Origin of the sequence: Paenibacillus sp. PvR098, from assembly GCF_017833255.1 — a bacterium.
GTDB lineage: Bacteria > Bacillota > Bacilli > Paenibacillales > NBRC-103111 > Paenibacillus_G.
In genome coordinates, this window is the sequence record NZ_JAFIBU010000001.1 from 2018504 (window position 1) to 2249189 (window position 230686).

229 protein-coding genes, 2 pseudogenes, 5 riboswitches and 1 other annotated feature (2 of these 237 cut by a window edge) are annotated in these 230686 nt (G+C 46.5%); of the genes and pseudogenes, 58 read left to right on the forward strand and 173 right to left on the reverse strand.

The window, feature by feature from the left end:
* The 4 genes from JOE45_RS10080 to JOE45_RS23995 form a co-directional block, all read right to left on the reverse strand.
* Window positions 1-182, reverse strand: the start of a protein-coding gene (locus tag JOE45_RS10080; protein ID WP_210020324.1) for a sensor histidine kinase. 1930 nt of this gene lie to the left of the window's left edge; 182 of the gene's 2112 nt are visible here — the first part of the coding sequence; it begins with the start codon at window positions 180-182; its stop codon lies beyond the left edge, outside the window.
* A 277-nt stretch (window positions 183-459) separates the two neighbouring features.
* Window positions 460-1809, reverse strand: a complete 1350-nt coding sequence (locus JOE45_RS10085) for an MATE family efflux transporter (RefSeq protein ID WP_210020323.1) — start codon at window positions 1807-1809, stop codon at window positions 460-462.
* A gap of 218 nt (window positions 1810-2027) precedes the next feature.
* On the reverse strand, window positions 2028-2486 hold the full coding sequence (locus tag JOE45_RS23990) for a hypothetical protein (protein ID WP_348632520.1): 459 nt from the start codon (window positions 2484-2486) through the stop codon (window positions 2028-2030).
* 39 nt (window positions 2487-2525) lie between these two features.
* Window positions 2526-2747 carry a class I SAM-dependent methyltransferase gene (locus tag JOE45_RS23995; RefSeq protein WP_348632521.1) on the reverse strand — a complete coding sequence of 74 codons (222 nt, stop codon included), beginning with the start codon at window positions 2745-2747 and terminating at the stop codon, window positions 2526-2528.
* A gap of 379 nt (window positions 2748-3126) precedes the next feature.
* On the opposite strand from JOE45_RS23995, the gene JOE45_RS10095 reads away from it, so the two are divergent.
* Complete coding sequence (locus JOE45_RS10095; RefSeq protein WP_210020322.1) at window positions 3127-4731, forward strand: ATP-binding protein; 1605 nt, start codon at window positions 3127-3129, stop codon at window positions 4729-4731.
* A gap of 108 nt (window positions 4732-4839) precedes the next feature.
* Here JOE45_RS10095 and JOE45_RS10100 read toward each other — a convergent pair whose 3' ends face one another.
* Window positions 4840-6735 carry a PrkA family serine protein kinase gene (locus tag JOE45_RS10100; RefSeq protein ID WP_210020321.1) on the reverse strand — a complete coding sequence of 632 codons (1896 nt, stop codon included), beginning with the start codon at window positions 6733-6735 and terminating at the stop codon, window positions 4840-4842.
* 382 nt (window positions 6736-7117) lie between these two features.
* Here JOE45_RS10100 and JOE45_RS10105 point away from each other — a divergent pair, with 382 nt between their 5' ends.
* The gene (locus JOE45_RS10105) at window positions 7118-7882 is read left to right on the forward strand and encodes a DUF2161 domain-containing phosphodiesterase (RefSeq protein WP_210020320.1); all 765 of its coding nucleotides are present in this window, start codon (window positions 7118-7120) and stop codon (window positions 7880-7882) included.
* 82 nt (window positions 7883-7964) lie between these two features.
* Here JOE45_RS10105 and JOE45_RS10110 read toward each other — a convergent pair whose 3' ends face one another.
* The 5 genes from JOE45_RS10110 to JOE45_RS10130 all read right to left on the reverse strand — a co-directional run bounded on the left by JOE45_RS10110 (window position 7965) and on the right by JOE45_RS10130 (window position 13774).
* Complete coding sequence (locus JOE45_RS10110) at window positions 7965-8903, reverse strand: NAD(P)/FAD-dependent oxidoreductase (RefSeq protein ID WP_210020319.1); 939 nt, start codon at window positions 8901-8903, stop codon at window positions 7965-7967.
* A 100-nt stretch (window positions 8904-9003) separates the two neighbouring features.
* Window positions 9004-10299, reverse strand: a complete 1296-nt coding sequence (locus tag JOE45_RS10115) for an MFS transporter (protein WP_210020318.1) — start codon at window positions 10297-10299, stop codon at window positions 9004-9006.
* Between the two features lie 314 nt (window positions 10300-10613).
* On the reverse strand, window positions 10614-11906 hold the full coding sequence (locus JOE45_RS10120; protein WP_210020317.1) for an ABC transporter substrate-binding protein: 1293 nt from the start codon (window positions 11904-11906) through the stop codon (window positions 10614-10616).
* 147 nt (window positions 11907-12053) lie between these two features.
* Window positions 12054-12890, reverse strand: coding sequence for a carbohydrate ABC transporter permease (locus tag JOE45_RS10125; RefSeq protein ID WP_210020316.1), 837 nt, complete (start codon window positions 12888-12890; stop codon window positions 12054-12056).
* On the reverse strand, window positions 12890-13774 hold the full coding sequence (locus tag JOE45_RS10130; protein ID WP_210020315.1) for a carbohydrate ABC transporter permease: 885 nt from the start codon (window positions 13772-13774) through the stop codon (window positions 12890-12892). The genes JOE45_RS10125 and JOE45_RS10130 overlap by 1 nt, the downstream gene beginning before the upstream one ends.
* A gap of 185 nt (window positions 13775-13959) precedes the next feature.
* Between JOE45_RS10130 and JOE45_RS10135 the strand changes: the two genes are divergently transcribed.
* Genes JOE45_RS10135 through JOE45_RS10150 form a run of 4 tightly spaced genes read left to right on the forward strand, consistent with a single transcriptional unit; the run spans window position 13960 to window position 18883 of the window.
* The gene (locus tag JOE45_RS10135; RefSeq protein ID WP_210020314.1) at window positions 13960-15741 is read left to right on the forward strand and encodes a cache domain-containing sensor histidine kinase; all 1782 of its coding nucleotides are present in this window, start codon (window positions 13960-13962) and stop codon (window positions 15739-15741) included.
* Window positions 15742-15743: 2 nt separating this feature from the next.
* Window positions 15744-17363 carry a response regulator gene (locus JOE45_RS10140; RefSeq protein ID WP_210020313.1) on the forward strand — a complete coding sequence of 540 codons (1620 nt, stop codon included), beginning with the start codon at window positions 15744-15746 and terminating at the stop codon, window positions 17361-17363.
* Window positions 17360-17791, forward strand: a complete 432-nt coding sequence (locus tag JOE45_RS10145) for a hypothetical protein (RefSeq protein WP_210020312.1) — start codon at window positions 17360-17362, stop codon at window positions 17789-17791. The genes JOE45_RS10140 and JOE45_RS10145 overlap by 4 nt, the downstream gene beginning before the upstream one ends.
* Window positions 17792-17812: 21 nt before the next feature.
* A complete protein-coding gene (locus tag JOE45_RS10150; RefSeq protein ID WP_210020311.1) occupies window positions 17813-18883 on the forward strand; it encodes a phosphodiester glycosidase family protein in 1071 nt (356 codons plus the stop codon).
* Between the two features lie 2 nt (window positions 18884-18885).
* On the opposite strand, the gene JOE45_RS10155 is transcribed toward JOE45_RS10150, so the two are convergent.
* Both JOE45_RS10155 and JOE45_RS10160 read right to left on the reverse strand, forming a co-directional pair.
* The gene (locus JOE45_RS10155; protein WP_210020310.1) at window positions 18886-19647 is read right to left on the reverse strand and encodes a tyrosine-protein phosphatase; all 762 of its coding nucleotides are present in this window, start codon (window positions 19645-19647) and stop codon (window positions 18886-18888) included.
* 348 nt (window positions 19648-19995) lie between these two features.
* Entirely contained in the window at window positions 19996-20214 is a 219-nt protein-coding gene (locus JOE45_RS10160; protein WP_210020309.1) for a hypothetical protein, read from the reverse strand.
* A 232-nt stretch (window positions 20215-20446) separates the two neighbouring features.
* Here JOE45_RS10160 and JOE45_RS10165 point away from each other — a divergent pair, with 232 nt between their 5' ends.
* Window positions 20447-21991 (forward strand): alpha/beta fold hydrolase, encoded by a 1545-nt coding sequence (locus tag JOE45_RS10165; RefSeq protein ID WP_210020308.1) that lies wholly within the window; start codon window positions 20447-20449, stop codon window positions 21989-21991.
* Window positions 21992-22017: 26 nt separating this feature from the next.
* Here JOE45_RS10165 and JOE45_RS10170 read toward each other — a convergent pair whose 3' ends face one another.
* The 3 genes from JOE45_RS10170 to trmL all read right to left on the reverse strand — a co-directional run bounded on the left by JOE45_RS10170 (window position 22018) and on the right by trmL (window position 23722).
* On the reverse strand, window positions 22018-22275 hold the full coding sequence (locus JOE45_RS10170) for an AbrB/MazE/SpoVT family DNA-binding domain-containing protein (RefSeq protein ID WP_210023338.1): 258 nt from the start codon (window positions 22273-22275) through the stop codon (window positions 22018-22020).
* An 83-nt stretch (window positions 22276-22358) separates the two neighbouring features.
* Window positions 22359-23234 carry an MTAP family purine nucleoside phosphorylase gene (locus tag JOE45_RS10175; protein WP_210020307.1) on the reverse strand — a complete coding sequence of 292 codons (876 nt, stop codon included), beginning with the start codon at window positions 23232-23234 and terminating at the stop codon, window positions 22359-22361.
* Window positions 23235-23257: 23 nt separating this feature from the next.
* Window positions 23258-23722 carry a tRNA (uridine(34)/cytosine(34)/5-carboxymethylaminomethyluridine(34)-2'-O)-methyltransferase TrmL gene (gene trmL, locus JOE45_RS10180; RefSeq protein WP_210020306.1) on the reverse strand — a complete coding sequence of 155 codons (465 nt, stop codon included), beginning with the start codon at window positions 23720-23722 and terminating at the stop codon, window positions 23258-23260.
* Between the two features lie 147 nt (window positions 23723-23869).
* On the opposite strand from trmL, the gene JOE45_RS10185 reads away from it, so the two are divergent.
* The gene (locus tag JOE45_RS10185; protein WP_280873789.1) at window positions 23870-24586 is read left to right on the forward strand and encodes a response regulator transcription factor; all 717 of its coding nucleotides are present in this window, start codon (window positions 23870-23872) and stop codon (window positions 24584-24586) included.
* Window positions 24587-24666: 80 nt separating this feature from the next.
* Here the strand turns inward: JOE45_RS10185 and JOE45_RS10190 are convergent, their stop codons facing one another.
* The 3 genes from JOE45_RS10190 to serC all read right to left on the reverse strand — a co-directional run bounded on the left by JOE45_RS10190 (window position 24667) and on the right by serC (window position 31039).
* Window positions 24667-28188, reverse strand: a complete 3522-nt coding sequence (locus tag JOE45_RS10190; protein WP_210020305.1) for an S-layer homology domain-containing protein — start codon at window positions 28186-28188, stop codon at window positions 24667-24669.
* A gap of 63 nt (window positions 28189-28251) precedes the next feature.
* Window positions 28252-29706: an S-layer homology domain-containing protein gene (locus JOE45_RS10195; RefSeq protein ID WP_210020304.1), complete on the reverse strand. Its 1455-nt coding sequence runs from the start codon at window positions 29704-29706 to the stop codon at window positions 28252-28254.
* A gap of 244 nt (window positions 29707-29950) precedes the next feature.
* Window positions 29951-31039 carry a 3-phosphoserine/phosphohydroxythreonine transaminase gene (gene serC / locus JOE45_RS10200; protein WP_210020303.1) on the reverse strand — a complete coding sequence of 363 codons (1089 nt, stop codon included), beginning with the start codon at window positions 31037-31039 and terminating at the stop codon, window positions 29951-29953.
* Between the two features lie 158 nt (window positions 31040-31197).
* Here serC and thpR point away from each other — a divergent pair, with 158 nt between their 5' ends.
* Window positions 31198-31776 carry an RNA 2',3'-cyclic phosphodiesterase gene (gene thpR / locus JOE45_RS10205; RefSeq protein WP_210020302.1) on the forward strand — a complete coding sequence of 193 codons (579 nt, stop codon included), beginning with the start codon at window positions 31198-31200 and terminating at the stop codon, window positions 31774-31776.
* A 3-nt stretch (window positions 31777-31779) separates the two neighbouring features.
* On the opposite strand, the gene JOE45_RS10210 is transcribed toward thpR, so the two are convergent.
* Window positions 31780-32034, reverse strand: coding sequence for a hypothetical protein (locus JOE45_RS10210; protein ID WP_210020301.1), 255 nt, complete (start codon window positions 32032-32034; stop codon window positions 31780-31782).
* Between the two features lie 707 nt (window positions 32035-32741).
* Window positions 32742-32834, forward strand: a riboswitch (cyclic di-GMP riboswitch).
* 50 nt (window positions 32835-32884) lie between these two features.
* Between JOE45_RS10210 and JOE45_RS10215 the strand changes: the two genes are divergently transcribed.
* Entirely contained in the window at window positions 32885-33058 is a 174-nt protein-coding gene (locus tag JOE45_RS10215; protein ID WP_210020300.1) for a hypothetical protein, read from the forward strand.
* A 210-nt stretch (window positions 33059-33268) separates the two neighbouring features.
* Here JOE45_RS10215 and JOE45_RS10220 read toward each other — a convergent pair whose 3' ends face one another.
* Window positions 33269-33451 (reverse strand): hypothetical protein, encoded by a 183-nt coding sequence (locus JOE45_RS10220; RefSeq protein ID WP_210020299.1) that lies wholly within the window; start codon window positions 33449-33451, stop codon window positions 33269-33271.
* A gap of 1057 nt (window positions 33452-34508) precedes the next feature.
* Between JOE45_RS10220 and JOE45_RS10225 the strand changes: the two genes are divergently transcribed.
* Window positions 34509-35048: a RodZ family helix-turn-helix domain-containing protein gene (locus JOE45_RS10225; protein WP_210020298.1), complete on the forward strand. Its 540-nt coding sequence runs from the start codon at window positions 34509-34511 to the stop codon at window positions 35046-35048.
* Window positions 35049-35369: 321 nt separating this feature from the next.
* Window positions 35370-35531, forward strand: a complete 162-nt coding sequence (locus JOE45_RS10230; protein ID WP_210020297.1) for a hypothetical protein — start codon at window positions 35370-35372, stop codon at window positions 35529-35531.
* A gap of 256 nt (window positions 35532-35787) precedes the next feature.
* Window positions 35788-35872: riboswitch (cyclic di-GMP riboswitch) on the reverse strand.
* 235 nt (window positions 35873-36107) lie between these two features.
* On the opposite strand, the gene JOE45_RS10235 is transcribed toward JOE45_RS10230, so the two are convergent.
* The 10 genes from JOE45_RS10235 to JOE45_RS10280 form a co-directional block, all read right to left on the reverse strand.
* Window positions 36108-36272, reverse strand: a complete 165-nt coding sequence (locus JOE45_RS10235; protein WP_210020296.1) for a hypothetical protein — start codon at window positions 36270-36272, stop codon at window positions 36108-36110.
* Window positions 36273-36274: 2 nt separating this feature from the next.
* On the reverse strand, window positions 36275-36799 hold the full coding sequence (locus tag JOE45_RS10240; protein WP_210020295.1) for a VanZ family protein: 525 nt from the start codon (window positions 36797-36799) through the stop codon (window positions 36275-36277).
* 45 nt (window positions 36800-36844) lie between these two features.
* The gene (gene galE / locus JOE45_RS10245; RefSeq protein ID WP_210020294.1) at window positions 36845-37876 is read right to left on the reverse strand and encodes a UDP-glucose 4-epimerase GalE; all 1032 of its coding nucleotides are present in this window, start codon (window positions 37874-37876) and stop codon (window positions 36845-36847) included.
* 22 nt (window positions 37877-37898) lie between these two features.
* A complete protein-coding gene (locus JOE45_RS10250; RefSeq protein WP_210020293.1) occupies window positions 37899-38573 on the reverse strand; it encodes a DUF4372 domain-containing protein in 675 nt (224 codons plus the stop codon).
* Between the two features lie 115 nt (window positions 38574-38688).
* Window positions 38689-39720 (reverse strand): NAD-dependent epimerase/dehydratase family protein, encoded by a 1032-nt coding sequence (locus JOE45_RS10255; RefSeq protein ID WP_245247273.1) that lies wholly within the window; start codon window positions 39718-39720, stop codon window positions 38689-38691.
* Entirely contained in the window at window positions 39701-41080 is a 1380-nt protein-coding gene (locus JOE45_RS10260) for a UDP-glucose dehydrogenase family protein (protein WP_210020292.1), read from the reverse strand. Before JOE45_RS10260 ends, JOE45_RS10255 begins: the two co-directional genes overlap by 20 nt.
* A gap of 55 nt (window positions 41081-41135) precedes the next feature.
* A complete protein-coding gene (locus JOE45_RS10265; protein WP_210020291.1) occupies window positions 41136-42611 on the reverse strand; it encodes a lipopolysaccharide biosynthesis protein in 1476 nt (491 codons plus the stop codon).
* 116 nt (window positions 42612-42727) lie between these two features.
* Window positions 42728-43636, reverse strand: coding sequence for an ATP-grasp fold amidoligase family protein (locus JOE45_RS10270; protein ID WP_210020290.1), 909 nt, complete (start codon window positions 43634-43636; stop codon window positions 42728-42730).
* Window positions 43637-43655: 19 nt separating this feature from the next.
* Window positions 43656-44813: an EpsG family protein gene (locus JOE45_RS10275; RefSeq protein WP_210020289.1), complete on the reverse strand. Its 1158-nt coding sequence runs from the start codon at window positions 44811-44813 to the stop codon at window positions 43656-43658.
* Between the two features lie 46 nt (window positions 44814-44859).
* Window positions 44860-46053: a glycosyltransferase gene (locus tag JOE45_RS10280; protein ID WP_210020288.1), complete on the reverse strand. Its 1194-nt coding sequence runs from the start codon at window positions 46051-46053 to the stop codon at window positions 44860-44862.
* A 161-nt stretch (window positions 46054-46214) separates the two neighbouring features.
* Between JOE45_RS10280 and JOE45_RS10285 the strand changes: the two are divergent.
* Window positions 46215-47843: pseudogene (locus JOE45_RS10285) on the forward strand (IS5 family transposase).
* Window positions 47844-47871: 28 nt separating this feature from the next.
* Here the strand turns inward: JOE45_RS10285 and JOE45_RS10290 are convergent.
* From JOE45_RS10290 to JOE45_RS10355, 14 genes are all read right to left on the reverse strand, one after another.
* Window positions 47872-48933, reverse strand: a complete 1062-nt coding sequence (locus tag JOE45_RS10290) for a glycosyltransferase family 4 protein (protein WP_210020287.1) — start codon at window positions 48931-48933, stop codon at window positions 47872-47874.
* Between the two features lie 8 nt (window positions 48934-48941).
* On the reverse strand, window positions 48942-50066 hold the full coding sequence (wecB, locus tag JOE45_RS10295; protein ID WP_210020286.1) for a non-hydrolyzing UDP-N-acetylglucosamine 2-epimerase: 1125 nt from the start codon (window positions 50064-50066) through the stop codon (window positions 48942-48944).
* A 4-nt stretch (window positions 50067-50070) separates the two neighbouring features.
* A complete protein-coding gene (locus tag JOE45_RS10300; protein WP_210020285.1) occupies window positions 50071-51180 on the reverse strand; it encodes a capsular polysaccharide biosynthesis protein CapF in 1110 nt (369 codons plus the stop codon).
* Window positions 51177-52202: a polysaccharide biosynthesis protein gene (locus JOE45_RS10305; protein ID WP_210020284.1), complete on the reverse strand. Its 1026-nt coding sequence runs from the start codon at window positions 52200-52202 to the stop codon at window positions 51177-51179. Before JOE45_RS10305 ends, JOE45_RS10300 begins: the two co-directional genes overlap by 4 nt.
* Window positions 52195-53439 (reverse strand): glycosyltransferase family 4 protein, encoded by a 1245-nt coding sequence (locus JOE45_RS10310; RefSeq protein WP_210020283.1) that lies wholly within the window; start codon window positions 53437-53439, stop codon window positions 52195-52197. The genes JOE45_RS10305 and JOE45_RS10310 overlap by 8 nt, the downstream gene beginning before the upstream one ends.
* Window positions 53440-53454: 15 nt before the next feature.
* Complete coding sequence (locus JOE45_RS10315) at window positions 53455-54318, reverse strand: NAD-dependent epimerase/dehydratase family protein (protein WP_210020282.1); 864 nt, start codon at window positions 54316-54318, stop codon at window positions 53455-53457.
* Window positions 54315-54950: a sugar transferase gene (locus JOE45_RS10320; RefSeq protein ID WP_210020281.1), complete on the reverse strand. Its 636-nt coding sequence runs from the start codon at window positions 54948-54950 to the stop codon at window positions 54315-54317. The genes JOE45_RS10315 and JOE45_RS10320 overlap by 4 nt, the downstream gene beginning before the upstream one ends.
* Window positions 54951-55268: 318 nt before the next feature.
* On the reverse strand, window positions 55269-56153 hold the full coding sequence (gene galU, locus JOE45_RS10325) for a UTP--glucose-1-phosphate uridylyltransferase GalU (RefSeq protein ID WP_210020280.1): 885 nt from the start codon (window positions 56151-56153) through the stop codon (window positions 55269-55271).
* 34 nt (window positions 56154-56187) lie between these two features.
* Window positions 56188-58023 carry a polysaccharide biosynthesis protein gene (locus JOE45_RS10330; RefSeq protein WP_210020279.1) on the reverse strand — a complete coding sequence of 612 codons (1836 nt, stop codon included), beginning with the start codon at window positions 58021-58023 and terminating at the stop codon, window positions 56188-56190.
* A gap of 26 nt (window positions 58024-58049) precedes the next feature.
* The gene (locus JOE45_RS10335) at window positions 58050-58376 is read right to left on the reverse strand and encodes a helix-turn-helix domain-containing protein (protein WP_210020278.1); all 327 of its coding nucleotides are present in this window, start codon (window positions 58374-58376) and stop codon (window positions 58050-58052) included.
* 12 nt (window positions 58377-58388) lie between these two features.
* On the reverse strand, window positions 58389-58553 hold the full coding sequence (locus JOE45_RS10340) for a hypothetical protein (protein ID WP_210020277.1): 165 nt from the start codon (window positions 58551-58553) through the stop codon (window positions 58389-58391).
* A gap of 216 nt (window positions 58554-58769) precedes the next feature.
* Entirely contained in the window at window positions 58770-59465 is a 696-nt protein-coding gene (locus tag JOE45_RS10345) for a CpsD/CapB family tyrosine-protein kinase (protein ID WP_210020276.1), read from the reverse strand.
* Window positions 59449-60219 (reverse strand): YveK family protein, encoded by a 771-nt coding sequence (locus JOE45_RS10350; protein WP_210020275.1) that lies wholly within the window; start codon window positions 60217-60219, stop codon window positions 59449-59451. The genes JOE45_RS10345 and JOE45_RS10350 overlap by 17 nt, the downstream gene beginning before the upstream one ends.
* Before the next feature lie 630 nt (window positions 60220-60849).
* A complete protein-coding gene (locus tag JOE45_RS10355) occupies window positions 60850-61299 on the reverse strand; it encodes a hypothetical protein (protein ID WP_210020274.1) in 450 nt (149 codons plus the stop codon).
* 224 nt (window positions 61300-61523) lie between these two features.
* On the opposite strand from JOE45_RS10355, the gene JOE45_RS10360 reads away from it, so the two are divergent.
* Window positions 61524-61895, forward strand: coding sequence for a helix-turn-helix domain-containing protein (locus JOE45_RS10360; RefSeq protein WP_210020273.1), 372 nt, complete (start codon window positions 61524-61526; stop codon window positions 61893-61895).
* Between the two features lie 326 nt (window positions 61896-62221).
* Here the strand turns inward: JOE45_RS10360 and glnA are convergent, their stop codons facing one another.
* The 16 genes from glnA to JOE45_RS10440 all read right to left on the reverse strand — a co-directional run bounded on the left by glnA (window position 62222) and on the right by JOE45_RS10440 (window position 76911).
* Complete coding sequence (glnA, locus tag JOE45_RS10365) at window positions 62222-63646, reverse strand: type I glutamate--ammonia ligase (protein ID WP_210020272.1); 1425 nt, start codon at window positions 63644-63646, stop codon at window positions 62222-62224.
* 259 nt (window positions 63647-63905) lie between these two features.
* Window positions 63906-64943 carry a 3-deoxy-7-phosphoheptulonate synthase gene (aroF, locus tag JOE45_RS10370; RefSeq protein ID WP_210020271.1) on the reverse strand — a complete coding sequence of 346 codons (1038 nt, stop codon included), beginning with the start codon at window positions 64941-64943 and terminating at the stop codon, window positions 63906-63908.
* Window positions 64944-65073: 130 nt separating this feature from the next.
* On the reverse strand, window positions 65074-65604 hold the full coding sequence (locus JOE45_RS10375; RefSeq protein ID WP_210020270.1) for a DUF2062 domain-containing protein: 531 nt from the start codon (window positions 65602-65604) through the stop codon (window positions 65074-65076).
* 35 nt (window positions 65605-65639) lie between these two features.
* Window positions 65640-66587 (reverse strand): 4-hydroxy-3-methylbut-2-enyl diphosphate reductase, encoded by a 948-nt coding sequence (locus JOE45_RS10380; RefSeq protein WP_210020269.1) that lies wholly within the window; start codon window positions 66585-66587, stop codon window positions 65640-65642.
* A 43-nt stretch (window positions 66588-66630) separates the two neighbouring features.
* Complete coding sequence (locus tag JOE45_RS10385; RefSeq protein ID WP_210020268.1) at window positions 66631-68151, reverse strand: ATP-binding protein; 1521 nt, start codon at window positions 68149-68151, stop codon at window positions 66631-66633.
* 1 nt (window position 68152) lies between these two features.
* On the reverse strand, window positions 68153-68845 hold the full coding sequence (locus JOE45_RS10390; protein ID WP_210020267.1) for a response regulator transcription factor: 693 nt from the start codon (window positions 68843-68845) through the stop codon (window positions 68153-68155).
* A gap of 154 nt (window positions 68846-68999) precedes the next feature.
* Entirely contained in the window at window positions 69000-70583 is a 1584-nt protein-coding gene (locus JOE45_RS10395; RefSeq protein ID WP_210020266.1) for a S1C family serine protease, read from the reverse strand.
* 249 nt (window positions 70584-70832) lie between these two features.
* Window positions 70833-71246, reverse strand: a complete 414-nt coding sequence (locus JOE45_RS10400; protein WP_210020265.1) for a YugN family protein — start codon at window positions 71244-71246, stop codon at window positions 70833-70835.
* Window positions 71247-71533: 287 nt separating this feature from the next.
* The gene (locus tag JOE45_RS10405; protein ID WP_210020264.1) at window positions 71534-72388 is read right to left on the reverse strand and encodes a manganese catalase family protein; all 855 of its coding nucleotides are present in this window, start codon (window positions 72386-72388) and stop codon (window positions 71534-71536) included.
* 185 nt (window positions 72389-72573) lie between these two features.
* Window positions 72574-72990 carry a VanZ family protein gene (locus tag JOE45_RS10410; RefSeq protein ID WP_210020263.1) on the reverse strand — a complete coding sequence of 139 codons (417 nt, stop codon included), beginning with the start codon at window positions 72988-72990 and terminating at the stop codon, window positions 72574-72576.
* A 431-nt stretch (window positions 72991-73421) separates the two neighbouring features.
* Window positions 73422-74144, reverse strand: coding sequence for a metallophosphoesterase family protein (locus JOE45_RS10415; protein ID WP_210020262.1), 723 nt, complete (start codon window positions 74142-74144; stop codon window positions 73422-73424).
* Window positions 74145-74310: 166 nt separating this feature from the next.
* Window positions 74311-74478, reverse strand: a complete 168-nt coding sequence (locus JOE45_RS10420) for a hypothetical protein (RefSeq protein WP_210023619.1) — start codon at window positions 74476-74478, stop codon at window positions 74311-74313.
* 61 nt (window positions 74479-74539) lie between these two features.
* Entirely contained in the window at window positions 74540-75217 is a 678-nt protein-coding gene (locus tag JOE45_RS10425; protein WP_210020261.1) for a 3D domain-containing protein, read from the reverse strand.
* A 150-nt stretch (window positions 75218-75367) separates the two neighbouring features.
* Entirely contained in the window at window positions 75368-76012 is a 645-nt protein-coding gene (locus tag JOE45_RS10430; RefSeq protein ID WP_210020260.1) for an LptM family lipoprotein, read from the reverse strand.
* Window positions 76013-76239: 227 nt separating this feature from the next.
* On the reverse strand, window positions 76240-76611 hold the full coding sequence (gene erpA / locus JOE45_RS10435) for an iron-sulfur cluster insertion protein ErpA (RefSeq protein ID WP_210020259.1): 372 nt from the start codon (window positions 76609-76611) through the stop codon (window positions 76240-76242).
* A gap of 99 nt (window positions 76612-76710) precedes the next feature.
* Entirely contained in the window at window positions 76711-76911 is a 201-nt protein-coding gene (locus JOE45_RS10440; protein ID WP_210020258.1) for an aspartyl-phosphate phosphatase Spo0E family protein, read from the reverse strand.
* Window positions 76912-77157: 246 nt separating this feature from the next.
* Here JOE45_RS10440 and mqnE (JOE45_RS10445) point away from each other — a divergent pair, with 246 nt between their 5' ends.
* From mqnE (JOE45_RS10445) to JOE45_RS10455, 3 genes are read left to right on the forward strand one after another with little or no spacing between them, the layout of a single operon-like run.
* Complete coding sequence (mqnE, locus tag JOE45_RS10445) at window positions 77158-78264, forward strand: aminofutalosine synthase MqnE (RefSeq protein WP_210020257.1); 1107 nt, start codon at window positions 77158-77160, stop codon at window positions 78262-78264.
* A 59-nt stretch (window positions 78265-78323) separates the two neighbouring features.
* Window positions 78324-79424 (forward strand): aminofutalosine synthase MqnE, encoded by a 1101-nt coding sequence (mqnE, locus tag JOE45_RS10450; protein ID WP_210020256.1) that lies wholly within the window; start codon window positions 78324-78326, stop codon window positions 79422-79424.
* Between the two features lie 28 nt (window positions 79425-79452).
* Window positions 79453-80517 carry an NAD(P)/FAD-dependent oxidoreductase gene (locus tag JOE45_RS10455; protein ID WP_210020255.1) on the forward strand — a complete coding sequence of 355 codons (1065 nt, stop codon included), beginning with the start codon at window positions 79453-79455 and terminating at the stop codon, window positions 80515-80517.
* 5 nt (window positions 80518-80522) lie between these two features.
* Here the strand turns inward: JOE45_RS10455 and JOE45_RS10460 are convergent, their stop codons facing one another.
* Window positions 80523-80777, reverse strand: coding sequence for a YuzB family protein (locus JOE45_RS10460; RefSeq protein ID WP_210020254.1), 255 nt, complete (start codon window positions 80775-80777; stop codon window positions 80523-80525).
* 79 nt (window positions 80778-80856) lie between these two features.
* On the opposite strand from JOE45_RS10460, the gene JOE45_RS10465 reads away from it, so the two are divergent.
* On the forward strand, window positions 80857-81105 hold the full coding sequence (locus JOE45_RS10465) for a NifU family protein (protein ID WP_210020253.1): 249 nt from the start codon (window positions 80857-80859) through the stop codon (window positions 81103-81105).
* 59 nt (window positions 81106-81164) lie between these two features.
* Here the strand turns inward: JOE45_RS10465 and JOE45_RS10470 are convergent, their stop codons facing one another.
* The 5 genes from JOE45_RS10470 to JOE45_RS10490 form a co-directional block, all read right to left on the reverse strand.
* Complete coding sequence (locus JOE45_RS10470) at window positions 81165-81959, reverse strand: SDR family oxidoreductase (protein ID WP_210020252.1); 795 nt, start codon at window positions 81957-81959, stop codon at window positions 81165-81167.
* Between the two features lie 77 nt (window positions 81960-82036).
* Window positions 82037-82732, reverse strand: a complete 696-nt coding sequence (locus tag JOE45_RS10475; RefSeq protein ID WP_210020251.1) for a Cthe_2314 family HEPN domain-containing protein — start codon at window positions 82730-82732, stop codon at window positions 82037-82039.
* Window positions 82733-82795: 63 nt separating this feature from the next.
* Complete coding sequence (locus tag JOE45_RS10480) at window positions 82796-84556, reverse strand: menaquinone biosynthesis decarboxylase (RefSeq protein WP_210020250.1); 1761 nt, start codon at window positions 84554-84556, stop codon at window positions 82796-82798.
* A 69-nt stretch (window positions 84557-84625) separates the two neighbouring features.
* Window positions 84626-85573, reverse strand: coding sequence for a COX15/CtaA family protein (locus JOE45_RS10485; protein ID WP_210020249.1), 948 nt, complete (start codon window positions 85571-85573; stop codon window positions 84626-84628).
* Window positions 85574-85776: 203 nt separating this feature from the next.
* Window positions 85777-86121 carry a thioredoxin family protein gene (locus JOE45_RS10490; RefSeq protein WP_210020248.1) on the reverse strand — a complete coding sequence of 115 codons (345 nt, stop codon included), beginning with the start codon at window positions 86119-86121 and terminating at the stop codon, window positions 85777-85779.
* A gap of 199 nt (window positions 86122-86320) precedes the next feature.
* Here JOE45_RS10490 and JOE45_RS10495 point away from each other — a divergent pair, with 199 nt between their 5' ends.
* Both JOE45_RS10495 and JOE45_RS10500 read left to right on the forward strand, forming a co-directional pair.
* Window positions 86321-87163 carry an SPFH domain-containing protein gene (locus JOE45_RS10495; RefSeq protein WP_210020247.1) on the forward strand — a complete coding sequence of 281 codons (843 nt, stop codon included), beginning with the start codon at window positions 86321-86323 and terminating at the stop codon, window positions 87161-87163.
* Between the two features lie 8 nt (window positions 87164-87171).
* Entirely contained in the window at window positions 87172-87378 is a 207-nt protein-coding gene (locus JOE45_RS10500; RefSeq protein ID WP_210020246.1) for a type II toxin-antitoxin system antitoxin, read from the forward strand.
* A 230-nt stretch (window positions 87379-87608) separates the two neighbouring features.
* Here the strand turns inward: JOE45_RS10500 and JOE45_RS10505 are convergent, their stop codons facing one another.
* Window positions 87609-89204 carry a copper amine oxidase N-terminal domain-containing protein gene (locus JOE45_RS10505; RefSeq protein WP_210020245.1) on the reverse strand — a complete coding sequence of 532 codons (1596 nt, stop codon included), beginning with the start codon at window positions 89202-89204 and terminating at the stop codon, window positions 87609-87611.
* A gap of 128 nt (window positions 89205-89332) precedes the next feature.
* Here JOE45_RS10505 and JOE45_RS10510 point away from each other — a divergent pair, with 128 nt between their 5' ends.
* Window positions 89333-90598 (forward strand): DUF2515 family protein, encoded by a 1266-nt coding sequence (locus tag JOE45_RS10510; RefSeq protein ID WP_210020244.1) that lies wholly within the window; start codon window positions 89333-89335, stop codon window positions 90596-90598.
* Window positions 90599-90611: 13 nt separating this feature from the next.
* On the opposite strand, the gene JOE45_RS10515 is transcribed toward JOE45_RS10510, so the two are convergent.
* The 15 genes from JOE45_RS10515 to JOE45_RS10585 all read right to left on the reverse strand — a co-directional run bounded on the left by JOE45_RS10515 (window position 90612) and on the right by JOE45_RS10585 (window position 106187).
* Window positions 90612-92285, reverse strand: a complete 1674-nt coding sequence (locus JOE45_RS10515) for a putative polysaccharide biosynthesis protein (protein ID WP_210020243.1) — start codon at window positions 92283-92285, stop codon at window positions 90612-90614.
* Window positions 92286-92304: 19 nt separating this feature from the next.
* On the reverse strand, window positions 92305-92790 hold the full coding sequence (locus tag JOE45_RS10520; RefSeq protein WP_210020242.1) for a DUF456 domain-containing protein: 486 nt from the start codon (window positions 92788-92790) through the stop codon (window positions 92305-92307).
* Between the two features lie 28 nt (window positions 92791-92818).
* A complete protein-coding gene (locus JOE45_RS10525; RefSeq protein WP_210020241.1) occupies window positions 92819-93562 on the reverse strand; it encodes a Cof-type HAD-IIB family hydrolase in 744 nt (247 codons plus the stop codon).
* Window positions 93563-93577: 15 nt separating this feature from the next.
* Window positions 93578-95458, reverse strand: coding sequence for an asparagine synthase (glutamine-hydrolyzing) (gene asnB, locus JOE45_RS10530; RefSeq protein ID WP_210020240.1), 1881 nt, complete (start codon window positions 95456-95458; stop codon window positions 93578-93580).
* Between the two features lie 223 nt (window positions 95459-95681).
* Complete coding sequence (motB, locus tag JOE45_RS10535) at window positions 95682-96470, reverse strand: flagellar motor protein MotB (RefSeq protein WP_210020239.1); 789 nt, start codon at window positions 96468-96470, stop codon at window positions 95682-95684.
* A complete protein-coding gene (gene motA, locus JOE45_RS10540) occupies window positions 96454-97254 on the reverse strand; it encodes a flagellar motor stator protein MotA (protein ID WP_210020238.1) in 801 nt (266 codons plus the stop codon). The genes motB and motA overlap by 17 nt, the downstream gene beginning before the upstream one ends.
* 307 nt (window positions 97255-97561) lie before the next feature.
* On the reverse strand, window positions 97562-98446 hold the full coding sequence (locus tag JOE45_RS10545; protein WP_210020237.1) for a metal ABC transporter permease: 885 nt from the start codon (window positions 98444-98446) through the stop codon (window positions 97562-97564).
* Entirely contained in the window at window positions 98443-99411 is a 969-nt protein-coding gene (locus JOE45_RS10550) for a metal ABC transporter permease (protein WP_210020236.1), read from the reverse strand. Before JOE45_RS10550 ends, JOE45_RS10545 begins: the two co-directional genes overlap by 4 nt.
* Before the next feature lie 5 nt (window positions 99412-99416).
* Window positions 99417-100184 carry a metal ABC transporter ATP-binding protein gene (locus tag JOE45_RS10555; RefSeq protein WP_210020235.1) on the reverse strand — a complete coding sequence of 256 codons (768 nt, stop codon included), beginning with the start codon at window positions 100182-100184 and terminating at the stop codon, window positions 99417-99419.
* Between the two features lie 34 nt (window positions 100185-100218).
* Window positions 100219-101181: a metal ABC transporter solute-binding protein, Zn/Mn family gene (locus tag JOE45_RS10560; RefSeq protein ID WP_245246842.1), complete on the reverse strand. Its 963-nt coding sequence runs from the start codon at window positions 101179-101181 to the stop codon at window positions 100219-100221.
* Between the two features lie 198 nt (window positions 101182-101379).
* The gene (locus JOE45_RS10565; protein WP_210020233.1) at window positions 101380-103437 is read right to left on the reverse strand and encodes a peptidoglycan D,D-transpeptidase FtsI family protein; all 2058 of its coding nucleotides are present in this window, start codon (window positions 103435-103437) and stop codon (window positions 101380-101382) included.
* Window positions 103438-103479: 42 nt separating this feature from the next.
* A complete protein-coding gene (locus JOE45_RS10570; RefSeq protein ID WP_245246845.1) occupies window positions 103480-104205 on the reverse strand; it encodes an HAD-IA family hydrolase in 726 nt (241 codons plus the stop codon).
* A gap of 114 nt (window positions 104206-104319) precedes the next feature.
* Window positions 104320-105477: a transglutaminase domain-containing protein gene (locus JOE45_RS10575; RefSeq protein WP_210020231.1), complete on the reverse strand. Its 1158-nt coding sequence runs from the start codon at window positions 105475-105477 to the stop codon at window positions 104320-104322.
* A 40-nt stretch (window positions 105478-105517) separates the two neighbouring features.
* Window positions 105518-105952: a hypothetical protein gene (locus tag JOE45_RS10580; RefSeq protein WP_210020230.1), complete on the reverse strand. Its 435-nt coding sequence runs from the start codon at window positions 105950-105952 to the stop codon at window positions 105518-105520.
* An 82-nt stretch (window positions 105953-106034) separates the two neighbouring features.
* The gene (locus JOE45_RS10585) at window positions 106035-106187 is read right to left on the reverse strand and encodes a hypothetical protein (protein ID WP_210020229.1); all 153 of its coding nucleotides are present in this window, start codon (window positions 106185-106187) and stop codon (window positions 106035-106037) included.
* Between the two features lie 136 nt (window positions 106188-106323).
* Between JOE45_RS10585 and JOE45_RS10590 the strand changes: the two genes are divergently transcribed.
* The 3 genes from JOE45_RS10590 to JOE45_RS10600 all read left to right on the forward strand — a co-directional run bounded on the left by JOE45_RS10590 (window position 106324) and on the right by JOE45_RS10600 (window position 110312).
* Window positions 106324-107490, forward strand: a complete 1167-nt coding sequence (locus JOE45_RS10590; protein ID WP_210020228.1) for an MFS transporter — start codon at window positions 106324-106326, stop codon at window positions 107488-107490.
* Between the two features lie 581 nt (window positions 107491-108071).
* The gene (locus tag JOE45_RS10595) at window positions 108072-109685 is read left to right on the forward strand and encodes an S-layer homology domain-containing protein (RefSeq protein ID WP_210020227.1); all 1614 of its coding nucleotides are present in this window, start codon (window positions 108072-108074) and stop codon (window positions 109683-109685) included.
* A 267-nt stretch (window positions 109686-109952) separates the two neighbouring features.
* The gene (locus JOE45_RS10600; protein WP_210020226.1) at window positions 109953-110312 is read left to right on the forward strand and encodes a toprim domain-containing protein; all 360 of its coding nucleotides are present in this window, start codon (window positions 109953-109955) and stop codon (window positions 110310-110312) included.
* Window positions 110313-110329: 17 nt separating this feature from the next.
* Here JOE45_RS10600 and JOE45_RS10605 read toward each other — a convergent pair.
* The 4 genes and pseudogenes from JOE45_RS10605 to JOE45_RS10620 all read right to left on the reverse strand — a co-directional run.
* Window positions 110330-110632: pseudogene (locus JOE45_RS10605) on the reverse strand (AEC family transporter); the annotation flags it as partial.
* 116 nt (window positions 110633-110748) lie between these two features.
* The gene (locus JOE45_RS10610) at window positions 110749-111360 is read right to left on the reverse strand and encodes an SCO family protein (protein ID WP_210020225.1); all 612 of its coding nucleotides are present in this window, start codon (window positions 111358-111360) and stop codon (window positions 110749-110751) included.
* An 87-nt stretch (window positions 111361-111447) separates the two neighbouring features.
* Window positions 111448-112383, reverse strand: a complete 936-nt coding sequence (cyoE, locus tag JOE45_RS10615; RefSeq protein ID WP_210020224.1) for a heme o synthase — start codon at window positions 112381-112383, stop codon at window positions 111448-111450.
* A 245-nt stretch (window positions 112384-112628) separates the two neighbouring features.
* Complete coding sequence (locus tag JOE45_RS10620; RefSeq protein ID WP_210020223.1) at window positions 112629-112841, reverse strand: hypothetical protein; 213 nt, start codon at window positions 112839-112841, stop codon at window positions 112629-112631.
* 497 nt (window positions 112842-113338) lie between these two features.
* Between JOE45_RS10620 and JOE45_RS10630 the strand changes: the two genes are divergently transcribed.
* The 4 genes from JOE45_RS10630 (at window position 113339) to JOE45_RS10645 (ending at window position 116349) form a co-directional block, all read left to right on the forward strand.
* Window positions 113339-114169 (forward strand): aldo/keto reductase, encoded by an 831-nt coding sequence (locus tag JOE45_RS10630; protein ID WP_210020222.1) that lies wholly within the window; start codon window positions 113339-113341, stop codon window positions 114167-114169.
* A 318-nt stretch (window positions 114170-114487) separates the two neighbouring features.
* On the forward strand, window positions 114488-114955 hold the full coding sequence (gene gerQ, locus JOE45_RS10635) for a spore coat protein GerQ (RefSeq protein WP_210020221.1): 468 nt from the start codon (window positions 114488-114490) through the stop codon (window positions 114953-114955).
* Between the two features lie 615 nt (window positions 114956-115570).
* A complete protein-coding gene (locus JOE45_RS10640) occupies window positions 115571-115816 on the forward strand; it encodes a hypothetical protein (RefSeq protein WP_210020220.1) in 246 nt (81 codons plus the stop codon).
* A gap of 38 nt (window positions 115817-115854) precedes the next feature.
* Window positions 115855-116349: a hypothetical protein gene (locus JOE45_RS10645; protein ID WP_210020219.1), complete on the forward strand. Its 495-nt coding sequence runs from the start codon at window positions 115855-115857 to the stop codon at window positions 116347-116349.
* Window positions 116350-116362: 13 nt separating this feature from the next.
* Here the strand turns inward: JOE45_RS10645 and JOE45_RS10650 are convergent, their stop codons facing one another.
* From JOE45_RS10650 to JOE45_RS10665, 4 genes are read right to left on the reverse strand one after another with little or no spacing between them, the layout of a single operon-like run.
* Window positions 116363-116644 (reverse strand): hypothetical protein, encoded by a 282-nt coding sequence (locus JOE45_RS10650; protein ID WP_210020218.1) that lies wholly within the window; start codon window positions 116642-116644, stop codon window positions 116363-116365.
* Between the two features lie 18 nt (window positions 116645-116662).
* On the reverse strand, window positions 116663-117064 hold the full coding sequence (locus tag JOE45_RS10655) for a hypothetical protein (protein ID WP_210020217.1): 402 nt from the start codon (window positions 117062-117064) through the stop codon (window positions 116663-116665).
* Complete coding sequence (locus tag JOE45_RS10660; protein WP_210020216.1) at window positions 117052-117282, reverse strand: hypothetical protein; 231 nt, start codon at window positions 117280-117282, stop codon at window positions 117052-117054. Before JOE45_RS10660 ends, JOE45_RS10655 begins: the two co-directional genes overlap by 13 nt.
* A gap of 59 nt (window positions 117283-117341) precedes the next feature.
* Window positions 117342-117785 (reverse strand): Hsp20/alpha crystallin family protein, encoded by a 444-nt coding sequence (locus JOE45_RS10665; RefSeq protein WP_210020215.1) that lies wholly within the window; start codon window positions 117783-117785, stop codon window positions 117342-117344.
* 287 nt (window positions 117786-118072) lie between these two features.
* Between JOE45_RS10665 and JOE45_RS10670 the strand changes: the two genes are divergently transcribed.
* Window positions 118073-118882, forward strand: a complete 810-nt coding sequence (locus JOE45_RS10670; protein WP_210023335.1) for an MBL fold metallo-hydrolase — start codon at window positions 118073-118075, stop codon at window positions 118880-118882.
* Window positions 118883-118986: 104 nt separating this feature from the next.
* Here the strand turns inward: JOE45_RS10670 and hxlB are convergent, their stop codons facing one another.
* The 3 genes from hxlB to JOE45_RS10685 all read right to left on the reverse strand — a co-directional run bounded on the left by hxlB (window position 118987) and on the right by JOE45_RS10685 (window position 120825).
* On the reverse strand, window positions 118987-119544 hold the full coding sequence (hxlB, locus tag JOE45_RS10675; RefSeq protein ID WP_210020214.1) for a 6-phospho-3-hexuloisomerase: 558 nt from the start codon (window positions 119542-119544) through the stop codon (window positions 118987-118989).
* 5 nt (window positions 119545-119549) lie between these two features.
* Entirely contained in the window at window positions 119550-120185 is a 636-nt protein-coding gene (hxlA, locus tag JOE45_RS10680) for a 3-hexulose-6-phosphate synthase (RefSeq protein WP_210020213.1), read from the reverse strand.
* A 79-nt stretch (window positions 120186-120264) separates the two neighbouring features.
* Window positions 120265-120825, reverse strand: a complete 561-nt coding sequence (locus JOE45_RS10685) for a DJ-1/PfpI family protein (RefSeq protein WP_210020212.1) — start codon at window positions 120823-120825, stop codon at window positions 120265-120267.
* A 129-nt stretch (window positions 120826-120954) separates the two neighbouring features.
* On the opposite strand from JOE45_RS10685, the gene JOE45_RS10690 reads away from it, so the two are divergent.
* Complete coding sequence (locus JOE45_RS10690; RefSeq protein WP_210020211.1) at window positions 120955-121350, forward strand: winged helix-turn-helix transcriptional regulator; 396 nt, start codon at window positions 120955-120957, stop codon at window positions 121348-121350.
* A 99-nt stretch (window positions 121351-121449) separates the two neighbouring features.
* On the opposite strand, the gene gnd is transcribed toward JOE45_RS10690, so the two are convergent.
* Together gnd and zwf are read right to left on the reverse strand one after the other, a co-directional pair.
* Window positions 121450-122355: a phosphogluconate dehydrogenase (NAD(+)-dependent, decarboxylating) gene (gene gnd / locus JOE45_RS10695; RefSeq protein ID WP_210020210.1), complete on the reverse strand. Its 906-nt coding sequence runs from the start codon at window positions 122353-122355 to the stop codon at window positions 121450-121452.
* Between the two features lie 40 nt (window positions 122356-122395).
* Complete coding sequence (zwf, locus tag JOE45_RS10700) at window positions 122396-123907, reverse strand: glucose-6-phosphate dehydrogenase (protein ID WP_210020209.1); 1512 nt, start codon at window positions 123905-123907, stop codon at window positions 122396-122398.
* Window positions 123908-124372: 465 nt separating this feature from the next.
* Here zwf and JOE45_RS10705 point away from each other — a divergent pair, with 465 nt between their 5' ends.
* Both JOE45_RS10705 and msrB read left to right on the forward strand, forming a co-directional pair.
* On the forward strand, window positions 124373-125002 hold the full coding sequence (locus JOE45_RS10705; protein ID WP_245246849.1) for a TetR/AcrR family transcriptional regulator: 630 nt from the start codon (window positions 124373-124375) through the stop codon (window positions 125000-125002).
* A 16-nt stretch (window positions 125003-125018) separates the two neighbouring features.
* Window positions 125019-125987 carry a peptide-methionine (R)-S-oxide reductase MsrB gene (gene msrB, locus JOE45_RS10710; protein ID WP_210020208.1) on the forward strand — a complete coding sequence of 323 codons (969 nt, stop codon included), beginning with the start codon at window positions 125019-125021 and terminating at the stop codon, window positions 125985-125987.
* A gap of 56 nt (window positions 125988-126043) precedes the next feature.
* On the opposite strand, the gene JOE45_RS10715 is transcribed toward msrB, so the two are convergent.
* Both JOE45_RS10715 and JOE45_RS10720 read right to left on the reverse strand, forming a co-directional pair.
* On the reverse strand, window positions 126044-126904 hold the full coding sequence (locus JOE45_RS10715; RefSeq protein ID WP_210020207.1) for a VOC family protein: 861 nt from the start codon (window positions 126902-126904) through the stop codon (window positions 126044-126046).
* A gap of 225 nt (window positions 126905-127129) precedes the next feature.
* Window positions 127130-127375: a YezD family protein gene (locus JOE45_RS10720; protein WP_210020206.1), complete on the reverse strand. Its 246-nt coding sequence runs from the start codon at window positions 127373-127375 to the stop codon at window positions 127130-127132.
* A 255-nt stretch (window positions 127376-127630) separates the two neighbouring features.
* On the opposite strand from JOE45_RS10720, the gene JOE45_RS10725 reads away from it, so the two are divergent.
* Window positions 127631-128299, forward strand: a complete 669-nt coding sequence (locus JOE45_RS10725) for an HAD family hydrolase (RefSeq protein WP_210020205.1) — start codon at window positions 127631-127633, stop codon at window positions 128297-128299.
* 76 nt (window positions 128300-128375) lie between these two features.
* Here the strand turns inward: JOE45_RS10725 and JOE45_RS10730 are convergent, their stop codons facing one another.
* Entirely contained in the window at window positions 128376-128900 is a 525-nt protein-coding gene (locus tag JOE45_RS10730; protein WP_210020204.1) for a DUF3298 and DUF4163 domain-containing protein, read from the reverse strand.
* Window positions 128901-129232: 332 nt separating this feature from the next.
* On the opposite strand from JOE45_RS10730, the gene JOE45_RS10735 reads away from it, so the two are divergent.
* The gene (locus JOE45_RS10735) at window positions 129233-129409 is read left to right on the forward strand and encodes a hypothetical protein (RefSeq protein WP_210020203.1); all 177 of its coding nucleotides are present in this window, start codon (window positions 129233-129235) and stop codon (window positions 129407-129409) included.
* 233 nt (window positions 129410-129642) lie between these two features.
* On the opposite strand, the gene JOE45_RS10740 is transcribed toward JOE45_RS10735, so the two are convergent.
* From JOE45_RS10740 to JOE45_RS10765, 7 genes are all read right to left on the reverse strand, one after another.
* Complete coding sequence (locus JOE45_RS10740; protein ID WP_210020202.1) at window positions 129643-130422, reverse strand: YhfC family intramembrane metalloprotease; 780 nt, start codon at window positions 130420-130422, stop codon at window positions 129643-129645.
* Between the two features lie 26 nt (window positions 130423-130448).
* Entirely contained in the window at window positions 130449-131024 is a 576-nt protein-coding gene (locus JOE45_RS10745) for a hypothetical protein (RefSeq protein WP_210020201.1), read from the reverse strand.
* 224 nt (window positions 131025-131248) lie between these two features.
* Entirely contained in the window at window positions 131249-131665 is a 417-nt protein-coding gene (locus tag JOE45_RS10750; protein ID WP_210020200.1) for an alpha/beta fold hydrolase, read from the reverse strand.
* A gap of 38 nt (window positions 131666-131703) precedes the next feature.
* Window positions 131704-132288, reverse strand: coding sequence for a DUF7010 family protein (locus tag JOE45_RS10755; RefSeq protein WP_245246859.1), 585 nt, complete (start codon window positions 132286-132288; stop codon window positions 131704-131706).
* A gap of 6 nt (window positions 132289-132294) precedes the next feature.
* Window positions 132295-132579, reverse strand: a complete 285-nt coding sequence (locus tag JOE45_RS10760; RefSeq protein ID WP_210020199.1) for a hypothetical protein — start codon at window positions 132577-132579, stop codon at window positions 132295-132297.
* A 112-nt stretch (window positions 132580-132691) separates the two neighbouring features.
* Window positions 132692-132823 (reverse strand): hypothetical protein, encoded by a 132-nt coding sequence (locus tag JOE45_RS23845; RefSeq protein ID WP_280873787.1) that lies wholly within the window; start codon window positions 132821-132823, stop codon window positions 132692-132694.
* A gap of 110 nt (window positions 132824-132933) precedes the next feature.
* Entirely contained in the window at window positions 132934-133182 is a 249-nt protein-coding gene (locus tag JOE45_RS10765) for a hypothetical protein (protein ID WP_210020198.1), read from the reverse strand.
* Window positions 133183-133374: 192 nt separating this feature from the next.
* Here JOE45_RS10765 and JOE45_RS10770 point away from each other — a divergent pair, with 192 nt between their 5' ends.
* The 6 genes from JOE45_RS10770 to JOE45_RS10795 all read left to right on the forward strand — a co-directional run bounded on the left by JOE45_RS10770 (window position 133375) and on the right by JOE45_RS10795 (window position 137799).
* A complete protein-coding gene (locus tag JOE45_RS10770) occupies window positions 133375-133851 on the forward strand; it encodes a hypothetical protein (protein WP_210020197.1) in 477 nt (158 codons plus the stop codon).
* Between the two features lie 46 nt (window positions 133852-133897).
* The gene (locus tag JOE45_RS10775) at window positions 133898-134683 is read left to right on the forward strand and encodes an SDR family oxidoreductase (RefSeq protein WP_461479587.1); all 786 of its coding nucleotides are present in this window, start codon (window positions 133898-133900) and stop codon (window positions 134681-134683) included.
* A 104-nt stretch (window positions 134684-134787) separates the two neighbouring features.
* A riboswitch (cobalamin riboswitch) is annotated at window positions 134788-134975 on the forward strand.
* A gap of 148 nt (window positions 134976-135123) precedes the next feature.
* The gene (locus tag JOE45_RS10780) at window positions 135124-135882 is read left to right on the forward strand and encodes an energy-coupling factor ABC transporter permease (protein WP_210020195.1); all 759 of its coding nucleotides are present in this window, start codon (window positions 135124-135126) and stop codon (window positions 135880-135882) included.
* 5 nt (window positions 135883-135887) lie between these two features.
* Window positions 135888-136172, forward strand: coding sequence for an energy-coupling factor ABC transporter substrate-binding protein (locus tag JOE45_RS10785; protein WP_210020194.1), 285 nt, complete (start codon window positions 135888-135890; stop codon window positions 136170-136172).
* Entirely contained in the window at window positions 136133-136972 is an 840-nt protein-coding gene (cbiQ, locus tag JOE45_RS10790; RefSeq protein WP_245246862.1) for a cobalt ECF transporter T component CbiQ, read from the forward strand. Before JOE45_RS10785 ends, cbiQ begins: the two co-directional genes overlap by 40 nt.
* Window positions 136969-137799, forward strand: coding sequence for an energy-coupling factor ABC transporter ATP-binding protein (locus tag JOE45_RS10795; protein ID WP_210020193.1), 831 nt, complete (start codon window positions 136969-136971; stop codon window positions 137797-137799). Before cbiQ ends, JOE45_RS10795 begins: the two co-directional genes overlap by 4 nt.
* Before the next feature lie 174 nt (window positions 137800-137973).
* On the opposite strand, the gene JOE45_RS10800 is transcribed toward JOE45_RS10795, so the two are convergent.
* Window positions 137974-139926, reverse strand: a complete 1953-nt coding sequence (locus tag JOE45_RS10800; protein WP_210020192.1) for a methyl-accepting chemotaxis protein — start codon at window positions 139924-139926, stop codon at window positions 137974-137976.
* A 223-nt stretch (window positions 139927-140149) separates the two neighbouring features.
* A riboswitch (cyclic di-GMP riboswitch) is annotated at window positions 140150-140233 on the reverse strand.
* Window positions 140234-140467: 234 nt separating this feature from the next.
* Between JOE45_RS10800 and JOE45_RS10805 the strand changes: the two genes are divergently transcribed.
* Entirely contained in the window at window positions 140468-142447 is a 1980-nt protein-coding gene (locus tag JOE45_RS10805; protein ID WP_245246864.1) for an amidase family protein, read from the forward strand.
* A 155-nt stretch (window positions 142448-142602) separates the two neighbouring features.
* Here the strand turns inward: JOE45_RS10805 and JOE45_RS10810 are convergent, their stop codons facing one another.
* The 5 genes from JOE45_RS10810 to JOE45_RS10825 form a co-directional block, all read right to left on the reverse strand.
* Window positions 142603-142881, reverse strand: coding sequence for a hypothetical protein (locus tag JOE45_RS10810; RefSeq protein WP_210020191.1), 279 nt, complete (start codon window positions 142879-142881; stop codon window positions 142603-142605).
* A 176-nt stretch (window positions 142882-143057) separates the two neighbouring features.
* Complete coding sequence (rlmN, locus tag JOE45_RS10815) at window positions 143058-144116, reverse strand: dual-specificity RNA methyltransferase RlmN (protein ID WP_210020190.1); 1059 nt, start codon at window positions 144114-144116, stop codon at window positions 143058-143060.
* Between the two features lie 290 nt (window positions 144117-144406).
* Window positions 144407-145582, reverse strand: coding sequence for an ABC transporter substrate-binding protein (locus JOE45_RS10820; RefSeq protein WP_210020189.1), 1176 nt, complete (start codon window positions 145580-145582; stop codon window positions 144407-144409).
* A 45-nt stretch (window positions 145583-145627) separates the two neighbouring features.
* Window positions 145628-145816, reverse strand: coding sequence for a cysteine-rich KTR domain-containing protein (locus JOE45_RS24185; protein ID WP_461479588.1), 189 nt, complete (start codon window positions 145814-145816; stop codon window positions 145628-145630).
* A 14-nt stretch (window positions 145817-145830) separates the two neighbouring features.
* Window positions 145831-147258, reverse strand: a complete 1428-nt coding sequence (locus JOE45_RS10825) for a UbiD family decarboxylase (RefSeq protein WP_210020188.1) — start codon at window positions 147256-147258, stop codon at window positions 145831-145833.
* A gap of 239 nt (window positions 147259-147497) precedes the next feature.
* Here JOE45_RS10825 and JOE45_RS10830 point away from each other — a divergent pair, with 239 nt between their 5' ends.
* The gene (locus JOE45_RS10830) at window positions 147498-148421 is read left to right on the forward strand and encodes a LysR family transcriptional regulator (RefSeq protein WP_210020187.1); all 924 of its coding nucleotides are present in this window, start codon (window positions 147498-147500) and stop codon (window positions 148419-148421) included.
* The gene (locus JOE45_RS24000) at window positions 148418-149515 is read left to right on the forward strand and encodes an HAD-IA family hydrolase (RefSeq protein WP_210020186.1); all 1098 of its coding nucleotides are present in this window, start codon (window positions 148418-148420) and stop codon (window positions 149513-149515) included. The genes JOE45_RS10830 and JOE45_RS24000 overlap by 4 nt, the downstream gene beginning before the upstream one ends.
* Window positions 149516-149608: 93 nt before the next feature.
* Here the strand turns inward: JOE45_RS24000 and JOE45_RS10840 are convergent, their stop codons facing one another.
* Together JOE45_RS10840 and desA are read right to left on the reverse strand one after the other, a co-directional pair.
* Window positions 149609-150184, reverse strand: coding sequence for a YqaA family protein (locus JOE45_RS10840; RefSeq protein WP_210020185.1), 576 nt, complete (start codon window positions 150182-150184; stop codon window positions 149609-149611).
* Between the two features lie 197 nt (window positions 150185-150381).
* Window positions 150382-151428 carry a Delta(5) desaturase DesA gene (gene desA / locus JOE45_RS10845; protein WP_461479597.1) on the reverse strand — a complete coding sequence of 349 codons (1047 nt, stop codon included), beginning with the start codon at window positions 151426-151428 and terminating at the stop codon, window positions 150382-150384.
* A 323-nt stretch (window positions 151429-151751) separates the two neighbouring features.
* Between desA and JOE45_RS10850 the strand changes: the two genes are divergently transcribed.
* Entirely contained in the window at window positions 151752-152615 is an 864-nt protein-coding gene (locus tag JOE45_RS10850) for a LysR family transcriptional regulator (protein WP_210020183.1), read from the forward strand.
* Window positions 152616-152750: 135 nt separating this feature from the next.
* On the opposite strand, the gene JOE45_RS10855 is transcribed toward JOE45_RS10850, so the two are convergent.
* From JOE45_RS10855 to JOE45_RS10895, 9 genes are all read right to left on the reverse strand, one after another.
* Entirely contained in the window at window positions 152751-152990 is a 240-nt protein-coding gene (locus tag JOE45_RS10855) for a DUF1450 domain-containing protein (RefSeq protein WP_210020182.1), read from the reverse strand.
* Window positions 152991-153038: 48 nt separating this feature from the next.
* Complete coding sequence (locus JOE45_RS10860; protein WP_210020181.1) at window positions 153039-154004, reverse strand: cupin domain-containing protein; 966 nt, start codon at window positions 154002-154004, stop codon at window positions 153039-153041.
* 288 nt (window positions 154005-154292) lie between these two features.
* Window positions 154293-154538 (reverse strand): HPr family phosphocarrier protein, encoded by a 246-nt coding sequence (locus JOE45_RS10865; RefSeq protein ID WP_210020180.1) that lies wholly within the window; start codon window positions 154536-154538, stop codon window positions 154293-154295.
* 104 nt (window positions 154539-154642) lie between these two features.
* Entirely contained in the window at window positions 154643-155272 is a 630-nt protein-coding gene (locus JOE45_RS10870; protein WP_210020179.1) for a fumarylacetoacetate hydrolase family protein, read from the reverse strand.
* 46 nt (window positions 155273-155318) lie between these two features.
* On the reverse strand, window positions 155319-156104 hold the full coding sequence (locus tag JOE45_RS10875) for an SDR family oxidoreductase (RefSeq protein WP_210020178.1): 786 nt from the start codon (window positions 156102-156104) through the stop codon (window positions 155319-155321).
* Between the two features lie 18 nt (window positions 156105-156122).
* Window positions 156123-157028 (reverse strand): dihydrodipicolinate synthase family protein, encoded by a 906-nt coding sequence (locus tag JOE45_RS10880; protein ID WP_210020177.1) that lies wholly within the window; start codon window positions 157026-157028, stop codon window positions 156123-156125.
* 37 nt (window positions 157029-157065) lie between these two features.
* Window positions 157066-157797: a FadR/GntR family transcriptional regulator gene (locus JOE45_RS10885; RefSeq protein ID WP_210020176.1), complete on the reverse strand. Its 732-nt coding sequence runs from the start codon at window positions 157795-157797 to the stop codon at window positions 157066-157068.
* Window positions 157798-158051: 254 nt separating this feature from the next.
* A complete protein-coding gene (locus JOE45_RS10890; RefSeq protein ID WP_210020175.1) occupies window positions 158052-158663 on the reverse strand; it encodes a nitroreductase family protein in 612 nt (203 codons plus the stop codon).
* A 72-nt stretch (window positions 158664-158735) separates the two neighbouring features.
* Window positions 158736-161321: a PBP1A family penicillin-binding protein gene (locus JOE45_RS10895; RefSeq protein WP_210020174.1), complete on the reverse strand. Its 2586-nt coding sequence runs from the start codon at window positions 161319-161321 to the stop codon at window positions 158736-158738.
* A 234-nt stretch (window positions 161322-161555) separates the two neighbouring features.
* On the opposite strand from JOE45_RS10895, the gene JOE45_RS10900 reads away from it, so the two are divergent.
* Window positions 161556-162341 (forward strand): squalene/phytoene synthase family protein, encoded by a 786-nt coding sequence (locus JOE45_RS10900; protein ID WP_210023330.1) that lies wholly within the window; start codon window positions 161556-161558, stop codon window positions 162339-162341.
* Between the two features lie 171 nt (window positions 162342-162512).
* Here the strand turns inward: JOE45_RS10900 and JOE45_RS10905 are convergent, their stop codons facing one another.
* The 11 genes from JOE45_RS10905 to JOE45_RS10955 all read right to left on the reverse strand — a co-directional run bounded on the left by JOE45_RS10905 (window position 162513) and on the right by JOE45_RS10955 (window position 175855).
* Window positions 162513-163283, reverse strand: a complete 771-nt coding sequence (locus JOE45_RS10905; protein WP_210020173.1) for an endo alpha-1,4 polygalactosaminidase — start codon at window positions 163281-163283, stop codon at window positions 162513-162515.
* A gap of 23 nt (window positions 163284-163306) precedes the next feature.
* A complete protein-coding gene (locus JOE45_RS10910; RefSeq protein WP_210020172.1) occupies window positions 163307-165163 on the reverse strand; it encodes an HD-GYP domain-containing protein in 1857 nt (618 codons plus the stop codon).
* Window positions 165164-165169: 6 nt separating this feature from the next.
* The gene (locus JOE45_RS10915) at window positions 165170-166972 is read right to left on the reverse strand and encodes a hypothetical protein (protein ID WP_210020171.1); all 1803 of its coding nucleotides are present in this window, start codon (window positions 166970-166972) and stop codon (window positions 165170-165172) included.
* 18 nt (window positions 166973-166990) lie between these two features.
* The gene (locus tag JOE45_RS10920; protein ID WP_210020170.1) at window positions 166991-168598 is read right to left on the reverse strand and encodes an MATE family efflux transporter; all 1608 of its coding nucleotides are present in this window, start codon (window positions 168596-168598) and stop codon (window positions 166991-166993) included.
* A 4-nt stretch (window positions 168599-168602) separates the two neighbouring features.
* Window positions 168603-169850, reverse strand: coding sequence for a hypothetical protein (locus JOE45_RS10925; protein WP_210020169.1), 1248 nt, complete (start codon window positions 169848-169850; stop codon window positions 168603-168605).
* Between the two features lie 24 nt (window positions 169851-169874).
* On the reverse strand, window positions 169875-171653 hold the full coding sequence (gene pelF / locus JOE45_RS10930; protein WP_210020168.1) for a GT4 family glycosyltransferase PelF: 1779 nt from the start codon (window positions 171651-171653) through the stop codon (window positions 169875-169877).
* On the reverse strand, window positions 171650-172336 hold the full coding sequence (locus JOE45_RS10935) for a DUF4956 domain-containing protein (RefSeq protein WP_210020167.1): 687 nt from the start codon (window positions 172334-172336) through the stop codon (window positions 171650-171652). Before JOE45_RS10935 ends, pelF (JOE45_RS10930) begins: the two co-directional genes overlap by 4 nt.
* 33 nt (window positions 172337-172369) lie before the next feature.
* Window positions 172370-173080, reverse strand: a complete 711-nt coding sequence (locus JOE45_RS10940) for a polyphosphate polymerase domain-containing protein (RefSeq protein WP_210020166.1) — start codon at window positions 173078-173080, stop codon at window positions 172370-172372.
* Window positions 173081-173089: 9 nt separating this feature from the next.
* Complete coding sequence (locus tag JOE45_RS10945; RefSeq protein ID WP_210020165.1) at window positions 173090-174751, reverse strand: CotH kinase family protein; 1662 nt, start codon at window positions 174749-174751, stop codon at window positions 173090-173092.
* Window positions 174752-175120: 369 nt separating this feature from the next.
* A complete protein-coding gene (locus JOE45_RS10950) occupies window positions 175121-175396 on the reverse strand; it encodes a barstar family protein (protein ID WP_210020164.1) in 276 nt (91 codons plus the stop codon).
* 21 nt (window positions 175397-175417) lie between these two features.
* A complete protein-coding gene (locus JOE45_RS10955) occupies window positions 175418-175855 on the reverse strand; it encodes a ribonuclease domain-containing protein (protein WP_461479590.1) in 438 nt (145 codons plus the stop codon).
* A gap of 204 nt (window positions 175856-176059) precedes the next feature.
* Between JOE45_RS10955 and JOE45_RS10960 the strand changes: the two genes are divergently transcribed.
* Window positions 176060-176326 carry a hypothetical protein gene (locus tag JOE45_RS10960; RefSeq protein WP_210020162.1) on the forward strand — a complete coding sequence of 89 codons (267 nt, stop codon included), beginning with the start codon at window positions 176060-176062 and terminating at the stop codon, window positions 176324-176326.
* 26 nt (window positions 176327-176352) lie between these two features.
* Here the strand turns inward: JOE45_RS10960 and qoxD are convergent, their stop codons facing one another.
* From qoxD to JOE45_RS11060, 20 genes are all read right to left on the reverse strand, one after another.
* On the reverse strand, window positions 176353-176655 hold the full coding sequence (gene qoxD, locus JOE45_RS10965) for a cytochrome aa3 quinol oxidase subunit IV (protein WP_210020161.1): 303 nt from the start codon (window positions 176653-176655) through the stop codon (window positions 176353-176355).
* Window positions 176656-177261 carry a cytochrome aa3 quinol oxidase subunit III gene (qoxC, locus tag JOE45_RS10970; RefSeq protein ID WP_210020160.1) on the reverse strand — a complete coding sequence of 202 codons (606 nt, stop codon included), beginning with the start codon at window positions 177259-177261 and terminating at the stop codon, window positions 176656-176658. It abuts the gene before it with no gap.
* Complete coding sequence (gene qoxB, locus JOE45_RS10975) at window positions 177251-179227, reverse strand: cytochrome aa3 quinol oxidase subunit I (protein WP_210020159.1); 1977 nt, start codon at window positions 179225-179227, stop codon at window positions 177251-177253. Before qoxB ends, qoxC begins: the two co-directional genes overlap by 11 nt.
* A complete protein-coding gene (gene qoxA / locus JOE45_RS10980; RefSeq protein ID WP_210020158.1) occupies window positions 179217-180218 on the reverse strand; it encodes a cytochrome aa3 quinol oxidase subunit II in 1002 nt (333 codons plus the stop codon). The genes qoxB and qoxA overlap by 11 nt, the downstream gene beginning before the upstream one ends.
* A gap of 248 nt (window positions 180219-180466) precedes the next feature.
* A complete protein-coding gene (locus tag JOE45_RS10985; RefSeq protein WP_210020157.1) occupies window positions 180467-181606 on the reverse strand; it encodes an AI-2E family transporter in 1140 nt (379 codons plus the stop codon).
* A 434-nt stretch (window positions 181607-182040) separates the two neighbouring features.
* Window positions 182041-183912, reverse strand: a complete 1872-nt coding sequence (locus JOE45_RS10990; RefSeq protein WP_210020156.1) for an HD-GYP domain-containing protein — start codon at window positions 183910-183912, stop codon at window positions 182041-182043.
* Window positions 183913-184305, reverse strand: a complete 393-nt coding sequence (locus JOE45_RS10995) for a DUF2304 domain-containing protein (protein ID WP_210020155.1) — start codon at window positions 184303-184305, stop codon at window positions 183913-183915.
* Window positions 184298-185035 carry a glycosyltransferase family 2 protein gene (locus JOE45_RS11000; protein ID WP_210020154.1) on the reverse strand — a complete coding sequence of 246 codons (738 nt, stop codon included), beginning with the start codon at window positions 185033-185035 and terminating at the stop codon, window positions 184298-184300. Before JOE45_RS11000 ends, JOE45_RS10995 begins: the two co-directional genes overlap by 8 nt.
* Window positions 185001-186431: a murein biosynthesis integral membrane protein MurJ gene (gene murJ / locus JOE45_RS11005; protein ID WP_210020153.1), complete on the reverse strand. Its 1431-nt coding sequence runs from the start codon at window positions 186429-186431 to the stop codon at window positions 185001-185003. Before murJ ends, JOE45_RS11000 begins: the two co-directional genes overlap by 35 nt.
* Window positions 186432-186450: 19 nt before the next feature.
* Entirely contained in the window at window positions 186451-187302 is an 852-nt protein-coding gene (locus JOE45_RS11010) for a DUF3473 domain-containing protein (RefSeq protein WP_210020152.1), read from the reverse strand.
* A 15-nt stretch (window positions 187303-187317) separates the two neighbouring features.
* Entirely contained in the window at window positions 187318-188484 is a 1167-nt protein-coding gene (locus JOE45_RS11015; protein WP_210020151.1) for a carboxylate--amine ligase, read from the reverse strand.
* 22 nt (window positions 188485-188506) lie between these two features.
* Window positions 188507-190564: a hypothetical protein gene (locus JOE45_RS11020; RefSeq protein ID WP_210020150.1), complete on the reverse strand. Its 2058-nt coding sequence runs from the start codon at window positions 190562-190564 to the stop codon at window positions 188507-188509.
* A 1-nt stretch (window position 190565) separates the two neighbouring features.
* A complete protein-coding gene (locus tag JOE45_RS11025) occupies window positions 190566-192596 on the reverse strand; it encodes a hypothetical protein (RefSeq protein WP_210020149.1) in 2031 nt (676 codons plus the stop codon).
* Between the two features lie 18 nt (window positions 192597-192614).
* Complete coding sequence (locus JOE45_RS11030) at window positions 192615-194234, reverse strand: hypothetical protein (RefSeq protein ID WP_210020148.1); 1620 nt, start codon at window positions 194232-194234, stop codon at window positions 192615-192617.
* On the reverse strand, window positions 194227-195207 hold the full coding sequence (locus JOE45_RS11035) for a hypothetical protein (RefSeq protein WP_210020147.1): 981 nt from the start codon (window positions 195205-195207) through the stop codon (window positions 194227-194229). Before JOE45_RS11035 ends, JOE45_RS11030 begins: the two co-directional genes overlap by 8 nt.
* Window positions 195208-195226: 19 nt before the next feature.
* Window positions 195227-195553: a hypothetical protein gene (locus JOE45_RS11040; RefSeq protein ID WP_210020146.1), complete on the reverse strand. Its 327-nt coding sequence runs from the start codon at window positions 195551-195553 to the stop codon at window positions 195227-195229.
* A 31-nt stretch (window positions 195554-195584) separates the two neighbouring features.
* A complete protein-coding gene (pelF, locus tag JOE45_RS11045) occupies window positions 195585-197348 on the reverse strand; it encodes a GT4 family glycosyltransferase PelF (protein WP_210020145.1) in 1764 nt (587 codons plus the stop codon).
* Between the two features lie 35 nt (window positions 197349-197383).
* Window positions 197384-197467, reverse strand: a riboswitch (cyclic di-GMP riboswitch).
* Window positions 197468-197614: 147 nt separating this feature from the next.
* On the reverse strand, window positions 197615-198211 hold the full coding sequence (locus JOE45_RS11050) for a hypothetical protein (protein ID WP_210020144.1): 597 nt from the start codon (window positions 198209-198211) through the stop codon (window positions 197615-197617).
* A 26-nt stretch (window positions 198212-198237) separates the two neighbouring features.
* On the reverse strand, window positions 198238-198495 hold the full coding sequence (locus tag JOE45_RS11055; RefSeq protein ID WP_210020143.1) for a hypothetical protein: 258 nt from the start codon (window positions 198493-198495) through the stop codon (window positions 198238-198240).
* A 221-nt stretch (window positions 198496-198716) separates the two neighbouring features.
* Entirely contained in the window at window positions 198717-200729 is a 2013-nt protein-coding gene (locus JOE45_RS11060; protein WP_210020142.1) for a sensor histidine kinase, read from the reverse strand.
* Between the two features lie 140 nt (window positions 200730-200869).
* Between JOE45_RS11060 and JOE45_RS11065 the strand changes: the two genes are divergently transcribed.
* Window positions 200870-201544 (forward strand): response regulator transcription factor, encoded by a 675-nt coding sequence (locus JOE45_RS11065; RefSeq protein ID WP_210020141.1) that lies wholly within the window; start codon window positions 200870-200872, stop codon window positions 201542-201544.
* Window positions 201545-201905: 361 nt separating this feature from the next.
* On the opposite strand, the gene JOE45_RS11070 is transcribed toward JOE45_RS11065, so the two are convergent.
* Together JOE45_RS11070 and JOE45_RS11075 are read right to left on the reverse strand one after the other, a co-directional pair.
* Window positions 201906-203147, reverse strand: a complete 1242-nt coding sequence (locus JOE45_RS11070) for an MFS transporter (RefSeq protein ID WP_210020140.1) — start codon at window positions 203145-203147, stop codon at window positions 201906-201908.
* Between the two features lie 373 nt (window positions 203148-203520).
* On the reverse strand, window positions 203521-203889 hold the full coding sequence (locus tag JOE45_RS11075) for a hypothetical protein (protein WP_210020139.1): 369 nt from the start codon (window positions 203887-203889) through the stop codon (window positions 203521-203523).
* Window positions 203890-204191: 302 nt separating this feature from the next.
* On the opposite strand from JOE45_RS11075, the gene JOE45_RS11080 reads away from it, so the two are divergent.
* Entirely contained in the window at window positions 204192-205121 is a 930-nt protein-coding gene (locus JOE45_RS11080) for a LysR family transcriptional regulator (protein ID WP_210020138.1), read from the forward strand.
* Here JOE45_RS11080 and JOE45_RS11085 read toward each other — a convergent pair.
* The 10 genes from JOE45_RS11085 to JOE45_RS11130 form a co-directional block, all read right to left on the reverse strand.
* Window positions 205116-206363 carry an MFS transporter gene (locus JOE45_RS11085; RefSeq protein WP_210020137.1) on the reverse strand — a complete coding sequence of 416 codons (1248 nt, stop codon included), beginning with the start codon at window positions 206361-206363 and terminating at the stop codon, window positions 205116-205118. The two genes, JOE45_RS11080 and JOE45_RS11085, sit on opposite strands and share 6 nt — an antisense overlap.
* Before the next feature lie 58 nt (window positions 206364-206421).
* A complete protein-coding gene (locus tag JOE45_RS11090) occupies window positions 206422-207255 on the reverse strand; it encodes a polysaccharide deacetylase family protein (RefSeq protein ID WP_210020136.1) in 834 nt (277 codons plus the stop codon).
* 23 nt (window positions 207256-207278) lie between these two features.
* Window positions 207279-208301 (reverse strand): LLM class flavin-dependent oxidoreductase, encoded by a 1023-nt coding sequence (locus tag JOE45_RS11095; RefSeq protein ID WP_210020135.1) that lies wholly within the window; start codon window positions 208299-208301, stop codon window positions 207279-207281.
* 45 nt (window positions 208302-208346) lie between these two features.
* Entirely contained in the window at window positions 208347-209087 is a 741-nt protein-coding gene (locus JOE45_RS11100) for an SDR family NAD(P)-dependent oxidoreductase (RefSeq protein ID WP_210020134.1), read from the reverse strand.
* A 27-nt stretch (window positions 209088-209114) separates the two neighbouring features.
* The gene (locus tag JOE45_RS11105) at window positions 209115-209849 is read right to left on the reverse strand and encodes an SDR family NAD(P)-dependent oxidoreductase (RefSeq protein ID WP_210020133.1); all 735 of its coding nucleotides are present in this window, start codon (window positions 209847-209849) and stop codon (window positions 209115-209117) included.
* Window positions 209839-210597: an ABC transporter permease gene (locus tag JOE45_RS11110; RefSeq protein WP_210020132.1), complete on the reverse strand. Its 759-nt coding sequence runs from the start codon at window positions 210595-210597 to the stop codon at window positions 209839-209841. The genes JOE45_RS11105 and JOE45_RS11110 overlap by 11 nt, the downstream gene beginning before the upstream one ends.
* 43 nt (window positions 210598-210640) lie before the next feature.
* On the reverse strand, window positions 210641-211471 hold the full coding sequence (locus JOE45_RS11115; RefSeq protein WP_210020131.1) for an ABC transporter ATP-binding protein: 831 nt from the start codon (window positions 211469-211471) through the stop codon (window positions 210641-210643).
* A gap of 43 nt (window positions 211472-211514) precedes the next feature.
* Entirely contained in the window at window positions 211515-212525 is a 1011-nt protein-coding gene (locus JOE45_RS11120) for an ABC transporter substrate-binding protein (RefSeq protein WP_210020130.1), read from the reverse strand.
* Between the two features lie 54 nt (window positions 212526-212579).
* Complete coding sequence (locus JOE45_RS11125) at window positions 212580-213245, reverse strand: isochorismatase family protein (protein WP_210020129.1); 666 nt, start codon at window positions 213243-213245, stop codon at window positions 212580-212582.
* Window positions 213246-213666: 421 nt separating this feature from the next.
* Window positions 213667-213939 carry a metal-sensing transcriptional repressor gene (locus JOE45_RS11130; RefSeq protein WP_210020128.1) on the reverse strand — a complete coding sequence of 91 codons (273 nt, stop codon included), beginning with the start codon at window positions 213937-213939 and terminating at the stop codon, window positions 213667-213669.
* Window positions 213940-214142: 203 nt separating this feature from the next.
* Here JOE45_RS11130 and JOE45_RS11135 point away from each other — a divergent pair, with 203 nt between their 5' ends.
* From JOE45_RS11135 to JOE45_RS11150, 4 genes are all read left to right on the forward strand, one after another.
* Window positions 214143-215486, forward strand: coding sequence for an MATE family efflux transporter (locus JOE45_RS11135; RefSeq protein ID WP_245246867.1), 1344 nt, complete (start codon window positions 214143-214145; stop codon window positions 215484-215486).
* Window positions 215487-215655: 169 nt separating this feature from the next.
* Window positions 215656-216828, forward strand: coding sequence for a chromate efflux transporter (chrA, locus tag JOE45_RS11140; protein WP_210020127.1), 1173 nt, complete (start codon window positions 215656-215658; stop codon window positions 216826-216828).
* Window positions 216829-216871: 43 nt separating this feature from the next.
* Window positions 216872-217303 (forward strand): Chromate resistance protein ChrB, encoded by a 432-nt coding sequence (locus JOE45_RS11145; protein ID WP_210020126.1) that lies wholly within the window; start codon window positions 216872-216874, stop codon window positions 217301-217303.
* On the forward strand, window positions 217303-217725 hold the full coding sequence (locus JOE45_RS11150) for a chromate resistance protein ChrB domain-containing protein (protein ID WP_210020125.1): 423 nt from the start codon (window positions 217303-217305) through the stop codon (window positions 217723-217725). The genes JOE45_RS11145 and JOE45_RS11150 overlap by 1 nt, the downstream gene beginning before the upstream one ends.
* A gap of 94 nt (window positions 217726-217819) precedes the next feature.
* On the opposite strand, the gene JOE45_RS11155 is transcribed toward JOE45_RS11150, so the two are convergent.
* The 3 genes from JOE45_RS11155 to JOE45_RS11165 form a co-directional block, all read right to left on the reverse strand.
* The gene (locus tag JOE45_RS11155) at window positions 217820-219934 is read right to left on the reverse strand and encodes an ABC transporter ATP-binding protein (RefSeq protein ID WP_245246871.1); all 2115 of its coding nucleotides are present in this window, start codon (window positions 219932-219934) and stop codon (window positions 217820-217822) included.
* Complete coding sequence (locus tag JOE45_RS11160) at window positions 219931-221739, reverse strand: ABC transporter ATP-binding protein (protein ID WP_210020124.1); 1809 nt, start codon at window positions 221737-221739, stop codon at window positions 219931-219933. Before JOE45_RS11160 ends, JOE45_RS11155 begins: the two co-directional genes overlap by 4 nt.
* Window positions 221740-221829: 90 nt before the next feature.
* Entirely contained in the window at window positions 221830-222129 is a 300-nt protein-coding gene (locus JOE45_RS11165; protein WP_210020123.1) for a hypothetical protein, read from the reverse strand.
* A gap of 101 nt (window positions 222130-222230) precedes the next feature.
* On the opposite strand from JOE45_RS11165, the gene JOE45_RS11170 reads away from it, so the two are divergent.
* Window positions 222231-223214: a metal-dependent hydrolase gene (locus JOE45_RS11170; protein WP_210020122.1), complete on the forward strand. Its 984-nt coding sequence runs from the start codon at window positions 222231-222233 to the stop codon at window positions 223212-223214.
* A 191-nt stretch (window positions 223215-223405) separates the two neighbouring features.
* On the opposite strand, the gene JOE45_RS11175 is transcribed toward JOE45_RS11170, so the two are convergent.
* Window positions 223406-223633, reverse strand: coding sequence for an alpha/beta-type small acid-soluble spore protein (locus tag JOE45_RS11175; RefSeq protein ID WP_210020121.1), 228 nt, complete (start codon window positions 223631-223633; stop codon window positions 223406-223408).
* A 149-nt stretch (window positions 223634-223782) separates the two neighbouring features.
* Here JOE45_RS11175 and JOE45_RS11180 point away from each other — a divergent pair, with 149 nt between their 5' ends.
* Entirely contained in the window at window positions 223783-223959 is a 177-nt protein-coding gene (locus JOE45_RS11180) for a DUF5325 family protein (RefSeq protein WP_210020120.1), read from the forward strand.
* Window positions 223960-224013: 54 nt separating this feature from the next.
* Here the strand turns inward: JOE45_RS11180 and trpS are convergent, their stop codons facing one another.
* Window positions 224014-225003, reverse strand: coding sequence for a tryptophan--tRNA ligase (gene trpS / locus JOE45_RS11185; protein WP_210020119.1), 990 nt, complete (start codon window positions 225001-225003; stop codon window positions 224014-224016).
* 62 nt (window positions 225004-225065) lie between these two features.
* Window positions 225066-225350, reverse strand: a binding site (T-box leader).
* Between the two features lie 120 nt (window positions 225351-225470).
* Here trpS and JOE45_RS11190 point away from each other — a divergent pair.
* The 3 genes from JOE45_RS11190 to JOE45_RS11200 all read left to right on the forward strand — a co-directional run bounded on the left by JOE45_RS11190 (window position 225471) and on the right by JOE45_RS11200 (window position 228889).
* On the forward strand, window positions 225471-226556 hold the full coding sequence (locus tag JOE45_RS11190) for a permease (protein ID WP_210020118.1): 1086 nt from the start codon (window positions 225471-225473) through the stop codon (window positions 226554-226556).
* A 29-nt stretch (window positions 226557-226585) separates the two neighbouring features.
* Complete coding sequence (locus tag JOE45_RS11195; RefSeq protein WP_210020117.1) at window positions 226586-227548, forward strand: TIGR03943 family putative permease subunit; 963 nt, start codon at window positions 226586-226588, stop codon at window positions 227546-227548.
* Between the two features lie 249 nt (window positions 227549-227797).
* Entirely contained in the window at window positions 227798-228889 is a 1092-nt protein-coding gene (locus JOE45_RS11200) for a GerAB/ArcD/ProY family transporter (protein WP_210020116.1), read from the forward strand.
* Between the two features lie 52 nt (window positions 228890-228941).
* On the opposite strand, the gene JOE45_RS11205 is transcribed toward JOE45_RS11200, so the two are convergent.
* Window positions 228942-229418: a hypothetical protein gene (locus tag JOE45_RS11205; protein WP_210020115.1), complete on the reverse strand. Its 477-nt coding sequence runs from the start codon at window positions 229416-229418 to the stop codon at window positions 228942-228944.
* Window positions 229419-229516: 98 nt separating this feature from the next.
* Between JOE45_RS11205 and JOE45_RS11210 the strand changes: the two genes are divergently transcribed.
* Window positions 229517-229744, forward strand: coding sequence for an alpha/beta-type small acid-soluble spore protein (locus JOE45_RS11210; protein ID WP_210020114.1), 228 nt, complete (start codon window positions 229517-229519; stop codon window positions 229742-229744).
* 187 nt (window positions 229745-229931) lie between these two features.
* Here JOE45_RS11210 and JOE45_RS11215 read toward each other — a convergent pair whose 3' ends face one another.
* On the reverse strand, window positions 229932-230300 hold the full coding sequence (locus JOE45_RS11215) for an O-methyltransferase (RefSeq protein WP_210020113.1): 369 nt from the start codon (window positions 230298-230300) through the stop codon (window positions 229932-229934).
* 147 nt (window positions 230301-230447) lie between these two features.
* Window positions 230448-230686: the 3' portion of a VOC family protein gene (locus tag JOE45_RS11220; protein ID WP_210020112.1), read on the reverse strand. 154 nt of this gene lie beyond the right edge of the window; only the last 239 of its 393 coding nucleotides appear in the window; the start codon falls outside the window, past its right edge — the gene reads right to left on this strand; its stop codon occupies window positions 230448-230450.

A 230686-nucleotide genomic window follows, 5' to 3' on the forward strand; every position in this document is an offset into this window, starting at 1 on the left:
GGCACGGATTCATGCTGCTGCCAATCCCAGCTTTGCAAATCCAAGACACCCTTGTCTGCTTCAGGAGGAGAAGAAACGGACGAGAAGAATCGGCTGCCTTCCAAATAAAGAACCAGAGCGAGAATAAGCGACAGCAGGATAAACGCGGTGAACCGGGGGTAGTAGATTCTTTGGCTAGGCATAGGTTTGTTACCACCCTCCAGGACTTTGATAACGGATCCGGCACGATGAATACCCAATCCAAGCCCATCACTTTTTACAAAACATCCTTCTTAATCTGGCATCAGCGTAATTTGCCTTTTATTCGGTATATCTAACGGATGGATTACATGTTAATTCGCTTACCCCGTTGAAAATCCTGCTTGTCCATTAGGAAAACAAATTCCCCGCGGAGGGCTCCTTTGAGCTATCCCTAGCAGGGAATTCTCGGATCTAGCATCTCGATTTCGAACTTCTCCATTACTTCAGACGTGCCGCGTCCCAATTCGTTCGATAAAAACGAATGCACAACACAATCGCAAACAAGGCAAGAAACACATAGAGTGAAATCCATGCCCCTGTGCTTCCTAGCCCTACCGTAAACGTTAGTACGTAGGCTAAGGGGATAAATACCAGCCAGTTGAGCAGCAGCGACACGCGGAGGAGAAAAGTAGTATCGCCCAGCCCGCGCAGTGCGCCGGCATAATAGTTAAGCAGCCCGTCAAATAACTGCAGGAAGGCCGAAATCATGATCAGCTGGCCGGCCAGCGTATAGACTGCCGGGTCACTCGTATAGAGACGAGCAACCCTTTCAGGGAAAGCAAACTCAGCGATACCCAGCACCAGCAGAAACAGGCTGCCGAGTACGGCGACATCCGTACCGAGCCTTCTGGCGAGGTAAGGCTCTCCGCGGCCGATTTCTTGTCCGACGAGAATCGTAGCCGTTGCCCCGAAAGCAAAGGCCGGCATGTACCCGAGCGCCATCACGTTCAAGGCAATCTCATTAGCGGCTAACGCCTCCGTACCAAGTCTGGTGACAAAGATCGTAAATATGAACATAGCTCCGCTCATCGCCAGCTCCTGCACTCCTAGCTTCCCGCTTTCGCCCACTATTAAACGGAACTCCGAGCGGTCAAAGGAGAACCGGCGGCGTGTGCCATAGCGGTGATGAAGACGAAAGAAATACACATACGCGCTGCCGATGAGACCGAGCGCCTCCCCGATCAACACCGCGAGTCCCGCACCCGGTAGTCCTAGCTCGGGGAAGCCCAGGTTGCCGTAAGTCAAAGCATAAGTAAAAAAGATCATAGCGCCGTTGGCTATAAGCGACATCAGCATCGGCGTCCGTGTATCCCCGATTCCGCGAAGGAAGCCGTGAAACACGAAGCTGACCGTAAAGCAAGCGATGGCAAACAATCGCAACTTCAAATAGTCGGCCCCTGTAGTGACAAGCTCCGAGGAACCTCCTATAAGCTTCAATATGAGCGCCGGCATCAGCCAACCCGTGAGCACAACCAGAAGAGCTACCCCCACGCCGACGTAAAGCGCAATATACGTTCGCCTCACTGCTTGGTCCATCTGCCCTGACCCGTAATTTTGCGCCACCAAATAATTGACTGAATAACCGAAGCCGGAGCAAAGCGCCCAGGCATTGTACGCAATAATATTCGAAACGCCGACGACCGCGATGACCAGCGCCCCCATCGGCCCCACCATGATTAAATTGATCGTTCCCGTAACCGTACCCGATGCAAAAGAGATGATGGAAGGGAGCGCCAGCCCGAGAATCAGCTTCCAATGCCTTGTAAATTCCGCTAGCCATTTGTTCATGTGCGAATACCCTGATCCCTTTCATGGTTTGAAGACACCTTACCATTGTGACTGAAATCAAGGCTACGAACAAGTGGCAGCATTCCCCCGAACCTTCCCAACCCGCACCACGGACGAAAAAAAGAGAAGAAGTCCGAATCCTATGAGCATATGAGCAATTTGAAAGGAGCTTCTTTCCATGGATAATGCACTCAAATCAATCATCGAAGAACTAGCGTCTATCCAAAGACGTTATTCTCATATTCATACCAGTTTTGAACGCATCGAGCAAAAAATGTCCTGTATGGAGCAGGAGGTTGGACGGTTGGAGAATCGTACTGCCTTACTGGCACTGCCCGATCAGGACAGCCAGTCTGTTCAGCAGGTTTAACGGCCTTGATCCGTATCCTGCGGTAATCCGCTACCCATTGCCGGCCGTCATACAGCTTTGACCTCAAGCTGTCTTCACATCGGAGGCAGACATCTTCCCGCTGCGCTTCGGACAGTCCGGCAAAGAGCGTCCCCGCGAAAGCAGCCAACCAATGCCGCAATCCCCGTTCTCCGTCATCCAGCGGCGTAAGCCGGTCGTAGAGCTCCGCATAGCCTACGGCAAATCCTTGCTTTTCCAATAAAGAGGTATACTTACTCCCCGATGCTCGGAAAAAACCAGGGATACCGTTCCTCCACCGGAATTCCATAACTCCTCACCGCTTCGCTCAACGCTTGAACGATGGCGCTCACATTCCCGAATCCTCCGAGCTGTCGAGGCCGGTAACGCCTGCTCCGCTAAGGCTGATCTCATAAGTCAAATCTCCCGTCCCACAGCCCAAGTCCAGTATGCGTTCCTCTGCCTTCGACTGCAGCAGCCCAATAAAGCCTTTACCTAAGCGCGATCCATACCCCATCTGCTCATTGTAATGCTCGGCATCCCATTGTTGTTCCTTCGACGTCTCTTTCACCTATAATCAATCAAAAAAACGCTCACTTCCCGGTACTTCATCATAACCTGCTTGGCGCGACCGCCCTTCCCGCGGTCATTCGCTTGCTACCTGACAAAATAGGGCTCAGATGGCGTTTTTATCTTTTCCAATATGGTTTTCCGGAGCCAGCGATATGGAGGCCTGCTCCATCCTTGCCCACCGCCTGAGTTCATCAACATTTATTTTCTTGTTTTCATTTACTAACTAATTTAGTAGACGATATAATGAATTATCTGTGAAATGGTAGAAGTACCCTTCGGTACATACTTTTTATTACAATTATAACTTATTTTGTTCACTAACTAGAGCTCCATGATATAATTGAATCGAATGAGACAGGAAGGTGATTTTAAAAAAAATGCAAAAAATTCCAGTCATTCGCAACAAAAAAAGCTCTGACATCACCCTCATCCCTTCCGATGAAATTGTAAAAATAGAATGCATACGTAATAACGAATATATTATCCATACAGTCTCCGATAAGTTTTACTGGGCGGCTTCTCTGGAAGCATTCGAAGAGCTGCTGTATGAGGAAGGGTTTCGGTTAATCGATCAGATGAACGTGGTCAACATGAACCATGTGACGGAGTACGAGCCCCGAAAGGGAACCGTCACCTTACGTTCCGGCGATTCAACCCGTTACAAGACCGCATCCGCGGCATGGATTCACGGGGAGCACATCACTAATCTCATGAGCCTGTTTCGCAAGATGAAGGAGCTTGATCACGGGATTCTCCCGGAAGACGACGGCGACGATATCTTCGAAACGATCCTAGCTCAGGAAGAGGATCATCGATTTGCCCGTTCTTATGCCATGATTAAAGCGCTTTATGATAAAAAGAAGGCAGAAATCTCGCTTGAGGAGAGCGAACTCCGCTATAAATCTTTGTTCGAGCATAATCCTGATCCCATCATTTCCTTTAATTTGAGCGGCCACATCACCAGCGTCAATCCGGCTATGCACAGTGTGGCCGGCTACACGGAGAAAGATCTGCTTCAAAAGACGATTCATGCTTTCATTCCGGAGGATCAGTTCCCCCGATGGATCAAATATTTCAAAGAAACGTTGGACGGCTCTACTTCACACTTTGAGATTACCTTCTATAACAGGGACGGGCAGCCGATCGAACTCAGCGTTTTAAGTTTCCCTATCTTCGTAGGCAAGCAAATTGCAGGCGTCTACATGATCGGTCAAGACATCAGCGAGCGTAAACGCGCGGAAGAGATGATTATCCGCTCCGAGAAGCTTTCCATCGTCGGCCAACTAGCGGCAGGCGTAGCGCATGAGATCCGCAACCCGCTCACATCTCTTAAAGGCTTCGTGCAGCTGATGCAGACCAAAGTAAGCGGCTACGACCACTATTTCAGCATTATGCTTGATGAGCTGGAACGAATCAATTTTATCGTCAGCGAATTTTTGGTCATTGCCAAACCCCAGTCGGTTCGATCTCAACCGAAGGATGCGGAGGCCATCCTGCAAAGCACCATCGTGCTGCTTAGCTCTCAGGCTATTATACACAACGTGGAAATCACCGTTCATGCGGACCCGGATTTGCCGAAAATCAACTGCGACGAAAATCAGATCAAACAGGTATTTATCAATATATTAAACAACTCTATCGATTCCATGTCAGAAGGCGGAGAGCTTCATATCGAGTTGAAAATGTCGGAAGACGGAAGACTTCTTATGCGTTTTGCCGACCAAGGCTGCGGTATTCCTCAGGACCGGATTGCAAGGTTGGGGGAACCCTTCTACACCACCAAGGAAAAGGGTACGGGACTAGGTCTTATGGTGACCTTCAAAATCATTGAAAATCATGGTGGAAAAATGAAAATAAACAGCGAGCTCGGCAAAGGAACGACCGTGGAAATCTTCATGCCTGCTCTTCCAATTGACCATCCATCCAAGAGTGAGGATGAGCCCGAAGCAAGCTATCATACCAATGCCTTCAATGAATCGTAATGCCAAAAACAGCCTCCCGGCCCGTTCGGACCTGGGAGGCTGTTCCGCTGTCTTCGATAAACTGACCCCAATGTACTGCAGGGTAGGCCGGCCATCCCATGCTGCTCTTTACCTGTTCAACAGACTGCCGACATATCGCAGCAGCTCGTTAGCCGAGGCTGTGGTGTAGCCGTGCTCTTCCACCAGACGTTTAATCACCTCGTTGATCCGCTTCAATTGGTTTTCATCCGGTGTTTTCGTGGACGTCGTTATTTTGACGATATCCTTCAGGTCGGTAAACAGCTTCTTCTCAATCGCCTCGCGCAGACGCTCGTGGCTGCTGTAATCAAAACGCCGGCTTTTACGGGAGTAGGAAGACATGCGGATCAAGATTTCCTCCCGGAACGCTTTCTTCGCATTCTCCGAAATCCCGATTTGCTCTTCGATGGAACGCATCAGTCTTTCGTCCGGATCCATCTCTTCTCCGGTCAGCGGGTCCTTGATTTTCGTCCAATTGCAATAAGATTCTATGTTGTCCAGATAGTTGTTGAAGAGCGTTTTGGCCGACTCTTCAAAGGAGTATACAAACGCCTTCTGCACCTCTTTTTTGGCCAGCTCATCGTACTCTTTCCGCGCTATCGAAATAAAATTGAGGTACCTCTCCCGCTCCTCCTTGGAGATGGAAGGATGCTGGTCAAGTCCGTCCTTCAGCGCGCGAAGCACATCCAGCGCATTGATAAACTCCAGGTCATGACGGATAAGCGCACTGGAAATCCGGTTGATGACGTAGCGCGGATCGATACCGCTCATGCCTTCTTCCAAATATTCGTTCTGCATCTCCTTGAGGTCCGCTTCCTTGTAGCCCTCGACTTCCTCCCCATCGTACATACGCATCTTTTTCACGAGATCCATGCCCTGCTTTTTGGATTCCTTGAGACGGGTGAGAATGGAAAAAATCGCCGCCGCGCGAAAGGAATGAGGCGCGATGTGAACATGCTTCATGTCGCTTTGCTTAATCAGCTTGGCATAAATTTTCTCTTCCTCCGACACCTTCAGATTGTAAGGAATCGGCATTACGATCATCCGCGACTGCAGCGCTTCGTTCTTTTTGTTGGAGATGAACGCTTTGTACTCGGATTCATTCGTGTGCGCAATGATGAGCTCGTCGGCTGAAATAAGCGCAAAACGGCCCGCTTTGAAGTTACCCTCTTGGGTTAGCGAGAGCAGGTTCCAGAGGAACTTCTCATCGCACTTGAGCATTTCCTGGAACTCCATCAAACCGCGGTTTGCTTTGTTCAGCTCCCCGTCGAACCGATACGCCCGCGGGTCCGACTCGGAGCCGTATTGGGTGATCGTCGAAAAGTCGATACTGCCCGTTAAATCGGCAATGTCCTGAGATTTGGGATCCGAAGGACTAAATGTACCTATTCCGATCCGGTTATCTTCAGAAAGCAGCACGCGTTCAACCAGCACATCCTCAATGCGGCCGCCGTACTCCTCCCGAAGACGGATTTGGCAGGACGGACACAGGTTGCCTTCGATCTTGACGCCAAGCTCGGATTCCACCTCCGGACGAAGCTCATGAGGTATCAGATGAAGCGGCTCCTCATGCATCGGGCAGCCCTTGATCGCGTATACCGCACCTTCATCGGTACGGGAAAACTGCTCGAGACCTTTTTTGAGTATGGTCACGATCGTAGACTTACCTCCGCTCACCGGACCCATAAGCAGAAGAATCCGTTTGCGAACATCAAGACGCCGGGCTGCGGAATGGAAGTATTCCTCCACAAGCTTCTCGACCGCCAGATCGAGGCCGAAAATGTCTTTCTCAAAAAAGGCATACTTCCGACGCCCATTCTCCTCCACTATGCCTTGGGAGGCAATCATCTCGTACACTCGTGCATGAGCCGTCATAGCCAACCGCGGGTCATCCCGCAGCTTCGCGATATACTCGGCGAACGTTCCCGTCCAAGCCAGCCTTTCTGTTTCCGTGCGATAATCGGCGATTTTCTTGAATAAGTTCATGATTCAACCTCCCTAGGGTTTTGCGTAGCAAAACCTTCTTCGAAAGAATAGGTCGGGCTTTGCATGACAAAACCGATTTCGAAAGCATCCGCTGCATGGCACAGTACTAAACCCGCTTTGAAAGGCTTCTCCAGGGTGACGTCCATACATGCTAAGTGCAGCCTTATGTTATCTTCCCTGACATCTTCTTTAAATTTGAAGTGTATTAAATACCTATGCAGCAGAGAGGAGTAAGTTGACCGAAATTTTAGACAAAATTGGCCAAAACCTTAAAAGAGATGTAGGGCATATACGGAGGGAAACCATGATCATGGGGAGGAAGGGGCAAGATCAGCTGTGGTATAATGACTGTACGATGAAATACAAAAAGGAGTGCGACACCATGGCCATCAAAAGCGAAACCGAGCTGTACGCCCCGGTCAAAGCCTATCTGGAGCAGCTCGGATACCAGGTCCGCGGTGAAGTGCGCCACTGCGATTTGGTAGCGGTTCGCGAAGAAGACCCCCCTCTAATCGTCGAGCTCAAAAAAAGCTTTTCCATCCCCCTTCTGCTGCAGGCCATTGATCGTTTGCGGATCAGCAGGTTCGTGTACGTCGCTTTTGAACGCCCGAACAAAGGCAGGGCTCCGCATGGAGCAAGCTGGCCCGAGCTGCGCAAGCTGTGCGGCATGCTGGGGCTTGGCATGATCACGGTGCAGTTCTACAAAACCCGCAAGCCCCGCGTTGAGGTCGAATGCCATCCGCCGGATATTTTCACATCTGCTGCCCCTGATCAGACGAAAGGACCCCGCCATAACAAATACGCCGCGGGTAAGCTGATGCGGGAGTTTCATGAACGGAGAGCCGATTACAACGTCGGGGGGAGCACGAGGCGGAAGCTCATCACCGCTTATCGCGAAAAATCGATTCACTTAGCCACCCTGCTGCAGCAGTTCGGACCGATGAGCCCGCGGCAGCTTCGTGATCTGACGGGCAATGCCCAAGCAGCAAGCATGCTGCAAAAAAATTTCTATCTCTGGTTTCAGCGCATCGACCGAGGGATCTACAGCCTGTCTCCACTCGGGTTAGAAGCTTTGACAACCTACGCTCACGTAGCGGAGGCCCTTCCAATTCCGAGCTCTATCGATTCCGCGAGAGAACAGGTATAACTCATCTGGACTTCCGGTAGTCATAGAGTAATAGATTCCTCGGGGAAAGCTGGAGCCATGGCGACTCTTGCAGCCCATCACGCTAGGATTGTGCCGTAACCGCCTTATCGGCTGTTCGCTTCAGCAATTCCTTGTGCATCCAGATGGCGGCCTGCGCCCCTTCCCCCATAGCAATCGTTAGCTGCTCCGAATGAACGCCGATGTCTCCAGCTGCCCAAACGCCAGGCACACGCGTCATTTTGGTGCGGGGGTCCGTTACGATATGCTTATTCTCCAGCCGTTCCAATCCGAGGGAAGCGGCCCATTCCGTATGGACCGCGTTGCCGCCGAAGGCAATAAATCCCCTCTCCCCGTCAATAATCCGTCCGTCCGTAAGCCGTACGCCGCCGAATGTCCCCTCCGCTCCACCTTGGCCGCTCAGCACCTGAGCAATCTCCGTTTCCTCAACCACAATCCCTCGCTGCTTCAGCTTGTCCAGTTTCTCGCTCCCCACTGCGGTACGTTCGTGATTCACGAACACAATCCGATTCGTCCAGTAATGCAGTGTCAAAGCCATCTCTGCTCCGACGTTACCCGCTCCCATTACAATGGTCCGCTTGTCGCTTACTTCATAACCGTCGCAATCGGGGCACACATATACACTGAGTCCCAACGTCTCTTCCAGCCCCGGCAGCGGCGGATAGCGGTCTGTTATCCCCGTTGCGATGAGCAATGTCCGTGATTGGACCGAGGCTCCCCCGTCCGACAGGCTAATCTCGAAATCTTCACCGAATTTCGCAGCCGCCACCGCCTCGTCTTGTCGAAAGCTGACGCCGAGCCGCTCCGCTTGTTGTCTTCCAAGACGCCTTAATTCACTGCCCGCGATGCCATCAGGCCATCCGAGCACATTGTGGTAGCTGCGGCAAAGCGTCGATCTCCCGCGTCCCTTATCCACAACAAGCACCTGGTGGCGGTACCGTCCCAGCTGAATGGCGGCCTGCAGTCCCGCAATCCCGCCTCCGACGATCATGCAATCGTACATACTCCTCGTCCTTTCTCTAACCGTTTCCTATAGCTTCCCTCTCCCCCTTTTTTCCATACGTATGAACTGTATCCTCTGAATAGAAAAAACGCTCCCTCTATCAAGTAGAGGAAGCGTTCACTCCAGTCCCTTGCGCCGTATCCGCTGCGGGCTTGGGCCTGCTCTCAAGAAGCCAGACCAGCACGATCTGAATCACAGAAGCTCCTGCCAGGACCCAAGGCAGCATGCCATTGCCCCCATAGCGGATCATAAGAATCAGAATCACGATCGAAATCACGCGCCCCCCGTTGAGGAACGTTTCCCTCAACACCACCGATTCCACACGCAGCTCCCCTTTCAAAGGAAGGTTCCCGATCAAACGAAAGTAGTAAGAAGTAACCGTATTGCTCTGCAGCGGCCCACAGACGGAATAGACCAACATGAAAGCGATGACAGTAACGAGCGTCATGTCCCATAAAATAAACATCGTTCCAAAGATAAAGCCGATGGTGGAGATCACGGCATAACGACGAGCCTTCTCATCACTGCCGTATCGCGAAATAAACATGCCCGTCAGGATGCTGAGGCTGGCGTACAGCACGCCCAAGTAACCGACCAAATCCTCGCGGCCGACGATTTGAAACAGCAGAATGTTAGGCAAAAAAAGCATCATGCCCTGAAGGAGTCCCAAAACAGTGAAGGCAAACAGCGCTTTCACCCAATCCCGGTGTCTTTGCATGAGCAATCCTGTAAATTTTAAATAATAGGCTTTATGGTGAGACTTATTCATCTTTATCCGCAAGCTGCCGAGTGTTGCGGCCAGAAACATAAAGCAGGCCACTCCAAAAACGATCGTATACCCCTGCAGCCCATCGTTCTGCCGAATGATGAAGCCTGCGAGCGCCGGTCCGATCAGCCCTCCCAGCATAAAGATGCTCATGTTAATCGCAAGAAAACGGATACGGTTCTGGTCCGTCGACACATCATACATCAGCGTCAAGTACCCGGCCCAGTAAAAGGAGCTGGCGATTCCGTTAAGCACGGCAAACAGTACATAGTATTCGACGAGACGCTCACCGGCAAACACGACGGCCAAATAAAAAACCGCAATCATCCCGATGCCTATCCGATACGTCACCATGCGGTCCTTGCGTTTAATGAGCCACCCCCCTAAAGCAAAAGCAACCGGAGCGATCGCATAGTTGACGGCATAGTATATGCCGTTAATAATCAAATCCTCGGTCAAGCGCCATAAATACAAGGTCAAAAAGACGCCTGACATCGACGCGCCGAATTGAAAGCAAAAATGGATGAACAAAGCCGTAACTGCATCTTTCGACATCCGTTTCTCAGGCGGAAGCAGCGCTTTCCTCGATTCCACCCAATCCTGAAACGCATCAACGACCCTTGAGCCCATCCTGAACCCTACCGCCTCTCCAGCTGATCAAGCTTACGAAGCCCGGCTCGCCTTTTCTGACACTCTGAGCAGCTTCACCGCGCCGTTATGCTCCATTTTCTACCATTGTATCAGCGGCAGGCCCAGCTTGTGAAACGGCATATGTTTCCTCTTTTGAGCATATGAAGGCAAAATAAGGCTTCCACCCATCATGGCGCCCGCTGTTCGCCGTTTGTCAGCTTGTTCCGGCACCGCGTGTTCATCCAGCCTTGTTTCTTTACGCCCCAAACAAAAAAGCCTGGCTCGTATGCTCACGGCCAGACTTTTTGACTATATTACTTCAAGCTGTCCCAAGTTTGTTGGAACTCGGTCAGCATTTGGTCTTTCGTCTTCTGCTTCGCAACATAAGCTTGCATTGTAGCTGCGAATTTCTTGCTGGACGCTTCGCCGCCAGGGAATTTAAACCAGTTCCAGCTGAGCGTTTTGTTCTCTTTGCTATATTTCATGATATCGGCCGCCAAAGGTCCGAGAATGCTCTCGTCGCCTTGAATATTCGTGAAGGCCGGAACGAACTTGAACTCTTCCACCATGTATTTCTTACCCATATCGGAAGTCACCAGCCAGTTCAGGAACTTCTTGGCTTCTTCTTTATTAGGAGAATTTTTGTTGATAACCCAGTTGTTTGGAACACCTACCGGCAGCTTGTCGTTTGCCGCCGCGTCTTCACTGATCGGCATAGGCAGGAAGCCGACCTTCAGGTTCGGGTTGGTTTGGGTCAACTGCAATTGGGTCCAGTTCCCTTGCTGCGTCATGGCCGCTTTGCCTGTCGCGAATTCGGTTACCTGCGTTTTGTAATCGGTTTGCAGCGGGTTTTTATTGCCGTATTGGAGCTGCAGATCAAACAGCTTCACCCAATTGTCGAACTGTGGGTTACCCGGAATTTTCGCTGTACCGTCGTTGAGGCCTTTAACGAAGGCGTTCACGTCAGGCTGATGCGCGAACGGCAGGTTCACGAAATGGTTGCCAAGCACCCACCATTCCCCATAGCCGTTCACAAATGGAGTAACGCCCTTGTCTTGAAGCTTTTTCGCCGCATCTTCTAATTGGGACAACGTCTTTGGAAGCTCTGTAATGCCCGCTTGAGCGAACAAGTCTTTGTTGTACAGGAAGCCGTAGCCTTCGAGGTTAAGCGGCTGTCCGTACAGCTTGCCGTCCTTCGTCATGGGCTCTTTGGCTACGGGCACCAAATCCTTCACCCATGGCTGGTCCGACAAGTCCTCCAAATGCTCGATCCACTTATCAAGGTCAGAGAACCCTCCATTGTTGAACAAATCAGGCTTATCGCCGGAGTTGAATTTGGCCATCAGCGCCGCGCCGTAATCCGCACCGCCGCCGACGGTATCGATTTGAATTTTTACCCCAGGATTCTGTTTTTCATATTCTGCAGCCAGTTTAGCGAGCGGCTCTGCGATTTCCACTTTAAATTGGAACATCTTCAGTGTTACGTCCTTGCCTGCCGCGGCACCGTCCGTTCCTGTGCTTGGCTCTTCTTGCTTCGCGCAGCCTACAGCGATCGACATCAGCATAACGGCCGCAAGGCTCATGCCTGTGAACTTTTTCAGTTTCATTGTGGGAACCTCCCTCTTTTTTACCTCTTTTTATCAACCTTACAAGTTTATTGTATAAAATGCTCCTGGGTTCGACCACCGAGAATATTGATCGAAAAGGTGGAACATTTTGAACAAACGCTTACATTACCAATCCTTCAGCCTTCATTAGCCTTTTACTGAACCGGCCGTAATCCCTTCGATGATGTATTTTTGCATCGACAGGAAGAAGAGAATGATCGGGATGACGCCCAGCACCAGAGCCGCCAAAGCAAGATCCCACTGTTTCGTATACTGCCCGAAGAACGCGAAGGTGGCTAGCGGAATCGTCCGCAGGTCAGGGCTGTTCAGCATCAGCAGCGGCAGCAGGAAGTCATTCCATATCCATAAGCTGTTTAATAGAACAACGGTTACGCTCATCGGCTTGAGCAGCGGAAAAATGATTCTCCAGAACACGCCGAAAGGGCTGCAGCCATCCACCGTAGCCGATTCCTCAATCTCCTTAGGAATCGATTTAATGAAGCCGTGATACAAGAATACATTCAACGAAACGCCGAAGCCGAAATAGCAAATAATGAGTCCTGTTCGGCTGTCCATCAAATTCAGCTCACTCGCTACCCTTACTAGCGGGATCATGATCGACTGGAACGGAATAACCATGGCGGCGACGAAAGCAAGAAACACTAAATTATTGAACTTGGACGGTCGGCGAACAAGCCGATAGGCCGCCATGGAGCTGATGACGACCAACCCCAAATTACTGAATACGGTGATCAATAGGGAGTTCATGAACACCTTAGGAAACTTCATAATCTCCCATACTTTTACATAATTATCGAAGTTAAGCGACTGGGGCAGATTAGCCGAGTTAATAAGTAAATCACTGAATGATTTCATGGAGTTCGCGATAACAAAGTAGAACGGCACCAGAAACAGCAGCCCCAACACAATTCCAAGAATTTCAAGCACTAATGTGCGCAAGTTGTAGCTTTTGGTCGATTGCATTACACCTCAACCTCCCTTTTCTTCGTAAGCGTCACTTGAACAAGCGTAATCAACGCCACAATGACGAAGAAAATAAAAGCTTTCGCCGTTCCGAGACCGTAACGGTTGTTGCGGAACGCTTCTTCGTAGATGTTAAGCGCAACGGATTGGGTAGAGTTGAACGGTCCGCCTTGCGTCAGGGAAACGTTCAGATCGTACATTTTGAATGCCCATGAAATGGTCAGGAACAAGCACACCGTCACAGCCGGCATAATCATAGGAAGCGTAATGTGACGCAGCGTTTGAAAGCGGTTAGCTCCATCGATATAAGCCGCTTCCGTCAGCTCCTTCGGTACATTCGAAAGACCTGCGATATAAATAACCATCAAATAGCCGGCCGTTTGCCATACGCTGACGATGATCAAACCCCAGAATGCGGTAGGAGCGTCACCGAGCCAAGGCAGCTGGAAGAAGGCGATATTCGTCAGCTCGCCGATCGTAGCGAAGCCTTTGACGAAAATAAACTGCCAAATAAAACCAAGCAGCAAGCCCCCGATAACGTTAGGCATGAAGAAAACCGTCCGAAGTACGTTTTTTGTCTTTAATGCCTGCGACAGCAGCAGAGCCAGCAAGAAACCGAGTACGTTGGCCAGAATGACGTTCGTTATCGTAAACCGGGTTGTAAACCAGAACGACCGATGAAAGTCTTTATCCGTAAGAATGATTTGCTTAAAGTTATCGAATCCGGCCCACTTCACGTTCGAGGTGACTCCGTTCCACTCCGTGAACGAGTAATAGATGCTCATGAGAAACGGAATCGTGATGATGATCGTGAAGAACAATAATGCCGGTCCGACAAACACGAGCTGTTGAAGCAGTTCAGCCGCGCGTTGGTTCTTTTTCATGGCTAACGCCCCCCTTTTTCCCGTACAGAAGTTTTTCTTAAAATTTGCACTTTTGCAATAAAGTATACTCTTAGTATAGAAGCTGCCGCTTGTGAACAACACGGATTCTGGTGATGTAACAGGTGGAATTTATTGACCTCACCTGTTACAATAAGGGCGCAAACACTTGAGGGAGGAGCCTCATCATGATTCGTAACAGCATCCGGAACAAGCTGATCGTCTTCCTGCTTGCCGCGACCATCATCCCGTTCTCCACCTCAATTGCGATGACTTACTTCATTACGAAGAACAATGTGATTAAAGAGACGATTCAGACCAATTCCAACTTGATATATCAGGGTAAGACGAATATTACGAATCACTTAAACGTCATCCAGCAAGCTTCTTTATCCATATATAATGATATTACTCTTTACAGTGCGGTGGAGAACGGTGCGGCCGACTATCTGGACCGGGGCGAAATCTTCCGCGGCATGCAGGGGATTGCCACATCGGTGAAGGAAATTCAGCAAACCTATTTATATTTGTCCAATTCCGATAAATCTTATCTGTTCTCTCAAGGAAATATCTTCCGTAATGAAGGTGCGGAGCCAAAATATGTGCCTGTTGTGGGCAAATCCGAAACCATTCTGGAGCCAACGCATCTGAGCCATACGTACAACTCTAGCGGGTTTAATCCCCTGCCCTCCGTTCCTGTGTTTACCCTGCATCGGTCCATCACGAGCGCCGTGACCATGCAGGAGTTCGGAACGCTGTCGATCGATGTGAATCTGAACGTCATCCGGTCGATATCCGAACAATTGTACGACCAGCGAACCGAGCAGCTTTTTGTTCTGGACTCGCGGGGTACGGTCATTTACGGCTCTGACCCCGACTTACTCGGCAAAACGCTTGAGGCCGGTTGGGTGAAGCATCTGCAGCAATTGGACAGAACCAGCGGAAGCTTCGAATGGAACAGCGATGAATTTCAAGGCATTCATATTTATGAACGAATGGATTCGCCCTATATGGAATGGACGCTTGTGAAACGGATTCCCAGCGAGCTGCTGAACAGCAATGCCAGACAGTTGACGGAAATCAATATGCTGATCTTGATCGGATTTATGGTTATCGTCATTTTTGCCACACTGGTGATTTCGTTCCGGTTTACTCTTCCTATCAAGCGGCTGATCGGAACGATCGGGAAAATTCAATCCGGCAACATGCAGGTCGATATTGACGTGAAAGGTAATGATGAGCTTGCTATCCTGGCCGGCCGCTTCCGCACAATGATGGAGAGAATCAATAATTTGATTATGCGGGAATATCAGCTCGAAATCGCCAACAAAACGAATCAGCTCAAGGCGCTGCAGGCGCAGATCAATCCGCACTTTCTGTATAATTCTCTGCAATCGATCGGTACGCTGGCTCTGCAGCATAATGCTCCTCAAGTGTATTCGCTGATCTCTTCACTGGCAAAGCTGATGCGTTACAGCATGAACAGCGATACGGTCGTCCCGTTCGCAAGCGAGCTCGCACATGTGAAGTCTTACTTGGAGCTGCAAATGCAGCGTTTTGAACAAAAGCTGGTTGTAAAGTACGATGTGGACGAAAGTATGATGCATATTCCAGTACCCAAAATGATTTTGCAGCCGCTTGTGGAGAATTACTTTAAGCACGGCTTCGACCAGAGATCTTCTTCAGAAACACTAACGATTGCCGCCAGCTTGCTCAAGGACGGACGCATGGAAATCGTGGTTCAGGATGAGGGGACGGGTATGTCGGAAGAGACGCTTCAGCGGCTGCGCCGCAAGCTCGAAGCCAGGCCGCAGCATTCACAGGGAGAAGAAAGCATTGGCCTGATCAATGTCATGTCCCGCCTGAAGCTGTATTACGAGGATAAAGCCGAAATGATCATTGATCATCATGAGCCTTCTGGGGTTACGGTAACCCTTCGCATACCGATGCAATTAAAGGAGGCCCTTTGATCATGAAAGCCATCATAGTTGATGATGAGAAGCACGTAAGGGATGCCATCAAGCTTCTCGTGCCTTGGAATGACTTTGGCATTACCACTGTGCTGGAGGCCCAGGACGGCGTGGAGGCCATGAAGCAAATTGAAGAGCACAAGCCCCATATTATTTTTACCGATATGATGATGCCGCTCAAGAGCGGCATGGAGCTGATGGAATGGCTTCAAACGGACTATCCCGCCGGAAAAACGATCGTGGTGAGCGGTCATGACGATTTTGAGCTGCTGAGGCACGTCATTAAATTCGGCGGTGTCGACTACATTCTGAAGCCGATTGACGCCGAGCAGCTTCATACCGCACTCGGTAAAGCCGTAACGCGCATCCGTGAAGAGGAAGCGGAGCGACACAAGCAAACGGAACGCAATATCGAACGGAATCAATTCAGGCCGGTGTACTGGGAGAAGCACTTGTCAGGTCTCATTACAGAGCCTTCGGGGTACGAGAGTCTGGGAGATGCCTTAACAGAAGAGTTTGGACTCAGCCGGGACGTTCGTGAATGCAGAATAGCCATTTTAAGCGTAGATACCATCAGCGCCGCGCTGAAGAATAAATTTGACAAGCATACGGATTTGCTTTTTTTCTCTATCACGAACATCGGTAATGAAATTCTTACCGAAGGCGCTCAGCGCCAAGGAGTAGTTTACCGGTACTGGAACAGCGACAATGAGGTTTTGGTCTTGTTTTACGACGGATTGGACACCGCAGAGCAGCTGCTTGCCCGTTTCCAGCAGGGTATCGAGTCCGTTCTGCGAAGCACGCTCGATATGGGTGTTAGCTTGCGTCAGCCATTCCCCGGGGGGTTGTCCGTGGCTTACCAGCAAGCGCGGCAAGCGCTGCGAAGCCGTAACCTGCTTTCAAGGATCAAAGCCGTATACACCTTTGATCCGAATCCACAAGCTTCAGCAAAGCTGCTCTCCTTTACGGATTACTCCGAAGCCGTGAAGCTTGCCGTACAAAGCGGCAGCGAACAGCAGATCCGTAAAGCCGTCATGGAGTGGACTTCCGCCGTCCGCGGCCTGGCTTCGATTAACATGGAGCAGCTTGAGCAGTGGTGGCACGAATACAATGCCTTCCGAAACCGATTGTTAGCCGAGCTATTCGGGGAGGGCCCTCCTTCCTTCGGACAAAATGAGGGCTCAGCGTTCCATCTCCCGCTTAACGAACAGGGGATCTTCTCGATCGATTTATGGGAGCAGCAGCTGGTCCGCAGCTTGACCGAGCTGTCCCGGCTCCTGCTTACCCGGCAGCAGCAGGACAGCAATGTCATCTTTGAGATTGCCAAGTATATACAGCATCACTATCACGAAGATATCTCGCTTCAGGAGATCGCCAACCATTTTTACTTGAGCCGAGAATATATTTCCCGCAAGTTCAAGCAGGAATTCCGGGTGAATATTTCTGATTATATTAGCGGCATTCGCATCGACAAAGCGAAGCTGCTGTTGTTAAACCCCCACCTTCGCATAGCTCAGGTATCCGCGATGGTCGGGTACGATGACGAGAAATATTTTAGCAAAGTGTTCAAGAAAGCGGTGGGCGTGTCTCCGAACGAATACAGGAAGGTGAAACAGCCATGAATACACCAATAGAACCTACAGCGCATCAAACCGCCCAGCGTCCCGGAAGAGCAAATCAAACGAAGAAAAAAGTCTATATCCTGCTGTTTCTGGCATGGGCGACTCTGGTAGGGGCGGGCGCTTGGGGCGCCAAAGTCTATACCGATCATCTAAAAATGCAAATGACAGCAGAGATTGCCAAGCAAACCAGCGAGCAGCTCGCCGTCATTCAAAGCCAATATCAGCAGGAAATCGCCGGATTGAAGGAAAGCATGACCACAGATATGGCCAAGCTCCAGACCAAAATCGATTCTGTAAACGAGCTGCTCGCGTTTACCAAAGACAGCGCAAGCAGCCGAACCGATAATAGCAATCAGCTTTACACGCAACTATCCGAAGTAAGGCAGAAGCTCGATGACTTGAAGAAGCAGCTCGATGCTCTGCAGTAGTAAGGAAGGTGATTCGACATCATGAATAAGCAAATTAATCAAATGCTGCTGCTCGTTTGCGCCCCTTTTGTAGGAATCGTCATTTTCCTCATGACCGCGCCAATCTCGGTTGTGCTTCCGAAGCAAGAAAGCATCCCCGCCACCGACTGGAATATGCAGGACAGCCTACAGACGATGGTAAGCCAATTAGACCAGGTTAAAGCGGATGCCGCCCTTACCCGGACGACCATTGAGAAGCACTACGAGTTCTATTCCAAGAGCGCGGCCGAAGCGGCCAGCATGACCCAGACGGCAGTGCTCGCTGCCGAGCGTCCCTCCGTGATCTTCGATGCGCGGATCGGACTCAAGCTGGGAGGGCAAGCGATTCGTTCCACTTCAACCGGCAATGTGGACTTGAAGCTGTATACCTTTAATGAACCCAACTATAAAGTCTATGCGCTTAAAGTGAAGTTGAAATCGGATAAAGCGATGCACATGGTGCTGGGACAGGATAAGGTGGGCGGGAGCGAAACGACGCTTGAAGCCGCACGCCGCTATGGAGCCGCGGCCGGCATTAATGCGGGCGGGTTTGCCGATGACCATCGCAGCGGCAGACGGTATCCGCTCAGCACGACCATGTACAACGGCAAATATGTGTACGGATTTGAACCGACCTTCGAGGACTTGGCATTCATAGGGATTAACAAGGATCGCAAGCTGATTGGGGGGAAATTCTCGAGACAATCGGATTTGGACAAGCTGAATCCGACTTTCGGGGCAACCTTTGTTCCTATCCTGCTTCAAAATGGAACTAAACAGCCGATTCCACAGCAGTGGCTCACTTCCCCGGCTCGCGCGCCGCGAACCATCGTCGGCAATTTCAAGAACGATCAATTGCTGTTCCTGGTTACCGACGGTTACAACGAGAGTGGAAATTCGGGGGCTACGCTCCCCGAACTGCAGGACAAGCTGCTATCACTTGGAGTGAAAGACGCCTACAATCTGGACGGCGGCGGTTCCTCCAGCCTGATTTATGAAGGCCAGGTCATCAACCGGCCTTCGGACAATGGACAGCTCCGGCGCTTGCCCACGCACTTTTTATTTTTTAAATAGCGTCACCATATTTTCCACCACTTCTTGCTAAGCAATACAGGACTTAACGTTCGAATCTCTAATTGGTTTATTAATCGTTCCGAATTGTCTTTGAGCTCCGCCATCACGGTATCGTTCACTTGAGAAGAGATAACAGAATAGGCTTTGCTCAGTCCGAAGGGTCTGCCGTCTACATTATGCGCATCGGATGAAATCAAATGAACCATTCCCTGCCTGCACCATTCCAGGCTTAGCTTTTGAAGCTTACGCCCGAATAATCCATCCACGGAATGCGAGGTCAGCTGCGTCAAGGCTCCCCGATCCAATAACCGCATCAGAATGGACGGAGATGCTGCCAACTCCGCGTTTCGTTCCGGATGGGCGATAATAGGGGTAATCCCCAGCACTCTCAATTCATGAATCATCTCCTCCGTGTAGGAGGGGATACGGCTTGACGGCAGCTCTAACAAAAGATAATTCGACTCGGATAGAAGGATTGTGTTTCCTTGTTCAAGATCTTCTAATAAACCTTGATGAATCCGAACCTCTTGCCCCGGGAGCACCTTCAAAGAAATCCGGTTCTGCTTGAGCATCATATTAAAGGCATGAACACGGTTCTTAATCTCATTGCCGGGATTAATAAATCTTCCATTGGCATGGTGCGGGGTCGCTATGATTACGCTAATTCCTTCTTCCACAGCGGCGTGCGCCATGAGGATGGCTTCTTGTTCATCTTTCGCGCCGTCGTCGATTCCGGGCAGAATATGCGTATGCATCTCGATCATGATCTCAGCTTCCTTTTTATACAGGAAATATGTTCACACATTTATAAGTTTTCTTTTCTTGTACCGTTGGGTATAATATGCAATGGGAGGTGCATTATCATGTCAGCCACGTTCTGGATTATGAATCTTATCTTCTTGATGTTCATCACCGCGATACTTACGGCATCCTATAATGATGATAAAACAAAGGGACTATGATCATTAAAAAGTAGTATCGGCCTGTAATCAGACGGGTTGATACTACTTTTTTATATCTTTCGCATAGGCAATAGCCCTCTATCATTTGACTTATGATACGTATTGTATCATAATATTACATAGATGACTAACCCAAAGATAGCCGTCACCCTACAAATGCTCCATATCTCCCGGTTTGTGAACGTTCCCAAGCTTCGACACTTTATTCAACGAAAATACATGTATGGGATTTGAATGGTCCCTAGCCAACCCGTCCTGTGTCACTTGATCTGTCAGTTTGAATTTCACTTTGCTAATCCCCATTTGATCTAATATTTTGGCAACATCCATGTTGATGATTTCTTTCGATTCCGACACGATGTTCAACACTCCGTTTCTTCCTTGTATTTCGTAGCCTAACCTATCTCCTCCGACGAGTCGCAAATCAGTTATTCCTTCTTCTGCTTATATTACTAGACCGGGCGTTACAAAATGGTTACAAATCTCTGCTTATTCACTGTACATTTGTTCAATTCTTTCCTTTTTTCTTAAAAGTTTACTATAATCTATACAGTCCTAGTTCTTAAAGACTAATTCTTAGAATTACGGAGGACTTCATTTCATGAGCTATATACAAACTGGCGAAGTTCAAACTCATTATGAATATTACGAATCAGCAGGGATATCTGCAAAAACCATTGTATTTATTCATGGGATCGGCCTTAATAGTACCTATTTTTACAATCTTATCCCGTTTCTAAGGCAAAATTTCTCCGTGCTGCTTTATGATTTGAGAGGTCATGGAGAAAGTGAAAATAGCAGCGGATCTGATACTTTAGAACTACTTTGTGATGATTTATTTATTTTGGTTCACACGTTAGGTCTTGAGGATATGGTGATCGTCGGTCATTCTTTCGGTGCAAACATCGCTGTTCATTTTGCCCATATGCATGAAAGGCTTGTCGATTGTCTGGTATTGATTTCACCTCAGATATTTTTGCCGCTGCCTTCATTAATCAATGAAAAAGAGTTACGGGAAGAAATGGCCAAAGAACAAACATTGGAGATGCTGGGACAATTCATGATCCAGCGGTTAACCGTGAAACATAATGAAGAGCATATTTCGAAGCGGATCATTCAATCGTATGCACGACTCCCTGTTGCTATGTATTTAAATCATTCGGACATCGCTCTTCAGTTCAAGATTGAAAAATTGCGACAGAATTATAAGCCGACTTTAGTCTTATCAGGCGAATTAGACCCGCTGTTTCCGCCTGCTTTCACAAGTTTTTATAATGCTTTTATCCCTAATTCTACGTTCTTAATCGTACCGGACTCATCGAATATGATTTTTGTGGATCAGCCGGTATACACCGGAGAGTGGATCAGCCAATTTATTCTAAAGCCAAAGAACGTCAATAGCGATATGCGTTTGTTTACTAAAGCACTCCTGGAGCAGCTTATCATTGAGGGGTATAATCAACTCTTCGGTAAGAATAAAATAACCATCCAGTGCATAGGCGGATTCGAAATCAGAATGAACGGTCGGACGATTCGAGAAGGATGGAACACACGTTATGCCAAAAATTTATTAATTTACTTGGCATTTCACAAAACCGCAACAAGAGAAGAGCTATGCGATGCGCTTTTCCCGGATATGGATGCAAAAAAAGCGCTTAGCAACCTCAGGGTTTATTTAAATCATTTCGCGAAATTATTGGAACCGCTGCCTGATGAACCGCCCTGCTTAACGATTGATAGAGATTCGGTGTTCTTCAATTACGCGGTCGGATGCGATTTGGAGGATGTTTTGGAAGAAATGAAACGGGGTCTGGAAGAGAAGGATCCCTTACAGAAGTACGCCATCTGCAAGCTGCTGCTTCAGCGTGCAGCCCATCATATCCTGCCGGGCTGCTTCGATACCTTCTCTCTTTCTTTAAGGGAAAAATTCGTGCAGGGTTGGGAACATTTGGCCTTATGGGCAGCAGATTATTGCTGCGGCATGGGATATTATGAGGAGGCCGTTCAGTTTATAACCAGCTGCTTGCACTATTATCCGAATGATGAAGGATTAATTGAACGAATGGTCACGATTCAGATATTAACAAATAACAAAAAAGAACTGCGTAAATGGACACGAAAGAAAAAGAGCATCACGCCCCCGTGATTTCCCACGGAAGAGATGCTCTTTTTCTATTCTTCATTTTGCTTCAATAATTGCATTTCACCCAAACACTCGGCACATACATGCCTCTCTCTAAAGTCATTCACCTGTTCCATGGATCCGCAAAAAACACATCGCGGACGGAATCTCTCCAATATAATATGATCTCCGCTAACCAAGATCTCTACAGGATCTCCCTCATTCATTTGGTACCGCTTGCGCAACGATTTTGGCAGCACGATTCTACCCAACTGATCAACTTTTCTAACAACGCCTGCCGGCTTCATCATCAACTCACCTCACTTCTAGACAAACTTCCCGTAATATTTATATAGTTCGACAAATATGTGTAAATCCCTTCCGACCTCCGTCAGTTCATGGGATTGATTTCCTTAAGGAGCGTGGCTTTACGAAGCTCGCGGCAGTTACATTTGGATTGCTCCGTACTCACCTGCGCCAATGCATCCAGTAGAATGTGGCCGATCCGATGGGATTCCCCGTAGAAAATATTGGACAAATCCTTGTGCTCCCAATCCTTAATAATCCCTTCCGCATAATTCACGACCATGTATATCCCCGCATAACAGGCACCGATTTCTCGTGCGAGATACACCTCCGGGCAAATACTCTGTCCTACGATATCCCCATGCCAGTTCCGGAACATCTGAACCTCGGCCGGGCTCTCAAAGTGGCGTCCGTCCGTATTCACATAGATACCCCGGTCAAACACATGACGAGGACGTTCCTCATCGAACGTCTCCTTTACTTTATCCCTTGCAGATTGAGTTAAAGCCTTCGCCTGAGTCGGACAGATCGATTCGCGCATCACCAGCAGGTAGGGTCCTCCGAGACCTACATCCTTCCGCATGGAATTATCGATGTAATCGTTCGGTATGACCAAATCACGCAGTTCTAGAAGGTGGTTGATGCTTCCTACCCCGCCTTCGGCGAATATTTTCTTCACTCCGGCCTGCTGAAATACCCAAAATACCTGTTGAGATGCCACGCCGCGCGCCACCACATTCGGCCGCCATCCGTGCATGCGCACATTCAAGACGGTTTTGTCGCCCTGTCGGAACAGCTTGAATTCAGGACTCTCGCCGTAAGGCGTTTCGAATACCAAACCCGTTTCGATCATTTCGATATCCGGCCGGTTCAAATCCTCAGGAAATTGTATGGAAAACATGCTGGATCCCCCAATAATGGCGAAATCCGCTTGCGGTACGTTTTTTTTGACATGATTCATGATAGTACCCTCCTTCATCGCGTTCATTTCAAGCCTTGAAATCCGGTTTGCCGAAGTCCTTCATACAAAATGATAGCAGCGGCATTGGATAAGTTAAGCGAACGAACCGCTTCCGTCATCGGCATCCGCATCAGCGTATCCGGGTGCTCTGCCAGGATTTCCGGAGACAAGCCTTTCGTTTCCTTACCGAATACCAAAAAATCTCCATCCTGGAATGAAATATCCGTATATAGCTTCTCCGCTTTTGTCGTGGCCATGAAAAAGCGGGACCCTCGATATTTATCCTTCACTTCTTGAAACGAATCATGATACTCAATGTTCACTGCGTGCCAGTAATCGAGCCCAGCCCGTTTTAACGTTTTGTCATCCGTATTGAAGCCTAGCGGCCTAACCAGATGCAGCCAGGTTCCCGTTGCAGCGCAAGTTCTGGATATATTGCCGGTGTTTGCCGGAATTTCTGGTTCGACCAACACGATATGAAATGCCATTCTTTGTCTACCCCTCTTTCATCGTCAACCATTATACTACAAAATTGTTGTTAATTTTAACATTTATTTTACACTTTCTTAATCTGAGGATGATCTTGCACTGAGATAATACAATTATCAAGCGTAAAACAAAAAGGAGAATCTCGAATGTTGAAGAAAAAAATTCTTGTCGTTGACGACGAACCTTCGATTTCGATGCTCATTGAATTTAACTTAAAGCTCGTAGGCTATGATGTTCATTGCGTCTATGACGGCGAATCCGTACTCAGCGTGATTAGAGATTATCGTCCTGACCTGATTGTACTTGATCTGATGCTTCCCAAGATGGACGGCATCCAAGTCTGCCGCCAGCTGCGCAGCCAAAATAACCTGGTTCCCATAATTATGCTAACCGCCATGCATGATCTTACTGACAAAATTGCCGGACTGGACAATGGTGCGGATGATTACATGACGAAGCCCTTCAGTCCACAGGAGCTGATCTCACGAATCCAGGCCATCTTACGCCGCGCTCAATTGCTTCCATCTGTCGAAGAAGATACACCGGTCACCATTGGAGAAATCGAAATCGTGCCGGAGCAGCGCGAAGTCAAAGTAAGAGATGAAGCCATTGAGCTCACGCCCAAGGAATTCGACCTGCTCCTCTTCCTGTGCAAGCACCGCGGCAAAGTACTCAGCCGGCAGCAGCTGCTTCATGGCGTCTGGGACTATCATTTCCTGGGAGATACCCGCATCGTCGATGTTCACATCAGCCATCTGCGCGACAAAATCGAACATCAGGCGCGCTGCCCCGAATATATTGTAACCATTCGCAACGTCGGATACAAATTGATAGAACCTACCGCTAAAGAATCTTTGGCGTAAATACGATAAGAGCACCGGCCATGGAGGTCGGTGCTCTTATCTTATGCATGCAAGCCTTGCAGCAGGCTGAGCAGGTCAGTTTACTCTACTATAATCGTGATTGTGACCGGGTTGGATGTTCCGTTACCGGATATTGTCCCGGTAAAGGTCAAACTTCCTGTCCCGACCATACCTCTCAATTTGCCGACAGAGACTCCGTCTCCTTGACGGTCTACGGCACTCCCGAGGAAGCTGCTGACCGTCATATCGGCTGTCCCGTTAGTGAACTGAACCGTTTTGCGAATGCCGAATTCCTCGCCCGTTAACTCGACGGCATCTTCAGAAGCGTGAATCATTAAATTTGTGAACATCGCCGAATCAGCCAAAGTTCCACCTAATCTGATGGTAAAGGAATTATGGGCGGAGCTGTCGGCCGGAATGGCCGGAATCATCAGGCTGTCAATAGTGGCCAGCGCGCCGAATACTACAGGCCCGATATTCTCCTTGATAATCGTCAAGGTAACGGCCGTAGGATTGCCGCTATGGTCGGTTAATGTGCCGGACACGGTAATGCTGCCACCCTGCTGTGCAAGCAGCTCTCTTAGCTTGCCGACAGATACGCCGTCTCCTTGAGGATCCAATGCGATTCCGAGCAATTGGCTGACCTGCGCGTGAGCTTCTCCGTTAACAAAGCCGATCGTTCGGGTTATCCCGGCTTCAGCAATCGTTAGCTGCTTGGCATCGTTAGATGCTTCAACCTGCAAGACCGTGAACATATCGGTATTGTTCAAGGATTTGCTTAATGTAAAGGTTATGGTATTCCCGTTAGAAATGACTGCAGGATGGATGCTGCCATTGATGATGGCTTCCGCCGACGACACCGTAGGAGGAGTGGTATCCGTCTCCCGGGTGATCGTGAATGTGACGTTGGATGGATTGCCGATATGATCGGTTAATGTGCCGGATAGGGTAATGCTGCCCCCTCGAGCTGCAAGCTCCTCTCTTAGCTTGCCGACGGATACGCCGTCTCCTTGAGGATCCAATGTTAGTCCCAGCAATTCGCTCACCAACGCGTGTGCAGTGCCGTTCGTAAATTGAATCGTTCTGGTTATTCCAAGCTCGCTAACCGTTAATTGATCCGCATCCGCCGAAGCATGGATTGTAAATCCGGTGACCATTGCCGTATTCTGCAAAGAAGCGGATAAGGTGAAGGTCATTGCATTATTGGAGCCGATCACTGCCTCCGCCGGTATACCTGCAATTGTCGCGGATGCCGAAGTGATTGCCGGCGGCATCGTATCTTGAAGTTTAGTCTCAGCCGCTGTCAATACACTCAGGTTCGTAATATCCGCAGCAGTCGCGCCTTTTGCTATCGCTTCTTCTACCTTGGCCCGAGCAGCCAGAACGGCCGGTTTATCGCCCAATTTAACGGTTGGAGGCAGCGCCGCAATCGCAGCGACCGCCCCCTGAATCGCTTCACTCTTAATCTCTTCCAGCTTATTTTTTGCGTTATTCAGTTTGCTCAATTCACCATCGGTGAAAGTGGCTCCTAGCAGTTTGGCACCGTTCACTTTTCTTCCGGCGGCTTCCACTGCCTCTCTGTCATGATGAGTAATCACGGCAGGCAAAGCGTTGATAGCACGGAGCGCTGCCTGCTTAGAGCTATCCCTTACTTGATTAACGGTACTACCCGTCAATTCAATGGTGACGGTGGCAGTGGTTTCTACCGTTGTAATGCTCCCGTTCGCAACGATTGTCATATTGGTAACGGTTTGGGCTATGACTACGGTAGAAACCGTCGTGTTTTGGCCTACAGTTAGTGTGGAGCCTGTTGCTGCAACGTTTACGGTCGTTGTCGTAAAAGAGCCCGACAGGCTGACAGCTACGGCCGATGTGATCCCAACCTGATTTACCGTTCCGTTAGAGCTAATCGTTGCTGCAGCCGTTACCTGAACCTGCGACACCGTTGTATTTTGACCTACGTTTAATGTCGATCCCGATGCTGCCACGCTTACCGTCGTCGTCGTAAACGAGCCTGACAAATTGACCGTACTATTGGATGCAGCCGCGGTTACAGCCAATTGAGTCACTGTTCCGCTGGATTCAACGGAGACGCTTGTCGCCACGTTCACTTGGGCAACGGTCGCATTGGGTGCAACCACCAAGGTAGAGCTCACAGCCGTGACCGTCACGGTTCCGCTTATCGTCCCCCGAAGCTCCACATCCCTATTGGCGGCAGCTCCAACGACATCGATATTCCCGAATGAGCCTGCTTGCGACTCCAAAATCGCCTGGGACGATACCTCGGTTCGAGTGATCACGGTGGTAGCCGATGTGACCACTCTGACCTGATTATTTTGATTGCTTGTATTGATGAACAAATTGGTTATCGTAACATTCGCCGAAAATACAATCGAGTTCTCGGCCCCGGACAGCACCTCGACATTGTCCGCTTGGATATTGCGAAGCTCCAGCTCCCCGGCAGAACCCGGGTCAATGACCAACGTACCCTGAATGACAGCAAGCCCCTGCTCCGGTCCAAATACCGTGACGCCAGAGCAAACCTTGATGCGGCCCGTATGCGTACCGGCCTCTATAGAGCACATCTCCCGGGTATCGCCGACAACCGGGCCGCCCCCGCCGCCTCCACCGCCGCCTCCACTAAACAAGCCGCCGCCTTTACTCAATTCTGCTATTTTTTTCTCGGCATTCGCGAGCTTGGAGAGATTCGAAAAATCCTTATCCGCCGCCCCTAATTTCCGCGCGTCCTCCACCTTGGACCTTGCCGCTTCCACGGCCGCTTTATCACTTAGCTTCAATGAATTGAGGGCAGGAAGCGCTTCGATGGCCTCATTGGCGGCTTGGATAGCCGCATCCAGTAATTGTCCCTGTGTGGAAGTAAGCTGATTCGCTTTGTTACTGTACACCGTTTGATTAAATTTAAATTCATAGGCCAACCGGGCCAGAGCCTGCCTGTCGGCAGCACCCTGCGGGCTAAACCGCAGCGTTCCGTCCCCATTGTCGATCCCCTGAAGGAACCCGATTTTGAATGCCAGTGAAACATGAGCCTTCGCCCAATCGGAGATTTGCCCGAAATCGGATAAAGCAGCATCCGGGGTCAGCTTCAATGCCAGTTCTTCCAGCTTCATCGCTCGGACAAAAAATACAGCTAACTGCTCTCTCGTCACGGGACTGTCCGGAGAGAAAGTGGTTGGTGACGTGCCGTCCGTAATGCCTGTTTGTAACAGCGCTCCGACATATCCTTCAAACCAGGAATGGGCGGGTACATCAGTGAACGGACTGGCTGCAGCCGCGTCTTCTTCCAGCCCTAAGGCAAGGACCAAAACCTTGGCAAGCTGCGCACGAGTCATCGCCTCGCGGGGTTGGAAGGTTCCGTCTTCGTAACCCCCCAGGATTCCCGCGTTAACTAAAGCTTCAATTTCCTCCACAGCATAAGAATCGGCTATATCCTTGAATGGAGGCGGAGTACTGGCAGCAGCTCCCGCATTCGAACCGGGATTGACAGGCTCCGCAGCATTTGCCGTTCCTGCACTGAATAATGAAAATAACATCGAAACCATTAAAAGTATGGTTACATAATAACGCACAGTTCTAGTATGCATCGAATACAAGCACCATTCCTCCACTCTCTTCTTGAAATTTCACGCCTGTTTACAATTGAATCATTACGGATTTAAAACGAGCCTAGCTTGTGTCGTCTCTCCGGATTGAAGAGTGATCGTAGCCTGAATACTCATCGTCCCTCCCTCCGCGAATGATCTTAGTGTGCGGATCATAACGCCGTCACCCTGTGCATCCAATCCTCCCAGAAGGTCGCTAACCGACATATGAGCTGTACCATGATTGAAGACAACACTCTTCGTCATCCCCATCGCAGTAACGAAGATGGTTTGAACCTCAGGGGAGGCCTGAATGTTAAAGCCGGTTAATCGAAGCGTGTCATCCATTGCACCCGGTATCGTAAATGAAATAACATGGTCTTCCCCCACCTCGGCGGCAATACTCTGTCCGCCAATCATCGCGGATGCGGATTGAATCCACGGTCCGGATTCGGGTGTAGGTGATGGCACAGCTTCCAGCTCGGAGATTTTGTTCTCCGCAGCGATCAAAAGGTTCAGGTTGGTGATATCCGAATCGGCTGCGCCTTTGGCTTTTGCCGCATCTACCTTGCCCCGCGCCTCTGTTACCGCCTGCTTATGCTGCAGAGTTAATTGGTCCGCGGAAGGCAACGACTGAATAGCATCGATCGCCGCTTGAAACTCTTGGGTCGGCCGCGCTTCGGTTACGGGTGCCGGAGCTCCGCCACCTCCACCTCCACCTCCACCTCCCCCTGCACCCGGCGATGGCTGAGGTCCTCCCGCATCAGGTGTCTGATTCTTTTCCGGCACGGATGGTTCAGCTCCTGGAGCCTGCCCCGGTTCGGCAGTACCGGCATGCTCATTCACAATTCGGTTTGCTGCCTCTCTATATTGATCTCGATTGAAATTGAATTGATAGGCCAGACTGGCCAGCGCTTGTCTTTGAGCGCTTTCCCCAGGTGCAAAGCTCAACGTCCCGTCTACATTAGCGATGCCCTGGATAAAGCCCATTTGATAGGCTAGAGCTACATAAGGTCTCGCCCAAACGGACACCTGCTCACCATCCGTAAAGGGGATTTCCAGCGCGGCCTTGACGGCCTGCTCTTCCAATCCATACGCACGTATGAAAAAAACGGCCAATTGCTCTCTTGTCACCGTATCATTCGGAGAGAAGGTGGACGATGAAGTCCCTGCGGTAATCCCCGACTTTACCAATGCCCCAACGCAGCCTCTATACCATGCATCCTCCGGCACATCTTCAAATGCCGCAGCCGCCTCCGGCTCCTCGGCAATTTGTAATGAAAGAACCAGGATTTTGGCAAGATCCGCGCGGGTTATGGCTTGGGCAGGCCGGAAGGTTCCATCTTCATAACCGCTGATGATCCCCGCTTCTACCAGCTGAATGATTTCCGTTTGGGCATAGGAATCATTCAAATCACTTAATGTTACCTTTGCGCTTGCTTCGTTAGCTGTTACCATACCTAATAGAGCAGACATCATCACGACACGCTTCCACAACCGTTTTCCATTCCCCAACATCATGTTCTCCTCCGTATGCGGCTCATCTATACGATACAGAGTGTATCACAAAACCTGCAGTTTTTCCATCTTTTATTGCGAATTTCAAGAAATATTTACAGATATTAAGGACCATGTCCCTGCAAACGTGATTGTTCCATTATATCCACACGTATCTCGGACGATTATTGACACAGTACGTATCATACAGATGATAAAAAAAGATGCCGGAAAACCTATTCTCCGGCATCTTTGGGTGATTTTGTTCTTATCCGTTGCGCTGCTGAAAATCAGCCATAAATTCGACTAATGCCTTACAAGCCTCATAAGGAACGGCATTGTAAGTCGAGGCACGAAGACCGCCGACGCTGCGGTGTCCCTTTAAGCCTACGAAGCCGTGCTGCTCCGATTCCTTAATGAACTGCTTTTCCAGCTCCTCGTCCTTCAGGCGGAAGGTGATGTTCATGATGGAGCGGCTTCCTGGATCAACGACGCCGTGGTAGAAACCGCCGCTACCGTCAATCGCTTTGTAGATCAGGTCCGTCTTCTCCCGATTGCGCTTCTCCATAGCCGTCAGCCCGCCGTTTTCCTTGATCCACTTGAGCACCAGATTGACCATGTATACCGAGTATACAGGAGGTGTGTTGTACAAGGAATCATTCTTCACATGGGTGTCATACCGCAGCATAGTCGGAATATTCTTCGGCGCATCCTGAAGCATGTCCTCTCTCAGAATGACAACCGTTACGCCGGATGGACCCAGATTTTTTTGAGCCCCTGCATAAATCATGGCGAATTTGGAAATATCTACAGGACGACACAAAATATCGCTGGACATATCTCCGATGAGCGGAACACTTCCAGTATCCGGATATTGCTGATACTGCGTTCCCTCGATCGTTTCATTCGAAGTGATGTGCAGGTAGGCCGTGTTGGACTCCAATGCTAACTGGCTTACGTCTGGAATACGGGTATACTTGTCCGCTTCCGAGGTGGCTACGATCTTCGTTTCGCCGAACAGCTTCGCTTCCTTGATCGCTTTATCTGCCCAAGATCCGGTATGAACGTAGCCGCCCACTTGACCGGCCTTCAAGAAATTCATCGGAATCGTAGCAAACTGGGTGCTCGCTCCGCCCTGCATGAACAACACCTTATAGCCGTCCGGGATAGCGAACAGTTCCTTGAGCAAGCTTTGAGTTTCAGCATTTAACTGTTCGTACTGAGAGCTGCGGTGAGAAATTTCCATAATGGACATACCGATTCCCTGGTATTCCACTAATTCTTCTTGCGCCTTCTGGAGCACTTCCAAAGGCAGCGCCGCCGGTCCCGCATTGAAATTGTATGCGCGCTTATTCACTGGTTTCACACCTTCGCTTTTTCATAGGATATAGGCTATGATAGCAAAGTTCGTCACGCTTCATCAAGTATTTGTTTACAGGATTCATCAGATTGCCCTACTTTGCAAAGCCTAAGGCTATAAAGTTGTACAAATCGACAAAAAAGAGGTGCATTCCTATGACCGAACCGAGATTATTTGTGGCCATCCCAATTCCTGAGGAAATACGCTCTGTGTTGAAGGAAGACATGGAGTCCATGAAGGAGCGATATTCCTTTCAGAAATGGGTTCATCCCCAAGATTTGCATGTCACATTGAAATTTTTGGGGGCCACCTCCCAAGCCACTCACCGCCTAATCGTGCAAAGCTTGTCCGATATGATCGGAAGCTTCACTGCTTTTGACCTGCAGTTGGAAAGTTGGGGAGCATTCGGTCGTCCCGCTTCACCCAGCATTCTGTGGGCAGGGGTGGGCGGTGACTTGACGCGCCTGTCCGCTTTGCAATCTAACGTCGAGCACGCCGCGGCCGAGGCAGGTTTCGAACGAGAGCATCGCCGTTACAGCCCTCATATTACCGTTGCCAGAAAATATAACGGCAAATCTGCATTTCAATTAGACCCCATCATAACCGGTTCCTTAAAACACACCGCTTCTCCACTTGCATGGCGAGTTCAACAGGTGGTATTGTACCAAAGTCATCTTCATCGGACTCCGATGTATGAGGCAGTCGAGCATTTTACGTTAACCAAAGATGAGTAAGACCTACAAGGTGTTTAATTGTGCGCATTGAGGACATTGATAGATCGCCAGAATGGGAAGAGAAACAATTCTAACATTTTTATTCAATACCAAATGACAGGAGCCGCACACAAGATCAATCCCGTTATCCGCTCCTTCATAAAATGGACTCAAATCCATATTATGCTTCTGTAATATCGGGTAAGTAATCTTCTCTGGGGCTTCGACTAATGTCATCTTTCTTTCCTTTGGTACTTTTTTCATAAGTCTTGGCGGCATGTTACATCTACCTTCCTATTTGGATACAGATTGTAACATTATTTTAGCTAATTTAGTCGAAACTTTCAATACATGAATACATATTTTAGCTTGAAAATGCGTAATGAATTGCTTAAAATTACATTGATAGCGGTGTTTTATAAGAAATGTCTCCACTCACAATGAATGACACATTTCGTATCAAAAATGATGGGTCTACCCATTGAAGTTCTAACTCAGCTACGAATCCTATCATTAGATGCAAATCGTACACCGTGGAAGGCTTCAATGGGTATAACATAGAGTAATGTAGTTTTGAGGTTTGATCTGTGATTTCAAGCTACCGGTGGGCACACTTCATTGGATAAGCTGAGAAATGATCGAGGAGGGCGATTATGATTTGACTATGCGTCGACGCTTGAAGCCCCAGTATTTAATCCAAGTCTTACCTTCATCATCTTTAAAGAGTTTGATGCCAATCCATTTGAGCGGAGTCCAGATTTCAATAAAGTGGACGTATGGCATAAAAGACACCGCCTTTCACTCATGAGTTTAATGATCAACAGATTATTTAACTAAACTATACCAGAAGTTCTCATCTTATGATGTTAGATAAAGAAAACATTAGAAAATTACTCGCGGATAACTTAAACATAAACATGATATCAAATACTTGTTGTCGCAAAATGTAAATTAATGTTATGATATTCATACAACCACCATCGTCAAATGATAAGTGGCAAAGCCATTGAAAAATGGTGACGCAAAGCTATAGGGGCTAATTTGGGCTATTCGCTTCAAAACGCCAGCCAGCTGCCGAAAAGTGGCCTACGTTCGATTGATGTGGATTAACGTGGAAGGGGTTGGAAACATGCAAAAAATAGTGGATCAGGATATACAGGAATTAGTGGGGTGCTTACATCTCCCGGAAAAGGAAATACTAGAAAGGTTTTCTTTTTCCCATGAAGGGGAGATTTTGTCCAACGATAATGCGATTCAATTTCTTCATTTTTTAAAAACAGAATTGTCCAAAGAGTGCACCTGATGGGTGCACTCTTTTATTTTCTCTTAGAAAAGCTATGTAGGCATGTTCATCAAAGAAGCGATCAAGATTTGCGGAGGCTCTGCGGCGGGGAAGACTTCAGGTCCGATTCTACAAGATGATTTATAGGTTCTCCCACTACCAGGTAAGGCAATCTTGTACCCAAATTTAAGGATACAAGTATTTTCTGAACGTCAATTTCAATTTTATTAGTCATCTTTCAACCACCCTGTTTGAAGGATCTTCATAAACCGCCTGTTTAACACTCACTGTATTAGTTTGCTCGTAGCCGCCAGCCGCCGCAGCTTTATTCTCAAAGTGCTTTTTCCCCGAAACAATCACTCCGACATTAGCCATGAACAATAGTGCAATGAAGGACCACTTTAAGTAGCTCAACTCAGTATACCTCCAGTATTTATATCTCCGAAGGTTACTTTACCAGTTTTCTACTAAAAAGTAACTCGAAGGTTGTCGGTAGATATAAAAGAATTCATAATGATAGCACCTTGGCAGTCAATGCATTTTTATGGTTCTTTTTTAAAATATACTTTAGGTCTATAGAACTATATATAATTAGTGTTATACTACTTATAGACTATTTAACAAGGGGAGGCATTGAAACATGCTGCCTGAACTATCTTCAATGAATGCCGCGGAGTTATTACGTGAATTCATACTATTAAACAAAGTTCGAGAAAATATCGAACATTTGATCATATACAATTCCAATCTAGGTCCCTGCATCGACAAAGTAGATAGAGATATCAAGCGCATAAAAGGGCAATTGTTCTATAAATACCATCAATTAAACAAGGTCGATCTACATTCCCTTGTTGATTATTCAGCACTGCAGAATCGGATGCTAAAATATATAGAACCTTCTTCAGAAGATAACCTAAAGGCTACCAATACATAAGGAACAAGTATTATCAGTATAGTATATGGATATCATTGAATGCCGGACACAAGAAAACAAGATCTTCAACCCTTATGGATGGAAGATCTTTTCATTGGTACACATTTTATTATTCTAGCGAATGTCATGTGAAAGAATGCCCTTGTGATAAACAATCCTGTTCAAAAACTGCTGCTTCATATGCGGATCCATACAACTGTCATAAAGGACGCGGTGATATCCATACCAAAACTTATGCCACACGTACTTTGCGGTTCTTTTAATATCCATACACATACCCTCCATTTATGGGAAAATGTGAGATAAGGCCGATACTAAAATGATTCGCAATGAACCATGGTTTTACTTCCGTCGCAGCTTAATGGTTACGCTTGGACTAAACCTATTTGTAAACAAACCATGTTTATGTATATGCCATGTTCGCCTATCGTAGTATTCGTTGAAGATAATACTTATCGGATTCTAATTACGAAATAGGGTGTAATATCCTGTAAAAAGTGGTAAAATGGATGACAGTATTGGATTAAGGAGGGAACCATGAAGAAAAAGATTTATGTATCACTTATCGCGGTCACCGTTCTAGCAGGTGCGGGATATGCCGGTTACAAATATACTATGAATCTAGCGGCGAAGAGCATTTCTAACATGCTGGCCAACGAAGATTTTTCTAATATTGCCCTCTCGGATTCCATACTAAGCTCTCCAGTTCAGGACAACACCATAACACCAGCTGATCCAAGTACTAGTCCAAAGAGTCCAGCAGAGAAGACGGAAACATCAACGCAAGCACCTGAGGGATCCAGTACCGTAGCTGCTGCTTCCCCAACTCCAGCTTCACAATCGACTCAGAAAAATAAATCCCAGGCAGGAACTGCCCAAAGCAATAAATTGGCCTTCAAAAGTAAAGAAGACGCCATCAAATTCGCCATGAGCCGCTTCTCAGCTTCTGAGATCAAACACCTTCAAGGAATGGTAAGCGGAGGGATCACGCAAGAGATCAAGCAGGAGTTAAAACGGATCGCTTTCTCCAAGTTCACTCGGGAGGAAATAGAAGCGGTACGCCGTGCGGTGCAGTAGAGAAGAACGGGGAATAATGAAATTTCGCAGCACCCATGTCGGGGTGCTTTTTTGATTCGTAAAAAAGTAAGAGCATAGCGTTTAAGGTTTTATACAAAACATTCAAGGACGATTCGATTTTTAGGACGCTTAAAGAGACACCTCTTCATTGAAAACTGGTACCCATTACTTCGACAAACAGAGGTTGAAAACCTTCGTTGAATAGTTATTCCGCTGTAGTTTTTTTGATTTTTTGGCGGGCATTAATAAGGGTGCGCGTTTTGTGCTTAATAAGGAACTTATGATAAAATCATAACATGCGATAAATCGGGGGTTATACGCTTGAAACTGAAGGCAAATATAAAGTATATCTGGCATAAGCTCTGGTGGAATTACAACCTCCTGCTTTACCACAGCTGCTTGGATGAACAATTGAAGCAAAAGCTTAAGAGCAAAGCGGATTACCACGAGGATCGGCTGAAGGCTATATTGCGGTCATGGTAAAATAAGGCCGTGAGCGGAACCTTGTTATTCATGAAATGATGACGGCTTGGAATTATAGCCTTCTTTATTTATACCGGCTTCAGCGAGTTTCCCTGTGATCCCCAATATGACCCAAAAGTAAGGCGGCAACAGTTATGATACGATTGGTGTCCATATTGATTAAACCAACGAGCATCCCCTCAATCAGGCAACAAATAAAGATCAGGTGCTGCCATGATCTTGCATCCCTAAGAGGATTCCACCTAAAGATTTCGGATGTGGCAGCTTGCTAGCATAAAGTAGTTTTCTTAGCCCCTTTAGCTTTTCGTCCCTAAATTTCATTAGGTTTACCCTTATCAATTTTTGCACTCTGGTAGATACATAACGTATCTAAAATTACAAAACACTACTTTTTCTACTCTCTGAAAATTTAGACATGCTTTTTGTTTCACAAATTGAACCCAATGGAGGAGTGAAAGGGGCAGGATGCCATGATATTGAATGGGAAGGTTGGGGACATCGGAAGCAGGCTGTCATAATAGAGCTGATATTTAAAGATTTACAAAAGAATGACAACTTATCACGAATTGTATCTTTTTATATCATTTTCTTATTTATATTCTGTTTTAACTGCTCCCTGCGAATTTGAATATATTGGGCCAGTATCCGTTCCATTTCATCGAGCTGCTCAAACGAAGCCACCTGCAGAATATACCGCAGCAATTTTTTGAGCGAACGGGTATAGCCGTCGAATGGTTTCATCACTAAGCCCCTTTTCCGTATTTGTGCCTGATTCGTGTAAATACCACATAGATCAAAATCCCTATACCCGCACCGCAGGTATCCAGCAGCACATCCGTTAGCATGGAGGTGCGGTGTGGAGTGATCATCTGGTGCAATTCGTCCAGCACCGCATACAGGCTGCAAAACAATAATGAGTATACCGCTAACAACCAAAGCTTTCGTTCAACGAATACCGCAGCTAATCGAAGGGTCAGAAAACCAAGAACCATATATATAAACAGATGCGCCGATTTTCGGATGAAAAATTCAACAAATGAAGGAACTCCCTTGGCACGAATGCTAACCTCGCTGCCTCCATAGTACAGTCGAACATCAGACAAATGCTTCACGATCAGCTGCTCAGGCAGCTGATTGTGAAGCAAAGGTCTCAGGTCTTGCTTCTCGTAGGACTGAGAAGAGAAAAGAAAAATAACCGCCATCCAAACAAGAAGCGGAAGGACGTGCGTCCAGAAAAATCTGCTGCGATTGACCGGTTTCGTTTGCAATACATTCACCTACATCATTTGTTAAGTTAATCGTATAATGACGGTTCATTTCAGCTGCTTTTCCAACGCTTCGTAACCGCTCGGATTCATTATTTGCCAGCGCCATGCGTCAGCGCACATTTCTTCGACACCTCTCCTGGCCGCCCAGCCCAATACCCTTTCGGCCTTGGACGTATCCGCGTAACAGATTGCCACGTCACCAGGTCTGCGGTCTACAAGTTTATACGGAACCCTTCGGCCTGATGCTTTTTCGAAGGCTTGCACCATTTCCAATACGCTATAACCCTTTCCCGTGCCGAGATTATAGGCATCCACTCCGGTTGCGCTTGTGATCTTCTCCAAAGCTTTGACATGGCCGAGAGCCAAGTCGACAACATGAATGTAATCCCTGACTCCCGTTCCATCCGGAGTCAGATAATCGCTACCGAATACCTGCAATTCCGGCAATTTGCCAACCGCCACCTGTGTAATATACGGCATAAGGTTATTGGGAATGCCGTTCGGATCTTCACCGATCCGTCCGCTTTCGTGGGCGCCGACCGGATTAAAATATCTCAGCAGCGCAATGCTCCATCCCTGATCGGCCATGTAAACGTCCCGAAGAATTTCTTCAATCATCAGCTTCGTCCGTCCATATGGATTGGTCGCCATCAATAAAAAATCCTCCAAGATCGGCACCCGCTCCGGCAACCCATATACCGTAGCGGAGGAGCTGAACACCATCCTCTTCACGCCGAATTTCTGCATGACGTCGCAAAGAACAAGGGTACCCGCAATATTGTTATGATAATAACGTAGGGGAATCTGTACAGATTCCCCCACGGCTTTCAATCCCGCAAAATGAATGACGGCTTCGATATGATGTTCAGCGAAAACTTTCGTTAAACTCTCTTCATTCAAGATATCTGTCGGATAGAAACTTAATGCTTTTCCGGTGATCTCACGGATCCTGTTTAACGATTCCAGCTTGCTGTTGGAAAGGTTGTCTACCACAACGATGTCATAGCCTGCATTTAACAGCTCCACGCACGTATGGCTTCCAATGTAACCGGCACCGCCGGTGATCAGGATGGTCATAGCAGCCGGCCTCCTATTTGGATTAATAAAGGAAGGTGACCGACTTCTGCTTGTTGGAGAAGTCGGTCACATAAAATGAGTCTGTGAAAACCGGCTTTGCATAGTCGATATAACCGCGATCGTACACATAAGTCAGTCCGACTTCATCGACTAAGTGATCCAACTGACTCCGATCGTTTTTCTTGGCTGGAGTCAGGACCACCTTCTCCGGCATAACCGTTTCATCGTCTATGTATGCCAGCCGAAAGTGAAGTTTTATACCCGCCTTGGTTTTGCGAAACTCCGCCCATTTATACTTCTGTAGACAAAGCCCAATGGTAGTGGAATCGATGATTCGAAAGTCTTTTCGCAAGGAAGTGGGAGCAGTGCTTTGGCGAATCTGTGCCACCATATCCATAAACACCTGTTCCAGCAAAGCAGAATCGACTTGTTTGTGCTTACGACTCAACTGAGAAGCGGATATCGATTGAATACCGAGCTCTTGTTGCAAGCCTTTAGACAGCACGTCGTCTGCAATCTCGCGTAACCCATCTCGTTGTTGAATTTGTGCATGCAGGAATAACTTCAAGTAAGCATAACTCGTTAGTTTCTTTACGTACTTGTCTTGTCCCTCTTGTGCGACGCGTTCATTGAACGTCTTCGCACAAATTGGAGAAATCCATTTACCAAATGAAGAAAATAGGGTATCCTTGTCCATGAGTTGAATCCTTTTCGGTGGATTATGGACAGGTACTACCTGACAATTCCATTGTAATGGATTTTTTCATGCAAAGACGCCAATAAAACAGAAGATTGTGGAAATTCAGAGAACATTAATGCAACGCTAGTGATTTCATTTTATAATAATCTACATACCAATCAGCAAACTTTTGCAATCCTTCTTCGATTGAAGTTTCTGGTTTAAATTCAACGGCTTGTTGTAACAAATCAGTTGAAGCGTAAGTAGCCGGTACATCTCCAGGTTTGATTGGCTCGAAGATTTTCTCAAATTGAACTTCTCTACCTAATGCATTACTTAGTGCTTTCTCAAGCGTTTCTATAAACACCATCAACTTTTCAGGACTATTATTTCCGATGTTATAGACTTTATGTTGAACTTCACCTTCAGGTGGATTGCTTAAAAGACGCTCAATCCCCTCAACAATGTCATCTATATAAGTAAAGTCACGATAAAGGTCATTTTCAAAATCACCATTATTGAAGATTTTAATTGGCTCACCATTAAAATACTTATCTGTAAATCCAAAGTAAGCCATATCTGGTCTACCCATAGGGCCGTAAACAGTAAAGAATCGAAGTCCTGTTGATGGAATCTTATAAAGATGGCTGTAAGTATGAGCCATTAATTCATTGGACTTTTTTGTCGATGCATAAAGTGAAACTGGATTATCAACAAAATCCGTTTCTTCAAATGGTACTTTTTTATTCGCTCCATAAACGGAACTAGAAGAGGCATAAACAAGATGATCTACTGGATTGTGTCTACAGGCCTCAAGAATGTTGTAAAAGCCAATTATATTACTTTGAATGTAGACGTCTGGATTCTCTATCGAATACCTTACACCAGCCTGGGCAGCTAAATTCACCACCACATTTGGCTTATACTCTTCAAAAATCTTCATAACCATATCTTTATCTGAAATATCACCTTTAATAAAAGTAAAGCGCTCAAATGGTTCAAGCATCTTCAGACGAGCCTGTTTAAGGTTTACATCATAATACTCATTAATATTATCAATGCCAATTACCCGGCAGCCTTGTTCTAACAGCCTTTTTGATAAAAAAAATCCAATAAAACCTGCAGCCCCGGAAATTAAATACATTTTATTCGTTTCTAACGGCATGTAATTCAAGTTTTCTCGACTCCTTCGCTACATCTCTAGTTGCAGACTTTCTTCCAATTGAGTGATACTCAACCCCTGCTGTCTGCATTTCTTCCACCGGATATATATTTCTACCGTCATAAACCAATGGAGTTCTCATCAGTTTTTTATAAGTATCGGGTGTAATAGCTTTAATTTCCCCCCATTCAGTAAAAATAAAGCAGACATTTGCATCTTTTAAAGCATCTTCTACATTCGAAACATACGTAATACTACCAAAGCCATGCTTCCCTTCTGGATGGACCTTGGCAAAATTATTTGCCCCAACAGGATCATACGCATAAATATCTGCACCACGTTCTAATAATAAAGGTACATTTTCAATAGATGCTGCTTCCCTTAAATCATCTGTTCCTGGTTTAAATGTTAATCCAAGAACAGCTACATTAAGGCCACTAAAAGTGATTAATCGCTTACATGCCTTTTTATATAGCATCGTCTTTTGTTCTTTATTAACATCAATAGCTGCTTTTACAGTCTTAAGTTCATATCCATGTTGTCTTGCAATGTATTCAAGTGCTTTTGTATCTTTAGGGAAACATGAGCCCCCGAAGCCAATACCAGCATTTAAAAACTTACTGCCGATTCGTTCATCAAAACTCATACCTTTTGCAACATCCTGAATATCAGCGCCAACCAATTCACAAAGATTGGCAATATCATTCATATAAGATATCTTAAGGGCAAGGAAGTCATTAGATGCATATTTTATCATTTCTGCAGAACGTCGATTAACTGAAACAATCGGTAAATTAAATGGCTCATATATCTTCATAAGCATCTCTTCAGCCCATTTACTTTCTGTCCCGATAATAATTCTTTCAGCATGTAGCGTATCATGAACTGCAGATCCTTGGGCCAAGAACTCTGGATTCGAAGCTACTTCTACTTTTACATCATTCACTAAAAAGTCCTGTATAAACTGATCTACTCTATCATTTGTCCCAACTGGAACAGTCGATTTTACAACTACTAGACAATCCTTCTCTACTGATTCAGCAATCTGTCTCGCAACTGTTGCAATATATGATAGATTTGCAGAACCATCTAGTTGCTCTGGAGTACCCACCCCAATAAAGATCGCATCTGCATTCTTGTAAGCAAACTTATAATCTGTTGTATAATCAATTCTTCCTGCGATATAATTCTTTTGCATCAGTTCTTCCAACCCGGTTTCATAAATCGGTGATATACCAGCCTTCATTACCTTAACTTTTTCCTCATTAATATCAACACAGGTTACTTGATGACCAACTTCAGCAAAACAAACGCCGGCTACTAAACCGACATATCCTGTCCCTGCAACGGCAATTTTGTACATTTTTAGCCCCTCACTTTAACTCATAAATTTGCAACAAATAATTTTATTTTTTATATTAAATTCTACTTTTCAAAAATCTATTTGGGAGCATTTCGGTTTTTAGAATAAATATTTCTCCCCTCATTTTTGGAAATAGGAATAAAACCCAAAAATAAATAAATATACATATAATAATAGACATTACACTCCATACCACATTCTCACTTACGGCTTTAAAAACAAATCCGCAGGCCCCCATAATAATAGCAGCGATCATAGTAGGGAGGACATTTTTAAATGTCCTAAATACTGATATTTTCATAGCAGTTTTCATTATTGCTAAATGAACTATAACAGCCTGTAACCTTATCAAAGATCTAGAATAAACTAGAGGCAAAAACCCATATTTTGCTGCTACAATACAGGTCGGAACTAACACTACAAGATGTAAGATTTGTGCCATAAAAGATAATTTAGGCTGTCCTTTTGCACGATATACTTCACTACAAAAATGACCAAAAACTATCATTATTGCACTTGTTAAAGCCCAAATTCCTATAACATCACTGGCTTCAATCCATTGTTTACCCAATAATAGTTGAGTAGCCAGATCACTATATAAAAAAACTCCAATACCTAAAGGGAAAATCAACATTGAAACAAGTCTCTGAAATTTGAAATACATACTTACAAATTCATTATTATTATTTTGCAGTCGTGATAATGCCGAAAAAAGAATGGGTACAGCAGTGGCTGTTACTATTGCTAATAATGAGTTGACCATTATCGTAGATGTTTTATAAATTCCTAAGTAGTATTCATTCAAGAAATAACCTATAATAAATGAATCAATCCATGCAGTTAACCATATTGAAATTGCCTCAATTAATGACCAAACACTAAATGATAGCATTTCTTTTAGAGTTTTAAAATCATAAAAAAACTTTGGCTTCCATTTTGACTTAACTGTTAAAATTACCGCATTAAATAGCTGCATACATATCATACCTATGATTAATGACCAGTAACTTAAGCCTAAAAGTGCTAAAGGTATCGTGATTACAAAAGGAATCAAAATACCAATAATTCGAACAAAAAAAAGTGTTTTAAAATCAAAATCGCGCCTAAAAAGAGCCATTTGAATACTGGAGAAAGAGGTTAAAGGTAATTGAATACAGGCTACAATAATAACTATTCCTAGACCGGGGTTTCCTACCATTGTGGCAACTTGTTCATTAAAAAATATGATTAAAATCCAAAAGAATATAGAGATAGTAAAATTTGTCCAAAATGCAACATTTGCACTTCTTTGCTTATCTTTCTCATTCTTAAATTGGTGTTGCACTAAATATTTCTGAAATCCAGCGTCCGTAAACATGTCTGCAAAACTAATAATCATTGTTATAGTTGCAATAACACCAAATGCTTCTGGTGCAAGGATTCTAGCCAATATAATGTTTGTTAAGGGCACAATAATTTTTGCAATTACTTCAGTAATTAATGACCATTTGGTTGCACTTACAATCTTCCCATGTAATTGCTTATGTTCCATACTTTATTTTCTCCTTTTTTAAACTTGCGTATACTAAATCCTTGTATCCCCTAATTTAGAATATGATTATTTAATCAGCATAAGTAAGGTAGATTTTAACACCTAAACTCACTCAATTATTTGATTAATGAGAGGTTGATCCAACTTCCCAACTTGTAATCATAAGATTCTGGAGTAAATTCTTCAAATCCAGAGCCCGGATAAAATGTAAGTTCTCCAAAGAATAACTGGCCATTACTCTCATAAAAATCCACTCTTACAAAAGGGATGTCCTTTGATAGCTTTTCAGCAAAATTAATCATCTTTTCATAATTTTTTGGCTTAGATATTATTGTGCCACTTCTTGGATAATGTCTTTCAAAAGGCATAGGATTCCAGTCAACGTCATAAAAATCTACATTTAGACCGCTTGATGAATTCCTATTTAAACAGACAAAAGAGCACTTTATTTTACCATTAAAGCTTAAGAACTTATAATCTTTTAATTCTACTCCAGATTCGTCTACCATATATTTTTCACAAATAATTCTCGGTTTTATATTTTTGTAACACCACTCTCTATGAACCCAATAATACCTTCTCTTTAGCCACTGGTTGACTTCTTTTTTCAGACTAACGTAATCAATCTTTGATTTATCCTTACATATATAAACATCACCTGATGTATGATTTGGTTTTAATACAAACTGATTTGGAAGAGCATTAAAATCTATTTCCTCAAAGCTATTATATACTCCTAAAAGAGGTATGAGATATTCCTCTCCAATTGTTTTGGCAATATATTTTCTAACCTCATATTTATCAACCAAATAAGTATATCTATCTTTTCTATCATACAGTTTTAACCACTGTAACTTTTCATTAAATGTTTTTGGCTCATCAAGATTCAGTCTATTATTTATTATTAATTTATATTTAATCCTTAAAAAAACCGGGTCTGGTATAAGTCTGAATATTTTAAAACCCAAAACATATAAAATAACTAGTTTTGGATTTTTTAGAGCTTTTAATACTTTTTTAACCATATTTTATTATGCTCTCCTTTTAATTGTTTCTGAAAATACTCATATACGGCATTACTCCATTCGGATACCAATCTTGTGAAATTCGGAAAATCGTCCAACTAAATATTGTTAGTATCACAATAAAATAATAGAGTGGCAAAAATCGATCTCCAAATTTTAATTTTAACTTATCTTTAATAACAATAATGATATATCCCCATGTAATTAAACGTGGAAAAGCAAAGTAATCATTAAGTCTGAAAAATCCAAAAAACATCATCACCGGAATCATAGACACGTTAAAAATAACGGCCCATAAAAAAATACTTTTATGTTGCATCCTTTGTTTTAAATCTTTAAAGAATAGAATTGTAAAAAATCCACACAAAATTATTATTAGTTGACCTAAAAAAGAATTTTCTTGATCAATATAAACAAAGTATTTTGTATTGTTTATAACACTACTTATTAAAGGTTTTCCAACAAAAAACACAAGATATATTATTAATATACTTAATATAGCTATGCTCTTTCTATTGATCATTTTTATGCTCATGAATTTATAAAATAAATAAAAAATAATAATTATTAAAGCTGTATAATGAAAAAGTGCAGCAATTACTAAATAAAATATAAATTTACTTTTGTTTCTTTGAGAAAATGCATTAAAGGCCAATAAAGAAACTGCGATTGCTATTGAAGATCTCATTGTATTAAAACTATATAGATACGGAAGTATAATACAAATAAATGGTAGAAGGCTCATTCTTTCTTCATATTGAATTGAAATAAATCTAAGGTAACAAAAAAATATTATCCCATATATAAATGAAAAGAAAACAATGTAGTTATCTGTAAATTTACGAAAAATATAAGCAAGGATATAAAACAAAGGTTCTTGTTGTTTTAAAGTTAGGATATTAATTATGTTAAAAGAATAATATTCTGCATTAAGAAAGCTATTAATATAGGCTGGAGCATCAATCCCACCAATATTATTTCCTATATATCTAAAAGAAGCAAAAAAAACTAATATAATAAATAGGAAGAAATAGTTTATCCTACCTAAAGAATTATATTTTTTTACATTATATTTATTGTAGCCACTACCTTTTTTTTCAGCGATATAAATAAGCAAAACAAAAACGGTTCCAATCACTAAATACAAGAAAAGCGAAAACCAATCCCATTGTCTCATAAGATAATATTTCCTTCTTTACTAAATTTCACTAAATTAAATTTAATTATAGAATAGAAATAAACTCATCTTTACATCTATCATAATTAAATCTCTGCGCTCTTTCTAATGACATTTTAGAATAATGCTTCAATTTATTCTTATCATTTAATAGCTTCAACATTGCTGTTGCAAGAGTCTTCTCATTAATATCATGGTAAAATGGGTCCCAGTTCTCATTACTCTCAAGTGCAGGAACCAACACTCCATAATCGGCATAAGTTATCTCATTAATTTCAACTGATAAATCGGATTCTTCAAATAGTATTTCTTTAGGACCAGATTTACAATCAGTAGCGATTACTGGACACCCACAAGCCATAGCTTCAACTAAAGCATTAGGAAATCCTTCAAATAACGAAGATAATATATATATATTACTTTTTTTTATAAATTTGAACGGATTTTTTTGATATCCAGTTAATAGAATACTGTCTTGTACCCCTAATTCATTTACCAAATGTTGTAGTTTACCATTCTGCTCATCCCTGCCAACTATTACCAATTTCACTTCGTCGTCTTGATCATGTACAAGTTTAAATGCTTTCACTAAATGCCAAAAACCCTTTTGATACATTTGTCGACCGACACTTATAAAAATTTTATTTGAATCCATGAATTCATTATGTTTTTCATCTAAATCTTCAATTGATAACCTTTTAATCATCTCAACATCAAAAGGGTTATAGATAGTTTTAATTTTATTGCTTTCAATATTATATTTTTGAATTAACAATTCTCTAATTTGTTTAGACACTGGTATTACCCTATCTGCTTTTTTATATAAAAGTTTCATAGCAAAATCAGTAAGTCTATTTAGAAGTGATAAATCTCTTTCTTCGGACAAAAAATTTCTTACAGATACAATCACATCGCACTCTTTATTATTTGACAATATATTTACAATATTCGGACTGTCAAGAAAGCTAATCACAGCACATAAATTATTTTCTTTTTTAATTCTCTTTAGGCGTAAAACTCTTCTAAAGAGTAAAACAAATTTAGAAAGAATATTCCCATTGTTAGCCTCAACTTTTAAATCTATCAAATTCCCATAATGCTCATATTTCATATTTCGTGAATCAAATAAAATAACTGACAAATTATAATTATCTTTCAATATATAGGATAATCTAGAAATAACTCTTTCTGCACCACCATCGTTTAATGTCGATATTAAGAGCCCAATATTTTGTTTCACATAATTTCCTCCATCTGTAAATATATTTAGGGCTTGCTGAATGGCGAAAAAACGGTGAAAAAACCGCATAGTAACAAGGATTTCAGGCCCTTTATGTCGAAATCATATACAAAGGAAAGCGTTGTGAACGGACCAAAATCCTTGCAGATGGAGTGACGAACGTGTTCAAACCGACCGCGCATCTTGAAAATCAATTGATCCTGCCAGGCGATTTCTTTCTGCCCTTCGGCGGCAAGCTGGACGAAGAAAATCGCTGGGTTCAGTTGGCGCGGTTGGTGCCGTGGGCAGAGGCCGAGAAAAAATACGGACAGTTTTTCAAAGACACCTTCCGCGGACAGCAAACGATCAGTCTGCGAATGGGTCTTGGTGCGCTCATCATCCAAGAGAGAATGCAGTTGACCGACAGGGAAACGTTGGAGTCGATCAGCGAAAATCCATACATGCAATACTTCATCGGTCTGTCCGGATTCGTGATGAAGCAACCGTTTCATCACTCCATGATGACGCATTTCCGGAAGCGTCTGACGGATGTGCTGGCTGAACTGAACGAGATCGTCGCTTCCGCAGGCGCGAAGGAAACGAAGGACGATGACGAAAACAACGACGCAAGCCGCCGCGGCGGAGGCAAAGGGAAGCGGTCGAAGAGGCACGCTCCTGCTGCTGAAGCCGAGCAGCAAATGCTGTTCGTGGAAGCGGCAGTCGAATCGTCAGAAGCAGCACCTCCCGTGCAGCAGACGTCTGCCGAGCCAGAGGCGCTTGAAGCGAACGTGCCTGTTTCCAAAGCGCCTCCGGTATCGGCCGAATCGGAAGCGCCAGCGCTGCCGAATCAAGGGACGGTGCTGGTGGACGCTACCTGTGCGCCAGCTGATGTGGCTTATCCGACCGATCTGAATCTGCTGAATGAAGCGCGGGAGAAGCTCGAAGCGGTCATCGATGCGCTGCATGAACCGGTCATCGGACAAACGGCGAAACCGCGTACCTACAGGGAAAAAGCGCGCAAGCAGTTTCTTGCGGTGTCCAAGCAGCGCAGGCCGGGACCGAAAGTGATCCGCAAAGCGATCAGGCGGCACTCGGATACGTTGGACGGAACCTCTCCATCATCGCCGAGCAAGCCAAGACGCAGCCGCTCACGCTGCTTAGCCGTAAAGCCTACCGCGACCTGCTGGTGATTCATGAACTGTACCGTCAGCAGCTTCACATGTGGGGCGAGCGATCCCATCAGATAGAAGACCGGATCGTCAACATTCATCAGCCACATGTCCAGCCGATCGTGCGCGGGAAAGCCAAGGCGCGAGTCGAGTTCGGAGCCAAGATCGCGGTGAGCATGACAAAGGGCTATGCGTTCCTTGATCGTCTGTCCTGGGATAACTTCAACGAGAGCACGATGCTTATTGACGTGATCGAGAAGTACCGCGAGCGCATGGGGAACCTATCCGACTGTCGTCCAAGCGGATCAAATCTACCGCACGCGCGAGAACCGGAGCTTCTGCAAACAGCATGGTATCCGACTCAGCGGACCGGCGTTGGGGCGTAAACCTAAGAACGGTCCGACAAGTGAAGATAAGCAAGTCGTCAAACAGGACACCGGAGAACGAAACGCGATTGAAGGCAAGTTTGGAGAAGGCAAGCGCAAGTATGGGCTTGGCTGCATTCGAGCACGCCTTGCAAAGACGAGCGAATCGGTTATTACGCTGCAACTTCTGGTGATGAAGCTGGAGCGCAGGCTCCGCGTTCTTTTTTGCCTTATTTTCACAATGCTGTCTCGACGGCGCCTAGCTCTGAATTTCTGATAAGAATCGTTCAGCAAGCCCTATTTAATCAAGAAATTTCTCCATATATCTCAAATAGTTTATCCATAACCTGATCAATAGTATAACTACCTTTTACTTTATCTATATTCCACCTAGACATATTTTTTCTAATATTTATATCTTCTAGCTTTATTATAGCTTCTTCTATACCTTTGATATCACCAATAGGGACTACTATTCCACCATTTCTTTCAATCATATCTATGTTAGCACCTACCGAAGTTGTTATAATTGGTACTCCACGAGCCATTGCTTCAGCCAGTGCAATAGAAAATCCTTCACTTCGAGTAGGGAATAAAAAGATATCGGCTGAATCTAAATAGTCTCTAACCATATTTGAAGAAATAGCACCGGCTATTTCTATATTATTTGGTAATTCTAGGTTACTATATTTACTATCTAGGGGTCCAACCATGATAAACGTTTTATCTTTGAACTTTTTGGCAACTTGAAAAATCTCCTCAGCACCTTTTTGTTTATTAATGTGACCTACAAACAATATTTTTTTAACATTTAATGTAATACTCTTATCTGTTTTTCTAATCCAATTTTGTGAAATAAAGTTAGGTAAGATTTTTGCATCAGTATCTGCTGTTTCCATCACATAATTTTGTGAATTTTGGTTTAAGACTAATACTTTATTTGATATATTAACCAACTTCTTAAAAAAATACCTGGATAATTTACTGTTTATTTGATCTTCTATATTACAATGAAAATGAACTAAAACAGGGGTCTTTTTTAATTTAGCTAGAAAAGCAATCACGTAGTCACGTATTATTCCAAATTTCCCACAAGAACTATTAATATGAATAATATCTGGCTTCTTATACCTTAATTCTTTATGCATCGCTAATAGGATTTTTTTTGTTCTGAGGATTTCATCAATAATAACCCTCTTATTATTAATATTATTTAGTCGTGTCCCTATTAGTGCTGTATTAATAATATTAACCGACACTCCTACACTATTACAAAAATTTATATAGTTTTTTGTCCACGATGCTATTCCTCCTGAAGGAGGTGGTAAAGGAGATACTAATAATATCCTTAAACTATTATTTTCCATTAGCAATCTCACTTTCCCCACACAACTCTATTAACATAATCTGTATATGACAAAATTATTCTAAGAACCTTGTCCGACACATTAGGCATACTATAATCTCCAACAAGCCTTAATGCATTTTTTTCTTGTGTTTCTAATATTTCAAGCCCCTGTAAAATTCTTTCTTTATTAAGCCCAACCATCATAACAGAAGCCTCTTCCATCGCTTCTGGTCTTTCGTGGGCTTGCCTAATATTAAGTGCTCTAAACCCAAGAATTGAAGATTCCTCACTTATGGTTCCACTATCACTAAGAACAGCTTTCGCCTTGATTTGAAGTTTCACATAATCATTAAATCCTAATGGTTTCAAAGTTTTCACTAATGGATTGAACTTGATTTCCTTGGTCTCGATCATTTTCCTAGTTCTAGGATGTGTACTCACAATTACAGGCATATTATATTTTTCTGCAATCGCATTTAAACTATCAACCAAATCCAGGAAATTGGTTTCTGAATTGATATTTTCTTCCCGGTGAGCTGATACTACAAAATAGTTTCCTTCTTCAAGCTTCAATCTCTCTAATACATCTGATTTCTCAATATCCTCTTTTCTTGAATTAAGAACTTCAAACATGGGGCTTCCAGTTTTTATAACTCGATCTGCAGGAAGGCCTTCTCTTAACAAATATTCTCTCGCTATATCGCTATAAGTTAAATTGATATCCGCTATATGATCCACAATTTTTCTATTCGTTTCTTCCGGTACTCTTTGGTCAAAGCATCTGTTTCCGGCTTCCATGTGGAAGATCGGGATATGCCTTCTCTTCGCTGCTATGGCACATAAGCAACTATTGGTATCTCCAAGGACCAGGAAGGCATCTGGTTTAACCTCCTCTAGGATCGGATCAATTTTAACCAGGATATTCCCAATCGTTTCAACCGCTGTACCAGTAGCTGCATTAAGAAAATAATCCGGTTTCTTTAAATTAAAATCTTTAAAAAACACTTCATTTAATTCATAATCATAATTTTGACCCGTATGGACAAGCGTATGTTCTATGGCATTGGATTGTTCTAATTTATTAATCACAGCGGACAGTCTTATAATCTCCGGCCGGGTACCTACGACTGTCATGACTTTTAACTTCTTCATTACGTTATACCTCCAAGTAGTAAGTATCCGGCTTCTCAGGATCAAAGTACTCATTCGCCCACATAATCGTGACCATATCGGTATCGCCAAGGTTCTGAATATTATGTGTGTAGCCGGTCGGTATATCTACTACTTCCAATTTATCTCCACTGACAAAATATTCAATAACTTCATCAGCATCAATTTTTCTAAAACGAATTACACCTTTACCGCTAACCACGAGAAACTTCTCATTCTTTGTATGATGCCAGTGGTTTCCTTTTGTTATACCGGGTCTAGATATATTAACAGAAACTTGACCTCTATTCTGAGTCTTAATAAACTCTGTGAAAGAACCTCTTTGATCTACATTCATCTTTAAAGCATAACTGAACTGATCTTCTGGCAAATGACTCAAATATGTACTATATAATTTTTTCGTAAATTCATTAGACATATCAGGAATAGATCGTTCTTCACGACTTTTTTTGAACGAATAAATCAAATCAACGATCTCTCCAAGAGTAATAGTGTGAACGACTGGAACCTCACAGTAATCTCCAACCGAATGTTCATTTCCGTTTAAAGCGTTGATTAGTTCTTGTACTACATCATCTATATAGACTAACTTCATTGCAACATTAGGATCGTTTACGGTAATCGGTAATTCATGAGCAATGTTATGACAAAAGGTCGCAACTGCACTGTTATAGTTAGGTTTACACCACTTGCCAAAAACATTCGGGAAACGATAGACAATAGCTTTCGCTCCTGTTTCTTTACTATATTCAAAAAGCAGGTCTTCACCTGCTTTTTTACTGAAGCCATAGAGGTTATCCAGTTCAGCCTGAATGGATGAAGAAATCATAACCGGGCAATTGTTTTGATATTTTTTCAACGTATCAAGTAGTGTTGATGTAAACCCAAAGTTACCGTCCATAAATTCAGACTGTTCCTTGGGCCGGTTTACGCCGGCAAGATGAAACACAAAATCCGCTTCTTTACAATATTCATCAAGTAAAGACGTATCTGTTTCCTTACCATATTCAAAGATATCATTATAGTTTCGATTCTTTAGCTCAGCTATCAGATTTTTGCCGATAAACCCCTTGGCACCGGTTACTAATATCTTCATACTTGAATCAATCCTTTTTTCAACTCTTCTTGAACATAGTCAAGCTTTAATAACTTTTCTTTAATCTGTTCAATATTTAATCTTTCAGTATTATGAGAGTTATACTCAACCTCATAAGATAATTTATGATCCCCTTCTACGAAGTACTTATCATAATTTAGATCTCTCTGATCTGCAGGCACTCGGTAAAATCCGCCTAAATCTTGTGCAACTACATGCTCTTCCTTAGTGAGAAGGGTTTCATATAGCTTTTCGCCATGACGAGTGCCAATGATTTTGATTTCATTGTCTGCATCAAATAGCTCCTTGATCGCTTGTGCCAGATCTCCGATGGTCGAAGCAGGCGCTTTTTGCACCATAATATCTCCGGCTTCAGCGTTTTCGAATGCAAATATAACAAGCTCAACCGCTTCCTCAAGACTCATCAGGAATCTGGTCATATTAGGCTCTGTAACCGTTAAAGGTTGACCATTTTTTATTTGTTCAATAAAAAGCGGAATAACTGAACCTCTGGAAGCCATCACGTTGCCGTAACGTGTACCACAGATAAGAGTCCTGTCAGGGTCCACTGTCTTTGACTTGGCTACATATACTTTTTCCATCATCGCTTTCGAGATGCCCATTGCGTTTATGGGATAAGCAGCCTTATCGGTAGATAGACAAATAACTTTTTTAACCCCGTTTTCAATCGCGGCAGTAAGTACATTCTCCGTACCCAATACGTTGGTTTTCACCGCTTCTATCGGAAAAAACTCACAAGAAGGAACCTGCTTCAAGGCTGCGGCATGAAAGATAAAGTCTACATTATGTATGGCATTCTTGACACTGGACAGGTCTCGTACATCACCTATATAAAACTTGAGCTTCTCATTTTTATAATATTTTCGCACGTCATCCTGTTTCTTTTCATCGCGAGAAAAAATACGGATTTCTTTTATATTGGTATCTATAAATTTCTTCATTACAGCATTTCCGAAAGAACCGGTACCGCCTGTGATTAGTAAAGTTTTATTTTCAAACAATTTGTTTCTCCTCCAATACCAAGTTCTCTCTAAAGTTACTATCCATTCTCTTTAACAGAACTTCTTTATTAAAATTTTTATCATAATAATTTCTGGCGTTAATACCTAATTCTTTCAATTCTTCTTTTGATTTGGACGATAATTCAATGATTATCTCATAAAGCTTTTGAGCATCACCCGCAGGACTAGATAGACCTGCATTCGACTCTTTAATAATTCGACCAGTTTCACCTTCAGCAGAAGCAATAATTGGAATACCACATGCCATGTAAGATTGAAGTTTTGCGGGAATTGTCATTTCGAATAATGGACTATTTGTTAAACATAAAAAGGCAGTATCACTAGCTGCCATAAATTCAGGAATTCTATTTGCAGGTTGTTTAGGAATGAAATTGAACAATTCAGATACATTATCAGAATGAATCATTCTAATTAATGTATCTTTATATCTGCCATCTCCGACTATGTTAAAACGAATTTTTCTATTTGCTTGTTTCTCTTTTATCAATGCAGCTACCTTAGGCAAAATATCTAAACCCTGTGCGTTACCAATATTGCCAGCAAATATTATATTAAAAGCACCATCATTTGGTACTTCAGTAATACTGGTTCTTTGGTATGGCCTATAAAAATCTTCAGCATATTGTGGCCAATACTCTATTACTTCTCTCGGAACATTCCGTTTTTCAATTGCATCTACAAAGCTATTTGAAGTAGTGAAAATTTTAGTACACCGCGCATAAATGTAATCAACCATTTTTCCAATAGCACCTATAATATGTTTATTTGTTATCCCTGTTATGATTTCAACATTCTCAGGCCATAGATCCTGCACATATAGATAACATGGTATCTGCCATTTTGTCGCATACCAGACACCAGGCAAGGCTTGAGTCATTGGCGATACTTCAAATATAAATACATAGTCGGCTTTTATTTTTGTGAATGATCTCCAAATTAAACCTGAGAGCACAAAAGATAAATAATTTAAAACAAGCATTATTGGATTATTGCCTCTGGGTATAATTGGAATCCTAATAATCTCAATACCGTTATACGTTTCTTTTCTTTTCTTAAATAGTCCATATCCATCATAATATTTACCTTGCGGATAGTTGGGAATCCCAGTTATAACTGTTACTTTATATCCTCTTTTAACCCATTCGGTACAAATATCATTAATTCGAAACTGCTCCGGGTAAAAATATTGTGAAATAACCAAAATATGTTTCTTCAAGATCTTATCAACCCTTTATCTTTTCTGTTCCGTCAATTCAATCGTTTCTCGTAAATCCCTAATTTGATAATGATCTTTATAAGTGCTCATATTTATCTCATAGACTAAATTTCCAAATACTTTATTAACAATCCCTATCTTCCATCCCATCATCTTCAAAACCGGATTGAATATCTTGGTAAGTTTCAACTTTTTCCCATGCACTTCAGCAATCAGTCTCACCAGTTCGCTCGTTTTAACATATTCACTATTTTGTGGGAAAAAAGTTCCTCTTTCTTCATTATCGATCATAAGTTTAATAAACTCACAAAGGTTGTCTATATGAAGCATACTCCGCTCGTTATTAATATCAGGGAATAAAGGTAGTATCTGCGCCGCCTTTGCCAGCTTGGGATAATTGCCTTTTGAACCTTTTCCATAAATCATTGGGGGCCTCAAAATAACAACCCTAAATTTATCGTTGTCTAAATACTTTATCCCCTCTTCTGCTTGCAGTTTACTGTTACCGTAAAAGTTACTAGGCGTAGGTAATGTATTTTTGTCAATAACCCTCTTATTATTGCTGCTATCTCCATACACAATAATGCTGCTCATAAAAATGAACTGCTTTACCCCTTCTGCTCTAGCCTTTTTTGCAGAATTTATTGTGAGATCACGATTTATTTTATAGTACGTTTCTTCTAGTTTAGGATCTGTTGAGACGTGTGCTACCCCTGCCACATGAAACACAACATCATACTTTGAGAAATCTTTTTCTTTCCATGAATCATTTCTTAAGCTAATCGAATCTATTGAATATCTAGTAGGAAATTTTTCTAGCCACTTCTCTAGGCTTGTTCCTACATAGCTGGTTATTCCAGTTATTAGTATTTTTTTCATTTTGAAATAATCTCCTGGCTAATTGCTACTTCCTTTTTTCTCATCGCCCCAGTCCCTCCCTCAACAACCCCATCACTTTTAACAACACTGACGATGGTACCAAAGAAGCATTTAACATCCATCCATAAGCTCATTTCCCTAACATACTCCCCATCAAGTTTGGCCTTTATCTCAATAGGAAGTTCATCCCTTCCATTAATCTGAGCCCAGCCTGTCAATCCAGGCTGCACATCATTGGCACCGTACTTATCCCGCTCAGCAATAAGATCATACTGATTCCATAATGCAGGTCTCGGTCCAATAATACTCATCTGCCCAACAAAAATATTCCAAATCTGAGGGAGTTCATCAAGCGAAGTTTTCCTCAAGAATTTACCCATCTTTGTAATGTATCGCTCCGGGTGCTCTAATAAATGAGTTGGAGTGTTTTGGGGAGTATCAATTCTCATAGTTCGGAACTTCAACATATTAAAATACGATTTATAGATACCAACTCTTCTTTGTTTGAATAGTACGGGCCCTTGTGAATCCAGTTTAATAGCTGTAATAAGAATCAAAAATATTGGCGCTAAAACGATTAATCCTATTAAAGAAGAAATGATGTCTATCAATCTTTTAATTTTCAGATACATTTCAGTTACACTCCTTGATAGTTATTAGTAAATTAGCACTTAATTTGAATACTTAAATTTCTTTTGTCCAAACCAACTACTAAGTCACTAAAATTATTCTATCTAGCCTTAAAATTAACCGCATTAATGGATTTGCTTATTGATAATATCTCGTTTACGTTATTTAGTTGCATCGAGTTTCTACGGTTGGGTAGAATAATGGGCTACTAGTACAACAGCCAATTAATCTATCTTCCATGCTTCAAAGGATTGGCAACACTCTATGGTGCACCTAGTCGCTGGGGTCTGCTAATTTATGAATTTCGTTTTATAAATAATCTATTTCATAGTCACATGCTCTTTTTCAATTATATTTGAAAGATACTGCAACAAATCGCTTCTCAACTCGTCTCGTTTTAATGCAAACTCGATTGTCGTCTGAATAAATCCCAACTTCTCGCCGACATCGTAGCGTGTACCTTCAAAGTTATACGCATAAACGGCTTCATGTCGATTCAATTCGGCAATGGCATCGGTTAGCTGAATTTCTCCACCGGCACCCGGAGTCTGGTTTTCCAATACCTCAAAGATTCTCGGTGTTAAAATGTAACGGCCCATAATCGCCAAATTGGATGGTGCCTGTTCTCTCTTTGGCTTTTCCACCAGATCATTTACACTGTATAATCGATCATGAATCTCCTTGCTGTTTACAATACCGTATCGGGACACTTCTTCTTCCGAAACTGTCTGTACGCCGATCACCGAAGATTTATATCGCTCAAACTGCTCCATCAGTTGCTTCAGGCATGGCTTGGCTGCCTGTACGATATCATCTCCAAGCAGCACGGCAAACGGTTCATTTCCGATAAACTTCCGTGCGCACCAGATGGCATGGCCGAGCCCTTTCGGTTCCTTTTGCCGGATATAGTGAATATCCGCCATTTTAGAAGATTTTTGTACTTCATCCAGCAGGTCCAGTTTGCCCTTTTCCAACAAATTCTGCTCTAGCTCAAAACAGTTGTCGAAATGGTCTTCGATCGCCCTTTTTCCTTTGCCGGTGACGATAATGATATCCTCGATTCCCGATGCGACCGCTTCTTCTACAATATATTGAATCGTTGGCTTGTCTACGATCGGCAGCATTTCCTTCGGCATCGCCTTGGTGGCCGGAAGAAATCGGGTTCCAAGACCTGCAGCCGGTATAATGGCCTTCCTAATCTTCATCTTAGGCAGTTCCCCTTCATTTAATATCAGTTTATTACTTATTCACAACCGCAAGCTCCGGCTTTATCTTCTTCCTATTGAATGCAATATCCATGATCTCGTCTTTTAGTGGTTTGGGGTCTAATTCTTTATAATTCTCAATTAGCATATCAATCCATTTCATATGATTCACAGCAGCTTTGCCCACATAAATCTTTGGATATACTTGTTCTTCATGAACCTCGTTATCATTGAGAAGCTCTTCAAACAATTTCTCGCCAGGTCTCATACCTGAGAACTCAATTCCGATTTCCTCCTCTGTATAGCCGGACAATCGAATTAAATTCTTCGCAAGATCAACAATTTTCACCGGCTCACCCATGTCGAGTACGAAGATCTCTCCTCCCTTAGCCAGTGCACCGGCTTGAAGCACTAGCCGTGATGCTTCAGGAATCGTCATAAAGTACCGTACCATATCCGGATGAGTCACGGTTACGGGGCCGCCTTTCCTAATTTGCTCTTTAAAAAGAGGTATCACGCTGCCTCGGCTGCCCAATACATTTCCGAATCGTACCGCCACAAATCGGGTGCGGCTTCTTTGCCCCAGATCTTGAATAATCATTTCCGCGAGCCGTTTCGTAGCCCCCATCACACTCGTTGGATTGACCGCTTTATCTGTAGAGATCATGACAAAGGTATCGACCCCATAATGATTCGCAGCTTCTGCCACATTCTTGGTTCCAATCACATTGTTCTTCACAGCTTCTTCCGGATTTCGTTCCATCAAGGGAACATGCTTATGGGCGGCTGCATGGAATACGACATTCGGCTTGTGTTTGTCCATGATCATAAACATCTTGTCACGATCTTGAACATCCGCAATCTCCGTTATGTATTCCATATTGTTCGTATTATTAGATTTAAGCTCCATTTCAATGGAATAGATACTATTCTCTCCGTGGCCTAGCAAGATCATCTTTAATGGAGAGAATTTCGTCACCTGCCGGCAAATTTCGGATCCGATCGATCCACCTGCACCAGTAACCAGTATGGTATTACCCGTAATATATTCGGCAATAGCTGAAGTATCCAGCTCCACTGGCTCTCTACCGAGCAAGTCTTCCACTTGTACATCCCTGAATTCACTGACAGCGATTTTGCCGGTCATCAAATCCTCCAGCATCGGAACGATTTGCGCTTTGGCTCTCGTCTTGCTGCACTCCGTTACGATTTGATTCAATTCCTTCTTACTGAGGGAAGGGATGGCGATCACAATCGTCTGAATTTCCAACTCGTTTACAGCCTTCTCAATTTCTTCTCTACCGCCTAAGACCGGTATACCAAGCAATTCCAATTTATGCTTCGTCTTGTCATCGTCAATAAAAGCAACGGGGTACAATTCGGCTTCTTGATTGTGTTTGAGCTGTCTGGCCACCATCGTACCTGCCGCACCTGCACCGACGATCAATGTGCGTTTCTTCCCGCTATTATCCATTTTCGAAGTGTGGCTGTCGCGGTATAATCTCCATGAGAAACGGACACCGCCGATGAAGATGATATGCATCATCCAAGTAATGATCAACGTACGGTGATAAACCTCATGTAGTAGGGCAATTTGAACCAGGTAAGTAATAAGAATGGAAAACGAAATCGCTTTAAAGATGGACACCAATTCACCGACACTGGCGTATTTCCACACTCTCTTATACAGCCTGTAATAAGAAGCAAATAGATGATGGCATATCAAGAGACTGATCGAGCTGATGAGAAGGGTCGTTGTAAAAACCAACCTATCCGGAGGCACCAACATAAAATTACTAACATATATGGAAGTCAGCACGATGATAGAATCGATCAGCATTAAATAAGCCAAACGGCGTCGATATGTCATCCCGTTTCTCCCCTCTTTATGATCCTTCAATACTTCTTCACATTATCGCTATACAGCTCCAAAAATTTACGAACCATCTCTACACTGACTCCCATATTTTTGGCTTCGCTCGAAAATTGCAACCAGTCTTTATCTGATGGCGTTAGCTCCACCGATGCTTCATCCTTAATCAGGGCTTCTATCTTAACGCCAAGCACATCGGCAATTTTATTCAAAAAATCAACAGAAGGATTCTTCTGTATATTTCGTTCAATTGAGCTTAGGTAAGACTTCGCTACACCTGCACGTTTGGCCAGCTCCGAAAGGGAAAGACGCTTTTTTTGTCTATATAGCTTGATTCGTTTTCCAATCATCCTAATCTCCTTCTACGATTCATGTGGTGGATTGATATGCTTCAACATAATTCCCTTGATTACTTCTATGTAAGTCTGAAGTTCTTTAGGTTCTTCATCTCTTGTGACGTGATGTATGAATGTTTCCAGTTCTTGCGCTAAACCACTTAGATTGGGTTCTTCCAATCTCATACTCATTAAAGTTAACGCCCCCCTTCCAGCTCAGTTGATAAAAACGTAATTTCCCACCTTTCCTAACTAGAAAAGTAAAAATCATATAGGGCATCCAACCCCTCCTCACATCACACCCTTGACGATATACGTCTAAGGCGGCGAACCGCCCACAGCATGACCGAGTGCCTACAGTTGATAAAGGTGCAGTAGACATTACCTATACCTGTTACTTAAGCCTGGTTACTCTTTCTCGCTCGAACCATAGTAGTAATAATAAGAGCCTTCATTCTTGTTACGTTCCTTATTGTTCAATACGACACCCAATATCTTCGCATTCACATGCTGCAGACGTTCCATTGCTTTACGAGCCGTGTCCCGTTTCACTTTCCCGCTGTTGAGTACGAATACTACACCGTCACATTTGGCCGATAGCACCTGAGCGTCCGTCACCGCAAGAGTGGGCGGCGTATCCATGAGGATAATATCGTATGTTTCTTTCAGCTCCTGCAGCTGCTGCTCCATCCGTTTGGAATTCAGCATTTCCGCCGGATTAGGCGGTACAGGACCTGAACTGATTAGCGACAGATTCTCAATATGTGTATCACTGATCGCTTGTTGTATAGTGTACTGACCTGCCAATAAATTAGATAACCCAATGCGATTGGACTTCATAAAATAATGATGCAGCGTCGGTTTACGAAGGTCGGCATCAATAAGGACAACTTTCTTGCCTTCCTGGGCGAAAGCGACAGCCAAATTCGTGATGGTCGTCGACTTGCCCTCAGACGGTTCCGACGATGTTACGACAATACTTCGAATATGGTTGTCAAAGGTAGAGAACTGAATATTGGTTCTTAACGTTCTGTAAGCTTCAGATATATAGGATTTCGGGTTCAGGTCGGTAATGATGTTGTACCTGCTAGCTGAGGTTGGCATAAGATTTATCACCTACTTGCTGGTTTTGAGGTTGATCCATTTTATTGTTTGTTAGCTCTTCCTTCTGCATTTTATTGATTGTGACCAGCACAGGCAGCTGCAGGTAATTCTGAACGTCCGCCTCCGTCTTGATCGTGTCGTCCAGATATTCCAACAAAAAGATGAGACCCATAGCTACCATCAACGAAACCACGAAGGAGATGGCCAAGTTAAGTTCCGGTTTAGGCTTCACGGGCACCGGATGATCAAGGTGCTTCGCTTCGTTCAAAATCATGACGTTATCCACCTTCATGATTTGCGGGATTTGGTTCTTGAATACCTCCGACACCGCATTGACGATCATAACCGCTTTGGCGTGTGAATAATCTTCTGCGCTTAACGTAATCACTTGCGTATCATTGACCGAGCTCACCCGGATCTTATCGATTAGCTGCTCTGTGGTTATTTCCAAATCCGGATAATCCGTTACCACATGATCCAAAATAGCCGGTGTTTTCATGATTTCCTTATAGGTGTTCACAAGCATTAAATTGGATCGAAGCAAATCGGAGCTTAACGTTTCAATCCCGCTGATTTCACTCGATTTATTAACGATCAGCTTCGTGCTGGCCGAATAAACGGGCTTGATATAGTAATAACTGACGATACCCGTTGTGATGCAGGATACAAGAACGATAACAGCTAACATCCAGACCCGCTTTTTGATGATATTGAAATATTCTTTGAGATCTAGTTCTTTAAATTCTGATTCCATGTACATTCTCCGCATTCATCAAATTTTTGAACATAGTTGTTTATGTAACATAATGTATCATAGTGAATGTAATTATTTCCCTCCTCTTTCACTATTGTTCTTATTTAAGAACAACCGACCATTTTGCAGACAATATTGTATCTTATAACGCACAAATTTACTTTATGATACATTATGTATCGTGTCAAGTCATTTTTTTCTGAGAGTGTGAAGATTGGGAAGAGATCGAATTCGTGGGGAATCCGGATGGGTTTTTAATTTCGAAGAAGGCCTGGGAGTTTGGGCCGCTACCCAAATTAAACTGGGACAGGATCGTGATAACATCCAAATGAATTATGGCGTAACCTGAGTCTTGCTCACTCACAGTAAACTCTCCCTTTGTTTATCCGAATAGTTTAATATTCTCTCTATTTATGTGCCGTTCTTTATATTATCACTTTATGATACATTATGTATCTTGTCAAACATTTATAATAGCGAAATTTGTCGAATAGGCCTAATTTTAAGGTATATTTTCCTAAAGAATTATTAATGTGTGAAAGCGGTCCCATATGTGACAAAAAAAAGCAGGAACTCTACTAAAGAGATTCCTGCCAACCAACGAGCTGCAGCCCAACATCTGTTGGTCTATCAGGTTTGAAAATCCAATTGAGGGGAAATATAATGATAGATGTCCAGTTGACGATACGATTGTATCGCTTCGGACCATTGCCAATGGGACCGCTCAGCGTCTTGATTCATCGCATGAAGTACATTAGCTCGATCCCTATCTGAAAGCTGATGCTCCATCCGATATTCAAATTGATCATCAACCTGCGTACGTCCAACCAGCAGGCCGGCTGCCGATAAAAAAAGGCTTCCATATGTTACTTCAACGGCCAGAATCATTAGCCGCTGTTCGGACAGTCTAAGCGGAGTTCGGAATGAAATTTCCTTGGAATTCCAATCTATTAATTGAATGATAGCGTGATTGGATTGAACAGGCCTATGATCAATCTGTATGATCGACATGTGGCATTCCAAAGAAGCCCATACGTTCTGTTTATTCGAATGTGATATTAAAATCGGAGTTTGGTTCATATGACATCTTCCCACATCATTCGTTTTTAGGTAAAATAGATTAAGATATTGTTTCCCGATACAAAGTGTATTTATGATACGATTAATATTAAAATATGATACATAACGTATCTTTGTCAAGTTATTTTTTTCATTTCTTCGTGCGATTTCATGGTATAATGAAATGTAGCGATCTTTTATTGTTGATAGCACATTATCACAGTGTTTAACGGGGGTTATTTTACATGAAGTATGGGGAGCGCATTGCTTCACTTAGAGAAAAACATGCGATGACACAAGAGGAACTATCTAATAAACTTGGAATCACTCGCGCTTCTCTATCCCACTACGAGAACAACAGAAGAGCACCGGACTATGATACCATCACCAAAATTGCCGGTTTTTTCAGAGTGTCTATTGACTTTTTGTTAGGAAGAACGGACGATCCTTATATTGTTCTCGATGAAGAAGTTAGAGAATTTGTGGACAGTCTGGAGTTATCCGACAATAATATTTTAGATAAATTTGCGCTCACCATTGACGGCAAAAAGCTAACCGCAGAAGAAGCCAAACGATTCATCGCTTTTGTCCGTGCTGAACGCTCCATTAACAACTAGTAACAAGAGCATTCATCCCATGAACGCCTGGATGCATTAGATAGATGACTAACCATCAAAAGCCTCCTAACTTACTCTTATGAGATCAAGCTATGTGCTTGTTCCTCCGAAAAAATATCAATTGTCCTGCAGATATTCCGCTTCTATATAGGTCCATTACAACCATACTTTTGCGATACACGACAGAACGAACCGGCAGTCGTACAGGAGGAATCATTTCTGCACGACTGATTTTTGTATTGAAATAAGTTTACAAAGCAAAGAGGACTACCCCTATGTCATGTTGACATAGGGGTAGTCCCATATGAAATCAATACGTCCTGATCTTACAGATCGAAGTACAGGGAGTACTCGTGCGGATGAATGCGAATGGATACTGCTTTTGTTTCTTCGCGCTTCAGACCGATATAGTTGTCGATAAAGTCTTTCGTGAACACGCCGCCCTCAGTCAGGAACTCATAGTCTGCTTCCAAAGCGTCCAACGCTTCGTCAAGCGAACCAGGTACACTGCGAATTTCCGCTTTGTCTGCATCGGACAGATCGTAGATGTTCTTGTCGAGCGGGCCATAGCCAAGCTCACGAGGGTCAATCTTCTTCGCAATACCGTCAAGACCTGCAAGCAGCATAGCAGCGAAGGCCAAGTATGGATTAGCCGTGGAATCCGGTGTACGGAATTCGATACGGCAGCCTTTTGGCGTTACGGCAGCTACAGGGATACGAACAGCTGCAGAACGGTTACCTTTGGAGAACACCAGGTTTACTGGAGCTTCGTAGCCAGGAACCAGACGCTTGAAGGAGTTGGTGCTCGGGTTCGTAAGAGCAATCAGAGCCGGAGCATGGTACAAGATACCGCCAATGTAATGTAGAGCCATTTCGCTCAGATTAGCGTAGCCGCCTTTTTCATAAAACAAAGGAGTGTCGCCGTTAAAGATGGATTGGTGAACGTGCATACCGCTGCCGTTGTCGCCAAACAGAGGCTTCGGCATGAAGGTTGCCACTTTACCGTATTGTCTTGCTGTATTTTGAACGATGTATTTATATTTCATAAGGTTGTCGGCTGTTTTCGTCAATGTGTCAAAGCGGAAGTTGATCTCGCCTTGACCTGCCGTAGCCACTTCGTGGTGATGACGCTCAATGCGCAGACCTGCTTCTTGAAGCAAACGGCACATTTCGCTGCGGAGATCCTGTTGTGTATCTGTTGGAGCTACAGGAACATAACCGCCCTTGTGCTTCACTTTAAAGCCCATATTGCCGCCTTCTTCTTTACGGTTGGAGTTCCAGTGCGCTTCCTCGGAATCTACAAAGTAGGAAGAAGAATTTTGGCCGCTCTCGTAACGAACTTCGTCAAAAATGAAGAATTCGGACTCAGGAGCAAAGAACGCTGCAGTACCTACGCCGGCTTTTTGCAGATATTCTTCCGCTTTCTGAGCGATGCTGCGAGGGTCACGCTCATAACGTTCGCCATCCGGTGTATAGATGTTACACATAACAACCAACGTCGGGTGTGCTGTGAACGGATCAACGTATGAAGTTTCCGTATCCGGCATCATCACCATGTCAGACTCTTCAATTCCTCTGAAGCCTGGGATGGAAGAACCGTCAAAAGCAACGCCGTTCTCAAAAGTCGTTTCATCCACCTCGGTAGTCGGCAATGAAATATGATGCGCTCTGCCACTCAAATCGACAAAACGAAAATCGACCCACTCAATACCTTTTTCTTTAATTGTGTTTAATACGTTTTGAACTGACATAGACTCGCCAACCTCCTAAATTCCGAACATTATTTGCCGTTTGTTCGTGTATTGTTCAAGTTTTTGTTGATCATGTGCTAATTATAAAACCATTCTACAATAATCGTCAATACTTATGTCAGGTATTTTTTGTGGATGTGTTAGGTATGCTCACATATAACACATTTTCTTCACTTTTTAGACATAAAAAAAGCTTGACTTTCCTGTTACGAGGAAAATCAAGCCTTCTCTAAAGGATAAAACCGAATATTTATGCGAGCTATACCCGCTCTTTTTTCGTATCGAAGCGCTTGCCGCACAGCGGCGCCAGCTTTTCCAAGTCCATCATCAGCTTTGCGAATTGGCCCGGGAACAACGATTGCACACCGTCACCCGTCATGGAGTTGTCCGGGTCAGTATGCATCTCTACGATCAAACCATTGGCGCCTGCCGCCACGGAGGCCTTGCTCATGGGCTCCACCAGCTCGCGGCGTCCGGTGCCGTGGCTAGGGTCGGATATCACCGGCAGATGGCTGAGCGACTGGAGTGCAGGGATAGCCGCCAGATCCAGCGTATTCCGCGTGTAGCTTTCGAATGTTCGGATTCCGCGCTCACACAGCATGACGTTCGGATTTCCTCCTGCCAAGATATACTCGGCTGCATTTAAGAATTCGTCATAAGTCGAGCTAAAGCCGCGTTTGAGCAGAACCGGCGTTTGGATCGTACCCAGCTTGCGCAGCAAATCAAAGTTTTGCATATTTCGTGTGCCTACCTGCAGAATATCGGCGTATTCCGCGCATACATCCACATACTCCGGCGTCATGACTTCGGTAATCGTCAGCAGGCCGTGTTTCTTCCCCGCTTCCGCCATCATAACGAGCCCTTCTACGCCTACGCCTTGGAAGCTATATGGACCTGTTCTCGGCTTGAACGCTCCACCGCGCAGCACCTGCGCTCCGGATGCCTTGACCAGGCGTGCAATTTCATCGATCTGCTCCGGGGATTCCACAGCGCAAGGGCCACCCATGACAACCAGCTGGTCGCCCCCGATCTCAACGCCCTTCAGCTTAATCACGGTATCATCCGGATGAAATTCCCGGCTCGCAAGCTTGTAAGACTTCGATATTTTCACAACCTGCTCCACTCCGGAGAGCTGACGCAGCTGCTCCGCCAGCACGGGGCTTGCTTTGCCGACAATTCCGATTACTGTGCGGTCAACCCCCTTGGACAAATGAGTCTTTACATCATGCTTCTCTATATGCTCAACAATCTCCGCAATACGCTCCCCGGATGTTTTATTCGAAATGATGACGATCATGTCAATGCACGCTCCTTATGGACAAGTGTTTAACACTTAAACGCTTCGACGCTTATATGCTTTTAATGGCTAAAGTAAATATACAACGGAGATTAGCTCTCCGTCAATACTTTGATTATAATCATCTGAATTAGCCTTTGGCCTCGGAAGACAACAGCTGTTCCTTCCGTTTTCTGCGTTTTTCCTTTCGCTGACCGTCATACCACACCAACGTCCATTTGATCGGATAGAATACGAGCAGCCCAAGCACCGCACCGTCAATCACTCCCCCGACAAAAAGCTTCAGGTTGAATCGAATGAACGTATCCAGCCACTCGGGCAGCATTTGCTGCAGATGGATCTTGATGTCGCTTGGCAGTACCAGTGCTCCAACTTGTTTATTAATGAAGGACATGGGGATATAGATGACCTTGCCGAACACGAAGCCGATTAAAGCCGCTGCCATACTCGCCCGCAGCGTGTACACCAGAGGGAAAATCAGGAAAAAAGCAAGCCCCGCGGTCGGCAGTGTGAACATCTCTATGGCCAAACCGATGGAAAAGCCGAGCGCTACCATCGCAGGCCCCCCTTTGGCCCTTGTCAGCAGCACATATTGATATTTAAACCAGCGACGGATGTTATGAAGTTTTATTCGTTTATTCTTTCTCGCTGTTTTATTCATCTGCTGCCGTCCAACCCTTCCTTCATTGTTTATTCCTAGACTGATTTCTGTTTAGGTGCGGGAATCAGTCTGGCCATATTGACCGTACGCTGAATCTCCCATGTCTCCGGATTGTTCGGATCATACTGCTCCACATAATTGATAACCTCTTTGGTAATCGGGGTCGGTGTGGAGGCGCCGGACGTGACCGCTACTCGGCGGACAGGCTCCAGCCATTCACGCTTCAATTCGCTCACGTCGGCGATTCGGTATGCCTTGACTCCGGCAATCTCCTCGGACACCTGTGCCAGCCGGTTCGAGTTGTTGCTGCGCGGGTCCCCGACCACAAGAACCAGGTCGGCTTCCTTCGCCTGCTCGGCTACGGCCTCCTGCCGAACCTGCGTAGCGAGGCAGATCTCGTTATGAATCTCCGCATGCGGGAACTGCTCCAGCAAGCGGTTCATAATATGTCTAATATCCCATTGACTCATCGTCGTTTGGTTGGTGATGATGATTTTGTCCGAGGTCATGTCCATTTGATCGATCTCCTCAGGCTTCTCAATCAAATGCACATGATCAGGCGCTACACCGATCGCACCTTCCGGCTCGGGGTGGCCCTTTTTGCCGATATAAATAATTTGATAGCCTTCGGCGCTCTTCTCTCGAATGAGATCGTGCGTCTTCGTCACATCAGGACAAGAGGCGTCTACCACGGTCAGTCCTTTCTCTCTTGCCCTGCGGCGAACCTCGGGAGAAACCCCGTGAGCGGTAAAAATGACCGTGCCCTTATCGATTCCTTCGAGAATTTCAAGACGATTCGCCCCGTCTAGCGTGATGACGCCTTCGTTCTCAAAAAATTCTGTCACATGCGCGTTGTGTACTATCATGCCCAATATATAAACCGGTCTAGGCAAATTTAAATTTTTGGCCGTCTGCATGGCGAGCGCCATGGCATCGACGACGCCATAGCAATAGCCGCGGGGAGAAATTTTGATAACGTCCATCATAGCACCTGCCCGTCTGTCGAATTTTCGTTTCTACCTTCCATTATACTTCATTGCCTGACGGGAGGGAATGCCCTGTCTCCCGAGACGTCCCCTCGGAGACAATCGGCAGCCAAATGACAAAGGTCGTTCCTTCGTCCCTGCGGGTCTTGACTTCAACCGAGCCGCCATGCTCATCGATAATCCATTTGGCGATGGACAGTCCAAGCCCCGTCCCTGATTTTTGGCCGCGTGATGGATCAGCCCTATAAAACCGGTCGAAAATATGTGGAACTTCCTCCTTGTCCATCCCAATTCCCGTATCCGCAATGCGGATCCCAATCTGGTGTTTGTGCCGCAGAGCCTCTAATCTTACACTGCCTTGCTCCGTATATTTAAATGCATTTTCTACAAAAATAAACACTAGCTGCTGTAGATAGTCGGGACTGCCGCTAACGTATACGCCTTCTCCGGCAGAGAGGTCTCCCACGATAAAATCGGCTGTACGCGGAAGCATGTGCGCTTTGCGCGCGACCTCATCCAGCAGTGACCGCATCTCGACTTCCTTTTTGCTCATCTGGAATCCTGCATCAGCGCGTGCAAGCGACAGCAGGTCACCTACGAGGCGCGACATCCGCTCCGCTTCTCCCGATATATCCTTCATGGCTTCTATAGAAAGCTCCAGACGGTCGCCATTCTCCTCACCTGACTGCAAAGCGGTTTGCTTCCATACCTTTTCCAACAGCTCCACATTACCGCGAATGGTAGTCAACGGTGTTCTCAGCTCATGAGAAGCATCCGAAACAAACCGCCGCTGTGCTCGATAAGCCTCTTCCAGCTCATCGTACGCGCTTTGCAGCCTCGAAAGCATGCCGTTAATCGTTTGGGTAAGTATGCCAATCTCATCATTAGGTCCATAGTACTCAATCCGTTTCTGGAGGTCGGCTCCTTTTTCAATCTGATTGGTCGCCACAATCACCTGCTCGATTGGACGCAGCGCTTTGCGGGCAAGGAACCAACCCACCGAGGAAGCAATTACAATACTGAACAGAGCCGTGACCGTAAGAATCAACCGTAACATGGCGAGCAGCTGTTCATAAGGCTCGATGTAGGTCCCCGCTTGCATCATCCCGATCGCCTCGCCTCGCTGGGAGATGATCGGCGTGTAATAGACCATGAAGTCCAATCCGTCGATTTTCATTTTCTCGAATTGGCAGTCTCCGTCCAGAACGCATGAAATCTTCTTTTGCGGAATATCCGGAAATCGGAGCCTGGCCTCTTCCACATTGGGGGAGTAAAATTTACTGCCGTTCTGCAGGTTAACAACCTGAAAATACATGTTATTGTATCGGAGTAAATCCCGTCCCGACCCGGAGTAACGGAATTCCAAGGTCAATCCTTTATCCGACAAGGAAAATTGCGGAACAATCCGCGTTCTGACGCTTTCGGCCTGCTGCTGCAGCTGAGATTTCAAGCTATCGTAGTAGATATAATGTAAAAAGAAATAAAGTCCTATCCCGAGCAGCAGCAGCGTTGCGGACAAAATGCCCGTATACCACAACGTCAGGCGCAAACGAACGGACATGTCAGCCCTCTCCTCTCAGCACGTAACCTGCGCCGCGCACAGTCTGGATGATTCGCTTGTGCCCATACTCCTCCGTTTTTTGCCGTAGAAGGGCGATATAAACCTCCAGCACATTGGATTCCCCGCTATAATCGTATCCCCAGATCTTCTCCATAATAACATCGCGCGATAGCACTCTTCTCGGATTCTGCAGAAACAGGTGCAGCAGTTCAAACTCCTTTGTCGTTAAATCAATTCTTTGTCCTCCCCGGAATACCTCACGGGTATCGAGGTCCATAAACACATCCAGATACTGTACTTTGTTGGTCTCTTGCTCTGTTTTGGCCGCCGCTTTACGACGCAGCAGCACACGTACCCTCGCCAGCAGCTCTTCCAGCGCAAACGGTTTGACCAAATAATCATCCGCCCCAAGGTCAAGTCCCTTGACCCGATCCGAAATCTCGTCCTTCGCGGTGAGCATCAGCACCGGTACGCTGGAACCGCCCTCCCGAATGCGGCGCACAACCTCCCAACCGTCCAGCTGCGGCATCATGACATCCAGAATGACCGTGTCCGGATCCTTCTCCAAAATTTGCTTCAGCCCGTCCATGCCATGATTCGCCGTGAGTACCGTATACCCTTCGAACGCAAGGCTTCGGCGCAGCATCGAGGTGATTTTTTCATCATCGTCAATCACTAATATTTTCTCTCTCATATCTCCTCGGCACCATCCTCAACGTGATTGCAAAATCCATTGCATCCTAAGTCTTTTCTTTCCTCATATTAACAAATTATGCTTAAGCTTGCGAAACATCTCTAACGCAAAAAAAAGCAGAGCATCCGAAATGGTCCGCTCTGCTTATCATTCATTATTGCTGCTGCGCGTTCCGGTCTCCAATCGTGACATCGACGTTTACTTTCTGTCCGTCACGCATCAGGCCGATGGTTGTCTTGTCGCCAACCTTTATTTTTTGAATAGCGCTGACGGCCTCCGCCGATGTTTTCACTTTGGCTCCATTTACTTCTACAATGACGTCATAAGGACGGATACCAGCAGTAAAAGCGGGGCTCCTCCGCTCAACATCGGAAACAATCGCGCCTTCGGTATTCTCCAGCTTCAGATCGGCAACCCAATCCTTCTCCACATTGCCCAGTCTAACCCCGATGTATGGAGCCGGTTCTTTCGGAATTTCCACGTTATTCTTCAGGTTGTCCAGCACCGCAGAAATCGTGCTTGTCGGAATAGCGAAGCCGATGCCTTGCGCTGTTGCGCTAACCGCCGTATTGATCCCGATGACTTCACCGTTCAGATTCAGCAGCGGACCGCCGGAGTTCCCCGGATTAATCGAAGCGTCGGTTTGCAGAAGATGCTTGTATTCGCGAGTCCCGTTGTTGTCCGGGATGCTGATCGGACGTTCCTTCGCGCTAAGCACGCCAACCGTTACCGTGTGGTCAAAGCCGTATGGGTTCCCAATCGCGACCACCCAATCACCGACGTTGAGATTATCCGCATTGCCAAGCGGCAGCATGGGGAAGTCTTTCTCTCCGCTGATTTTCAAAGCAGCCAAGTCAAGATCGTAGCTGTTGCCAAGAAGCTCGGCTTTGAACGGCTCCTCGTGACCCTGCACATACACCCAAATTTCATCCGCACCATCAATCACGTGCTCATTGGTTAGAATATATCCGGATTTTTCAAAAATGAAGCCGGTTCCCATGCCGCCAGGCTGCATTTGTCCGCTGTCCGGTTGCTGACCGCCGTAGTTATCACCGAAAAATTGACGGAAGAACGGATCCTCGAACAAGGGATTGCCGGAGCTGCTCGAGCTTCTAGGTTTTACCTTGGTCTCGATCTTAACTACCGCGGGACTTGCTTGCTGGACAATGCCCGAAATATTGTTCGGGCGGCTCATATCCAGCGCGGAAGGCTGCACGTTCCCATTGTTGGCTGACGAAGCCGGAATCGAGCCGTTCGACCCGCCTGCTCCATTCATCACGCCTTCAGCACCGGTGAACAGGTTCATTTTATCTGAAGCAAACATCAGTGAGCCTACAACGAGCACACCTGCCATGAACGAGGCAAAAATGCTGCGAAAGCCGCTAGAGCGCTTTGGCTTGCCGACCTGCCAGTTCCCCATGCCTCCTTGGGCTTGGGTCATGTTCGAATCATCCGATGATTCAAAGTTATAAGGTCGAAGCGGTTTGGGAGGCGTGACCTCCACAGGCGACGCGCCTGTGGTTACTTTTCCCGCTGCATCCTCTCCATTAGGCTTGAATGGCCCGTAGGAATAATAATGAGAAGAATGGGGCTCTTGCCCTGCCGCTGTCTCTTCTTTCAACGCCTGTTTCTCATTATCCTCTTGCTCCTGGGGTTGATAGGAACCGTCATTCGCACGACGAAAGAAGTCATCCAACGGATTTCCGCTGCTGTTATTTTTGTTATTGTTGTTATCCATGAGATAAAACCTCCATCTCTTTCAGGTTTCTTAATGATTGCTTGGCTCTTGCTGTTCTTGTCTTTCATATTGCACTCGCAACCTTAAAGAAACCTTAATAGAAAATAAAATGGAGTTAAAAAAGTAAGCATTTTCGCCCCTAGCTTCCGAGGGTCTGGAAGGGCGGACAATCGCTAGCAAACGCTCAATGCGACCATACAACCAGCCGCAGCCGCTCACCCGACCGCTTCCGTCATCCAGAGGGATGTGCTAATGCTTCCATCCCCGCTCCAGTTCATTCAATAGCGAATTCGCTTGGTCAACCCACTTGTCCTCAACCTGAGCATCTTTGTCTAATGGCTCTTGAAACTGATCGATCAGCGCTCCGGTGACTCGCATCTGAGCTTCTTTGTCTAAACCCTCATTATATACATGCTTCAAAACAAACGGAGTCCCGATTTGCACAATCGCATCCGTTGAGTCCGAATCCCCATCCAGAACACCATGGATGACTTGAAACGGGATGCGAAGCCAGACCAAATGACTCTCGTCCAAATATCGGTCGAAGCTGCCGTGCTCATAGTCCCAATTGCCGCCTAGAGCAAACTCATGTTCATGTAAATAATTCCGTACCTGATCAAAATTTTCCTTGCGGTTTACTAGCGTCGATTCCAAGGGAATCATCCGTATCTCCTCCAACCATAATCTGTGTTGTAATCTACACATAGAATAGGCTACTGTTGGGAAAATTATACGAACTTCGTAAGTATACACGCTCATCAGATCTTTCGTGGCAAAAGAAAAACCCCTTACCGGGGCTTTATGATGGAGCAAACGTAACACCAGTGATTTTTCCCTTTGAATTTCCTCACGTTATCACAATAGACACATTTCATGTTGGTTCACCTCTAAGCATATTATTCCTATTGGCTAACTTTAACTCGTGTCCATTTACCTTTTAATGGCCCTGCTTACGCATTCAGATCGTATAATCCGGGGCTGTGCTCATTAGGCAATTCCGGCATGTACGGTAGAGGAAAACCTTCAGGAGGCTGAACTACCTCCAAGCTTCCGCCGTTTCTGCTCGGTGATTGGCCGTTAAAAATCTCTCCGATCCTGGTGTTATCTAACCGGAAATTAAATTGGGCATTGTGGAAGCCCATCTCCACATATTTGCGGCATTCCGGATACTTGTTAATATCGTAATTAGGCACAGGAAACAGCTTGCCCCAGTTAACGCCGAGTGTCTCCAGCGCCTTTGCAAAAGCGTTCTGATGCGCGTTATCGCGAACGATCAAGAATGCAAGCGTTTCACGGAACGTTTTGTTGGAGCTCATCTCGTAGATCCGGGATTTCTGAAGAACACCGGTGGACTCAAGCACCAGATTGTCGAGCAGATCGCTGATCAGGTTCCCATGGTTGTACACATAGTTCCCCATCCAAGGGTTGCCGGCAGCATCCACTGGCAGCGAACTTTGGGCTCCTATGATGAAATGGTGCGGATTAGCATGCTTCACCGCTTCATCTAGCGGAGCGCCGTCTGATCCGGCGTTGCCTGGGGTTTCTTCACCGGAACCGGTGAGCAATTGGTTTATCGTATGCTGAACGAGCTCCACATGGCTTAACTCTTCCAGAAAGACACCGCGTAACAAGTCACGGAACTGAGTGGCTTTCCCGCGGAAATTATTGCTCTGGAAGAAGTACTGCATCATCGTGCGCATTTCACCGAAACGACCGCCAAGAATCTCTTGAAGCACTTTGGCTGCCGCAGGATCCGGCTTATCTGGAACAATCATGTTGATTAAATCTTCTTTGTAGAAATACATTCGGTCAACCTCCTGCGAACTAGGTTATAGGCTACGCTTTAGTTTGATTCGTTAAGTTGTAATTTATACCCAGTCACAAGAAGCTTATTCAACCTGGAACTCTCGAAAAGGCCAACTGTCTGTATGTCGCGGATTGCATGCCATTGTATACAAGTACAAATGTATGACAAGGGACTTCGTTAGCTTTATACCGCTTCCTTTCCCTTGAGTTTAATGTATAACTTAGCCAGTACCAGTGTTACAAGTGCTCCAAAAGAATCCATCCCAACATCCATCACAGCGGCAGTGCGTCCAGGAACAAAACTTTGGTGAATTTCATCAAGTGCCCCATATAAAGTCGCAAACAACCAAGCCAATATGAACGATTTTCTGGACCCTTTAAGTGCAAAGAGAACAAATAAAGTTAACAACCCGAATGCAATTGCATGTGATGCCTTTCTTACGATCAAATTTAGAATAGCTGAAGCGGAATCGGAAATGTTTATAGTACTCCCAATAATAGCTTGGGTACTTGAGCCCGTTGAAACAGGAGAAGCAGTAAACATATATATCGCAAAACACCAAAGTACTACAACAATCCACCAGAACTTTTTATTTCGCATAAGTCACCTCACAATAAATTTTAACTCAGAGGACTAGCAATTGTAAAAAATGATATCTTTTCGAGGTATGCTATGGTTTGGAAAACAATGAAACAAAAAAGCACCATAACAATGATGTCATGGTGCGCAATTTAATTTGCGTAACTAGAACGCTAGACTGTTTGTTCCCGGAAAGAAAAGGAGTTATTTCACGTTAGATTGTATTAGATTAGCCTGATTCAATAATCTTTGGACTAGGGCATCGGATCAACACCATCTGGAATCCATAGTTCTCGCTCCACAAACGAACTAAACGTATCTACATGTATGGACTCTCCTTGATAGGTAACGGTTATTGAGAATTCCACCGGCTCTGCCAAAATACGGTAGTTCTTCAGCTTATTGAAAGTGATGCAATAAATCTTTTGTGAGCATGTCTTATTTCCGTTCGGTTACTTTACTTCAGCATTGCGAATAATCCCGATCATCATGTCTGCATTAGGGTATTGTACTTCCTTATAAAGCTCGATTACTTGATCCTGATCAAAGCTGACCCGTTGTATAGACGTTCGGAGGTTACCTTCTTCAATTTCTATAACACCATAAGAAGCCTTTGCCAGGCCATCAAACGGCAGCCCAACGCTGCCAATGTTCAAGATCATTTTGCCATGGATAACCCTTATGTAAGGCTTATGAATATGCGCATAAACATAGACTTGCGCGTCGGATGACTTCATCAAACGAGCTTCTAATATGTCATCATCCGCGTTCGGAAGAACGACTTCAAAAAGGCTATCCGGCGTTGCATGAAAGCAATGGATTCCAATCCCGTCAATCTCACAATGTATTTGGGTGGGCAGGCCTGCCAAATAGTCAAGATCCGTCTGCTCCAATTGGGACACTGTCCATTGACGTTCTATGTTCATTAATTCTAAGGCTTTCTGAGGCACTTCCCCTTCCCGGACACCACGGACAACCCATTCATCCGCATTTCCTTTAATGACTTCCGTATTCAAGGAACGAATCAGGTCTAAGGAACGTTTAGGCTCGGGACCGCGGTAAGAAAGATCTCCTAAGACATAGATCTTATCGACTCCTTTGTTCTTGATGTCATTAAGAACTGCATCAAGCGCGATGGCATTGCCATGAATATCCGAAATAAAAGCCATTTTCATTCGATTTACCCTCCCCAAGGTTACATTTGGATAGTTCAAATATTACCATTATCTGTTTTTTTAGTCTAATGGGAGCCTGAAGAGGTGGTAGAACCACAAAAATGGAGTGCCACGACTGTTACCAGTCTGCACTCCATTCGTTTGGTTCTCTGTTCAAATCAATGGCTTATTGTCTTGAGTTGTTGTTAGCGCCCTCGCTCGGATTGTTCTGAGCAGCTTGCTTTACGTTATTCGCAACGACTTCTTCGGAGAATTCCGTGTCGTTTTTCATATTATTGTTCATGTTATTGTTCATATTATTGTTCATATTATTGTTCTTATTGTTTTTGGCCATTGATATCACCTCCCCTACATCCGTTATTATGGATGGATCAGAAGGGTTTTATGATGGAAATTTAAAACAGAAGCTCGTTTTTTAATTGATTCCAGAGGGTCAGGTTGATTTTCCCGTCTCCCTTTTTCACCACGAACACATTGAGCTTCTTTTTGCCCCACTCTTGGTAGACTTTATCCTTTGTTTCAAAGTATAAATCGATCCGGTTGCCTTTAATCGCGCTGCCTGTATCGGCAACAACCCCATAGCCGTATCCGGGAATATAGAGAACCGTACCCATCGGGAATACCTTCGGATCTGCAGCAATCGTTGAGAAAGACTGCACATCTCTAGCCACCATCATGCCTGAAAAAGTAATCCCGTACTCGGGATGACCAGGACTTTTTCCCGTGGATTCCTTCCCTGCGGAGTATCCTGTTGCGGTCACTTCCACAGCCGTGTATTTGGATAAATCCTGTCCACTATGCGGAAAAACCTTGTAATTTCGTACTTGCTTTTCTCCGCCCGATTGGGATGAAACCAGCTTGGCTTCTCCTGTCGGGTCTATCGGGTTCTTGGATGAGTCAGCAGAACGGCTCATATCGGTAACACCAGCCGAAACGCTTTGGACCTGGGCAGAAACCATATTTGTGTTACGGTGTACAGTTTGCCCTTGTTCTTGTTCAAACCATATCCATACGGATAGCATCAGTATGATGCAACCAATCCATTTGGCATGGCTTGCGGTTTTCGTTAACATATGTTCTGTTATACCTCCCCTTAAATAGGAGGGTCTCCATCTGCGGACAAATCTATACATAGCCAAAAGTGATCGTATACAAAAAAAAGACCCCGAAGGGTCCTCAAATATGATTAGTCATTAGTCTTATTCTTATTCTTATTCTTATTCTTAAATGATACTTTCTTTAACTAAGCCGTCGTGGAAAACACGATACTCATTGATTTGTCCATCCTTCAGGTATAAGAAGGAGTAGTGGTCCACGTCGTTGTCTTCAGACCAGTCGATAAATAATTGGATCGTAATCGATTGATTATTCAAGCCTTCCAGGTCTACGGAATCCATTTCTCCCGAATAACTGTAGCCTGGCTTTGCTCCCAAATCATAACGCCACATCATATTGCCTTCCATAGCATTCGTTACTTCCGTATATTTTGCGCCGAACAGTGCTTCCACTTGGTCTTGAGTCATGTCCATTTTTAAATGGTTCTTAATATAATCGATACTCACCTTATGGTCTGTGTCTTTGTTAACGGTCTGCTGCTCGCTCGGTGAAGGTGCCGCTGCGCCAATGCCGGTGCTTATGGCTTCTTCCTTGTTCTTCTCCGGCGGTGTAATCGCCGGGGGAGCTTCTGTACCCACATCATCGTTCTTTTCCTCTGTTGTACCCGCATTATCTTTCTTTTCCTCTGTTCCCGCAGGAAGCACTGCACTCGGTGGAGAAGCTGGCGCAACCCCGTTCGTCCCCGTTTCTCCACAACCGCTTAGAATAACAATAGTAAACATGATTACCAAAAGAAATATGGAATTTTTCATTATGTCCTTAACCTCCGCGAATTCCCATGATCTGACGAGCCATCTTTTTTCTTTCCCTAGTAAATATATTCACTGTTATAGACGAGCGGGCTATCCATATGCTGCATAGGAATTTTCTCTCCCAGCGATCACAATAAAAAACCTTCCGAGACCTGTGTATTTACAACACACAAGCCCGAAAGGCTGTCACTCTTATCCCATCATCAGGTACGATTAGGGTATGTTCGTCAAGCCTCGACTTTGTCGTCACACTTCTCAGGTGTACCTTCTTCGTCCTTCACTTTGAAGGAAGATCCGCAACCGCACGATGCTACTGCATTAGGATTTTGAATGGTGAAGCCGCCGCCCATCCCTGCGTCTTGGAAGTCGATTTCGACTCCGTAGAGATACTTGGCGCTCTCTTGGTCTACGACGACCTTGAGGCCATGAATATCCAAGACCGTATCGTCCTGCTCCTGGTTATCGTCAAAGCCCATGCCGTAGGAGAAGCCGCTGCAGCCACCAGCTTTAACGCCGATACGCAAGAACAGATTCGATGCTTCCTCCGCCGCCAGCATTTCCTTTATTTTATCGCAAGCACTTTCGCTAATGGTAATCATGATATTGCCTCCCTTACGCTAAAAATAAGTTTCTACTTATAAGTATACTCCATTTCGAACCCGTACCTCAAGGGCAGTTTATGCCTTATTGCATTTTGTCTACAAAGTTGACGCTTTGGTCGCCCTACCAAGCTTTGTAGCATAAAAACGAAGCAATAATTCATCCAACTGTTGACTGCACCGCTGTACTTCCGGATGCATTAGTCCGAATTGAATTCCTAAGCTGACTAAATGTCCGCGGACCTCTTCAATCTCACTGGAGATAGCCGAACAGCTATCTGGAGAACCAGGAACCAACACTGTCGTTACACCGCCCTAAACAAGATCTATAATGAAAAAAATGTATAATATTTAAACTCGAAAAAAATATGTAATGTATTACATTATACATTTTCAACTCATTTTATCAATGCATGATTCATTATTAATATTCAAAACTTACTAAGGAAGCGCTTTCCCTGAATCATGTGGTTGCCCCGCTCGTTCAGTAGGTTTATAATAAGAAGTATTGTTTATTTCATTCCAGTCATAAGGAGACTTCAATATATGACCCTTACTGTACAGTCTTCCTCACTTGACGATATTCGGGATAAGGTCATGCGCGGCGAAAGGCTCAGCTTCGAAGACGGCGTCCGGCTCATGAAATCAGACCGCCTGCTGGAAGTCGGGATGATGGCGGACATGGTGCGTCGGCGGATCAACGGGGATCATGTGTATTTTATCGTGAATACCCACTTGAACTACACGAATGTGTGTTACTTGGATTGCAAGTTGTGCGCATTCGGTCTGAAGCCGGATAACCCTCGCTCATATACTTTGTCGCTCGAGCAGCTCGAAGAGAAGTTCAAAGGCATGGTAGGCAAAAACTTCACCGAATTGCATATCGTCGGAGGAGTCAACGCCAAGCTCCCGTTCTCCTATTATGAGGACATGATTCGTTTGGCCAAGCGTCACCTGCCCGACATCCATGTGCAAGCTTTCACAGCTGTTGAGGTCGATTATATCGCCCGAGTATCGAAGCTCTCGGTGGAAGAAACGATCGAACGGCTGCGTGAAGCAGGCCTTGGCTCGATTCTGGGCGGAGGAGCGGAAATTTTCGATCCGGAAATCCGCGAGATCATTTCGGGACACAAAACAGATTCAGACCGTTGGTTCAACATTCACAGAAAAACCCACTCGCTCGGCATGAAGTCCAATGCTTCCATTCTGTACGGGCATATCGAAAAACCCGAACACGTGGTGGATCATCTGATTCGCATTCGGGAGCTGCAGGATGAAACCGGCGGGTTTCAAGCCTTCTTTGCTTTTGCTTTTCATCCAGACAATACAAAGCTCGCAGAAGAATACCAAATCACCGGCGAAACGACCGGCTGGTACGACTTGAAGCTGCTCGCTGTAGCCAGGCTGATGCTGGATAATGTTCCTCATGTCCGCGCTTTCTGGATGGCCATCGGCATGAAGCTGGCTCAAGTTTCACTGAGCTTTGGAGTAGACGATCTTGACGGAACGGTCATGGAAGAGCAAATCATTCATGCCGCGGGCAACGATTCGGTTCAGATGACTCCTAAAGAAACGTTCATCAACATGATTCGGGAGGCAGGTCGCCTTCCAGTCGAGAGAGATACACTTTATAACGTAGTACGCACGTTCTAAAACAGCGCGCCCCAGGCCTACCCGGCGGGGGCGCCTAAACAGTTTATGGAGGTGGAATGATGAGCACCACGATGAATCACCAACAGCGCATGGCTGAAATTGCCGGCAAAGTGGAGCTTGGAGAACGTTTGACCCTAGAGGATGGCGTATTTTTGTACGAGTCCGACGACTTGCTCACCATTGGCCAAATGGCCAATCAAGTCAATCTGCGCAAGAACGGAAAAAAGGTTTATTTCGTAGATAATATGAGTCTGTACTTTACCAACGTATGCGAGGAGCACTGCGCTTTCTGCCATTTCCGCCGAGATGAAGGGCAGGAAGGCGCCTACACGTTAACACCGGAGCAAATGTTCGAATATGTCGATAAGCACATTCATCCGGGTCTTCGCGAATTTCACATTACCGGCGGCCATAACCCCAACGTGCCGTTCCAATATTATGTGGACAGTATCCGTGCATTGAAAAAGCGATATCCGGACGTAACGATAAAAGCTCACACCGCTGCCGAAATCGAGTTTTTTTCTCGACTTAGCGGGTTAAGCTATAAGGAAGTACTGCAGGCGCTTATCGACGCAGGTCTGGGCACAATGCCCGGTGGCGGTGCAGAGATTTTGTCCGAGCGGTATCGCAAAAAAATGCACCTTGTCGACAAAGCATCGACCGAGCAGTGGCTCGATGTTCACCGCACCGCGCACCAGCTTGGCATGAAAACGCATGCTACCATGCTGTTCGGATCGATCGAAACGTTCGAGGAACGAATCCGGCACTTGATGTACCTGCGCGAGCTGCAGGATGAGACAGGCGGCTTCATGGTATTTATCCCGAATGCCGTCCAGCCGGCCAGTGTCAATGCGGGGCTGAAGCAGCGGGTGTCCGCTTACGACAATTTGAAGACGATCGCCATCAGCCGTTTAATGCTGGATAATATCCAACACGTGAAAGCTTACTTTATCAACCTGGGCACGCAGCTTACGCAGCTCGCCTTCACATTCGGAGCGTCTGACGCTCACGGAACCATCATTCAGGAACGGATCAGTCATTCGGCTGGCGCGCTGTCGCCGCAAGGCATGACCCGCGAAGAACTGGTGTGGCTGATCAAAGGGGCGGGACGTATCCCTGTTGAGCGCGACACATTTTATAATGAATTGAAGGTTTATTAATTAGGGATAGAAAGGGTTTGCCGCTGTTATGAAAAAACTTGTGATTTTGGGCGGTGGCTATGGCGGGTTAACCGTTGCCAAAGAAATGCTCGATAAGGAATTGCCCCCGGATACGGTCATGATCCTGATAGATCGGATGCCTTATCAAGGACTCAAAACCGAATACTACGCGCTGGCGGCAGGAACGGTGTCAGACAGGGACATTCGTGTGCAGTTTCCGATCGACCCGAGACTTATTCTGAAGTACGGGGAAGTGCTTTCCGTCGATCCGGAGCAGAAGGTTGTCCGTTTCAAGAACGATGAGCCATTGTCCTACGACTGGCTTGTCATAGCATTAGGCTGTGTCGACAGGTACCATGGAATTCCGGGAGCGGAGAAATATTCGCACAGCATCCAGACGCTTTCCTCCACCCGCAAAACGTACCAGAACGCCAACGACACAGCGCCTTATGGCCAAGTGACGATCGTCGGAGGTGGTCTCAGCGGAGTAGAGATTGCGGCCGAGCTTCGGGAGAGCCGCCCAGATTTGAATATCCGAATCCTGGACCGCGGCGCGAGCATCCTGTCTCCGTTCCCCCATAAGCTGCAGCTGTATGTCCGTGAATGGATGCTTGAGCATGACATCGAGCTCTGCTCGCACGTCTCGCTAACCCGTTTGGAAGGTGGACTGCTGTATAACCAGCAGGAAGTCATTCACACGGACATGACCGTCTGGACCGCAGGTATTCAGCCAAGCCCTATCGTACAGAACTTGAATCTGCCCAAAGATGCACAAGGACGACTCGTCATCAATGAGTACCATCAGCTGCCTGACTACAACGAGATCTATGTTGTGGGAGACTGCGCAGCCCTTCCCCTTTCACCCAGCGGACAAGCTGCGGAGGCTCAAGGAGAGCAAGTGGCCGAGGTGCTTCGAGCGGTATGGAAAAACGAAACTCCCCGGCTTGGTAAAATCAAGCTCAAGGGAGTTCTCGGATCGCTTGGCAAAAAGGCAGGCTTTGGCCTGATGGGCAAGCGGACAATTATGCTAGGAAAGGTTCCGCGCGCTATTAAGTCCGGCGTACTGTGGATGTCGAAGAAACATTTCGGATAATCGCTTTATTCGCCCAAGAGATCGAACATCGCTTCGATCTCTTTAATTTTATGAATAATGGCTTGTTCCAGCTCATCGGCCGTGGCAGCAGCAACGATCTCACCATTAACAAGTGCAAACGGTAAAATGTAGCATTCCCCGCAATTGCCCAAGCAGCCGTATTCAATAACATCGTAGTCGTCGTTCTGCTCCAATTTTTTGAACAGCTTGTCCGTGCCGTGATGCATATTATTTGTACAAAATTCAATAATAGGTCTCATGGGAGGTAAACACCACCTTACAGCCATTTTCATTTTTCGTTGATTGTACTATAATAAGATAAGAAGGGAGATGATGCAAATGAGCGAGAGTACTGAGCAAAGTACAATGTACGATGAGGTGCTTGAAGTTCTAGATAAACTACGTCCGTTTCTGCAACGCGACGGCGGCGACGTGGAGCTGGTTGACGTGGAGGGTGGCATTGTTAAGCTGAAGCTCGTTGGAGCATGCGGCAGCTGCCCAAGCTCGACCATTACTCTGAAGGCCGGTATCGAACGCGCACTCTTGGAGGAAGTCGAAGGTGTAGAAGAAGTCGTACAAGTATTCTAACGGCTATCTCTAACCATCCGTAACCAAGCGAAAGCCCTGAACCCGCGTAATGCGGGCCTTCAGGGCTTTTTTGTCGTTCCATTGCCGATAATCGCACGAATCGGGTCCAAGCCTCCGGAGATGTCCATAATGTTCCCCGTGATGAAATCCGACCGCTCCTCACACAAGAAGGCGATCACACGGGCAATATCTTCACCGGTTCCCGGCCGTCCGCGCGGCGATTCGTCATCGTGAATGTGCTCGACCTCATGAATCATCCGCTCTTTATTGTCGCCAACAATATCGCCGGGACAAATCATGTTCACCGTGATACCGCTTGCGGCCTCTTCAACCGCCAGTGTCTTGGTGAACGAAACAAGACCCACCTTCGCCGCAGCGTAAACGGCCCGATGCGGCCACCCGCGAGCTTCCGCTGCATGACCGAAACCAAAATGGATAATGCGGCCCCACTTGCTGTTTCTCATCATTGGGATAACCAGGTGATCGAGATGCATCACACCAATCAAATTGCCCTGCATTAAATCGTGGATTTCGTGAGGCTCGTATTCACCAAACAATCGTCGTTCACGAACAAACGGTCCCGCATTATTAATCAGAATATCGATCGATCCGAAGCGGCGAACCGTCTCGCTGACTAGCCGCTCCCGATCCTCCTGGCGGGCTACGCTGCCTTGTACGGCTTCGCAGTGTACACCTTTTGAACGGATCTGCTCACAAAGCTCTTCGGCTTCTCGCTTGCTGTTCACATAATTCACCATGATGTTGAACCCTTGATCAGCCAGCAGGAGTGCCGTCATTTTGCCGAGCCCTTTGGCGCTTCCGGTGATGAGTGCGGTTTTCCGATGCTGCTCCATGCTCCGTTCCTCCCGGCTTCAGCTTACGTTCCCTTACTAAATAAAAGTATAGTGGATGCCGGAAAAGGATTCAACTCTCAGGGACGGCGGGGCACATAGCGGAAGACCGTCGCGACCGCACGTAACGCCATTTCGCACCCTTGTTCCAAATCATGAAGATTTTCCCGTATATCTTCCGTTCCGATCCTTACCCGCTCCCCATATTTCGCCTCGGCCGCCTTCATCAATTCATCCAGTAAATCCGCATTGATCGTATGAATTTCCATGTTTCTCTGGTTGCGCAGGCGGGAAAGCGGTTCTTTGTACCTCATTTTGAGGTCGTAGAGCCGCTGCTCCAAATCGGCGAACAGCTCGTTCTTATGCATATGACGCAGAACAGTAAAGTAAGAAAACCTGGATTTGATCCTTTCCGTCTGCAATGCGAACCGTTCGTTCACGAAGTGCCCGATCTTATCCAAAACCGCGAATACACGGATCAGCGCATTGTTGTAATAATACAAGTGACGGTGGTAATCCTCAAGCTCCTCAGCAGACATCTCATCGGTATACAGCTTGGTTACCTTGAGTCCGAAGCGGTTGGCTGCGAATTGACTTTGTTCCAGCTCATCCAGCGCACGAAGGAAGCTTTGGCACCAGATGGCGAACCGTCTCTCCTGCGGTGTCTGCCCGGAGGCGGGCGTCACCGTGTTCATGTATTTGCGAATCGCTTGAACTGCTTCCAGCAGCAGGCCTTCGTCCTTACGCGGCGGCTCGCCGAACATCGCTCTTAGCATAACAGATCTCCGTAACGTGTAGGTTTGGTAAGACTAAGTATAACCCAATCTTCCCGATTTCTCTTAAGCAAAATATTCGCTCCAACGCCGATCGACCAGCTCAACGATATCTTCGCGCGGGAATAACTCGTCAGGGTAGCCGGGTTTCATACGCGCGTCGATGACAATCGGCAGTTTATAGCCGATATGATGTCGGTTGACTTGCGTACGCGCATAAATATCCCCAGCCGGGTTAAAGCGGGTGAACACAGTCCACAGAAAGGCGGTTTGATCCCCGGCAATCGATGTGTCATCTGCCAAGATCACAAGCGGCCAATCGCTAAGTTGGTCTCCCGCTTGTTCCGTCAACCGCTGCGGGAGAAGCGGATCCTCTGTATAAGACGCTCCCGAAACCACCAGACAACCCCGGCAGTACACGGCAAGAGAATCGATTCCCGGCAGAACTCCACTGTTATACACGGCCGGCAGCTCGCGCTGAGGTTCTCCGACGCCCAGCAGCACAGCTTTGCTTCCATGATTCAAACGGTCTCCCGTATAATCCAGTGTATCATGCGACGTTTGATCGAATATCAATAAATCGCGATGCGGGTCGAACCTCTCGAGGACCGCTTCGAGAAGCTTGGGGAAGCGATCCAGCTCCACGTTTTGATCGGTAACGATCAAAAACTTCGTCAGCGTCAGCTGGCCTTCGCCCAAAATACGGAATGCCGAACCCAGCGCTTCGCGGCTGTAGCTTTCGCGGACGATGGCCGCGGCAAGCGGATGAAAACCGGTTTCGGCATACGTCCAAAGATCCTTGACGCCCGGCATGGCCATCGGGAAGGCCGGAGACAGCAGACGCTGTAAAAACTCGCCGAGATAGTAGTCCTCCTGCCGCGGCTTTCCGACGATGGTAGCCGGGTAGATGGCATCCTTGCGGTGCCACATGTGACTGACTTCAAAGACAGGAAAATCGTGCGTGAGCGAATAGTATCCGTAGTGATCGCCGAACGGCCCCTCGGGACGTCTCAGATGCGGAGGAACCGAGCCGCTGATGGCGAATTCGGCCTCTGCGATCAATCGATGACCGCCATGGGGATTTCTTACCATCGGAAGCTTTTGCCCCACAATGAGCGATGTCAGCAGCAGCTCCGGAAGATGCTCAGGCACCGGAGCGATGGCCGACGCAATCAAGGCTGGAGGACCACCTAAAAATACGGTGACTGGAAGCGCCATGCCGCGCTTCTCCGCCTCATGGTAATGAAAGCCGCCGCCTTTATGAATTTGCCAGTGCATTCCTGTTGCCTTCCCGTCATACACCTGCATACGATACATACCCAAGTTATGATGGCCATTGTCCGGATGCTCTGTGTAGACGAGCGGCAGCGTCACGAACGGTCCTCCGTCCTCCTGCCAGCTAGTTAGAACAGGCAGGCCTGTTAAAGGAGCATCGGTCTTGCATTGCTGCAGTATCGGAGCCGACTCCGAAGATATATTTTTCATTCCGATTTTGAGCAGATCCACAATCAGCTGCCTCTGCTGCCATATGGCCTTCGGCGTAGGCGGCAAAAGTGTGTCCATAGCGCCGACAACCTGCTTCATGAGCTGCTCCGGCCGCGGTCCAAAAGCAAGATCCACACGACGGCTCGTTCCAAATAAGTTGGTGACTACAGGGAAATCCGCCCCCTTCACGTTCGTAAAGAGCAGAGCGGGACCTCCCTCCTCAATCACCCTTCTATGTATCTCCGCGAGCTCCAAATGGGGGTCTACCGGCGCGGATATGACCTTAAGCTGATTTTCCTTGCGAAGCGCTTCCAGAAACGAACGCAAATTTTCAAACCTCATGTTCAGTAGTACTCCCTTCAATGTGTCGGTATCGGTGTATCGGTATTCAGGTCTGAATGAACAGAAGGCTTACGGCAGCCTCTGAGCCCCATAAGCCTGAACCTTCCTGTCTTCAGCCGTTTGCATAGAAGTTATAGCTAAATAACATAGCACTCCGAACAAACAGGATATCAAAAGAGCGTGCAGCAGGCTGGCCACCAAATAAATGTCGTATCCGATGGAGAGCGTAACGAAGCCGCCGCTTATAATTTGGGAAATAACCAGTACAAAGGACCACAACGACGCTTGATAAACGCTGCTCCCCGGCCTCGCTTGATTTCGTATGATCAGGAACACGGTAAGAATAGCCAAACCGAGTAGGGCCGCAGCCACCCGGTGAGTAAATACGATTCCGGTTCCATCCGTCATCTCGGGGATCACTTGTCCGTTACACAGCGGCCATCCGATACAACCGCCAACCGACTCGGTGTGGCGCACGAAAGCGCCCAAGTACACAACCATATAACAATACAGCAGGACTCCCCATATAGAAAGCCTCGCTCCTCGCGAGAGCCTAGTTCCGTCTCCGCGAATCAATGCCTCTCCAAACCTTGTAAACACAAGGTACAGCAGTAAAGTGAAAGCAAAGGAAACCAGCGAGAATCCAAAGTGCAGCGCCATCACTAGAGCGGATTGAGGCCAAATGACCGCAAAAGCCCCCAAGATCGCCTGAAGCACCGTGAAAAACATGGCTCCGCCAACGTACCATTTGGCATCTTTTCGATTGCTGTATATCCATACCAGAATCGTCGTCGCGAGAAGAATTAACCCGACAACGCCTACGACGAAGCGATGGCTGTATTCAATAAACGACTCAATCGTATAAGCCGGTACAAAACGCCCGTTACAAAGCGGCCAATCGTCCCCGCAGCCGCGTCCAGACTCCGTCTTGGTCACCAGCGCGCCCATCAGCAGAATTAAAAACATGCCAAGCATACTGGCGAAGGAAAGTCGTTTAAGCCATCGTTGTATATTCATTTGCTCTTCACATCCGCTTCTTCATAAAATCCGACAGTAATAGACAAGACCTAACGTTCCAAATTACATTATAGCGATAATCGCCGGGCAAATCCATGCGGAAATGTTACAAAGCAATGAAGAAGAAAGATACAGCGAAGGTTAACGAAGCGAGGCAAAAAAAATCCTTCCGGAGATTCATTCTCCAGAAGGACGAGAACCATTTACTTCTGCAGCTCGTTCGCGACGTCAAGGGCACGATCCAAGAACTGCTCGATTTCCTCTCGGTTTTTGCGCAGCTTGCTGACAAAGCGGACAAGCTCCTTGCCGTCCCGGAAAGCGATAAAGCTGGGAATGCCTAAAATATTCAGCTCGGAGCAGAGGTCCGGCATCTCATCGCGGTCAATATGGATAAAAGTCAGCCGATCTTGATAAGCTTCCTCCACCTGAGGCATAAAGGGTTCGATAAAATGGCAGTCCTTGCACCATGTCGCTTTAAACACAGCAATCGTAGGCTTAGATCCGCCAATGATCTCATTAAATCGTTGTTCTGTCGTAACGTGTTCCATGGAAAGCACCGCCTTTGGTTCGAAGTCAATCATTTGTACATTAACATTATATCACTTATAGCACCCGAAGCATATCCTGTCAACATTCTACATCTGTCGTCATTTCCATTTTTTTAGGTTTTACATATATTCCTAAAAGTGATATCATAAAAATATCAAAACAGTATTAAATTAATTTCAATCTAAGGAGTGCTGTCTTATGAAAGAAAGAAACGCTTGGGTTATTAACGGATTCCTGGGAGTTCTCCTCATACTGGCTATGGAGGTGCTCGGTCTGATTCTCTTAATTAACGGGTATATTCCGCTCGGAATCGTGTTGATCCTTGCCTCCACGCCGCTGCTTTCAGCGATTACGGTCATACAGCCGAACCAGGCCATGGTCGTGACGTTCTTTGGCAGCTATGCCGGAACTATTCGCGAAAGCGGATTGTGGATGACCGTTCCCTTCTCCGTCCGCAAGAAGGTATCGCTCCGCGTTCGCAACTTCAACAGCGCCAAACTGAAGGTGAACGATATTGAAGGTAATCCGATCGAAATCGCCGCCGTCGTCGTGTTCCGTGTAATCGACTCGGCCAAAGCTTCGTTTGATGTGGATAATTACGAACAGTTCGTGGAAATCCAAAGCGAAACGGCCCTGCGCCATGTGGCCAATAAATATCCCTATGACGCATTTGAAGCCAATGGATATTCACTGCGCGGCAACTCTGAGGAAGTGGCCGCAGAGCTCAGTCGCGAGCTGCAAGACCGTCTATCCGTTGCTGGAGTGGAGGTCATGGAAGCCCGACTGACGCATCTGGCCTACTCGACGGAGATCGCCAGCGCCATGCTCCAGCGTCAGCAGGCAACAGCCATTATTGCAGCGCGCAGTAAGATTGTGGAGGGCGCCGTAGGCATGGTGCACATGGCCATTGCCCAACTGCAGCAAGAAGGCGTTATCGAGCTTGATGAAGAACGCAAAGCAGCCATGATTAACAATCTTCTCGTCGCCATTGTGTCCGACCGTTCCGCCACTCCGGTCATTAATACAGGGAGTTTGTACTAAAGGGCAGCATGGCCGCGAAAAAAAACTTTCCCCTGCGGCTCGACCCCAAGCTTTACGAAGTTCTTGAACGATGGGCGGCCGATGATTTCCGCAGCGTGAACAGCCACATTGAGTATTTGCTGCGTGAAGCGGCTGCCCGTGCCGGGCGGCTGCCCTCGGCCCGGTCCAGAGCTCATGAGCTGCAGGAAATTGATAACGATACGGAGGAGAAATAATACGCCATCAAAAAGCCCTCATCTGTCCCAGGCGGAGTCAGATGGGGGTCTTTTTGTGTTCATCAACGATCCATTAGCGGCTTTGACGAATATTTATACGATTACCGCGCATATTAACAAGAAGGAATTTCCAAGATCTGTTTGGGTATGCATCCGGATTCGTTGCAATAAAAAAATCGCATCGATGCGCCTTTCCCAGGCACACCGATGCGGCTTGAAACCCATATCTTTTAATCGCGGGTAATCGTAACCATTTGGATTTCCTGATCCCATGTTACTTTCGCGCCCATGCTCTCCGAAACAAAGCGCACTGGAACATATGTAGTGCTGTCGACCAGTACGGCCGCTTTCTCCAATTGATGCGCTTGCCCGTTCACTGATGCTGTAGTGCTGTCGATGGTAAGCAGCAGCACCGCACCGCTAAGAGGATCTGTCACTTTCACTTGACGGGAGGCAGCGTCCCATTCGACATCGGCATCCAGTCTTTCCGCAACGAAGCGTGCCGGTACCATCACCGTTCCTTGATCATTGTAAGGCTTGGTGCTGAGGAACAGATCCGTTTCTTCATTCATGAACAGATTGATTTCTTTCTTTGTTACATTCAGATCGTTCTTCAGAAGCTTATACAGCTGAGAATTCGGGTCGAGGGAAGCAACGATTTTGCTAGGATTAATTCGATTGCCGCTCTCGTTAACTTCGATAACGCCTCCGGAGGTATTGATCTGACTGATCTCCACCGGCTTGTTGATGTTCCACATTTCACCCTCAGACGTCACCTTTATGCTTTTCAAGCCGCCATCCAATCCTTGCGGCATCGTCAGCAGCAATTCAGCCGTCGATTTGCGGGTCATATAATCTTTATCGATATACATATCCATTTTGAACACTTGATTATCGTTTAACCACGCCTTAGCCTTCGCACCCATCTCGGAGGCGAACATCGCTTCGACCGATTGATCGTACTGAGCCAGCATTTGCTTTAAATTCGTTTTGATGAATGTATGAACGAATTCGACGGCCAGCGTTTTGTTATTCAGATACGGAGCAATCATATCAGCCATCGGATCGTTTGGATCCGCGTTTTCTTGCATTACTTGCTTCATAAACGGAGCATACAGATCATACAACGTACTGATAAAGTCTTTTAATCCTTGCTCATCCGCCAACACATTGGTCAGGAATCCTTTAATCAGTCCGACCAGCTCGCTGCCGTAAATTTCGGCATGAATCTTATGCAAATTCAAGCTTTCACCTTTCACGAATTCGTTGACTTCCTGAACGGTGATTGCGTTCGGGTTCGGGAAGTTACTGGTGAAGAATCCAGCGAGAGAAGGCATCTTCTCGACAGCCTTCACGGTCAACTGCTGCAGTTGCTTTTGCAGCTCTTCAGACATAGGCATTGAACCTGCAGCCGGGTTCCACACCGCAGCATCGTTACGGATGACCAGCGGTTTTTTAGCGCCTTCGACCTGAATAATGTAGTTCGTCTCGGTCATGACCATCTCGAACGGAATCGTTCCGCCGGAATAACCCAGTGTTCCCTTCATGGAAGCATGAAGAGGATCCTTCATTTTCGATTCGGTGATATCAATCGTTATTTTGCTGAACAATTCCAACATACGCTTGTCTTCAGGAGTCATGGCTGCGGATGGATCAGCTGTCAGCTCCACCGTAAGGGTTTGTGTGCTTTCTGCGGATTTGACGGCAAAGCTGTTTGCGAGTGCCTTGCTTACATCCACATTTGCTACCGGCTGACAACCTGCCAGCACGACCATCACACCGATCATCATGAGAATGAGTACGGAATTCCAACGTTTCTTGTTCATCTGGTGCCTCCTGATATAAGGATGATTTATATTACAGTCAAACATTTATACGTTAGGTTTGGAAAAATGTTGCACTTTTTCTTCAAAAATCAAACAATACCCATCCTGACGCGGAAGGAGAGGCAGATATGAACCGGGGTCGTTATCGCTGGGGAAGCAAGGATCTGCTTCATAAAATCGCCGATATGCCGCACGAAGCCTGGCATTGGCTGAAAGCCAAAGCCAGCTTGGCAGCGCATGAAAAAAAGCTGCTTTGGGCAGCTCATAAGATGGACGTTCAGATGGGTTACGTTGAAGCGCTGACCAAACGTCTGCGCTGGAGGCTCGATGTGAGCACTGCTGGCGAGTCCCCCAAGCCGCTTACCTCCCTTGAACGAGAACTCCTCAAACGAATTGAACGCGAACGCGATGCTCACAACCGGAACAACGTCGCACGAACAGCCGCTTATTTGAATATATACCGGGAGCATCGCGAACTTCATTGGGCTTTACTCGCTCATCTGGTGTCGCGAAACGGCGGCTGGTGCATGACCGATTTGAAAGGCGAGCTGCTGCCGCTGCTGCTGAACGTGACGCAGAGGGAAGCGGTTTTCGCTTTTCTTGAGCGTGCCAATGCGCTCATATTCAGAGACGCCTACCCCCAACTGCTCCTGTACAGGGCAAGCCTGCAGCACCAACGGCCCCTCTTCCATCTGCTCCCACAGCTTGGTGTATCAGCCTTCATGCGGCCGGTCTGGGAGCTGTTCTGGGAACGCAGAGATTCCGTATGCCTAACGATTGGCTTAATCGTAAACGAGCAGCATCACATTGAGCAGCGCGTCGTACAGCATCCCGTATTCCGCCATTCGGTGATCGAAACCCTATTTTTCCAGGCCCAGTCGCTGCTTCAGCTGAATCAGGTCGTCTTTCCCTATGTCCATAACGACCGAATCCGAATGGCCGGATTAATACTGGAAAATTTCAGCAATGTGCAAGAACGTATTGAGATTGGAAAAAAGCTGTATGCCATTCTATTTGGTATTCCTGTCGTCTTTGAGGGAGCTAAGCGCTTTGCCTTCTCCACGAGACATTCCGGCTCGCGGGCGGATTATTGGCCTCATCTGTTCTCCTGTGTCCGCAAGCAGTCGCCTGTACTCCACGGTCAGTTGCAGGAGCGGTTGGATGGCTGCAGGCTTCGTCCAGGAGCCGTCCAGCTGTTTAGTCCTAACCTTCTCACCAGCTGGAAGGACCGCCCTGTCGCTCCACCGGAGCCCGGCGATTGGTTTCAAGATATGCAGGTTGTCAGGTACTTCGCTTCCATTGAAGCGCCTTTCTCGTTCGAGATGACGCAGGAATATTGCTTCGGGCTGAGCAAGATCGAGCTGGCTGTACTGGCCGGCGATCTGCTCGTATAAGCTTCCGAATCCCTTATCCCTGATCTCCCCGCCGCTTCCCGCCCAGGCGGGCTAAGATCGGTCCTGCCAGCTTACGCAGCGGACCCGGCAAATGCTGCAGGTCTTGAAACGTCATCACTCGTGTCAAAAATAACAATACGGGATAAGCTGCACCGGTTACTCCGACGATCAATATCGTTTGTACCATAGCGTCCCAACGCTCTCTGCCAAACGGTTGAATGTAGCTGAGGCTTACCGCATCCAGTCCGATGCCCACCAGCACGATCAAGGTGGTCGTTGCCGCAAGACCGGCCCAACGGCGCAAGCCGAAGACACGGAAGCGGACCGTTCGGCGAAGCGACTGCAGACTGATCACAGTCATGACGATGAAACAAAGCGCCGTGGCGGCAATAATCCCGTAAATGCCAAACAACGGAGACAGCATGAAGCTTGCGATCAGCTTCACGGCAATTCCTGCGATGACACCGACTACCAGCACCTTCATCCGGCCCATGCCCATCAGCACGGCGCCGGAGGTTTGCATGACGATTTGGAAGATCGCACTGACCGTCAGCGCGATAATGATCGGTGCGGCGAAGGTTTCGACGACGGACGATCCTGAAGGATTGCCGAAAAGAAACGCATTGATCGGCCTCGCGGCGACACAGATCACCAGTACCATCGGCAGACCTGTAAGGATGGAGAGCTGCAGCACCCTGGCGGTCTGCCCCTCGACCTGCTTTATATCGTTTTGCGAGTAGGCCGCCGAAATGATCGGCACGATCGACTGACTGAGCGCGATGGCGAGGATAATCGGGATACCGGCCAACGACTGCGCCCGTCCTACAAGAATCCCCAAAATTTCCTTTGCTTCCATTTCTCCGATCTGATCCCTCAGCAGCAGCGTAATGATCGATGCATCGATCGTATAAATCAGCGTAACGGTCATGGAGAAAATAACGATAGGAATGGAGAGCCTAAACAGCTGTGAATAAATGCTCTTGAACGCCAACAATGGCTCGGCAGCGGCTGGCCTGAACGCTTCCGCAGGTTCGGCGAGCCGCTCCTTGCGATCACTTCGCTTCAGACGCATAGCGTAATACAGCATGACGGCCACTGCGGCGATGCTGCCCATCACCCCACCGAACGAGGCGCCGGCAACGGCATATTCCAAGCTGTGGCTTAGAAGTAAATACGCCAACAGTACGGAAGTAGCCACACGGAAGATTTGCTCGATAATTTGCGACATACCGTTAGGCATCATCATCCGCCGACCTTGGAAATAGCCGCGCATAATCGCGATGAGCGGAAACAGCAGAAGCGCCGGAGCGATCGCCTGAATCGGCAGCGCCGCCTCCGGGTTGGCAATGCTTCTGGCATAATAAGGAGCTCCCGCATACAGCAGCACCGTCATCAAAATTCCTGCGGCAGCGGCGAACAACAGCGCCGCCTTATAAATCCGATCGGCCTCCGCATGCTGTCCCAGCGCGGTCCGCTCGGATATCATTTTGCTGAGCGCACTCGGAATCCCAGCCGTAGCCACGACCAGCAGCACGGAGTACAGATTGAAGGCGATACCGTATGCCGCCATGCCGATATCCCCAAGCAAATAGACGAGCGGGATGCGCTGCACCACGCCAAGAGCCCTGGCTACGAGTGCAGCCAAGGTCAATATCAGCGTTCCTTTGACTAACGAATCTTTAGACAAAACGTTCCCTTCTTCCCCGTTAATACCTTACTACCCAAACAATAAACAGTATGATCATCAAAAGCTGCAGCGCTACCTTGACCACAAGACCTGAGAAAAATCCTACCACGGCGCCGATACCTGCGCGAAAGGCCTGACGCAGCTGGGTCCCTGCGATTAGCTCGCCAATGACCGCGCCGAGGAAAGGACCGATTAAGAGACCCGCTACGGGAATGACGATCGGACCGATCAAGAGACCAACGGTGCTTCCGATGACAGACGCGCGCGTGCCGCCGAACTTCTTGACTCCCAGCGCACTAACCGCATAGTCGGCCACCATCAGGACAGCCACAATGGTCGTCTGGATGAGCCAAAACCAGAGGCCGAACGGCTCGAAGCCGATCATCCAGCCATACACAAAGAATGCGGCGTAGATGGCCAGCGCGCCCGGCAGCACCGGATACACGGCTCCGGCCATTCCCACGGCAAATAAGATCAGGATGATGAGCCAAGCGGCAATCGTCATCGAGCGGTCCCTCCTTCCAGTCTTTGTACTATTTTAAAGCATATTGTCTAATCACTTTGGCCACGCCATTCTCTTCATTGGTTAAGGTAACGATGTCGGCCAGCGCCTTGACTTCGTCTTGAGCATTACCCATCGCAACGCCAAGACCGGCTTCCCGAATCATCGCTACGTCGTTCAAGCTGTCGCCCATGGCAATAACCTGCGACATTTCGATCCCGAGCAGCCTGCACACCTGGTGCAAGCCGCTCGCCTTGCTAACGCCCTTTGGATTGAGCTCGAGGTTCCACGGATGGGAATTCGTAATCTCCAACAAGTTCCATGAGGCAAGCTCCTGTCGGATCACAGCAAGACTATCTACGTTTTCCGTAAAATAACCGAATTTCAGCCACTGCTTCGCATCGAGCTCGGATTCCGGCACCCAACGCTCTTTGTTATAAATGTCGCCGACGCAGTATGCCCAGAACCACGTATCGTAATATACCGCTAAGGCATGCATACGGCGAATGAGCTCAGGAGCGACGACGTGCCGCTCCAAGAGCACTCCCGGCTCCTTCCATACCTCGCTGCCGTTTACAGTTACCAGCGGCGAACGGAGTCCGAGCTCCTCGATATACGCCTCAACGTTCTGCACGCCGCGTCCCGTGGCAAACATCACGGTAACCCCGGCGTCTTCCGCCAGTCGGATGGCCGCCTTGTTCTCCTCCGATATGTGCTTATCGTCCGTAAGCAGCGTTCCGTCCAAATCGAGCGCAATTAGTTTGTAATGACTCATTGGTGATAACCCCCTCTACAACGCATGCGCTAGTGACGGACTCGGCAGCTCTTCCATATATGTCGTGTGCCAGAGCGCGAACATATAAATGGTCCAGATCCGGCGTGCATAATCTCCTTGACCGTTCTGATGGTTTTTGAGCATGGCCCGCACGGTGTCGATACGGATGTAATCTTCAATGCCGCTGCCGGCAATTTGCTCCATAATGATGTGACCCTGAGGCCCTTTCATCCAATCCCGCATCGGAACCGGGAACCCGAGCTTCGGTCGGTTCAGGATGAAGTCCGGGATGATCCCTTCCATCGCTTTGCGGAATACGTACTTCGTCGTGCCTTCCGCAATCCGGTATTTGGCTGGAATGCGGCGCGTTACTTCATACAAATCCACATCGAGGAACGGTACGCGCAGCTCCAGTGAATGAGCCATCGTCATCTTGTCCGCCTTCATCAGGATATCCCCGGGCATCCACAAATTCATATCGATATACTGCATTCGGGAAACCGGGTCCAAATGCTTGCTTTTATCATAAAACACTTTGGCAATCTCCAAAGGATTTCGGTAGCTTCTCAGCATTTCCTGATCCACCCGAACGACTTCGGCCTTCATGTCCTCGCTGAAAATCTTGGCGTTGCCAAGGAACCGCTCCTCCAGCGGGGTCGTGCCGCGAAGCAGGTAGTTCCGTCCATATACGCCTGCGGGCAGCAGCCGCGCAAGTGCGTGAAGCATCCGTTTCACTCCGGCGGGGAGACGCTCGATAGGCGCCAGAGACTGCGGCTCGTGGTAAATGCGGTAGCCGCCGAACAGCTCGTCTGCTCCTTCTCCGGATAGCACGACGGTAACGTGCTCCCTTGCGAGCTGCGCGACATGATAAAGCGCGATCGCCGACGGGTCGGCTACCGGCTCGTCCTGATGCCATACCGCCTTAGGCAAGGTCGCAAAATAGTCCTTGGCTGTGATGATTTTTTCGTAATGCTCCGTATCGAGCGCCTGTGCGGTTTGTCTGGCGATAACCGTCTCGTTATTCGCGCCCTCAAAGCCTACGGAGAAGGTGCGGATCGGCTCAATTCTACGCATATGCGCTGCGATCGCTGTTGAATCGATGCCGCTGGACAGGAAGCAGCCGCGCTCCACATCGCTTTGCATATGGTGTACGACGGAGTCCTTCAAAGCCTCCCGTACTTGTTCCACGCAATCGGCCAGAGTACGATTTTCATCCGGTTCCAGCATCGGATCCCAGTAAGGACGAATCTTCATGTCCCCGTCGTACGACACGGTCACCGTATGCCCCGGCGGGAGCTTATGAATGCCCTGGAACATCGTGGTCGGCTCCGGCACGTATTGGAACGTCAAGTAGTTGAGCAGGCTCTCCGTATGGATCGTCCGCTCCACCCCTTCGGCCGCCAGAATGCTTTTGATTTCCGACCCAAACAGGAATCTTCTACCGTCGTTATAATAGTAAAAAGGCTTAATTCCAAAATGGTCCCGCGCCCCAAACAACCGTTTCTTCCGGCGGTCCCAAATGACAAATCCGAACATCCCGCGCAGATGCTTTACGCAGTCCTCACCATATTCTTCATACAAATGAACGATGACCTCGGTATCGCTGTGCGTTTTGAATTGATGCCCCTTCGCCTGCAGCGTATTGCGCAAATATTTATAGTTATAAATCTCGCCGTTAAACACAATCCACACGGTTTCATCCTCGTTGGCTAAGGGCTGGTGTCCTTCGCTCAGGTCTATAATCGACAAGCGGCGAAAGCCCAATCCAATGCGATTCTCGCTCCAAAATCCAAAATCGTCCGGTCCCCTGTGAACGATGATATCGGTCATGCTTTTCAGCATAGTTGGAGATGGCTCTCGGTCCTCAAAATATAAAACACCGGTAATCCCGCACATACGATTCCAAATCCTCCTCAAGCTGCACCCTTGTGGCACAGCATTATCATGCAATAATACGATAAAATAATCTGATACAACAGTATACCATATTCGTAGTGTCCGCAGGAAATGGGGTCATATTCGCGCCAACCATTTTTCCAATCAGGTTCCAGCTTAGGTCTCATGAGAAAAAAGCATCCGCAGCACCCCAAGCCGGAGTTACGCAGATGCTTTGTTCTTATTATTGAGCAGAAGCTCCGTCCGCTGGAGTCTGATCCGTAAAATTACGGAGAATGGAGACCTCCACCCTACGGTTTTTGGCACGCCCTTCTAAGGTATCGTTCGTATCCACCGGCCGGTATTCTCCAAATCCTACGGCACTGAAGCGGCTCGGATCGAGGCCGGCATTCTCAAGTAATACCTTCATGAAATTAATCGCCCGATCTGCGCTTAAATCCCAGTTAGACCGGTATTGCCAGTTATGGATAGGCAGGTTATCCGTATGCCCGGAGACCTTGATTTCGTACCCCGGATACTCCCGCAGCATCGAAGAGATACTCATGGCCAAGTCTCTCGCAACGGTTTTCACTTCCGCACTGCCTGAATCAAACAGCGTATTATCGCTGATCGTGATCATTAGATGCGAGTGGTTCAGCAGTGTATTCAGTTGAGTCGTGAGATTATTATCTTGGATATATTGGTCGAGCTGCCGTTTCAGCTCCTCCATGTCCTCTTGCTCTTGTCTCATCTGCTCCTGACGTTCGGTCTGGTTGCCGGATGTCTGGGCCTCGCTCGGAGTGCTGGGCATTTGGATTGGAGTTATACCGTCATTTTGAAGCACCCCTGTGCCCCCGCTAAAAGCCATACTGAAAGCTTGGCTCATTTGTTCATACTTCTTCGCATCAATGCTGCTCATCGAGAACAACACGATAAAAAGCGCGAGCAGCAAGGTCAAGAGGTCGGCATAAGGAATGAGCCAGGATTCGTCGACGTGTTCCTCATGATGCTCCTTCTTATGCTTTTTCTTCACCGCCGTCTGCCCCTTTCTCCGACATCTTCGCGCGTTCTTCAGGCGTCATAAATACAGAAAGCTTCTGGCTGATAGCGATCGTCGAAACACCCGACTGGATCGATAAAAGACCTTCCACCATCATCATACGTATCTCCACTTCGCGTCTGGACATTCTTTTAAGCTTGTTGGCTATCGGATGCCACAATACGTAACCAGTAAAAATACCAAGCAGAGTAGCAACGAATGCAGCGGCAATAGCGGCAGACAATTTGTTAATATCGCTCATATCCGCCAATGCGGCAATCAAACCAATAACCGCACCCAAAACGCCAAGCGTTGGAGCATACGTCCCTGCTTGTGTAAAAATCAGCGCACCCACGCGATGCCGTTCCTCCATTGCAGAGATATCTTCCATAAGCACATCATGTACGAATTCCTGGTCGTTACCGTCAATGATCATCCTCATTCCGTTACGGAGGAAAGGGTCTTGCATCTCGTCCACTTTCGACTCTAAAGCCAGCAAACCTTCCCGGCGTGTAATCGAAGCCAGGTCTTGAAACAATAGCATCAATTCTTCACGGGACGTCAGTTGGGGAGTAGTGAATACAAGCTTCATTAATTTTGGAAACTTCTTGAGCTCAGACATCGGAAAGGCTATGAATAGCGATGCGGCCGTACCGACAAAAATGATCATGAAAGCGGCAGGGTTAACCAGAGACCCAACCGGCGCATGCTTGAGCGCCATACCTCCAACAACAGCTACCAGACCAAGAACGATTCCGATTATCGTCGACTTTTCCATATGCCCACTCCTTAAAATTTTGAAAAAAAATTGCTTATGATGCTTAATAACAGGAAAGGACGGGCATCTTATGTATTGCTATTTTTCGACATTTTTATTGCGCACCGTGCCTTGCAATCTAGCATTTTCAGCTTTTTCTAGTATAAATTAACTATATTTTTTAATCAATAACCTTTGTCGAATTATGATATTGCTTACTACTTTTACTTAAGTAGCCTCAATTCCTCCTTCTTGTTTGAATTATTCGTTAGAAACATACAAAACCGTCCGGCAGAATGCCGGACGGTTCACTCCATCCCATATGAACTTACGCCGCTTCCTCCCGCGACAACCGCTTCTGCCTCAGCTTGCGCCACACAACACCATGCGTCGGAGAGAAGAGCAGTGCAACAACGAACAGAATGCCGGCCATGGTAATCATGCAGCCCGCAATCGAAGCATCCAGCAGCACGGAGATGTAGTATCCGGACACCGCACTGAGTGCCCCGATGCCCATACTGTAGAAGATCATCCGGCTAAGCCGTTCCGTTAACAAATACGCTGTTGCCGCCGGTACGACCAAAAGTCCCACCACCAGAATGGCGCCTACGCTCTCGAATGAAGCCACGGTCGTCACAGACACTAGTCCCATCAGAAGGTAATGAAATAAGGCAACCGGAATACCGGCCGCAGCCGCCATCGCAGGATCGAAGGCGCAGATTTTGAACTGCTTATAAAACAAGCCGATCAGCAAGCTGCTGAGCGTAAGTACAAACCCGAGAACCCAGACCGCTTTCGGACCGAGATCGATTTCCCCCACCATCCATCGTTCCCAAGGCACGAACATAATCTCACCGAACAGCACATGATCAAGGTCTAGATGAACCTGCCGGCTGTACAAGCTGACCAGTACGACACCCACGGCAAACAATGCCGTAAATACTACGCCGATGGCGGCGTCAGACTGCACCCCGTTCTGGTGAAACCACTGAATGAGATATACAGTGATTAGTCCGAAAACCGCAGCGCCGATCATCATAAACAGGGAATCCTTGGAACCGCTAATCAGGAATGCAATGACGATGCCGGGCAGTACAGAGTGACTGATCGCGTCCCCGATCATCGCCATTCGGCGCAGCACCAGAAAGCAGCCCAGCAAGCTGCAGGAGCAGGCAACAAGCACCGCTGTGAGAATGATCCAGAAGTCGTTCATGCCTGCCCCTCCTTATGATTGGCTTGCTCCGCCCCGCTAAAGCTGTGCAGTCTCGGTTGTTGCTTGAGCTCAGCGAGTACGTTCCGTTTCACCGCCAGCCTCTCCAGCAGCTTGGATATCATTCCGCGCTGCGGTGCGAACAGCACCGAGACTACGAACAGCAGTGTTGCTGCCAACACGCTAACCGGTCCGGTCGGCAAATTGTTAGCGCTACTGCTGATCAACGTTCCGACGAAGCCGCTCACCGCACCGAAAGTGCCCGACAGGACAACCATCAGACCAAGCTTATCCGTCCAGTATCGAGCGGATACCGCGGGGGTAATCAGCAGTGCGGACATGAGCACAACGCCGACCGCTTGAATACCAATGACAACAGCCACCACGATCAGGAACATCATAAACTGGTCGAGGAAAGCGACCGGCAGTCCAATCCCTTTGGCAAAGCCTTGGTCGAAGCTGAGCAGCTTGAACTCTTTAAATAATAAAGCGCAGATGAAAACAAGTACCAGCGCAGCCACCGCCATCGTAATGACATCGGACAATACCATGGAAGCCGCTTTACCGAACATGAATGTATCCAGCCCGCTTTGATTGCCGTTACCGCTTTGCTGAATTTTGGTCAACAGCACGACGCCGAGACCGAAAAACACAGATAGTACGATTCCGAGCGCCGCATCCTGCTTGATTCGTGTATTGCGGGTTACAAAGCCAATACCGAATGTAGCGATGATCCCGGCAACCACCGCGCCGATCAGGAAGAAAAATATCGATTTGGAGCCCGTCAGCATAAAAGCGATGCATACGCCCGGAAGCGCCGCATGCGCGAGCGCATCACCCATCAAACTCTGTTTCCGCAGGTAGGCGAAGCTCCCCAGAACGCCGCTGCTTAAGCCAAGCAGTATGCTTCCGAGCAATATCCACTGCATATTCGGATCGCGAAAAAGCTCCATTACATGAGTCCACATTCCGCTCACCTCGCACTCACTATGATCGCATCGTCGTTGCGGTTCAGCAGGGTCAGTCTGCCGCCGTACGTCCGCTGCAGGTTTTCTTTCGTAAATAACTCATCGGTCGGGCCGATCCCCATCAGCTTTACATTCAGAAGCATAACCCAGTCAAAGTATTCTTTGACCGTCGAAAGATCATGATGCACAACAAGCACGGTTTTACCCTGCTTCTTAAGCTCGTTCAACAGAGTAATAATCGCCTTCTCTGTTGCGGCATCCACACCGACGAACGGTTCATCCATAAAATACAGCCGGGCATCCTGCGCCAGCGCCCTTGCCAGGAAAATGCGCTGCTGCTGTCCCCCGGAAAGTTGGCTAATTTGCCGTCCGGCAAAGTCAACCATGCCTACCTTTTCCAAGCAGTCCATAGCGATCTGCCGTTCCTTCGTCCCCGGTTTTTTAAACCAGCCCAAGTGCCCGTAGCGCCCCATCATGACGACATCCAGAGCGTTGGTCGGAAAATCCCAATCCACGGACTCCCGCTGCGGCACATATCCGACAAGCTTCCGCTGCTCTTTATAAGGTTTCCCATAGATGGAGACGTCCCCCGTCACACGGGGGATGAGTCCAAGGGCCGCTTTTATGAGCGTGGATTTACCGGCGCCGTTCGGTCCGACGATACCGATCAGCTTGCCTTCCGGGATGTTGAAGGTAATATCCTGCAGCACGGGTTTTTTCTGATAAGCAACCGTCATTCCTTCAATGGATAACGGACGTTGCTGCTCTCTCATACGGCTCACTCCTTTAATCATCTATCGAAAATGTTTATTTTAGCGCCTTTACAATGGTATCTACATTATGACGCACCATGCCAAGGTATGTTCCTACCGGGGTGCCTTCCTCTCCCATCGCATCGGAGAACAATTCACCGCCGATCTGGATTTCATGTCCTTGCCTTTTCGCGCCTTCAATGACCGCCTCGATCGATTTCTTGGGAACACTGGATTCCACGAATACAGCCTTGATTTGATTAGCAACCAGGTAATCCCTAAGATCGCTGACATCCTTGGAACCGTATTCCGAAGCGGTATTCATTCCCTGCAGCCCTCTAACTTCAACGCCGTAGGCTTTACCGAAGTATCCGAAAGCGTCGTGAGCGGTGACAAGGACCCGCTGCTGCTGTGGAATGGTCGCCAGTTGAGCTTTGGCGTATTGATCCATTTCTTCCAGCTCCTTAATGTAAGCATTGGCATTGCTCTTGTAGCTGTCTGCATGCGCGGCATCCACCTTCACAAGCTCATCACGGATCGTCTCCGTTGCGCTGATCCAATGCTGCACATTAAACCAAACATGCGGATCGTGCTCCATTCCTTCTTCATCGGAAGCAAGCAATTCCGATTCGGCGATATTTTTCGTAACCGCTACGGTTGGCTTGGATTTAGCCATTTGCTCAAAAATATCGATCATTTTTCCTTCCAAGTGCAGCCCGTTATAAAAAATAATATCGGCCTGCTCCAATTTTTTTAAATCCCCTTGTGACGCCTTATATAAATGCGGATCTACACCGGGCTGCATCAAGCCGTAAGCTTCGACGTGCTCTCCGCCAACTTGCTTCACCAGATCATGGATCATCCCGATGGTAGAAGTCACTTTGATTTTTCCTTCATCAGCTGTATTCCCTCCAACTTCCTTCGAGCCTCCGCATGCGGCCAAGGTAACGGCCAACCCCAAGAAAAGAATCGTCATGATGAACCTTTTGAATGATAACATCGATGATTTAGTTTCCATTTCACTCTCTCCAATCTTCCTCATCTTATTCCGCACTTAACTATATGGTGCCCAAATGTTGTCTTAGACCTTAAATGTTGAGTCAGACAATGATTGTTTCCCTACCGACTATATTTTTATTATACACAAATAAGTTTACCTAGTGCAACATTTTTATTAAAAAAGAAATCTCCTGCTTGAGGAGATTCAGAATTCACTTTATTGCTGAGCATTTGCAGCCCCTGCGGCGCCTTTGGGCACACCGTCAAGTCCATACTTCTGATCATAAGCATCGAAAATTTTACGCGCGATCGGCGCGGCGCCGTAGGAACCGAATCCTCCCTCGGGAACGACCACGGCGACGGCAAGCTTCGGCTTATCGTAAGGAGCGAAGGCGATAAATACGGCGTTATCGACTTCTCGGCCCCCGACGACCTGTGTGGATGTACCGGTTTTTCTTGCAAACTTATAAGGGAAGTCTGCAAAGCCCTGCACACCAACATTCTCCATCCCTTTAATCACCGTATCCCAATAAACCTGCGGAAATTCACTTTTATCCAGCACGACCTTTTGGTCGAACTTTTGGACCAGCTGCCCTTCATAGGTCTCAATTCGGTCTACAAGCAGCGGCTGCAGCCGCTCTCCGCGAGTAGCGAGCGTAGTAACGAATTGGGCTAGCTGAAGCGTGGTATATTTCTGGTTCTGACCCCAGGAGGCGAAAACCATGCGCTGCTGCGGGCTTTCTCTCGTGTTGGTTTTGTATTCGCTCAAGCCCTCGTACTCCTTGGGTAAGCCGCTCCCCGTCAATACGCCAAGGCCGAATTTAGCCAAGTATTGGTCCCATGTCTCGATCGCTTTGGTACCGCCGGTTTTCATATACAAAGCGTTGCCGATCATGGCGGACATGAACGTATTGGACGAGTACTGGATGGCCTGCGTGGCATTGATCATCCCCCAAGCTTTGCCGTCGGAGTTGCGCAGTCTGGCGTTATTGTCCTTCCCGTAGGTGAACACACCGGTATCAGGGTACCTAGTACTTGGAGTAAATAAGCCTTCGTTTAACCCGATCAGTACGGACAACGGTTTAATAACGGATCCCATGTAAACAATCGAGGTAGGGTGCTTATCCCGCTCCTCCTTGGTCGGATAATCCGGATAGGCCGTTGTGATGGTGCCGTTATTCACGTAGGGCTGTATCCGGTCATACTCGCTCTGAGGAATACCTCCAGCCCATACACTCGGATCGTAGTCTGGCATACTGGCCATCGCGACGACTTTCCCCGTATCGACCTCCATGGCGACAGCATATCCCGCAACGGCATTCCTTCCCCTGGCGACATAAGAATTAGCGCGACCTTCTGGACTCTTTAAATATTTAATATGATCCATAATGGCCTGCTCCGTGGTCAGCTGCACGTTCCGGTCGATCGTCAGAAAGAGGTTATTTCCTTTCACCGGCTTCGTGATTTCCACGGGTCCGATGATTTTGTGCTGGGCGTTGACAGGGTAAGACTTCATCCCGTTCTGGCCCCGCAGCTGCTCCTGATACATGAGCTCGATCCCGTCGTAGCCGACGTATTCCGTATCCATGTATCCTTCCGTCTTCGTCTTGTCCTTATAGAAGTTCAAGCCGTATCTCGCTTCCCTAGCTCTGGAGAAGGGACGCATATACCCGACCAGTTGGACTGCGATCGTCTCCTGGTCGTAAAGCCGGATGCTTTCCTCCATGATTTCAATCCACTTCAGCTCATCCCTGTGCTCAAGAAGATAAGCCATTTCGTCCGGCGTCAGACCGGACTTGATGCGCCGCGGAACGGAAAAGTAGCTCGGCGAGCTCACTTTATTCTTATCCAAATCATATCCGACATCCATATCCAGGATAATATTTTCCGGCGTCAGCTGCGGAGCGGTGGGGCTCCCGAATTTGGCGAAAATATCAGCCAGCTTGCGGGCAAGCGCGATGACTTCGTCCTGCGGCTGATCCGATTCTATGCGAAAATAGAGAGACTGTGTGGATGTCGTGTAAGCGATCGGCGCTCCAACCCGGTCATAGATGTTACCCCGGATCGGCGGGATCGGTGTGTTCGCTTTATTGATCTTGTCTTTCTCTGCCTGCAGTTCCTTGCCCTCGACGAATTGAAGCATCGCCAGCCTTACGATCAATACGGAAAACAGGAAAAAGGTAAAGAAAAAAAACAGATTGATGCGAAAAGTAAAATTGCGGCGTTTGCTCATCTCCTGCTTTTGCGGGTCATCCATTCCGATGGGCTTTTTCATTTCCTTTGGTGCTCCTTTGCTTCTTTGTTGCTTATTCCCTGGTTACTTGCGATCCTCAAGGAGCTCGCGCAGCGAATGAATACCGTCTCCGGTATGGTAATCGTAACGCTTAATCTTGACGGCGTCGATACCCGCCTGCGCAGGCGCCCAAATATCATTGAGATCGTGGTCGCCTACATAAAGTACATCCTCCGCCGCGAGCCCCGAGCGCTCCAGTGACAGCTGGAATATCGCCGGGTCCGGCTTCTCCAAACCAACCTCCGTAGACACGATCACCGGATCGAAATAATGCATAATCCGTTTATGCTCCAGAATCGAACGCAGTGTCGTCGCAAAATTCGATATAATGCCGAGCCGTAAGCCCCGCTCTTTCAGGGCCGCCATACACTCCTCCACATCCTCGAACAGCGCATAATGCTGAGGCGAGGTGAACAGGTCATAGAGCTCATGGCAGCAAATATGAATTTGTTCTTCCGTCCACCGCTCTTCCTCTACGCCCAGGTGCTGTAAAATATAACGGTAGAGCTTCATCCAGAAGGCGCGGTCGGATTCAGGCGTGCATGCCTCAAACGGATCCAACTGTTTCCCGTAATAAAAGAGACGAAACGCCTCGGTAAAAAGTTCATCGATACGCTCCTCACCGCGATGAAAAGAACGGCTCGCCAGAAACTGCTGCATGATCACTCTGGCAGCCGGGATCGTCAATAACGTATCGCCAACATCAAAAAATACGGCCTTATAATGTTCTAACGGTTTTTGCGGCGGCAACTTGATGCCCCCCTCATGTTGGTTTATGCCTACCTTTACAAGTGTACCACAAAAATCTCTCATGAAAAAAGCCGGAGAAATCGACCAATAGGCGACAGTCCGGCTTGCCGTGTTTTAACTTTCCTTGATATGCGTTTCGTGAAAATTCGGTGGATTGAACCAGTTACCTCCGCTGGCCACCCAAGTAGAGTCGAGCGGGACCCACTCGTTCTTCTCGGTCAAGAACACTTCATTCCAAGCGTGCGGCCCATACCCTCCGCGACCGTCATAACCGAGACCTGTGACAACCTTCACATCCAGCCCTACGGAACGGGCCATAACGGCATACAATCTGGAGAAATCGATGCAGACGCCTCTTCTGGAGCTAAACGTATCTGCAGGCGTTTGCTCTTTCCAAATCCGCTGTTCTTCATACATTCGGACCTTATCCCAATCATACTTGATTCGGGTTCCTACCCAGCGGTACAGAAGCTTCGCCTTATCTTCATCCGTCTCACCTTTTTCGGTCACGTGTTTGGCTGCCTGTGCAATGTCTGCAGGAACAGCCGCGTCTACCAGCTCATATTTACGCTGCAGGATGTTGCCGAATTCCTGCTCAACCGCCCGTGTAAATACAGGAAGCTGGCTGGAGAAAAAGTCGCCTGTGACCGGCTGAATCACTTCCTTGGCACCCTTCTGATACAGTGACGATACTTGAATGTAACCGGCCACCGGCGTCTGCGGGAACAGGGTTGTAACGATGAAGAATGCCGCAATCATCAGAAGACTCCGCCCAAGCCCGGTTACCGCTCCGATGACGCTTCCGATCATGCTGCTGAGCAGTGTGGGGGTTCTCCGCGCATAGCCCTCACGGCCAAATTCCCGCCGCTCTGACACCCAACGGTCCGCCAACGGATCGACAATACGGTATACCAGCTGTTTGATCATACCGTAACCCAGTACGAATAACACACTGAACCTGAGTAATGAAAAATCTCTTACCCCTGTAACTGCGGTGTAATATAGCTGTTCAAAAAAACCAAGCTCATACTGAGGGATCTTTACTTCCAGTCCTACAAGCCAAGCCTGCAGCTTGGGTGACAGCCAGGAAGTCAGCTCCCAAGCCAGCAAAAGGCTTAGCAGCGTAACAATCCCTTCGGTCACCATCAGCGCCAGATGCCGGGCAGATGAAGAAGCGCCGCGATAAAGACCTTGAAAGACTGAAACGATAAATGTGACTGCAATAAGAAGTGTGATCAGGTTAATCGCCTGCAGCTGTTCTATACCGTTCAACGCTTTTCCTCCTTCCGCCGCCGGGACGTGGGCAAAGGGACTAATGTCCCGCGTTATTCTTCGCCTGTTCAATCAGGGCTCTCGTGATATCATCCAGATTCCAAGTGAACGTCTGATTCATAAAGGTCACTTGGACACTGCTCTCACCAGGCCTGCCGTCCAGCTTCACACTCTTCGTCGTAACCGAATATGAACCGTCCGGATTTACTGTATATTTCGCATCTTTCGCTTCCTCCGTGATCACGCTCATCGCCTGCGCTTTTGCTTCCTCCGCCACCTTGGCGCCCACCGTTGAACCAAGCTCCAGCAGTTGATCCTTGTAGCTTGCTCCGTAAAAGAACAGGCCTGCCAGCAGCGCGAGCACAATAACCCATTTCATTACCGTTTTCACTACTGTAATGACAACAAACAGTATAACCAGTGCGGCCGCAATGACAAACCAGCGCTCCGCCAAAAATGTTGAAATAAAATCCATTCCGTTCTCCCCCTTGAATAACCTGTTCCTCTCTTTATAAACAAGATATCATATCGTTTCCTCATCATACACCAATGATCAGTTACTCTTCATCTCTTTTTTTACGCAGCTCAGTGAGCTTACGCTTGATTTCTCCTCCACGGTCCGATCTTCGAGTGCCCCGGTAGGTACTGCCCAACCGGAACAACGAAATAAGCAGAAGGAGCACAAACAGGATCATCATGACCTTTTCCATATGGCACCTCATTAAATTCTCATGTCTCAGCGGAGCGAGGTTTCAAAATACTTGTACTATCCGTTGGTTCCCCAACGTAAACGTATAGAGTGACAGGCTATCGGACAGCCACACCCATTAGATGCGAGGTGATTCCATGAAAACCGCCGTATGGCTCTATCTGTTCATGTTCGTCGCTTTTTTCGATCTTCATGCGCAGTACCCGATTCTTTCTCCGTTCGCCATCTCCCTCGGTGCGGCGCCTTCCTTCATAGGATTAATCCTGGGCGTCTATTCCATTACTCACCTGCCGGGCAACTTGATTGCCGGCTATGGCGTCGACCGTTACGGCAGCAAAGGCTTTATTGTGTTCAGCCTGATTGTAGCAGGAATCGTACTGCTAATTCAATCACGTGTGACCGACCCCTGGGAGCTTCTGATCATCCGTTCCATCAGCGGCTTCGTACTTGCTTTTTTATCTCCCGCTTGTCTGTCTCTGCTCGCCAAAATCGCCAAAGACCGAGTGCAACAGGGCAAATTGATGGCGGGCAACGGCATGGTACATACGTTCGCATCGGTGCTGAGCCCGGCGGCAGGCGCCTTTCTCGTCGCGAAGTATGGATTTGCCCAGTCGTTCACGTTTCTTGGTTGGGGACTCATTATTACCGGCATTTTGGCTTGGATCGGCGTAAAGGAGGGGAAATACAAACAAACACCTGCCAAGCTGACTCCACAAGGTAACGCACATGCGCTTAAAGCTCTTCATCCGGATGAGGTCCATGAAGAATCCGGTACCATTCCATGGTTGTTTTATGCCGTGCCGTTAGCCATTTCGTGCTCCCAAGGGATCCTTTTCTTTGAGCTTCCTCTGATGAAAGAGACGCACGGATCGATTCTAACCTCAGGTGTGTTCTTCTCTCTTGTCAGCTTGGGCGCGTTGGTTACGCTGAGCATGCTGTTTTTGAGCCGGGTATCTCCTGTCCTTCGCACGTCGCTGGGAAGCTTGGCGCTTGCGTTGATTTTTTTCGGCATGTCTGTGCATTGGCCCCTTCCTATGTATGCCTCGCTGTTCATGATCGGGATGGCAAAGGGCGTTATTTTTCCGGCGATCGCCACCGTGCTCGCAGACGTCACCAGCTCCAACAGATACGGCCGCGTCTTTTCGCTGCTGTCGATTTCGTATTCCATCGGTGCCTTTATCGGCCCTTTGGCCGCAGGCTACATCCGTACGCACATGTCCCCTTATTTTATCGCCTTCCTTTGCCTGATGCTGGCGCTCTCTATCCTTCCGTTTCGAGCGTTTACCGCTCCGATTAAAGCATAAGCTGGCTATCCGGCTTACTGCGCCTTTGTATCACCCATGCGATCTCATATTCAACTGAAGTTTTCCACAACGGCCGTCCGCCAAGCGGGCGGTTTTCATCATGCCATTAATCTCACTACTTTTTCTGTTCGGGGATTGCACGGCGAAATTCGACAAAATCAAAAAACACCGATAGGAGAATAGGCCAAGGAAAACGCGGTTTTCCGGTGGATTATAAGGTTAAATTACGCCCCTATAGACTGGTCCCAGATAGAATATATAAGCGCTACGACAGTCCCAATATTATGGTACTTTAGTCCATAATTTGTAAAATGACGCAACTTTGTATGCGTTTCACTCGTTAAACTTTGGAAGTCCAAAGGTTTCAGTTCGGACAAATCTGGGTAATGTTCGTAAGATTGACGAACGAAACCGACTCCCCCCTTTACTTGGTAGAACGGACATAAATTCACATGCTCGGTTCGAATCCATATAAAGGGAATTCACATGGAAAAGGAGGTGAATTGCATTTGCCAACGAAACTTGTTCATCGTAATACCCGTTCATCACTATTCGCAAAATCTGATAGGAGTGATACCCGCATGAAGCCTGCTGTTCTCCAAAAAACAGCGCAAGTCACCGTACTGATGCTGATCTTCTCCGTCCTACTGCCTGTGCTCGCTTTTGCAGCCCCGGGATTTAAAATGGACACACCGTACAATAACGGCTCAGTATCCGGTTCGGTATATGCCGACGTATACGATACAGGCGTAAGCGCCACGGTATACGCTTATGACCCGAGCGGTAATCAAATTGGCGTTACAACCGCTACATATAGCGTGTACGACGAAGTAAACGGAAGATATCATTACAACTTTAATTTTTCAAACATTGGTAATTATGACTACATTAACCTCTACGGCCCTGTTGGCTTGAGCGTCAACGAGTCCGTGTATCAAACCGTTTACCGCGATACTAGCGACGATTCTACCGGCGGTAGTGGCGGCGGTGGCGGCGGTGGTGGTGGCGGCGGTGCCGGCGTAGATACTAGCGCCTCCGAAGACATCAGCGTAGGTGCTGACGGTTCCATCAATGCCGACAAGTTGAAAAACTCGTTCGAGCAGTACGATACGGTTACGTTGACACTCAGCGGCGACCTTGCGTTGATTCCGGCCAAGGCGCTGGAAAGCTTCGTATCGAACCCCAAGAAGCTGCTGAAGGTTAAAAATGCTAACGGCATGTACAACATCCCGTTGAATGTGCTGAAGCTGCAGGACCTTGCTGGTAAGCTGTCCGTTTCCGTCAACGACCTGATCATCCGAGTCAGCATTGCCCAAGCGAACCAAGCGACTACTGACGGCGTTTCTGCTGCAGCGAGAGTACTCGGCGGTACGGTAGTAAGCGGCATGGTTGACTTTAACATCGTAGGTTTAGGCAAAGACAACCAAACGGCTGTCCTTGACCTGGGTAACCATTATTTAAGCCGTGTTCTTCCGCTGAATAAAACGGTTGACCCATCTAAAGCGACCGGTGTTCTGTTCAATCCGACAACCAACAGGCTGAGTTTTGTTCCTGCTCTCTTCTCGGGGAATGAAGCCGTGTTGAAACGCAATGGAAGCAGTGTTTATGCGGTTATCGAGTTGAACAAAGCGTTCAACGACATCTCCGGTCACTGGGCACAGAGCTACATTCAACTGCTGGCTAACAAGCTGGTGATTGACGGCGTAACCGACACGACATTCGAACCGGAACGCAGCATCACCCGTGCTGAATTCGCAGCGCTCGTTGTTCGTTCCCTTGGTCTTGATGCAAGCGGTACGGGCGGCGGCACGTTTAGCGACGTTGCTTCTAGCGCTTGGTACTCCGGTGTTGTAAGAGCTGCGGCCTCTGCCAAGATTATTGATGGCTACGAGGACGGCACGTTCCGCCCGAATACTTCGATCAATCGCGAGGAGCTCGCGGCGATGGTTGTACGCGCTCTTGCTTATGCTGGGGCGAAGCCGGTAGTTTCCACTCAGAGACAAACTCAAGTGCTCGAAAAATTCGTTGACGCCAATACGATCGTATGGGCGGACAACGAAATGGCAACAGCTATTGAAGCAGGTATCGTAGACGGTATGACTGAAAATACGCTGGGTGCTCGTGATACGGCAACCCGCGCACAGTCCGCTACCATGCTGCAACGTCTGCTCAAGAGAGCAAACTTCATTAACTAGTACAATACGCGTGCAAGAACAAGAATGACCACTCTCCAATGAAAAGGCCTGACGCGACGTCAGGCCTTTTTTGTGCCGTATTAAAAACTTACAGCCATAAGAAATAGCCCATCCTCCTCCATGACGGATTAATGGGCCAGAATGAATGACAGCTTCCCGTGCATTCGACATTTCCTAGGAAATAATGGCAGTGGTTTGGTTCGAACTACAAAAAGTTATATACTACGATTAAGAAAGCAACGCATCTACACAGAAATGGGGGATTCGATGTCCATTGCCATCATCGTGGAGGGTAAGAACGATAAAAGCAGACTGAAGCGTCTGTTGACGGAAGACATTCTTATTGTATGTACATTCGGTTCGCTCAACACAGAGCGCCTTGAAGCTTTAAAAAAGAAAATCGGCGATCGATACGTTTATTTGTTCACCGATAACGATTCATCCGGCAAAAAAATTCGAGCCATCTTAAGAGATTCATTTCCCGATGCCGAGCAAATCTATACCAGGCGGGGCTATGCCGGCGTAGAAGGTACGCCTGATGAATATTTAATTCAGCAGTTGGAAAAGGCCGGGCTGGAGGAGTTCATCGTGTATCCCCCCACTTTCCCGACCTTCGAAAGGTTTTAACTCAGCTTCCGCCTTAATCAAGTTATGAAGCTCATGAAATAGATGACGGCCGTTACTGTAAATATACTGAAAAGCGTTGATGAGAACACCACCTGGGACGTAAACTCAGGCTCGTTGTCGTATTCGACCGCAATGAGCACACTGCTTAACGATGACGGAACCGCGCACGACAGCACAAGCGCCTGCGCCATCACTCCTTCGATTCCCATCGCCATGACGATCCAGAACCCAACGGCTGGTCCGATCAGAAGCCGAAGCACATTGGACAGCATGACGTCAGAAAAGTTAAGCTTCCATTTCATGCTGCCCAGCTGAACGCCCGGTATAAAACAGCCCCAATTACGATCATCACGGGCAATGGAATGACATTATTTAATAAAATGTACCAAAAATAACTCATGCAGGTGTTGTCCCCCGATGCCTTTCCGTGAACGACTTACTTTTCTTTGCTGATTCGGATAAGGTCGTCAGCCACTTTCTCGACATCCAGGTCCTCATCATGACCGCTGTAATAGGTACGGAGATCGCCTTTGCCGTCCACCAGCAAAAATAAGTTACTGTGAGTATACGTTTCTCCCCCTGGATCCTTAACAACCATCACGCCATAATCGCTAGCCAGCTTAATGACCTCATCCTGATTCCCGCGCAAGAAATACCAGCCCCGGTAGTCCGCTTGGTAGCGCTCCGAGAATTCCTTCAGCCGCTCAGGCGTATCCCTATCCGGATCAAACGTAATCGACATGAGAGCCGTTTTATCCGGAAAAGCTCCCTTCTCGATCAGGGCAGCTTGAATCTTGGAAAGCGTATAAGTAGTTGGGATACAAACGTCAGGGCAAGTGGAAAAATAAAAATAAATGAGCTTCGCTTTTCCGGCTGTATCCGCCAGAGCAACCTGCTTCCCGTCCAGATTCTCCAGCTTAAATTCCGGAGCTTTTTTGAGCACGCCGATCTTTTCTTCTTCCGGCTCTTTGAATAGCATATAGGCAAATGTTGCGATCAGCCCGACCAACAAAACCATGATGATGACCTTAAATCCGTTTTTTTGCATAATTACCTTCCTTTCTCCTCTAAAAAATAAATCCCAGGCCGCAGGTGCCGTGGGATTATAGCTCCATATCCAATCCGTATATAACTTTTACGGTAAAGGGGTCGTGCTGATTACCATTGCAATAAACAGCAGGATCAAATAATTAATGGAGTAAATAAACGTTTTTTTCGCCCATTGCACTTCGTCCTCCGCTTTAAATCCTTTCAGGCTAATATACGCCCAATACAGCCCCATGACGGTCGCTGCATAGAAATAAAGCGAACCCACATAACCGAAAAGATAGAGCAGCAGAGAAACCGGAATAAGCAGAACGATGTAACGAATCATCGCCATTTTGGTAATATACGTCCCTTTCACAACCGGGAGTAAGGGAAATCCGGCGGCACGATACTCTTCCATCCGGCGGATGCCGAGCGCCCAGAAGTGCGGCGGCTGCCAAAGGAACAAAATACCGAACAAAACAAGCGCACCGGCATCAAGCTGCGGGTTGACGGCGCAATAGCCGATTACCGGAGGAACGGCTCCGGAGAAGCTGCCGACGACCGTACTCCATACCGAGGTCCGCTTAAACCAAGCCGTATAGATCCAGACATAGACGAATAGTCCGATGAGGCCGAGCAGCGCCGCGATCGGATTGGCCAAAAACCAAAGCACGGACAGACCAATGATTCCCAGGGTAATGCCGTACCAAAGCACCGTTTGAGGAGCAATCCTTCCAGTGGCCAAAGCACGCTTCTGCGTCCGTTCCATCTTGGTATCCATATCGCGATCAAGATAATTATTGAGCACACAGCCTGAAGCCATAACAAGCGCGGTTCCGAGCAGCGTGAATATCAGTTTCATCCAGTCGATTTGCCAGCCTGACGCGACCCAGAAGCCGCCGAAGGCCGTAATGGAGTTGGAAAACAATATACCAGGCTTGGCCAGCTGAACAAAATCTCTCCAGCTCGCAGGTGCGCTAACCGGCGTTTCAACCGCGGCAGCCGCTTCCGAACCCAGCTCCAAGGTTACCTGTTCCTTCACTTGATTAAAACCTCCTCGTGCGAAGAATCTAGAGTAAGTGCTTGATCCTTCACGCATACACATCTCCTTAATAATATCAACCTGCAGTCCGTTTGACAACAAACAGACCCCGTGTTCAAAATATTGTCGAAACCGACTAAAATTGAATCACTGTTTTCAGCAATACAGGAAATGTACAAGGTAGATCGACTCAAGAGGGACAACATCGCCGCAAATTCGTGAGATAGGGCTGCGGTTATACTATACTATACAATAATTTGGGGGAGGGAGGAGTTGGAGATGACCTGGACATGCCATCTCCAGAAGGATGAAGCGGCTTGGTACACTCCAAGCTGATGGCCTTCGAACGGGAACGTCTTGGCGATTTTTAAAGGATACGATTGCGTATGGCTTCGCAGCTGCGTGATCCCGCCTTCCGATGTAAATTCGGCGTTGACGGAACCCGTCACCTCAGGCATGGCTGTACTCGTGTTCGATCCAATGAACGATATCGTCAAGCCCTTGACCGTCGAACAAGTTAGAGAACACGAACGGCTTGTCGCCGCGCATCCGGTATTACCGACCTCTTCTGTTTATTATATTCGCGATTCACAGGAGTGTAAATATAGTTATGTAAATTTATATTACATAGTTTCAAGTTGAAATCATGATTTCGGTGATTAATTCTTATTTACGAATAATAACTAACATTAAAAGTAGGATTTTATTAAAAAAATTGAATAGATACGAAAATTATGTTATTTATATTCACATTATCCAATTACACTATGTACTGAATCAGAACCCGATCATCACTGAGGTCAGCTCGGATGAACCTCGCGAGCGCAGGTCCGCGCACCCTTGCCCATAGGGCATGCGGGAAGCTTTGACTCGCTTCTCTTCTTTGCCCCACTTCGTTTTTGGTGCTATCATAGAAGTTGTATGGAAACATTTGTCCAAGGAGGGAATAACGAACATGACCAAGATTCAGCAGATTGGCGACACAAAGGAACTAAGAGGCGGCATACGCATGCCTTGGGTAGGTCTCGGCGTTTGGAAGACGAAGGACGACGAAGTAACTCAGGCTGTACAATACGCCTTAGACGCTGGTTACCGCTCCATTGATACGGCAGCCGTTTATGGTAATGAAGCGGGTGTAGGCAAAGCCCTTCAAGCCACAAGCATACCGCGCGACCTCCTTTTTATAACAACCAAAGTATGGAATGCCGATCAAGGCTACGATTCCACGCTTCGCGCGTTTGAAGAAAGCCGCAGAAAGCTTCAGCTGGAAGTCATCGATTTGTACCTCGTTCACTGGCCGGTTAAGGACAAATATAAAGAAACGTGGAAAGCGCTCGTGAAGCTGCAGAAAGAAGGCTACGTCCGAGCCATCGGCGTAAGCAACTTCCAGCCGCATCATCTGCAGGACATCATCGACGACAGCGGCGTCGTGCCGCTCGTTAACCAAGTGGAATTCCATCCGCTTCTTCAGCAAACGGAGCTTAGGGCCTTCTGCAGGCAGCATGAAATTCAGCTTGAGGCATGGAGCCCGCTGATGCAGGGCAATCTCGATCTTCCGCTGCTGAGCGAGCTTGCTAACAAATACGGCAAAACGCCGGCGCAAATTATCCTTCGCTGGGACCTGCAGCATGGGGTCGTAACCATACCGAAATCGGTGCGTGAAAGCCGGATTCGCGAGAACTCCGATATTTTTGACTTTACGCTTTCCGACGAAGATATGATGCGCATTGACGGCTTGAATCAAAACAAACGCTTCGGGGCAGACCCGGATAACTTTGACTTTTAAACTTATAACATCTCAAGCAAGCAGGAGGGGAACGGACTGATGGTCCGCAACCCTCCTGCTTTTGCATTTTCAAACAAATCAATCCTCACGTGTCACCAAACGATCCCCCCCTCCATACTATGGATTGTGCATGAGCCTAAGCCTACGACAAAGGAAGTGATCTCGGAGCGATACGGTTGTCATGTGAAAGTCAATACCCGCCCGGATAACAACCGTTTCGAAAACCACTGTATTGTCCCCGTTCGGGGCTAACTGTCTGTCTCTTTATTTAAGAAAAGCAGCAAAGCTGCAAGCATCTGAAGGAGGTTTTATTGGATTATGTACAGCAACCCTTATAAAACAGGTGTAAGTCCCTATGGTGGTTACGGCATTCCGAACTACGGCCCCGCTCCTACGGCGGTCCAGCCAACCGTTCAACAAATGATGCAGCCTAACGCTCCAACCGGCGGTACGATTTCTCCGTTAAGCGTGCCGTCAGCCAGCCCTATGGGTGCTCCAGGAACTATGGGCCAGCTCCCACTCGAGCAGTCGTACATCGAGAATATTTTGCGCCTCAATCTTGGCAAAATCGGAACGTTCTACATGACTTACGAGAATAATTCTCAGTGGAACGCCAAAATATTCAAGGGGAGAATCGAAGCGGCCGGCCGCGACCACATCATTATCAGCGACCCGCAAACGGGCATGCGCTACTTGCTACTGATGGTCAACCTCGATTACGTTACCTTCGATGAAGAGCTTCAATATACTTATCCGTATGCTACACCCGGAACTTCGGTCCGATAAATCTAAAGGGCTGCCCAATAGTCGCTATGACTGGGGCGGTCCGTCCCTTTTTTGATAAAAAGAAACCGTTAGCTTAAGTTATGAATATATACCATAATGGCCTGCTTGTCGTCAATGCACTCTGTCTACGTTTTATTTACAAATTAAATACGCTAACAGCAAGGAATTATAATCCTTACTTGTTAGCGTATCTCGGAGTCAATAAGAATGTACATGGGTTAGCCGGTGCCGTATTTACAGGAAAATATGAAGGGTTGAATTCAAAAGCTCCGTTCAACTATCCAAATAGGCCTGAATCAGCCCGGCCTTATAAAATGTCGTCGACTGACCGCAAGACTGGCAAAATGCCGCATCAGCAGGATTTACCTTGCCGCAGCCTTTGTGCAATCGACCCGGTTCGTCCGTGCATCGATTAACTAGTGGAGCTCCGCACTTAATACAAAATTGATGTTTGCCATTCACATACTGACAACGGACACATAGCCGTTCCTCGTCCTCGGCCATTGTAGACTCCCCCTTTTCCGCCAAATAACGATCCTGTTCAAAAAGATGGCACAGGACAAAATTCCATTGAATATACTAGGCATAAATCCATCATATTAGGAGGAACTGCATATGGCTATCGCTATTAACTTTGTGATGATCAATGTTAATTCTTTAAACCGGGATGCCTCTATCTCCGTCGGAGAGAATAATCAGCCCGGTTGGAGCACACACGGGAAAAGCATATTTGGCAACGGCCAGGTGATCGGCGCTAGCCTTAACACCAACGTGCTTAACAATCTGTTTGACGGTGACATCGTGGATTCACCTATCATTGATAACGATATCATTCCATCCGCGCAGAACCAAATCGCTTAAATTTGTGAGTAACGAGCAGCAGCTTGAGGAGGATGGTTATGTCCCATGCCAACGGGCAGTTTAACGTCATTTTCAATAAGATTATGGTCAATTCCGTGGATACAAGTGCGGGCATATTTATCGGAAACAACACGGCAACCGGCTGGAGCTCGATCCGTAAAGACAACAGCGGGTTCGGCAGCGCAAGCGGAGGCACGTTTCATCACAACTGCAGCCTGGTTTATGACAACGATCAAATCGAATTTCCCATCGAGGAGCGAGGGGTACATATCCAATACCAAACGGCTCCGGCCGCCCAAAACATTACATTCCAGTCGATTGATGTGAATGCAGTGAATACCAGCTCGTCGATCGCAGTCGGCGACAATAACCAGCCCGGCTGGAACGCCACCGGCAAAAATAACATGGGGGACGGACGGCATAAGGGAATCAACATCATGCACAACAATGTGAATACCGTGATGGACGAGGATGTTATCGATTCACCTGTCATCCAGCAAAACCTTGGTAGAATAACAACGGAAACCGGATAATTAGAGGATGTAATTAAGTCATCTCCATCGAAATTAGATTGGACTTCACCGTTTTGGCCAATTCAGGCTCGGAATTCTGGAGTACATCCATGAGGTCGCTATCGTCCAAGACGGAGCGGATCTCACGAAGGCTGTTTTCATTTCCGTGGATGCTGCCGAAGCCCTGGTTCTGCTTCTTATGGCTTTGAAATCCGCTTGGATAATTGTTGCCCAGATTGATGCAGGAAGCCCCTTCCACTGACCCGATGTGAATATAGCCGATGACAAACGTAGGTGACATAAAAGCATTCCCCATGAGCAATCCCCTTCTCCTCTAGCGGTGAGGCTTCATTCCCGATTCGTATTTGAAGCCTTCCGCCGTTTTTTTGATTTCAAAGCGCTGCTGCTTTTCTTCCGGCTTTTCTCTCGGCTTATCTCCCGACTTCTGCCCCTGGCTCTGTTTGAACTGCGGCTCCTTTTTGCCAACACGCGTACCGAAATTGTTGCCCAAATTCAAAGCGCCGCTCAGCTCATCGATGTCAAGCCGGTCCAGGCGAAAGGTTAACTGCTCCAAGGAAGGATTGTGGACATGCAGGTTTTCAATGGTGATGTTGTGCCCTGAAGGCTTCTCATTCAATCTTTCGATGGCCCGCTCCAGTCCCGCCAATCGTTCATGCAGCGTCTTGTCCGAATTCATACGGGCCTTACGGCTCTGAAACCAGTCTAAGACCCCCATCGTTTCCCATCCTTTTTATATATCAATTCCATTAAATCGTTATCTATAACCAAATGATGACCATGCTCCGATACATTCTCCTTCCCTTTCATGCTCCCGAAGCCTTCATTGCTTTTACTGTAATGTTTCCAGTCAGAGATGATATTGTGACCGGAAAATACGCCGGAAGATTGGGATACGGACTGAATTTGCAAATCGTTGAACAAAATTTTAACCACTCCGATCGCCCCCATTGTACATGTGCTGATATCCCTATTATATTGAGGGAACAGCCAACTTATTTCTCTTCCTCTTCATCGTTATTCAGAGGGATATGCCTGATCTGCTCCATTGCCTTTTTACGAAAACGAACGGTCAACAGACCCAAACGGTAGCTTGTCGATACTCCGTCCGCCTCCACATCATGCGGCAAGGGAACCTTTCGCTGAAATTTACCGTAAAACCGCTCCGATAGCGAAAGCTCATCCTCATCCACCGGATACTCGCAGCGGAGCTCTCCCTTTATAAGGAGATGACGGTCGACTAGGCTCATTTTGATCGACTCCAGAGACATAAGGCCCGGCAATTCCACGATAACAGCCACTTCGTCACCTGTTTCATATATATCCATCCGGGGGCCAGGATTCGGAATCAGGCGGGAAATATCGTGCCAGAAATCTTCCCCCAGTGCCTTGTTTGCCTGATTCTGTATGGCGCTCCATAGTGCCTTGGGATCGTTCATTCGGAATATCACCAACCTTTATCTAAGTTTATAGTCGTTGGTGGGTTCGCAAGCAATCCGAGCTTATAACGTACAACGTCTATTATATTTATGATAACGGTTGGATTTTCAAGAACAACTATAGCCGCCGCTGTCCAACAATTTATTTTAAGGCTTTGGAGGGAAAGGTATTAAAAACATACGGATCATTTCAATTCAATTGCCAACAATAATCAACAATGAGAAGAACCTTTTCTCATCATTGAGCTCAGGGAGGAATTGAATTGGAAAAACCATTTGAGCATACGATGATTCCGGTGACCACCGTAACAAGCGGCAGCGGTCAAGTCGTTAAGCCTGATATTTACTGTTTACCGATCCAAATTGTTAACGTGTTATTTGTCGGCGAGCCCCAAACCAAAGAATGGGTTCTTGTCGATGCAGGGATGCCTCGTTCCGCAGATGATATTATTGGAGCGGCTGAAGAACGCTTTGGTCGGGATATTCCGCCTAAGGCCATTATTCTGACGCATGGACATTTTGATCATGTTGGTGCCATTGTTGAACTGATTGAACGTTGGAAGGTGCCTGTTTATGCACACGAAATGGAGATACCGTATCTCACAGGTAAAGCGAATTATCCTCCAGGCGATCCTACGGTGGATGGCGGCTTAATCAGCGAGATGTCTCCTCTGTTTCCTAATCATGGAATCGATTTAGGAAGCCATGTGAAACCATTGTCTCCGGATGGAAGCGTAGACGAAATGCCTGATTGGAAATGGATACATACTCCGGGACATACACCAGGTCACATTTCGTTATTCCGTGAAAAAGACCGGTCCCTTATCGCCGGAGATGCATTCGTATGTGTTAAACAGGAATCCCTTTTTAAGGTGGTCATGCAGGAGCTGGAAATCAGCGGGCCGCCCAAATACTTTACTACAGATTGGCACGCCGCTTGGGAATCCGTTAAGAAGCTTGAAGCCTTACAACCGTCAGCAGCCGTTACCGGGCACGGTCTTCCGATGTCTGGAGAGTTACTGACCCAAGAATTAGATAAGTTAGCGCGAGAATTCGAACACATTGCGATTCCAGAGCATGGCCGTTACGTTCATTAAGTTTCAAACAACATGAATATGTAAAAAACTGTACCGGCCTTGAAAGCACCGGTACAGTTCAGTTATAGGGTTTACGCTATGGTCTACTAAGGAAATTTCTTTCTCTATTCCAGATTGGCATGTCTGCCAAACATCGTTCCGGAGTCCAGCCCCTTCTTCTCCATCAGCTTCAGGATGACAGCATCGAAGAATAACAAGAGCGTTTGCTCGAATAATGCTCCCATCGGCTGGATGGTTTTGTAGCTGCCATCCGATCTGTCCTTAGGTGAGCCCGGCAGTTTCACGGTGATATCCGAAAGTGTGCCGATGACCGAGTCCGGGAATATCGTGATCGCCGCAACGATCCCCTCCAAGCTTTTCGCTTTCTGCGCCATAGGCACCAAGCTTTTCGTTTCCCCCGAGCCGGATCCGATGATGAACAGATCGTCTTTTTCCAGGTTAGGGGTTACGGTTTCGCCGACTACATAAGCCTCGAAGCCCATTTGCATCAGCCGCATCACGAAGGACTTTACCATAAGCCCGGATCGCCCTGCGCCAGCTGCGAAGATCTTCTTGGATTGAAGGATTTGGTCCGCCAATCTCTCGGCTTCTTCATCGGAGATGAGGTCTACCGAACGCTGCAGCTCTTTGATGATTTCAACTAAATACTCCGTCGTCCGCATGATGCTTAGGCACCTTGCTTGATTAATTTTTGCATTTCAGCAGCTGCGGCTTTTTTATCTTCTTGTCCGGTAATCCCGCCGCCTACAATAACGAGGTCAGGCTGTGCTTTGATGACTTCAGGCAATGTGCTTAATTTGATGCCGCCTGCGATCGCGGTCTTCGCGTTTTTCACAACACTTTTAATTTTCTTAAGGTCTTCAAACGAGTTTTGTCCGACCGCTTGAAGATCGTAGCCTGTGTGCACGCAAATGTAGTCTACTCCGAGAGCATCAAGCTCTTTAGCACGGCCTTCGATGTCTTTAATCCCAATCATGTCGACAAGGATTTGTTTATTTTGTTTTTTGGCCTCTTCCACTGCGCCTTTGATACTCATATCCTCAGCAGCACCCAGAACCGTAACGATGTCCGCACCTGCCTCGGATGCTTTCATGACTTCATAACCAGCTGCATCCATAATTTTCAGGTCAGCCAATACGGTCAATGAAGGGAAAGCTTCTTTGATTTCTTTGACGGCTCTTAAGCCTTCGTTAATGACAACCGGCGTACCGATTTCAACGATATCGATATACTCTTGAACCTCTGCTACCAATGCCTTTGCTCCAGGAATATCTACTAAGTCCAATGCTAATTGTAATTTCATTTTCTTTTCTCTCCTCGTAAAATAATATTGGTTTTGTTTTTTTTATCAAGTTGTTGCTATAATGAGTTATCTGCCCATCTTAGTTTGCAGCGTTTAGTTGTTTAACGAATTCTTTCATCAGCTGCGGAAGGTCGTTCCAAGCGTGACCCGAAATCAGGTTGCGGTCGATGTGGCAGCGAGTCTCGATATATTTGGCCCCAGCCGCTTCCACTTCAGGACGGCAAGCGAAGTAAGCTGTCATTTCGCGGCCTTTAATATCATCGGCGATAACGGATAGCGCCTGACTGGCATGACACAGAATCATAATGGGCTTATCCTGTTTAAAGAAGTGGCTTGCAATTCGTCCAAAATCTTTATGAAGACGAATATGCTCAGGAGCTCGTCCTCCAGGAATAATTAAGGCATCAAACTCTTCCGGGTTGATGTTGTCGAATGAAGCATGCGCTTCAATATTGTATCCTCTTTTTTCCGTAAAGGTTTGCCAGTCTTCAAAATCATGAACAACCGTGTGCAGGACTTTTTTATCTGTCGGGGAAGCGATCACCGTTTCGAAACCCTCTTCCAGGCAGCGATAGTAAGGATAATATACTTCCAATGCTTCCACAGCATCTCCAGTTAATATCAATACTTTTTTGGACATTTTGCACACTCTCCTTTAACATTAATGGCTACAAGGTACATTCTATACCCTGCGGAGAGATTACGTAAGAATGCACTTTTTTGTGCGATGGTTACAAAAAAGTAACTTATAAGTGGTTAGGAGAATTCAATGTCGGATCTGAGACAAGAAATTTTAGATAAAATCAACAATGGCGATTTCAATTGCGAAAAGGAACTCACCCTGGCCATCATTAGCGGAAAGTGGAAAATTGTGATCCTGTGGCATCTAGGAAGAGAAGGGGCTCACCGCTTCAGCGAATTGCAAAGACTGTTTCCGAAAATTACGCATAAGATGTTGACCAGCCAGCTGAAGGAGTTAATCGAAGACGGGATTGTCCACCGTGAGGTGTTTCCTGAGGTCCCTCCAAGAGTAGAGTACTCGATAACAGAACTCGGAATGACGATGCTGCCTATCGTTGAAATGATGTATGAATGGGGCAAAAAGAGAATAGCCGATATCAAAAATTCGGGTAATGTCATTCACAATTCGAACGCATTCAACTAGCAAGACAAAAAAAGTTGACCGGCCCCAGGGCTCGGTCAACTTTTTTAGGTATGAATCGGATGATCAAAAAATCATATGCATGGATACGATACAAGGCGTTTACACGGTGACTTTGCTTTTTTCTACAGCATGCCCGCCAAACTCATTACGCAGAGCAGCCACCACTTTACCTGTAAAGGTATCGTGATCCAAAGAGCGGTAGCGCATTAATAAAGACATGGCAATGACCGGAGTAGCCGTCTGAAGATCCATGGCTTCCTCCACCGTCCATTTCCCTTCACCGGAGGAATGCATCACACCCTGAAGCTCATCCAGCTTCGCATCCTTCGAAAAAGCGCGTTCCGTCAATTCCATCAACCAGGATCGGATCACCGACCCATGATTCCAAACTTTGGCCACCTGCTCGTAATCAAAGTCAAATCCACTTTTCTCCAAGACTTCAAAACCCTCTCCAATGGCGGCCATCATCCCGTATTCGATTCCGTTATGGACCATCTTCAGATAATGACCGCTGCCGGCTTTGCCCGCATACAGATATCCATTCTCCACCGCGGTATCACGGAAGATCGGCTCCACAGTACGCCATGCTTCCGGGTCTCCGCCAACCATATAGCATGCCCCGTGACGGGCTCCTTCCATACCTCCGGAGGTCCCGGCATCCATAAAGTGGATACCCGCTTGTTTCAACTGGTCGTATCTGCGGATCGATTCCTTATAGTGTGAATTGCCCGCTTCGATCACGATATCGCCTTTGGACAGGAAAGGCGATAGGTCAGCCAATACGGAATCCACCACGGCATGGGGAACCATGATCCAAATGATTCTTGGCGTCTGTAAAGACCGAACCAGCTGCTCTAAGTTTGACGCGCCTTGGGCGCCATAGGCTTGAAGCTGTTTTACCGCATCTGTATTTAAATCGAACGCAACAACCTCATGTTTGTGATCGATCATATTTTGTCCCAAATTCAATCCCATTTTACCTAAACCGACTAATCCGATTTTCATGCAGCATAACCTCCTGATTTTAGCATTCCCAAATTCGTTTTTATTTTGTTGTCACCAGCTCTGGCAATCCACGGGTTCCTGGAGCTTCAGCCTGCCCGTCATGCCACCAATGAAAACCCTCCTCGTCCAGTAAAGCACTGGCTGCTGCAGGACCATACGAACCTGCCGGATAGGAATGAAGAGGCAGAAGGTTTTCTTCAAACGCCTCCAGAACGGGCTGTACCCATGCCCATGCCAGTTCCACTTCCTCCCAATGGGCAAAGAACGTCGCGTCGCCTCTCAGGGCGTCGAACAATAAAAGCTCGTAGGCTTCCGGCAGCTGATCCGCGGGCATGGAGAAATCCATGGTAACGGGTTCCATCTGTCCATTCTTTAATGGGTTCCGACCATTCAGCTGCAGCGTGATTTTTTCATCCGGATTAATTTGAATAGTTAACAGGTTGGGAAAGGGATTCATATTCCCGTCCTGTTCCCTCAACCGGTCTTTAAACTCAATGACAATCCGCGTGGACTTTTCCTTCATTCGTTTGCCTGTTCGAATGTAAATCGGAACATCCTTCCAGAAAAAGTCGTCAATCCACAGTCGGGCAGCCACAAACGTATCCGTCATGGAAGAAGCATCCACTCCAGGCTCATTCCGATAGGCAGCGACAACTTGATTCTGCATTTCTCCAGCGCCATACTGACCACGTATCACGTGATGAGCCGCATCTTCTTTCGAAACAGATCGAAGGGATTTCAATAGATTGATCTTTTGATTGCGGGTATTTTGTTCTGTGATAGGTGTCGGCAGATGCATAGCCGTCATCATCATCAGCTGAAGCATGTGATTTTGAAACATATCCCGTATGGCTCCGGCGCCCTCATAGTAACCGGCCCTTTCCTCTACGCCAACCGTTTCGCTGGCTGTAATCTGTATGTTGGCAATGTATTGATTGCTCCAGAGAGCTTTCAGTAATGGGTTCGCGGAGACCAGTGTTTCAAGATTTTGCACCATGGGCTTGCCGAGATAATGATCGATCCGGTAGATTTCATCCTCTTCAAAAGCCAGACTTAGATTGTCATTCAGCTTCCGGGCCGATGCTAAATCATGTCCGAATGGCTTCTCGATAATGAGACGCTTCCACCCTCTGCCGGCGCCCAAACCGCTCTCCTTGATATGGGAAGCGATCTTGTCGAAAAATTCAGGGGCGACCGAAAGATAGAACAACCGGTTTTCCGGGATGTCTAACTCTTTCTCCCGCTCTTGAACCCGCTTCAACAGCTCGCGGTACCCCTCCTGGTTCATTACATCAAGAGCAAAATAACGGAAGCAGCGCAGAAACGGCTCTACGTGGGAGCGGTCTTCCGGTTTACGTCTTGAAAAAGTGTGTAATGAACGTTCCACATAGTCTTGAAATTCCGCATCCGTAAACGGCTTACGTCCAAGCGCCACCACCGAAAAGGATTTCGGCAGCTTTTGTTCCAGGAATAAGTTATACATGGCGGGGAATATTTTTCTTTTGGCCAAATCACCGGTTGAACCAAATAAAACAAATGTCATAGCATCCATGAATTTCACCTTCTTTATCTATTTTCGAATAAAAGGACCGCTTACTGATCAGGTTATAGAGTGAGCAAATAGACCTCACCAACTCAAAGCGAGGACTCATGTAAAGAAACTGGCCCTCTGTGCTTGCTCCTCCGCTTTTTAACCCAGCCGCTTTGCCCCAGTATATCTGCCAAACCTAATGCTATTTGTAATCTGATCTCTGCTTCTCTCCCGTAAATTGTTCAATGACAAGCTTTATTGTAGGTCCGTCTTTTCCAAAAAGGAAGTACGCACTTTAAAGTGGTGTAGTTACAAAAAGGATACTTTTGTCCCTAAGCCAATCTCGCGAGACTTATGTACGTTGGTCTTTGCTTGACATGTTACGATCCAGTACGTATGATACTAGTATCATTGTTACAGCTTAGTAACATTCAAGAATGTGCAGTGCATCGTTTAGTCACAATCCAATAGCTCAGGAGCTAAAGCATGACGAACCGCATGTCAAAATCAGAACTAGCCTTCCCGAGAAGAAAACGGACACCCAGCGCTCAAGCTCAAGAATATATCCTTAGGGCGGCCGATGAATTGTTCTACAATGAAGGGATTCGTGCGGTTAGTGTAGACGCTGTTGTTGAACGTGCCGGCATCAATAAAATGAGCCTCTACCGCCAATTTGCATCCAAAGACGAGCTGATCCTGGCTTATGTGAACAGGCAAAGCAAACAATTTTGGGAGGAATGGGAGACAAGTGTTTCTAAGCATTCCCATCAGCCCAGAAAGCAAATCATTCAGTTTCTTACAGATTTAGCTGACAAATCATCTGTAGGCGGTTATCGCGGCTGCTGCTTTATCAATCTTGCTGTAGAATTCCCCGATCCTGAGCATCCCGCACGCCAATTGGTTTTTGCTCATAAGAAAGTGCTCATCCAAAAGCTCACCGACCTGACTCAAGCGATGGGCGTAACCGACCCAGAGATGGCAGCCCATTCATTGGCGCTTTGGATCGAAGGAATGTACGCAGCTAGTCAAACCTTCGGCACAAACAGCGATACCATCCGAATGCTCCCCTTCATCGTCGAGAAGCTTCTGGATGGAGCCGTACCACATCACACATGAAAGAAGATGAGAACACATGAACGACGTAAGCAAACAGGTGGAGCTGGCGACGTTTGCAGGCGGCTGTTTCTGGTGCATGGTTAAGCCATTTGACGAACAGCCGGGAATTATGAAGATCGTATCAGGCTATACAGGCGGTCATGTGGAACATCCTACATATGAAGAAGTATGCTCCGATACGACAGGACACTATGAGGCCGTCCAAATTACATTTGACCCAGCGCTCTTTCCATATGAACGGTTGCTGGAGCTATTTTGGACGCAGATCGATCCCACGGATGCCGGCGGCCAATTTGCTGATCGCGGGCTATCCTACCGAACGGCCATCTTTTATCATAATGAAGAACAGAAGAGATTAGCGGAGAAATCCAAGCAGCAGCTTAATGTAAGCGGTAGGTTTCAGGAACCCATCGTTACGCCGATTTTGCCGGCAGCCGTATTCTATCCCGCGGAAGACTATCATCAGAACTACTACAAAACAAATCCGGTTCGCTATAAAGCTTATTTCGCAGGCTCCGGTCGGGAGAAATTTATTAGAGAGCAGTGGAAGGATGTCAAGAAGGACGAGGAATTAAGGAGTCGCCTCACCCCGATTCAATACGAAGTAACGCAGAACAACGGCACCGAGCCGCCGTTTCGCAATGAGTTCTGGAATCATAAAGAAGAAGGGCTTTATGTCGATATCGTATCGGGCGAACCGCTGTTCAGCTCCCTCGATAAGTTTGATTCGTCGTGCGGCTGGCCTTCATTCACAAAGCCAATGGAGAAAAGCCATGTGAGCGAGCATGTCGATGTGACTCACAACATGATTCGGGTAGAAATTCGCAGCAAGGAGGCGGACTCTCATCTGGGCCATGTGTTTGAAGACGGTCCCGATCCAACCGGGCTGCGGTACTGCATTAACTCCGCCGCCCTGCGTTTTATCCCTGTAGAACGATTGGAAGAGGAAGGCTACGGGAAGTTTAAGCCTTTGTTTGAAAAATGAAAAAGAAGCCGGGAATCCTGTAAGGGAATCCCGGCTTTCTTCATATTCACACTAATTCATGATCTAATGACCCATTGAATCCGGATCCCTGAGGGGTCATGAACAAACCAGACATCTTCCAGTCTTTCGGCAGCTACTCCGGCATGCCCAAGACGATCCAAAATCCCTTTCATCTCCTCATCATTCGGAACAACAATGGTAAAATAGTCCAAACCGGTTGCATTCGGCTGCGGTGCAGGCGCACCGACTCCCGCCCATGTATTCAATCCGATGTGATGATGATAGCCTCCAGCTGACACAAACAGAGCGCTGTCACCATAATGAGCCGTGAGATCAAATCCTAATATATTACAATAAAACTCCTTGGTTTTCTCCAGATCCGCAACATGGAGATGAACATGCCCGATTTTCGTTCCAGCGGGCAATCCCGACCAGGCCTCATCTCCCGCTTCCTCCAACAATCCTTGCCCATCGAGGGGATCGACAGCCATCAGATATTCGCCATTGGCATCGCGCGTCCATGTGTCCCTCGGCCGATCCCTATAGATTTCGATACCGTTATGATCCGGATCGTCAATGTAGAGCGCCTCGCTTACAAGATGGTCGGAAGAGCCAATCCGAACCTGACGATCGATCAGATTGCGCAGAGCCAGACCCAACGATTTGCGATCAGGCAGCAGGATCGCAAAATGATACAGACCGGTATGCGATCTTCTGGGCACCGCGGCAGCGTTCTCCACCTCTTCTAACACAAGCAATGGACGGAGTCCGTCCGCAGTAAGCTTCGCAGTCTTCCCTTCATGCTGCAGAATTTCAAACCCAACGACTTCCCGATAAAATAGGATAGATCGTTCGAGCTGGCTGACCCTTAAATGAACCGGCCCCAGCTCCGTATCGGGATGTATTGAATTAGACATCTTTTCATCCCTCCTCATATATTCCATTGGTTTCAAGCGGCCTTAGTCATAGCATCACCATTTGCTATTATTTTACTTCAATCATTAAGAAATGGGAAGACTGACCAGACCCGTAATGAAGTGTGGATACGACCAGACGGTCTCCTGGATTGAATACTCCCTTTCATTAGCATTATAGAGAAAAAGATCGACTTCCTATAATAGCCTATGCAATAAAGCAGGCGTTTAGAGGAAGTCTCCAGTGGTCCGATAGACATTTGGTTTCTTGAAATCATTGGTTTTCTCCGGTTTTCGAGGCGTTCCTTTACCAGAGGCAGCATGGTCCGATTCAAAACGTTTACGCTCCGTTCTTTCAATCTGGACTATTCTTCCATCATGTACGACAATTTGCACCATTCCATATTCTAACCCGTTAATGCTTTGTATGATACGGTGAGTCCAAATCTCATCTACATCCAGCGGCTTAGCCATGATTACCAACCTCCGTCTTATATATATTATTAGCTCCTAAAAATATCAAGTGTCCCAAATCAGATTTTCCACCTTAGGTATCCATCCGAGTAAGACATAAAGGTAGGGACTCCAGCTTTGCTTTATTTGATTATGAAATAAACCTGTCGGCATAACGACTAAACCGATAGACAATAAATACCGAATTATTTTTCATTTTCTTGACAGAGAGAACAGATTTATGTGATACTCCGTTAAAATACAGGAGGTCTGATCATGATAAAGGATCACATCGAATGGATCTTTTTTGATCTTGGCGAAACGCTGATCGACGAATCGGCTCCCATATCTGATAGTATCCGTCAATTTACCGAGCAGGCCGAGCTTTTGGGCTATAAATACCGTTCCGAGCAGGTTCAGGCCGCCCTTCAGGAAGCCTACCGGCATTACGCCGAACATCCGATGTGGAGCGTGATGGAGGCATGGATTCCCTCCGAGGAGCATCGAGCAAAGATCAAGAAAGGCATGACTTACCATAAACACATGGAGCGCCCCTTCCCCTCATCTTTGGCCCTCTTGCAAACCTTATCGCGTCGGTACCGTATCGGCATCATCGCCAATCAAGGTCCTGGCACGCCCACCAGACTCGAGGCCTACGGCTTCTCCCCTTATATCTCCGTTTGCTGCGCTTCCGCCGAGGCGGGGATGGCGAAGCCCGATCCCCAATTTTTCCTCATGGCGTTGGATCAGGCACAGTGCCGGCCGGAGCACGCGGTCATGATCGGCGACAGATTGGATAACGATGTCATTCCCGCCAAGCGTCTGGGCATGAGCGCAATCTGGGTCCGCCAGGGAGACGCGCGCTTTCAGCCTTTGCCCGCTAGAAGTGAAGCGCCGGATGCCATATGCGACAGTATTGAGCAGATAGCGGCATTGTTTACATAATAATCCGACTCCGGCGAACAAAAACAGCACTGCAGCCCTCGACCGGGTACAGTGCTGTTTTTAGTTCGGGCGAGCTTTACCTACCCATAGCCTTCCAAAGACCGCCTTCTTTATTGATTACTCTATCCAGTTCATCATAAGTAATCCGGTAATCGGGAAAACCCGAAGCATACGATTTGTATTGATAAGGCTCGAAATAAACGACGATGCTGTTATCCTCCAAATAGAAGCCCTCATCATCCGCGATGCTTTCGAACGAATCCAAAGGTTCTTCCGAATGAACAGCATCCATACCCATAATCATCTGGCTCACTTGCTCCGTATAATTGCTGCTCTTGTCAAACAAGTCGGATAATTGATACGTTTGGCCAGTTTCCACATTAACGATATAAGAAAATTTATAAGGCATCCCATGAGCTCCACCGGTGTAGGTATAGGTGTTAAACATAATGTTTAGAATGCTGCCTTCAAAATACTTCACATCATAATCAGCGGTATACTCGTACTCGAACATCTCCTCCATCTCGCTGCCGCTTTGCTCCGGAATGACAATGGCTTTAAGAGACTCATTGATTTCTTTCTGTACGCTTGCGTTCTTCAATCGCCCGTGTAAGCTAAAACTGACAAAGTGAGGATTGCCGCTACGGATATCCCGATAAGTAAATTCTTTTTAGTTAACTTGCCCTCCTGCATGTACTCTCTCCTTTAAGTTTGCATAGTTGTGCGACGGTATACTATTCTACACATTCCAACATATTCTTCTGTCACGTAGTTAATTTCTCCTATTTCTCTCTGCATCCCGCTCCAATCTGTTCGTATAATCATGATCGCAGGCCCTCTCCCAATCTTAGAATTTAAACAAAAGCATATTGTAAAAAGTTCCAGTACATCCTACTAAGGAACAACTCAAATCTAGGCAGGAGGCAAATCATAATGGATCATAACAAGGAAAAGGAATTAGATTGGCTTCACGCACAATCAGAAGAAGGGAAATCGGCTGCAAATACAGTACAAGCCAACGAGGCGATGGACGATGCTTTTTACGGTAACGAAGAGCAGAAGGTACGTGATATTGTGGATGTATCTGAAGTCAACCGCAATCAGTCGTAACCACGAAAATAGGCTGCTTCCGTTATCTTTGCAGACAATGGAACAGCCCATTTTCTCACGGGATGATTCGGTACCCGCACAGGCGGAGGTACTTACCCTGTTTTGCATTTGCATCGATTATTTTGCATGCTCTGGATCCCTGTATGTAGTTGATTGAGAACCTCCGATCGATTCCAAGGGCGGTGCCCGTGATGAGTCCTGTCATTGACCCTATTAACGCCTTATCCTGTCCTTCAGTGGAGAAGCTTCTTGGACTTCTTAATAAAACCAATGGCGATCACAGCTGCAATGAAGAAAATCGCTTCTACCAACCAAACGTTGTGTATGACCCCAGCTTGGAACAAAGCCGCGAAAAAATTAATCAATGCATGAACGGCAATGGATAAGACGACATATTTAAATTGATTATGTATGACACCCAGAAGAACCAATAAACTCAGTCCGATTTGTATGAATAAGGCGAAGGATCGTTCCACACCCCCAAGCACATAATACCAGAAGTCCCGATTCATCAACTGTTCCTTGAATTGGGCCACTTGTTCGGCTGGTGCTTTATGCCCTACTAATTGTTCGAAGGTGCCTGCGTTAATGGCAAATGCCATAACCATAGAGCTTATAGCAAGACCACCCCCGATAAGAACGGCTTCAATACCGCCGTGACCGAGCCCATAGGACAATCCGTCTTTACGCTGCAGCTCATGTTTTCTAAGCAGCCATCGATAGCCCAAATAACGTCCCAGCTCTTCAAATATCCCTGCCGCTAATCCGCCATATAATGCAAACAGGTATGGATTAGCTGTCCATTTCAGCGATGTACCCGTGGAATCAATCATGATGAGGTGTGGAATCTTTTCAAGAATTTGCACAAAAATGATGAATACAGCTGCACCTACAAAGAATGATTTCCACCGAAAGGAATTTTTCTTCTTCACAAAAATAATCAGTGCAATGGGGATCAAAACAGATATGAGCAGTTGTATGAACATACCCGTTATCGTTATTTGCTGGATCAATGTGTTCACCTACTCAACATTTTGGTTTATTTTCCGATGAATGGCTGCCCTTGTGCCGCTTGAATGAATGAAAAGCCTACAAAACCCAAATAAAGAAGAGAAACAATCCAAGAGATCCACAGCTTTCGCGACGGACTCTTTACCCGCAAGGTCACAAGATACGTGATTAATGGAATCAACTGCAGGGCATGCAATCCGAAAAAATGCGGGACGCGTAAATCTCCCAAAAGCGTGCTCCAGTTCAGAAAAAATAATCCTTCGCCTCCGTCTTGCCCCCCCACCGTATGCCGATTATTTCCCGCCATGTATCCTCCAATGACCGAACCGATAATCGAGATGAACAACCCCATTCGCAGGGCTAACGCAAGATGCGGGGCAAGATTCAGCCGAGTTACCAGGAGATAAATCAAAAGGATAATGGCCGTAACTGTGACGATAACAATCGTAATTCCCATGATCGAGTAAAGACTGGCATCGAACGGCGTCTCCAGATTAAAATGCGATTGTTTGCCTTGAGCGGCTCTGCCGATCAGAAAAACCGTAAAATCGGGTGCCACAACAGCAAAGATGGAACCCCCGGCGAACATAACAATACCAAACATGAAGGTGTGTTGTGTTTCCGACCGAAACGATCTGAAAGCTTCCCTAGCACTGGAATACTGACGGCTAATCAACCTGCCTTCGCATAAATATTTTTTAGCTGCAGCCCATCAATTCAGCTCTTCCTCAAGCATTTGAATCATCAGCTCATTGAATCGCTTCGGTTCTTCAAAGCAAGTGAAATGTCCGGATTGTTCGAAAATGATCATTTTTTTCCTCGGGGCTTTTAATCGCCTCCCCCGAGTTTGGTAAGCCAAGTTCTCTGGACAACCAAATCATCCAGCGAACGGTAGCTTCCCTCAGGGCTGCCGATCCGTTCGAGGTCTTGAACAGCCTTCACCAAACCTTTGTCCTTCGTCATTTGCATGATAAAGGCATACGACATCTCTTCTTCGGCTTTCCGGTTGACCGGCTGATTGACGCCAACATATGATTTTACAAATTTTGGATATCTATGGACATACAGCATACCAAGCAGGGCCCCCATCGAATGACCCATGATATACAGCTTATGTTTGCCTAATACCCTGAGTAAATGCTGAGTGAGATCATGCGCATCCGAAATGAGTTGATCGACAGTCATCGAGTCGGAAGGAATAAGCGGACTATACGATTTCCCGCTCCCGCGCTGGTCCCAATTCACAACGTATAATGCTTCTCTAGTTCGCGGTTATAGACATGTTAGGCCCCTGTTTGCGAACAACCTGGACCATCTTTTTTATTTTCGTGCAAGAGCCAGAATACAGTCACACAATAAATAACGAAAAGTGCAAGAGGCACCAGCGTATAGGCTTGAGATAAGAACATACCGCCTAGAACCATGGAGGCCAGAGTCGAACCCAGCGTTAAAAACAGATAGGCTTTACTATTATATATCCATACATATACAAGAAAATGCGAGCCGCCAAGAAGTCCGACTGCAAAAGGAATCCATTCCGGTGAGAATTGATAAATCATAATATAAACCGGAATATAAAAACCCTGCACTCCTGCCATCACGCCGCCGAGCGTTCCTAATGGATTGTCTTTGGTTATGATGGTCACGCCCAATATTTTGGCAATGGCTAAACCAAGCGGGAAGATGGAGCCCATTCCGATAAGCCAAATCAGGGGAACCGTTTCCTTCGGAAACAAAGCCGGTGCAATGGTCAGGAATAGCATAAAAATCGCGCCGGAGACTAAAATCGGATAGCCGCGTTGTGAAGATCGTATCAAGTCTTTTTTTAGAGCATCTAATGAATGAGCCATATCAATCCCTCTTTCCAATTTTAATCAAACCAATGTGACAAAGCCAAAACGGACATAAGCGCCAATCTCCACAGATTCCACAGCATACTGCAGGACCACCACCAGAACATGAATAAAATATGCCGCGTAGCTGTTAGCGGAAAGTTGTTTGAGCAAAGAGGTTGATTGTTGGGAGAAACGTTGAAACAGATAGACGAGTCCAATACATACGCCGGTGCACATGAAGGTCTCATAGATGGAATTAACCAAGCTTTCAGCGTTCCATCCTCCCGGTGATCTGAAGGTCATGACATCACTGTACATCAGCATAGCCAGAATTACCCCCAGTACTAACCAAATCATTCCAACCAAATGAGGCATATGTTGAAGCCATTTTATCCTTCTGGGAACTCTATGTAAGCATCTTTTTCGTCTTGGGCGACTAGTAAGCATACATCAGCAGCGGCATCACCATGAACAAGCCTATGTACAAAGGAATTCCTAGCCGCCTAAATCGATCCGCGAGAAAGTGATCTAAGTATCCAATCTTCCGTTTGACATGTGTCCATTCCATCCCTCCTATTGATCAAACTCTTGCTCTCGTAACGATAAATAGATATCCACACTCAAATAGGCTATCCACCATCCTTGGATAACCTCTTTTCGCAAATGTTGCTCCATTGATTACAGCGGCAGCAAATCGGATTGCTCCTTCTTCATTTGGAGGGCTGATCTCATCGATTCCTTACGCAGCAGTTCACTCACGGTTTGGGGATTGGCAGCAAAAAATGAATCGCATATACTCAAATTATAAAGTGCTTTTTTTGCTGCTTCGCAAGCCAGCTTCTCACTTTGTAATAAATACAGACAGATGCTGTAGCAATCATTTTCATGCTTTTTTAACATCGTTATACGATCCGTCATTACCATCATAAGATCATCCCTAACATTTTCTTCCTTATAAATATTTTAAAGGGTTTTCACATGTTGAAATAGTACTATTTTCTTCTAGTACCTGTATGTTGAAGTAAACAGGGTTTAAGCGGCTTTTCTCTTGTGCAACATTCACCCTCAGCGTTACGTTATAAGGTAAGCTAACCAATTCATAGGTCTGGGGTTGATCGTATGAAAAAAGCAAGTCTCATCTTGATAATCCTCTTATGCTTCAGTTTTATTACTTCGCAATCGGCATTTGCCCTGTCTTGTGCTCCGCCGCGCGCTCCCCAAGAAGAAATGGAATTTTCCCAAATGGTGTTTAAAGGAACCGTAGTTTCGCAAAACAGAGATAAACTTCATTTTGAAGTCGCTAAGGCTTGGAAGGGTGACCCAAGCGGTAAGCTTACCTTAAACCAGAACGGTTGGACGGAATTTAAGACAGGAGACGAGTACGTTGTGTTTGCCGGGATGGAGGACGGGAAACTGCGGCCGAGGCTTTGCGGGAATACGGGATTGGCCACCGGATTTAACGAAGACCAACTTGGAGAACCGATTCCAATGGTGCAGACAAGCACTGGTTCAGGCTTCACCCTAGCTCTCGTAGTTATGTTGGTACTCATTGGCATCGTCTTCTTGTGGTGGAAAAAGAAAAGACCCAGAACATAGCATTTCAGCAGTTTATATTTTATTAGGAAACGGAAGTGTAAACGAGATGAATCCGATGAACACCCGTAAATTACAAGGCAGAATTGCCATCGTAACTGGAGCAAGCCGCAGCGCGGGAATAGGTGCCGCAATATGTAAAGCGCTGGCTAGCGAGGGAGCAGATATTTTCTTCACCTACTGGGTTAACTACGATGAAACCATGCCATGGGGCGGTAATGTCGAGGAACAAGACCAGCTTAGTAATGAGATTGTGCAGCTTGGCGTACAATGTGAGCATATCATGGCTGATCTTTCCGATGTAAACAATATCCCTTTTATTCTAAAAACAGTTGAGGAAAAGCTGGGAAAGCCGTCGATCCTGGTGAATAACGCTTGCTATTCTGTAAACGATGATTGGAATACAATGACTGCTGAATCGTTAGATGCTCACTATGCGATCAACATTAGGGCCGTAGCTATGTTAAGCGTCGAATTTGCAAGAAGGTTTAGTCAAGGCACAGGTGGCAGAATCATAAGCATGACCTCCGGTCAATCCTTGGGTCCTATGGTTGGCGAAATCTCTTATGCTACGACGAAAGGCGCTATAGACGCCTTTACAAGAACATTTGCTGCAGAGGTCGGGTCCAAGGGGATCACGGTAAATGCTGTAAATCCGGGACCGACCGACACAGGCTGGATGACACCGGATTTGCAGCAGGAGCTAGCAGGCCACTCCCCTTTGGGGAGAGTTGGATTGCCTCGTGATGCGGCTCGGCTTATCACTTTTCTAGCAACGGATGATGCCCAGTGGATTACAGGCCAAATCTTGCATTCCGATGGAGGATTTAGATAGACAAAACCCTATCGTTCGTGTTATATTTCAATAAATTCGTGTTACTTAGAGGAATTTGACGATTGATAGCGAATACATATATGCATGAATTACCACAAACGAATTACATACATAGTAGATCAGGTGCCTTTGTACTAGCAAAGGGTAACAGGGAATCGGGTGCAAATCCCGAGCGGTCCCGCCACTGTATTTGGGGAGTTTCTCTCAGCATGTCACTCGATGATTCATTGGGGAAGACGGGAGAACACAACGATCCAAGAGCCAGGAGACCTACCTAATCTACGCACCCGAATGCCTTCGAGGAAAGGAATGGTGTACGAATAATGAAACGATGATCACCGCTAACGGATCTTGTCGTCTATTCATGCGTACCCCTGACCAATCCAATAGGATTGGTTTTTTGAGTTCTATAACTACGTACACAGGAGGATATGTAAAGTATGATCTCTAAAAAAGCAATAAGCACGCTTCTATTAGTCCTGGGATTTACGTTGTACCTGACTGTCAATGAACCTCAATCCGCTTATGCCATGCATATTATGGAGGGCTTTCTTCCGCTGGGATGGGCGATCTTCTGGTGGGCTGTGTTTGTGCCGTTCTTTATTCTCGGGCTCCGGGCCTTGATTAAAATTACGAGGGAAACGCCGGAACTCAAAATCATGCTGGGTGTGGCTGGCGCCTTCATCCTCGTCCTGTCGGCACTCAAAATTCCGTCCGTGACAGGAAGCAGCTCGCATCCTACCGGGACGGGCCTTGGCGCCATCATGTTCGGTCCGCTGCCCATGAGCGTGCTCGGATCCATTGTCTTGTTGTTTCAAGCTTTGCTGCTTGCTCATGGCGGTCTGACCACCCTTGGAGCCAACGCGTTCTCTATGGCTGTCGCCGGTCCCATGATCGGTTATGCGGCATACAGGGGGATGATGAGATCCACAGGGAAACAAACGCTATCCATCTTTACGGCGGCTGCGCTGGCTAACCTGTCTACCTATGTCGTCACCTCGATTCAATTATCTTTGGCATTTCCCGCAGAGAGCGGCGGCTTCCTCGCTTCGCTCGCTAAATTCGGAGGTATCTTTGCGATTACCCAAGTCCCTTTGGCCATCAGCGAAGGACTGCTCACCGTACTGATCTGGAACTGGCTGAAATCCAACAGCTCTGAGGAAATGTCACTGCTGCAGAGTAAAATGAAGGGGGCTTAACCACCATGATAACCCGTAAAATGAGCGTTCTCATCTTGATCATCGTTGTATTATTGGCCGTTCTTCCCCTCCTGTTCGTGAACGGCGAATTTGGCGGAGCTGACGGCGCTGCGGAAGAAATGATCACCGAGATTCAGCCTGCTTATGAGCCCTGGTTTTCCCCGCTGATGGAGCCTCCGGGTGAAACCGAAAGCATGCTGTTTGCCCTGCAAGCTGCTATCGGCGCAGGTTTCATCGGCTATGCGTTCGGATGGTTCAAGGGCAGAGCCTCCAAATCCAAAACGTTATGATTAAGCTGATCGATACGCTCTCTTATACGAACAAGCTGCGGTCCGTTTCTCCGATGTGGAAAAGCGGATTCGCAGCCTCTCTGTTGGTGCTGTCTTACTTAGCTCATCCCGTCATTCAGCTCCTGATCATGGGCTGGATGTTCCTATGGGCTACCCAATATGCCCAGGTCCCCGTCAAAGTGTACAGCCTGCTCATCGGGGCGTCCTGCCTCTTCTATGCAGCCAGTCTTCCGGCGCTTGTCATCGAGTTTTCAGCTACCGATTCCGTAACGGCCCTCACCAATGGGATCACCCTCTTTACCTTTGCACAGTGGACGGCTTATGTAACGGAAGCAGGCATGTACCAAGCGTTCGGCCTGCTCATCCGGATCATCGCTTGTTTATCCTGTATTACCTTTCTCATGCTGACCACTTCAATGTCCGATCTGTTTCAGGTGATGAAAAAACTGCGTGTGCCGTCGTTGGTGCTGGAATTGATGCTGATCATGTACCGCTTTCTCTTCGTGCTCTCGGATACGGCTCAGCAGATGTATACGGCTCAAAGGGCTCGCGGCGGTCAGACCGGCTTCGATCGCAGGCTGAAGGATACGGCTATCCTGATCGTCCGGTTGTTCGGCAAGACGATGCAGCGGTCTAAGAGTCTATCGCATGGTCTGATAGCAAGAGGATTTACGCAAGATATTCAACTGGCTCCTTATCAAGCGGGCCCCGTGCCCTTGCGTTATGTATGGGAAAGCCGTATCGGAGTGACCTTATTATTGCTATTCGAGCTGGGGCTTCGCTGGAGGGATATGATATGAAATCGTTAATGGAGGCTCACGATGTACGCTACAGCTACCCCGGAACTGGGGATGAGGCGCTTCAAGGATTGACGATGAGCTTGCCTGCAGGCAAGAAAACCGCGATTTGCGGCCATAACGGGTCCGGCAAATCCACCATGTTCCTGCATGCGATCGGCATTCACCGCCCTGCCGCCGGAGAGATGAGCTGGAAGGGTTCTCCTATGTCCTATCGTCCGAGTGACCTCCAAAAGCTCCGGCAGCAGGTTGGACTTGTGTTTCAGGATCCGGAGCATCAGCTGATTCTCAGTACGCCGTACGAAGATATCTCCTACGGTCTACGAAATGCCGGGATACCCGAGCATGACATTACCCAGCGTACCCAACATGTGCTTGCGTCCATGGGTCTGGAGCTTGTAGCCAACACACCCATTCATCACTTGAGCCTCGGCCAAAAAAAACGGGTTGCCCTTGCCGGAGTGATGGTCCTTGAGCCGGAGCTGCTCCTGCTGGATGAACCGACTGCTTATCTGGACCGCTTGTCCGAGCGGCAGCTCATGAAGGAATTAAACCGGATTCATGAGAGCGGCACCACCGTCGTCATGGCTACGCACGATATGAATTTGGCCTATGCTTGGGCGGACTGGATCCTGGTGATGGATCATGGGAAATGCCTGCTGGAAGGCATACCCTACGACGTGTTTAAACAGGAGGACTTGATGATTTCGCTCGGTCTGGAACCGCCCATGCTGCTGCAAGTCTGGTCGAGTTTACCCGCGAAAGTTCGCGTGGAAAGCCCCCCTCCTCGCAGCATCGCCGAGCTGAAGGAGCTTATGAAAGAGTTATAAACATACAGAAAAAAGCCGATCCCCTTTCTCTATGCTTGGGAATCGGCTTTTACTTATTCAAAAAACCGTACAGAAAAAACACCGGACGGTCCTTAATTGCAAACGGTTTGGGCATTGGGGGGATGTGCGTCGGGTTTCAACCGCTTTATCACCCCACCCCTATTCCCGTTTGTTCTACACTTTGAATTTACTTATAACATCTTGCAGCTCTTGCGCCATCATACTTAAAGCTTCCGCTGAAGATGCTACCTCCTCCATAGAGGCATTTTGTTCTTCTGCGGATGCAGCGACGTTCTGTGTATTGCCTGCGGATTGTTCGGCAATATTAGCTACAGCTTCCATCATTTCCACCATGCTTTGCGAGCTTACATTAACTTGTTCTACAATAGAAGAAACCTCTTGGGATTCGGCAGCCAACCGTTCGATTGAATTTACAATGTCTCCGAAGGTTTCACCAGTTAAATGAACCATCTTAATACCTTCTTGGACAATGGATGTACCATCATTCATAGACTCAACCGCTTTATCCGCTTCCGTTTGAATCTCTTGGATGAGTTCACGAATTTGAGCCGCTGCATCACCCGATTGCTCAGCTAATTTCCGTACTTCGTCAGCTACTACAGCAAACCCTCGCCCATGTTCCCCAGCCCGTGCAGCTTCAATCGCGGCATTTAGAGCTAACAAGTTCGTTTGATTGGCAATTTGTTTGATTAATTCAACGATATGCCCAATTTCCTTGGATTTTTCGCCTAGTGTGTTAACCACACCCGCCGTTTGACTGACCGACTGTTGTACCAAATTCATTTGCTCAACCGTTTGCCTAACGACTGTGTTTCCAGTGTTTGCTTTATTGCTCGCAGTGCTCGTTAAATCTGCAACGTTTTGAATAGACGATGCCGCCTGATTCATTCCTCTTGAGATTTCTGCAGCTGCTTCAGTTGCTTCAGTTGCACTGGAAACTTGCTTCTCCGTGCCTAACGCGACCTCTTGAATCGAGATTGAAATTTGTTCAGTCGCTCTGCTAGTCTGTTCTGCGCTCGCCGATAACTGTTCCGAAGTTGAGGCAACATGATCCGTATTTATACCGACTTGCCCAATTAGATGGCGAAGGTTGATCCTCATTTGATTGACGGAGTTTGATAACTCCCCGAGTTCATCCTTGGAACGTATAACGATTTCCTCGCTCAAATCTCCACCCGCGATTTTCCCCGTAGAACTCATCAATTCTTTAAGCGGCCTAGTAATGGAGCGCACGATCCAAAATACAAGCAGGATACCGATCACAATAGCGATGGCAATGACGGCGATGGTCGTATTGAGGATGCCTTGGGTGGAACTCGAAAGTTCTGTAACATCAATGACACCAATAATTTTCCAACCGGTTTCCGGGTTAGTGGCAAATATAGACTTTCTTGGGTGTCCATTAAACATATACTCAACAATACCGCTGTCTTTTTCGTAAAACTTTTCAATAAATGGATCTTCGCTTTTCGTTCCCGGCTTTCCCGTCGGGTGTATAACGAATTTGCGATCCTTGTCCATAATAGCAACATAGCCCTTTTGCCCAACTTTGGTATTCCTCACTTGTTCAGCCATTTTGGATAGCTTCAAAGTCGCGCCTACAACACCTCCGCCATCGCTGGATGTTTTTGATTGAATAACCACTACATTACCCGACCCATCCGCCGAGGCAATGGCATCGTTCACGACTGCCTTCCCTGCACTACCCACAGCTTTGATCCACCACGGACGTACCGTAGGGTCAAAGTCCGCGGGTAGCTTTAGCTCAGGTAAGGTAAACATCAACTTCGTATTGGTTGCGAAATGTACGTTTTCAAATTCAGGGTTCACTGTCAAGAAGGTTTCCAATTCTTGTCTAATCTCTGGATAAGATGAATTTACACCAAGTTTAGTTGCCAAGTAATCGACATCAGATAGACTTGAAGCCATGATATCTTTAATTTGATTGTTCGTAACTTCAACACTTTGATAGGCATTTAGCTCTATTTGTTGGCTTACTTGGTTCTTTGCCTCCTGGTAAGAAAACCATCCGATAGCAGAGCATGGTAAGATTAAAATCGCAAGAAAAGCAATCATTAGGCGATTTTTGACTGTCATCTTCATCATACATTTGTTCCCCCATGTTAGTTAATATTTAATGCAAAGCAACCATCTACAACATTTCCGGCATTTTTATGATCTCTGAATTGGTTACACCTTATCTGTTTAACTATATCTATTTTGCAAATGAAGCTGCCAATGATAGTGAACGATCTGGCAACTTATAACATGCGCCTCCCATCAATATAAAAATAAAAAAAAGGACCACACAGGGTCCTTTATTACCCCTTTTGGTAACCCGGCTGTCATCGCTTTCGCATTAGACCCGCAGCTTTGCGCCCTCACCTTTCGGATAAGTTTGCCATTATCACTAGGAAATATTATGTTTTAGGTCTTTTGAATCAAATTTCAATCTTATTAAATTACATTAATTTGATCAATTTTGTCAATCAATATATTTTTTTGTCGATTATTAGACTTATTTGGGCCGCTTATACAAATTATGTTATGAATTTCGACAAAATTTTCTGGTTGTTTATTTACATTTCTTTTGTAAGCTACTATAATCGGATTTTGTCAATAAACATTACATAAACGGAGGTAGAGTATGAAACCATTGAAGTACGCACTTATATCGACTTATACCGCTGCGACCCTGGCACTTGTTCCTGTAGCCGCGTATGCTGCTCCTGCAGCTAATCCGATCCAGGTCGCTTCTCACCCGTCTTCCGAAGTAACGATAGCCGTTGCCCAAAGCTGGCTCCCGGAGGTATTCAAGGAAACCTCCAAGCTCAATTCTTCCGTAGTGGAGAAAGATTTCATCGACGCTCTTCATGCCGCAGGCAAAGCCGCCGGAACCTCTGTGGACGTTGCTGCTCCAAAAACCGACGGAGCGCTCACCCGTGAAAAATCCGCTTCCGTGCTGAATCAAATCATTAAAACTCCTTATGCGAAAACATTTGTTTACACCGATGTTCCTGCTAACAGTCCTTATGCGGCTTCGATTTTGAACGTCAGACAAGCGGGACTGATGAACGGCGTATCGTCCGAATCGTTCGGATACGGCAAACCGCTCACTTACGGGGACGCAGCCGTACTCGCCAACCGAGTGTACAGTCACTTATTGCCTTTCACGCTTCCCGAAGCTACCATTACGGATATGCAGAAGGCGATGGAATCAGGCCGACTAACATCCAAGGAGCTTGTTCAGCAATACTTGAACCGGATTGAAAAGTATGATAACCAAGGACCCGCGTTGAATTCTATTCTTACGTTGAATCCTCAGGCGATTGAAATAGCGAATCAGCTTGACAAGGAACGTGCCGAGAAAGGACCACGAGGCCCACTGCACGGCATCCCGGTCATCGTGAAGGATAATATCGATACAGTCGACATGCCCACTACTTCCGGGTGTAAATGCTTGGAAGACGCTATGGCTCCTGACGACGCTACCCAAGTGAAAAAACTGAAGGATGCCGGTGCGATTATTCTGGCCAAGTCCAATCTCCACGAATTCGCGTTCGGGTATACGACGGTCAGCTCTCTAGGCGGTCAGACCTTAAACCCGTATGACCTCACCCGCGTACCGGGTGGTTCCAGCGGCGGCACAGGCGCAGCAATTGCAGCCAATTTTGCTGCAGTAGGTTTGGGGACTGACACAGGAGGTTCCGTACGTGTTCCATCTTCGTTCAATAGTCTCGTAGGCGTTCGTCCAACCGTTGGACTTTCAAGTGTTGACGGCATTACGCCGCTTGCCAACGCGCAAGATACAGGCGGTCCGATGGCCCGTTCCGTAGAGGATGTTGCTCTGATTCTGAACGCAACTGTTGGATATGATCCGAAAGACGTTTCGACAGCAAAGAGCGTTGGCCAAGTACCTGTTGATTACACAGCATACCTAGACAAGGAAGGTCTGAAAGGCTCCCGTATCGGTGTAGTCCGCGAAGTGTTCGGTACGAATCCGGAAGTCAACAAGGTCATGAACCAAGCGATCGAGGATATGAAGAAAGCCGGAGCCGTTATTGTAGACAACGTGACCATTCCGAATTTTGCCGAAATCAACAAGTACGGCAGCTTGAGCGCTTGGGAATTTAAATTCGACTTCAACAACTACTTAAAATCGCTCGGCGAAGGCGCTCCTTACAGCTCCTTGGATGAAATCATCAAAGACGGTAACTTCCATCCTTCCAACGAAGGCATGCTCAAGCAGCGTAACAGCCGCGAGTCGTTGGATTCGGTAGAGTACAAAGATATCTTGCTTTACAGAACGAAGTATGCGCAAAATGCCGTCCTGAAAATGATGGCGGACAACCAGCTTGACGCACTTATCTTTCCTACGTCAGCTAATCCGCCAGTCAAAATTGATCCAACTCAAATGAAAGAATACCAGTCGATCGGTGAAGGCTTTAAGCTCAGCACCTTTACCTTCTGGCCAACGGTAACCGTTCCGGCAGGATTTACTTCTGAAGGACTGCCAGTCGGTGTGGATTTCTTCGGCCGGGCTTTCAGTGAAGCGACACTGCTCAAACTAGCCTATTCTTTTGAACAGAACACGCATCACCGTAAGGCGCCAGAACTGACGCCGTAAGCAGCAGTCTTATCCTCTACTAAGCAAAAGCAGGTTGCTCAGGCAACCTGCTTTTTCCTGTTGAAACCATATACATACGAAAAAGCCGATCCCCTTTCTCTATCACTTGGGAATCGGCTTTTACTTATATAGGAGTTATGCGGCCTTAGATACGGCTAATCCTCATAACCCGCCATGCCTTTGTCCATCAAGTAGTCCATCTCGGCGTCCAAAATCGCTTCAACGGTCAGTTCATCTAATTGGACATCGGACTGGCTCATTACGTAATCGACGAGCTCGTCGCTATCAATTTCTACCTCTCCCTTGGTGTTCTCTTTCGCACTGTTGATAAATTTCTGTTCATGCTTTAACACTAGCATAATTTTTTTGGAGTCCACGTTCGTTTTGCTTGCTATGTATTCTACAAGCTCTTTCTCATTGATTTGTTCGCTCATGTGTAGTCATCTCCTCATCGTGATCTACAGCCCATTGTAACATAAAGTACTCGCCGCTGCTCCAATGTTCGTTTGAAGTTAAAGCTGGTTGTTACTGATAATTCGGTATAGCGCTCTATCGGCAAAAAAATGCGTACCCAAATGAACGGATACGCATGTACTCTATCCCAAGTTATTTACCCTACTTGGATTTGTTTGCTTCTTAACTGTCCACAAGCGGCATCAATATCGGTCCCGTGTTCAAGTCGGACACTGCAGCTAACGCCTTGCTTTTTCAACGTGTCATAAAACGCCCTTACCGATTCTTGTTCACTTCTCTGATATTGACTGTGTTCGTCCACCGGATTGTATGGAATTAAGTTTACATTCACGAGCTGTCGTCTATCGGCAATCAGGTCAGCCAGCTCCAGCGCATGCTCCGTGCGGTCGTTTACATCCTTAAGCAGAATATATTCCAGCGTAATCCTGCGGTTCGTTTTTTCCAAATAGTAATCAATCGACTGCATTAATTGTTCTATGGGAATGGCACGATTAATTTTCATGATCCGCGTTCGCAGCTCGTTATTTGGCGCATGCAGTGAGATCGCCAAATTCACCTGCAAATGGGCATCGGTAAATTCAACAATTTTATCGGCAAGGCCGCTGGTCGATACGGTGATATGTCTCGGGCCAATAGCCAATCCTTTATGATCTTTAATCACGGTCAGGAAATTCACCAGATTATTAAAATTATCAAATGGCTCGCCGATCCCCATCACCACAACGTGACTCACTCTTTCGTCCTGCTTCGCTTGATCCAGATGAAGCTGTACCTTCATAATCTGTTCCACAATTTCGCCGCCGGATAAATCACGACTTTTGGCTAATAACCCGCTTGCACAAAAACTGCATCCGATGTTACAGCCTACTTGGGTGGTCACACAGACCGATAAACCGAATTTATGTCGCATTAATACCGTTTCAATCAGATTGCCATCACTTAACTTGAACAAGAACTTGATCGTTCCATCCTCAGATTCCTGCTTAATGTGTTCTGTTAAGGTTTGGATGACAAAATGATCCTCTAATAGTTGAATACACTCTTTATTGACATCTATCATTTCTGAGAAGTCCGTTACCCGTTTCCTGTAAAGCCAATCCCAGACTTGTGCCGCGCGAGACTTTTTGTGGCCTTGCTCCATAAGCCATGCTGTCAGTTGATCCAATGTCAATCCATATATGGATTCCTTATTCATTCGTTGCCCTCTTTTCAAAACGATAAATTTCAGCCCTCTGCTTCAGCGGCCGAATAGCTAATAACCTATTTATTATTGTCCCAAATCTTTTTCATTAAAACAAGGGGAGCAAGGCGTTATTTTCTCTTTTGCTGATTTTGGCAATCCAACAAAAAGCTTCCCTAAATCAAAAAACCTCACCCTGGTCCGCATGGTGAAAAACGGAGGGTGAGGTTGTTGTTCATCAAAGCTTATTGCCCTTCTGGGCATCATCCAAAGGTGCGATGCAGCCCAAATGTTTTTCTAAGAAATTACTTTTTCAGCAGCTTATTGGCCAATTCTATAATTCGCAGCTTTAAATCAACATATTCTTCTCTAGAGTGCACAAAATATTTATCCTTATTTTGCATATCCAAAACCGTAGTTGGATCACCAGGTTGGACCTCCAGACGACGACTATTTAATTTTACGGCATTCACCAGCTGCTGCTGCGCTTGATGAGTCAGAAGCCAATTTACATATACTTTGGCAGCGTTGGGGTGAGGGGCATTTTTCAAAAGCTGCAATGCGCCAAACCCTGTACCTTGCGGAGGCATGTCATCTTTTAACGTAACAATGTTTTTCCCTAGTCCTTGCGCAGCAAACGGCGCCAATTCCGGAGCATTGAATCCAATGGTGATAGGATAGTTCCCTCTAACGAGCCATTCAGCTTGTTGGCGGTTATCCGAGGTTATGGCCAAGCCCTGGTTGGTTAACAGATTTACTATAAAATCTTCTCCATACATATTCATAAGGGCCGCCGCTGAACTTTGACCCGCTCCGCCTCGCAAATCTTGTATCGATATTTTTCCTTTAAATTTTGGATCTAACAGCTGACTTGATGAAGACAACTCAGCCTCCGATATAAAATCCCGATTTACAAAAGTGGTTGGTTCTGCAAAAGCAAGGTAACTTAAAAAATATTGGCCTTCTTTGTCAACAAAAGCTCCGTTAAACCCGCCAAACCAAACACTATCCTTGGTATTTTCCGGTTGGATCAATGGTCGGATAGGATCAAAGAGCCCTGCCCTTTTTGATTCGTAAGCATCTCCGCTAACTCCACCCGCACGCAGATCCCACAAATATTGTCCGAGCTCCTGTTCTTTTTTGACACGAGGCCAGAAGTCCCTGCTGTTCGCTCCCGTATATTCCACTTTGATACCCGGATACTCCGCTTCAAAGGCATCCACTAACGATTTTTTCCAGAGCGGGCTCGGTGAACCGGACAATACCACTTTTCCTTCCTTCTTCGCTTCATTTACTATTTGCTCCCAACCGGAGTCCGTACTGGTAGATCCTAAAAGGGTGGCATTCGTGTTTTGGGGATCATTCGGGTTTGTTTTGGGAGCAGCCGTCTGTCCGCCGCAAGCTGTAGAGGCTGCAATTAGACAACCTAATACAGCAGTAAAAAAAGCACCTTTTCTTCTGCCCCAAGCTTTACTCAACATCTCGTTCCCCCCTTTGTAAACAAAGTATGATGATATCCAAAGGCGCTACTTCACACCTTCGATTTTCGTTGCGGATTGCTCGGGAAGATATTCATAATGGCATTTCGGACATACCGTCGGAAAGTTTTTGATTTCAAGAAGCTCCCTTCCGACATAATATTTAAAATAGCACTCAGGACAGGTCAACCAGTACACTTTATTCATAGCCAAACCAATCTCCCTTCGTTTGATCATCGATATGAGATGTATTACAGTTTTTCTGACTTCACCTGATTTAAAATGTTTGGATCAATGTATTCCACGGCTTTAATCCTCTCCGCCACTTCTTTATCAATCGCATTCCGGTTGGAATAGGCTCTTCCGGCCGGCATCGTACAATCGATTCCGCCTTTGGTAGTGACCGAATCCTCATCCGCCGACGGATCAAGACCGACACTTCTTGTGTTAGGGAACACCATGACATCCCGATCCCATTGGGTCCTTGTCGCTAAAGCAAAAAGACATTCCGCTTCGTCATGAATATCGATATCATCATCAAAAGTAAATACATGTTTAATTCTCGGATCGATCGTTAACGTCTGCATGATCGCTTCACGTGCATCTCCCGGCCTCGGATCTTTGAACTGTAGATAAACATGAAAACGCCCCTGAGCCGATAAAGGTAAATGTACTTTTTGAAGGGTGGGCACGCTATTTTTTACAATTTCATAAATTAACCCTTCCAGAACATAATTGCCCCATTGCTGTCCTCCCGCCGTACCCACGATAAAATTCATCCAATACGGATTCTTTCGTTGAGTGACCGCAGTAACGATGAATTTGGGATTTGGAATCTGCGGTCCCGTATATCCGGTGTATTCCCCGAACGGACCTTCCGGATATCGTTCTCCCGCTTCAAGGTATCCCTCGATTACAATTTCCGCATCGGCGGGTACAAGCAGTTCCTCCCCAAAGGTTTCAGACGGAACGACTCTGAGCGGCTCACCCATTAGTCCTCCCATGGCTGCGTAATGGCTTTCCGGATAGCCTAATCTCGCTTGGCCTCCCAAATAAGCGCTTGGATGATGCCCCACCCAATAGGCCACCGGCATGTTTTTACCCATCTTTTCATACTTTCTGAAATTCAGCATGTTATGCGTATGTTTAGCTAAATAGCATCGGATCTCCCTGGGCCCGACAATCCAGCCTCTTTGCAGGCTTGTATTATCAATCCCTGTATCCGGATCAGCTGTGGTCAGCTCACCTGCTGAAATATAAGAGCCGGGGTCAGAGTTAAAATGTTTAATCGCCGGGATGTCAAAAAGATTCACTTCATCTCCTTTATATATTACTTCTTTAACGGGGGCTTCAGATTTAGAAATCGTAACCGGGTCGATCCTGTTCAAGCGTGTCCGCCGGAAGTATTCAGTACCCGCATTATCGTAAGAAACGCCCATGGCATCCGCGCACCGCTGACGTGACCCAAGCAAATTCATCACTAATGGAAACTTTGCTTTGTGACCATTGGGGTGAACGATATTGTTGAATATCAAGATGGGATATTTTTGCTGTTTTTCAAGCTCCAAAACAATAGCGGTTACCTCTTGCTCCGAACTTATTTCCCGATCGATTTCAATAACTTGCGTAGGTTCTTTTTCCTTGTATTCTTCTAAAAACTGATGTAAATCCTTAGCCAACTGAAACCCCTCCTTGTGAATATGAAATGGTTTAAAGGTAAAGATTGTTCAGACTTAAAATAATTGGTATACTAGAATCTCAGTATGGCTTGCGCTATTATGCATTACCTAAGCAATTTGGTGCTTTGGTAATTTTCGATAATCAAATTATAAATCGCTTACATTCCCTTAAACAATACGCTTTTTAACTATGCACCCATAGCTAATCGGTTATAGGTGATCAAAGGGAGGTTCGGAAATTGTTTGAATCGACAATACACCGTCTGCGTATTTTTCAATCCGTGATCCAATCCGGAAGCTTCAGTTCTGCCGCCAAAAAATTAGGCATCACCCAGCCTTCCATTAGTGCTCATATTCAAGCTTTGGAGCAGGAATTGGGCAAACAGCTTTTTACCCGTGACCCTGGGAGAAAGGCAACACTAACCGAAGCAGGAGAAATTCTATACTCCTATACGCTGGAAATCACCTCCAAAACCAATCAAGTCGAACTTAGTTTAAAAAAATTACAGGAGAAGCAAAAACAGTTCTCCATCATTGCACAGCCCCACATTGCGAATATATTGCTGCCTTCCTATCTGGCTTCATTTAACAAAACCCACCCCAACATTGATATTCTTATTTACAGTCAAAATTTGGACGTCGTGATCCATCATGTCGTTGAGGGCAAATCTGATTTTGGATTGGTAACGGTCCTTCAACCTATTGATGGACTCTATTCTGAGCTCCTTAGATATGAAAATCTTGCATTTGTCGTTGGACCAACCCATGAACTGGCAAACAGAACAAGCATCGACCCGATGGAATTGGGGAATTACTCGTATGTTGGCGGATTAAAAACATCCGTTTATTACAAAATGATGCGTGGTTTTCTTAATAAATTAGGAATAAACCCGTATAATGTGGTTATACAGCTGGAAGATTACAAAACTATTATTGAAGTTGTAAAACGAGGAACGGGAATCGCTATTTTGTCGTCATTTACCGTTCAACATGAAATCAATGAAGGACATTTAGTGAGATTACCGCTTCGATGCGAACCACTACAAACGGAGTTAAGACTGATTTTTAACCAAGATCTAAAAATGTCGGAGGAAGCCAGATTATTCATGGCGTTTCTGCGAGATGAACTGCATCTTAAACATATGGAGAGTGGGCACGTGTGAATACCCTTCCTGATATCATTGATACCGTTTTATTTGATCTGGACGGAACATTGATTGACTCGTTTGAAGCCTTTTTTCAAATTTGCAAGGCGTCCTGCGAAGCGGTCGACCATCCTCTACCCGAACGCACGACGCTTTTTGCCGTCATGAATGAAGGGGCTTCCTTTTTCGATCTATGCTTTCCTGCCGATCTGCCTCGAAGACAATCCGTGATTGACGCTTTTATCCAAGAGAGTCAGCGTATTCGCCTCGATTATTTGATTCGCTATTCACAACTGATGCCGGACGCTGCAGAACTGATTCAACACCTTCACAGGTCTAAGTACAAGCTCGGGATCATTACCTCCTCCCGTAGAGAGGCCCTTGCACCGCTTGACCGCTCACAGTTAACCGAGTATTTTGACGTGATTGTCACCAAAGACGATGTAGCCGAACTAAAGCCGCACCCGGAAGGGATTCAATTCGCTCTGCGGCATTTGAAAAGCGACCCGAGTAAAACCTTAATGGTAGGGGACACACCGATGGATATGTTGGCGGGTAAAGCCTCGCAAACACAGACGGCCGGAGTGCTATCAAGTACGGAGAATGAAGCAGTGCTTAAAAACACTTTTCCAGATATGCTGTTTTCCTCGTTATCGGATTTGGGCGTATGGCTGAACATGGATGCCTCTAGAAGTGCGAAACCGGCCCGGTCGGTTCTTCTGCAAGCGGAATATAGCGAAGGGCTTGGAAAAGCTTCCGGCTTTCTTACGATGGATTGGGTGCGTCAACGCATAGAAGAAATCACCGGCTTTACACCTTATCCCGGAACCTTTAACCTGGACCTGTCTCCGTCATCGGTTCATCGACTTCAACGGTTTCGGGAAACACACGACCGTTCAGGTCATGTATTTCATTCTCAGCCGGGCTTTTGCGACGCCCTATTATTCCCTTGCAGGCTGCAATCCCCTTTGGCCGAAACGCGTGCTTTTGTGCTTTTTCCCATGGTTCCGCATTATCCCTTGCACAAACTGGAGGTTGTCGCCCCTATTCAGCTAGCCAGGCATCTCGGAGCAAAAGGCAACTCTCATATCCAAATGGAAATGTATCTGTAAAGTAATCGTATACAATTTGTTTACCGCGGCAATGGAGTTGACACTTTAAAGCCATCGGATTGAGTTCTTATGTACAATCATGTTTATTCTGGATTATTCTGTTTGTTTTATTTTTTTCAGCTTACGTCTTTTTATAACTACAAATACAATGGCTAACAATAAACCTATCCCAAGAAATACATAATTAAGATGATCCAGCATATGCACAGCTGTTCTTCCGTAAAGATAAAAAAGAATGCCCACTGCATAGAACTTGGCCGCCCGTCCCAAAGCAGCATAAGCTAACAATTTCCATATTGAAAAGTTTAAGCACCCAGCCATGATGGTAAACACTTTGAAAGGAATAGGTGTAAAAGCTCCGATTAAAATAGCCATCTCGCCATTTTTTTGCAGCATATTCGTCGCTTTATCCATTAGGTCTTTCTTGAGCAGCTTATCCAACATGGAGCTGCCTATATATTTCCCTATCAGATAGCCAAGGGGGGTTCCTAACAAACTTGCAATAAATCCAACCGTTGCGAACCATAGAGCCGAAGACGGGTGGACTGCACTTAAAGGAACTTGCAGGAAAAATGCTGGGATCGGAAAGATGATGGCATCCAAAAAGGAATGAATGAATAGTCCCCAAACACCAAATTCCTTTAAAAAATCGATGACTTCTCGAAACATTACATCGGGTCTCCTCACACGGTACAAACTTAAACGATAGAACAAGGATACCATAAAAATACGACAAACCTATAATAAAATTGCTATAATCAAGAGCTTGGTCTGACCTATGACCTCAAGGAGCTTTCCAAGCTCCTGCCAAACAAACGAAGAGGCATTCATCGACTGAATGCCTCACATTTCATCCAATATGCTTCTTACACTTCCATTTTATTGATGCTATACTGCCGAGCCTTATCCGACAAACGCTTGATATCCCTAAACCCTATGAATCTCTTGGTATCCTCGTCCCAAATTCGGAAACGAAGGGATTGCAAGCTGGATCGTAGAGTGATCGTCTGTACATCCTGCAATTGGGGGTTCGAATTATGAACCCTCTCAAGGTAGTAATTAGGCACTCGCGGACTCAAATGATGGATGTGATGAAAGCCGATATTTCCGGTCATCCAGTGAAGGACTCTGGGCAGCTTGTAGAAGGAGCTTCCCTGCAGGGCTGCTTTTACGTAATCCCAATTCTCTTCAGTTTCATAGTACGTTTCCTCAAACTGGTGCTGGACATAAAAGAGCCAGATTCCGGCTATGCCTGATACTAGAAAAATCGGACCTTGAATAAGAAGAAACTCCTGCCAGCCTATGGCCCAGCAGAGCAATCCCGAAATCCCAACGATACCGAGGTTCGTGATGTACGTATTGATCCGTTCCTTCATCCCCGCGCGTTTGCGGTTAAAACGGTAATCAATAAGAAAAATGTAGATCGGTCCTATGCCAAACATGAATATAGGGTTCCGGTACAGCCGATAGACCATCCGTTTCAGCCATGACGAGGACAAATACTCTTCCACCGTTAGCGTCCAGATATCTCCTGTTCCACGTTTACTCAAGTTCCCGCTGGTAGCGTGATGAACCGTGTGGCTGTGTCTCCATTGGAGATAGGGGCAGCAGGTAAGAATCCCGGTTATCGTTCCGACAATTTCATTGGCCATCCGATTTTTGAAGAAGGATTTATGGCAGCAATCGTGAAAAATAATAAAAATCCGGACCAGAAACCCGCCGGCAACCACGGTCACCGCAAGCGTAAGCAAATACGAAATCGATAGACTCCAATAAGCGAGATACCAGAGCAGAAAAAACGGCCCTACCGTATTGATGATCTGCCACACACTGTAATTCATATGCGGTCTTTCGTAAACTGCAATATTCTCCCGCCAACTGTCTTTTTGTCCCTCGTGCTGTAGGTCTGTAATATAAATCCCTCTCTCTTCATCACTTATCTCTATTATAATAGGAATTGAAACTGATTTCACTAGGCAAATAATTCATTCCAATCTATATACTACGTTAGATTTCGAGAAAGGTTTCATTTATTTTTTTTAACTCTTTAAGAGGGTCGTGTGAATTCACAGAATAACCTTACTTTTTAGTCATTTTACGGGTGTACAAAAGAAAAACCGCTGGAGATTGCTCCAGCAGTCAGGGATTCTACTTTTCTTGATGGGCATAACTGGAAGATATATAATTTGAGTTGATATTATATGTTATATGTATCAATGGAAAGGGGTAATCCACGATGGAGCTTCGACAGCTGCAATATTTTCTCACGGTAGCGGAAGAATTAAATTTCAGCCGCGCGGCGGAGCGTCTTCAAATCACGCAGCCACCCCTAAGCTTACAAATTCAAAATTTAGAGAGGGAGTTAGGTTTTCCTCTGTTTTACCGAACCAATCGGCATGTGGAATTAACGGATGCGGGAAAAGTATTCGCCGATGAGGTTCGCAAAATGCTGGACTATCTGAGCCGTGCCGTCGAGAACGCCAAGCGTACCCATCACGGTGAAATTGGCAAGCTGACGGTAGGTTTTGTCGGTTCTGCCACATACGACATTCTTCCTGTCGTTCTGCGGGAGTTTCGCAGTCTGTATCCGAATGTCCAAGTACATCTTATTGAATTACCGACACCAAAACAGATTGAAGCGTTACGGGAAGATGAAATCGATGTAGGCGTGTTAAGACCGCCTGTTCATGACGAAGAGATTCATACCGAAATCGTCTCTTCAGTCCCTTGCGTGCTGGCCGTTCCAAAGCAGCATCCGCTTGTTCACAGTAAGAATATTTCTCTTGGAAATCTGACTCCCTATCCTTTTGTCATGTTGTCCAGGAAAACATGGGCGGGTCTTTATGATGAAATCTTGGGCTTATGTAACCCTACTATCCAGCAGGAAGCCTTCGAGTTCCAAACGGTGATCGGTTTGGTTGCCGCGGGAATGGGGATCGCCGTGGTGCCCCAATCAGCCATGAATTTGCATACCCAGCATGTGGATTACATTGATCTTAAAGATCAATTACCTGTAGCTTCCATGGGCGTTTCATGGCGCCGTAATGATCAATCCCCTCTGGTGAAAACCTTTGTCGAGATCGCCATGGAAATGGGTTGATATGCTTTATTTTTTAATTTGAATCTTACCCGGATTCCCCATAACCAATGTTCTCGGAGGTATGACTTTACCCTGCGTAATTAAGCTGTTAGCGGCAATCAAGGCTTCTTCACCGATAACAGAGGGAAATCCTTGTTATCGGATTTCCCTCTGCACGGTTTGGATGATTTGGTCCACCAAGGCTTTCGCATCATTCGCTTCAATGGTTGTTAGCTGAATCCGGCAAAATGGTTTCACTCTGCATTGCAAGCAGCGTCTGAAGCAATCGACGACGGCAACGCTCACATCACCTTGGTAATCCCGCCTAAGAATGTCTATGGCCTCGCTGGTCCCGGCTGATTTGATGTTCCGTTCACAAAACTTAGCCACTCTCATTCCTATTTCTCCCTATCCTAGAAAATCTCTCTTAGGCTGATTCTCTTCTTATTGATCGTAATGGGTAAACTGGATGTCCAAGGTACGAAGATAGGTTTGAAGACCCGCGTCTTGAATCGGGATAATATATGCAGGCTCCCCGGATTCATTGTGATGAGAATGCCACAGACCCGGAGGAGTTACAAAAGCCTTTCCTGTCTCCCATTCAACACGAATAGGATCGATGATTTTCGCGGTAACAGGATCAATCTTATCGCCAACCAACGTGTAAGTGCCTGGTGCAGCGTAAGCTACGAAATCAAGAGCTACCGATTTATGGCTGTGAGGAGCTTGATTGGCTCCTACGGGAACGATGCCTAGCATTGCCCATAGCACATGCGTAATCGTCAAGGTCTGGTCGAATTTCTGGTTATTTAGCAAAATGGAGATACGATTTTTCAAATGAGCATCCGGAGCATTAGCTACCTCTGCCAATTTGGCATTGGCTTCTTCAGCAGTAAAGAGGGTCGGTTCGAAACGCTTTTCTGTTGCTTTGGCTCCTAGATAATTAAGAAGCGGAGTATCTAGAATGTAGTAGATCGTCGTATCTTCCGTCGCGGTATGACGGCTGTTCGATCCGGTAGGAAGAGTCATGAAGTCGCCTTTCTTCCAGCTGATCGTTTCACCGTTTAGCTCCGTTCTGCCTGCACCAGAAATAATGTAGTATAGCTCACTGGTGGCATTAGGCTGCGTGGAGATTGAATCTCCAGTATTGATACGAATAAAATGAGCAAGGAGCGACGGACTTGTCGCCGGATATTCCGTTCTCAAATCACTGGAAAGATCCAACGGTATGAAACGAGTGATTCCTGAATTGTATAAGTCGGGTGAAAATTCTTTAGTAGGGATCGGACTAATGATACCGCTTCCAATCGGATCGGCTGCAGTTGTATATTCATAGAACCGAGCATCCCCTGTCCAATTTTCGTTTACGGTACCAATAGATAAATTTCCTGGCTGTGCAGTTTTCGTCATGTACAAAACCTCCTGCCAATTTTTATATACCTATCGTAACTTTATTCATAGAAATTGTACAATATATAATTTGTATTATTATGATATGCTTTGTGTATAACCGAGCAGCCGCTTTAGCAACCCCTACATCAGAAGCTGACATTATTTTGTACTTCCTTTCATTGTTTACCTTGCTATGAACATAGCAAGGTGCAGTCACGTCTAATACACACCAACTAGCAACTTTTTTCAATATTAAAAAGCCAGCCAGTAATATATACCGGCCGGCTTCAAGTCCATTTGTAATGATTAGGATTCAACAAGTTTAACTCGCAAACCATGTCCCTTAAGCACTTCTATCATGGCTTTCTTTGCTTCTTCCTCATCCGGTCCGTGAACATGAAGCTCATGTTCTCCGGAGTCCGCAAGCGTAGTGTACAACCCGAGAAGGCTTTTGGCATCAACGAACTTGTTGTTGTACTTTAATACAATGGAAGATTTGAAATTATTCGCGGCTTGGACAATCCTTACCATTGTTTCTGCATGATTCACCATAACCATTACCTCCCGCATGGAATTAGTAGACCTGATCATATTATATCATACTTCACTTCATTCCACTTCAATATAGCGGCTTAATTCAAAATTATTCATCCCGTTCAGCCTTTCAGTTTAATCGTACATTCTCCAAGGCTGTGTTCATCCCATACTAAGGACAGCTGGTCGCCGTCCGAAATGGGCCCTACTCCTTCCGGAGTCCCGGTAAAGATAATATCCCCTTCTCCGAGACCAAAGTGAAGCGCAGAAAAATCGATGATGGTTTGCAAATCAAAAATCATATGTTGGATATTGCCGAGCTGAACCTGCTCCCCATTTTTCAATAGAGCAAAATCACCTTTTTTACACGCTTCTACACCTGGGAAAGCTATAAACGGGCTCAGCACCGCAGAGTTCGGAAAGCCTTTGGCCAAGAGCCAAGGATAGCTTTTTTTCTTCAGTTCGCTTTGGACGTCACGCAGGGTAAAGTCAATGCCCACGGCTAAGCCATCCACAATATCATCCACCTTCATACCTTGTTCATACGGTTTGCCTATTCGGACGACCAATTCCACTTCAAAATGAACAGAGCCGCGATCCCCTGGCAGGATAACCTCCTGCCCCTTAGCCTCTACAAGGGCATGAGTAGGTTTAGAAAACAGGAATGGAGATGTGGGAACATCATTGTGCAATTCCTTTGCATGTAAAACGTAATTACGGCCAATACAATAAATGTTTCGAATGGAGTTCATAGATTACACCTCTTAAGATGAGATAGATTAGGATAGATGAAATGGATTAGATCGACTTGATCATTCCTCCGTCAATAAGAATAGAGCTTCCCGTAACATATGAGCTTGCGCCAGAAACAAGGAAAGTAACGACCTTCGCAAACTCCTCCGGTGTTCCATAACGGCCGAGCGGGATTTGCTGTTTGGACTGTTCCTCCACTTGCTCACGGGTTTTACCGGTTTTTTGGGCTTTCAAATCATCCAAAAACGTAACGCGATCCGTGGCAATACGTCCAGGCGCCACTGTATTGACGAGTATATTGTAAGGAGCGAGCTCCTCAGCTAAGGTTTTGGTTAATCCTACAATTCCCGTGCGGAACGTGTTCGATAGGATGAGGCCCGGAATCGGTTGTTTAATTGAAGAAGAGGCCAGATTAATGATGCGTCCGCCTTCCTGCTTCAGATCCGGCAGCACTTCACGGATCACCCGAATATAACTTAAAAGATTCAGCTCGAAGGCTTTCTGCCAATCTTCGTCAGAGAACTGTTCGAAAGTGCCGCCGGGAGGTCCTCCCGCATTATTAATCAAGATGTCGATTTTCCCAAAGGTGTTCCGTGTCACTTGGACAAGATGTTTAATGTCTTCTGTTTTGGTGATATCGGCGGGATGGCAGGACACCTTTCCCTTACCTAACTGCTCCAGTTCATTTTTGACGGCCTGTAATTTTTCTGGGTCACGACTTGTCAGCATGACATGAGCGCCTTCCTTCACTAACTCGGTGGCGGTGGCCTTCCCCAAGCCTTGGCTGGAAGCTACAACAAGGGCTACTCTCGTATGTAAGTGTAAATCCACGTTTCCCTCTTCCTTTCGTTAACGGAGTTGAACTTTATTCGCTGCTTCCATATAGGCTAACAAAGTTCCTAACTCTTCTTGATGGGCCTGATCCAAAGATGGGCCAGGATGCCTTAGAGCGGCATGGGCAATAACCCCTCTTCGTTTCAAAATTTCCTTTCGTATCGCAAGCCCGATCCCGATTTGCCCTTCATATCGAATCAAGGGACTAGCTTCATAAAAGATGGATCTCGCTTTTTCTATGTTGCCATCCCGGTAGCACTGATAAATTTCCACTAGAATTTCAGGGAACGCAAAGCCTGTCATCGTGCCCGATGCTCCACGTACCATTTCTTCCAAAAAGTACACGCCTCCAAGTCCGCCAAAAATACCTACTTCAGGTTTGACTAACGATTTGGTGCGGGCAAGCTTCTGAGGGGTTGGCGCCTCCTCCAATTTAATATGTTTGCAATGGGGAATCTCAGTGCACAGCCTGGCCAGAAATTCGGGAGGCATCAGGACTCCGCTAAAATTCGGTTCATCTTGTACAACCATCGGAGCACTGACTCCTGAGGCGATACGTCTATAATACTCAAACACGGAATCCAAATTTTTTACATTCATTGGCGGTGCCAGCATGACCCCGTCCGCGCCTAACTCCATAGCTCTTTTACTGTAATACAACGCTAGATCTGTGCCACCTGCACTTGTACCAACAATGACAGGAATACGGCCTGCTGCCTGCTGAATGGCCGTTGTAATTACAGTATCTCTCTCAAGCTCGTTCAGCTTGTGGGCCTCTCCGAGAATCCCCAGTATCGTGAGTCCGTGAACTCCCTTCCCAATGTTAAACTCTACCAATTTACAAATCGATTCCGTATCTACCTGCCCTTCGCGATCAAACGGAGTAGCCATGATGGCAAAAATACCTTTAAACTCTTGCAATTTCATCGTCTCCTGTTCAGCATAGTATGAACCATTCTTAGAGGTGTTTATGATCTATGTGAAGTTCATGGCTCCAAATTTTAGTTTCATTTTTTTGTAAGTGCTCGAGCATAGCCAATCGCGCCTCTTCCGGGTCCCTTGCCTTTATAGCTCTAAGGATCCGTTCGTGCTCGCCATGAGCTTCTTCGAGATATCGTTTGGATAATTCCTTGGATTGCGTTTTGGAAATCTTGATTGCTTCAAGGAATCTGCCAGAAATGAAATCAAAAATAGATTCATAAATGGAATTTCCCGAGGACATAATAATGAGGTAATGGAACCGAAAATCCTCATCAATACCAATTCCGCCTTTGCGGTTCATATCTATTAATTGCAGATGCGCGTTCTCAATCGCTTCGATTTGCTCACTGCTAGCTCTTTCTGCGGACAGGGAAGCAGCCTCCACTTCAATCGCACGTCTGAACTCTAATATTTCCCTTAACGATTGCTCCCCTACAATCAAATGATTCGTAATTTGATCAACAAAGGTACTGCCCGTCACCTCTTTTAAAATGCTGCCGACTCCTGCTTTTTTCTCTAACATCCCTTTAGCTGCCAAAACGCTGAGAGCCTCCCGAACAGCCGTTTTGCTGACCTGAAACATGTCCACAAGCTCGTTCTCGGTGGGCAATTTGTCTCCAGGCTTCATCCCTTCCCTTTGAACGTACTGTATAAGCTGCGATACAATCTCTTCATACAGGTTTTTTTTCCTGATCGATTGAAAGGTCATCAATCCACATCCCTTTATAACATTATAATTTATGATGGTACTACCAATAAATACGACAAGAATTCGTTATTTTCATAAATGATGGAAATGGTAATTTAAACATTATCACATCATTTGAACGATGTAAACGCTTGATTTTTCTGGGAGAACGAACAAGAAATCCCCTTTAGATAACCAAGACAGACCGTCTTACCGATCGCTTAGTCATGACCTAAAGGGGATTTGACTGCGGCGCTATGCCTTGTGACGACGGTCTATTTCACGAACCGTACACGAGTTTCTAGCGGCTGGAATTCTTTATCTCCAGGTTCTGCCGTTTTCTTGCCGAAAGGCATCTGGGCGATGAGCATCCACTCCTGCGGAATATCCCATGTTTTCTTCACTTCGTCATCAATTATGGGATTATAGTGCTGGAGATTGGCACCGAGGCCTTCCGCCTCGAGCGCAGTCCAAATGACGAATTGCAGCATGCCTGAAGAATGATGAGACCATATTGGAAAGTTATCTTTATACGTCGGGAATTGATTTTGCAGTGATTCGATGACCTTTTGGTCCTCGAAGAAAAGGATGGTTCCGTAGCCGCTGCGGAATCCGTTCACCCTCTGCTCGGTTGACGAAAAGTCGTCGGTTACGATTTTGCGCAGCGTTTCTTTCGTGATGTCCCAAAGCTTGTTATGATGTTCGCCGAACAACACAACAACACGAGCGCTTTGGCTGTTGAACGCTGACGGTGTATATTTTACCGCTTCGTTCACAATTTCTTGAATTCTTGAATCAGGTATTGGGGATTCCTTGCTAATGCCGTAAATGGTCCTGCGATTCTTAACCGCTCCAAAAAATTCGTTCGTATTGACTTCGTTAGACATTGGGTGAATTCCTCCTTGTGATTATCCTTCATAATCTTACCTCGCAGAGGCTCTAATATTCATCCGTAATGCCTACTGCGAGCTTGTCCCGACGGCGGCATCACTTTCCCCAGCCGATGGTTCGCCAGTAGGCCCAGTGACCGACTTAGCACTACCGCTGGTAGAGCCGCCATCCGATGGCTTAGCCGACGGTTCACTTTTGGCAGCACCCGCCGCAGCCTTGCCGCTGATTGTGCTGTCACTCTCGGTTTGGTCTGCTTTCCCCTCGTCTGACGCGGTCACGCTGCCCGATCGGCTGCCCGGCTTAGCCGTAGTACCGCTTCCGGCTTGAGCGGCACTGCTAGTCCCATCATTGCCCTTAGCCCCACCGCCGGTTTCGGCAACTCCCTCCGACGCTGCCCCCCTTCCTGAGACACTGACCGTCCCCGCTTCTCTCTTGTTCCCAACCAGTGGCTCTTTGACATGATTTGAGGTATCCGGCTTAACGGCAGCTTGAGCTGCACCATCTGTCTCTACTGACGAATTCTCGCCTTCGGTTGAATCTGCCATCGTATCCGGGACTCCCTTATCCAAGTCCGTATTCTGCTGTATGTCCGCTGCTGGGATAACCGGAGTATCCATCCTCGTCCGAGGTGCTTTTTTTGGCTGCTTCTGCCTCTCCAACCACAAGGCATGCATGGCTTTCTTATCTCCATTGACGTGCTTGGTTCCTCCAACGATAGGAACATAGGATTTAGGCTTTGTAAAATTTGTAACCGGCGTATCCTGTAAAGCCTTAGATACGACTTGCCTAAATAAGGAGGCGGGGTATTTGCCGCCGGTTGTGTTAAGATACCGCTCTTTGGTAGTTCTTTCATATCCCAGCCACACGGCTGCAACAATTTCAGGCGTATAGCCTACAAACCAAGCATCTTTAGAACCGATCAGCTGATTGCCGTATGGATCCTTAAATTCCGGAATATCCGGAAGCTGTGTCGTTCCTGTTTTTCCTGCAACGGGCCGATCCATCCGTGCATTTTGCCCTGTCCCCTCTTTAACAGCCTTTTGAAGCATCATTGTCATGGTATAAGCTACATTCGGGTCAAGCACAGGCTCTAGTACCGGTTCAGCCTGATTACCCACAGGCCGCCCTGTACTATCCGTAATTTTGGTAATGGCATAAGCCTTCGCTATCTTCCCGCCATTAGCGAACATGGTATAAGCTTGTGCCATCATAAGCGGGGATGTTCCTTTGCTTGTCCCGCCTAGCGCGATCCCAAAGACCCTATCCGATTCCTGCAGAGGTAAGCCCGCCTTTTTAGCGAAATCTATTCCTTTATCGATCCCGATTTCCTTAAGCAGGGCTACTGCCGGAATGTTATGAGATTTAACCAGGGCTTCCTCGAGCGTAACCCAGCCATGAAACTTCTTCAAATAGTTCATGGGCTTATATCCGCCGCCAAAATCCGTCTCCTCATCATGGATAAGATCTTTTGGTCCAAAGCCTTCACTCAATGCAGGGGCATACACCAGAACCGGCTTAAACGTTGATCCGGGTTGGCGTTCGTTTTGCGTAGCATAGTTAAATTCCCGAAATTTCTGATTCGGGTTTCTGGAGCCAACAATCCCCAGCACTGCGCCGGTTTGAGGATCCATTAGCACAATTCCGCTCTGCAGCCCCCCTTTATCCTCAGGAAATGAAGAGGGATTCCTGTATACTTCTTCAGCTGCTAGCTGCACCTTGGGATCCATATTCGTGTGAATATGTAAGCCGGAAGATAAGATCTGCTCCTCCGTTAAGCCATATTTTTCAATCGCTTCGTTAATGGCATGATCTATATAAGAGGAGTAGAACTTGGGCATTTTTTCTGCCGTTTTGTCATACAGTTTGATCTCCTCTTTTTGGGCCTTGTCCCGCTCCTGTGCTGTAATTTTTCCCTGCTCGGCCATGAGGCTTAATACCAGATTTCTACGCTCCTTAGATTGATCTGGCTTTTTGACAGGCGAGTAATAGGTGGGTGACTTGGGGATTCCCGCCAGAAGCGCGCTTTCCGCCAAAGATAATTCCGAGGCTTCTTTGCCAAAGTACATTTTTGCCGCACGCTGCAGCCCCCAGGCTCCTTCTCCAAAATAAATATGATTCAAATACCTCTCTAAAATTTGCTCTTTTGTATAGCTTTTTTCTATTTTAATGGAAGCAACCGCTTCATTCAGCTTTCTGGTGTAGGTTTGCTCAGAGGTAAACAGCATCGTTTTGGCCAGCTGCTGTGTAATGGTGCTGCCGCCCTGCACGGTATACCCAGACTTCATATTCGTGTAGAAGGCGCGAGCAATGCCATAGTAATCAAGTCCGTTATGCTCATAAAAGCGAGCGTCCTCGACGGCTATAACTGCATCCAGCATGCTCTTTGGAAAGTCATCGAATGGTAAATATTCAATCTTCGCATTGGTCAGCTCCGCCATGACCTTTCCGCCGCGGTCATAAAAAAATGTGGACCGGGATATCTCTTTATCCAACACAGAAATGTCCATACTGCGGTACATCGACTGATACATATTCCAAACCATAGATAAAGCCAACAACACGATGACTGTTAAGAAGGAAACAAACAGCAGAATGAAAATTTTTAGGTTTGAGACTTTCTTCGGCACTTCCTCCGTTCCATGTAATGGTTCCATTCAGCAATCCCCCATGTTTCCTTTTTACAGGTTCTTTACCACGGAACGCATAATATCAAACAGTATTGTCTTAAGAAACTTGAAAAAGATCGCTTGTTGTTTCAGAATTCGTTAAAAAGTAGTAAAATAGAACATGACGATCGTGGAAGTAGACATGAATTCCATATTTAGAGGACAATAGATTCTTTTGGAGGGTAGTTAGTGAATAAGACGAATGATTTAATGAGTGATGCCATGGAGATGTTGGCGACAACGAGCAGAACCTTTTATATTCCGATAAGCGGTTTAGTACCAGGACTTAAGGAAGCGGTAGCCTCTGCCTATCTTTGTATGCGGGCGATTGATGAGATCGAAGATCATCCAGAGCTCGCCCCCGATGTAAAAATAAAGCTGCTGCAAGGAGTAAGTAAGCATCTGAATGAACCTGCTAAGCTGGAATCTCTTTTCTCTCCCTATCAAGAGAGCCTACATGATGTAACCCTGCGTCTCAGTGATTGGGTAGAGCTTTGTCCAACCTCGATTGCCCCGCGCGTGATTCAAAGTACCGCAATGATGTCGGACCAAATGGCTGAGTGGGTAGGTAGAGAGTGGAACATACAGACGGAAGAAGATTTGGATTACTATACATACTGCGTTGCAGGAGCGGTGGGCGAGCTGCTGACTGATCTTTGGATGTGGTATGACGGTACAGAAACCGATCGTGTCAAATCGGTAGCCTTCGGACGTGGTCTTCAGGCTGTCAATATTCTACGCAACCGCATAGAGGATTCTAGCAGAGGCGTGGATTTCTTTCCCGATCATTGGGGAGTGGATGAGATGTTCGTCTATACCCGGCGCAATTTGGATTTGGCCAATGACTATATTGCAGACATTAAGCCAGGCCCGATTCTGGATTTCTGCAGTATTCCGTTGGCGCTTGCCCACGCAACTGTTCACGCTCTGGCTGCCGGTGAGAGTAAGCTAAATCGAGCCGCTGTATTGGAGATTGTAAGCCGGCTGACTGGGGAAGCCAAAACATAGAACTCGGATGAGGAATAGACAGAGTAAGGGCATGTTACTACGGCAGCATGCTCTTTTTGATGCATTACTATGTATCGGTGTCCGGAGGCGGGAATGAGATGAAGCCCTGTTCTTGGGGCTTTTGACTGATTTCACTTCGACTATTAGCTTCGCCGCGGCTAAACAGTGCTGCTATACATAGTAATCCGGAGCTTCATAATATAAAAATTCATGCTTGTCTGCAATGCTCTGAGCCATAACTCCTGCGGATGGCTTCCGTTTAATTTCGTTCTCCTCATGCAGGAATAAGGATCTGATGCCATACCTCTCTTTTAAATTCACTAATCGATTCAATACGGACTGAGACCATTCCTGGCTTTCTTTATAAGAAAACAAAGGATTTTCCCAGCAAATCCCGTCGAGGAATGGTGCGGTTTGAAGGCATAAACGTTCCAGACCGTTATTTTGGATAATGACATGACGAGGAAACAATTGACGAAGGTCCCGTGTAATTTCCGTTGCCCGTTCGATTTGAAGTTGACTTTCGACCACAGGAATATCCGGAGATTCCACATTCCCAATGGTATCCATAAAGATTCCGTCATACCCTTCATGCACCAAGAGCTTCCCCATTTGATACTGAAGCAAGCCTCTCCATCGTTTGGATTTCAAATCCATCATATAGGTGTCAAAGGACGGTTTATACATTCTTTCACCGTTCACCTTCAAGAAATCCTCTTCCTTCAGCCTGCCATACATCTCATGAAACGGCCCTTGCTCCATGATGGTCACATAACCGATGACTAGCGTATCCGATTCCTTCAAGGCTTGGATTTCTTGGGCGGTGTGAGCGCTCGGTTCTACAATGGCGATATTAAATTGGGACAATTGACTGATCTGTCCGCGTCCGTAGTAAACGGCAAAGCTGCGTGCGTCCTGAAACAACTGTCTTCTGTTTCTCATCCCATCTCATCCTTCCGCAGGGATCATACCCCAATTTCTCTCAATTCATGCCTTGTCATATATTCCGTGCGAACAATACAGGTTTCACAGCTTTTACCGTGTGCCCTACATAAATTATTTTCAACCTCCCAACATGGAACGTCTCTCTTATAATAAACGGGACACGCTTGGCATATGCTGGAAGGCACGCACAGAAGTTCCGAACAAGTCCCCATAGGACGTCCAGCGACAGACGGACTCAATCGTTTTTTATTCAACCACTGAATAAACACCTGAACGATTTTTTCATCCAGCTGTGCTCCTGCCGCAGACTCTAACGCCTCCAAGGCCTGATTTAAGCTGAGGGCTTCACGATATTTCCGACCTCCAACCTTAGCCAAAAAGGTTTGCACCACAGCAATAATTCTCGAACCGATGGGAATTTCCTCTTCCTTCAAGCCTGACGGGTATCCGTTCCCATCGATTCTCTCATGATGATGCATGATATACGCCGCCAGCCGCTCATTGCCCGTTGCCACATTAACGATGGATGCGCCTACTTCGGCATGAAGCTTCATCAGCTCATATTCTTCATCCGTGTACTTGCCTTCCTTCTCAAACAATTCACTGGATAATCCAAGCACACCGATATTGCTGAGGTAAGCGGCAAGAGCGATATCTTTGATCTCATCCTCCTCCAGCTGCAGCTGACGGGCAATACTTACGGAATACAGGCTCATCAGTTCGGAATAGCCCACGGTATAAGGATTTAAATTATCCAAAAGCCGGGTAAGCATCTTGAGTATATCGAGGTACGCCTGGGAGAACATCTGCAAACCCGACTGGTATCCCATCACAGTTTGAACGTGATCCAGCATGGTGTTCAGAATCATGCGAGTCTCCTGCTCGCGCATATGCTTTCCTTCTTCAAAATATAAGACAAAAACACTATCACCCATCGCTTCCAAACGTATAATGGCGAGTGTCTCCATACCCGCTCCCGCAAAGTATGGAGGCAATTGATAATAAGACTCCTCGTTGCGTTTAATAAAATAAAAGGGATCGCAATTCACATAGGAATGAATGATTTCTAACGTTTCTTTATCCTCATTCAACTCCTCTATCGTCTCTTTGTCCAAGCCCACTTGCATCATCATCTGGTAGGTATCGTTTACCTTCTGAAAGAAGAATCCGCCAGAGGCATTAATGGACCGGATACAGAGCTTGATCAACATATCCATCATCATTTTCCAATCCATCGAGATATTGCTGATCTGCTGTAATGCTCTTCCCGAGGCCACGACAACCTGTGCTTGTGAGCGCGTATGTTCAACAGTAATTAAACCATCCAACAGATGACTCATCTGTTCACTCAACACTTCCAATTGGAGACTTGCTTTCTTGTTTATATTCTCCAGTGGACCGATCAGAATGAGTCCCTTATCTCCCACAGGAATAAACAACAACGGGATGTCCCCTTCAACGACTTTTTTGACTTCGTACACTCTTTTGGATACCGGCAAGGATAACGGATGCATATAGGCGTCACTTTGAAATTCCAGCAGTCCACTGTAGGAAGGGCGGATATTCCCATAATCCCTCGACAAATAACGGACGGCTTTAAGGACATAGTTTTGCTTCTTATTATCCATGATGTAGAAGGTATAGGTAGGGGCGTCCACGATGTATGAAACCAACTCCAGCAGCCGATCGAGATTTTCCTCCAGACCTTTGTCCGGATGGACGGTTTTGTACATGTCCTTGACTAGAGCAAACTGGCTTTCCAGTTTCTTAAGCTTGATCTTATTCGCCCAATATAACAGGATGGCCGCCACAGCAGCCATTGCCATCACGATTAACAACCATGTTTGATTCTGACTCCATAACCCATTGGTATTCATCTGCTGCTATCCTTCTCCCCAAATTTCCTTTTGAATTTCCTTACGGTTTCGCTCTTGTTCAAAATGATAGATCACGATGCGGTCATCTTCATAGTAGATATTCGCTTTGGGATTCATGACATGATACCTGTCCATCCAATCCTGTAAATCCCGTAATTCCTGATCCCATCTTGAATACTGGAAGGCAAGATGTCCAGCGGTCAGGTCATCGTTGATTTCACGGAGCCTCTTTTCATGAAAAATAAACACATGGGAAGGGATATTTGCATCCGGGTATTCGGTACCGTTTCGGGTCAAACTCGCTTGGGAAGGATCATAGTTTTGTACGAGCTCATGAATATTCATATGAAATCCCTTCCCCCTGACGATGGAAGCCCATGAATCCTTGCCGACAATCATCCAGCTCCTTGGGCTGTATTCCTCACTAATGGTCAGATACTGCGCTGCAGCCTCGTCCCAGTCGACTTTCAGAGGCTGAACGGGCTGAAAAGAGGTAAAATATACGCCTGTGGCAATCAGAGCTGCAAGCATAGCCGATTCCAACCCTTTTTTATAAGAAAACCCGCCGAGGCTTTGAACAAGATAGTGCCAAATAAAGCCCGCAGCCACACAGACTACCAAGGTGAATATGGAAGGTCCTGCGTTCAACATCACCGGGTCGGCGGGACTGACTTGAAACAGCTGGGCAAATAATGGATGGAATGGTTTACCCATAACAAAGCCGATGACGATGGGGACTACCGAAATGGCCGCAGCCGCAACCCATGATATCAAAACCTCTAGGACGGAGGCACTGTTTTTTTTCCTTTTCATGATGATCACGGTCAAAATGATGATGCACACCCCAACCAAAAGAAGCAAAAAAACAACAGGATCGGTCAGCGCGATCACAACCATTCCAGCGGCCATCGTCTGAAATGCGTCCCGGTTTCTTCCCCGTAAATATAAGATTAAAAAATACAAGGTAGGCAGCAAAAATACGTAAGCAAACGTTCTCGGATCCGCCTCGGCTTGCCATTCCCAGTACAGCGGATCCGTATATTCGCCCAGCAATGCAAACAGGCTCACCCCAACGATGCCTCCGAATCTGCTGCCGGTTAAACGGGATATGAAAAAGTATATGCCCAGCATGATGAGGATCGAGCTAAGCGGACCGGTATACTCCGCCATATATAATGTATCGATCCGTGAGAACTCCTGAATGCCAGCCCAGAACACATAAAAGCCCTGGGGTAATATACCGTCGTTAAACAACAACTGATCACGAACATCTTTTACCCATTTCAACGTCGTGTATCGATTTCCATAAGATGGGGCGGCATGGTTAAAAGCATCGTAAAAACGTAAATACCCCGCAAAAGCAAGAACACCGAGTAAGCAGCAGGTTCCGACAAGCTTATCATACGACGAGAACCGTTCGCTTACCGTTTCTTTCATCTGTTTAAGCATGTGGCTGGCATAGTCGTACAGAACCTGCTTCAGCTTATATTTTCCGTCAAAATAGTCATAGATCAAGGTTTCAAAATTAGATAACGAATCGTCCATTCCTGCCTTCTTTTGGCGCATGATATGGATTCGATTCCCTATAGCAATGAGAAGAAAAGCGACGGACATGAGTTCAAATAATTTCAATATGACCAATACGTAACCCAAAGTCATCATGATACAACTCATTTTCAAAACATTGGAAACGATTTTCTCCATCCCATCATGATACGGAGTCCGAAAAAATAACCAAGGCACAATGACCAGTAACAAAAGAAGGGATATGCCATAATGGAGGACCGGCATGATTTGATCAATAAACAAATTAGGCTTCCTCCATAATCAAGATGCCGCATACATATAATAATCCAATTTTTTCAACACCGAGTACACCTGTCGCAGGGATAAAACCACAAACACAAGGGAAGCCACAAGAAAGCCAAGCACCGCATATTCATATCCAAACCATCGGCTTAGTACGAATCCCAAAACCACATTCACCAGCAATGCGGGTATAATCGACTTGATCACTTTATGCGGTTGAGATAATGAAAATAAAGTAACTACGTTCATCAATGCAACGGCCAGCAATACATAGCCAATTAATGAAACAATAAATACAAAGTGAGTGATCGGATTATGATAGATCACCTCTCCCATCTGCGGGTTAAAGTAATCCATAACTGTGCCTACAAAATAGTATAGCCCGACCGCACTGGCAATCGAAACCATCAATATAAACGCAGCACGTAGGAAGTATTCTTTGATGTATTTCTTATTCATTTCTTCGATGTCTTGTCCCAAGTAACTTTTTTGGCTTAATTGGATGTTGGTCATTAATCGATTCAGCACTACCTCGTTAATTCCCATAGGGATAATCAGCACTAGCATGGAGAAATCCAGCCCCAATTCGTAGTCCCCCCGAAACCAGATCACATAGGGCAAGAAGGCATTGTCGACAGACCAGGCCATAATCCGATCGACAAATAGAAAAGTAAAGTATAATATGCCATATACAAAATAAGGCATCGAATTATAAACCGTAACGGACATCTTCGGCAGATTGGGTTCGATTCCTCTCTCCGCCTTCGCTTCCGCTTTCTTGAAAAAATAATGAGCCAGGGCTATTCCGAACAAAGACACCAGTAAAAGGGAAACTAACTGAGAAACAATAATGTTGACATGAAACACAGCGAATAAAATATATACCATTATGATTCCGATAATAATCAGTGCTGTAAACACTAGCTCTTTTCGCAAAATGTACATAATGGTCACGGAAAGCCAAATCGTATTCAGAAAAAAATAGTAGAGAAGGATGACCACGATAATATGGTTTGGAAAGAGCGGAATCAGCATATTGACAACAATGACGAGCCCCGAAAGAATCATGCTAGCAACGGTTCCCATGGCAATGAAATGAAAAGTAACCCGCCGCGCCATTCGATAGTAACCCTGAATAATGTAAAAGAACCCGCGCCTGGCAATCGCTTGCGTGAACCCTCCAACGGTAATAAAACTGAATATCGTTCCTATCGCGATGGCGGTTGCCAGTTCAACGGACAAGTTTTCATAGGACCAAAGTGAAAACCGAAGGGTAATCATCGAGAATACGGAAACCGCCATAGGAAGAGCAAAGATAGCTCCTCTTAAAAAGTTGCTGACGATCAGTCGTATGGCTTCCAGTACTCCCATTTTCTTTTCTTTGCTGAAAGGTGTGAAAATGACGTTACCGTTGCTCAGCTCCCATAGATGTGAAGCCAATTCGAAAATATGGCTCACTCCAAAGGTTTTCGCTGCACGCTCATCGGTCCAGCCCATGGACTCGAGCAAGGCAGCCATTTCATACCGATCCTCAGGCTGAACCCGGCGCTCTTGTATTTCTTTCAGCAGCTGATCGAGATTTTCGCGCTGCTCATTCAATTTGGGTTTGTAATAAACCACTTCCATCCGCTTACTCTCCCAGTCCCCGAATGACCATATTCACGATCAACTCTGCCAGTTTACCTTCCTGCTCAGCCCTATTCAACACTTCCTCTGTAATGACGGCATTCTTGACTATTATCCAGCCGCCGCTGTTGTCTTTCAAATCCGCACCGGCTATTTTCCCTACAATGTATCTTTTTCTTAATTCATAGGTGTGATCGGTCACCGCCTGGCTTTTCCCGGTTTCGATATGATGTTCATGCGCCGGACTATGAAAAGCCTCTTCCGTCCTTTCGGGTGACGGATAATACATTTCGTACGCCATAGGATGACTCGCCCAGGAATGAGGCTCGAACAGCAGCTGTTCTATATCCTCTTCCCAAAAGCTGTTTCCGCCCACCGTCATCCGCTGCTTCTTTTGCGGTGCAGCCATCATAGGAACAGAAGCCCTGGGCTTCAATGGCAGAGCAGCCGACTCCGTGACAGAGGTTTGGGGCTGTATTGGTGGAGCGACCATCTCTGGCCCCGACACCTTAACCTGCATTGACGGTACAGTCCTCTCCACAGCCGATACCTTTGGCTTCATATGATGAATAGATACGACTTTGGCAGGCAATTCTTTTCTAGTTTCCTGTCTTTCTTCCAAGATCAGCTTCCTGCTTTCCAGCAGGATGCTTTCTTTCAGAATGCTTTCTTTCAGAATGCTTTGTATTAAGGTTTCTTTTATTTCGAGAAGAAGCCGTTCTTTGATTTCATCCTCTACCGCTGACTTCGAGACTTCCACCGGTATTTCTATGGCGGACGCCGCTTCGGTCGCACGATGAACCACGGTTTGATATGGAGCAAGCTTGATCCGCAGCGTTTCCCGTGCTTCTAACAACCTGTTCATCTCTTCATAGATTTGCTGCAGCTCTTTATCCTGCATCTTAAATAGATCATGAATATATGCCATGGCCTGCTTTTCATTTAATCCAAATAATCTTTTCTTCCATTGGATCTTAAAATCGTACTGCTGATTCCGCGGCAGGATGGAAGGCTCGACAGGTTCGACCTGAATATTCGGTTTAGGTGAATTCAGCATTGAAGTACCGGAATCAGCCGCTTGAAACCACGTGAGTTGTTGCTGGATTTGGTCATTTTCTGTTTTGACTTCGTCCAGTTTCTTGTTTAGGTTCATGTTGACTTGATCATGCTTTTGTTTCAAATACGAAACCGTGGCCTTAAAGGACTTGCGCTGTACTCCCCAAAAAGCCCGACCGATCCTTCTTTCTCTCATGCTTCACCTCTCCCTCCGGCTGCTCTACGCAATCAATAAGTCCATGAATACCTGGTATTTTTCCATCTCGTTAAAGGCCATATCGTACTGCCCCAAATGATTATAAGCTTCAGCCAATTCCAACAGCAATACAGGCACTGCCTTCGAAGACGGAAACTGTTCAATAGCGGAACGGAAACAGCTTACGGCCTCCTCGTAATAGCCGGCTGATTTGAAAGCAAGACCGCGCTCCATCCACATTCTTTGGTTTGCCATCAACTGTTCGATTGAAAGAACACCCTCATCCTCTTTGGCAGCAGCCACTTCATCCATGACCTGTTCATGCAGTTGATTGGACCCTAGAGACAGTCGAAGATAGCTTTGGTAATGCTCCTTCAATACATGCTCGAGCGTGAAGTACGTTATGGCTCTTTCCTGCGCCTCCGCAGCCATGGATGCCCTTAGCTCGGGCAGGTTCAACAAACGGACGATGCCTTCCGCCAGCTTGGCATGATTTCTTGCGGGCACCAGCAGCCCTGTATCGCCCAGAGCCTCTTTGATTCCGCCGACATCCGTCGAAATGACGGGAGTTCCGGCCATCATCGCTTCTACGACAGAATATGGAAAAGCTTCGGAAATACTTGTTAAAACTACCAGATCTCCGCTCTTATACGCTGCCGCAATATTCGAGGTATGCCCGGCAAATATCACGGTCTCCTCCAGCTCCAGTTTTTTGCGCAATGCCAGGCATTGCTCGTAATAGGCAGGAACGCTCACGGAGCCGTGTATGATAAATTGAACATCCGGGATCTGTAATTTGACTAGCGCAGCCGCTTGAATCAGCATCTCAATATCTTTTATCGGATCGATTCTTGCCACGGTAACGACGGTTGGCCGAGTCGGTCTTTCTGCTGAAGCTTTGAGAAAGACGTCTTTATCCACTCCATTATAAATGACTTTGATCTTTTCTTTAGGAACCCCAAATTCCTGTTCCCATCGGGTATTGTAATGACACACCGGCGATACCTGATCCGCATAGTAATAGTTTATGCTTGTCACGGAATGCACCAGACGCATCAGAAACGTATTTAGAAAGGAAGAGTATTCCCTTTTGGATAGCGATAAATATTGCTCCCTAAGATACACGCCATGCTCAGTCAGCATAAACGGCGTTTTGTTTTTCAATTTGGTCAGTACACATGGAATCCCGCAAAAGGCGGCGGCTGTTGAATGGGCGACATCGACATCCGGAATCGGCGTATTTAATATATTTAGAAAGCGGTAAACCCAACCCAAGCTCTGAATCAGACCATAAATATCGGGCCTGGCCAGCTGGCTGTCTTTGGCCGCCACATATTCCAGTACAATACGTTTGTACGTTTCCCATGCCTCTTCCGATTTAAAGCTGACTTTGTATTCGTAATACTGAAAATACAGATGAAGATCCAGCATCACTTTAGCCAGCCGTTTGGGATTTTTGACCGGACGTATAATTTCTTTGATCAGCTCTTCAAATAAGGGAATAAAATATTTATTTATATTGTTCGAAGTGGTTCGTTTCTTTGCCATGAAGGTTTGAGAAAAAGGGGTCGATAAATGCTCGCTTGGTTCCTCTGTCCCCCATAACGGCATCTTGATTAATGTAGTAGACTCAGGCAATTCAAACTTTTGTGTGACAAACGGATCCATTAACACGCTGTAAATGACATAGTCAACCGCTTCACTCCGCTTAACAAGAAGATCACACCATGTACTCACTCCGCCCTGATGGAACGGATAGGTTCCTTCTGTCGTTAACATGACCTTCAACTTGTTGTTCATCATGGTGCATAATCCCCTGTGTAGCTGACCAACGACACATCAATCACACCGTCTATGGAAGACAGCTCCTTAATAAACTGTGTATTATCATCCTTGATATTCATCTCGACCACTAGTTCAGTGTGAGCTTTGCGAACAGTCTTGGACTTCAGCGTATGCTTCAGCCTGGTTACATGGTAATTGACGGCGTAATCCGCCTCCTCTGTGAAATGCACAATCAGGAGGTAGCTTTCCCCTTTAAGCTTATATTTTGACAGAATATATACCGTGAGTCCAATCAACAGACAACCCATGATCGCCGCAGGATATATTTTTGCTCCTATGGCGATTCCGGACGATATGGCCCAGAACATAAACATGATATCCAGGGGATCTTTAATCGCCGTCCGAAAACGAACAATACTTAGAGCCCCTACCATTCCCAAAGACAATATAATGTTTGTGCTAATCGTCATGATGATCATGGAAGTGATCATGGTCATTAATACCAACGTGACATTAAAGCTGTGATTATACACGACGCCGCGAAAACATTTTTTGTAAATATAATAAATAAACAGGCCAATAAGTAGTGAAATGAACAGCGCAACAGCGATATCCAAAATCGTAAGCGCAGCCTGCTCCGAAAAATAACGTTGAAGAAAAACCTCATCAAATATGCCCTCGAACGTAATTCTTTCCCCCATGTTTAGCGTTCCTTTCTGATGATCCAGCTTACCTTACAGGTGCTGATGCTCTTTCATAAAATGCCTGCAAAGCACGTATTTGGAAATCGCCGTTCGTAGTGAGCCATGGAAATCAAGAAGCTCTCTAATAAAAGAAGGCAGAAATCCGGTATATTTGACCTCAAGAATTTCACGCGGCTCTCGAAATACATACATAGGCACGGCATGAGAATTAAATATATCCTGTGTATTAATCACCGCTGCAAGCCCCTTGTCAAAGGTTACCCTCACATCTCCCAAAGGGTAAATATACGCTTCGCGCGTGTAATCCACGATCACTTTCGGACTTAAGCCATGTACCTTGATTCCGTAATAAAATTGGTGGAGAAGCGGTTCCTTGCGCTTGAGCAAAAACACCACGTCTCCCGCCATGATCTGATCATACTCTTCCCTCGAAAGTGATGCCGACTCCTTGCAAATCATATCGCCAAATTTCGACTTCCGCTCCAGCTTTATCGCATGATCCGATTGGTTATAAATCCGAATTCTATATTTCTTTCTCTTCATGATCCCGTAATTTTTCTCATACAAAGCGTTGTTGTTCAGGTCATCAAAATATAAGCTTCGAATATGGTAGCCTTCCTCACTAACGGAATTGCGGTCCCTATGCAGCAACGTATTCAAGCGCACACGCAACGACTGATGGTCAAACGGATGAAGGTAGTGTTTCAATTCATATCTCAGCTTTTTACCTTCATATTGCATAGGTACCTCCTATGATTCTATTATAATCTGTTTTACCCCGTGAAAGAATTTACCATTCCCGTCGATAAAACTCTCAAAAGCGATTTGCTCGTGCCCTTGACTGTCACGAATAATCACTCTCCAGTAATACACCCCCACCGGAAGCCGCTCCATCGTCAGCTCGGTTTCTTGTAACCCTTTGTTCTCATAAACCATTGTTGAGAAGTCAGGCGTTTGGGCGATTTGAACATCATAGTAAATCTCATCGCCTTGAAGATCGTAGGACGGCCCCCAAGTAAAGGTCATCCGGTCCTTATCGAGCCAAGGCCCCCCAATAAATACCGGCATCGGTTTTTCCAAATGGGTGTAGTATTTATCCAGACTATTCGACGTAAAGTCGGCAAGCGAGTAATATTCTTCATCAAACCGCTGCACATCTTTGGGCAACAGCTGCACATCCGGCGATCGCAGAACCATCGGCTGAATCGTCGGATAATATTGATCCAACAAAGCTTTGGTTCGCTCCTTGTTCATGATCCCGGACAAAGTTTCCATTTTTTCGTTCAAAGCTTCAACATTAGCCGGGTTTTGGAAAAACTTTTTGGCTAACGGCCAACCCCAATACAGCGAAAGTCCTTCCCTGGTCGGATGTATGGTATTCCCCTTGTTTCCCCATTGCCAGTCGTAATTCCAAGCCTTATCGTAATCCCAAGGGATAAAATACCATGTATCAGAAAACCTCGAGCTATATAAAAAGAAGTTATTCCCTGTCGTATCCAGATTACCGGTCATGAGATTAAAGGCGATCCAGCTCAAAAAATTGTTTTTATCGAAATACTTGTTAAATACCCGGTCAAAATTCAATTGATCGTTATTCACATCATCCAGCATGCGGATCAATTTTTCATGGTACTCTCTGCCGCTAATGCTCAGTACGGTCTCAAATTTAGCTTTATCATAGAGCGGATCATCACGATCTCTGAGAAGCTCGGGATACCTGTAGAATTCAAAATTAATCGCCTTATATAGGTAACCGTCCGCATCCAGACCGTTTCGTTTCAGGAACCCTCTATTCACTTGTTCCACGTGGGTGAACAAACCGTAATCAACGAATTCCTGCTCGGGCGGGTTTGCCGTAAGATCCTTCACATATAATTGAGTAAACTGAGTTTCCGAGCTGGCCAACTCAGGAATCAATGAAAGGTAATCATAGCTTAATTTGTTTCGAATACGCGTATAATCGAAAGGATGCTTATTCAAGTTGATGATATGCTGCTGATTCCAAGGCCCCTCTTCATCCATTCTAATTTTGAATGATTTTAAATCCGATTGCCGAACACTGTTTCCTCTTTGTTCAATGGTTGCTCGAACTTCCGCTTCTTGCAGTGATCCGATCTGCAGCATGGCAGACAAACGCGGTTCCTGCTCCAGACTCTCCTTTTGATTCATCTGATTCATGTCTTGAAACGTATACCCATACGCCGGATCTTTATCCAATACGGTGACATACATTTTTTCAAGAGGCTTATTTTTTTCCTCATGTTCGTTATTGGAAGCCTGAGATGAATAACTTATAAATTGAGACCAAAAAGGCGGAGCTTTAAGCTCCGGATCCATTCGTACTGTGTATATGCTGATCCATATGACTACCGGAAAAACAAAAATGATTAATAGAAGAACCTTTGATCGCATTTTCATTTTCCCCCATCACACATCTTTCTTCTGGTTGATGCTGCAAGGAGATATTCGGCGCAGGAGCTTAAGAACTCAACTCAATTCATGTACCCTTTTATCATTATCGGATTCATGTCTGATTGTTTGCATAGAGAACAAAATATTCAAGGTTGGCGGATAAATCGCAGGTAATTGGAGGAATAACCCATAAGTCCTAAGTTCTATCGATACCAGTTGTATCGTATCAAATTTTTGTTACTTTTGAAATATATGCATGATGAATTTTGTAAAAAAACATCAAATATTCTGCATACTAAATATGATGATGTTAAGTAAAATAAATATAGACCGGAGGCTAATAGCACCCGATCTATGATCGCATCGGCTTTATTCGATGACTTCCAAATAAAAGCCATCTATTTCTTGTTCAGCTTCACTTAGAAGTTCGAGCAGTTGATCCGCATATTCGCCCAAATGCCGCCTGCTTGCTTCGAGTCCTATCCATTGTATGGTTAGCGGCAGCTGTATCCACCCTGTCAAACAATCCCACAAAGCGTCCAAATTACTTCCGTACGAGTCCGGAAGCTGCAGTTCTTGTTTTAGAAAGTCGTGTAACTGGCTCCGTTCCTGAATGAGATTGCCGTCTAACAATACCTTGCGCACATTGTCCGCCTCTCTTTCTTATTACATCGGGGTAAACGTTTTATAATGATCTGTTGTCTTATATATGAGTCCATCATTAGAGAAGACAATCCGGTCACTGCCGCGGGTGCCTTTTTTATAATTGATATCGGCCTCATACCATATTCTTCCGTTCTTCTTGGGGAGTAACCCTTCACGATTTCGGAAGACATCGCCGCCTATGCTTTTGCCCGGCGCTACTTCAGGTAAATTTCCCTTTTGCGGTTCCCAGCCTAATTTTCTGGCTTCATTCTTCGTAATAAAATTGTCCGGAAGCTTCCCGTGCTTCGAGATATATTCTGCAACCTCATTAAATCCGGTTAATACAGCTGTCTTCTGTGAATTGGTATTCTCTTGATCTGCTATAAGGGCACAACCACTTAGACCAACCGCTAATCCCAGAATAAGAACGGTACATAGCCATTTCCATAATTTCAACAAGTCTTGTTTCCTCCGAACTTCAGTCATTTTTCTATACTAATGTGACATATTTTGTTCCTAAAAACAATTTGTGTTTCAAAGATTTCACAAAACTTTAATTACTAATAAAGAAGAGTAGCTAGGCAAACCGTAAATATTATGTCCAAAATAATATTTGACAAATTTGTGAACAAGCGTAGAATATGATGTAAAGGAGTGATTACGATGAATGAACATCAACGAAAAGCTCTGAAGTTCACAAATAAGCTTTCTGCCGCAGCTAGCTTACTAGGGTTTGCCGTTATGTTATTCAGCTTATTTGTAAGCGATATCGGAGGGAAATATTTACTATTCATCGGCCTGGGCGTTATTGTCTCCGCTGTGTTCTTTTTTATTTTCGGCTTGGCCCTTGCCTTAGCGGAAGGTGCCAGCCCTAACGGGAGTCAAAGCCTGCCTCATTCAAAAAAAAAAGAGACTAGCCCATGTCATTAAGATCATGGGAGAGTCCCCTTATTGAGTTAATGCATATGGTCTCCAAATGACATCACCCAGATGGTTCCGAGTACAATGATAACTGCCATAAGAATTCCATAAACGATATTAATGACTTGAGTATGACGGTCTTCACCCTCGCTGACATGCATGAACATGAACAGCTGCAATGCTGCTTGAACTACGGCTAATGAGCCGATAATCCACATAATGGTGTGAAAAGGTAACGATGTTCTTAAAGCGACGCCTGCTGCGGAAAAGGTGAGCAAAAGAGATAATATGAATCCAAAGACATGCCCTAGGGGAAAGCCTTTCGCTTTTTTATCCATTTATGCCACCATCCCTTTGAGATACACGAATGTAAAGATGAAAATCCAAATGACGTCCAAAAAGTGCCAATACAGTCCGATAATAAATGTTTTTCGAGCCGTTACGGGTGTTAGCCCTCTTTGCAGAAGCTGAATAATAATCAGGATCCCCCAGCCGATCCCCATGGTCACATGAAGCCCGTGGGTCCCAAGCAGAACGAAAAAGCTGGAAAGGAAAGCACTCGTTTGCATCGTAGCGCCCAAATGAACGTAATGGATAAATTCATTCACTTCCATGATGAGAAAGCCCACGCCAAGCAGTAAGGTGACAACAAGCCACGTGATCAAGCCTTTGAGATGATTACGACGCATCTCCATGATCGCCAGACCGCAGGTAAAGCTGCTTGTCAATAGAAGCACGGTTTGAATCATGACTTCTCTCATCATAATGATGTCTTGATGGGTCGGACCTCCCGCGTACCGTTCGTAAAGCACCCCGTATACACCGAAAAGCGTTGCAAATAAGACAATCTCTGCACCAAGGAAGATCCAGAAGCCGAGAATATTCATGCGGTTCTGTTCTGTTTGGTATTCCAAAGGCTGCGTTGTGCTTACGTTAGCCGACATACCGGTTCACCTCTCCTTCCCTGTTTCTCCACGCCTGTTCCGTCTCCTCAATCTCTTCCTTATGAACGTGATAGCCATCGTTATAATCGAAGGAACGAACGATCAATCCCACAATAATTCCCAAAGCCGCGACTGCCGCAGCGATATGCCATTCAAATACCATAAAGAATCCGGCGATACCGAACACGACGCACATGATAAACGGAAGGCCCGTATTGTTTGGCAAATGAATCTCTTCGATGTGTTCTGCGCGAAGCACCAAACCTTCGTTGTTCTTTTTCATGTGCCAGAAGGCATCTTGCGTCGTGACCTCCGGGAGGTTGGTAAAGTTATAATGCTGGACCGGTGAAGCTGTGGCCCACTCCAACGTTCTCGCATCCCACGGGTCACTTGGAACGTTGCGGTCCGCATAGCGTATGCTCCAGTAAATGTTATAACAAAAGGCTGCAAAACCTAGCGCTAATATAATGGAGCCGATGGTCGACAGAAGGAACAACGGAGCGAAGCCGGATTCCTCCGAATAGGTGTAGGCACGTCTTACGGCACCGTCCAATCCAAGGAAAAACATCGGCATGAACGTCACATTAAAGCCTACAACAAACAACCAGAAGTGCCATTTTCCGATTTTTTCATTCAACATGTGACCGAAGATTTTAGGCCACCAGTAGTATAAGCCTGCAAATACTGCAAATACTACACCTGGAATAAGCACATAATGGAAATGCGCGACCAAGAAAAGCGTATTGTGGTATTGATAGTCAGCCGCCCCCATGCCCAGCATGACACCTGTGACCCCGCCGATAACAAAGCAAGGTATGAATGCCAAGGCCCAGAGCATCGCGGTCGTCATTTTAATGCGTCCTTTACGCATCGTAAACATCCAATTAAACATCTTAACTCCCGTCGGAACTGCGATCATCATGGTCGTAATCGAGAAGAACGAGTTAACTAACGCCCCCGCTCCCATCGTGTAAAAATGGTGAACCCACACGACCATACTTAGAATGGCAATCCCTACAATCGAGAACACCATGGATTTGTACCCATAGAGCGTTTTGCGGGAGAATGTTGCGATAATTTCCGAGAAAATACCGAACGCCGGGAGCGCCACAATATAGACTTCCGGATGAGCCCATAACCAGAATAGGTTCGCCCACAGCATATCCATACCGCCGCCGGATAAAGTAAAGAAATGAGTGCCGTACAAACGATCGAACGTCATCAGAGCAAGAGCTACCGTAAAGATTGGAAAGGACGCTACGATGATGACCGATGTAATGAATGTCGTCCATGTAAACATCGGCATTCTCATTAACGTCATGCCTTTGGTTCTCATCTTGAGAATGGTAACAATAAAGTTAATCCCTGTCATCAGCGTCCCAATACCGGCGATTTGCAAAGCAATCGCATAATAGTTGTTACCGATCCCCGGGCTGAACTCTTTACCCGCGAGAGGGAAATAGGACGTCCATCCCGCATCGGGAGATCCGCCAATAACGAAAGAAATATTGAACAGCATCGCACCGCTGAAGAACAACCAGAAGCTCCAGGCGTTCAATTGCGGGAAAGCCACATCCCTTGCACCGATTTGAAGCGGAATGATCACGTTCATCAAACCGATCAGAAACGGCATCGCCATGAACAAAATCATAATGACGCCATGCGTCGTAAAAATTTCGTTATAATGCTGGGCGTTCAATAACTCCATTTCCGGTCTGGACGTTTGTGCTTTCATCAATAATCCGTCCATACCGCCCCGGAAAAACATCAGGATAGCGGCAATGATATACATGATCCCGATTCGTTTATGGTCAACCGTGGTCAGCCATTCCCTCCACAGCCATTTCCACTTTTGGAGATAGGTCAATCCCCCGACAATCCCAATGATGGTTAAAACAATGGAAATCTGCGCACCTAAGATCATCGGATCCCCTGTAATAAAAATCTCGTTCCATTTAATGCCCATGATGCTCACCTCCGTCGGTCTTAGCCTTGTCTTCACTTTCTACATGGTTGCCAGTACTGCTTGTATCGTTATCTTTGTTCTTGTAGTTATCTTCTTCTTCAAACACTTTGCCTTGATAGCCATGGTACCTGTAAAGCTCAGGATTGGTATACGTCTTGGAATCGGGTTCTGCATGGTTAACCCATTCCAGATGCGTATTGGAAAAGGTTAGACGACCCAAATGAGTCGGTTTCAACAATTCTTCATACTTATCTTCCGTTAATTTAGGGGCTGTTTGTTCGACGTCCTTGACCCATTGGTCAAAATCCTCTTGGGTTTGAGCTAACACTTCAAACTCCATCTCCGCGTACCCACGCCCATTGAAGTTGGTGTTTCTGCCCAAATAGGAGCCGGGATGATCTGCAACAAGATACATTTGCGTTTGCATTTTGCCCATCGTATATTTTTGCCCGCCTAATGCCGGAACCCAGAAGGACTGCATCGTGCTGGCAGACGTTAACTTAAACAGAACAGGTGTATCCTCGGGAATATTGACATAATTGACAGTCTCAATCCCCTGCTCCGGATAGCTAAAGATCCATTTCCAATCCGCTGAGGTGACATGAATGGTAATGGGCGCTTTTTCCTCATAGCCCTTAGGGATTTCTTCCAGATCATACAACGTTTTTACGGTTGGAATGGTCAAGGCTATAACAATCAGGATCGGAATAGCCGTCCAGATCACTTCAAGCAGTGTGCTGCCGTGCTCTTCGGGCGGTTCGTAATCCTTATTTTCAGGCCTCTCCCGATATTTCCAGACAATATAACCAAACAGTCCAAATACAACGACTACAACCAGAAGCATCCACATCAACGACCAGTTGATCAGCTCCATAATGCTTCTCGCCACGGGTCCTTGAGGTTCGAAGACAACCATATTTAGTTCGCAGCCGCTTAGCAGCATAACCAAAATGATGGCCAGTGGAGAAAATAAAAGCTTGCGGTAATTCATGATGGCTCATCTCCTCTCAGAAAAAAAGCATTTGTGAACAAATTCACAATATGTTCAAATCTTTGTGATTCATTTCACTTAATGAATAAATCATAGCATGGCCTTTTCGTGGAATGTGTTACAGATCGGTTAAAACTGTGACAAATCCGGTAAGGAAAACATCCCCCAAATCGGTGGACATTTTATGAACGAAGGGCATGACAAATAAGGCATCCCCTTCAAGGGATGCCTCTACTCTACACACTGTCTTAATCTATGGGTTTATATAATCCAGAGCGTTCCTTAGCCCATTCGAACAAATGAGATACGATCACTTTTAATACGGCATAACCGGGAACGGCCATGATCACGCCGAACACCCCAAATAAGTTGCCCGCCGTTAAAATAACAAAAATAATCGTGATCGGATGTATCTGGAGCGATTTGCCCATAATTTGCGGCGAGATGAATTTGCCTTCAATTAGCTGCACAATGGTCCAAATGACGATCATCTTCAGCAGCATGACCGGCGATGTTACGATGGCAACAATCAACGCCGGGGTGATGGCAATTGCAGGACCCAAATATGGAACAACACTCGTGCACGCCGCAACAATCGCCAGTACAAGAGAATACTCCAAGCCGATAATACGATAGCCCACATATAATAAAAAGCCGATACAACAGCTGACAATGATCTGTCCCCGAATATAGGAGCTGATCTGATTATTCATTTCAATCATAACCCGATGTATCTGTTCGCGAAGCGCCGTCGGAATGAATTCCAAAATAAAATGCGGCAGCTTTTTGCCGTCCTTAAGCAAATAAAACAAGATAAACGGCACCGTAATCACGGCCAGAATGGTTTCCGTTACAGCCCCCAAAAAAGTTCCAATACTTGCTCCCGCCCGATTCACTATGGCGGATACTCTCTGGGAAAGATCATTCGTCCAATCGGTGGAGCTCGTGCCTAGCGTTTGCTGAATCTGATTGAGAAACGGACTTCCCATAAGCTGCCCGAATCGTATTTCGATCTCTCGGCTGTATTTTGGAATGTTATGGATTAAGCTCAGCACCTGATCACGGATTAACGGTACAACCGCCACCACGATAAGGGTAATTGCACAAGCTATGACCAAGTACAGAATGAGGATAGAGTACACTCTTCTAAACTTCCTTCTCTCCATCCAATCCACAACCGGATTGAGCAGATAGAAAGCAATCCCTGTTAAGAGAAGCGGGAGCAGCACCGTTTTGACCAGTACAACAAAAGGCGTGAACACATAAGGGATCTTGTCTAAAACCAGGATGTTTAAACCGATCAAAAGCATAACGAATAAAAACAAGACGAATTTATTATTTAGAAAGAACCGTCTAAACGTATTCGTCCTATTACGAGGTTCCCCCATGCGGTGTACTCCTCCTTTCATATCAGCTGTAGTTACATATGACATTTACTTTCTAAATAGAATAACTTTTATTGAACGAAAGAACAAGCCGACGAATCAACAAAAATGGGAAAGCAAAATGAACGCTCGGATATGATACAAAGAAGTCTGCCGGGCAAGAGTTGTGCACCAGCAGGCTTCTTTGTATTTTACGGAAGCAGTTTCTTCTCGCCGCTTCCATCGGTAAACTTACATTTAAAGTCCCATGATTCTTATAATTATTAAGGTAATTTAATTTAAAAAATTAACCTGTGTATAACTTATTTTGTGGATATGTTATTAATTTTAAATAAACCTATACATAGACTCCATAAATAACATGTTAGTTTTGTGGATAACCTTGTGGATAATTTCATATTAGCGCAAGCTGTAGAGGCCAAAAGCCGCGACCCCCACTACGGGTCTCGGCCTAATCGGGATAAGGTTTCGGTATAAACATAGCATGTGCTGCACGATTTGCCATGGGCAACGCAGTTATTTGACTCGAGCTCCCAGCAATTTTGCTTCACGTTATGGTATGCGGGACAAGTCGTGCATATGTCGCTTGGGGTGCAGCTCATTTCCCAGCACGGCCCGAGTGAGCGAGTGGTCGTAGAAACGCCGTTTTGTTTTTTGCGGAACCATCCAATAAGGGCTTTTACAACCGCTTCATCCAATTGGGAGCCAGAAGCGGCCTTCAGCTTCTCAATGGCCTGCTCGAACGTATAGGGCTCCCTGTATTTTCTTCCACCAATAATGGCTAGAAAGCTTTGCACCACATGGAGTATTTTCGCCCCGGTCGGAATCTCCTCCGCTTTGAGACCATTCGGGTAACCCTTCCCGTCCACACACTCATGATGATGCCGGATCATCGAAGCGCCCCCTTCCAGAGACGTGGCTTGCTGCACAAAGGCAGCCCCGATTTCCGCGTGCCATTTCATCCGTTCGTATTCATGCAGTGTAAATTTACCTTCCTTTTGCAGCAAATCGTCAGGAAGACCCAGTACTCCGATATTGCTCAGATACGCGGCGAGACTCACTTCCTGAACCGCTTCCTTATCCAACCCCATTTCCCTCGCAACGATAGCGGAATAACGGCTCATCATGTCCGAATTTCCGATCGTATAAGTCTTCAGGTGGTCCACCATACGGGCCAATCGCTTTAATAAGTCAATAACATCCGTTTGGCTTATCCTTCCTTCCAAAGCCTGCATCCCCAATATAGCGCAAGCATTTCGGACTAGCCTTTCAAGAGCTTGAAGCTGAGCGGCCCCTGCTTTGGCATCGCTCGAATAGGGTCCTGACTCATAGTAACAAATCAGCAAAGCGGCCCGATCTCCGAAGGGTGTTGGAAACAAGGTCAAGGGGCTTACTCCCATCTCTTGAATGTAACCGGGAAGTTCACCATACAGCTTATCCCCCTTCTCAAGCACCACAAAACGGTCAGAAGTTGTAATATCAAATAATTCCGAGGCTTTTCGGTCGTTCAACAAGCGAATCATCACGCTTTGCTTCAGACCAATCGATGCAGGAACCTCCAAGTGCCCCTCCCTTTTCACCAGAAAAAAAGCTCCTGAAGCTTCAAAATATTTGACGGCTAATCTTAATATAAGGTCAGCCAAATCCTCCGGATGACTTGTCAGCTGCCAAAGGTAACTCACGGATTTCTCTAATGTAACAATCGCTTCTGCTTCTCTCCCAGTCTGCTCGCGCTTTGAGACGGCGGGTTCATCTAATTCAGGCAGCAGATGGGTCAAATACTTCAATTGCTGCATAGTTACTCGGCGTATTTTGCGAATCGGCCCTGCAAGGATTACACCCTTGCCATCTTTTAAGGGAACGGACAATAGCGGAACGTCCTCGTACTTGATCACTTCCGTCTTAACCGTAAATGCTGTGGAAGCCAGGCTGAGAGGGGGATGCCACTCCTTCCCTTTCCTATAAGGTATAAGGCCAGTGTATGCTGGCTGAATATGATTGGAGATATCCTCTTGACCACGTACAGTCTTCAGCACGAACCTCCGTTCCTGATCATCATATAAGTAGAAGGCATAGCTGTTTGCCTTAACCAGGCGCCCAATTAACTCCAAGACATGATTGAAAACGAACGCACCATTACCATTCTGCTCCTTCTGACGTTCTTCAATCAGCCACGCGGCCAGTTCCGAGCGCAGCTTCATATCGGCCAGCTTGCTTCTGAGAATGAGCCATGCCACAGCGGAACCGGACAACAGGAGAACGGACAACAGCCCCATAACAACGGTTAATGCTGACACGCTTTCCGCCATCTATCCTCGATTCTCCTTTCCTGAATCGTGTCCCGCTACATGCTCCTCCACACGATGCTGTGACTCCGAATACGTGTGAAGCGCCATAAATTGCCCCAGCTCCTTTAGCTTATCGTTCAAATTCGATACTTGAATCGACATGTACAATACGATCAGAAGCAGGACGAGAGTGGAAAACAGGAACAACAGGGAAGGCGCATATTGAATGCCCAGCAGCCCCGCGATCCAATCCAGCACTTCGTGGTTGCCGGATAATACGAAAATCACAAGCGATCCGCTCAGCCACACCATCGAAATTTTTTCGCTGATTTTATGCTTCATCAAAAGAATGACAACCGTTCCGAAAAAAAGGAAGCCGCACAATAACAAAAAATAGTGCAGGATGTTATGCATTGTTTTTCACCCTAAATACGACCTTGTATTGAATGAACACGATCAGGATATTGAGCATCATACTGGGCATGTAAAACACAGGCTTCAACCCGCCGTGCAGAGCGCTTTTGCCATAGGCTCTGTCCCTCATATTGGTTTGAATTTCGGATATGGTGTAATTGCGAAAGAGCATTTGAATGAGAAAGGCCGCATCTGGATATTCCGCCGGGAACCGGTTGCGAATAGCATAGTAAGCATACGCGGAATATCGTACGGCGCGAAGACCGGAGGTCGTGTCCGTTATATGCGTTCCTGTGAGTAAACAAATCACAAATCTAAAAAATAAAGTCACTAGTCTTTTCAAATGGCCCACATTCATTTCGATATCGCTTTCCGTCAAAAAACGGGAGCCGATGACGATATCGGAATCGCGCTCTTCAATCGCCCTCATCATCACTTTTAACGTGCTGGGATCATGCTGTCCGTCCGCATCAAACTGAATGATAAACGGATAGCTCCGCAGGCTTGCAAATTTATACCCTGTTTGTAAGCTGGAACCATATCCGAGATTGGTCGGATGCGAGATGACGGATACACCGCATCGTCTGGCTATCCATTCCGTAGAGTCCGTCGATCCATCGTTTACCACCAGGATATCTGCGTCAAGCTGCTCACTTTGAATTCCTTCAATGACCCCCCTAATGCTGTCTTCCTCGTTATATGCGGGAATGATGACCAAGCACTTGTTCATATGTTACTGCCCCTTTCTCCTTCGCCTGAGATCTTAAAGTCAGAAACAAACAAATCATAAGCATCAAAGCGTTGATCCCCCATCCGCATGCCGCTCCATAGCCGAGCCCCGGGGAACCATATATTCGGATGAAATAAAAGTCTAGTACGATATTAAATGCTGCTGAAACGATAAAGATCGCAAGCGGAACGTACATCTTGCCTAAAGCGAGGTAAAATCGCAGAATGATGGTCGAAATCCCTTGTCCGATGATCGATAAGGAAAAGCCGGCAAGCATATCGGACGTGGTTCTCAGAGATGTATAATCGAACGAGCCTCTCAGAAACAACAGGGAAATCAATGGATCTCTAGCTGTGTAAAATAAAATAGCCGTAGGTACGGTGACGGCCAGAATCCAAAGCAATGAGGTTACCATTTGCTTCCTGATTTTTGTCCACTCCCTAAGCGAAATCCACTTGGACATGGAAGGGAGCACAACTGCGCTAACGGCTGCTACGAACACCCACATGGGAAATTGAGATACACGGTAGGCATAGTTTAAACCGGAAATCGTCCCCGTCCCCTGCTGCGAAGCGAGATAGCGTTCAACAAAGGAAACGGAATACATGCTGATCAGAATAAACAGGTAAGGAACAAAGACCTTGGAAATTCCCGACGCATCCAATCGATCATAGCCTCTCTTCTCCATTTCCACTTGTACGGCCTCGGATTCCATTGTTTTTCTATGCCTCCACCATACGTACCAAGTGAGAAGCAGCATCAGCAGACCTCCCAGCACGATGGAAAAAGCATAGACGTATACGCCGTAGCTTTGCGGAATCCGGACTCCGTAAGCCCACGCAATGATCACGAGAAGCACTATGTTAAACAATACCGGACCTATAGCCGGTATATTAAAGCGTCCCCGCACCTGAAGCATCGAAGCAAATACCGCGGATAATGGGAAGAAGACGACAATTGGCAGCAGGATGAGCAGAAGGTTCCAGCTCATCATCTGCTCTGCAGGGGTAAGGTCCGGTCTGATCCATTCGGTCATACCTTGTCCTAAGAAAACAAACCCAGCGGCAAGAAGCACGGTGGAGAAGGCTACGACTCCCGTAGTATTTCTCAAGGTGCGTCTCAGCCGTTCCTTCTTTCCCAACGCCGCAAGCTTGGCAAACTGAGGTACGCAGGCCGCTCCCAAGGCTGCGGCCAGAAGTCCGTTTGCCATTGTATCGGTAATAAAATAGGCCAGTCCCAGCGCATCAGCCGCAGCCGTTGTGCCGAAATACATGGCGTATACCATATCCTTCAGGAAGGCGACAGCCGCCAGCATCAAATTAATGACAATCAAGGAACCGACATTTTCATGAAAGTATCTTTTCCAGGATTTCATGATAGCTAACGTAGCAAACACCCCTTTTTGTTCCGGATGTTTAGGACAAGGATAATGCCGGATAGCTGCCTTGCTTGATCACTTCACCGAGTGAGCCGAACTCAAACTCATTCAAAAGCCTGTTCAGCTTGCAATGTGTACTGTCCATATTAAAGTAGTGAATAAACCTTTTATAGGAAGGCGCCGCATTCAGACGCGGGTGCTGCCGGTCAAGCTCCCATGGATGAATATAGATCATCCCCGGTCTCGTTTTGTTTAAATGGCTTAAAGCCCACGAAATCATCGCGTACGGTGCGGCTCTCAAATAAAACCCGCCGGAGAACGGTATGCGCATTTTACATATATTAAGTACGGTCGGGGGAAATTCCAGAATGTCCAGCCTTTTGCCCTCCACAATGGGGTAGAACGGTACGAGAGGCGCCCCCGCAATACCAGACAAAGGTGTACGGAACGGCTGAATGCTCGAGTCGCAAACAAACCCCTCCTCGCTTAAAATCTCCAACACGCGAAATCGATTAGGCGAGATAGACCATGACGGCGCCCGATACAGCGTCACCGGCTTATTTAGAATTCGTTCCAGGGTATGCTTGGAGAACAGCAGATCCTGCCGGAATTCTTCTAGTGTCTGCTGGCTGACCAGCCGATGCCATCCTCCATGAGATCCGACCTCATGCCCTTGTCTGGCAATATCCAGTACCAAATCGGGATATTTCTGCGCCACGCAGCCGAGTATGAAGAATGTGGCATGCACACGGTTCTTGTCCAGCACATCCAATAATCGCTGCGTATTCACCACGACCCGGTCTCTGAAGTTACCCCAGTTCTCGATCGGAATATTAAAACCATTCGTCTGATACCAGTCTTCCACATCAATGGTCAACACGTTTCTCATTCCCTTTACCGCTCCTCAACGCATAAACATCGTTCTCCACATTCTTAGATCAAAAGCATACCGTAAGCATGCCGCCACAAAGCCGATCACAGGACCCGGATCGTGAAGCGACAAAATATCGTCCCGTCCTCCTTCCGCCGGACCGGAAAAAAAGTTGGGTAACAAACGAAGCGGTTCTCTGTTCGTCAGTAGATGCAGTACATCTCCGGGAAGCAGGGAACGGCATTTGATGCCCTCGGTATATTCGAACCTATCGGGGGCATCCCCGTTAACAGCCGCTTGGTAGAGCAGCCAGGGAAAATCAATTCCCGAGAGGACCGCCAGATGTAACGAATTCCAAAAGCGAGGATTGATCTCCATAAACTTGGGCCGGCCATCGCGCGGGTCGATCATGAATTCCAACTCAGCGATACCCGACCAGCCGATGCTTTGCAGCAGCATGGAGCAGGCTTTCACCAGCTCCGGACAGCGGATGCTCTCCTGCGCTGTGCTAGGTCCCCTCTCCACCGGATAATGACGCAGCTCCTTCTGAACGAAAGCGGACCGAAGCTCACTGCGGTGGTTAAATAACAGACATACATCGATGCGCTCCCCTGCCGGGATATATTCCTGCACCAAAGGAAAGGGGTACTGTTCATGGATGAGCCTGTATTGATGCTTCAGCTCACTCTTTCCTCCAACAAGCCGTATTCCCCTCGAGCCCGAGCTCCGTCTTGGTTTGATGATAACCGGATACGCCAATTCTCCGGCTAGTTCATCCAGCTCCCCTAAGCTCTGAGGCATATAAGTTGCCGGGCATGCCAGGCCTGCTGAAGCCGCCAACTGAACACTGGCGTATTTATCCTCGGCATGCTCGTAGCTTTCGGAAGGCGGGAGAACCATGGCGCATAGCGATTCCAGCTCCTTCCTATGTTTTACGGCAAGGCTCATGGTCGTGTCATCCATCGGAATCAACACATCTACGGAATAGCTTCGCAGCGTTTGCACAAGCCAATTCATAAACTTTTCCGGTTGTTGGACCGGATCAGGATAAATCACGGTCCGGGCGCTGTACCTCGAGAATGCGGCAGGCGTACACCTCGTTGTATCCGCTACGATGACCTTGACCCCCTTCATTCCGAGGGACCTTGAAGCCGATAACGTTTTACGCATTAATGCGTCGGTTAATAGTACGGTTGGCATGAGGAAGCACCCATCCCTAAAATTATTTCAACAGATTATACGGGTTGTTTCCGTCCTGTGTAATCAAATACACTCTCATATTCGGGGAATCCGAGAAAATCTGCATATGGCTGTTTGTCTTGCGATAAGCTTCCGCCCAATAATACGCTCTAGCCTGAATGGCAATCCGATTCTCCTTTATACGATAATAATCGTCGAGCCGGGCTCCAACATTGGCTGGGAAGGGTTGTTCCGCGTCCTCCTCCGTCACTTCCCGATTCGTATCTAACGGGATTTTCTCCACAAACAGAAATACATAGTTCGTCGGAAAGCTTCCCGCCTTTTCATCCTTTTCCGTAATTCCTTTGGCGAATTCCCACAAGTTCGTATGCCATCCGTAACCGAGCACCATGGGGTACTCCTCAATCGGAGAAATGATCGTCCATTCCTGATGAGGGAATTCATTACGGATTTTAATATAGGCTTGAACGGCCTCTTCATATTGGTACCGGTTTCCCAGCGGGAGAGCATAGCCCGCATTGGAGAAGAAGAACATGAGGATCAACACAGATGCGACCAGTTTAATCGCTTCGGACACAAACCTGTTTTGGATAAAGGCCACAATCTGACTAAGCGTCCGTGCGATCACGACAGCCGCGACGATTATAAAAAAAATTTCGAGCCGGTATTCCGGTATGAATACGGGAAGGCCCAAATGGTCTGCTTGATACATACCGAAGAATAACAACCCGAGCAGAAGATAAACACTGTTCATACGCCAATCGCTTGTGAGCAGAACGCTCCCCCGGTGAAGAAACCGCAACAGCATCCCTGCGACAACCAGAATTCCAAGCACCCCTATGCTCACCAAAAACACCAAAATGAAATGATTCGTGGAGTAGCCTTCCCATAATTTGCTCCAGGTTCTGAATTCATCTCCGCCGAGATTGACGCTGTCCCTGACAAAATCGATTGAAGTCTCATGGAACTCTAGCCCGGATAAGACCCCCAGCACTAATGGCATCACGCCGATTCCGCCGGCTAGCAGAAAAATAATGACGAGCTTGAGGAAGCTTCCCGAACGAATGACCTTATCCGCATGAAAAAGGAAAACAACGATGTAAGCAGCTCCTGTACATACAGCCACATAAGGATGGATGAATAAGGTCAAAACCATACATTCGGCTGCCAAAAATAGTGAGGCCGGTCGACCTTTACGAAAATATTCGATCAAAAAATGGATGCCCGGAAAAAAGAATAAAATACCGTATTCCATAGATAAGGCAGACATTTGCCTCCATAAGTACCCTCCGAACAACCAGGAGGAGGCTGCAATGATCGCCATCGTCACGAAAATCGCCATCATGTCGTTCGGATCATATTTTCTAAGTACATAATAGAGGGTGATCAGGATCAATACTCCGGCAAGTGGTCCGATGAACCGAACAATGTAATATGGATCCAGTAAATAAAACTTGTTTAGCGCCGCTATCACCGCTTCAAAGCCGTACGGGTATACACCATCAATATAAAGAATGTTGGCGCTAAGGGCTTTCACCCATTTCAAATGAACATACGGATCGGAAGCCCCGTAGTAGGCATGCTCGATGGAGTGTCCAAAACGGACATATCCGCAGAGAACCAGACTAAGAATGGTGCCCGCCCAGGCAATAGGACTTGATAAAAAAACCTGAAGTCCTTGCTTGAACCCGCTCCGCATATCTCCCTTTGTTTCCATCCATTTCGCTAACAGCTTGCGTTTAAGTTCATCGCGGTTATCTGTTAAATCAAGCAGTCTCACAAGCTGCTTCCTTCCAAGGGTCACCTCACCCGACTTGATTTTCCGCTTGGCTAGCAGCGTGAAGGCGATAGCTACCGCAACGTACAACGAGATCGTCTCGTAAAGCTTGGATAAGGCAAACAAATGAACGATAAGGATGATGAAAAAATGAGAATGAATCATACTGATGACCCATCTGTCGAGCTTTCCCTTATGATCCTCATCTAGGGGTACGACGAGCGATGGAATGATGTAAAAAAGCAAGAAGTAAGAAAACAAGAATTTAAGCAAGTACAATGCTGTTGTAGCGTGTTCAGCCACTTTACATTCCACCCTTCCCGTCGTCTCCCCAGAGGATTCGGTTCATCTGTTCTCTTATCATCTCCCGGTGCAGTCGGTACACCTCCAAATGATCATCTTCGTAATAAAGAGTCATATCTTGCTGGGTGGCTTGGTGTATGTTCAACCACATCTTCAGCTCAGCCATCTCCTTCTCCCGGCGATGATAGGTCTCTTCCAATAACGGATAAATACTGTTGGAACGGCTCACCTTAAACACTACTTTTTCCCTGAAAATGAAAACGTCATTAGGCAGATCGGGGTCCGACTTTGTTTCATTACGTTTCGTCAAATAGGATTTTTCCGGATCATACGTTTGAAGCAAGTCCCGAACATACATGTGAAAGCCGTTCCCCAAAATGATAGGGTACTGCTCTTCTTGGGCCACGATCATCCACGTGTTCGGACGATGCTTGCCGCTGATCTGCAAATATTTCTCCACGCTGCTGCCCCATTCCAGCTTATATGTAATAATAGGAGATGGCTTAAGCACGAGGAGAACAAAGGCAGGGAGCAGCAGACATGCCATCCAATCCAGCCCATTACGAAACCGGAACCACCGTGCAGGAAACCGGATCGTCATGTGCCAAGCGGCACCCAGCCCAAATGACGCGGCGAAAGCCCATAGCTCGTTTGAGCGTGAACCGATAATCTCGCTTCCCGTCCATAATCCCACAAATACGTACAAGACAAAGCTTGTCGCGCCGAACAAGAATGTGAATAGACCGAATCGGACTTCCCTTTTCGAGCCTCGATCAAAGATCGCATAGAGCAAAGCCCACGCCCCGACTAGCAATATCGATACGACACCCAAATAATCCAATAGGCGAAGCTCCGGTATAACGATATCCTGAACTTGCGAAACGAGATAACGCGCTGAGCTACTGTGAAACCCCCTTCCAATGAGAAGCCCAAGGCCTAGCGGCAACGAGGCAAGCAAGCCCGTTGCGATACAAATAACGAATACGTTACGGCAGCTCTTCCACTCTCCCCGGGGATCCGTCAGAAAGAATACAACCACCATAATGAAGACCGACATCATCGTATATGCGTAGGCAAAAGAGTGAACTAGCCCGGATATGGCGATACATATGCCGGCATTACGAAGAGACAGAGCGTCTTTTGAATTTAGATATTGGAAGGTAAAATACAGAGCCGGAAACAGGAATACGAAGGCAAACTCCTGCGAGTTCGTAGCCGCCTGACGCTCCCAACCGTTTTGGCTAAAATAATAGCCTGCCCATCCGTAGACTATGGCTGCGAGCAAGCCTGCCGCGTATCGCCCGGTCATCTTGGAAAGAGCGAAGTATAGCCCTAGAACCGTCAGTACCCCATTGAACGGCCCCGTATATTTCAAAATATACAGTGCGTCTATCGTCGTAAACTTCGAAAGCGTGGCCATAAAAATATGGAACCCTTGCGGGTAAATGCCGTCGTGAAACAAGTGGCGACCATTGATATATTTAAACCATGCCAGAGTAACGTACCCGTCGGAAAACGCGGGGGGACTGCTCGTCACTGCGTCGTAGAACCTCAAGTATGCCGCTACGGAAATAACCATCGCCAACAGGGACAATCGAATCAGCGAAGGCACCCGAAGATATTTGGTCACCTCTTGCTTCAAGTCTGCATATTTTCCTTTTATCCAAGCGGCTATGGCAGCCTTTACAGGTATCTGACCGTCAAGAAAATTATAGAATAACGTTTGAACATAGTACTTTACTTGCTCATCCTCGGTGGTTGCAGAACGTCTGCGCATATATTTCCCTATGGCCATCAGGCCGAGAATAAGAAGGATCGTAATCATTTCAAACAGCTTAACGAGAACGAGCAAATAACCGAGCAAGATGAGCAAAATCATCAATTTACAATAGTTGATGATGGCTTGCTCCATCCGGTCGCCTCGCTGTTGCTTGAAAATTAGCCGGGGGATCAGCACAGTCAGCAAACCATAAGTGAAAAAATATTGTGTCACATGGATGATTTGATTGTGCCAGGTCTGGTAAGAAGACACCCCGGTGATCTCCTTTCTTCATGACGCCGAATACAAATAGTAGTCTAATTTCTTCAAAACTTTGGTTATATTTAGAGTGGAGAGAACGGCGGTCACCACGGATCCCGCCAGCAGCCCGGACACGGCATAGTGATATCCGACCCACCGGCTTAGAAGAAATCCGATAATAAAGTTAACGATTAGCCCGGGAACGAGGGCGTTGATGATTTTATACGGCTGGGATAAAGCAAATAAAATCACCGCATTCATCAAAAAGACCGACAGTACGGTATAAGCGACAAGTGCCCAAACGAGCACAAATTGCGTAATCTCACTGGAAAGGAACGATTTGCCGTTTGCCAAATAGTATTGATGATCCAGGTAATAGGCGACGCCGTAGATGATAAACCCGCTGATTACGGCGTTTAAAACATGCAGCCCTTGTGTCCGGAAATACATCAGCAAGTAATTGTTGTTCATCTTGGAGGTTTGACTGCCCTTATACACCTTCTGTCCTGCTTCCAAGTCCTTCATTAACCAAGACACACTGACCTCGCAAAAGCCCATTGGCAGCACCAGCATAAGAAGCGCAAAATCTAGCCCAATCTCGTACTCGCCTCTGAACCAAATGACATAGGGCATGTAGACGTTATTGGTAGACCATGCCACGATCCGGTCTATAAAAAGAAAGGTGAAATATAGGAAACCGTAAAAAAAATAATGCATGGTCGTATAGACCGTAATAGAAAATCTAGGGAGATGGGAAATCCCCGTTTTCTTCGATTTACGCTCATCGAGTTCAAAGTAATATTTGATGAGGATTGCGCTCAAGAGGGAGATGATCAATATGGCCAGCAATTGGGCCCATATGATGTCCATGCCGAGTATTTTATAAAAAACATAAACGATAGCGATTCCCAAAATAATGAAGACCGTAAACGTAATCTCCCTGCGAAGAATGTACATCACCGTAACGGTTAGCCAAATGGAGCTCAACAGGATAAAGTAAGCGACGATGTAAAACAGCATCCGGTAGGGAAACAGGGTGAAAAAAATGTCCGTGATTAAGATAATGGCGGATAATGCCAGTGATACGATGAAACCGATTCGGATAAATAAATAGGTCGTTCTTCTCGCAAGATGATAGTGTCCTTGTATGATATAAAAAAAGCCGCGTCTAGCAATCGCTTGCGTAAAACCGCCAACCGTCATAAAACTCAGGATCGTCCCTATGGCAATGCTTGTGGCCAGCTCAACCGATAAGTTCTCGTTGGACCAAAGCGAAAATTTCAAGGTCAGCATGGACAATACAGATATGGCCATCGGCAGAGCAAAGATCACGCCTCGCAGAAAAGCACGAAGAAGTTCTAAGACGGTAGACAGCACTGCGGGTTTATCAACATTGGAAAATGGGCTATACACAATCTTGTCTTGTATGGCATTCCACAGCACCTCAGCCAATTCGAATACATTGTTCATGCCGAATTCTTTACTTGTTCGCTGATCGTTCCACCCCATGGATTCGAGCAAAGCGGCGACTTCATTCATGTCTTGGGGCTGCAAATGACGATTCAGAATATCCTTCATCAGTACGTTGAAGAGCTCTCTTTGCTCTTCCCGAACCAAGCCTTTGGCATGAACCTTCACGATTTCACTCATGCTCCTGATCCCCAAAGCCAGGTAAAATCATCTGTACGATAAGGTCAGCCATCTTGCCTTCCGCCTCCGCCTTCGTCACCACATCCGATGTAATGACACTATTCTTGCTGACGATAATCTGTCCATTGCGATCATAAATATCTTCACCCGCCTTATTACCGACGATATACTGATTTTTTATCAGCTCGATCTCCTCGGTCAAGGGGAAAACGGCGCTTCTATTCTCCTGCGATGCCTGCGGCTTCAAAGGTACAACCTTGCTTCCGCGACCTGAGATATCCGACGCTGCTGCAGTAAGCGGCTCGGCTATAACCGTCTGTGGAAGCATCCCAGGTTCAGATCGCTCCCAAGGGAAGCCCGAATCGATGAGATGTTCCTTGGGCTTTGGCGCGGCTTCATCTACTCCGTGCCCCCCCGTATGCGAACGGTCATTAAGTTCCCCTAAGTATTCGTCAATATTATCCCAAAAGCCGCTTAATGTTTCTGGTTGCTGCTTGGGTTCTTCAGCAGGAATCTCTAACTGGGGATGCGATTCTTGTGGAGGCCGCTCCTCCACGGGTGTGCTCATATCCGGAGGCATACCGTCATCGAACTGATGAAGAACAACCCGCTCAAGTTCATCCAACATGATTTTAAGCAGATTTTGAACCATTTGCAGCTCTTCATCTATTTTTCGGGCTCTTTCCTCCTGCTCCGCTTTTCTTGCTGCAAACTCGGCTCGGACACGTTCAAGCTCCGCTTCCTTCTGTTGATTCAGCAGTACGACAGCATCTTTCGTCTTCTTTAGAATCAGGTCTTTATAAACATGTGCGGATACCGACGGTTTGACTTGCTGCTTTTTTTCGTTCCATTCCTTTTCCAGCTGCATATTTTCTTTCTTCACGTTCTCGATTTGCTGTCTCAAGACAAAAAATTGGTTCCACAGAATTTTGACGTTATCCTCAGGGATCCCTGGTTCTGGACCTTCTGGCATAAAATTCCCTTCTCTCGTCTTAAGACTCCGACATTTTGCTACGTGCAGTTTGAATGGTCTCAAGCAGAAGCTGCTTAAACCGTTGTTTTTTTAAGTTTTTATCTACAATAATCCGTTCTTGCTGTTCCTCTTCCTGCCGCAGCTCCTCCGTAATACGGTAGACCTGTTTCGTGTTTTCGAGATGAGACATCATAATGAGAGACGAGATTTCTCCTTCAAAGACGGATGAAATTGCGTCATGCTCTCTAACGTCCGTAAGCTTTTTCTTCCATTCTTCATTCTCGGCTATCAGCTTCTTAAGCTCATCCTCTGATTCGGATATCAATTTCTTATACAACGCATCCACAATCGATTAGCCCCCCCAAGTCGCACAGCCGTTATGCCGTTTGCTTTCCACCGTTTAATCGTTTGTTTCCGGCCAACTGCATCAGCAACTTCATCCTCTCCAGCTCCATACTTGCACGTTCACGATCCCCGAGTCTTTCATAACATACCGCGATTTCCCCTATCAAAACGGGAGTAAATACAGCCGCTGGAAGCATGTTTACGGCCGAACGAAACTGGGCTGCCGCCTCCTGGTAATATCCTCGTGACATTAAGATATAAGCTTGCTCTGCGTGAAGCTTTTGAAGCTGTTCGGGAGATAAACCCCGAGCGGCAGGTACGTTTTCGTGCGCGTAGATAGACAATTTAATGTAGCTTTTCAAATAATTCTCCAGCACTTTATCCAGTGTCAGAAAATGAAGCGCCCGCTCCCGGGCCCGTTTGCCTAAAGAGTTCCTCAATTCAGGATCCTTTAGCAGCACTATGATTTTATCGGCCAGTGCCTCGCTGCGTCCAGGGGTTACGACAAAGCCCGTATCACCCAATGCCTCCCGAATGCCTCCTACGTCAGTTGCAACAACTGGCTTGGCGGTCATCATGCCTTCCACCACTGCGTAAGGGAATGCTTCCGTCATGCTGGACAGGGCAACCACGTCGCCGCTCTGATAAGCCGCCGCCATATTCTGAGTATGTCCCGCAAAAATAATCGTCTCATTCAAATCCAATTTATCCCGCAAGGCGAGGCATTCTTCATAGTATTCCTGCACCGCCACGCTTCCGTGAATCACAAATCGTACATCCGGGATCTGCTGTTTTACCGTAAAAGCAGCTTGAACCAACGTTAATATATCCTTGTTCGGGTCGATACGCGCAACCGTCACAACCGTCGGATGCTCATTTCTCCGAATGGGACCCTCCCGAAAAATCTGTTCGTCCACGCCGTTATAAATGACATTAATTTTACTCGGCTCCACCCCGAGCCTGGACTCCCATCGCGTGTTGTACTCGCATACGGGAGAAACCTGATCCGCAAAGGTGTAATTCAAACTGACAATGGAAGATACTAGCCGTATCAAAAACGTATTTAAAAAAGAGGACAGTCCTCTCTTGGATAATGACAAATATTGTTCCCGGAGATACACGCCATGCTCGGTTAAAAGCAGTGGAGTTTTATGCGCCATTTTGGCCAACACGGCAGGAATACCGCAGAAAGCTGCCGCCGAGGAATGGGATACATGCACTTTGGGAATGGGGTTGTTCAATATGTTGAAAAAACGGTAAATCCAGCCAAGGCTTTGAATCATGCCATAAATATCTGGTTCCGGCAAATGAGTACGGGTATCCTTGCACGCGGACAATATAATGTCCTTGTAGATGTCCCAGGTAATTTCAGCCTTGAAGCTTTCTTTGTATTCGTACTGACTGAAGTATTGATTCAATTCGTAGAGAATTTGACCGAAACGGGTTGGATTTTTTTCCGAGCTGATAATTTCTTTGATCAAATCGGAAAAGAGGGGGATAAACCGTTTTTTAACTACCTGGTGCACCGTTCTTTTTTTGGACAGATAGACTTGAGAGAATGGTATTTTTAGATGCTCACAGGGTTCCTCTGTTCCCCACAAGGGCATTTGGGTTATTTGCGTATTTTGGGGTTTTTCGAATTGAGGGGTAATGAACGGGTCAGCCACCACACTGAAGATGACGTAATCCACCATGCTCAGCTGTTTGACTAATATATCACACCAAGTGCTGACGCCGCCTTGGAAGTAGGGATAAGTTCCTTCCGTTAAAAGCATAACTGTGAGCTTATTTTTCATACCGAACACCGTCCCATGAAAACATTTTTCGTCTAGCGAAAAATGGCCGGTTGCACTAATAGCTCTGTCTGCTCCAAGTGCCCACATAAGGAGTAGACTTCAACGCTTCCATTGCTTGTAATTTTTTCGAAAAATATGACGAAGCACATCTATATACCCATTATCATTGATACAATATGTATCTCACGAAACAAATATTTTGTCAAGTCATCATTTCTTCCCACTTATAGGTCAAAAGAACTATAGATTCTTCCTTAAGACTTATCCTACTTACTCTGTGTAAGCATATTCATATGCAAAATAAGCTGCGTTAGAAGGTTTAAACGCTTGGCTTTTTCTATAACTTCCATCGTAATCAGATCGCCTTCGGCGATCAGCAGCTTACCCTCTTGATCGTGCAAATCCTCACCCGCTCTTTTCCCTGCTATATAGTTCTTCTTTAAAGCTTCAGACTTTGATGACTTGTCCGTATCTTCCTTTTTGATTTGAGAATGAGCTGCAGCAATTTTCCCCGAAGCCTTCTCCACTTCGTTCAGCAGCATGCCCAGCATTTGCTTCTTCTTGTGGATTTCTTGTTCCACAATTGCGATTTCTTGCTCACGGCCCAGCTTTTTTCGTTTGTAGCTCTCATGTAATGCGAGCACGTCCACCTCGTTTTGCCCGTGCAGCAGAAGCACCGATTCTTTCGTTTTCTTTCGGATCAAAACAATATATTCCTCATCCACTTCGGGAAGTTGAAGCCCTCTCTTTAATGTAGCCAGCTTTGCGAGCAATTCACCATTCAGCTGCCTCTCCTCTTCAATATGCTGCTGGAGATATCGGTACTCTTCACCCTTTGGCTTTTCCCACTCGTCTGAACCCATTTCTAGTTCCTCCTTTTTTTATTGCGCTAATACTCCGCTATCGCTTTACGGATCAGGTTCGATGCTTCTTGAAGGACACTTTTCAAGCTTTCCAGACTCTTATATTTTTCGAGCAATAACTGTTCGTGCAGCTTGTCTTCTTCTCGCAATTGCTTAAGCAAGACATATAATTTTTTCGTGTACTCTATCTGGCATACCAACAGCAAAGAGGCAGCTTCTTTTTCATAATCATTCGTTAGATAGAAAGGATATTGCTCTTCGATTTGCCGGATCTCTTCCATCAACGTTCGATTACGTTCTTTCCAGTCTTCTAGCTCGCATTCCAGCCTTGTCTGCTCCGTATCGATATGGTATCCCCCCGGTTTCCTATAAATGAATTCTACATTATGGAACTGCTACATATGTATGCATTCATATAAACAAACAGACCGCCCCAAAGGGACGGCCTGAACAGTCAAGAAATATATATTATTACGTTTGTTTACATCGCCTGATATCCAAGCGATTAGTCCTTACCCGATGATTCCATCGGCAGCCGGACAAAAAACTGGATCCTGCCCTCTTCCGATTGGGAGACGTGGATTTCTCCTCCGTGCAGTCGAACAATCTCCCGGCATACAGCTAGTCCGATGCCGCTTCCAACCTCGGATAAACCCGCCTTATAGAACCGTTCAAATATCCTCTCCAGTGCCTTTTCGTCAAGCGGATTCGCTTCGTTTTCGAAGATGATTTCAAGAATCGCCCCAACCATGCGATAGGATAGGCTAATCCTACGGCCGGGAAGTGTAAATTTGAGAGAATTGGATATCAAATTATCGATCAATCGTTCGATCAAAAACAAGTCCGCCCTCACGACAAGCACGTCCCCCTCGAACAGCTCATCGAGCGGCTTGTGCGACCATTGGAACCCGCTTCCCCGAATAACAGGTTCCGTTCGTTTATACAAAAATCGCATCAGATCGATAGCTTTAACGAATACGGGTGAAAAGCGCATCTCTCTTTCTTGAAAACTGGCGAGGTCGTTTAGATTTTGTGCCAGCTTGATCGCCCATTCTGACTGCTGCTCAATCACCACTAGATCAGCCGTGCCCTCCGGAGACACGTAAGCCGCCAGCTGCTTCGCCCGACGGCGAATAAGAGCGATTGGCGCTCTCAAATCATGGGCGATATTGTGCATAAGACGAGAGTTGGCCTGGTGCGATTCAGTCAACTGCCTCGTGCGCTCCGATACCTTTCGCTCAAGCTCTTCATTGGAGGCCGCCAGCCGCAGAGTCAAAGCATCCGACTCCTGCTTTAAAGCTACGTAGCGTCTGATGGTTACTCCCATTTGGGACAGCAAATAAACGAAAAAGCCAGCGTAAACCAGTTCTTCGGACGTCAGCGGCACGGCCAAATAATAAAATGTATCGTTTACGAGAGAAAGCAGAGCAATCGCAAGTGCAATCAGTCCAGAACGCGCCCCCATGCGCCCATGCCGAATGGCTATCGGATAAACAAAGCACAGTACGAAGAGTACAGCGCAGGCTGCCACGGCCGCATGCATGACCATCCATTGAGTAAAAAACGAGCTTGGGGTGGCTAGAACCACCATCGCAAAGGCAACTTCGAGCCCGCGAATCGAGTTGATCATCAGACGTGAATATTCTTGAGGATACATGGCTCGAAAGTAATGGGAAAATGATAATATGGCGGCGATTTCAATCAGGTATTCCAGCTTCACCTGCCAAGCCCAGCTTAAGCCGGGAAACCAGGCAGCCACAAGCACCTCTCCAAGAAAAAACATACGGAGGGCGAAACAGATCGACAATGCCCCCAGGAACAAAGTCGAGCGTTCGGGAAGATACAGCCATGCAAAAGCGAGATAAAACACTCCCATCATAAGCAGTGCACCGCTACTAGCATACTCTCGCATCATCTCGCGTTGAAGGGACGACTCCAGTGCCGTCTCGCCCCCAATGGAAAGCCCTTTCCAGATCCCGCCTTTTCGTTGAGCAAAATTGGAGACCTGGATATCAATCTGCAGCTCTCGCTCTGAGGTAACAAAATGAACTCGCTCCACGGTTTCCTTGGGAATAGACGAGTCGCTGCTTTTTCCTACAGTACCAACCGTTCTCAGCTTTTTTCCATTCACCCACAACGTGTAAGAGGAAGCTACGGGCTCGATCAGCAAGCCGAGAGTTGTTCCGACGTCTTCCGGATGCAGCGTGATACGAAGTCGGTACGTACCGAAGCCAGTGCCTCCATTCAAACCGGGTAAGGAATGCAGGGATTCCCAGCTCTGCGGTACTTCTACAAACACTGCCTCCATCATCGGGATCGGTTCGTCCGGCTCGATCAGTCGTCCTGGCACAAAAGTCCATTGGCCCTGGAGAGGAATCAACCGATTATCTGAGGAAAGAGACATGGAGCTGAAATCAGCGTTTCCCTCTTCAATAGCCAGCAAGGGTTCATCGGTGGTAGGTGAACATCCTGCCAGTAAGATTAGGCAAACCGCCATGACTACAAGTATTCCTCTCAACCTTCCACCTCTTGGAAACTACATTTTTTATATTGGGACAGGCAATTCAATATACATCTGGCTGAAATAGGTGGTACAATAAATATACTTAATTGGAAAGAGGAGGGACATTGTCCAGACATCGGTCGAGGACTTGTCATATGCCGAATAAAGCAAAAATACTGCTGGCAGAAGATCAACAATTAATGCTTGATAGTGTACAGCAGCTGTTGAAAGCAAACCCGCGTTACACCATTCTTGCCGCCGTCGCAAACGGCCGGCAGGCTCTCCAGTATCTCGAAACCCATACGGAACGGCCTGACCTGTGTTTATTGGATATCCAAATGCCCGAACTCGACGGGATTGACTGTGCCAGGTTCATTAGAGAACGTTACCCATCCGTCAAAATAGCGCTCCTTACCTCCTTTAACAGCGAATCCTACATGGAACAAGGGCTGATCTCGGGAGTCAACGGATACATTTTGAAAGATACAAATAATGAAGCTTTTGATCGGTCGATTCAATCGATGTTGGACGGTCAATTTATAGCGCCGGCGGCGCTGATGAATTTTTTGTCAGGGCGCCTTAAGATGTTAACGGAAATGGAGCAAAAAAGCAGTATTCGTTATACAACTGAATTGTTGTCCCGATCGCTTGACGAAAAAGACATCGAGATCGTTTGGTTCATCTGGCGTGGATGGACTAACCGAATGATTGCAGATGAACTTTATATTAGTGAAGGAACGGCGAAAAACTATATCTCGCGCATTTATCGCAAGCTCCAAATCAATAATCGCTCCGAGCTGATGCAACTGCTTAGAAACTTGTCACAATAACTCCTTGGGCTGAAGCCATGTCTACCCATCCCTTGCGGATTGAATGTTACACTTTGTATCAAATCATCTACAATAGTACCACACAAAATTTCTTTTCAAAAACCAAATTTAAATAAAAAAAAAGAAGCCGGGTTTATTCCCAGACTTCCTCTACGCAATGTATATAATAAATTGGATAAGCCTCCTACAAATGAGCATGTGTATAACTTCTCTTGTGGATATGTTGACATTTTAGAAAAAATCCTTATACAGACTTAAATTGCAGCATGTGAGTTCTGTGTATAACCTTGTGGATAAAAACTTGGACGAGGCAGGCAGCTTCTTATAATCGACAGCATCACTCAAAAGAAAGAAGCCGGGTTCACCCCGACTTCCTCTCTGCTTCCCATTTTATTTTATCGATTTTCATCGTGGAACCCGACGTTGAAGGAGCAACATGAAAGCGAACGGCTAGCATGGTGCCGAACGTAATCAGAATCATGCCTGTCGCAACAAAAATCCAATGAATATTGACGAACATCCCCATACCGCCCCCAATCAACGGACCGATCATAGCTCCCAGTTGATTGGCGCTTTGGGTAAAACCGAACGACCTTCCCCGGAAGCTTGAATCAGTACTGCGTACGGCAAGGGTATTGACAGAAGGTACCACCGCTGCGATAAAAAAACCGAAAAGGAACTGAATGACCGTAAAAAGCCACAGCTGCTGAACAAAATACTGCAGACAAACGACCCCGCCACCTATGATCAAGCCCAGATGCAGTACCGTCCCGTAGCCGTATTTCTCTCCAACCTTCCCCCAATACGGTGAAGCAATAATGCCGGCAATCCCAATAAGAGAAAAGATAATTCCAGAGGTTAATACGGTACCTTGCAAGTTACCTTGAAGATCAGCAATATGAAGCGCCAGCATAGGCTGGATCATATTGATACATAACTGAAAGACCACAAGTACGAACAGCAATTGAAGAAACGTGCGATTGCGCACAACCATTCTGAAGCTCTCGGCTACTTTTACATTTTCACTCGGGGCAGCCGTTTTTGTCTCCTTTACCCAGATAAGCACAGCTACGGTAGCCAAGAAGACGATAGAGGCGGAGACAATAAACGACATCCGCATTCCAAACCAGTGGGCAAGCAGCCCGCCGAACAAGGGGCCAATAATACCACCCGTCATCGTTCCCGCCTGCATCATGCCAAGAGAAAAACCCATCTTGTTCTCCGGAACACTCGAGGCTACGATGGCCATCGAGGCCGGAACGAAGCCCCCTACAAAACCATGTAATAAACGAGCTCCCATAAGCTCCCATGGATTGGTCACGAAGGCGAATAGCGCATAAACGATCGCAAGAGAGATGCCTGCCCGAATCACCATTCTCCGTTTCCCGTACTTATCCGCCATAGAGCCCCAGAACGGCGCCATGACCGCACCTACCAAGAACGCTGATGAGTAGATCACACCGGCCCACAAATGAACATTGGCCTGCTCCACACCCAAATCAAACAGAAACAAAGGCAGGAACGGTACCGCCATCGTGTAGCTGGAACTGCAAAAAAGTACTCCTATCCACAAAATCACCAGCGTCCGTTTCCATGGTTCCAACACGCTTCACTTCCGATTTTATATAATTTTGTTGATAAATATGGACAATAATGCAAATCTCCAATACTCAAGGCCAATGATGCTTCTTGATGTGGATAAGCATATATTCTCCCTATCCATCGATATCCTCTTGAAGTAATTGCAATCTATAATTATGCTAACTCGAATAGAAAAAAGAATCCATGGATATCCTTACCGCGAATCATGGACTATTTTACTTTTTGGAAATATCACAATGACCGCAATGATCTCTTGTACCCCTCTTTCTTCGATAAGTTTGATTTTTAAAATGCAAAGAACCCGAAAGAGGCCACTTATATCAAAGTGTTCATCTCTCGGGTTACAGCTCAGAATCGGGAATCGTCGATAGTTTTTAAGTCCTTACCTCAGCTTTAAGCGACTCAGATAGTCTGGCAGTTACATCCCGGGTCGATTGATAAGCCTGGGTCACCCATTTGTCTGCATGATTGGCTTCTTCAGCGGCTGCCGCTGCTTGCTCCACTGCCGCAACAGCTTTTTGTGCAGCTTCTTTACTATAAGCAATCACTTTAGGTAAGAGCTGCGGATCCAAGCATTCTTTGACTACTTCCACCGCTATGGCGGCTGTTTCGACCGCTGCATTTGCAATAAATTGTAATCGTATCGCATTTTGTCTAAGTTCATATGCCCGATTGTTGGCGAAATCAGACTTTGTCCTTGCGATTTGCATGTCTTTGACCAGTTCGTTTAATTCGGAGTACATACCTGCCACCCTTCCTAAATTGGATATCTTTGTAATATACCATTCGGTTCATGTTTATATTTTTAGGGGTTATGTCAGTCTCCACCATTTTTTTGTCAGTAAATATGAAAACGAAAAACGCCCTCCCGTCTTCCTTAAAGGAAGCGAGAGGGCTGAATCTCACAGTGAATCCTTATTTCCAGTTAAAAAAATGTGTCCCTTCAAATGAAGTTATATTATCTAACATATATTAATATCCCTTGCCAATCCCGAGTTTAACGCGTTATAATAATTAACAAGTAAATTACATCGAGGTGGTTTTGATGAACATCATCCATCTGCAAACCTTTTTAACCGTTTGCGAATGTAAAAACTTTTCCGAGGCTGCTAAACAGCTGTTCGTCCCTCAACCGACCATTTCCAATCGAATGCGGCAAATCGAGACCACCCTTGGGCGCGAATTGTTTATTCGCGGCAAAAGAGGCGTCGAGCTAACCGAATCCGGCAAAATGTTTATCCCCTATGCAGAGCAGATGGTGCAAACGTACAACACAGCGCTGCTCGAATTCAATGTCCCGAATGATAAAAAGGAACTCGTCATCGGCAGCACGGTCCCATTTACGTTTCCCTTTATTTTGGAAAAAATCGAGAGTGTTTACAGCCACAAGCCCGACACCAATTTACTCATGCTTAGTGTGAACGCCGACGACGCTGCCGATTCTCTTCTTCAAGGGAAAATCGATATCGCTTTTGTCATACAACCGATCTGCCACAAAGAAATCGAAATGCACCTGATCGGCACTGAAACACTGCAGCTTGTACTCTCGAAATATCATCCATTGTTAAATCAGGAAAAATCCATCGACACACTTGCAACGGATAACGAGTTTGTCGTCCACCATCAAATGTTTTTCGAAATGTTTCGCGATCACCCTCTCATGAATACGAAATATAATCAAAGATTTTTAACCAATCACGCCGGCCTGATTAAACAGCTTATCATTCGCAAAAACGCCATCGCCTTCCTGCCTTTATCTCATGTAATGAATGAGATAGAACGCGAGGAGATCACGTTTATTCAGCTGCAGCCGGACCAGCACAAATTGGAGCTTCCTTACTATTTGCTTTATAGAAAAAACGAGCGATATTTTAGCGATATTTTGCTCCGCGAGAGCGAATTGATCAGCCGAAAAGTTCAAAGCTTGATGATCTCGGCTGCCCACCCGGCAGCATCCGTTACAAAACTTTTATGAAGCTTTATAACGGACGTTTTCCGTTAAGCGATTTTGCCGCCGGTATATCCCGCCTACAATCAGCAGCAGCCCCCCCATGACGCCAAAACCGAACGTCAAACCTAATGCAGTCGAAATGGTTCCGAACAGTACGGGATTGATCAACTGGACGATTCGATTGGACATGGTCCGAATACTCATCCCCATTCCCTGTTCCCGCGGTTCAACCGATTGCGAAACCATAATGAGCGCCATCGGCTGATTAATCCCTGTGCACAACCCCCATACAAACATGATAATCGTTAATAGCCAGAACCATGGATTAAACGCCAGGAGAAGAAGGCATACTCCGCCGGCCATCATACTGATCAGCATAATGCGATAATGCCCGAGCCAGTTTATTGCATGTCCTGTTACCGGCCTTACAAGCAGCGTACCCAGCGTGGAAATGGAAAGCACCATGCCGATGGCCGTATGGGAAAATCCCGTATCCGATAAATATAAAGGAAAAAACGTAGTGCGGACGTCGATTAACATAAACATAATGCCATTAAGTGTAATGGCTGCCGTAAACGATTTGTTTTTGCACATCAAGTGATATCCGTCCGCATAACTCTTCCACATGGCTGACCCCCAAAGAGCTGGTTTTACCGCTGCTGACGGAATCACTTTTGCCTTTTTCTTTACGGACGGTATAAGGGCAACCACAAAAAACGACATCAGGTTCATACCGGAAAACGCGTAAAAGAGGGTATGATATCCGCCGGAATCCGACAAAAATCCGCCCAGAGCAGGACCGGCCATCTGAGCCAAAGAATTAAAGAATGTAAAATTGGAGAGAACATGACTCCCATTGTTTTTGCTTGATTTTGGATGGTTGACGACCGACAAGGAGACGGCAGCTTGTAAAGCTCCCCAACTGAGCATCCCCCCGATGCCGTTAACGATCTGGCCCACTAAAATGATAGCGATGTTGGCTTGGTTCGCGCCGATAAGAAATGCCACGCCGCTGGCCAAACTGATCACGGATCCGAAGCCAACCGCTCGGCGCGTACCTACCCGGTCGATCCAACTCCCCATCGGCATGGCGAGCAGGATAGGCAGCACAGAATTCAAAGCCATAAACAAGCCGATCGTTAACGCAGCATATCCCTCATCTGCAAAATAAAGCGACATCACCGGACGAATCATACTGGAGCTAAGCCAGTATAAACTCGCTGAGAAAAAGATAGATGCGTAACCGACTGCGAACGCGACTGGCATAGTTCACCCCCAGACAAAACCAAAGAAGCATGCTGCCGTTTTAACGTATTTTACTATATTAGAGGGATCGATACGCTTGAATGATTTCATGTCCCGTTGCAAACCACACTTTATCGTGGGATGCGATATACTTCAGCGCTCTGTCCAAATATTTAATCCGGTGAGGAACGCCTATGAGAAACGGGTGCAGCGCAATCCCCATGACACGGCCGCATGTCCCTCCTTCCTCATAAAGAACATCAAACGTATCACATATTCGTTTATAAAAATCATCAATGCTGATACTCGGGTTATTAAACAACGGCATATCATTCAGCTCAATGGAATAAGGAATCGAATGCAACCCGTTATTCATACGATAAGGAAGATCGTCATTCACCCAGTCGCATACATACTCCACATCATGCTTGCCCAGCAGATCAATCGTATCCCATGTTTCAATCAATCCCGGTCCTAGCCATCCGTACATCTGCTCGCCGTATTCTTCGATCACTCGCTTGGTCTGAACGATGACCGATTCTTCTTCTTCTTTAGGCAGGGTGTTAAGCATAACCGAGTTCGTCATCCCATGGCCCATAAACTCCCATTTCAGGCTGCGGGCCGCTTCCATGATACGGGGATAGTACTTGCCGATTTCGCCGTTCAGCGCAACCGTTCCCTTTACTCCGTTCTTCTCCAGCACTTCCATCAAGCGCCAAATGCCTACCCGGTTTCCATAATCGCGCCGCGAGTAATTTCTCACATCCGGCGACGGATGAAACAATTCAAGATGAAAATGCTCAATATTCGGGATCACCCAAACAGCAACTTTTGCCCCATTCGGCCAGGTGAAAGCCGGACGGTCCACAATCGCTTCATAGGGAAAAAAAGTAAACGGATCAACGTTTTTCATGAATTCAACTCCTACGTCTCATCTTATTTTCGAACCGTGTGCCGCAGCATGGGCATCACTTCCCGGGCGAAGGTTTCCAGCCCCTCCAGCATGGGATGAAAATGCATCATCAAACAACCGATCCCCAATTCTTCGTATTGCTTTATGCGTGTGGCGATCAACTCCGGCGTGCCCACCAATCCCGCCCCAAGCGCTTTTGCGGCGATGGCGGATACTCCTCCGTTCTTCCTGTACGCTTCAAGTTCATCCGCACGCGTCTCCGCCTCATCCTGAGAAGCGGCGCAAATGACGTGCGCGCTCAATCCATAGCCCATTTCCCGTCCGAGGATGCGACCCCTTCCATTCATCCGATCTATTTCTGCAGCCATCGCCTTGACATTGTCGCCAAACTGACGGTGTCCCGGATCACACGACAAAAACCATACATCGCAGTGGTTCGCTATAATTTCCTTGCCCGTTTCAGAGCGGCTCGCCGCGTAAATCGGCGGATAAGGACGGCGGCAGGTCTTGGTCGGCAGGCTGGCGGATTCCACCCGGTAAAATTCACCTTGAAACGAATACTTATCTTCCGACCACAACCCCTTCAGCACTTGAACAAATTCATTCATGCGCAGGTATCTTTTCTCCGGGTCCTCGAGCCAAGCGCCATTGCCAAACAAATTAAATTCGTCCTTCCACCACCCGTTTACAATATTGACAGCGAACCGCCCTCCGCTGATCCGGTCGATCGCTGCTCCCATTTTGGCCACAACCTGCGGATGAATAATTCCCGGATGCACAGCTGCCATCAGTTCTATGCTTGTCGTCCGCGCAGCAAGCGCACTGGTCAATACCCAAGACTCCAGGTCCGGCCCTAAGAAACGCTCGGCGATAAGGGTGATGTCAAAGTCGTATTCTTCCGCTTTGAGAACAGTATCCAGGGCATACTGATACGATAAGTCAGTTTCTCCCTCTCCGCCCTGATTACGGAGTCGGTCTATCGCTTCTTCCATAATCGGTTCAGGGCGAATCGTATGCGGAAGAGGAGTCCAAACACCCAATTTCATATTTCCCACCTCCGAGTTATGCGCTTTATCCTTTTTTTCACCTTCTCACCAAGTAAGTTGACCGCCGTTGGGATGAATGATCTGCCCGGTGATATAACCGGACCGCTCACTCAATAAAAAGTCCAGTACGGAAGCCACTTCCTCCGGTTTACCCAGCCGGCCCATCGCATTTTTCTCCTTAAGCTTCGTCTCATTTTTTATCCATTCCTCTTCTGATCTCGCCGACCGCAAGAGTGGCGTGTCAATCGGTCCGGGGCCAAGGGCATTTACGCGAATGCCGTGAGGAGCAAATTCCATCGCTAACGATTTGGTCAATGAATAAACAGCTGTCTTGGCAGCAGCATAAGCCGCCGCACCCGGCATTCCCATCACGGCAAAATCGGAAGACATGTTGACGATAACTCCCTCCCCCCTTTGACACATTTGCGGCAGAACAGCTTTGGAGCAAAGGAACGCGCCCTTCACATGCGTAGCCATCATCAGATCCCAATCTTCTTCACGGATAAGCTCGACCGGCGCCCGCCTGTTGATCCCCGCATTATTAAAAAGCGCGTGCACCTCTCCTGCATGTTCCCCAATCCACGTCATCATTTGCGTGACCGATTCACGGCTGGTCACATCGACCTCAATGGCATAGGCACGGAAGCCTTCACGATTTATTTCTTCCGCCAACGCCGCAGCTTCCGACTTATTCCGATCGGCGGCAAGGACAGTCATCCGCTTAGCCAGAAGCTTTGCAGCCGCGCGACCGATTCCGCTTGCGGCACCTGTGATAAGCACATTCACGATGGCCACGTTCCTTCCGATGTCAAATCAAAACAGCAGAGCTCCCCCGTTAATCCGCAAATCCTGTCCGGTCATAAACGAGCTTTCCTCCCGCAGCAGAAACAAAGCCCCTTCTGCCATATCCTCCGGCGACCCGATACGCTTCAAAGGAATACCGTTTCCTTTTGCATACATATCCTCCTCGCGCATATTGCCGCGCGGTTGCGGCGTGTCGGTAATTCCCGGCGATACGACGTTGACCCGGATATTTTCCCTAGCCACCTCCAGCGCCAATGAACGCGCCAAGCCAAGAATTCCGCCTTTCGTCGCCGCATAATGCGCGCCCGATACTGCTCCTGACCGGGCGATCATGGAAGAGAAAAGCACGATACTGCCAAATCCCAGTTCTCGCATCGCCGGAAGCACCGCCTGACAAACCAGCAAAAATCCCTTCAGATTGATATCAAACGCCTGATCCCATTCCGATTCGCTCAATGCCAGGAATGGCTTCGCTTTATAAATGGCAGCACAGGCGACCAAACCGCCGATTGCGCCCGAGACGTTTAGCGTTTGCCTAACGGCCTGCTCGATGCTGCGCTTATCGCGTACATCCAGTTTGTAAAAAGAGAGGCGATGATGAGTGATAGACGCCAATCCGCCCGCCGCTATATCCCAAGCGGATACTGGGTATCCTTCCTCCAGTAGACGCAAGGTTAAGGCATATCCGATACCGCTCCCCGCACCCGTGACGATAACCGTACGCTTTTCCCGATCAAGCTTCATTCGCGGTCCCTCTCCACCTCAGGAAATGACCCTCAATTTTCAGGAAAAAGAAATTAATCAAATAACCGATGATTCCTAATGTGAATATCCCTGCAAACATTTCAGGAACCCTAAAGACGCGCTGCATATCCAGTATAAAATAACCGATTCCGCTGTTTCCCGTTATCATCTCGGCCACGACAGCTACGATCAAGGCAATCCCTAGGCTGATCCGCATTCCTGTCAAAATACTCGGCAGCGAGGCCGGTAAAACAATTTGCCATAACGCCTTCAGCCGGTGAACACCGAACGTTCGCCCCGTATCGATCAATACCGGGTCCACGCCGCGAACTCCCCCATAAGTATTCAACAGTACCGGAAACAAGCAGGAGAGAAAGACGACGAATACTTTCATTTCATTGCCAATGCCGAGGAAAAGAATGGCGATCGGAATGTATGCCGAACTCGGGATCGGTCTTACAAATTCAGTAATGGGCTCCAGCAAACGATACACAAAGGGAACACTGCCCATAAGCAAGCCTAAGGGCACCGCCACAGTGACAGCAAAGCCAAAACCGGAGAAAATCCTGCCTAAGCTTGGCATCAGCTGCTTCAACAACTCACCGCTCGTCAGACTCTCGACCCATGAAGTGAAAATCAAGCTGACCTTGGGGAAACTAACCGGATCGATCAGTTTTAGAGCCGAACACATCTCCCATACTATTAAAATGACTGCGATTAAAAGAAATCCAGGCCAGCGCTTTTTCATTGCTATCTCCCCCTTCATTGGTGCCTTTCCACAAAAGCATGAATTACACAGCACCTTTCTCCTGTTTGAAAATACTGGTGAACAGACGCTGCCGAATGACAGTAAAACGTTCATGTTCCGGCGTCTTGATCGGATCTCTAGGATAAGGCAGGTTAATGACCAGATCCTCTCTTATGCCCGCCGGAGCTTTACCGAGCGAAATGATGTGACTGGAGAGAAGTACGGCCTCCTCCACGTCATGCGTCACGAAAAGTATGGTGATCGGTATCGTCTCCCAGATTTTGAGAAGCAATTCTTGCAGAATCGCACGTGTCATGGCGTCAACGGCACTGAACGGTTCATCCATTAGCAGCACGTCAGGCTCGCAGATGAGTGCGCGGGCAATGACCACCCGCTGCTGCATGCCCCCTGAAAGCTGGGAGGGAAAATAGTTTTCATATCCCTCCAAGCCTACAAGCCGGATATATTCCATGCATTTCTCATGGGCTTCTTTTTTCGATACCTTCTTATGGCTTTTCAAACCAAATTCAATATTTTGAATGACGGTACGCCAAGGGAAAATCGACTTGGTGTATTGTTGAAATACATAAATCATGCCTTGAGGAGGCCCAGAAATCGTCCGATCTTGAAAAAAAACGTCTCCCTTGGTTGGCGATTCCAACCCGGAAATAAGCTTAAGCAGTGTCGATTTTCCGCATCCCGAAGGCCCTACGATCGAGAGGAAGCTCCCCTTGTTAATCCGGTAAGAAAAGTCGTCGAACACCGTAACTTTATTTCCGTTCACCGAGAAAGCTTTGCTGAGGTTTTTCACTTCGATAATCGGCTCGTGAAATGCCGGTTCTGTGATGAAGGACAATTGAGCTGAGCTGCTCATCGACATATAGATCACCCTTTCGTTAAATAATTATCGTTGCGATTTATTGGATGATATAGGCTTTCATTTGCTCTGAGAAATATTCTTCCGCTTTATGCCTTTCCTTCAACTCTTTATTTTCGACCATCAAATCAACGACCTCTTGCCACTTTTTCGGATCTACTTTGTAGCTCCAGCTGATGAGCGGCATATCTTGAACGAGCTTGGGATCCAAACCGGTATATTCAGCGACTTTTTCCCTTGCGCGCTGCGGATCGGCCAGCAAGTAGTCGATTGACTCTTTAATGGAAAGATTGAATTTTTCGATCACTTCCGGTTTTTCTTTAACAAAGGAGCTCTTGGCAAACCAGGCTCCCAAAGGCTGTTCCGGAATGCTTTCCACGTAATTCCATGACAATACTTTACCAAGTCCCGACGTAATCAGCTGCGTCGTGTAAGGATCAACCGCAACGACGGCATCAACCTGCTTCGATTTCAATGCATCGACTTGGCTTGGAAGCGGAATTTCCATCAATTGGACTTCACTTAGAAACACACCCGCATCCTTAAGCAGCTGCTGGACGCCTACCGTGTTTTGACTGTGAAGACTGGATACTGCGACTTTTTTCCCCGCCAAATCCTTTAAGCTTTGGATGCTGGAATCCTTCAGTACTTGTACGGATCCTGAATCCGGCCCAGCTGTCTTGGCGATTTCGTTCTGGGCGATAGCCACCAAATCGAATCCACGCTCGATCGCGGTCATCGCCGTTCCCGGAATGGAAAGAACGATATCCACGTCACCCGACTGCTGCGCGCTGATCGCCTCCGAGCCGGCTTTGAATTCAACCAGCTCGACATCCAATCCGTTCTTTTCGAAAATTCCCTCTTGTTTAGCGACCCACGGGTTCGTCAAAGCAGCCATTTTCAAAACACCCAGTTTCACCTTCGTAAGCTCTGCACCTGTAGTGCCTGTCGAAGATGCCGCTTCAGGGGTTTTCTCTCCGCCGCACGCGGTTAAAATCAACAGCAGTATCACACTTAAAATTCCCATGTTCATCTCTTTTCGTTTTCTCATTAAAAGCACCCCTTTTGTTATGGTAAGTACTTGGAACCTTCCAAAAGTTTGCGGCTAGACCATTAACTCTTCCAGTTCATGAAGCGAAATAACCGACGCATATTTGGCATTCATATCAAAAAGATTACTGCAGTGCGAAAAATAAGAACGGTCGAAGCAGCAGTCGTCGATGACAAAGGTGGTGTAACCATGCGAACAAGCGTCGACCGCAGAGGCTCTTACGCAGCCCGAGGTGGAAACCCCGCACAGAACAAGCGTGTCAACCTTCTCCTTTACCAGATAAGCGCTAAGCGGCGTTTGAAAGAAGATGCTTGCCTTCGTTTTGCCCAGCACCCATTCTCCTTCTTTCGGAGCCACTGGTTCCGGAAAATCATTAAACCCCGGCGCTGTATGCGAAGTCCGTTTTGATTTGGTCGCTTTCCCCGTGTAATGAGTGCTGTTGGAATCGCTATGCGTATAGACTATGGGAAGCTGTTTACTCCGAAACAGTTCGATCAAACGGCTTATTCTGGGCATCGCTTCCCATGCCGCGGGTCCGCAGGCTGTCGGGTATTCCAGAATGGCCTCTTGCAAAGAAACAGATTCTGATCCGGTAAACCCGTACGTTACATCAACGACCACAAGAGCTGCCTTTTTTCCTAATTCCAAACCCGTTAGAAATCCCGCCTGTTTGTACGTCACTTGTTCTGCTTCCGGAATCATGCGCATCCATTCTTTCATAGCATCCATACCCCTTTACATTTCATTTGGATTCAGTATCTTCTTCTTGTTTTCCGCATGATTGCCGGAAATAAAATCTAACATTAAGTTAACATTATTTATCTGATTTAGTTAACTTGTGTTCATATTATGTTATATAGTATGACTTGTAAAATAGTTTTTTTCATGGGTTACCATAAGATTTTCTTTTGAAAACACTGCCACTTCATCATTAATGTTATTTAATATTACATTAATATAATTTCATTGGTACTTATCCCTCTTTTCGGTGGTTTCAATATAAAAAGCAGTCGTCGACAGGGAGTCCCTGCAACAACTGCTTTGTGTTTAAATCTTATAAAGTACAAGGAACGCTTAAAGAAGTACAATAAGATCCGCTTGCGCCCAATGTCCCTTCCTATAAATATTCAATACAACTATTTCATCGAATAAATTTATCCAAGGCTTTTTCCAAGTCCGTTAACACCTTATCCTTGTCACCAGTTTCCACACCTTCAATGATGCAGCTTTCCAAGTGATCCTTGAGAATGAGCTTTCCGACGTTATCGAGTGCTGAACGTACGGCCGCGATTTGGATCAACAGTTCTCCGCAATCGCGATGTTCTTTGGACATTTCCTTAATAGCCCGAACGTGTCCTTCGATTCGCGCCAGACGATTTTCTACCTGCTTTCTGTGTTTATGATTAGCACCCATAAAATACCTCCGTATCCGCAACATAGTATATATAACATTACAATAAGCTTGAAACGGATGCAAAAATGACGTGATCCCACTGAGGAATATACCAAGATTTGGGCAATCCCCAGGTTCAAATATTTTAATCATTACATAATATTGACCCATCCCCCCTGGGGGGATAAAATGAGGAAAATATCTCTTTAGAGGATGTGCTTTTTTTGTCTACCACTTTTGGGGAACAAACAACGCATAAACAAAAACTGAGAATCATCTTAGCTTTGGCTATACCCGCAGTCATTGAAAATTTGTTGCAAACCATGGTTGGATTTGTGGACATGTTATTTGTTGCTAAACTGGGTCTGGAAGAAGTCGCAGCAGTCGGCGTTACCAATGCGATCCTCGCTGTATATTTGGCTATATTCTTGGCCATTGGTGTAGGAACTTCTTCCTTGATCGCGCGAAGTATTGGAGCTGGAGAAGTTCAACTAGCTAAGAAAATTGCGGAACAATCGACTTTTCTTGCAATAGTCGTCGGAATCATTTTTGGAATAATCACATTATTCTTTGCGGAGCCACTACTGCGATTAATGGGGGCAGCTCCCCGCGTTACTTCAGAGGGAGCGGTATATTTCCGTATCGTCGGCGTTTCATCCGTTTTTATCTCTCTAATGACGATATTCGGCAGTATTCTTAGATCGGCAGGAGACACCAAGACTCCGATGAAAGTCGGGTTATGGATCAATATCCTGCATATTATTTTGGACTACGTATTGATCTTTGGCGTTGCTGTCCTCCCTGGATTCGGTTTGGCAGGAGCTGCGTGGGCCTCAGTCGTCGCTCGTGTAGTGGGTACGGTTTTATTGTTTCTTTACATTCGCAGATCCTCATTGGCCTTTCCATTGCGGAACGCCCTTTTTCCCATAAAAGAATATGCATTACCATTAGTAAAATTGTCGGTACCAACTACCGTGGAAAGACTTATTATGCGCCTGGGTCAAGTTCTGTATTTCGGTCTGATCATCAGGATTGGTACGGATGTGTACGCGGCTCATATGATAGCTGGCAGCATTGAGGTGTTCGCGTATATGCCAGGTTATGGTTTTGCCGTTGCGGCAACCACACTGGTTGGACAACAACTAGGTGCAGGTCGACGAAAAGACGCTTACTCATATGGGTTACTGACCACAGGGGTTGCTATTGCTATCATGACACTCATTGGCATTTTTCTTTTCTTCTTATCACCTTGGTTTAGCACATGGTTTACCGAGGATCGGCTAGTCATCGATATGATTGTTACAGCTTTGAGAATTGATGCATTTGCTCTGCCGGCGTTAGCTGTAGGATTGGTCATTGCAGGCGCGCTTCAGGGGGCTGGGGACACCAAAAGTCCGATGTACAGTACGGCTATCGGAATGTGGCTGATTAGGATCATCGGAGTATATGTGCTATGTATTTATTGGGACTATGGAATTGCCGGAGTATGGATTTCCATCGCTTTTGATTTATGGATTCGAGCCGTATATTTACTAATTCGGTTTCGCAAGCATATGGTGCAGCAATAATCGATAGATAGGCCTACTCCAATATCCTCCGTGAACTATTACTAGAAAGAACCGGGACACAACGAGAAACTAAACTAGCTTATCTTTTAATACTTTATGGTTTTCTTGCTTTTCCTTTCACCTCTCCATATAATGTAACTATGGTTACATTTATACAGGAGGAACACAGATGAATTCAAATGAAATGTACATAAAGACAGAACCATCTACCTCAGAAGTAAGCCTTTGGTTGATTTTCTGGAATTATGTATTGATTGGACTCAAAGGATGGGGAGGGCCTGTAGCTCAAATCCAAGTGATTCATGAAGATGCGGTAGAGAAAAAGGGCTGGATTGACAACGAAACATTTCGAGACGCGTACGCCGTTTGCGGCATGATTCCCGGTCCTGAAGCAGCGGAGCTATGTATGTACATAGGTTATCTCAAACGGAAATGGCTTGGTGGCATTGCAGCTGGTCTTGGTTTCATGCTTCCTAATTTTTTCTTGATTACCGTGGCCTCCTGGCTTTACTTTCGTTATGCTGGAACTTCGTCCTTGGTACAAAACTTATTATATGGAGTTAAACCAGCGATGGTAGCCATCGTTGCTTTTAGCTTATATCGGCTATCAAAGAAATTCGGCGTGTTATCGAGCGGACAAATGATCCTCATTTCTGCTCTTATGTTAATTCTAGGCTTTCTCACTTCTATTGATTTAACGATATTGTTACTGTTGCTGGGATTGATGTATATGTTCATAAAAAGGAAGGAATGGCGTAAACAAAGGACTTTCTCTGTAAATCCACTTGCGCTAGCTGCTGTTGGTTCCGCCGGATACGCACTGAACAGCCATTTATCATGGTTGTTTTTCAAACTGGGAGCTATGAGTTTCGGAGGAGCTTATACCGTGCTGGCTCTTCTCCAGTTCGAGGCTGTTAATAATTATGGTTGGCTAACCACTGCACAATATATCGATGGATTGGCTATTAACGAATTAATACCTGGACCACTAATTATGGTGGCAGCATTTGTCGGATTTGCGGCTAACGGTTGGTGGGGAGCTGCAATAGCTACATGTTTCATCTTTTTACCTGCTTTTTTAATCGTATTGATAGGTGCTCCTTATTTTGAACAAATACGAGGCAACAAAAAAATAAAAATCTTTCTGGAAGGGATCAGTGCTGCTGTGGTAGGCTTGACTGCCCTGTTCTTGCTTACCTTATCTATCGAAATGTTTCGAGATTGGCTCAGCCACGTATTAGCTGCAATTAGTTTCTTACTGCTCATCCGTTATAGATGGCCCATATGGAGTGTATTTCTTTTAGGCATGGTTTTTGGTACCACTTTAGTTTCGATTGTTTAATAGCTTTACGGATGAGAAAGCGGAAGATCGGAGGAGACCTCATTTGAAAACTTGGCTCTTACTTCACTATAAAATACCTCCTAAACCCACCTCTTCGAGAGTCTATATATGGAGAAAACTAAAAAAAGCGGGAGCATTTCTTATGCAGGATTCCGTTTGGATCATGCCTTATAACATTAAAACACTTGAACAATTTCAATGGTTAGCCATTGAAATTCAGGAGCTGGGCGGAGAAGTGTTTGTATGGAAATCTGAATCCCTCCTACCTGCTCAAGAAGATTCTCTGATCGATCATTTCAATGCTCAAGTCATCCGAATTTATGAAGAGATTGGTTTGGAGCTAGAGCAAGATCATCCGAATTTATCCTTCATTTCACAAAAGTATCAACAGGCGTCGATGCAAGATTATTTTCAATGCGAGCTTGGCAAAGAAATCAGAAAACAACTGCTACAAAAAATGGGGGATGACGAGTAATGAAATGGGTAACTTGGCAAAACGTTGGGGTAGACCGAATGGCCTGTGCCTGGCTGATCAAACATTTCATTGATCCCGAGGCCACCTTTATTTTTGTTCCAGTAGGAGAAAAAAACATTCCGGGTGATGCCGAACCTTTTGATATTCCGGGAGCAAAGTACAGTCATTACCGTGGACATTGCTCCTTTCATACGCTGCTCAGGGAATTTCAATTAACCGATCCCATTCTGCATCGCATCGCGAGAATCGTGGATGAAGCCGATACCGTGCAAGAAATCATGTTGGAGCCTAGTGCTCCCGGATTGGATTTAATCTGCAGAGGTATTCGTCTGGTATCACAGGATGATATTGCTGCATTAGAATACGGTTTTATTTTGTATCAGGGAATATATGAGCAATTAACGGTGGAAAGTAAAAATTGAAAAATTTTAAGGCACCCCATAGTTAAAAGGTACCTTGATTCTTGTTGCAGCACATTAAATCGAAGGTGGTGGCTGTTCTCTGCCGTACCATCTGCTACCTCGCCTTCGGCATAGGCTTTCGCTCCTTGTACTGCAGCTTGTACAGGCGGTGGTAGTAGCCGCGATGTGCAAGCAGCTGGTCATGGTTGCCGATTTCTCGAACCTTGCCATTGTGCATGACGATAATCTGATCGGCATGCTGAATCGTCGACAATCGGTGGGCAACGATCAGTGTAGTCCGGCCGCCTGAGATGTTGTGCAGCGCATCCTGGACGATGAGCTCGGTCTCTGTATCAATATTAGAGGTGGCTTCATCAAGGATTAGAATCTGCGGGCGGAATGCAATGGCGCGGGCGAAAGACAGAAGCTGGCGCTGACCGAGCGACAGATTGATTCCGCGCTCTCCCAGCAGCGTTTGGTAGCCTGCAGGAAGAGAACGAATGTAATCATCCATGTGCACCATGCGGGCTGCCTCAATCACCTGCTCGTCGGTGATGTCTTCCTTGTTTAAACGAATGTTCGAGGCAATATCTCCCGTGAACAGGAATACATCCTGCTGGACGATGCTGATGTATCTTCGTAGATCGTCCAAAGGGAGCTGCCGGATGTCGATACCATCCAGCTTAATGCTGCCCTTCTGAATATCATAGAACCGATTGATCAGCTGAATGATCGAGCTCTTGCCCGCCCCGGTGGCGCCGACGAACGCGATCGTCTGCCCCGGTTCAATCGTAAAGCTGACATCCTTAAGCACCCAATCGTCTCCATTGTAGGCGAACGAAACATTCTCGAATGAAATTTCGCCGCGAATCTCCTGCGGAAGCCTCTTCGGCCGCTTACTATCAACGATCGAAGGCTTTTCATCAAGCATATCGAAGATCCGCTCGGCCCCAACCATGGCCGTCTGGATTTGATTATATTTCTCGGCAAGGCTCATGAGCGGTTGGAAGAACTGCCTCACATAATGAGTAAAAGCATACACAACCCCGAAGGTAATACCACCTTCGATAACGCTGGCACCGCCATACCAGAGCAGCAGCGCGATGGCCAGATTGCCAAGAAATCCTATGGCAGGCTGGAAGATCGAGTTGATGACCGTTCCCCGCATACCCGCTTGATAATGCTCCGTATTATGATGATCGAACTGCTCACCCTGCCGTTCCTCTCGAATGAACAGCTGTGTAATCCGTATGCCGGACAAATTTTCCGCCAGGAACGAATTAAGCCGAGACAGAATCATCCTTGTTCTTCGCTGTGCGTCCCTGATGACGGAACGATACCAGAAGGTAAGGACGGCAAGAAAAGGAAGCACCGCGAAGGACAGCAGCGCCAGCTCCATACTAAGCTGTAGCATAACGATTACAATTCCGATCAGCACGATGACATCCTTGATCAGGTTGACGACCACCTGCGAGTACAGCTGGTTGAGCGACTCCGTATCCTGCGTTACTCGAACCACCAACCGTCCCACCGGATTTCGGTCGAAGTACGACATGGACATCCGGCTTAAATGATTGAAGAGCTGCTCTCGAATATTGAAAATAATCCTTTGCCCGGTATACTGCAGCAGGTTGCCTTGGAGATAGCTCAACAGCGCGGCCCCTACAACAGCCACCAAGAACACGGCGCCCAATAGAAGAAAGCCTGTATAATCCTGGCTCCGAAACGCTTCCAGCGCGATGGGATCCATCAGCTCTGCACTCCGAGTTGAGCCTGCAGCTCGAATCACAGGCTTACCGCCCTCTTCCGTCATTACCGCCTGCTCTCGCTCCCCCGGCAACCATCCGTCGGCTAACCAATCCTTGCCGTCAACGCGGACGATCTGGGCTTGCGCCGTACCCGGAGGCATGGAAGCGGCAGCAGCCTCTGCTTCCTTGGGCTCCAGACGAACATAGGCTTTACCGTTCCATTCCGTCACACTGCCATATACTTCAAGACTCTCAGCCTGTCCCGAGTCCGCCGACAGCATCGGTTTATGTAGGCCATTAATATGCCCGTCAATCGCTACTTTAATGAGATAAGGGCGCGCAAGGTCGGCTACCACGATCAGAAAGGACAGGATAATGCAAAGCAGTATCATGCTCCAATAGGGCTTGGCATATGCCAAAAGGCGAACCAGCAGCTGTCTGTCCTTAAAACTTTTGACTTCTTTCTCCACATGAATATTCAAGTGCGTGCACCTCCCTGCAGCAATCGTGCGGATGCAAGCTCTTGAGCTTTCCCGTCCTGGCGCTCGGCCTCTTGATTCAACAATTGTTTATGGTGCATATCCGCATAAATCCCGTTCAAGGCTACGAGGTGCTCATGATTGCCCCGTTCAACAATACAGCCTTCGTCCATGACGATGATCTGGTCGGCGTGTTGAACCGATGAAATACGATGCCCGATGATGATGGTCGTCCGTTTATTCATGAGCGACTGCAGCCCTTCGAGAATCAGATCCTCAGTAATCGTATCTACGGCAGACAAGCTGTCGTCGAAGATCAGTACCGACGGCTTCTTGATCACCGCCCTGGCGATGCTGACCCGCTGACGCTGGCCTCCTGACAGCGAAATTCCCCGTTCTCCGAGGGCCGTATTAAATTGATGCGGAAACTCGACGATATTGTCATACACCTGAGCGATTTTGGCCGCTTCAACCACCTGCTCGTCGCTATACGGCTTCGGATCGAAGCCGATATTGTCACGGATCGTAGAGGAGAACAGGAATTGATCCTGTGGAACGATTCCGATCTGGCCGCGCAGTGTCTTTAACGGAATCTCATGAATATCATGGCCGTCGATGAAGACCGTGCCCTTCGGCGGATTATACAGCCTTACAAGCAGGTGCACGAGCGTACTCTTTCCGCTGCCCACCCGTCCTACAATGGCTAGACTCGACCCTTTCGGTATCGCCAGAGATACATCCCTCAGCGTAGGCCGGTTAGCTTCCGGATACGCGAAAGTTAAATTACGAATCTCAATATCCCCGTTAATATGTCCATTATCCGGTTTGGCGACGACATCGTCCACAATATCCGGCTGCGTATTAAAAATTTCCAGCAATCTCAGCTCTGACGCTTTGCCACGCTGCAGTAAATTCACCACCTTGCCCAGGTTCTCAATCGGACCCATGAGCAGAGACAAGTAAGTGTTAAAAGCGACAAATTCACCAAGCGTGATGATATCCTTCAGCACCATGATCCCGCCGACAACGACGGAGACGAGAAAGCTGAAGCCCACGATGCCTGCACTCAGCGCCCCGAACAGTGAGTTCGAGCGGACAAATCTCCTGTTCATATCAACCGCATGCTGGTTGTCTTTGGCGAAAAGCTTCCGTTCCGCTTGCTCCTGAATGAATGCTTTAACGACACGAATACCAGCCGTAAATTCCTGCACACGGCTGGTAAGGTCAGAGATGGCGGCCTGCATGTCCGTTGACTGCTGCATGATTCGCTTATTGAAACGGTATGCAAGCAAGCTGAGAAGCGGCAGCGGGAACATGGTTAACAGGGTCAGCCACGGGTTGACGGAGCTGACCATTGCTGTAACGGACACAATGATCAGGAATAGGGCTTCCATGACGTTGAAGTACCCCTGCATGGTCACCTCCCGAATGACACCCACATCGCTGATGGCGTGGGACATCAGATCGCCAATCCGGCGATTATTGAAATATTGGGCTGATAGCTTCTCCCAATGCGCGAACAGCTCTCCGCGTACACGCATCTCAAGCTGACGGGAAAGACGAAACAAATAAATGCGGGAAACGGAACGGAAGAAAGCGATGCCCAAACCTACTGAAGCCATCGATATTGCAAAGCTCACGGCCTGCTCGTAGCTTAATACACCCAACTGGAGGCTATCGGTAAAACGGCCGAGCAGCCACGGAATAAACAGCTGCAGTATGGATGATATGGACAATAATGCAAACCCTATAACATAAGGCCATCGATTGGCCTTGATGTGAGCCAAGAATATATTTTTCCTCTCCATCCGTATCCTCCCGCGCTGGTTTGATAGCTATAGTAAGGTTACCGTGATCAAGAAAAAGAAACCATGGATTTCTTTACCGCAAACAATGGACTATTTTACTTTTTTAAACTGCCATATATGTATTTTTGCTCTTCCTCCCGGGACCCATTCATCATGAAGCCTCCAAGGATTCGAATTCTCCTCCACAGCAGTAATGCCGGTTCTCGATTCCTTCAACGAATGATACGCTTCCTCACTAAGCCCGCTCCAAATTTCAACAAACAGATTGGGCTGCTCGCTCCCTTCATACACCTCCAACTGCGGATGCTGCCCCTTGATTCCTTCCATCCATTCGAGATATTGATCGCGGTAACCCTCTTCAATCCTGTATTCCACAAAAACGATACACATTTTTTTCACCTGCCTTGCTTTATTTTATTGAAGAAAATGATACACTAATAATGGTGGGCTGCAATAGACTAATGAAAAAAAGTTGTTTCAGGAGGTTAGTCATGGACACCGGAACCCATCTAGTGATTGGACTTGGACTGGCAGGACTTGCCTATATCGATCCCGTCGTTGCCGCCAACTCGACCGTTGCCACGGCAGTATTGATCGGCACCGTGGCAGGCTCGCAAGCGCCCGATTTGGATACGCTGCTGCGGCTCAAAGGGAATGCCGCCTACATTAAAAATCATCGGGGAGTTTCACACTCAATTCCTGCCCTCTTCATCTGGACAGCGCTCATTTCCGGCTTGCTGTGGCTGTTTTTTGGCAATTTGCCCATGGCACATGTGACGATGTGGGTATTCATTGCCGTTGTCTTCCACGTGTTCACGGATTTGTTCAATACCTATGGAACGCAAGCACTCAGACCGTTTTCGAGCCGCTGGGTGTCATGGAATATCATCCATATTTTCGACCCGTTCATTTTCTTGTCCCACGTTCTGGCGATATTCTTGTGGGCCCTTCATATTGTAAGGCCCGAGGTGCTCTTTCCTTTATTGTACGTATGTATTGCCGTCTATTATATATGGAGGGCGTGGGTTCACCATTACCTCGAATCACGGCTGTACAAACAAGATTCGTCTTATAAGCCCGGCGATCGATATACGTTGATTCCAACGGTGCATCTGTACCATTGGCAAATCATAAAGCACGGAGCCGATGGCTGGTTCACGTTAGGAGAATATAAGAACGGTGCAATCAAATGGATCGACCGGGTAACTTGCGACGCCCACCCTGCCGTCGATGCTTCCAAAAGTCATCCGAACATTGCCTCGTTCTTGTATTTCACCTCCTATGCCTGTGCCGAAGTAAAAGAGCACCCGTGGGGGTATGAGGTTCGCTGGGCGGATGTGAGATATCGGCACCGCAAGCAATATCCTTTCGTCGCCGTCCTGATGATGGACAAAAGGTTCAATACATTGGATTCCTATGTCGGTTGGCTCAGCGAATCCCGTCTGGAGAAAAGGCTGCGCGTGGATTTATATTAAGCTATTTTTAGTAAATAGCGGATTTAGGTGCTTATGGCGGCGTTTAGGCAGGGATTTGTGTCAGAAGCGTCGAATGAAGTACTCTTCGATCCGCTATTTTGTTTGAATCGAGCTTGTACCCGCCTGTTAGAAGCGCGTCAAAAAAGCTCAAGGATTTCTCCCTGAGCTTATATTGACGAAGCTTCTCACTATTAGCGAACTTGGCCACCAGCAAGGGTTTGCTCAGCGATTTGCACCAGGCGGCGAGTGATGTGTCCACCAATTGCACCGGTGTCGCGAGTTGCCATATAACCGTAATACCCATCTTGCGGAATTTGGATCCCCAGCTCTTGAGCTACCTCATATTTCAATTGTTCCAATGCTTGAGATGCTTGTGGTACCACCAAAATGTTGTTGTTACGAGATTGTCCTGCACCCATCGTTAAGCACTCCTTTCAATTGAATGATGTCTTTGATGTATTTGCAAGCTTGCAAGCTTATTATGTGTTACAGCCTTAGATCTATACGCATTTTTTGAAAAAAAAATTTAAGTTTCAAATGTTATCGTGAAAGGCAGGTGTCATGCGTTATGAGTAAAGGACTCGGATTGTTTTTTGCAGTAGTCGGAACGGCACTGCTGGCATCCATTAGCTACTTTATGTCGGCAGGAAAGCCTTGGATGGCGATCCTTTTCGGGATTATTTCCTTAGTTTTTATCGGCTCGGGATTTGTAGTAAAGGCGAAACAGAGAAAATCAAAAGAATAGGAGCCTGCCGGGCGGCTACTCAACCTTCCGCCGCGGACAGACTCCTTACCCAAACTACAGCACCACATAACCCATTTTTTCTTTGACTTGACGGAGTACACGCTCTGCTTCCGCTTCCGCCTTCTGCTTACCTTGGCGCAAGACCTCATGCAGCTCGCCGGATCCTCTGATTTCGGCGTACCGCTGCTGAATCGGCTCGAGCACCGCAACCACGGCTTCGGCCAAATCTTTTTTAAAGGGCCCATAGCCCTGTCCATCGTATTGTGCCTCGATTTCACCGATTGATTTGCCTGCACATTGCGAATAAATGCTGATGAGGTTGCTGACTTCCGGCTTGTTCTGCGGATCGAACTTCACCTCACGCCCGGAGTCAGTGACGGCACGGCTGATTTTTTTACGGATCACATCCGGCGCGTCCAGCATGGCAATGTAGCTGCCTGAGTTCGGATTGCTCTTGCTCATCTTCTTAGAACCATCGTCGAGCGACATAATGCGCGCCCCCACCTCGGGAATGTAAGGCTTTGGTATGGTGAACGTATCACCGTAACGTCCGTTAAAGCGCTGAGCCAAATCGCGGGTAAGCTCCAAGTGCTGCTTTTGATCGTCCCCTACCGGTACCAGATCCGCGTTGTACAGCAAAATATCGGCAGCCATCAGCGAAGGATACGTGAACAAGCCTGCGCCTACAGATTCCTTACCTGCGGATTTATCTTTGAATTGCGTCATTCGCTCCAGCTCGCCCATATACGTGAGCGTTGTCATCAGCCATCCGAGCTCCGCATGCGCGGCTACGGTCGATTGCAAAAATACAGTCGCCTGCTTCGGATCGATCCCCGAAGCCAAATAAAGCGCCGCAACTGCCTCCGTCTGCTCCTTAAGCGCAGCTGGATCCTGCGGGACTGTAATGGCGTGCAAATCAACCACCATAAAATAACAATCATGAGTATGCTGAAGCCTGACATAGTTTTGCAGCGCACCGATATAATTGCCCAGCGTCAGCTGGCCGCTCGGCTGCATTCCTGAAAGCACTCTTGGGTTGGACATGTTTCGTTTACCTCCCTTTAACATTACCTATTCTTTTTTCCCACACAAAAAGGCCCTCCGCCGCAAGGGACGAAAGACCGTGGTACCACCCTAATTCGCTCGACTGCCTCCCGGATATTCACGGAAGCTGGATGACGAGCCTTGAAACTCCTGTAACGGGGAGACGCCGGATCGGCATACAAGTGTACTGGACATTAATCATTGCTTACCCGGAACAGGGCCCGCCAGCGCACGTTCAACCATCAGCTCAAGGATCCATTCGTACGACCGCCGCCCACCGGTTTACACCTTCCACCGGCTCTCTGAAGAGCTTGCTCCCGCCTACTTGTTCCCATCATCGCTTATTAGACGTCATTGTACCGAACCGTCTTTCCGCTGTCAACCTTCATTCCTAAAATCTTGTCCTATATACGTCTCCTACCGCATACTATATAATAATTATTACGATATACAAGGAGACATGACCAGTGCAAACGATTATTTATCGATGGGTAACCAACATCCTTGCCGTTCTGTGCATAATGATGCTCTTTCTTATTTATACCCAAAAACAACCGCCCGACCTTTCGTTCATCACATCCGACAGCATCCAAAATTTCAAAACGCTCTTTATCAGCATTATTCTTGAGGCGCTGCCCTTTGTCCTGCTTGGGGTGTTCGTCGCCGCCCTGCTGCAGATGTTCGTCTCGGAGCAAACGATCCGCCGCTTGACTCCGAAAAATCCGGTGCTCGGCGTCATCTTCGCTTGCGTGGTGGGCATCATCTTCCCGCTGTGCGAATGCGGCATGATTCCGGTCATCCGCCGGCTGGTCCTCAAAGGCATGCCGGTTTACATAGCTGTCGTATTCATTCTTGCGGGTCCAATCATTAATCCGGTCGTGTACGCCTCGACCTTCATGGCGTTCCGCAGCCGGCCGGAGATCGCTTATTCACGGATGGCGCTGGCCTTTATCGTGGCTGCAACCATCGGTCTGATCATCTATCGTTTCGTCAAAAGCAATCCGCTGCGCGGGTTCTCTAAAGCAGTTCACGCGCACAGTCAAGATCACGGACATGACCATTCGCATGAAGCACACAAACATGAGCACCGGAACGACCACGTGCATGGCCATAACCATCACCAAGAGCACGGCCAAAGCAAGCCAGGCCGCATGTTCGCCATTCTCGGTCATGCATCCGACGAATTTTTCGACATGGGCAAATATTTGATATTCGGAGCATTCCTCACCGCCGTCATTCAGACCTTCATGTCCCGCGAGAGCCTCGTATCGATCGGAGAAGGGGAAGTCAGCTCGCATCTGTTTATGATGGCGCTAGGCTACATCCTGTCTCTCTGTTCTACATCCGACGCCTTTGTAGCTTCATCCTTTACAACCACGTTCCAGCCCGGTTCGCTTCTGACGTTCCTCGTCTTCGGACCCATGCTCGACGTGAAAGGAACACTCATGCTGCTGGCCGCCTTCCGAGCCAGATTCGTAGCTCTGCTCTCAGTCTTGATTGTTGTTGTCGTACTCGCGACATCGCTGATTTTTGAACACATCTTTTTCATGTAAAAGTAAATTACAAACAAGGAGTGTACGCCGTGAACCCTCGAGTGCTTAGCCTGCATCATATGTTAAAAGCGATCATTTTGTTGGGTTTTGCCGTCTATATTGCCTATCTCGTCAAAACGGACCTCATCCTCCTGTACATTGCGCCGCGCATGGTCGATTATGTCAAATGGTCCGCTATCGCGTTCTATGCCGTAGCTGCATACCAAATTTATCAGGGCGTGAAAACCTTTCCCGGTTCGTCAAAAGCCTCCTGCGATTGCGACCACGACCATCTTCCCTCGCGCTCTCTCCTGAAAAATTCAATCGTTTACGGGTTGTTTGCTTTCCCGCTGCTGATCGGGTTTCTGCTCCCGGACACCACGCTCGGAAGCAGCCTGGCCGATAAAAAAGGGATGAACCTGAGCAGCTCAATCTCCGTCAAGAAGGATGGTCTCGCAGCTAATGGCGCCTCAAGTGGCGGAGATACCTTATCGGACTCCAATGCAGAGAACTCTTTAAGTCCAGAGCCTAATACCCCAAGCGCGACTGAAGGAAGTGCGGCAGCGGATGACGAGATGTTCCCGTCCGACAAATTTACGGAGCACTATGCCAATTACGCGAAGAAGTTGTACCAAGATGACCTGATCCAAATCAAAGAAGAAATTTTCATTGAGACGCTCACTTCCGTGGATCTGTATCTCGACCGGTTTATAGGAAAGAAGCTGGAGATGACGGGGTTTGTGTACCGACAGGAAGAGATGAAGACCAACCAGTTCGTGGTCGGACGCTTCTCCATCCAATGCTGTTCGGCCGATGCCGCTCCATTCGGAGTGCTGGCGGAATATGACCGAGCGCCAACGCTTGCGGACGACAGTTGGGTTACGGTAACGGGAACCATCGGCAAAACCACATACAATGACATCGAGATCATGGTATTGAAGGTGGAGAAGATAATCAAGGCCGAACCCTCCAAAAATCCTTACGTGTATCCGAACTTCGATTTTGGCGTCTAGGCTGAACTACATAGGTCAAAGAATAAGGCTCTCCTTGCTACCTGGATTTTTTCGGGTCACTCGGAGGGCCTTTATTTTATGGAACTGACGGGCGGCTTAGTACAAGCAGCGGAGCTCATGTTTGTAATATTTTGATCTAAAGAGGACACCATATGAAATAAATTCCAATAAATAATCATTGAATATAAGACATTTTTAAAGTCGCTGGTATGTCTTATTTGGAATCTGTAAGTGAGGGGGAAAATCATTATGCTGGAAACAGGTAAAATTGGTGTTCGGCAGTTCACCGTGTTAACCATTCTATTTACCATTGGAACTTCCATCTTGATCGCTCCTTCCGGACTATCCGAGGTTGCAAAACAAGATGCTTGGATTGCTTCTATTGTTGGGATGGGGTTAGGACTACTGACCATACCCTTATACAATTCATTAGCGAATCGTTTTCCCAATATGACAATCGCTGAATATAGCGAAGCAATTTTAGGCAAGTGGTCAGGTAAGACCGTTTTTCTTTTATACTTTACCTTCATCTTCTTGCTTACGGCTCAGATGCTCTCGAACTTAGGGTATTTTATTACAACACAAATCATGCCGGAGACCCCCATTCAAGTTGTTATTATTCTGTTTATATTGGTTACGATTATGGCGGTACGCCTTGGGCTTGAAGTATGGACTAGGGCTGCAGAGATTTTTTTCCCTTGGGTCATCCTGCTTTTTTTGCTGCTTGTTGCAGCACTTCTGCCTGAGGTGAAATTATCAAAAATACAGCCTGTTTTTGAAGGAGGGCTGAAACCTGTACTGCATGCTGCCATCAATTTTTTTGGCTTGCAGCAAAACGTTATTCTCTTAATGGTTTTTCCCTATGTCAATCAAAAAATAAAAGCTGGGTCAGCTTTTCTCACGGGAACGCTGCTTGGGGGAATGTTTCTAATCATCATTACATTGTTATCGATCTTAGTATTGGGAGAGGACATCACAACAAGAAATGTTTACCCCAGCTATTCATTAGCTAAAAGAATTGGACGACTGGAAGCGGTGATGGCTGGACTTTGGTTTATTTCAATCTATTTTAAAATAATAATTTGTTTTTACGCTTCGGTTATAGGACTTGCTCAAATATTCAATTTGAAAGAATTTCGACCATTACTTTTCCCACTGGGAATCATCATGCTCGTCCTCTCTCTTCTCGTATATCCAAACTTAGTATATATCCAACTATTTATTGCAAAAATATGGACGCCTTATGCATTGACATTTATGTTATTTTTGCCTTTATTTTTATTAGCAGTAGCGGTGATGCGAAAAAAGTTTGAACCGACAGAATCGGATAAAAATAGATAATAACCATTGGGAATACCGTGTTGGACTTTAGCAGCACGTAACTCGGCTCCAACTACTGAAGAAGCCTTTTTACCGTCTCCACGGTATCTTTGTAGTAGGGACGGTAGTCGTCCAGCCCTTCCGTAAAGCGAAGAAATTCCAGCCCAACCGCACGGACCTGGCTTACATATTCCACTTTATCTACCAGGTAGCTGGCAAGCCTGCGAGGAGGCAGGTCCTGCCGTTCCTCTACCTCTGTCAGTTCCAGTTCATTCGAAGAGAGATGACGGACGACGAAAGAATACGCCCGGCACTCTGGATCGCCGCAGCCACAGACGAAAAAAGGTACTTGATGCCAGAGCTCCGCATCTGTCCATCGATTGGGCTCGACATCCTCGTGCATACTCAGAAGCAATGCGGGCAAACCAACATCTATGCAGAGCGGCTCCTCGATCAAGATTTCCCCATCGGCTTCCATCCTTACATCCGCATGGATAATCTGCAAATCCGCATCGAACGACCATCCGCTGCAAATCAAGATAAAACTCATTTATTCCTCAACTCCCGCATGGACATAATTACCATCTTTTCGAGCGTGTATAATCTTTACCTTGGAACATACTACCTCAATGAACGGAGGTGAGATCAATGGGACAAGGACAATCTCGCAACAACAACATTTTGGTCGTTCCTCAAGCTTCCCAAGCTTTGGACCAAATGAAGTATGAAGTTGCTCAAGAGCTTGGCATTCAAATTCCTCAAGACGGTTACTATGGTTTCATGGCAACTCGTGACACTGGGGCAATTGGTGGCCACATCACACGACGTCTGGTTCAAATTGCCGAACAACAATTAGCTGGCAAGTTCACAAGATAATGTGCTACCCAAATACTTACCATGGGCGGCTCCGGGACGGGGTCGTCTTTTTTGTTTCGCATATACTCTAGATTATAACGGAAATAAGGCGTAAATATAAAGAACAGGCCCCGGAAGTCTCCGAAAGCCCGTGCTTGATAACGAACGATTCATTAAATAAAAAAGAATAATGGCGTGAAACTGCTTTTTAATGCTTCGGGCCGTTGTACAAGCTGGCCATATTATAATTCGATTCAAAGATCACACTCGTGCAAAGCAAATTTTGGCGCATGGCGAACTCAAATTGGATTTCCCCGTGCGTCCAGCATTTGAGCTTTAACGATTCTAACGCGGTTTGGCGAAAAGAATGCTGATGGGTTTCCGATAGTCCCGGTTCCGTTTTCTTCAGCTCTGCCCCCTTCGTTTCCAAAGGAAAATGACGGACTCCGAATTTACCGATCATATTATTTCGGATTTGGACGAATACCGTACCTGATGTGAGCTGCGCAAGTTCCTCCTTCAATTCGCGAAAAACCAGGTCCAGCTGTCTAGCCAAAGGCAACTGATCTAAAATCACATTGTTTCCCCTTTCTTTTTGAATTACTGTAATATTTTGTATAAATATGTCTGTAGACCCATTATAGGTCATAATATCTAATTATTCAACATAAAATTTCAAAATTTTTATAAAAAATACAGGGATGTTAATCCCTGTAAAAATTAGTTAATTATTATCGCATATGTCGCTGTTCAGCTCAATAATATTGCGGTCTGGATCCAATATATAGATTTGCGGAAACCCCGCACGGGGATGCGGCCTGGCATCGTAATCGATACCGCAGGAATCCAGCCATGCCACAGCTTCCTTGTAGCTCCTCACACGAATAGCCAAATGTCCGTCACGCGAATGGATACCGCTCTGTCTAAGCGTCTCCCCCGGATGAACGATCAGATGCAGTTGCT

Bases quoted from the DNA above. Each gene is read 5' to 3' on its own strand.
- JOE45_RS10085 (WP_210020323.1), bottom strand. From the start codon at position 1,809: ATGAACAAATGGCTAGCGGAATTTACAAGGCATTGGAAGCTGATTCTC.
- JOE45_RS23990 (WP_348632520.1), bottom strand. From the start codon at position 2,486: ATGGAATTCCGGTGGAGGAACGGTATCCCTGGTTTTTTCCGAGCATCG.
- JOE45_RS10095 (WP_210020322.1), top strand. From the start codon at position 3,127: ATGCAAAAAATTCCAGTCATTCGCAACAAAAAAAGCTCTGACATCACC.
- JOE45_RS10100 (WP_210020321.1), bottom strand. From the start codon at position 6,735: ATGAACTTATTCAAGAAAATCGCCGATTATCGCACGGAAACAGAAAGG.
- JOE45_RS10105 (WP_210020320.1), top strand. From the start codon at position 7,118: ATGGCCATCAAAAGCGAAACCGAGCTGTACGCCCCGGTCAAAGCCTAT.
- JOE45_RS10110 (WP_210020319.1), bottom strand. From the start codon at position 8,903: ATGTACGATTGCATGATCGTCGGAGGCGGGATTGCGGGACTGCAGGCC.
- JOE45_RS10115 (WP_210020318.1), bottom strand. From the start codon at position 10,299: ATGGGCTCAAGGGTCGTTGATGCGTTTCAGGATTGGGTGGAATCGAGG.
- JOE45_RS10120 (WP_210020317.1), bottom strand. From the start codon at position 11,906: ATGAAACTGAAAAAGTTCACAGGCATGAGCCTTGCGGCCGTTATGCTG.
- JOE45_RS10125 (WP_210020316.1), bottom strand. From the start codon at position 12,890: ATGCAATCGACCAAAAGCTACAACTTGCGCACATTAGTGCTTGAAATT.
- JOE45_RS10130 (WP_210020315.1), bottom strand. From the start codon at position 13,774: ATGAAAAAGAACCAACGCGCGGCTGAACTGCTTCAACAGCTCGTGTTT.
- JOE45_RS10135 (WP_210020314.1), top strand. From the start codon at position 13,960: ATGATTCGTAACAGCATCCGGAACAAGCTGATCGTCTTCCTGCTTGCC.
- JOE45_RS10140 (WP_210020313.1), top strand. From the start codon at position 15,744: ATGAAAGCCATCATAGTTGATGATGAGAAGCACGTAAGGGATGCCATC.
- JOE45_RS10145 (WP_210020312.1), top strand. From the start codon at position 17,360: ATGAATACACCAATAGAACCTACAGCGCATCAAACCGCCCAGCGTCCC.
- JOE45_RS10150 (WP_210020311.1), top strand. From the start codon at position 17,813: ATGAATAAGCAAATTAATCAAATGCTGCTGCTCGTTTGCGCCCCTTTT.
- JOE45_RS10155 (WP_210020310.1), bottom strand. From the start codon at position 19,647: ATGATCGAGATGCATACGCATATTCTGCCCGGAATCGACGACGGCGCG.
- JOE45_RS10165 (WP_210020308.1), top strand. From the start codon at position 20,447: ATGAGCTATATACAAACTGGCGAAGTTCAAACTCATTATGAATATTAC.
- JOE45_RS10170 (WP_210023338.1), bottom strand. From the start codon at position 22,275: ATGAAGCCGGCAGGCGTTGTTAGAAAAGTTGATCAGTTGGGTAGAATC.
- JOE45_RS10175 (WP_210020307.1), bottom strand. From the start codon at position 23,234: ATGAATCATGTCAAAAAAAACGTACCGCAAGCGGATTTCGCCATTATT.
- trmL (WP_210020306.1), bottom strand. From the start codon at position 23,722: ATGGCATTTCATATCGTGTTGGTCGAACCAGAAATTCCGGCAAACACC.
- JOE45_RS10185 (WP_280873789.1), top strand. From the start codon at position 23,870: ATGTTGAAGAAAAAAATTCTTGTCGTTGACGACGAACCTTCGATTTCG.
- JOE45_RS10190 (WP_210020305.1), bottom strand. From the start codon at position 28,188: ATGCATACTAGAACTGTGCGTTATTATGTAACCATACTTTTAATGGTT.
- JOE45_RS10195 (WP_210020304.1), bottom strand. From the start codon at position 29,706: ATGATGTTGGGGAATGGAAAACGGTTGTGGAAGCGTGTCGTGATGATG.
- thpR (WP_210020302.1), top strand. From the start codon at position 31,198: ATGACCGAACCGAGATTATTTGTGGCCATCCCAATTCCTGAGGAAATA.
- JOE45_RS10210 (WP_210020301.1), bottom strand. From the start codon at position 32,034: ATGCCGCCAAGACTTATGAAAAAAGTACCAAAGGAAAGAAAGATGACA.
- JOE45_RS10215 (WP_210020300.1), top strand. From the start codon at position 32,885: ATGCAAAAAATAGTGGATCAGGATATACAGGAATTAGTGGGGTGCTTA.
- JOE45_RS10225 (WP_210020298.1), top strand. From the start codon at position 34,509: ATGAAGAAAAAGATTTATGTATCACTTATCGCGGTCACCGTTCTAGCA.
- JOE45_RS10235 (WP_210020296.1), bottom strand. From the start codon at position 36,272: ATGAAACCATTCGACGGCTATACCCGTTCGCTCAAAAAATTGCTGCGG.
- galE (WP_210020294.1), bottom strand. From the start codon at position 37,876: ATGACCATCCTGATCACCGGCGGTGCCGGTTACATTGGAAGCCATACG.
- JOE45_RS10250 (WP_210020293.1), bottom strand. From the start codon at position 38,573: ATGGACAAGGATACCCTATTTTCTTCATTTGGTAAATGGATTTCTCCA.
- JOE45_RS10255 (WP_245247273.1), bottom strand. From the start codon at position 39,720: ATGCCGTTAGAAACGAATAAAATGTATTTAATTTCCGGGGCTGCAGGT.
- JOE45_RS10260 (WP_210020292.1), bottom strand. From the start codon at position 41,080: ATGTACAAAATTGCCGTTGCAGGGACAGGATATGTCGGTTTAGTAGCC.
- JOE45_RS10265 (WP_210020291.1), bottom strand. From the start codon at position 42,611: ATGGAACATAAGCAATTACATGGGAAGATTGTAAGTGCAACCAAATGG.
- JOE45_RS10270 (WP_210020290.1), bottom strand. From the start codon at position 43,636: ATGGTTAAAAAAGTATTAAAAGCTCTAAAAAATCCAAAACTAGTTATT.
- JOE45_RS10275 (WP_210020289.1), bottom strand. From the start codon at position 44,813: ATGAGACAATGGGATTGGTTTTCGCTTTTCTTGTATTTAGTGATTGGA.
- JOE45_RS10290 (WP_210020287.1), bottom strand. From the start codon at position 48,933: ATGGAAAATAATAGTTTAAGGATATTATTAGTATCTCCTTTACCACCT.
- wecB (WP_210020286.1), bottom strand. From the start codon at position 50,066: ATGAAGAAGTTAAAAGTCATGACAGTCGTAGGTACCCGGCCGGAGATT.
- JOE45_RS10300 (WP_210020285.1), bottom strand. From the start codon at position 51,180: ATGAAGATATTAGTAACCGGTGCCAAGGGGTTTATCGGCAAAAATCTG.
- JOE45_RS10315 (WP_210020282.1), bottom strand. From the start codon at position 54,318: ATGAAAAAAATACTAATAACTGGAATAACCAGCTATGTAGGAACAAGC.
- JOE45_RS10320 (WP_210020281.1), bottom strand. From the start codon at position 54,950: ATGTATCTGAAAATTAAAAGATTGATAGACATCATTTCTTCTTTAATA.
- galU (WP_210020280.1), bottom strand. From the start codon at position 56,153: ATGAAGATTAGGAAGGCCATTATACCGGCTGCAGGTCTTGGAACCCGA.
- JOE45_RS10330 (WP_210020279.1), bottom strand. From the start codon at position 58,023: ATGACATATCGACGCCGTTTGGCTTATTTAATGCTGATCGATTCTATC.
- JOE45_RS10335 (WP_210020278.1), bottom strand. From the start codon at position 58,376: ATGATTGGAAAACGAATCAAGCTATATAGACAAAAAAAGCGTCTTTCC.
- JOE45_RS10340 (WP_210020277.1), bottom strand. From the start codon at position 58,553: ATGAGTATGAGATTGGAAGAACCCAATCTAAGTGGTTTAGCGCAAGAA.
- JOE45_RS10345 (WP_210020276.1), bottom strand. From the start codon at position 59,465: ATGCCAACCTCAGCTAGCAGGTACAACATCATTACCGACCTGAACCCG.
- JOE45_RS10350 (WP_210020275.1), bottom strand. From the start codon at position 60,219: ATGGAATCAGAATTTAAAGAACTAGATCTCAAAGAATATTTCAATATC.
- JOE45_RS10355 (WP_210020274.1), bottom strand. From the start codon at position 61,299: ATGAACCAAACTCCGATTTTAATATCACATTCGAATAAACAGAACGTA.
- JOE45_RS10360 (WP_210020273.1), top strand. From the start codon at position 61,524: ATGAAGTATGGGGAGCGCATTGCTTCACTTAGAGAAAAACATGCGATG.
- glnA (WP_210020272.1), bottom strand. From the start codon at position 63,646: ATGTCAGTTCAAAACGTATTAAACACAATTAAAGAAAAAGGTATTGAG.
- aroF (WP_210020271.1), bottom strand. From the start codon at position 64,943: ATGATCGTCATCATTTCGAATAAAACATCCGGGGAGCGTATTGCGGAG.
- JOE45_RS10375 (WP_210020270.1), bottom strand. From the start codon at position 65,604: ATGAATAAAACAGCGAGAAAGAATAAACGAATAAAACTTCATAACATC.
- JOE45_RS10380 (WP_210020269.1), bottom strand. From the start codon at position 66,587: ATGGACGTTATCAAAATTTCTCCCCGCGGCTATTGCTATGGCGTCGTC.
- JOE45_RS10385 (WP_210020268.1), bottom strand. From the start codon at position 68,151: ATGTCCGTTCGTTTGCGCCTGACGTTGTGGTATACGGGCATTTTGTCC.
- JOE45_RS10390 (WP_210020267.1), bottom strand. From the start codon at position 68,845: ATGAGAGAGAAAATATTAGTGATTGACGATGATGAAAAAATCACCTCG.
- JOE45_RS10395 (WP_210020266.1), bottom strand. From the start codon at position 70,583: ATGGATAACAACAATAACAAAAATAACAGCAGCGGAAATCCGTTGGAT.
- JOE45_RS10400 (WP_210020265.1), bottom strand. From the start codon at position 71,246: ATGATTCCCTTGGAATCGACGCTAGTAAACCGCAAGGAAAATTTTGAT.
- JOE45_RS10405 (WP_210020264.1), bottom strand. From the start codon at position 72,388: ATGTATTTCTACAAAGAAGATTTAATCAACATGATTGTTCCAGATAAG.
- JOE45_RS10410 (WP_210020263.1), bottom strand. From the start codon at position 72,990: ATGCGAAATAAAAAGTTCTGGTGGATTGTTGTAGTACTTTGGTGTTTT.
- JOE45_RS10415 (WP_210020262.1), bottom strand. From the start codon at position 74,144: ATGAAAATGGCTTTTATTTCGGATATTCATGGCAATGCCATCGCGCTT.
- JOE45_RS10420 (WP_210023619.1), bottom strand. From the start codon at position 74,478: ATGGCCAAAAACAATAAGAACAATAATATGAACAATAATATGAACAAT.
- JOE45_RS10425 (WP_210020261.1), bottom strand. From the start codon at position 75,217: ATGTTAACGAAAACCGCAAGCCATGCCAAATGGATTGGTTGCATCATA.
- JOE45_RS10430 (WP_210020260.1), bottom strand. From the start codon at position 76,012: ATGAAAAATTCCATATTTCTTTTGGTAATCATGTTTACTATTGTTATT.
- erpA (WP_210020259.1), bottom strand. From the start codon at position 76,611: ATGATTACCATTAGCGAAAGTGCTTGCGATAAAATAAAGGAAATGCTG.
- mqnE (WP_210020257.1), top strand. From the start codon at position 77,158: ATGACCCTTACTGTACAGTCTTCCTCACTTGACGATATTCGGGATAAG.
- mqnE (WP_210020256.1), top strand. From the start codon at position 78,324: ATGAGCACCACGATGAATCACCAACAGCGCATGGCTGAAATTGCCGGC.
- JOE45_RS10455 (WP_210020255.1), top strand. From the start codon at position 79,453: ATGAAAAAACTTGTGATTTTGGGCGGTGGCTATGGCGGGTTAACCGTT.
- JOE45_RS10460 (WP_210020254.1), bottom strand. From the start codon at position 80,777: ATGAGACCTATTATTGAATTTTGTACAAATAATATGCATCACGGCACG.
- JOE45_RS10465 (WP_210020253.1), top strand. From the start codon at position 80,857: ATGAGCGAGAGTACTGAGCAAAGTACAATGTACGATGAGGTGCTTGAA.
- JOE45_RS10470 (WP_210020252.1), bottom strand. From the start codon at position 81,959: ATGGAGCAGCATCGGAAAACCGCACTCATCACCGGAAGCGCCAAAGGG.
- JOE45_RS10475 (WP_210020251.1), bottom strand. From the start codon at position 82,732: ATGCTAAGAGCGATGTTCGGCGAGCCGCCGCGTAAGGACGAAGGCCTG.
- JOE45_RS10480 (WP_210020250.1), bottom strand. From the start codon at position 84,556: ATGAGGTTTGAAAATTTGCGTTCGTTTCTGGAAGCGCTTCGCAAGGAA.
- JOE45_RS10485 (WP_210020249.1), bottom strand. From the start codon at position 85,573: ATGAATATACAACGATGGCTTAAACGACTTTCCTTCGCCAGTATGCTT.
- JOE45_RS10490 (WP_210020248.1), bottom strand. From the start codon at position 86,121: ATGGAACACGTTACGACAGAACAACGATTTAATGAGATCATTGGCGGA.
- JOE45_RS10495 (WP_210020247.1), top strand. From the start codon at position 86,321: ATGAAAGAAAGAAACGCTTGGGTTATTAACGGATTCCTGGGAGTTCTC.
- JOE45_RS10500 (WP_210020246.1), top strand. From the start codon at position 87,172: ATGGCCGCGAAAAAAAACTTTCCCCTGCGGCTCGACCCCAAGCTTTAC.
- JOE45_RS10505 (WP_210020245.1), bottom strand. From the start codon at position 89,204: ATGAACAAGAAACGTTGGAATTCCGTACTCATTCTCATGATGATCGGT.
- JOE45_RS10510 (WP_210020244.1), top strand. From the start codon at position 89,333: ATGAACCGGGGTCGTTATCGCTGGGGAAGCAAGGATCTGCTTCATAAA.
- JOE45_RS10520 (WP_210020242.1), bottom strand. From the start codon at position 92,790: ATGACGATTGCCGCTTGGCTCATCATCCTGATCTTATTTGCCGTGGGA.
- JOE45_RS10525 (WP_210020241.1), bottom strand. From the start codon at position 93,562: ATGAGTCATTACAAACTAATTGCGCTCGATTTGGACGGAACGCTGCTT.
- asnB (WP_210020240.1), bottom strand. From the start codon at position 95,458: ATGTGCGGGATTACCGGTGTTTTATATTTTGAGGACCGAGAGCCATCT.
- motA (WP_210020238.1), bottom strand. From the start codon at position 97,254: ATGGAAAAGTCGACGATAATCGGAATCGTTCTTGGTCTGGTAGCTGTT.
- JOE45_RS10545 (WP_210020237.1), bottom strand. From the start codon at position 98,446: ATGAACGACTTCTGGATCATTCTCACAGCGGTGCTTGTTGCCTGCTCC.
- JOE45_RS10550 (WP_210020236.1), bottom strand. From the start codon at position 99,411: ATGTGGACTCATGTAATGGAGCTTTTTCGCGATCCGAATATGCAGTGG.
- JOE45_RS10555 (WP_210020235.1), bottom strand. From the start codon at position 100,184: ATGAGAGAGCAGCAACGTCCGTTATCCATTGAAGGAATGACGGTTGCT.
- JOE45_RS10560 (WP_245246842.1), bottom strand. From the start codon at position 101,181: ATGGAAACTAAATCATCGATGTTATCATTCAAAAGGTTCATCATGACG.
- JOE45_RS10565 (WP_210020233.1), bottom strand. From the start codon at position 103,437: ATGAAAAAGCCCATCGGAATGGATGACCCGCAAAAGCAGGAGATGAGC.
- JOE45_RS10580 (WP_210020230.1), bottom strand. From the start codon at position 105,952: ATGGATTTTATTTCAACATTTTTGGCGGAGCGCTGGTTTGTCATTGCG.
- JOE45_RS10585 (WP_210020229.1), bottom strand. From the start codon at position 106,187: ATGGAAAAGGTCATGATGATCCTGTTTGTGCTCCTTCTGCTTATTTCG.
- JOE45_RS10590 (WP_210020228.1), top strand. From the start codon at position 106,324: ATGAAAACCGCCGTATGGCTCTATCTGTTCATGTTCGTCGCTTTTTTC.
- JOE45_RS10595 (WP_210020227.1), top strand. From the start codon at position 108,072: ATGAAGCCTGCTGTTCTCCAAAAAACAGCGCAAGTCACCGTACTGATG.
- JOE45_RS10600 (WP_210020226.1), top strand. From the start codon at position 109,953: ATGTCCATTGCCATCATCGTGGAGGGTAAGAACGATAAAAGCAGACTG.
- JOE45_RS10610 (WP_210020225.1), bottom strand. From the start codon at position 111,360: ATGCAAAAAAACGGATTTAAGGTCATCATCATGGTTTTGTTGGTCGGG.
- JOE45_RS10620 (WP_210020223.1), bottom strand. From the start codon at position 112,841: ATGCCTGAGGTGACGGGTTCCGTCAACGCCGAATTTACATCGGAAGGC.
- JOE45_RS10630 (WP_210020222.1), top strand. From the start codon at position 113,339: ATGACCAAGATTCAGCAGATTGGCGACACAAAGGAACTAAGAGGCGGC.
- gerQ (WP_210020221.1), top strand. From the start codon at position 114,488: ATGTACAGCAACCCTTATAAAACAGGTGTAAGTCCCTATGGTGGTTAC.
- JOE45_RS10640 (WP_210020220.1), top strand. From the start codon at position 115,571: ATGGCTATCGCTATTAACTTTGTGATGATCAATGTTAATTCTTTAAAC.
- JOE45_RS10645 (WP_210020219.1), top strand. From the start codon at position 115,855: ATGTCCCATGCCAACGGGCAGTTTAACGTCATTTTCAATAAGATTATG.
- JOE45_RS10650 (WP_210020218.1), bottom strand. From the start codon at position 116,644: ATGGGGAATGCTTTTATGTCACCTACGTTTGTCATCGGCTATATTCAC.
- JOE45_RS10655 (WP_210020217.1), bottom strand. From the start codon at position 117,064: ATGGGGGTCTTAGACTGGTTTCAGAGCCGTAAGGCCCGTATGAATTCG.
- JOE45_RS10665 (WP_210020215.1), bottom strand. From the start codon at position 117,785: ATGAACGATCCCAAGGCACTATGGAGCGCCATACAGAATCAGGCAAAC.
- JOE45_RS10670 (WP_210023335.1), top strand. From the start codon at position 118,073: ATGATTCCGGTGACCACCGTAACAAGCGGCAGCGGTCAAGTCGTTAAG.
- hxlB (WP_210020214.1), bottom strand. From the start codon at position 119,544: ATGCGGACGACGGAGTATTTAGTTGAAATCATCAAAGAGCTGCAGCGT.
- hxlA (WP_210020213.1), bottom strand. From the start codon at position 120,185: ATGAAATTACAATTAGCATTGGACTTAGTAGATATTCCTGGAGCAAAG.
- JOE45_RS10685 (WP_210020212.1), bottom strand. From the start codon at position 120,825: ATGTCCAAAAAAGTATTGATATTAACTGGAGATGCTGTGGAAGCATTG.
- JOE45_RS10690 (WP_210020211.1), top strand. From the start codon at position 120,955: ATGTCGGATCTGAGACAAGAAATTTTAGATAAAATCAACAATGGCGAT.
- gnd (WP_210020210.1), bottom strand. From the start codon at position 122,355: ATGAAAATCGGATTAGTCGGTTTAGGTAAAATGGGATTGAATTTGGGA.
- zwf (WP_210020209.1), bottom strand. From the start codon at position 123,907: ATGGATGCTATGACATTTGTTTTATTTGGTTCAACCGGTGATTTGGCC.
- JOE45_RS10705 (WP_245246849.1), top strand. From the start codon at position 124,373: ATGACGAACCGCATGTCAAAATCAGAACTAGCCTTCCCGAGAAGAAAA.
- msrB (WP_210020208.1), top strand. From the start codon at position 125,019: ATGAACGACGTAAGCAAACAGGTGGAGCTGGCGACGTTTGCAGGCGGC.
- JOE45_RS10715 (WP_210020207.1), bottom strand. From the start codon at position 126,904: ATGTCTAATTCAATACATCCCGATACGGAGCTGGGGCCGGTTCATTTA.
- JOE45_RS10720 (WP_210020206.1), bottom strand. From the start codon at position 127,375: ATGGCTAAGCCGCTGGATGTAGATGAGATTTGGACTCACCGTATCATA.
- JOE45_RS10725 (WP_210020205.1), top strand. From the start codon at position 127,631: ATGATAAAGGATCACATCGAATGGATCTTTTTTGATCTTGGCGAAACG.
- JOE45_RS10735 (WP_210020203.1), top strand. From the start codon at position 129,233: ATGGATCATAACAAGGAAAAGGAATTAGATTGGCTTCACGCACAATCA.
- JOE45_RS10745 (WP_210020201.1), bottom strand. From the start codon at position 131,024: ATGTTTGGTATTGTTATGTTCGCCGGGGGTTCCATCTTTGCTGTTGTG.
- JOE45_RS10760 (WP_210020199.1), bottom strand. From the start codon at position 132,579: ATGCTGATGTACAGTGATGTCATGACCTTCAGATCACCGGGAGGATGG.
- JOE45_RS23845 (WP_280873787.1), bottom strand. From the start codon at position 132,823: ATGGAATGGACACATGTCAAACGGAAGATTGGATACTTAGATCACTTT.
- JOE45_RS10765 (WP_210020198.1), bottom strand. From the start codon at position 133,182: ATGATGGTAATGACGGATCGTATAACGATGTTAAAAAAGCATGAAAAT.
- JOE45_RS10770 (WP_210020197.1), top strand. From the start codon at position 133,375: ATGAAAAAAGCAAGTCTCATCTTGATAATCCTCTTATGCTTCAGTTTT.
- JOE45_RS10775 (WP_461479587.1), top strand. From the start codon at position 133,898: ATGAATCCGATGAACACCCGTAAATTACAAGGCAGAATTGCCATCGTA.
- JOE45_RS10780 (WP_210020195.1), top strand. From the start codon at position 135,124: ATGATCTCTAAAAAAGCAATAAGCACGCTTCTATTAGTCCTGGGATTT.
- JOE45_RS10785 (WP_210020194.1), top strand. From the start codon at position 135,888: ATGATAACCCGTAAAATGAGCGTTCTCATCTTGATCATCGTTGTATTA.
- cbiQ (WP_245246862.1), top strand. From the start codon at position 136,133: ATGGTTCAAGGGCAGAGCCTCCAAATCCAAAACGTTATGATTAAGCTG.
- JOE45_RS10795 (WP_210020193.1), top strand. From the start codon at position 136,969: ATGAAATCGTTAATGGAGGCTCACGATGTACGCTACAGCTACCCCGGA.
- JOE45_RS10800 (WP_210020192.1), bottom strand. From the start codon at position 139,926: ATGATGAAGATGACAGTCAAAAATCGCCTAATGATTGCTTTTCTTGCG.
- JOE45_RS10805 (WP_245246864.1), top strand. From the start codon at position 140,468: ATGAAACCATTGAAGTACGCACTTATATCGACTTATACCGCTGCGACC.
- JOE45_RS10810 (WP_210020191.1), bottom strand. From the start codon at position 142,881: ATGAGCGAACAAATCAATGAGAAAGAGCTTGTAGAATACATAGCAAGC.
- rlmN (WP_210020190.1), bottom strand. From the start codon at position 144,116: ATGAATAAGGAATCCATATATGGATTGACATTGGATCAACTGACAGCA.
- JOE45_RS10820 (WP_210020189.1), bottom strand. From the start codon at position 145,582: ATGTTGAGTAAAGCTTGGGGCAGAAGAAAAGGTGCTTTTTTTACTGCT.
- JOE45_RS24185 (WP_461479588.1), bottom strand. From the start codon at position 145,816: ATGATCAAACGAAGGGAGATTGGTTTGGCTATGAATAAAGTGTACTGG.
- JOE45_RS10840 (WP_210020185.1), bottom strand. From the start codon at position 150,184: ATGTTTCGAGAAGTCATCGATTTTTTAAAGGAATTTGGTGTTTGGGGA.
- JOE45_RS10850 (WP_210020183.1), top strand. From the start codon at position 151,752: ATGGAGCTTCGACAGCTGCAATATTTTCTCACGGTAGCGGAAGAATTA.
- JOE45_RS10855 (WP_210020182.1), bottom strand. From the start codon at position 152,990: ATGAGAGTGGCTAAGTTTTGTGAACGGAACATCAAATCAGCCGGGACC.
- JOE45_RS10860 (WP_210020181.1), bottom strand. From the start codon at position 154,004: ATGACGAAAACTGCACAGCCAGGAAATTTATCTATTGGTACCGTAAAC.
- JOE45_RS10865 (WP_210020180.1), bottom strand. From the start codon at position 154,538: ATGGTGAATCATGCAGAAACAATGGTAAGGATTGTCCAAGCCGCGAAT.
- JOE45_RS10870 (WP_210020179.1), bottom strand. From the start codon at position 155,272: ATGAACTCCATTCGAAACATTTATTGTATTGGCCGTAATTACGTTTTA.
- JOE45_RS10885 (WP_210020176.1), bottom strand. From the start codon at position 157,797: ATGACCTTTCAATCGATCAGGAAAAAAAACCTGTATGAAGAGATTGTA.
- JOE45_RS10890 (WP_210020175.1), bottom strand. From the start codon at position 158,663: ATGTCTAACGAAGTCAATACGAACGAATTTTTTGGAGCGGTTAAGAAT.
- JOE45_RS10895 (WP_210020174.1), bottom strand. From the start codon at position 161,321: ATGGAACCATTACATGGAACGGAGGAAGTGCCGAAGAAAGTCTCAAAC.
- JOE45_RS10900 (WP_210023330.1), top strand. From the start codon at position 161,556: ATGGAGATGTTGGCGACAACGAGCAGAACCTTTTATATTCCGATAAGC.
- JOE45_RS10905 (WP_210020173.1), bottom strand. From the start codon at position 163,283: ATGAGAAACAGAAGACAGTTGTTTCAGGACGCACGCAGCTTTGCCGTT.
- JOE45_RS10910 (WP_210020172.1), bottom strand. From the start codon at position 165,163: ATGAATACCAATGGGTTATGGAGTCAGAATCAAACATGGTTGTTAATC.
- JOE45_RS10920 (WP_210020170.1), bottom strand. From the start codon at position 168,598: ATGGAAGTGGTTTATTACAAACCCAAATTGAATGAGCAGCGCGAAAAT.
- JOE45_RS10925 (WP_210020169.1), bottom strand. From the start codon at position 169,850: ATGAGAGAAAGAAGGATCGGTCGGGCTTTTTGGGGAGTACAGCGCAAG.
- pelF (WP_210020168.1), bottom strand. From the start codon at position 171,653: ATGATGAACAACAAGTTGAAGGTCATGTTAACGACAGAAGGAACCTAT.
- JOE45_RS10935 (WP_210020167.1), bottom strand. From the start codon at position 172,336: ATGGGGGAAAGAATTACGTTCGAGGGCATATTTGATGAGGTTTTTCTT.
- JOE45_RS10940 (WP_210020166.1), bottom strand. From the start codon at position 173,080: ATGCAATATGAAGGTAAAAAGCTGAGATATGAATTGAAACACTACCTT.
- JOE45_RS10945 (WP_210020165.1), bottom strand. From the start codon at position 174,751: ATGCGATCAAAGGTTCTTCTATTAATCATTTTTGTTTTTCCGGTAGTC.
- JOE45_RS10960 (WP_210020162.1), top strand. From the start codon at position 176,060: ATGAATGAACATCAACGAAAAGCTCTGAAGTTCACAAATAAGCTTTCT.
- qoxD (WP_210020161.1), bottom strand. From the start codon at position 176,655: ATGGATAAAAAAGCGAAAGGCTTTCCCCTAGGGCATGTCTTTGGATTC.
- qoxC (WP_210020160.1), bottom strand. From the start codon at position 177,261: ATGTCGGCTAACGTAAGCACAACGCAGCCTTTGGAATACCAAACAGAA.
- qoxB (WP_210020159.1), bottom strand. From the start codon at position 179,227: ATGGGCATTAAATGGAACGAGATTTTTATTACAGGGGATCCGATGATC.
- qoxA (WP_210020158.1), bottom strand. From the start codon at position 180,218: ATGAATTACCGCAAGCTTTTATTTTCTCCACTGGCCATCATTTTGGTT.
- JOE45_RS10985 (WP_210020157.1), bottom strand. From the start codon at position 181,606: ATGGGGGAACCTCGTAATAGGACGAATACGTTTAGACGGTTCTTTCTA.
- JOE45_RS10990 (WP_210020156.1), bottom strand. From the start codon at position 183,912: ATGGCGGAAAGCGTGTCAGCATTAACCGTTGTTATGGGGCTGTTGTCC.
- JOE45_RS10995 (WP_210020155.1), bottom strand. From the start codon at position 184,305: ATGCATAACATCCTGCACTATTTTTTGTTATTGTGCGGCTTCCTTTTT.
- JOE45_RS11000 (WP_210020154.1), bottom strand. From the start codon at position 185,035: ATGAACAAGTGCTTGGTCATCATTCCCGCATATAACGAGGAAGACAGC.
- JOE45_RS11010 (WP_210020152.1), bottom strand. From the start codon at position 187,302: ATGAGAAACGTGTTGACCATTGATGTGGAAGACTGGTATCAGACGAAT.
- JOE45_RS11015 (WP_210020151.1), bottom strand. From the start codon at position 188,484: ATGCCAACCGTACTATTAACCGACGCATTAATGCGTAAAACGTTATCG.
- JOE45_RS11030 (WP_210020148.1), bottom strand. From the start codon at position 194,234: ATGAGTGAAATCGTGAAGGTTCATGCCAAAGGCTTGGTTCGGGAAGAG.
- JOE45_RS11035 (WP_210020147.1), bottom strand. From the start codon at position 195,207: ATGCCAGAAGGTCCAGAACCAGGGATCCCTGAGGATAACGTCAAAATT.
- pelF (WP_210020145.1), bottom strand. From the start codon at position 197,348: ATGAAAAATAAGCTCACAGTTATGCTTTTAACGGAAGGAACTTATCCC.
- JOE45_RS11050 (WP_210020144.1), bottom strand. From the start codon at position 198,211: ATGGGTTCAGACGAGTGGGAAAAGCCAAAGGGTGAAGAGTACCGATAT.
- JOE45_RS11065 (WP_210020141.1), top strand. From the start codon at position 200,870: ATGCCGAATAAAGCAAAAATACTGCTGGCAGAAGATCAACAATTAATG.
- JOE45_RS11075 (WP_210020139.1), bottom strand. From the start codon at position 203,889: ATGTACTCCGAATTAAACGAACTGGTCAAAGACATGCAAATCGCAAGG.
- JOE45_RS11080 (WP_210020138.1), top strand. From the start codon at position 204,192: ATGAACATCATCCATCTGCAAACCTTTTTAACCGTTTGCGAATGTAAA.
- JOE45_RS11085 (WP_210020137.1), bottom strand. From the start codon at position 206,363: ATGCCAGTCGCGTTCGCAGTCGGTTACGCATCTATCTTTTTCTCAGCG.
- JOE45_RS11090 (WP_210020136.1), bottom strand. From the start codon at position 207,255: ATGAAAAACGTTGATCCGTTTACTTTTTTTCCCTATGAAGCGATTGTG.
- JOE45_RS11095 (WP_210020135.1), bottom strand. From the start codon at position 208,301: ATGAAATTGGGTGTTTGGACTCCTCTTCCGCATACGATTCGCCCTGAA.
- JOE45_RS11105 (WP_210020133.1), bottom strand. From the start codon at position 209,849: ATGAAGCTTGATCGGGAAAAGCGTACGGTTATCGTCACGGGTGCGGGG.
- JOE45_RS11110 (WP_210020132.1), bottom strand. From the start codon at position 210,597: ATGAAAAAGCGCTGGCCTGGATTTCTTTTAATCGCAGTCATTTTAATA.
- JOE45_RS11115 (WP_210020131.1), bottom strand. From the start codon at position 211,471: ATGAGCAGCTCAGCTCAATTGTCCTTCATCACAGAACCGGCATTTCAC.
- JOE45_RS11120 (WP_210020130.1), bottom strand. From the start codon at position 212,525: ATGAGAAAACGAAAAGAGATGAACATGGGAATTTTAAGTGTGATACTG.
- JOE45_RS11125 (WP_210020129.1), bottom strand. From the start codon at position 213,245: ATGAAAGAATGGATGCGCATGATTCCGGAAGCAGAACAAGTGACGTAC.
- JOE45_RS11130 (WP_210020128.1), bottom strand. From the start codon at position 213,939: ATGGGTGCTAATCATAAACACAGAAAGCAGGTAGAAAATCGTCTGGCG.
- chrA (WP_210020127.1), top strand. From the start codon at position 215,656: ATGAATTCAAATGAAATGTACATAAAGACAGAACCATCTACCTCAGAA.
- JOE45_RS11150 (WP_210020125.1), top strand. From the start codon at position 217,303: ATGAAATGGGTAACTTGGCAAAACGTTGGGGTAGACCGAATGGCCTGT.
- JOE45_RS11160 (WP_210020124.1), bottom strand. From the start codon at position 221,739: ATGGAGAGGAAAAATATATTCTTGGCTCACATCAAGGCCAATCGATGG.
- JOE45_RS11165 (WP_210020123.1), bottom strand. From the start codon at position 222,129: ATGTGTATCGTTTTTGTGGAATACAGGATTGAAGAGGGTTACCGCGAT.
- JOE45_RS11170 (WP_210020122.1), top strand. From the start codon at position 222,231: ATGGACACCGGAACCCATCTAGTGATTGGACTTGGACTGGCAGGACTT.
- JOE45_RS11175 (WP_210020121.1), bottom strand. From the start codon at position 223,633: ATGGGTGCAGGACAATCTCGTAACAACAACATTTTGGTGGTACCACAA.
- JOE45_RS11180 (WP_210020120.1), top strand. From the start codon at position 223,783: ATGAGTAAAGGACTCGGATTGTTTTTTGCAGTAGTCGGAACGGCACTG.
- trpS (WP_210020119.1), bottom strand. From the start codon at position 225,003: ATGTCCAACCCAAGAGTGCTTTCAGGAATGCAGCCGAGCGGCCAGCTG.
- JOE45_RS11200 (WP_210020116.1), top strand. From the start codon at position 227,798: ATGCTGGAAACAGGTAAAATTGGTGTTCGGCAGTTCACCGTGTTAACC.
- JOE45_RS11205 (WP_210020115.1), bottom strand. From the start codon at position 229,418: ATGAGTTTTATCTTGATTTGCAGCGGATGGTCGTTCGATGCGGATTTG.
- JOE45_RS11210 (WP_210020114.1), top strand. From the start codon at position 229,517: ATGGGACAAGGACAATCTCGCAACAACAACATTTTGGTCGTTCCTCAA.